At 37.5% G+C, this 230,686-nt stretch carries 195 protein-coding genes, 1 tRNA gene, 22 pseudogenes, 1 CRISPR repeat array and 3 other annotated features (1 of these 222 only partly in view); of the genes and pseudogenes, 90 read left to right on the plus strand and 128 right to left on the minus strand.

The annotated features are described in order from the left end of the window. Nucleotides 1–16: 16 nt before the first annotated feature. The 8 genes from O1450_RS08360 to O1450_RS08395 all read left to right on the plus strand — a co-directional run bounded on the left by O1450_RS08360 (nucleotide 17) and on the right by O1450_RS08395 (nucleotide 5,882). Nucleotides 17–1,030, plus strand: a complete 1,014-nt coding sequence (locus O1450_RS08360; protein ID WP_269228072.1) for an adenosine kinase — start codon at nucleotides 17–19, stop codon at nucleotides 1,028–1,030. Between the two features lie 16 nt (nucleotides 1,031–1,046). After that, nucleotides 1,047–1,352 carry a Rieske (2Fe-2S) protein gene (locus O1450_RS08365; protein WP_087545480.1) on the plus strand — a complete coding sequence of 102 codons (306 nt, stop codon included), beginning with the start codon at nucleotides 1,047–1,049 and terminating at the stop codon, nucleotides 1,350–1,352. Nucleotides 1,353–1,374: 22 nt separating this feature from the next. After that, nucleotides 1,375–1,986 carry an OB-fold-containig protein gene (locus tag O1450_RS08370; protein WP_171062101.1) on the plus strand — a complete coding sequence of 204 codons (612 nt, stop codon included), beginning with the start codon at nucleotides 1,375–1,377 and terminating at the stop codon, nucleotides 1,984–1,986. A 568-nt stretch (nucleotides 1,987–2,554) separates the two neighbouring features. Then, nucleotides 2,555–2,746: a cytochrome oxidase putative small subunit CydP gene (gene cydP / locus O1450_RS08375; RefSeq protein ID WP_005160022.1), complete on the plus strand. Its 192-nt coding sequence runs from the start codon at nucleotides 2,555–2,557 to the stop codon at nucleotides 2,744–2,746. Next, complete coding sequence (locus tag O1450_RS08380) at nucleotides 2,746–4,323, plus strand: cytochrome ubiquinol oxidase subunit I (protein ID WP_269228073.1); 1,578 nt, start codon at nucleotides 2,746–2,748, stop codon at nucleotides 4,321–4,323. Before cydP ends, O1450_RS08380 begins: the two co-directional genes overlap by 1 nt. Next, nucleotides 4,320–5,465, plus strand: a complete 1,146-nt coding sequence (gene cydB, locus O1450_RS08385; RefSeq protein ID WP_269228074.1) for a cytochrome d ubiquinol oxidase subunit II — start codon at nucleotides 4,320–4,322, stop codon at nucleotides 5,463–5,465. The genes O1450_RS08380 and cydB (O1450_RS08385) overlap by 4 nt, the downstream gene beginning before the upstream one ends. Before the next feature lie 14 nt (nucleotides 5,466–5,479). Then, nucleotides 5,480–5,581, plus strand: a complete 102-nt coding sequence (gene cydX / locus O1450_RS08390) for a cytochrome bd-I oxidase subunit CydX (protein ID WP_002120988.1) — start codon at nucleotides 5,480–5,482, stop codon at nucleotides 5,579–5,581. 4 nt (nucleotides 5,582–5,585) lie between these two features. Next, complete coding sequence (locus O1450_RS08395) at nucleotides 5,586–5,882, plus strand: cyd operon YbgE family protein (RefSeq protein WP_269228075.1); 297 nt, start codon at nucleotides 5,586–5,588, stop codon at nucleotides 5,880–5,882. 46 nt (nucleotides 5,883–5,928) lie between these two features. Here the strand turns inward: O1450_RS08395 and O1450_RS08400 are convergent, their stop codons facing one another. After that, nucleotides 5,929–8,100, minus strand: coding sequence for a TonB-dependent siderophore receptor (locus tag O1450_RS08400; RefSeq protein ID WP_269228076.1), 2,172 nt, complete (start codon nucleotides 8,098–8,100; stop codon nucleotides 5,929–5,931). 170 nt (nucleotides 8,101–8,270) lie between these two features. Between O1450_RS08400 and O1450_RS08405 the strand changes: the two genes are divergently transcribed. The 3 genes from O1450_RS08405 to O1450_RS08415 are packed head-to-tail and all read left to right on the plus strand — an operon-like array spanning nucleotide 8,271 to nucleotide 10,464. Then, nucleotides 8,271–8,528 (plus strand): hypothetical protein, encoded by a 258-nt coding sequence (locus O1450_RS08405; protein WP_081401495.1) that lies wholly within the window; start codon nucleotides 8,271–8,273, stop codon nucleotides 8,526–8,528. Further along, entirely contained in the window at nucleotides 8,529–8,816 is a 288-nt protein-coding gene (locus O1450_RS08410) for a hypothetical protein (RefSeq protein ID WP_005212618.1), read from the plus strand. It begins immediately after the preceding gene. A 1-nt stretch (nucleotide 8,817) separates the two neighbouring features. Next, the gene (locus tag O1450_RS08415) at nucleotides 8,818–10,464 is read left to right on the plus strand and encodes a PepSY-associated TM helix domain-containing protein (protein WP_269228077.1); all 1,647 of its coding nucleotides are present in this window, start codon (nucleotides 8,818–8,820) and stop codon (nucleotides 10,462–10,464) included. Nucleotides 10,465–10,519: 55 nt separating this feature from the next. Here O1450_RS08415 and O1450_RS08420 read toward each other — a convergent pair. The 6 genes and pseudogenes from O1450_RS08420 to O1450_RS08445 form a co-directional block, all read right to left on the minus strand. Then, nucleotides 10,520–11,044: pseudogene (locus O1450_RS08420) on the minus strand (GNAT family N-acetyltransferase). Between the two features lie 64 nt (nucleotides 11,045–11,108). Then, a complete protein-coding gene (locus tag O1450_RS08425) occupies nucleotides 11,109–11,783 on the minus strand; it encodes a YccT family protein (protein ID WP_269228078.1) in 675 nt (224 codons plus the stop codon). Between the two features lie 222 nt (nucleotides 11,784–12,005). After that, on the minus strand, nucleotides 12,006–12,602 hold the full coding sequence (locus O1450_RS08430) for a nitroreductase family protein (protein WP_004662314.1): 597 nt from the start codon (nucleotides 12,600–12,602) through the stop codon (nucleotides 12,006–12,008). 175 nt (nucleotides 12,603–12,777) lie between these two features. Next, nucleotides 12,778–13,896 (minus strand): signal recognition particle-docking protein FtsY, encoded by a 1,119-nt coding sequence (gene ftsY / locus O1450_RS08435; protein ID WP_269228079.1) that lies wholly within the window; start codon nucleotides 13,894–13,896, stop codon nucleotides 12,778–12,780. 120 nt (nucleotides 13,897–14,016) lie between these two features. After that, the gene (locus O1450_RS08440) at nucleotides 14,017–14,346 is read right to left on the minus strand and encodes a hypothetical protein (protein WP_269228080.1); all 330 of its coding nucleotides are present in this window, start codon (nucleotides 14,344–14,346) and stop codon (nucleotides 14,017–14,019) included. A 107-nt stretch (nucleotides 14,347–14,453) separates the two neighbouring features. Continuing rightward, on the minus strand, nucleotides 14,454–14,813 hold the full coding sequence (locus tag O1450_RS08445) for a hypothetical protein (protein WP_269228081.1): 360 nt from the start codon (nucleotides 14,811–14,813) through the stop codon (nucleotides 14,454–14,456). A gap of 233 nt (nucleotides 14,814–15,046) precedes the next feature. Here O1450_RS08445 and O1450_RS08450 point away from each other — a divergent pair, with 233 nt between their 5' ends. The 3 genes from O1450_RS08450 (at nucleotide 15,047) to O1450_RS08460 (ending at nucleotide 16,522) form a co-directional block, all read left to right on the plus strand. Further along, nucleotides 15,047–15,280: a hypothetical protein gene (locus tag O1450_RS08450; RefSeq protein ID WP_004662320.1), complete on the plus strand. Its 234-nt coding sequence runs from the start codon at nucleotides 15,047–15,049 to the stop codon at nucleotides 15,278–15,280. A gap of 299 nt (nucleotides 15,281–15,579) precedes the next feature. Continuing rightward, nucleotides 15,580–15,951: a DUF2750 domain-containing protein gene (locus O1450_RS08455; RefSeq protein ID WP_004662322.1), complete on the plus strand. Its 372-nt coding sequence runs from the start codon at nucleotides 15,580–15,582 to the stop codon at nucleotides 15,949–15,951. Between the two features lie 139 nt (nucleotides 15,952–16,090). Continuing rightward, entirely contained in the window at nucleotides 16,091–16,522 is a 432-nt protein-coding gene (locus tag O1450_RS08460; protein ID WP_269228082.1) for a CBS domain-containing protein, read from the plus strand. A 59-nt stretch (nucleotides 16,523–16,581) separates the two neighbouring features. On the opposite strand, the gene O1450_RS08465 is transcribed toward O1450_RS08460, so the two are convergent. After that, nucleotides 16,582–17,796, minus strand: a complete 1,215-nt coding sequence (locus O1450_RS08465; protein WP_269228083.1) for an aspartate aminotransferase family protein — start codon at nucleotides 17,794–17,796, stop codon at nucleotides 16,582–16,584. A gap of 164 nt (nucleotides 17,797–17,960) precedes the next feature. On the opposite strand from O1450_RS08465, the gene grxD reads away from it, so the two are divergent. Further along, entirely contained in the window at nucleotides 17,961–18,302 is a 342-nt protein-coding gene (gene grxD, locus O1450_RS08470; protein ID WP_004662328.1) for a Grx4 family monothiol glutaredoxin, read from the plus strand. Nucleotides 18,303–18,352: 50 nt separating this feature from the next. Here grxD and O1450_RS08475 read toward each other — a convergent pair whose 3' ends face one another. Further along, the gene (locus O1450_RS08475) at nucleotides 18,353–18,676 is read right to left on the minus strand and encodes a hypothetical protein (protein WP_269228084.1); all 324 of its coding nucleotides are present in this window, start codon (nucleotides 18,674–18,676) and stop codon (nucleotides 18,353–18,355) included. An 80-nt stretch (nucleotides 18,677–18,756) separates the two neighbouring features. On the opposite strand from O1450_RS08475, the gene O1450_RS08480 reads away from it, so the two are divergent. Together O1450_RS08480 and O1450_RS08485 are read left to right on the plus strand one after the other, a co-directional pair. Continuing rightward, on the plus strand, nucleotides 18,757–19,182 hold the full coding sequence (locus O1450_RS08480; RefSeq protein WP_269228085.1) for a guanosine-3',5'-bis(diphosphate) 3'-pyrophosphohydrolase: 426 nt from the start codon (nucleotides 18,757–18,759) through the stop codon (nucleotides 19,180–19,182). 53 nt (nucleotides 19,183–19,235) lie between these two features. Further along, nucleotides 19,236–20,153: a LysR family transcriptional regulator gene (locus O1450_RS08485; protein WP_005216426.1), complete on the plus strand. Its 918-nt coding sequence runs from the start codon at nucleotides 19,236–19,238 to the stop codon at nucleotides 20,151–20,153. Between the two features lie 26 nt (nucleotides 20,154–20,179). On the opposite strand, the gene map is transcribed toward O1450_RS08485, so the two are convergent. Beyond that, nucleotides 20,180–20,974, minus strand: a complete 795-nt coding sequence (gene map / locus O1450_RS08490; protein ID WP_269228086.1) for a type I methionyl aminopeptidase — start codon at nucleotides 20,972–20,974, stop codon at nucleotides 20,180–20,182. Nucleotides 20,975–21,325: 351 nt separating this feature from the next. Between map and brnQ the strand changes: the two genes are divergently transcribed. After that, nucleotides 21,326–22,636: a branched-chain amino acid transport system II carrier protein gene (brnQ, locus tag O1450_RS08495; RefSeq protein WP_269228087.1), complete on the plus strand. Its 1,311-nt coding sequence runs from the start codon at nucleotides 21,326–21,328 to the stop codon at nucleotides 22,634–22,636. Between the two features lie 403 nt (nucleotides 22,637–23,039). Then, on the plus strand, nucleotides 23,040–23,282 hold the full coding sequence (locus O1450_RS08500; protein WP_005159983.1) for a hypothetical protein: 243 nt from the start codon (nucleotides 23,040–23,042) through the stop codon (nucleotides 23,280–23,282). Between the two features lie 32 nt (nucleotides 23,283–23,314). Here O1450_RS08500 and O1450_RS08505 read toward each other — a convergent pair whose 3' ends face one another. Continuing rightward, complete coding sequence (locus O1450_RS08505; RefSeq protein ID WP_005216430.1) at nucleotides 23,315–23,770, minus strand: hypothetical protein; 456 nt, start codon at nucleotides 23,768–23,770, stop codon at nucleotides 23,315–23,317. A gap of 133 nt (nucleotides 23,771–23,903) precedes the next feature. Between O1450_RS08505 and O1450_RS08510 the strand changes: the two genes are divergently transcribed. Then, complete coding sequence (locus O1450_RS08510) at nucleotides 23,904–24,761, plus strand: alpha/beta hydrolase family protein (RefSeq protein ID WP_269228088.1); 858 nt, start codon at nucleotides 23,904–23,906, stop codon at nucleotides 24,759–24,761. Nucleotides 24,762–25,461: 700 nt separating this feature from the next. Then, on the plus strand, nucleotides 25,462–25,926 hold the full coding sequence (locus tag O1450_RS08515) for a MarR family winged helix-turn-helix transcriptional regulator (protein WP_004662340.1): 465 nt from the start codon (nucleotides 25,462–25,464) through the stop codon (nucleotides 25,924–25,926). A gap of 45 nt (nucleotides 25,927–25,971) precedes the next feature. Here the strand turns inward: O1450_RS08515 and O1450_RS08520 are convergent. From O1450_RS08520 to O1450_RS08535, 4 genes and pseudogenes are all read right to left on the minus strand, one after another. Further along, a pseudogene (locus tag O1450_RS08520) lies at nucleotides 25,972–26,640 on the minus strand (SOS response-associated peptidase). 63 nt (nucleotides 26,641–26,703) lie between these two features. Further along, complete coding sequence (locus O1450_RS08525) at nucleotides 26,704–28,866, minus strand: malate synthase G (protein WP_269228089.1); 2,163 nt, start codon at nucleotides 28,864–28,866, stop codon at nucleotides 26,704–26,706. A gap of 285 nt (nucleotides 28,867–29,151) precedes the next feature. After that, nucleotides 29,152–30,297 carry a cell division protein ZapE gene (gene zapE / locus O1450_RS08530; protein WP_269228090.1) on the minus strand — a complete coding sequence of 382 codons (1,146 nt, stop codon included), beginning with the start codon at nucleotides 30,295–30,297 and terminating at the stop codon, nucleotides 29,152–29,154. 119 nt (nucleotides 30,298–30,416) lie between these two features. Next, complete coding sequence (locus O1450_RS08535) at nucleotides 30,417–31,436, minus strand: helix-turn-helix transcriptional regulator (RefSeq protein WP_269228091.1); 1,020 nt, start codon at nucleotides 31,434–31,436, stop codon at nucleotides 30,417–30,419. Between the two features lie 155 nt (nucleotides 31,437–31,591). On the opposite strand from O1450_RS08535, the gene O1450_RS08540 reads away from it, so the two are divergent. After that, nucleotides 31,592–33,106 (plus strand): flavin-containing monooxygenase, encoded by a 1,515-nt coding sequence (locus O1450_RS08540; RefSeq protein ID WP_269228092.1) that lies wholly within the window; start codon nucleotides 31,592–31,594, stop codon nucleotides 33,104–33,106. Between the two features lie 47 nt (nucleotides 33,107–33,153). Beyond that, nucleotides 33,154–34,071 (plus strand): lysine exporter LysO family protein, encoded by a 918-nt coding sequence (locus O1450_RS08545; RefSeq protein ID WP_269228093.1) that lies wholly within the window; start codon nucleotides 33,154–33,156, stop codon nucleotides 34,069–34,071. A gap of 22 nt (nucleotides 34,072–34,093) precedes the next feature. Here the strand turns inward: O1450_RS08545 and pyrF are convergent, their stop codons facing one another. The 28 genes from pyrF to O1450_RS08685 all read right to left on the minus strand — a co-directional run bounded on the left by pyrF (nucleotide 34,094) and on the right by O1450_RS08685 (nucleotide 57,018). Beyond that, nucleotides 34,094–34,774 (minus strand): orotidine-5'-phosphate decarboxylase, encoded by a 681-nt coding sequence (gene pyrF, locus O1450_RS08550; protein WP_005159948.1) that lies wholly within the window; start codon nucleotides 34,772–34,774, stop codon nucleotides 34,094–34,096. 851 nt (nucleotides 34,775–35,625) lie between these two features. Next, complete coding sequence (locus O1450_RS08555) at nucleotides 35,626–35,979, minus strand: lipopolysaccharide assembly protein LapA domain-containing protein (RefSeq protein WP_269228094.1); 354 nt, start codon at nucleotides 35,977–35,979, stop codon at nucleotides 35,626–35,628. An 18-nt stretch (nucleotides 35,980–35,997) separates the two neighbouring features. Continuing rightward, nucleotides 35,998–36,300: an integration host factor subunit beta gene (locus O1450_RS08560; RefSeq protein WP_269228095.1), complete on the minus strand. Its 303-nt coding sequence runs from the start codon at nucleotides 36,298–36,300 to the stop codon at nucleotides 35,998–36,000. 156 nt (nucleotides 36,301–36,456) lie between these two features. Further along, nucleotides 36,457–38,139 (minus strand): 30S ribosomal protein S1, encoded by a 1,683-nt coding sequence (gene rpsA, locus O1450_RS08565; RefSeq protein ID WP_005159935.1) that lies wholly within the window; start codon nucleotides 38,137–38,139, stop codon nucleotides 36,457–36,459. 114 nt (nucleotides 38,140–38,253) lie between these two features. Beyond that, the gene (cmk, locus tag O1450_RS08570; RefSeq protein WP_018679200.1) at nucleotides 38,254–38,934 is read right to left on the minus strand and encodes a (d)CMP kinase; all 681 of its coding nucleotides are present in this window, start codon (nucleotides 38,932–38,934) and stop codon (nucleotides 38,254–38,256) included. A 9-nt stretch (nucleotides 38,935–38,943) separates the two neighbouring features. Next, a complete protein-coding gene (locus O1450_RS08575) occupies nucleotides 38,944–39,384 on the minus strand; it encodes an SRPBCC family protein (RefSeq protein WP_018679199.1) in 441 nt (146 codons plus the stop codon). A gap of 66 nt (nucleotides 39,385–39,450) precedes the next feature. Beyond that, nucleotides 39,451–39,975: a tRNA adenosine(34) deaminase TadA gene (gene tadA, locus O1450_RS08580; RefSeq protein WP_269228096.1), complete on the minus strand. Its 525-nt coding sequence runs from the start codon at nucleotides 39,973–39,975 to the stop codon at nucleotides 39,451–39,453. 5 nt (nucleotides 39,976–39,980) lie between these two features. After that, nucleotides 39,981–41,105 carry an enoyl-CoA hydratase/isomerase family protein gene (locus O1450_RS08585; protein WP_269230446.1) on the minus strand — a complete coding sequence of 375 codons (1,125 nt, stop codon included), beginning with the start codon at nucleotides 41,103–41,105 and terminating at the stop codon, nucleotides 39,981–39,983. Next, on the minus strand, nucleotides 41,102–41,815 hold the full coding sequence (gene ung / locus O1450_RS08590; RefSeq protein WP_050040245.1) for a uracil-DNA glycosylase: 714 nt from the start codon (nucleotides 41,813–41,815) through the stop codon (nucleotides 41,102–41,104). Before ung ends, O1450_RS08585 begins: the two co-directional genes overlap by 4 nt. Nucleotides 41,816–41,860: 45 nt before the next feature. Then, the gene (locus tag O1450_RS08595) at nucleotides 41,861–42,457 is read right to left on the minus strand and encodes a 6-pyruvoyl trahydropterin synthase family protein (protein WP_004662372.1); all 597 of its coding nucleotides are present in this window, start codon (nucleotides 42,455–42,457) and stop codon (nucleotides 41,861–41,863) included. A gap of 110 nt (nucleotides 42,458–42,567) precedes the next feature. After that, nucleotides 42,568–43,524 (minus strand): type II secretion system minor pseudopilin GspK, encoded by a 957-nt coding sequence (gspK, locus tag O1450_RS08600; protein WP_269228097.1) that lies wholly within the window; start codon nucleotides 43,522–43,524, stop codon nucleotides 42,568–42,570. Further along, entirely contained in the window at nucleotides 43,521–44,150 is a 630-nt protein-coding gene (gene gspJ, locus O1450_RS08605; protein ID WP_269228098.1) for a type II secretion system minor pseudopilin GspJ, read from the minus strand. Before gspJ ends, gspK begins: the two co-directional genes overlap by 4 nt. Next, the gene (gene gspI, locus O1450_RS08610) at nucleotides 44,150–44,536 is read right to left on the minus strand and encodes a type II secretion system minor pseudopilin GspI (RefSeq protein ID WP_004662377.1); all 387 of its coding nucleotides are present in this window, start codon (nucleotides 44,534–44,536) and stop codon (nucleotides 44,150–44,152) included. The genes gspJ and gspI overlap by 1 nt, the downstream gene beginning before the upstream one ends. Continuing rightward, the gene (locus O1450_RS08615) at nucleotides 44,523–45,074 is read right to left on the minus strand and encodes a prepilin-type N-terminal cleavage/methylation domain-containing protein (RefSeq protein ID WP_269228099.1); all 552 of its coding nucleotides are present in this window, start codon (nucleotides 45,072–45,074) and stop codon (nucleotides 44,523–44,525) included. Before O1450_RS08615 ends, gspI begins: the two co-directional genes overlap by 14 nt. 8 nt (nucleotides 45,075–45,082) lie before the next feature. Continuing rightward, nucleotides 45,083–45,694, minus strand: a complete 612-nt coding sequence (locus O1450_RS08620) for a TetR/AcrR family transcriptional regulator (RefSeq protein ID WP_034601445.1) — start codon at nucleotides 45,692–45,694, stop codon at nucleotides 45,083–45,085. 40 nt (nucleotides 45,695–45,734) lie between these two features. Further along, a complete protein-coding gene (locus O1450_RS08625; protein ID WP_269228100.1) occupies nucleotides 45,735–46,508 on the minus strand; it encodes a TatD family hydrolase in 774 nt (257 codons plus the stop codon). A 16-nt stretch (nucleotides 46,509–46,524) separates the two neighbouring features. Further along, complete coding sequence (locus O1450_RS08630) at nucleotides 46,525–46,869, minus strand: PilZ domain-containing protein (RefSeq protein ID WP_004662384.1); 345 nt, start codon at nucleotides 46,867–46,869, stop codon at nucleotides 46,525–46,527. A gap of 339 nt (nucleotides 46,870–47,208) precedes the next feature. Beyond that, nucleotides 47,209–48,192 (minus strand): DNA polymerase III subunit delta', encoded by a 984-nt coding sequence (locus O1450_RS08635; protein ID WP_269228101.1) that lies wholly within the window; start codon nucleotides 48,190–48,192, stop codon nucleotides 47,209–47,211. A 2-nt stretch (nucleotides 48,193–48,194) separates the two neighbouring features. Continuing rightward, nucleotides 48,195–48,956 carry a 3-deoxy-manno-octulosonate cytidylyltransferase gene (gene kdsB / locus O1450_RS08640; RefSeq protein WP_269228102.1) on the minus strand — a complete coding sequence of 254 codons (762 nt, stop codon included), beginning with the start codon at nucleotides 48,954–48,956 and terminating at the stop codon, nucleotides 48,195–48,197. Nucleotides 48,957–48,965: 9 nt separating this feature from the next. Beyond that, nucleotides 48,966–49,973: a tetraacyldisaccharide 4'-kinase gene (gene lpxK, locus O1450_RS08645; protein WP_269228103.1), complete on the minus strand. Its 1,008-nt coding sequence runs from the start codon at nucleotides 49,971–49,973 to the stop codon at nucleotides 48,966–48,968. A 2-nt stretch (nucleotides 49,974–49,975) separates the two neighbouring features. Continuing rightward, nucleotides 49,976–51,703, minus strand: coding sequence for a lipid A export permease/ATP-binding protein MsbA (gene msbA, locus O1450_RS08650; RefSeq protein ID WP_269228104.1), 1,728 nt, complete (start codon nucleotides 51,701–51,703; stop codon nucleotides 49,976–49,978). Further along, on the minus strand, nucleotides 51,700–52,128 hold the full coding sequence (locus O1450_RS08655) for an ExbD/TolR family protein (RefSeq protein ID WP_005159883.1): 429 nt from the start codon (nucleotides 52,126–52,128) through the stop codon (nucleotides 51,700–51,702). Before O1450_RS08655 ends, msbA begins: the two co-directional genes overlap by 4 nt. Before the next feature lie 14 nt (nucleotides 52,129–52,142). Next, nucleotides 52,143–52,772 (minus strand): MotA/TolQ/ExbB proton channel family protein, encoded by a 630-nt coding sequence (locus O1450_RS08660; RefSeq protein ID WP_050039989.1) that lies wholly within the window; start codon nucleotides 52,770–52,772, stop codon nucleotides 52,143–52,145. A gap of 47 nt (nucleotides 52,773–52,819) precedes the next feature. Continuing rightward, nucleotides 52,820–53,707, minus strand: coding sequence for a ParB/RepB/Spo0J family partition protein (locus tag O1450_RS08665; protein ID WP_050039991.1), 888 nt, complete (start codon nucleotides 53,705–53,707; stop codon nucleotides 52,820–52,822). Next, a complete protein-coding gene (locus tag O1450_RS08670) occupies nucleotides 53,704–54,486 on the minus strand; it encodes a ParA family protein (protein WP_005216479.1) in 783 nt (260 codons plus the stop codon). The genes O1450_RS08665 and O1450_RS08670 overlap by 4 nt, the downstream gene beginning before the upstream one ends. 18 nt (nucleotides 54,487–54,504) lie before the next feature. Further along, nucleotides 54,505–55,140 (minus strand): 16S rRNA (guanine(527)-N(7))-methyltransferase RsmG, encoded by a 636-nt coding sequence (gene rsmG / locus O1450_RS08675; protein ID WP_269228105.1) that lies wholly within the window; start codon nucleotides 55,138–55,140, stop codon nucleotides 54,505–54,507. Nucleotides 55,141–55,315: 175 nt separating this feature from the next. Beyond that, on the minus strand, nucleotides 55,316–56,005 hold the full coding sequence (murU, locus tag O1450_RS08680; RefSeq protein WP_269228106.1) for an N-acetylmuramate alpha-1-phosphate uridylyltransferase MurU: 690 nt from the start codon (nucleotides 56,003–56,005) through the stop codon (nucleotides 55,316–55,318). Beyond that, complete coding sequence (locus O1450_RS08685) at nucleotides 56,005–57,018, minus strand: aminoglycoside phosphotransferase family protein (protein WP_269228107.1); 1,014 nt, start codon at nucleotides 57,016–57,018, stop codon at nucleotides 56,005–56,007. Before O1450_RS08685 ends, murU begins: the two co-directional genes overlap by 1 nt. Before the next feature lie 118 nt (nucleotides 57,019–57,136). Here O1450_RS08685 and O1450_RS08690 point away from each other — a divergent pair, with 118 nt between their 5' ends. Further along, nucleotides 57,137–59,602, plus strand: coding sequence for an LPS-assembly protein LptD (locus tag O1450_RS08690; protein WP_269228108.1), 2,466 nt, complete (start codon nucleotides 57,137–57,139; stop codon nucleotides 59,600–59,602). Further along, nucleotides 59,602–60,912: a peptidylprolyl isomerase gene (locus tag O1450_RS08695; protein WP_269228109.1), complete on the plus strand. Its 1,311-nt coding sequence runs from the start codon at nucleotides 59,602–59,604 to the stop codon at nucleotides 60,910–60,912. The genes O1450_RS08690 and O1450_RS08695 overlap by 1 nt, the downstream gene beginning before the upstream one ends. 99 nt (nucleotides 60,913–61,011) lie before the next feature. Here O1450_RS08695 and fba read toward each other — a convergent pair whose 3' ends face one another. The 3 genes from fba to O1450_RS08710 form a co-directional block, all read right to left on the minus strand. Next, the gene (fba, locus tag O1450_RS08700) at nucleotides 61,012–62,049 is read right to left on the minus strand and encodes a class II fructose-bisphosphate aldolase (RefSeq protein ID WP_004662410.1); all 1,038 of its coding nucleotides are present in this window, start codon (nucleotides 62,047–62,049) and stop codon (nucleotides 61,012–61,014) included. A gap of 199 nt (nucleotides 62,050–62,248) precedes the next feature. Continuing rightward, nucleotides 62,249–63,400: an ATP-dependent RNA helicase RhlB gene (rhlB, locus tag O1450_RS08705; protein WP_004662412.1), complete on the minus strand. Its 1,152-nt coding sequence runs from the start codon at nucleotides 63,398–63,400 to the stop codon at nucleotides 62,249–62,251. Nucleotides 63,401–63,501: 101 nt separating this feature from the next. Beyond that, on the minus strand, nucleotides 63,502–63,714 hold the full coding sequence (locus O1450_RS08710; RefSeq protein ID WP_004653893.1) for a cold-shock protein: 213 nt from the start codon (nucleotides 63,712–63,714) through the stop codon (nucleotides 63,502–63,504). A gap of 646 nt (nucleotides 63,715–64,360) precedes the next feature. On the opposite strand from O1450_RS08710, the gene O1450_RS08715 reads away from it, so the two are divergent. The 10 genes from O1450_RS08715 to O1450_RS08760 all read left to right on the plus strand — a co-directional run bounded on the left by O1450_RS08715 (nucleotide 64,361) and on the right by O1450_RS08760 (nucleotide 71,894). Next, a complete protein-coding gene (locus tag O1450_RS08715) occupies nucleotides 64,361–64,600 on the plus strand; it encodes a sulfurtransferase TusA family protein (protein WP_269228110.1) in 240 nt (79 codons plus the stop codon). A 131-nt stretch (nucleotides 64,601–64,731) separates the two neighbouring features. Further along, nucleotides 64,732–65,601 carry an RNA polymerase sigma factor RpoH gene (gene rpoH, locus O1450_RS08720; protein ID WP_004662417.1) on the plus strand — a complete coding sequence of 290 codons (870 nt, stop codon included), beginning with the start codon at nucleotides 64,732–64,734 and terminating at the stop codon, nucleotides 65,599–65,601. Nucleotides 65,602–65,706: 105 nt separating this feature from the next. Next, nucleotides 65,707–66,192 carry a hypothetical protein gene (locus tag O1450_RS08725; RefSeq protein ID WP_269228111.1) on the plus strand — a complete coding sequence of 162 codons (486 nt, stop codon included), beginning with the start codon at nucleotides 65,707–65,709 and terminating at the stop codon, nucleotides 66,190–66,192. Nucleotides 66,193–66,287: 95 nt separating this feature from the next. Next, nucleotides 66,288–66,653, plus strand: coding sequence for a DUF423 domain-containing protein (locus O1450_RS08730; protein WP_269228112.1), 366 nt, complete (start codon nucleotides 66,288–66,290; stop codon nucleotides 66,651–66,653). Between the two features lie 9 nt (nucleotides 66,654–66,662). Further along, nucleotides 66,663–66,860, plus strand: a complete 198-nt coding sequence (gene thiS / locus O1450_RS08735; protein WP_005187915.1) for a sulfur carrier protein ThiS — start codon at nucleotides 66,663–66,665, stop codon at nucleotides 66,858–66,860. A 23-nt stretch (nucleotides 66,861–66,883) separates the two neighbouring features. Beyond that, nucleotides 66,884–67,669, plus strand: coding sequence for a thiazole synthase (locus O1450_RS08740; protein WP_004639328.1), 786 nt, complete (start codon nucleotides 66,884–66,886; stop codon nucleotides 67,667–67,669). A gap of 424 nt (nucleotides 67,670–68,093) precedes the next feature. Further along, on the plus strand, nucleotides 68,094–69,293 hold the full coding sequence (gene sstT, locus O1450_RS08745; protein WP_269228113.1) for a serine/threonine transporter SstT: 1,200 nt from the start codon (nucleotides 68,094–68,096) through the stop codon (nucleotides 69,291–69,293). A 9-nt stretch (nucleotides 69,294–69,302) separates the two neighbouring features. Then, nucleotides 69,303–69,983 (plus strand): YoaK family protein, encoded by a 681-nt coding sequence (locus tag O1450_RS08750; RefSeq protein WP_004662424.1) that lies wholly within the window; start codon nucleotides 69,303–69,305, stop codon nucleotides 69,981–69,983. Nucleotides 69,984–69,986: 3 nt separating this feature from the next. Further along, nucleotides 69,987–70,526 carry a DUF2058 domain-containing protein gene (locus O1450_RS08755; RefSeq protein WP_269228114.1) on the plus strand — a complete coding sequence of 180 codons (540 nt, stop codon included), beginning with the start codon at nucleotides 69,987–69,989 and terminating at the stop codon, nucleotides 70,524–70,526. Between the two features lie 117 nt (nucleotides 70,527–70,643). After that, nucleotides 70,644–71,894, plus strand: a complete 1,251-nt coding sequence (locus O1450_RS08760; protein WP_269228115.1) for a mechanosensitive ion channel family protein — start codon at nucleotides 70,644–70,646, stop codon at nucleotides 71,892–71,894. 201 nt (nucleotides 71,895–72,095) lie between these two features. Here O1450_RS08760 and O1450_RS08765 read toward each other — a convergent pair. Together O1450_RS08765 and O1450_RS08770 are read right to left on the minus strand one after the other, a co-directional pair. Further along, nucleotides 72,096–72,219: pseudogene (locus O1450_RS08765) on the minus strand (IS3 family transposase); the annotation flags it as partial. Nucleotides 72,220–72,708: 489 nt separating this feature from the next. Beyond that, nucleotides 72,709–72,903: pseudogene (locus O1450_RS08770) on the minus strand (hypothetical protein). 592 nt (nucleotides 72,904–73,495) lie between these two features. Between O1450_RS08770 and O1450_RS08775 the strand changes: the two are divergent. The 5 genes from O1450_RS08775 (at nucleotide 73,496) to gcvH (ending at nucleotide 78,187) form a co-directional block, all read left to right on the plus strand. Continuing rightward, nucleotides 73,496–74,026: a hypothetical protein gene (locus tag O1450_RS08775; RefSeq protein ID WP_269228116.1), complete on the plus strand. Its 531-nt coding sequence runs from the start codon at nucleotides 73,496–73,498 to the stop codon at nucleotides 74,024–74,026. A 245-nt stretch (nucleotides 74,027–74,271) separates the two neighbouring features. After that, nucleotides 74,272–76,122, plus strand: a complete 1,851-nt coding sequence (locus tag O1450_RS08780) for an ABC transporter ATP-binding protein (RefSeq protein WP_269228117.1) — start codon at nucleotides 74,272–74,274, stop codon at nucleotides 76,120–76,122. Then, nucleotides 76,122–76,562 carry a MaoC family dehydratase gene (locus O1450_RS08785; RefSeq protein WP_269228118.1) on the plus strand — a complete coding sequence of 147 codons (441 nt, stop codon included), beginning with the start codon at nucleotides 76,122–76,124 and terminating at the stop codon, nucleotides 76,560–76,562. Before O1450_RS08780 ends, O1450_RS08785 begins: the two co-directional genes overlap by 1 nt. Nucleotides 76,563–76,689: 127 nt before the next feature. After that, nucleotides 76,690–77,715 carry an AraC family transcriptional regulator gene (locus O1450_RS08790; protein ID WP_269228119.1) on the plus strand — a complete coding sequence of 342 codons (1,026 nt, stop codon included), beginning with the start codon at nucleotides 76,690–76,692 and terminating at the stop codon, nucleotides 77,713–77,715. Between the two features lie 97 nt (nucleotides 77,716–77,812). Continuing rightward, the gene (gene gcvH / locus O1450_RS08795; RefSeq protein WP_269228120.1) at nucleotides 77,813–78,187 is read left to right on the plus strand and encodes a glycine cleavage system protein GcvH; all 375 of its coding nucleotides are present in this window, start codon (nucleotides 77,813–77,815) and stop codon (nucleotides 78,185–78,187) included. Between the two features lie 333 nt (nucleotides 78,188–78,520). Here the strand turns inward: gcvH and aspA are convergent, their stop codons facing one another. Beyond that, on the minus strand, nucleotides 78,521–79,963 hold the full coding sequence (gene aspA / locus O1450_RS08800) for an aspartate ammonia-lyase (RefSeq protein WP_269228121.1): 1,443 nt from the start codon (nucleotides 79,961–79,963) through the stop codon (nucleotides 78,521–78,523). Nucleotides 79,964–80,444: 481 nt separating this feature from the next. Between aspA and putP the strand changes: the two genes are divergently transcribed. After that, nucleotides 80,445–81,941, plus strand: a complete 1,497-nt coding sequence (gene putP / locus O1450_RS08805) for a sodium/proline symporter PutP (RefSeq protein WP_269228122.1) — start codon at nucleotides 80,445–80,447, stop codon at nucleotides 81,939–81,941. Nucleotides 81,942–81,998: 57 nt separating this feature from the next. On the opposite strand, the gene O1450_RS08810 is transcribed toward putP, so the two are convergent. Continuing rightward, nucleotides 81,999–82,490 carry an Lrp/AsnC ligand binding domain-containing protein gene (locus tag O1450_RS08810; protein WP_004662457.1) on the minus strand — a complete coding sequence of 164 codons (492 nt, stop codon included), beginning with the start codon at nucleotides 82,488–82,490 and terminating at the stop codon, nucleotides 81,999–82,001. Nucleotides 82,491–82,610: 120 nt separating this feature from the next. Between O1450_RS08810 and putA the strand changes: the two genes are divergently transcribed. Then, nucleotides 82,611–86,372, plus strand: a complete 3,762-nt coding sequence (gene putA / locus O1450_RS08815) for a trifunctional transcriptional regulator/proline dehydrogenase/L-glutamate gamma-semialdehyde dehydrogenase (RefSeq protein WP_269228123.1) — start codon at nucleotides 82,611–82,613, stop codon at nucleotides 86,370–86,372. 115 nt (nucleotides 86,373–86,487) lie between these two features. On the opposite strand, the pseudogene O1450_RS08820 reads toward putA, so the two are convergent. The 6 genes and pseudogenes from O1450_RS08820 to O1450_RS08845 all read right to left on the minus strand — a co-directional run. Next, nucleotides 86,488–86,890 (minus strand): annotated as a pseudogene (locus O1450_RS08820) (transposase); the annotation flags it as partial. 90 nt (nucleotides 86,891–86,980) lie between these two features. Then, nucleotides 86,981–87,532, minus strand: coding sequence for a DUF2799 domain-containing protein (locus O1450_RS08825; RefSeq protein ID WP_269228124.1), 552 nt, complete (start codon nucleotides 87,530–87,532; stop codon nucleotides 86,981–86,983). Nucleotides 87,533–87,558: 26 nt separating this feature from the next. Continuing rightward, complete coding sequence (locus O1450_RS08830; RefSeq protein WP_269228125.1) at nucleotides 87,559–87,993, minus strand: 2-amino-4-hydroxy-6-hydroxymethyldihydropteridine diphosphokinase; 435 nt, start codon at nucleotides 87,991–87,993, stop codon at nucleotides 87,559–87,561. Continuing rightward, the gene (folB, locus tag O1450_RS08835) at nucleotides 87,950–88,330 is read right to left on the minus strand and encodes a dihydroneopterin aldolase (protein ID WP_046738689.1); all 381 of its coding nucleotides are present in this window, start codon (nucleotides 88,328–88,330) and stop codon (nucleotides 87,950–87,952) included. The genes O1450_RS08830 and folB overlap by 44 nt, the downstream gene beginning before the upstream one ends. 26 nt (nucleotides 88,331–88,356) lie before the next feature. Beyond that, the gene (locus O1450_RS08840) at nucleotides 88,357–89,655 is read right to left on the minus strand and encodes an ABC1 kinase family protein (protein WP_269228126.1); all 1,299 of its coding nucleotides are present in this window, start codon (nucleotides 89,653–89,655) and stop codon (nucleotides 88,357–88,359) included. Nucleotides 89,656–89,711: 56 nt separating this feature from the next. Next, a complete protein-coding gene (locus O1450_RS08845) occupies nucleotides 89,712–90,518 on the minus strand; it encodes a HesA/MoeB/ThiF family protein (protein WP_442865243.1) in 807 nt (268 codons plus the stop codon). Between the two features lie 212 nt (nucleotides 90,519–90,730). Continuing rightward, nucleotides 90,731–91,837: direct repeats of the CRISPR family, unit length 28 nt; unit sequence GTTCACTGCCGTATAGGCAGCTTAGAAA. 196 nt (nucleotides 91,838–92,033) lie between these two features. On the opposite strand from O1450_RS08845, the gene O1450_RS08850 reads away from it, so the two are divergent. Further along, nucleotides 92,034–92,801 (plus strand): PDZ domain-containing protein, encoded by a 768-nt coding sequence (locus O1450_RS08850; RefSeq protein ID WP_269228127.1) that lies wholly within the window; start codon nucleotides 92,034–92,036, stop codon nucleotides 92,799–92,801. 41 nt (nucleotides 92,802–92,842) lie between these two features. Here the strand turns inward: O1450_RS08850 and O1450_RS08855 are convergent. From O1450_RS08855 to O1450_RS08865, 3 genes and pseudogenes are all read right to left on the minus strand, one after another. Beyond that, nucleotides 92,843–93,656, minus strand: a protein-coding gene (locus tag O1450_RS08855) for an IS5 family transposase (RefSeq protein ID WP_269228128.1) whose coding sequence is annotated in 2 segments (ribosomal slippage) — nucleotides 92,843–93,275 and nucleotides 93,274–93,656 — 816 coding nt in all. Because the reading frame shifts where the segments join, the coding sequence is not laid out codon by codon here. 82 nt (nucleotides 93,657–93,738) lie between these two features. After that, nucleotides 93,739–94,873 (minus strand): annotated as a pseudogene (locus tag O1450_RS08860) (lipase secretion chaperone). A gap of 80 nt (nucleotides 94,874–94,953) precedes the next feature. Next, a pseudogene (locus O1450_RS08865) lies at nucleotides 94,954–95,970 on the minus strand (lipase family alpha/beta hydrolase). Nucleotides 95,971–96,248: 278 nt separating this feature from the next. Here O1450_RS08865 and O1450_RS08870 point away from each other — a divergent pair. Both O1450_RS08870 and O1450_RS08875 read left to right on the plus strand, forming a co-directional pair. After that, nucleotides 96,249–97,268 (plus strand): annotated as a pseudogene (locus O1450_RS08870) (AraC family transcriptional regulator ligand-binding domain-containing protein). Nucleotides 97,269–97,325: 57 nt separating this feature from the next. Beyond that, complete coding sequence (locus O1450_RS08875) at nucleotides 97,326–97,904, plus strand: flavin reductase family protein (RefSeq protein WP_269228129.1); 579 nt, start codon at nucleotides 97,326–97,328, stop codon at nucleotides 97,902–97,904. 40 nt (nucleotides 97,905–97,944) lie between these two features. Here the strand turns inward: O1450_RS08875 and O1450_RS08880 are convergent, their stop codons facing one another. Further along, nucleotides 97,945–98,517: a hypothetical protein gene (locus O1450_RS08880; RefSeq protein ID WP_269228130.1), complete on the minus strand. Its 573-nt coding sequence runs from the start codon at nucleotides 98,515–98,517 to the stop codon at nucleotides 97,945–97,947. A 166-nt stretch (nucleotides 98,518–98,683) separates the two neighbouring features. Then, nucleotides 98,684–99,454 (minus strand): SDR family NAD(P)-dependent oxidoreductase, encoded by a 771-nt coding sequence (locus tag O1450_RS08885; protein ID WP_269228131.1) that lies wholly within the window; start codon nucleotides 99,452–99,454, stop codon nucleotides 98,684–98,686. A 143-nt stretch (nucleotides 99,455–99,597) separates the two neighbouring features. Between O1450_RS08885 and O1450_RS08890 the strand changes: the two genes are divergently transcribed. After that, the gene (locus O1450_RS08890) at nucleotides 99,598–100,650 is read left to right on the plus strand and encodes an AraC family transcriptional regulator (RefSeq protein WP_269228132.1); all 1,053 of its coding nucleotides are present in this window, start codon (nucleotides 99,598–99,600) and stop codon (nucleotides 100,648–100,650) included. Between the two features lie 266 nt (nucleotides 100,651–100,916). Beyond that, the gene (locus tag O1450_RS08895; RefSeq protein ID WP_269228133.1) at nucleotides 100,917–101,549 is read left to right on the plus strand and encodes an FMN-binding negative transcriptional regulator; all 633 of its coding nucleotides are present in this window, start codon (nucleotides 100,917–100,919) and stop codon (nucleotides 101,547–101,549) included. On the opposite strand, the gene prmC is transcribed toward O1450_RS08895, so the two are convergent. After that, a complete protein-coding gene (gene prmC / locus O1450_RS08900; protein ID WP_269228134.1) occupies nucleotides 101,546–102,364 on the minus strand; it encodes a peptide chain release factor N(5)-glutamine methyltransferase in 819 nt (272 codons plus the stop codon). The genes O1450_RS08895 and prmC overlap by 4 nt on opposite strands. Then, nucleotides 102,364–103,452 (minus strand): peptide chain release factor 1, encoded by a 1,089-nt coding sequence (prfA, locus tag O1450_RS08905; protein WP_269228135.1) that lies wholly within the window; start codon nucleotides 103,450–103,452, stop codon nucleotides 102,364–102,366. The genes prmC and prfA overlap by 1 nt, the downstream gene beginning before the upstream one ends. A 370-nt stretch (nucleotides 103,453–103,822) precedes the next feature. Here prfA and O1450_RS08910 point away from each other — a divergent pair. Next, a pseudogene (locus tag O1450_RS08910) lies at nucleotides 103,823–105,051 on the plus strand (IS3 family transposase). Then, nucleotides 104,098–104,214: a sequence feature (AL1L pseudoknot), on the plus strand. It overlaps the preceding pseudogene by 117 nt. A 120-nt stretch (nucleotides 105,052–105,171) precedes the next feature. Continuing rightward, nucleotides 105,172–105,867 (plus strand): IS1 family transposase, encoded by a 696-nt coding sequence (locus O1450_RS08915; RefSeq protein ID WP_269228136.1) that lies wholly within the window; start codon nucleotides 105,172–105,174, stop codon nucleotides 105,865–105,867. Nucleotides 105,868–105,906: 39 nt separating this feature from the next. On the opposite strand, the pseudogene O1450_RS08920 reads toward O1450_RS08915, so the two are convergent. The 6 genes and pseudogenes from O1450_RS08920 to O1450_RS08945 all read right to left on the minus strand — a co-directional run. Further along, nucleotides 105,907–106,008, minus strand: a pseudogene (locus O1450_RS08920) (IS630 transposase-related protein); the annotation flags it as partial. Nucleotides 106,009–106,486: 478 nt separating this feature from the next. Next, nucleotides 106,487–106,705 carry a cold-shock protein gene (locus O1450_RS08925; RefSeq protein ID WP_004661818.1) on the minus strand — a complete coding sequence of 73 codons (219 nt, stop codon included), beginning with the start codon at nucleotides 106,703–106,705 and terminating at the stop codon, nucleotides 106,487–106,489. A gap of 394 nt (nucleotides 106,706–107,099) precedes the next feature. Beyond that, nucleotides 107,100–107,309: a cold-shock protein gene (locus O1450_RS08930; protein ID WP_004661817.1), complete on the minus strand. Its 210-nt coding sequence runs from the start codon at nucleotides 107,307–107,309 to the stop codon at nucleotides 107,100–107,102. A 490-nt stretch (nucleotides 107,310–107,799) separates the two neighbouring features. After that, nucleotides 107,800–108,009 carry a cold-shock protein gene (locus O1450_RS08935; RefSeq protein ID WP_004661816.1) on the minus strand — a complete coding sequence of 70 codons (210 nt, stop codon included), beginning with the start codon at nucleotides 108,007–108,009 and terminating at the stop codon, nucleotides 107,800–107,802. 107 nt (nucleotides 108,010–108,116) lie between these two features. After that, nucleotides 108,117–108,350, minus strand: coding sequence for a hypothetical protein (locus O1450_RS08940; protein ID WP_004661814.1), 234 nt, complete (start codon nucleotides 108,348–108,350; stop codon nucleotides 108,117–108,119). Between the two features lie 188 nt (nucleotides 108,351–108,538). Then, a tRNA-Met gene (locus O1450_RS08945) sits at nucleotides 108,539–108,615 on the minus strand. Nucleotides 108,616–108,935: 320 nt separating this feature from the next. Here O1450_RS08945 and ruvC point away from each other — a divergent pair. Continuing rightward, nucleotides 108,936–109,481, plus strand: coding sequence for a crossover junction endodeoxyribonuclease RuvC (gene ruvC / locus O1450_RS08950; protein ID WP_005159580.1), 546 nt, complete (start codon nucleotides 108,936–108,938; stop codon nucleotides 109,479–109,481). Here the strand turns inward: ruvC and O1450_RS08955 are convergent. Next, a complete protein-coding gene (locus tag O1450_RS08955; RefSeq protein WP_269228137.1) occupies nucleotides 109,478–110,971 on the minus strand; it encodes an NAD(P)H-hydrate dehydratase in 1,494 nt (497 codons plus the stop codon). The two genes, ruvC and O1450_RS08955, sit on opposite strands and share 4 nt — an antisense overlap. 22 nt (nucleotides 110,972–110,993) lie before the next feature. On the opposite strand from O1450_RS08955, the gene queG reads away from it, so the two are divergent. Next, nucleotides 110,994–112,109, plus strand: coding sequence for a tRNA epoxyqueuosine(34) reductase QueG (gene queG, locus O1450_RS08960; protein WP_269230448.1), 1,116 nt, complete (start codon nucleotides 110,994–110,996; stop codon nucleotides 112,107–112,109). 87 nt (nucleotides 112,110–112,196) lie between these two features. Next, nucleotides 112,197–113,186, plus strand: coding sequence for a biotin synthase BioB (gene bioB, locus O1450_RS08965; RefSeq protein WP_005159575.1), 990 nt, complete (start codon nucleotides 112,197–112,199; stop codon nucleotides 113,184–113,186). Nucleotides 113,187–113,230: 44 nt separating this feature from the next. Here the strand turns inward: bioB and O1450_RS08970 are convergent, their stop codons facing one another. Continuing rightward, a complete protein-coding gene (locus O1450_RS08970; RefSeq protein ID WP_269228138.1) occupies nucleotides 113,231–113,443 on the minus strand; it encodes a hypothetical protein in 213 nt (70 codons plus the stop codon). Between the two features lie 131 nt (nucleotides 113,444–113,574). Further along, nucleotides 113,575–113,922 carry a hypothetical protein gene (locus O1450_RS08975; RefSeq protein ID WP_269228139.1) on the minus strand — a complete coding sequence of 116 codons (348 nt, stop codon included), beginning with the start codon at nucleotides 113,920–113,922 and terminating at the stop codon, nucleotides 113,575–113,577. A gap of 462 nt (nucleotides 113,923–114,384) precedes the next feature. On the opposite strand from O1450_RS08975, the gene O1450_RS08980 reads away from it, so the two are divergent. From O1450_RS08980 to O1450_RS09015, 8 genes are all read left to right on the plus strand, one after another. Next, nucleotides 114,385–114,918, plus strand: a complete 534-nt coding sequence (locus O1450_RS08980) for a fimbrial protein (RefSeq protein ID WP_005215828.1) — start codon at nucleotides 114,385–114,387, stop codon at nucleotides 114,916–114,918. 85 nt (nucleotides 114,919–115,003) lie between these two features. After that, nucleotides 115,004–115,738 (plus strand): fimbrial biogenesis chaperone, encoded by a 735-nt coding sequence (locus O1450_RS08985; protein WP_269228140.1) that lies wholly within the window; start codon nucleotides 115,004–115,006, stop codon nucleotides 115,736–115,738. 63 nt (nucleotides 115,739–115,801) lie between these two features. Then, the gene (locus O1450_RS08990) at nucleotides 115,802–118,357 is read left to right on the plus strand and encodes a fimbria/pilus outer membrane usher protein (RefSeq protein ID WP_269228141.1); all 2,556 of its coding nucleotides are present in this window, start codon (nucleotides 115,802–115,804) and stop codon (nucleotides 118,355–118,357) included. Further along, nucleotides 118,354–119,370: a fimbrial protein gene (locus O1450_RS08995; RefSeq protein ID WP_269228142.1), complete on the plus strand. Its 1,017-nt coding sequence runs from the start codon at nucleotides 118,354–118,356 to the stop codon at nucleotides 119,368–119,370. The genes O1450_RS08990 and O1450_RS08995 overlap by 4 nt, the downstream gene beginning before the upstream one ends. A gap of 260 nt (nucleotides 119,371–119,630) precedes the next feature. Beyond that, nucleotides 119,631–119,924: a type 1 fimbrial protein gene (locus O1450_RS09000; protein ID WP_269228143.1), complete on the plus strand. Its 294-nt coding sequence runs from the start codon at nucleotides 119,631–119,633 to the stop codon at nucleotides 119,922–119,924. A 418-nt stretch (nucleotides 119,925–120,342) separates the two neighbouring features. Continuing rightward, nucleotides 120,343–123,366, plus strand: a complete 3,024-nt coding sequence (locus tag O1450_RS09005; protein ID WP_269228144.1) for a LodA/GoxA family CTQ-dependent oxidase — start codon at nucleotides 120,343–120,345, stop codon at nucleotides 123,364–123,366. A gap of 1 nt (nucleotide 123,367) precedes the next feature. Then, nucleotides 123,368–124,480 (plus strand): tryptophan 7-halogenase, encoded by a 1,113-nt coding sequence (locus O1450_RS09010; protein WP_269228145.1) that lies wholly within the window; start codon nucleotides 123,368–123,370, stop codon nucleotides 124,478–124,480. A 248-nt stretch (nucleotides 124,481–124,728) separates the two neighbouring features. After that, nucleotides 124,729–125,883 (plus strand): catalase family protein, encoded by a 1,155-nt coding sequence (locus O1450_RS09015; protein WP_269228146.1) that lies wholly within the window; start codon nucleotides 124,729–124,731, stop codon nucleotides 125,881–125,883. Nucleotides 125,884–125,920: 37 nt separating this feature from the next. Here O1450_RS09015 and O1450_RS09020 read toward each other — a convergent pair. The 7 genes and pseudogenes from O1450_RS09020 to O1450_RS09050 all read right to left on the minus strand — a co-directional run. Continuing rightward, nucleotides 125,921–126,378 (minus strand): annotated as a pseudogene (locus O1450_RS09020) (DDE-type integrase/transposase/recombinase); the annotation flags it as partial. Between the two features lie 27 nt (nucleotides 126,379–126,405). Further along, the gene (locus O1450_RS09025) at nucleotides 126,406–127,107 is read right to left on the minus strand and encodes an IS1 family transposase (RefSeq protein ID WP_269230449.1); all 702 of its coding nucleotides are present in this window, start codon (nucleotides 127,105–127,107) and stop codon (nucleotides 126,406–126,408) included. Between the two features lie 134 nt (nucleotides 127,108–127,241). Then, the gene (locus tag O1450_RS09030) at nucleotides 127,242–128,117 is read right to left on the minus strand and encodes a class I SAM-dependent methyltransferase (protein WP_269228147.1); all 876 of its coding nucleotides are present in this window, start codon (nucleotides 128,115–128,117) and stop codon (nucleotides 127,242–127,244) included. Between the two features lie 94 nt (nucleotides 128,118–128,211). Next, nucleotides 128,212–129,732: a flavin-containing monooxygenase gene (locus O1450_RS09035; protein WP_269228148.1), complete on the minus strand. Its 1,521-nt coding sequence runs from the start codon at nucleotides 129,730–129,732 to the stop codon at nucleotides 128,212–128,214. A gap of 83 nt (nucleotides 129,733–129,815) precedes the next feature. Then, entirely contained in the window at nucleotides 129,816–130,640 is an 825-nt protein-coding gene (locus O1450_RS09040; RefSeq protein ID WP_269228149.1) for an SDR family NAD(P)-dependent oxidoreductase, read from the minus strand. Between the two features lie 38 nt (nucleotides 130,641–130,678). After that, nucleotides 130,679–131,653, minus strand: a complete 975-nt coding sequence (locus tag O1450_RS09045; RefSeq protein WP_269228150.1) for a metal-dependent hydrolase — start codon at nucleotides 131,651–131,653, stop codon at nucleotides 130,679–130,681. 303 nt (nucleotides 131,654–131,956) lie between these two features. After that, nucleotides 131,957–132,916, minus strand: a complete 960-nt coding sequence (locus O1450_RS09050) for a metal-dependent hydrolase (protein WP_420002233.1) — start codon at nucleotides 132,914–132,916, stop codon at nucleotides 131,957–131,959. A gap of 486 nt (nucleotides 132,917–133,402) precedes the next feature. Between O1450_RS09050 and O1450_RS09055 the strand changes: the two genes are divergently transcribed. Beyond that, on the plus strand, nucleotides 133,403–134,020 hold the full coding sequence (locus O1450_RS09055; RefSeq protein WP_005216664.1) for a TetR/AcrR family transcriptional regulator: 618 nt from the start codon (nucleotides 133,403–133,405) through the stop codon (nucleotides 134,018–134,020). A 53-nt stretch (nucleotides 134,021–134,073) separates the two neighbouring features. Here O1450_RS09055 and O1450_RS09060 read toward each other — a convergent pair whose 3' ends face one another. From O1450_RS09060 to adeR, 9 genes are all read right to left on the minus strand, one after another. Further along, the gene (locus O1450_RS09060; protein WP_269228151.1) at nucleotides 134,074–135,258 is read right to left on the minus strand and encodes an OmpA family protein; all 1,185 of its coding nucleotides are present in this window, start codon (nucleotides 135,256–135,258) and stop codon (nucleotides 134,074–134,076) included. 2 nt (nucleotides 135,259–135,260) lie between these two features. Further along, a complete protein-coding gene (locus O1450_RS09065) occupies nucleotides 135,261–141,308 on the minus strand; it encodes an SdrD B-like domain-containing protein (RefSeq protein WP_269228152.1) in 6,048 nt (2,015 codons plus the stop codon). Nucleotides 141,309–141,486: 178 nt separating this feature from the next. After that, entirely contained in the window at nucleotides 141,487–144,168 is a 2,682-nt protein-coding gene (locus O1450_RS09070) for a beta strand repeat-containing protein (RefSeq protein WP_269228153.1), read from the minus strand. A gap of 39 nt (nucleotides 144,169–144,207) precedes the next feature. After that, nucleotides 144,208–144,702, minus strand: a complete 495-nt coding sequence (locus tag O1450_RS09075; RefSeq protein ID WP_269228154.1) for a hypothetical protein — start codon at nucleotides 144,700–144,702, stop codon at nucleotides 144,208–144,210. A 224-nt stretch (nucleotides 144,703–144,926) separates the two neighbouring features. After that, nucleotides 144,927–148,931 carry a prealbumin-like fold domain-containing protein gene (locus O1450_RS09080; protein WP_269228155.1) on the minus strand — a complete coding sequence of 1,335 codons (4,005 nt, stop codon included), beginning with the start codon at nucleotides 148,929–148,931 and terminating at the stop codon, nucleotides 144,927–144,929. Next, on the minus strand, nucleotides 148,918–151,605 hold the full coding sequence (locus O1450_RS09085) for a hypothetical protein (protein ID WP_269228156.1): 2,688 nt from the start codon (nucleotides 151,603–151,605) through the stop codon (nucleotides 148,918–148,920). Before O1450_RS09085 ends, O1450_RS09080 begins: the two co-directional genes overlap by 14 nt. 19 nt (nucleotides 151,606–151,624) lie before the next feature. Next, nucleotides 151,625–154,285, minus strand: a complete 2,661-nt coding sequence (locus O1450_RS09090) for a COG1470 family protein (protein WP_269228157.1) — start codon at nucleotides 154,283–154,285, stop codon at nucleotides 151,625–151,627. A 280-nt stretch (nucleotides 154,286–154,565) separates the two neighbouring features. After that, a complete protein-coding gene (gene adeS, locus O1450_RS09095; protein ID WP_269228158.1) occupies nucleotides 154,566–155,645 on the minus strand; it encodes a two-component sensor histidine kinase AdeS in 1,080 nt (359 codons plus the stop codon). Nucleotides 155,646–155,688: 43 nt separating this feature from the next. Then, nucleotides 155,689–156,420, minus strand: coding sequence for an efflux system response regulator transcription factor AdeR (gene adeR, locus O1450_RS09100; protein ID WP_269228159.1), 732 nt, complete (start codon nucleotides 156,418–156,420; stop codon nucleotides 155,689–155,691). A gap of 143 nt (nucleotides 156,421–156,563) precedes the next feature. Between adeR and O1450_RS09105 the strand changes: the two genes are divergently transcribed. The 4 genes from O1450_RS09105 (at nucleotide 156,564) to O1450_RS09120 (ending at nucleotide 162,780) form a co-directional block, all read left to right on the plus strand. After that, nucleotides 156,564–157,709 (plus strand): efflux RND transporter periplasmic adaptor subunit, encoded by a 1,146-nt coding sequence (locus tag O1450_RS09105; RefSeq protein WP_269228160.1) that lies wholly within the window; start codon nucleotides 156,564–156,566, stop codon nucleotides 157,707–157,709. Next, on the plus strand, nucleotides 157,709–160,819 hold the full coding sequence (locus tag O1450_RS09110; RefSeq protein WP_269230451.1) for an efflux RND transporter permease subunit: 3,111 nt from the start codon (nucleotides 157,709–157,711) through the stop codon (nucleotides 160,817–160,819). Before O1450_RS09105 ends, O1450_RS09110 begins: the two co-directional genes overlap by 1 nt. A 79-nt stretch (nucleotides 160,820–160,898) precedes the next feature. Then, the gene (adeC, locus tag O1450_RS09115) at nucleotides 160,899–162,299 is read left to right on the plus strand and encodes an AdeC/AdeK/OprM family multidrug efflux complex outer membrane factor (protein ID WP_269228161.1); all 1,401 of its coding nucleotides are present in this window, start codon (nucleotides 160,899–160,901) and stop codon (nucleotides 162,297–162,299) included. Between the two features lie 85 nt (nucleotides 162,300–162,384). Continuing rightward, nucleotides 162,385–162,780: an acyl-CoA thioesterase gene (locus O1450_RS09120; protein ID WP_269228162.1), complete on the plus strand. Its 396-nt coding sequence runs from the start codon at nucleotides 162,385–162,387 to the stop codon at nucleotides 162,778–162,780. 226 nt (nucleotides 162,781–163,006) lie between these two features. On the opposite strand, the gene fdhD is transcribed toward O1450_RS09120, so the two are convergent. The 4 genes from fdhD to O1450_RS09140 all read right to left on the minus strand — a co-directional run bounded on the left by fdhD (nucleotide 163,007) and on the right by O1450_RS09140 (nucleotide 167,466). Then, nucleotides 163,007–163,795, minus strand: a complete 789-nt coding sequence (gene fdhD, locus O1450_RS09125) for a formate dehydrogenase accessory sulfurtransferase FdhD (protein WP_269228163.1) — start codon at nucleotides 163,793–163,795, stop codon at nucleotides 163,007–163,009. 47 nt (nucleotides 163,796–163,842) lie between these two features. After that, complete coding sequence (locus O1450_RS09130; protein ID WP_269228164.1) at nucleotides 163,843–166,251, minus strand: FdhF/YdeP family oxidoreductase; 2,409 nt, start codon at nucleotides 166,249–166,251, stop codon at nucleotides 163,843–163,845. Between the two features lie 171 nt (nucleotides 166,252–166,422). Further along, nucleotides 166,423–166,605 carry a hypothetical protein gene (locus O1450_RS09135; RefSeq protein ID WP_269228165.1) on the minus strand — a complete coding sequence of 61 codons (183 nt, stop codon included), beginning with the start codon at nucleotides 166,603–166,605 and terminating at the stop codon, nucleotides 166,423–166,425. A gap of 42 nt (nucleotides 166,606–166,647) precedes the next feature. Further along, nucleotides 166,648–167,466: a hypothetical protein gene (locus O1450_RS09140; protein WP_269230452.1), complete on the minus strand. Its 819-nt coding sequence runs from the start codon at nucleotides 167,464–167,466 to the stop codon at nucleotides 166,648–166,650. Nucleotides 167,467–167,826: 360 nt separating this feature from the next. Between O1450_RS09140 and O1450_RS09145 the strand changes: the two genes are divergently transcribed. The 4 genes from O1450_RS09145 to O1450_RS09160 all read left to right on the plus strand — a co-directional run bounded on the left by O1450_RS09145 (nucleotide 167,827) and on the right by O1450_RS09160 (nucleotide 171,875). Next, entirely contained in the window at nucleotides 167,827–169,272 is a 1,446-nt protein-coding gene (locus tag O1450_RS09145) for a cytochrome ubiquinol oxidase subunit I (protein ID WP_269228166.1), read from the plus strand. Beyond that, on the plus strand, nucleotides 169,265–170,269 hold the full coding sequence (gene cydB, locus O1450_RS09150) for a cytochrome d ubiquinol oxidase subunit II (RefSeq protein WP_269228167.1): 1,005 nt from the start codon (nucleotides 169,265–169,267) through the stop codon (nucleotides 170,267–170,269). Before O1450_RS09145 ends, cydB (O1450_RS09150) begins: the two co-directional genes overlap by 8 nt. A 9-nt stretch (nucleotides 170,270–170,278) precedes the next feature. Continuing rightward, complete coding sequence (locus tag O1450_RS09155) at nucleotides 170,279–170,401, plus strand: hypothetical protein (protein WP_265596708.1); 123 nt, start codon at nucleotides 170,279–170,281, stop codon at nucleotides 170,399–170,401. Between the two features lie 61 nt (nucleotides 170,402–170,462). Continuing rightward, on the plus strand, nucleotides 170,463–171,875 hold the full coding sequence (locus tag O1450_RS09160) for an aminotransferase-like domain-containing protein (RefSeq protein WP_269228168.1): 1,413 nt from the start codon (nucleotides 170,463–170,465) through the stop codon (nucleotides 171,873–171,875). Here O1450_RS09160 and O1450_RS09165 read toward each other — a convergent pair. Next, nucleotides 171,872–172,936 carry an AraC family transcriptional regulator gene (locus O1450_RS09165; protein ID WP_269228169.1) on the minus strand — a complete coding sequence of 355 codons (1,065 nt, stop codon included), beginning with the start codon at nucleotides 172,934–172,936 and terminating at the stop codon, nucleotides 171,872–171,874. The genes O1450_RS09160 and O1450_RS09165 overlap by 4 nt on opposite strands. A gap of 118 nt (nucleotides 172,937–173,054) precedes the next feature. Here O1450_RS09165 and O1450_RS09170 point away from each other — a divergent pair, with 118 nt between their 5' ends. Further along, entirely contained in the window at nucleotides 173,055–173,771 is a 717-nt protein-coding gene (locus O1450_RS09170; protein WP_269228170.1) for an enoyl-CoA hydratase/isomerase family protein, read from the plus strand. A 37-nt stretch (nucleotides 173,772–173,808) separates the two neighbouring features. Next, nucleotides 173,809–174,636: an SDR family oxidoreductase gene (locus O1450_RS09175; RefSeq protein WP_269228171.1), complete on the plus strand. Its 828-nt coding sequence runs from the start codon at nucleotides 173,809–173,811 to the stop codon at nucleotides 174,634–174,636. Nucleotides 174,637–174,698: 62 nt separating this feature from the next. Here the strand turns inward: O1450_RS09175 and O1450_RS09180 are convergent, their stop codons facing one another. The 8 genes from O1450_RS09180 to hutC all read right to left on the minus strand — a co-directional run bounded on the left by O1450_RS09180 (nucleotide 174,699) and on the right by hutC (nucleotide 184,556). Next, entirely contained in the window at nucleotides 174,699–175,970 is a 1,272-nt protein-coding gene (locus O1450_RS09180; RefSeq protein WP_269228172.1) for a Glu/Leu/Phe/Val family dehydrogenase, read from the minus strand. A 32-nt stretch (nucleotides 175,971–176,002) separates the two neighbouring features. Beyond that, nucleotides 176,003–176,923, minus strand: coding sequence for a formimidoylglutamase (gene hutG, locus O1450_RS09185; RefSeq protein WP_269228173.1), 921 nt, complete (start codon nucleotides 176,921–176,923; stop codon nucleotides 176,003–176,005). Nucleotides 176,924–176,953: 30 nt separating this feature from the next. Beyond that, nucleotides 176,954–178,159: an imidazolonepropionase gene (gene hutI, locus O1450_RS09190; RefSeq protein ID WP_269228174.1), complete on the minus strand. Its 1,206-nt coding sequence runs from the start codon at nucleotides 178,157–178,159 to the stop codon at nucleotides 176,954–176,956. A 51-nt stretch (nucleotides 178,160–178,210) separates the two neighbouring features. Further along, nucleotides 178,211–179,623: an amino acid permease gene (locus O1450_RS09195; RefSeq protein ID WP_269228175.1), complete on the minus strand. Its 1,413-nt coding sequence runs from the start codon at nucleotides 179,621–179,623 to the stop codon at nucleotides 178,211–178,213. 64 nt (nucleotides 179,624–179,687) lie between these two features. Beyond that, the gene (gene hutH / locus O1450_RS09200) at nucleotides 179,688–181,226 is read right to left on the minus strand and encodes a histidine ammonia-lyase (RefSeq protein ID WP_269228176.1); all 1,539 of its coding nucleotides are present in this window, start codon (nucleotides 181,224–181,226) and stop codon (nucleotides 179,688–179,690) included. An 84-nt stretch (nucleotides 181,227–181,310) separates the two neighbouring features. Continuing rightward, nucleotides 181,311–182,987, minus strand: coding sequence for a urocanate hydratase (hutU, locus tag O1450_RS09205; protein ID WP_269228177.1), 1,677 nt, complete (start codon nucleotides 182,985–182,987; stop codon nucleotides 181,311–181,313). A gap of 238 nt (nucleotides 182,988–183,225) precedes the next feature. Continuing rightward, nucleotides 183,226–183,807 carry a HutD/Ves family protein gene (locus O1450_RS09210; protein WP_269228178.1) on the minus strand — a complete coding sequence of 194 codons (582 nt, stop codon included), beginning with the start codon at nucleotides 183,805–183,807 and terminating at the stop codon, nucleotides 183,226–183,228. Further along, on the minus strand, nucleotides 183,804–184,556 hold the full coding sequence (gene hutC / locus O1450_RS09215) for a histidine utilization repressor (RefSeq protein WP_269228179.1): 753 nt from the start codon (nucleotides 184,554–184,556) through the stop codon (nucleotides 183,804–183,806). Before hutC ends, O1450_RS09210 begins: the two co-directional genes overlap by 4 nt. 243 nt (nucleotides 184,557–184,799) lie before the next feature. On the opposite strand from hutC, the pseudogene O1450_RS09220 reads away from it, so the two are divergent. The 6 genes and pseudogenes from O1450_RS09220 (at nucleotide 184,800) to O1450_RS09245 (ending at nucleotide 188,567) form a co-directional block, all read left to right on the plus strand. Continuing rightward, nucleotides 184,800–185,713, plus strand: a pseudogene (locus O1450_RS09220) (IS5 family transposase). Between the two features lie 112 nt (nucleotides 185,714–185,825). Then, nucleotides 185,826–186,203: pseudogene (locus tag O1450_RS09225) on the plus strand (IclR family transcriptional regulator domain-containing protein); the annotation flags it as partial. Nucleotides 186,204–186,326: 123 nt separating this feature from the next. Further along, on the plus strand, nucleotides 186,327–186,893 hold the full coding sequence (locus O1450_RS09230; RefSeq protein WP_269228180.1) for a nuclear transport factor 2 family protein: 567 nt from the start codon (nucleotides 186,327–186,329) through the stop codon (nucleotides 186,891–186,893). 48 nt (nucleotides 186,894–186,941) lie between these two features. Continuing rightward, nucleotides 186,942–187,310, plus strand: coding sequence for a roadblock/LC7 domain-containing protein (locus O1450_RS09235; RefSeq protein WP_269228181.1), 369 nt, complete (start codon nucleotides 186,942–186,944; stop codon nucleotides 187,308–187,310). Nucleotides 187,311–187,368: 58 nt separating this feature from the next. Continuing rightward, a complete protein-coding gene (locus O1450_RS09240; protein WP_269228182.1) occupies nucleotides 187,369–187,869 on the plus strand; it encodes a chalcone isomerase family protein in 501 nt (166 codons plus the stop codon). An 11-nt stretch (nucleotides 187,870–187,880) separates the two neighbouring features. After that, the gene (locus O1450_RS09245; RefSeq protein WP_005159494.1) at nucleotides 187,881–188,567 is read left to right on the plus strand and encodes a response regulator transcription factor; all 687 of its coding nucleotides are present in this window, start codon (nucleotides 187,881–187,883) and stop codon (nucleotides 188,565–188,567) included. 5 nt (nucleotides 188,568–188,572) lie between these two features. On the opposite strand, the gene O1450_RS09250 is transcribed toward O1450_RS09245, so the two are convergent. The 10 genes from O1450_RS09250 to O1450_RS09295 all read right to left on the minus strand — a co-directional run bounded on the left by O1450_RS09250 (nucleotide 188,573) and on the right by O1450_RS09295 (nucleotide 199,561). Further along, entirely contained in the window at nucleotides 188,573–189,901 is a 1,329-nt protein-coding gene (locus O1450_RS09250; RefSeq protein WP_269228183.1) for a sensor histidine kinase, read from the minus strand. A 30-nt stretch (nucleotides 189,902–189,931) separates the two neighbouring features. Beyond that, nucleotides 189,932–190,981: an SAM-dependent methyltransferase gene (locus O1450_RS09255; protein ID WP_269228184.1), complete on the minus strand. Its 1,050-nt coding sequence runs from the start codon at nucleotides 190,979–190,981 to the stop codon at nucleotides 189,932–189,934. Nucleotides 190,982–190,990: 9 nt separating this feature from the next. Next, nucleotides 190,991–191,770: a DUF1295 domain-containing protein gene (locus tag O1450_RS09260; protein WP_269228185.1), complete on the minus strand. Its 780-nt coding sequence runs from the start codon at nucleotides 191,768–191,770 to the stop codon at nucleotides 190,991–190,993. A gap of 37 nt (nucleotides 191,771–191,807) precedes the next feature. Further along, nucleotides 191,808–193,007 carry an SAM-dependent methyltransferase gene (locus O1450_RS09265; RefSeq protein WP_269228186.1) on the minus strand — a complete coding sequence of 400 codons (1,200 nt, stop codon included), beginning with the start codon at nucleotides 193,005–193,007 and terminating at the stop codon, nucleotides 191,808–191,810. Further along, nucleotides 192,982–193,797: a DUF1365 domain-containing protein gene (locus O1450_RS09270; RefSeq protein ID WP_269228187.1), complete on the minus strand. Its 816-nt coding sequence runs from the start codon at nucleotides 193,795–193,797 to the stop codon at nucleotides 192,982–192,984. Before O1450_RS09270 ends, O1450_RS09265 begins: the two co-directional genes overlap by 26 nt. A 16-nt stretch (nucleotides 193,798–193,813) precedes the next feature. Further along, nucleotides 193,814–195,088 (minus strand): NAD(P)/FAD-dependent oxidoreductase, encoded by a 1,275-nt coding sequence (locus tag O1450_RS09275; RefSeq protein ID WP_269228188.1) that lies wholly within the window; start codon nucleotides 195,086–195,088, stop codon nucleotides 193,814–193,816. Then, nucleotides 195,088–196,074, minus strand: a complete 987-nt coding sequence (locus O1450_RS09280) for an acyl-CoA desaturase (protein ID WP_269228189.1) — start codon at nucleotides 196,072–196,074, stop codon at nucleotides 195,088–195,090. Before O1450_RS09280 ends, O1450_RS09275 begins: the two co-directional genes overlap by 1 nt. Nucleotides 196,075–196,298: 224 nt before the next feature. Then, entirely contained in the window at nucleotides 196,299–197,102 is an 804-nt protein-coding gene (locus O1450_RS09285) for a sulfite exporter TauE/SafE family protein (RefSeq protein WP_269228190.1), read from the minus strand. Nucleotides 197,103–197,208: 106 nt separating this feature from the next. Next, nucleotides 197,209–198,867: a bifunctional protein tyrosine phosphatase family protein/NAD(P)/FAD-dependent oxidoreductase gene (locus O1450_RS09290; protein WP_269228191.1), complete on the minus strand. Its 1,659-nt coding sequence runs from the start codon at nucleotides 198,865–198,867 to the stop codon at nucleotides 197,209–197,211. A gap of 10 nt (nucleotides 198,868–198,877) precedes the next feature. After that, nucleotides 198,878–199,561 (minus strand): MBL fold metallo-hydrolase, encoded by a 684-nt coding sequence (locus O1450_RS09295; RefSeq protein ID WP_004662743.1) that lies wholly within the window; start codon nucleotides 199,559–199,561, stop codon nucleotides 198,878–198,880. A 192-nt stretch (nucleotides 199,562–199,753) separates the two neighbouring features. On the opposite strand from O1450_RS09295, the gene O1450_RS09300 reads away from it, so the two are divergent. Beyond that, a complete protein-coding gene (locus O1450_RS09300) occupies nucleotides 199,754–201,052 on the plus strand; it encodes a sigma-54 interaction domain-containing protein (protein WP_269228192.1) in 1,299 nt (432 codons plus the stop codon). A gap of 51 nt (nucleotides 201,053–201,103) precedes the next feature. On the opposite strand, the gene O1450_RS09305 is transcribed toward O1450_RS09300, so the two are convergent. Both O1450_RS09305 and O1450_RS09310 read right to left on the minus strand, forming a co-directional pair. After that, nucleotides 201,104–203,569, minus strand: a complete 2,466-nt coding sequence (locus O1450_RS09305) for an acyl-CoA dehydrogenase (RefSeq protein WP_269228193.1) — start codon at nucleotides 203,567–203,569, stop codon at nucleotides 201,104–201,106. A 272-nt stretch (nucleotides 203,570–203,841) separates the two neighbouring features. Continuing rightward, nucleotides 203,842–203,964, minus strand: a pseudogene (locus O1450_RS09310) (IS5/IS1182 family transposase); the annotation flags it as partial. A 34-nt stretch (nucleotides 203,965–203,998) separates the two neighbouring features. Between O1450_RS09310 and O1450_RS09315 the strand changes: the two are divergent. Both O1450_RS09315 and O1450_RS09320 read left to right on the plus strand, forming a co-directional pair. After that, the gene (locus O1450_RS09315; RefSeq protein ID WP_269228194.1) at nucleotides 203,999–204,304 is read left to right on the plus strand and encodes an IS630 transposase-related protein; all 306 of its coding nucleotides are present in this window, start codon (nucleotides 203,999–204,001) and stop codon (nucleotides 204,302–204,304) included. A gap of 38 nt (nucleotides 204,305–204,342) precedes the next feature. Further along, nucleotides 204,343–204,837, plus strand: coding sequence for an IS630 family transposase (locus O1450_RS09320; RefSeq protein ID WP_269230453.1), 495 nt, complete (start codon nucleotides 204,343–204,345; stop codon nucleotides 204,835–204,837). A 12-nt stretch (nucleotides 204,838–204,849) separates the two neighbouring features. Here the strand turns inward: O1450_RS09320 and O1450_RS09325 are convergent. The 4 genes and pseudogenes from O1450_RS09325 to O1450_RS16550 form a co-directional block, all read right to left on the minus strand. Next, nucleotides 204,850–205,244, minus strand: a pseudogene (locus O1450_RS09325) (IS5 family transposase); the annotation flags it as partial. Between the two features lie 132 nt (nucleotides 205,245–205,376). Next, nucleotides 205,377–205,649: a hypothetical protein gene (locus O1450_RS09330; RefSeq protein WP_004662783.1), complete on the minus strand. Its 273-nt coding sequence runs from the start codon at nucleotides 205,647–205,649 to the stop codon at nucleotides 205,377–205,379. Between the two features lie 211 nt (nucleotides 205,650–205,860). Further along, nucleotides 205,861–207,123, minus strand: a pseudogene (locus O1450_RS09335) (IS3 family transposase). Continuing rightward, nucleotides 206,718–206,834: a sequence feature (AL1L pseudoknot), on the minus strand. It overlaps the preceding pseudogene by 117 nt. A gap of 50 nt (nucleotides 207,124–207,173) precedes the next feature. Further along, nucleotides 207,174–207,353: pseudogene (locus O1450_RS16550) on the minus strand (POTRA domain-containing protein); the annotation flags it as partial. 82 nt (nucleotides 207,354–207,435) lie between these two features. Between O1450_RS16550 and O1450_RS09340 the strand changes: the two are divergent. Beyond that, nucleotides 207,436–208,237, plus strand: a protein-coding gene (locus O1450_RS09340; RefSeq protein ID WP_269228195.1) for an IS5 family transposase whose coding sequence is annotated in 2 segments (ribosomal slippage) — nucleotides 207,436–207,699 and nucleotides 207,701–208,237 — 801 coding nt in all. Because the reading frame shifts where the segments join, the coding sequence is not laid out codon by codon here. 4 nt (nucleotides 208,238–208,241) lie between these two features. Here the strand turns inward: O1450_RS09340 and O1450_RS16555 are convergent. The 3 genes and pseudogenes from O1450_RS16555 to O1450_RS09355 form a co-directional block, all read right to left on the minus strand. Beyond that, nucleotides 208,242–208,697 (minus strand): annotated as a pseudogene (locus tag O1450_RS16555) (POTRA domain-containing protein); the annotation flags it as partial. Nucleotides 208,698–208,955: 258 nt separating this feature from the next. Continuing rightward, nucleotides 208,956–209,113 (minus strand): annotated as a pseudogene (locus O1450_RS09350) (hydrolase or metal-binding protein); the annotation flags it as partial. 10 nt (nucleotides 209,114–209,123) lie between these two features. Further along, complete coding sequence (locus O1450_RS09355; protein ID WP_269228197.1) at nucleotides 209,124–210,110, minus strand: DUF6607 family protein; 987 nt, start codon at nucleotides 210,108–210,110, stop codon at nucleotides 209,124–209,126. A gap of 172 nt (nucleotides 210,111–210,282) precedes the next feature. On the opposite strand from O1450_RS09355, the gene O1450_RS09360 reads away from it, so the two are divergent. The 3 genes from O1450_RS09360 to O1450_RS09370 all read left to right on the plus strand — a co-directional run bounded on the left by O1450_RS09360 (nucleotide 210,283) and on the right by O1450_RS09370 (nucleotide 214,860). Next, the gene (locus O1450_RS09360) at nucleotides 210,283–212,319 is read left to right on the plus strand and encodes a TonB-dependent receptor plug domain-containing protein (RefSeq protein ID WP_269228198.1); all 2,037 of its coding nucleotides are present in this window, start codon (nucleotides 210,283–210,285) and stop codon (nucleotides 212,317–212,319) included. Nucleotides 212,320–212,340: 21 nt separating this feature from the next. Further along, entirely contained in the window at nucleotides 212,341–213,564 is a 1,224-nt protein-coding gene (locus O1450_RS09365; RefSeq protein ID WP_269228199.1) for an HmuY family protein, read from the plus strand. Nucleotides 213,565–214,046: 482 nt separating this feature from the next. Beyond that, a protein-coding gene (locus O1450_RS09370) for an IS5 family transposase (protein WP_269228200.1) occupies nucleotides 214,047–214,860 on the plus strand; the annotation gives its coding sequence in 2 pieces (ribosomal slippage) (nucleotides 214,047–214,429 and nucleotides 214,428–214,860; 816 coding nt in all). A gap of 520 nt (nucleotides 214,861–215,380) precedes the next feature. On the opposite strand, the gene O1450_RS09375 is transcribed toward O1450_RS09370, so the two are convergent. The 4 genes from O1450_RS09375 to O1450_RS09390 all read right to left on the minus strand — a co-directional run bounded on the left by O1450_RS09375 (nucleotide 215,381) and on the right by O1450_RS09390 (nucleotide 218,623). Further along, nucleotides 215,381–216,715, minus strand: coding sequence for an ATP-binding protein (locus O1450_RS09375; RefSeq protein ID WP_269228201.1), 1,335 nt, complete (start codon nucleotides 216,713–216,715; stop codon nucleotides 215,381–215,383). Continuing rightward, the gene (locus O1450_RS09380; protein WP_269228202.1) at nucleotides 216,691–217,356 is read right to left on the minus strand and encodes a response regulator; all 666 of its coding nucleotides are present in this window, start codon (nucleotides 217,354–217,356) and stop codon (nucleotides 216,691–216,693) included. Before O1450_RS09380 ends, O1450_RS09375 begins: the two co-directional genes overlap by 25 nt. Nucleotides 217,357–217,465: 109 nt before the next feature. Further along, nucleotides 217,466–217,900, minus strand: coding sequence for a hypothetical protein (locus O1450_RS09385; RefSeq protein ID WP_269228203.1), 435 nt, complete (start codon nucleotides 217,898–217,900; stop codon nucleotides 217,466–217,468). An 18-nt stretch (nucleotides 217,901–217,918) separates the two neighbouring features. Then, a complete protein-coding gene (locus O1450_RS09390) occupies nucleotides 217,919–218,623 on the minus strand; it encodes a COG4705 family protein (RefSeq protein WP_269228204.1) in 705 nt (234 codons plus the stop codon). A 233-nt stretch (nucleotides 218,624–218,856) separates the two neighbouring features. Here O1450_RS09390 and O1450_RS09395 point away from each other — a divergent pair. The 6 genes and pseudogenes from O1450_RS09395 to O1450_RS09420 form a co-directional block, all read left to right on the plus strand. Beyond that, a pseudogene (locus O1450_RS09395) lies at nucleotides 218,857–220,119 on the plus strand (IS3 family transposase). Further along, nucleotides 219,146–219,262 (plus strand) — a sequence feature (AL1L pseudoknot). Its footprint overlaps the pseudogene before it by 117 nt. Nucleotides 220,120–220,358: 239 nt before the next feature. Beyond that, nucleotides 220,359–220,751: pseudogene (locus tag O1450_RS09400) on the plus strand (ISNCY family transposase); the annotation flags it as partial. A 389-nt stretch (nucleotides 220,752–221,140) separates the two neighbouring features. After that, nucleotides 221,141–221,446, plus strand: coding sequence for an IS630 transposase-related protein (locus tag O1450_RS09405; RefSeq protein ID WP_269228194.1), 306 nt, complete (start codon nucleotides 221,141–221,143; stop codon nucleotides 221,444–221,446). Between the two features lie 74 nt (nucleotides 221,447–221,520). Then, a complete protein-coding gene (locus O1450_RS09410; RefSeq protein WP_269230454.1) occupies nucleotides 221,521–221,856 on the plus strand; it encodes a transposase in 336 nt (111 codons plus the stop codon). A 301-nt stretch (nucleotides 221,857–222,157) separates the two neighbouring features. After that, nucleotides 222,158–223,435 (plus strand): tyrosine-type recombinase/integrase, encoded by a 1,278-nt coding sequence (locus O1450_RS09415; protein ID WP_269230455.1) that lies wholly within the window; start codon nucleotides 222,158–222,160, stop codon nucleotides 223,433–223,435. 128 nt (nucleotides 223,436–223,563) lie between these two features. Beyond that, nucleotides 223,564–224,044: pseudogene (locus tag O1450_RS09420) on the plus strand (IS3 family transposase); the annotation flags it as partial. Between the two features lie 117 nt (nucleotides 224,045–224,161). On the opposite strand, the gene O1450_RS09425 reads toward O1450_RS09420, so the two are convergent. The 4 genes in view from O1450_RS09425 to zorA are tightly spaced (at most 18 nt apart) and all read right to left on the minus strand, a layout consistent with a single transcriptional unit that may run on beyond the window. Next, on the minus strand, nucleotides 224,162–227,365 hold the full coding sequence (locus tag O1450_RS09425) for a DEAD/DEAH box helicase (protein WP_269228205.1): 3,204 nt from the start codon (nucleotides 227,363–227,365) through the stop codon (nucleotides 224,162–224,164). Nucleotides 227,366–227,374: 9 nt separating this feature from the next. Next, a complete protein-coding gene (locus O1450_RS09430) occupies nucleotides 227,375–228,790 on the minus strand; it encodes an EH signature domain-containing protein (protein ID WP_269228206.1) in 1,416 nt (471 codons plus the stop codon). Between the two features lie 5 nt (nucleotides 228,791–228,795). Continuing rightward, complete coding sequence (gene zorB1 / locus O1450_RS09435) at nucleotides 228,796–229,527, minus strand: type I Zorya anti-phage system protein ZorB1 (protein WP_130234906.1); 732 nt, start codon at nucleotides 229,525–229,527, stop codon at nucleotides 228,796–228,798. Between the two features lie 18 nt (nucleotides 229,528–229,545). Further along, nucleotides 229,546–230,686: the 3' portion of an anti-phage ZorAB system protein ZorA gene (gene zorA / locus O1450_RS09440; RefSeq protein WP_269228207.1), read on the minus strand. The gene runs 920 nt beyond the window's last position; the window shows 1,141 of its 2,061 coding nt (coding positions 921–2,061); its start codon lies off the right edge, out of view — the gene reads right to left on this strand; its stop codon occupies nucleotides 229,546–229,548.

Here is a 230,686-nt window from a genome sequence, read left to right on the forward strand (position 1 = left end):
TAATGTGATGACAAACATGGCAACTGTTGATCTTTTTGCAATTGGTAATGCGCTGATTGACCAAGAATTTAAAGTCTCAAATGAGTTCTTAACACAACAATCGTTGCAAAAAGGCACAATGCAGTTGACCGATGGCGACACTCAAGCGGCTTTATATCAACAATTACAAGATACGCAAAGCTATAAAGGTCAAGCAAGTGGCGGTTCTGCTGCAAATACAACGGTTGCCTTTGGTGCTTTAGGTGGTACAGCTTTTTATGGATGCCGTGTGGGTAATGATGACCTCGGTACAATCTATTTAAATGGCTTAAATGCGGCAGGCATTCAAACAACAACGCAATCTATCAGTGAAGGCGTAACAGGTACATGTATGGTTCTGATCAGTCCTGATTCAGAACGTACCATGCACACATATTTAGGCATTACCGCTGAATTAACTGCTGAACAAATCGACTTTGAACCCTTAAAAACCGCAAAATGGCTCTACATCGAAGGTTATTTATCGACAAGTGATACTGCTCGTGTCGCGGTAAAACAAGCACGTGAACTTGCCAAAGCACATGGCGTTAAAGTCGCACTCTCACTGTCTGATCCTGCAATGGTGCAATATGCACGTCAAGGCCTAGAAGAACTCTTAGATGACGGCGTTGACTTGTTATTCTGTAACGAACAAGAAGCGCTAATGTTCAGTAATACTGAAACACTTGATGCAGCTATTGAAGTTTTAAAATCAAAGAATCAACATATTGTCATCACTCAAGGCGCAAATGGCGCAATCATCATTGATCCTAAACAACAATTCCACGTTGCTGGTCGCGAAGTTCATGCCGTTGATACTAACGGTGCTGGCGATGCTTTTGCTGGTGCATTCTTATATGCCATTAACGCTGGTTTAACTTTAGAAGCTGCGGCTCAACTGGCTATTTTAATTTCTAGTGAAGTTGTTGCACAATTTGGTCCACGCTTAGCCGTTGAAAACTATGCCAAATTATTTGAACAATTTAAAAATTCTCAACAGGAATATGCTTAAAATGGAAAAGATTTGCATGACTGAAGAAGTTCCAGATCGTGAGTCTCGTGCATATGACACCATGAAAGGAACAACAATCTTTATTACTCAGAAAGATGGTAGCTTTTACGCTTATCAAAATGTTTGCCCACATTTGCAAACTGAACTTGAGTATTTAGAAAATCAATTTTTAGATCAGGATCGTGAGTATATCCAATGCTCAACTCATGGAGCATTATTTTCAGTAGAAACTGGTGAATGTATTTCAGGACCATGTCTAGGTGAATTCCTTGAAAAAGTAAATTTGGAAGTACACTCTGATGGTGGTATTTATATTGACTAATACCTAAATCATGAATTCTGCGATGACTGAGTTTTTTTTAAATTACTACCTTATGCCATTTCACATGAGCGTAGTGGCTTTGATTTTGCTCAGCATTGCAGAAACAATTGGTATTTTTATTGGGTTACGTCCAAGTCATCTCGTAAAGAAAATGACACCAGAGTGGTTATTAAATTCACCGCTATTAGATGTAAAATTTTCTAAATACTTAATATTTGTATTTTTACTCATCAATTTTAGTTTTGCAGGTTATTTTCTAGAGCTTTCATTTTTTGCTTTACAACACTACTTTATCTCGCCTTACTATCTTTTTGTTCCTGCTTTGATCATCGACATCTTTTTTACAGTGTTTATGATTAATTGTCTTGACCAAGTGATTAAACCTAAAGTCACACATACTCACATTAACTTAGTGGGTCGCTTAGCAACAATTTCTACGGGTAATGCTCGTCCAGGCTTCTCTGCACAAGCACGTGTTCGCAATGAATTTGGTCAACTGTATTATGTACAAGTAGAGCCAGAATATGGTGAATTAGAGTTACAATCTCAAGTGTTGTTGATCAGTCAGAAATCCAATTCATACTATATTGCTAAAAAAATCTCTATTTCAAATAAACTATTTACCGCAGACTGAACCCAAAATCCGTTGAAATCTAATTGAAGCGATTAGAATTTTTTTCATTCATCATTAAAATTACAATTTGTTACATAAAGAAAAAGTAAAAAACGTGTAATCACCTCTTCCATTTCTATCAACTTATTGATCTAAATTTCAGACTAAAATGAAGGATGATATTTCACATATTTTTAAACCAAACTCTACCAATACACTAGGTTTTGCGCAGAATCCATTATAAGAATTACTTAATTGTATAATCAATTCTTTAAATGATTGTAAATATTATATTTTTTTATATTCATACTATTTTAGTTGGTTTAAATTTTTTTAACTAAGTATAAATCAAACCTTTTTAATCAGATTTAAAAATATAAATACAACTGTTTTAATCAGTTTTTTAAATTAATTCATATTATTTTAGTTGGGTAATAATAATATTTTCAAAATTTAACCAAAATTTATTTAAACAATTGATTTTTATATAAAATAAAAATTAATTCAATTTAAAAGCCTTAAAGGTTTATTTTTAATGAATTTTATTTAATAATGTTTTACATGTTTTTTAAATATGAGGCGAAGTTCTATGAACATGAGTTCTCAAGATCAAAATCGAAGATTAATCAGAGAAATTACGATTATTCTTATTATTAAAGTTGCCCTTCTCATGGTGATTAAACATATCTGGTTTGATGCCCCAACGATTCCAAAAGATTTTAACAATGAAGTTGCCGAGCGTATTGCTGGTGACATGTCCAAAACTCAGGAGACACGTTGATGATTTCTGAAAGCGTGGTCGATCTTTCGCGGTTCCAATTTGCAATGACCGCAATGTATCACTTTCTTTTCGTCCCTCTAACTTTAGGTCTAGCTTTTATTCTTGCCATCATGGAAACCACTTACGTGATTTCTGGTAAAGAAATTTACAAAGACATGACCAAATTTTGGGGGAAACTCTTCGGGATTAACTTTGCCTTAGGTGTAACTACTGGTTTAACGATGGAATTCCAGTTTGGTACCAATTGGGCTTATTATTCTCACTATGTAGGCGACATCTTTGGTGCACCGCTTGCAATTGAAGGCTTAATGGCTTTCTTCCTAGAATCGACTTTTATCGGTCTATTCTTCTTTGGCTGGGATCGTCTTTCTAAAGTTCAACACTTAGGTGTAACTTGGCTAGTTGCGATTGGCTCTAATATGTCAGCCTTGTGGATTCTCATCGCGAATGGTTGGATGCAAAACCCTGTTGGTGCTGCATTTAACTATGAAACCATGCGTATGGAACTTGTAGACTTCGGAGCGTTGATTTTCAACCCTGTTGCTCAAGTTAAATTCGTACATACCGTTTCTGCTGGTTATGTCACAGGTGCAGTTTTTGTACTCGCTATCTCAAGCTATTATATGCTAAAGAAACGTGATATGCCCTTTGCTCGTCGCTCTTTCGCGATTGCTGCAATTTTTGGTTTAGCTTCAACTTTCTGCGTCATTTTACTTGGTGATGAATCAGGTTATGAATTAGGTGATGTGCAAAGAACTAAACTCGCTGCAATTGAAGCTGAATGGCACACTGAACCCGCACCTGCCGCATTTACTTTATTTGGTATTCCTAACCAGAAAGAAATGCGTACCGATTATGCAATTAAAATTCCGTATGTTATGGGGATGATTGCAACTCGCTCGACAGACAAAGAAGTTACTGGCTTACATGACTTGATGAAAGAGCATGAAATCCGTATTCGTAATGGTATGGTGGCGTATAGCGAATTAACAAAACTCCGTGCAGGCGATCAGTCCCCAGAGTTACTTGCATCATTTGAAAAAAATCAAAAAGACTTAGGCTATGGTCTGCTATTAAAGAAATATACACCGAATGTTGTTGACGCAACTGAAGAACATATCAAAGCAGCAACTAAAGATACCATTCCAAATGTCGCTGCATTGTTCTTCTCGTTCCGTGCGATGGTGGCTTCTGGTGCATTAATGTTATTACTTTTCCTACTGGCTGCATGGTCAGTCGCTAAACGTAATGCCGAAACAAAACCATGGTTACTTAAATTTGCTCTATTTGCTCTTCCACTACCATGGATTGCAATTCAAACAGGTTGGTATGTAGCTGAAGGTGGTCGTCAACCATGGTCTATTGGTGAAGTTTTACCAACACATCTATCTGCATCTTCTTTAAGCACAGGTGATGTATGGGGATCAATTATTGCACTTGCTGCGTTCTATACAGTACTTCTCATTATTGAAATGTACTTAATGATCAAATTTGCTCGTTTAGGTCCAAGTTCGTTACACACTGGTAAATATCATTTTGAGAAACTAGCTGCAAAAACTGGGGAGGCTCAATCATGATCGAATATGAACTCCTAAAAATTATTTGGTGGGTATTGGTTGGTGTATTACTCATTGGCTTTGCCCTCACTGATGGTTTTGATATGGGCTCAATGGCGCTGATGCCATTTGTAGGTAAAACTGATTCTGAAAGACGTGCTGCAATCAATACGATTGCACCCCACTGGGATGGTAACCAAGTCTGGTTTATTACCGCTGGTGGTGCACTTTTTGCCGCATGGCCAATGGTTTATGCTGTCGCTTTCTCTGGAATGTATTGGGCATTACTACTCGTTCTATTTGCGCTATTCCTCAGACCTGTTGGATTTGACTACCGTTCTAAATTAGAAAATACGCAATGGCGTACTTCTTGGGATTGGGGTCTGTGCATCGGTGGTGCTGTACCAGCACTAGTATTCGGTGTTGCATTTGGTAACTTATTTTTGGGCGTACCATTTAGCTTAGACGATACCTTACGTTCTCAATACACAGGCAGCTTCTTTGCATTATTGAATCCATTTGCACTGATTTGCGGTATCGTGAGTTTGTCAATGTTATCTGCTCACGGCGGTGCATGGTTAATGCTTCGTACTGATGGTGATTTACATAACCGTTCGGCTAAAGCAACTCAAATTATGGCAATAGTATTCCTTATATGTTTCTTAGCGGCTGGCGCTTGGTTATTCTTTGGAAATATCTCAGGCTATAGTTATGCTACTGCTGTTAATACTAATGCTGCATTAAATCCACTTGCAAAAGAAGTTGTCACTAATACCAATCATGGTTGGTTAAACAACTATGCAACTTATCCAATTACTATTGCTGCACCGATTGTTGCAATTTTAGGTGCATTACTAGTGATCATTAGCGCAGCGAAACATAAAGCGGCTGTGAGTTTTACTGGTACAAGCCTGATGATTGTGGGTGCAATCTTAACCGCTGGTTTTGCATTATTCCCATTCTTATTACCATCAAGTATAGATCCAACGTCAAGCTTAACAATGTGGGATGCTGTTTCTAGTCGTAAAACCCTTGGTGTAATGACGGTTGCTGCATGTATTTTTGTTCCTCTCATTTTGATCTATACCTCTTGGTCTTATTACAAAATGTGGGGTGTCATCACTAACAAACACATTGAAGAAAATTCACATAGTTTGTACTAATGAGGAGATGTGAAATGTGGTATTTTGCATGGATTCTAGGCATTTTGATGGCATGCTTCGCAGGTGTACTCAGTGCTCTGTATATCGAACACCATCAAGATTTAGATGAGGAATAATAAAATGGCTGAAGCAATGACAACACCGAAGAATAGTAAAGCGCAAGTGCTTGCAATGACCGTTTCGTTTTTGTTGGCATTGCCGCTTGCTGCTATTTTATTGGTACACCCATCATTAATGTTAGATGCTAATGGTCACTATAACCACAGTATGCTGATGCTCGTCATGGTCGGAATTTCTGGTGGTTTTATTCATGGTGTTGGGTTTATACCAAGATTCTGGTTATGGAAATGGTTATTTAGTCCTTATATTGCATGGCCTCTGATGATCTTAGGTTATTATATTTGGATAGGTCAATAACAATTTCCTAAAAGAAAGAGGCTGCCAAATTTGGCAGCCTCTTTTATTAATACTTAAAGGTAATTGAGCCGGTATAACTTCTTGGGTCACCATAAGTGTTTGCCCAAGTATTTAATCGGTACTCCTTATCGGTCAGGTTATTCACATTCAAACCTAGGCTCACATTCTTATTTAATTCATATTTCGCCATTAGATCTGCTACAGTAAATCCTTTTTGAGTATACAATTCAGCCTGTAGACCTTTTGCATTTTCATCATAGAATTTGCTTTGCCAACGAACACCACCACCAACTGTTAAGCTTGGCAACACAGGAATTTTATAAGTAACAAACACCTTAAACATATTTTTAGGAATATTGGCATTTACAGCCTTACCTTTTTCCTTACTTGAAACATAGGTATAACCTGCTTGCAAATTAAGGCCATCGACAACTTCACCATTCGCCTCTAACTCGAAGCCTTCAGTTTTAACACCTTTTGCTGTTCGATAGTAATTGTCATTTGCTTTCAACGAACTACTAATCTTCTTTGCCTCTTCTTCAGTTAAATACTTGCCAGCGACAACAGCCACATTATCCATTTTAGCCTGAAAATATGCAGCACTGAGATTTAAGCGATCTTCAAACAATGCCGATTTCAACCCGATTTCATAATTATCACCTTCTTGGGGATCTAAATATTCATAGTTATAATCACGACTCGTTTGAGGCAAATAAATATTGGTATAACTTGCATATGCAGTTAAATCAGAAGTGAGGTCAAAAGTCAGCCCTGCATAAGGTGTAACTTTTGCATAATTACTCAATATCTTATTATTATTATTAAACTTATAGTCAGAAACTCGGCTTCCTACAATCACATGTAAAGGTTCGATAGGATTCAGGCGAGTTGCAACATAGTAACCAGTTTGATCAAATTTTTTTAATGACTCACCTGATTTAGTAATTGTAGGTAAAGGAACATTTCCATCCCATTGCGATGGCTTAATACTATATGTACCAGTTGCATTATAAGTATCAACAGCATTGCGGATACTTTGATAACTTGCTCCAGCCATTAACTCATGTTCACGACCAAAAAGTTGATAGGGTCCCAATACACTCACATCAACCGAATGCTCTTTAGGGTTTGATGGATCACGACCAAAAGCAAAATTTGCTTTATCTTCACCATAGCGCGGTGCTGTTCCGATAACCCCATATATACCATCAATATTTTGATCAATATAATTATAGTTTCCTTGTACTTGCCAACGATTAGCAAACTCATGCTTTAAACTCGTAAAAGCATTCAATGTTTCTACTTTGCTATAAGCCCAGCGTGGTGCAGCATTAAAAGATGGTTTGTATGGATTACGAGTATTATCATAACCATACATGTCCAGCCCATGCACACTTAGACCATCAGAGCGATTTTGGCTGACCATTGTACCTACTGACAACTGAGTTTTTTCAGTTAAATCTGCATCAACAATACCGTAGAGTACCCCTTTACGAAAATCACCCCAATCTTTCCATGAGTCACCTTGCTCATATGCAGCTACAACACGACCACGTACCGAACCATCCTGATTTAATCCACCTTGTGCATCAAATTCAGAGCGCATATTATTCCAAGACCCACCACTCAACCTTACTGTACCTGTCGGTACAACACTCGTTGCATGTTTACGATTTAGGCCAACACTTGCACTTGGGTAACCCGCACCATTTGTTAAACCTGTCGCACCTTTAACTACAGTTACATTATCAAAAATAGCTGCATCTAGATTGCTCAGTGCAGAACCTGATCTAAAGTCCACAGCTGGTGCCGTCATTACACCATCAAGTTGATAATTAATAATTTGCTTTCCACGTGCATAATAAAATGCATATTCACCACCACGTCCAATCGCACCTTTGGCACCATAACGCATAACATGGATTCCAGGTGTCTGATTCAAAATATCATAGGTATCTTTGAGCCCCTGATCCTGAATCTGCTCACTGGTAATCACACTCACAGACTGTGGTGTTTCTTTTAAAGATAAATCCAGTTTGGTTGCCGATTTTGATTTTTTAACGGTATATGCAGAAGCTTCGTGATCAGCTTTAAGGTGAATAACAGGTAACACATCTGATTTATTTGAATTTTCTGATGCATCTCCAGCCCAAACCATGCTTGTAGAACTACCTAGCAGACTTAACATAATCGCTGTATATAAATTGTGGTGCTTCATGACTCCCCCGAGTATGTAATATTTTTTACATAATACATAAACGATAATAATTATCAATAGCATTTATATTTTAATATTTCAGCTAGATAGATTAAGTTTTTTAATTTATGCTTTAATTTTTAGTAAACATAAATGATAATTATTATCATTATATTTAACAGATTATCAACATGACTTTAAAACTGTTAGGGATCATGGTTTCACTACTTGCCTGTATGAGTGTTTATCTCAGCCACACCCATCAAATTTTTCTGAAAAAGCAGTTGTCTCGACCATTCTTCTACCTCGGACTTGTTGGCTTATTCGTCGGGTTAAGCATCTTGATTTATTGCTTACCCCTTTTGGTTGCTATTTTAATTTGGCTGGCAGTTGCTACGCTGGTTTGGTCATTTGCCCCCTTCATTATGCTCATGAAAAGGCCAACTTAAATGAACATGCTTAAACAAAAACTACAACCTGATTGGTGGACCAAAACATTTGTTGGTGCCGTTCTCGGTCTCAGCTTTGCAATGGCGATGGGAGCAATCATTCTTTTACTCAGTAAATCCAATGCTGATTCTTCGATTGCACCACAATTGGGAATGTGGTCAATTCCTTGGATTTGGCTATGCGTCTTTTTTATTGTCTATTTCATCCCGAAAGGCTGGCAAAGCTTAGTGATCTACAGTATTGCCAATGTCCTTGCTTATGCCCTGTTATTTTGGATAAGAGCTTAAAATGAAAATTCGTGCGGATATTATTAAAACAGGCAAAAACCTCCATACATGGGTTGGCATAAGCGCAGGTATTTTATTATTTATCTGTTTTTTTGCTGGTGGGCTAACGATGTTTCAACATCAACTTAGTCAATGGGCAGCGCCACCTCAGCAAAAGTTAGCAAAAATTCAAACCAACCAATACAACCAATTGGTCGAACAAGTTCAGGCTAAGTTTCCCGAAACACAAAAGGCATTCACTTTAAGCTTTAACTGGCCAGAAGGACATAATGCACCCATCCAATGGGAGGCAGCACATGAAGAAGCTGAAGATCATCATGGCGTTGATATTGCTCAAACAAGCATGATAGCAACACTCGATAACAATGGACAACTGATTGCCAAAGAAGAAAATGTATCTAAATTAGGTTGGCTGATTGAACAACTGCATGAAACTGCGGGTATCCCTGGCATGATGGGACACCATACCGCAGGTATAATGGTGATGGGCGTTGTGGCAGTTTTATACTTTCTTGCCATAATGTCGGGTTTAATCGTGTTACTCCCCACGCTGATCAGTGATTATTTTGCTGTGCGCAAAGGTAAAAACAAGAAACGCTTTTGGTTAGATACGCATAACGTCATTGGCATTACCAGCTTGCCTTTTCATATCATTATTAGCGTTAGTGTCGTCGTTTTTGCTTTTCATGATATTTTTTATGGCACACTCACCCAGCTGGTTTCGAAAGATAAGCCATTATTTGAACGTCCACCAGCCGTTAAGATTGTAGAGCCAAACCCGCAACTCGATGTAGAAAAAATTTTCCTCAATATTCAAAAAGCAGCACCAGATTATCGTATTGATGGCATTCGTTTTAACCAACTTGATAATCCTGAACGTGCATCTGCCTTTGTTGCTTTATATCATCCTGATCGTATGCTTCGTGGCGATACTTTCGACTATATGTCATTCAATCCGTATCAAAGCACACCTTATCCAACCAAGACCCTATCAACTGAAGAAAGTTCAGCAGCATCTCTGATCCGTTCAATGTTTGCCTTACACTTTGGTAATTATGGTGGTGAGCCAATTCGCTGGATCTATTTGATTTTTGGCTTAGGTGGCGCTTATCTGTTCTATTCAGGCAATATTCTGTGGATTGAAACTCGCCTGCGTAAACAGAAGAATCCCAACCTACTAGCACCGCAACAGCGTAAAGATGTCATGTTTATTGCCAATCTGACCATAGGTGCTTGCTTAGGTTGTATGTTAGCAATATTTACCAGTATGTTGATTGGTCGATGGGTCTATGTCATGCCATTGCAATTACAAAGTCATAACCATGTATTTATGTATAGCTACTATTTAGTATTTATTGCTTGTATTTCATACAGCTTTATTGTTGGTGCAGCAAAAGCTTTAGCTCAACTGTTCTTAGCTATTGCACTGGTTTTATTGCTGATTCCTGCGACTTCTATGCTTGCCTATGTGTTTCCAATCCAAGGACTTTGCTATTCAACAGGTCATTTGATTTGGATTGATATCACAGCTTTGATATTTACTTTAATATTTATACGTTTTTATCAACAAGCTAGAGATCGTGCGCAAGCCGCACCAATTGGTTCAATTTGGTCTACACAGAAAGTTGACCAAGAACCCTCTCACTGAAAACCAAACTTAAACCGTTGTCGATAGAGCCTTGATTGTTGCAATCATGGCTCTTTTATATACTCAAGATTTTTCTCATTTCAATTAGTTGAATAGGTACGATGGGTTGCCCTACTTCAGCCTCAATTGGATATTCACTTTTCCGTCCCGTTATTTGGTAACCGCGACGTTGATAATATGCCATCAACTCAGTACGAACATCTAGAACATACATGATTAAGCGTCGAACACTCTAATAGTTCTGAGTAATATAAGTTTCAACATAGTTAAGCATTTCTCTGCCATAACCTAAATTTTGAATTGTTGGATCAATCGCAAAAGTACCTATCTCGATATAATCATCATTCAAACTTAATCCAATGCAACCAACCAAAGAACCTTGTTCATTTTCACCAACAAGTAATTCAAAATTTGATTGATTTAGCTCTATATTTAGTTGCTCTTTGGTAATACGTGTTCCATCTACAAATGCTTTTTCTGTCGTCCAACTTCGACCAGACTGAGCCCGATAAGCCAAATTAATTAATTTAACCAATTGCGCTACATCATCAATTTTTGCATTTTTAATGTTTAAAGACATTTCTATTTTATACATTCAATAAAAAACCGATGATAACATCGGTTTTTTAAAATGGGCGAGTTAATTAGTTGGTTTGACCAGCTAACCACGCCATAAATTTTTGACGCTCAGCTTTCGATGCTTTTTGCCACAATTCTGCTAATTGTTGATCCGTTGTTTTTACAGCACCCGATACCGTTGTTGTCGTTATTGCAACAGAAGCGGCATTTGCTGTCCCTTCTGCATAAACAGGTGCAGGTTGATTCACGGTATTGTTCTTATTTTTTTGCGTTAGATCTAGCGTACGCCCAAGTAAACTACTACCTGTAAACCAAGGCTGTACTTCATTGTTAGCACCTGTTTGCTGCACAACAAGCTGCTTGCTTTGATCATATAAAGCAACAGTTGGTTGTTCAGCATATTTTTTTGCTTCACTAAAGTTCTTTGGAGCATTTATCAACGCTAAATTATACGCTTGATTGTCTTTCAGATCCGTTGCTTGAATTGTTACAACACCTGATTTAACAATATCATGCTCACCATTTAAATGATCAAAATATTCACGATAACGCACATTGACTGTTAGATTTCCAGCATCAACTTGATAGTTATTTTTCTTAGAAGGAATTAAACCATTATTTACTTCTTGACCATTTACCGCAAGAATCACGATTTCTTCAGGTGCAGTGATTGTGACTGCTGAAAAAACTGAACTACTTAACAATAACCCGAAAGCAGCAACACCAACTCTTAAAGACATTAGACTCTTCTCGATATAAACAATTTATTAAATCGTAAGCACTATGCTCTGCGATTATGACCATTTTATGACATAAAACAAAACTGTCTATTCCAACAATTTGCCTTTTTTAAGATATATACATTAGTTTTAATGCTAAGCGCCATAGTTCTTTTGGCGAATACAAACCTTAAATAAAAAAAGAGCACATTGAGTGCTCTTTTTAGTGATACGTATATTTACTTAGTTAAAAGTTTTGAAACGTGCAGCATCATCCATATAGGTTTTTTCACCAGCAGCCGCTTCAATAGAACCGAATACTAACTGGGCACGTAATTTCCAGTTTGATGGAATATCAAAAGTTTCAGCCACTTCGGCATCCACGATTGGATTATAGTGCTGTAATGATGCACCAACACCAATTTCAGATAATGCAGTCCATGTTGCGAACTGGGCAATCGCACTTGAATGTTCAGACCAAACTGGGAAGTTATCCGCATACAGTGCGAATTGCTCTTGTAAACCTTTTACAACATCTTGATCTTCATAAAATAACGCTGTACCAAAACCTGCTGAGAAACTATCAATTTTCGCACTAGTATTTGCAAATGCTTCTGCTGGAACCATTTTTCGTAAAGTTTCGCGAACAATTTCCCAAAATTTATGGTGTGATTCACCATATAAAGTTACAACACGTGAAGTTTGTGAGTTGAATGATGATGGGCTTTGTTTTACTGCTTCGCGAATTGTTTCTTCAATCGTTGCTTGGTCAACTGTAAGATTTTTACCAATTGCATAAATAGTACGACGTGATTTAATGCTATTTAGAAAGTTACTCATGTTGTTATTCCTACTATACCTTTAAGGCGTTATCTTGAATTGAATGTAGTGTATAACGATACATTTTTTAGGAATAGTCTAAAAAATATGACAGATCGTTTTATTTTTGAAACAATGCTATTTGTGAAATATAAAAAAACTCCACATTGTGTGGAGTCCTTTTAACATAAACTAATTACTTATCAGTTTCAAATAATGCCGCAACAAATGATTTTGCTGAGAATGGGCGTAAATCATCAATCTTTTCACCGACACCAATATAACGAATTGGTACATGGGTACGGCTCGCAATATTAAATAACACACCGCCTTTTGCTGTGCCATCAAGTTTAGTAATCGTAATACCTGTTAAGCCAACAGCTTCATCAAACAGTTGTACTTGATTAATCGCATTTTGACCTGTGCCTGCATCTACAATCAACATGATTTCATGTGGCGCAGTTGCATCAATCTTCTGCATCACACGTTTAACTTTTTTAAGTTCTTCCATCAAGTTTGCTTTATTTTGCAAACGACCTGCTGTATCTGCGATAAGAACATCAATACCCTTTGCACGCGCACTTTCAAAAGCATCAAAGATAACCGACGCACTATCAGCACCGTGCCCCTGAGCGACAACTGGAATATCGTTACGTTCACCCCAAATTTGTAGTTGCTCAGTCGCTGCAGCACGGAAAGTATCACCCGCCGCAAGCATGACTTTCTTACCTTCACCTTGTAAACGTTTAGCTAATTTACCAATAGTCGTCGTTTTACCTACGCCATTTACACCCACCATTAAAATCACATAAGGCGATTTATTTGGATCGATATGTAATGGTTTTACACGTGGCGCAAGTAATGCAACCAACTCTTCTTGTAATGCTTTGTAGAGTGCATGCGAATAAATTAGATCTCCACGCGCAGTTCTTTCAGTAAGATTCGCGATAATAGTTTTGGTCGCATCGACACCAATGTCGGCGATGAGTAACTGTTCTTCAACTTCTTCTAATAACTCATCATCAATTTCTTTGCCACCAATTAAGATATTGACCATACCATCCGTAAAACTACGACGCGTTTTAGTCAAACCATCCTTCATACGACCAAAGAAACCCGTTGACTTGGCTTCTTCTGTAACAGCAGGAACAGATGTTTCTTCCACAACTACAGGTGATGGCGTTTCAACAGTATTTTTAGCTACTGGCTCAATAATGGGAACATCAACAGCAGGTAAACTTGGTAATGTGACATCGTCATCTCCGATATCGGCATTTATCAAGAATTTATTTTGCATATTCGATTGCTGTTGCATGTCGATTCCTTGAGAAAAAAAGCAGCTTTTTTAAAAGATGGTCAGTCTAGCACAAATTGATTTCTTTTTCCTGACTAAGGCAAACTGTTCATTTATAAATAGAAATGAGTCGATTAAAACTTATTCATCTTCTTGTGCCATCGCTGGGTACTCTCTGATTCGACTAGATTCAAATTGATAAGCGTTCAAAAGCTTTAAATAATCTTCACGGCGAATCTGAGAATTTTCCAGTATATGTACTGCCATTTGTTGTGTTTTAGGATGACTGGCCTGCTGTGAAAACTGAAGCACTTGTTGATATTGCAAAGGATTAACAGGACGTTTCAATGCATAAAATGCAAGGATAAAAATAGACAAAATAATGATACTGACCAAAGCATTATAAAATTGGTCAATTTTCAACCCCAATTTGGATTGTAAAACTTTATGTTTAGAAATTATAGACAGCATAATCTACCTCGAATTAGATGTAGTGTATGTGTCTAGCTCGCTTAGGACAAGTGTAGCGTTCAATAATTCACCGCCAGTAAGTTTATTGAACGCTCATATGGTATTAATCAACTCATAAGCGAACGGACAAAGGCGAAATATAAAATGAATGCAATAATCACAAGTGTCAAAAATATAGCAAACATCCCTACACCACTTTCAGCATCAGCTGGATGTAAATCATCATCATCAGCAATACGTTTCAACTCGCCATTGTAAATATCATAAAACCTATCTTTTTGTTCAGGGCTTAAATGACTTGCGAAATCGTAAACCCTTTTGCGCTGTGCTAAACAATAGTCACCTAAGTGAATCTCCTGATGAAAGATTGCCTCATCGAGTAATTTACGATGATGATGAGCTAAAGCAATAATTTGGCTTTCTGCTGGTGGCACATCGAAATTGAAACCATCAATTACATTTGACATATTCTTCTCCTTATCTATTTCTATTATTTTCACTTTGATTTTACTTAAAAATATTTGGCAAAACTGTTTAATCGTGTAAGCTTACAAATAACATAATGACACGCAATATATTTGACAATTCAAGTAATCTTGTCATAATAACTTCATAATTCAGAGTTATAGTGACTTAAATTCAAAGTAAAGTATCTTTGAATAGAATTTGAAGTAATCATAATTAGAATAAGGAGTTATATATGATTCAACATTTTACACAACATGAACTAGAACATGTGTATGCAAATGCGGTGAATACAATTCAATCGCAAAAAAACTTTCTAGATGCAGTGAAAGAGCTTGAACAAGTGGCTCAAGCAGGTCACGGTAAAGCAGCATTATTTTTAGCGGAACTGTATTATCAAGGTTTTCGAGTAGAACGTGATTCTTTGAAAGCTCAATATTGGCAAAAGTTAGCAACAATGCAAGCATAAGAAAACGTCACTCAGGTGGCGTTTTTTAATACCTTCTTAAAACATACAACATCACGCCCTGACACGATCTAACTTGCGCCGCATCAAAGCTTTGATTTTCTCAGGTAGTGTTAACTTTAATAAAAAATATTTCTAGAGTCTTTCTGAATTGCTTTTATCTGATGCAAAGATTGAATAATCAAGATGATATTTTGACTCAAAAGAATATTTGCTTACGATTTAGATCAATTGTTTAAACATAAATGCCATATAAATTTCTTATAATTAAACATGAGTTTAAATAAAATTAGTTTACGAACATGTATCGTTTTAATAATTTCCAACCAGTATCACGTGAGTTGATGATTAAAATTTCAATTCTAAAAACAATGATGTATTGTGGCGTACTTTGGGGTTTATATCATCAAGGTTGGGCAATCAAGTCCGATCACGATGGTCATGTATTCCCATTTTGGTTGAATGGCGTACAAGCACACCGTTATGCAAAATCAAATTGGAAAAATTATAAACCACGTAAAATTACACCAAAAGATTTTCATGAATCACTCTTACCAACCTTAACGCGTTTACAAGTAGAGCCTGCTCTATTTAATTCTTCGCATCGCAAATTCAAACTTTCGACACAACAAATGCAGCATTTCTTTTTTATGCCAGAACCAGTTATGGCGTAATAAATTTGCCCACCAATCATGATGACTTTTTAGACATTCACATGAGAAAGTTATCATTGTTGCGCATTTAGGGCTTTGCAATTAAAAAAAATACCGTTAAGTTAAATGAAAATGACAATACAACAGAGGTAGATAAACAATGACAATCGTTGCCCAAGTCATCAAAAATAAAGCTGTACAATCAATTTTTACAATTTCGCCAAATGCGACTGTACTTGAAGCAATCAAAATTATGGCAGATAAAGGCGTGGGAGCTTTAGTCGTTGCAGAAGATGAAAAGCTAGTTGGTATTTTCTCTGAACGTGACTACACACGTAAAGTGACGTTGATGGAGCGTTCATCAAATACAACACCTGTGTCAGATATTATGACATCTAAAGTCATCACCGTTGGTTTAAACAATACAGTTGAAGAATGCTTGCAATTAATGACCGATCGCCATTTGCGTCACTTACCTGTTTTAGATAAAGAAAAACTTGTTGGCTTTATTTCAATTGGTGACTTAGTCAAAGCTGCAATGGAAGATCAACGCATTCTTATCGAACAACTTCAACAATATATTTCAGGCTAATCGCCGCAAAAAAAGGGCAATTCAAATTGCCCTTTTTTTATTGCATGATTAATACGTCATTAGGCTGCTAAGAAGCCTTGAATTGCAGGTACAAGACGCTTCAACAATTCATCAGCTTGAGCTTGAGTCATGTTTAATGGTGGCAATAAACGTACCACTGAACCTGCCGTTACATTAATAATCAACTTATATTCATCTCGTGCAATAGCAACTAGTTCAGCACAATCTTTTGGTAACTGAATACCAATCATCATACCAAAGCCACGCACCTGTACATTTTGATCAATCAGTTGAGCTCGTAGTTGATCAACAATATAGGCTCCAACTACGGCTGCATTTTCAACGGCTTTTTCATTTTCAAGCGTATCAAGTACAGTGTAAACCACACGTGAGCCAAGTACTGTACCGCCATATGTTGAACCATGGCTGCCTGCACCAAGCAAGCCTACTGCTTTACCCTGTGTCATCACAGCACCAACAGGGAAACCATTTCCTAAACCTTTCGCTGTGGTCATAACGTCAGGAATAATATTGGTATGTTGATAAGCAAAGTATTTACCGGTACGTCCATTCCCTGTTTGAATTTCATCAAGCATCATTAACCAATTATGCTGATTACATAAAGCACGAACTTCCTCAAGGTAACTAAAACCCTGTGGTGCTGTATTGACACCACCTTCACCTTGAATTGGTTCAATCAGGATTGCAACGATATCTGGATGATTGATAGCTGCCTCTTGAATCGCTTCAACATCACCAAATGGCACACGAATAAAGCCTTCAACCAAAGGCGCAAAACCTTCTTGAACTTTTTTATTGCCTGTCGCAGATAAGGTCGCCAAAGTACGACCGTGAAAAGATTGTTCAGCAACAATAATTTTAGGATTACTAATGCCTTGTTTAGAACCAAATTTACGTGCAATTTTGATCGCACCTTCATTTGACTCAGCGCCACTGTTTGAGAAGAAAATTTCTTGCATTCCAGAAACTTGTGCAAGTTTTTGAGCTGCAGCAGTTTGCCAAGGAATTTCGAATAAGTTACTGGTATGCACTAAAGTTGCAGCTTGCTCAGCAATCGCTTCCGCAATCACTGGGTGTGCATGCCCTAAACCACAAACAGCAATACCTGTTAAGGCATCCAAATATTCCGCACCATCCGCTGTATATAAATACGCCCCTCGTCCTCGTACAAAGCTGATCGCTTGGCGACCATAAGTTGCCATAAGATGTGATGGTTGATCAGGTTGCACAGGAGCAAGAGTGATATTAGTCATAACAAACTCAATCTATCATTAGTTGTGGTGAAAAAAAGTTATATAAGCAAAAACTTGAGTAGATTGAAAGCTCAAACTTACATTTATATAAGAAAAATCTTTAGCAATAGCCGCAAAAGTGTTTTTCAGTATATAATTTACGAAGATTAGTTGAGGATCTATCTATGACGGAACAAGCGCGTGATACAGTAGCGTTAATTCGTGATCAAATTGCGAAACACCCTGTTTTACTTTACATGAAAGGCACTCCACAATTTCCGCAATGTGGTTTTTCTGCGCGTGCAGTTGAAGCACTTAGCCAAATTGGTCGCCCATTTGCCTATGTAAATATCTTGGAAAATCAAGATATTCGTACAACATTACCTCAAATTGCTAACTGGCCTACTTTCCCACAATTATGGGTAAACGGCGAGCTCATTGGTGGTAGCGATATCATGCTTGAAATGTTCCAAAATGGTGAGTTAAAGCCATTAGTTGAACAGTATAGCCCTGCTCCTGAAGCATAAGCTAAAAAATGAAAGCCAATCAAATGATTGGCTTTTTTATTGGAATGATTTTAGCTTTGACTAAAACCCACATAGCGAAACATACCTTCCACCCCCAAATCTGCTTTATAGATTTGTAAATCAGGATAATCCACCTGAGTCACACTCGCAAAAATATTCATACTTGGATCTTCATGAATTTCATCAACCGACTGTGGTAGAACTTCTTCAAAGCGATCAGCAATAAATTCAAAACCTAAATCCATCGCCATGAATAATGTATGCTCACACGGCTGAATATACTGTTCCTGTTCCCAATCTAAAACAGCTTGATGACAATATGGACATGCAATGTTTTGAGTCGCATCGATAACGTTTATAAGTTGGTATGACATAATTTTAAAGCATAGAAAATTTGGATTTAGTTTAAAAGAATACGATCTGTGAATCCATTCGAATAACAGGGATTTAAATTATGGCAACACTTGAACAAGCGATTTCATTAGCTGCAAAACAACATGAAGGACAGGTAGATAAAGCAAATGCCCCTTATATATTACATCCATTAAGAGTCATGTTAAATGTTCCTACAATTGAACATAAAATTGTGGCCGTTTTACATGATATTTTAGAAGATACAGAAACAACGATTGACGATTTATACCAATTCGGTTTTCAACCGCATATCATTGACTCAATCGTCGCACTCACTAAAAAACAAGGAGAAACTCGTGTAGAAGCAGCTCAACGAGCGCGACAAAACCCAATCGCACATGTTGTTAAATTAGCAGATATCAATGACAATATGGACTTATCTCGGATTCAATCACCAACAGTCAAAGATTTTGAGCGTTTGAAAGAATACCAAAAGATTCGAGATTTATTATTCCAAAATGTTTAATAATCTCTTTTATAATGATTCACCCTAATCACAAAGCTGGAGTTTATAGCGTAATGCTAACGGATTTAGATGATTTTTATTGCTTTGCCCTTGTTGTCGAACATGGTGGTTTTAGTGCGGCTGAAAGAGCAACTGATATTCCTAAATCCAAATTAAGTCGCAGAGTTTACAATCTCGAAGAACAGCTGGGTGTACGCTTAATTCAACGTAGTTCACGACACTTTGCCGTTACTGATATTGGTATGGATGTTTATCGTCACGCTCAAGTGATGATGAATGCTGCTCAAGCTGCACATGATGTTGTCAATCACTTAAGCAGCGAACCTCGTGGTGTAATTAAAGTCAGTGTTCCTGTTGATATTGCACAAAATCAAATGGCGAAAATATTACCGAGCTTTTTAAAGAAGTACCCTGAAGTTCGGGTTCAAATGATGGTAAGCAATCGCAGAATTGATGTAATCAACGAAGGCGTTGATCTCGCCTTACGTGTTCGCTCTAAGCTAGACGATGACCCTAATTTAGTTTTGCGTCAGTTTACAGCAATTGAGCAACGTCTATTTGCTAGTCAAGCTTATTTAAATGAATTCGGTCATTTAACAACGCCAGAACAATTATCTGAGCATCGTATTATCAGTATGTCTGAAGAACATCTAGATCAACACTTTTTATTATTTGGACCTGAAAATCAACAAAAGAAAATTAAAGTAAATCCTGTCATTATGGGTTCGAATTTGTTGATGCTCGCGGAATTGGCAAGTCAAAATTGTGGAATTGCTTTATTACCAGATAGTATTGCACAAGATTTCACAAAATCAGGGCAATTGGTCAAAGTTTTACCTGAATGGACTGCCCCACATGGTATTTTCCATGCCGTTTATCCGTCACGTAGAGGGCTATTACCCGCTGTACGAGTCTTTATCGATTATTTAGTAGAACAATTAACAGAATCACCGAATAAAAAAAGAGCTTGAATCATTCAAGCTCTTTTTAAAATACATTACACCGCTGGATAGTGTCCTGTTCCATTTGGCCAAGGCGTTAACAACTCAAAACCATCATCAGTAACAACAACCATATGTTCCCATTGCGCTGATAAGGACTTATCTTGTGTCACCACAGTCCATCCGTCATTCAGTTCTTTCACATGTCGTTTACCAGCATTCACCATCGGTTCAATCGTAAATACCATGCCCTTTTTCAAAGTCATGCCTTGTCCTTTTTGACCATAATGCAAAATATTTGGCTGTTCATGATAGATACGACCAATACCATGACCGCAATATTCTCGGACGATACTATAACCTTCACGTTGCGCAACGGATTGAATTGCATAACCAATATCACCGAGTGTCGCACCCGGTTTGACCGTATGAATCCCTGCAAGCATGGCTTCATAAGTTGTTTCCACCAGTTTTTTGGCTTCTGGGCTAGGCTCACCCACAAAATACATGCGGCTGGTATCCCCAAAATAACCATCTTTGATTACAGCAACATCAATATTTAATATATCGCCTTCTTGCAAAATTTTCTTCGCGGAAGGAATTGCATGACACACCTCTTCATTGACTGAGATACATGTCGTCTTGGTAAAACCGTGATAGCCCACATTGGCTGGAATCACCTGCAAAGTATTTACGATATAGTCGTTGCAAATATCGTCTAAATATTCAGTTGAAACGCCAGGCTTAATATAATCACTAATCATTTCTAATACTTGTGACGCTAAACGTCCTGAGATACGTAATTTCTCAATATCTTGCTCAGATTTAATCGTCACAGTAGAAGCTCTCATTCGAGATTTTCCTTATTTAAATATAGGTTAATGCAACATGCAGATTCATTTTTGTACTACATCTCGTATTTCAACAGTTGTACGCTGTCGTACAGAAATCTTCAATCGTTCTAAGATTGAACGGTTGTTATTATTTTACATTTAATTTCAATCAGCATCATAGTAAAAAAGTATAAAGGGCTATATTTTTTACTTTTAAAATCTTTTCAATAAATTAAGTTTACCAGAGCTAATTACATGATTTTAATCAGTTCTTTTTAGACAAAAATAAACCAATTTTCACATAAAATTAGTTTCAAATGACTACAATTTTGTTCTAGAATCCGCACTTTTATTTTATACCTCCCTTTTATGAACCATCTTCGTACAGGAGATATTGTTGCCCTTGGTTTTATGACCTTTGCACTCTTCATCGGTGCTGGCAATATTATCTTCCCCCCTATTGTTGCACAACAAGCAGGTGAGCATGTTTGGCTCGCTGCTTTTGGATTCTTAATTACCGCAGTCGGTCTACCTGTAATTACCATTATGGCTTTGTCTCGTATGCAAGGCTCTATTGAGATTATCAGCTCACCACTTGGACGCTTTTTTAGCCTACTCCTCACGATTGTTTGTTATTTGTCTGTTGGACCATTATTTGCCACACCACGTACTGCAACTGTTTCTTATGAAATAGGATTTGCTCCATATTTTGGTACATCAAATAGCAGCCTAATGATTTATAGTGTTATTTATTTTACGCTTGTCACTGCGATCTCGCTTTATCCGAATAAATTGTTAGATACTGTAGGTCACGTCTTAGCTCCTTTAAAAATTGCTGCTCTAGCGGTTCTTGGTATTGCAGCAATCCTTATCCCTACTGGCTATATTTCTCCACCAATCCATAAGTATGTGACTAGTCCTGTTTCTGAAGGCTTCGTAAACGGCTATTTAACTATGGATACTTTGGGTGCTTTAGTCTTCGGTATTGTAATTATTCAAGCGATTCAGTCTCGTGGAGTGACAGATTCAAAGCTAATCACCAAATATGCGATTATCGCGAGTTTAATTGCTGGCGTAGGTTTAACACTAGTATATATCAGCCTATTTAAACTTGGATTAGGTAGCCATGAAGTTGCTGCGAATGCGGCGAATGGTGCTGTGATTCTGCATGCTTATGTACAACACGCTTTCGGTGATCTAGGTTCGTTGTTTTTAGCTGGTTTGATTTTTCTAGCCTGTACGGTAACTGCAATTGGCCTTACCTGTGCATGCGCAGAATACTTCACTGAATTAACAGGCTTACCGTATAAATTATTAGTTTTTATCTTAATTGGATTTTCATTATTAATTTCTAATTTGGGTTTAACAAAACTAATTGCATTCTCTGTTCCAGTGTTAAGTGCAATTTATCCACCAGCGATTGTTGTGATTATGATGAGTTTCTTCTGGAAATATTGGAATAAACCTTCAACTGTCGTGAGCTCTGTTACTGCTGTTGCTTTTCTTTTTGGCATTATCGAAGCACTCAAAGCGGCTGGATTCTCTGAACAACTCCCTAAATTTATTAATAATTTACCGTTGAATGAACAGAACCTTGCTTGGTTATTGCCTTCATTGGTTGTACTCGTTATCGCAATTGCTGTAGATCGATTCTCTAGCAATACTGCTTCTCAAAATTAAAATGATTTGTCGTTAAAATGATGTTTTACCCAAACATAATTTTAGCTATACAAAAAATGTTCTTTTATCCAACTTACATTTTTTGTTTACGACAAATTATTTTTTAGCTTATTTGTATCTACCGCTACCCGTATTATTCACACTGTATTTGAACTGAATAATAAAGACATCTTTTTCAGCAACTTTTTCAAATTGTAAAAAAATCACACTACTATTCATAATAAAAATAACCTCAATACACCCAAAAAATATCCAATCTACATAGAAATCAATACATTCGTGAATTTATTTAAAAAATAGTCAAGTTAGCTATTGAAATACTGAAAAAATCAAAGTAAAACTTTAATATTAATTCTGACAAAAACGATTAGGTTTTGTCATCACTACTCAAGGAGGGATGGAGATGTTCTCATTACATTTCAACAAGCAAGTCTTCATTGACACTCTAAAGACCAATGATTCCATCGTATATGCAATTACGACATTTGCCTTAATGGCGACGCTGTTATTGCAAGGCACTATTAAGGGTAACTTAAAACCTGAATATTTTGCATACGCTTTAATCGTGTCTTTAGCCTTTTGTACGTGGGGGATTATTGATCGAAAGTTTCGACAGATAAGTGCTGAGCGCCAAAAGAATTTTTAATATAAGAAATGGATGAGTAATCATCCATTTTTCTAACTAGTAAATTTTAAGATTGTTCCTAATAATAATACTGCTGTAGCACCTAATTCGACTATTATTAAATTCAACATTAAAAATGTCATACACCATCTTGGAATCGACCACTGCCCTAACTTATGCGGTTGCTTAAACTGATTCGTTGTATCTTTTAACATTCCATGAATGATATAGACCAAAATCGACATTGAGAAAAAGAATAAATTCGCCACAACGCAAAATAGACTCAAACTATCCGATAAACTTGTAAAATAACTTAATGCAGCCAAGATTAAACTTGCAGCGGCATAAAGCAAACTACTGCGATGTGCAATATCGACATAATAATGTGCGCGTGCAAGCTCTGTATTTCTAATTTGATAATACTTCCAAACGCCAGTTAGCATCCCTACCCAAAGAAATATTCCACTAAAAATGATCGCCAATTTGGTTGCACTCGTTAAAATTAACATTCCCTTTTCCCCAAATGGTTTTTCCAAAAATAGCTATATTACATAAAATTTGACTTTTAAGTCATTTTTTAAACGAGTTTCTTTTTAGAACTTGTATAGACTGGAAATATGTCTAGACAAGAGTATTACTCAAATGACTACATTTGAATCATTTTGGATCAGTTGTAAAGATGGTTACCAACTTGCAGCACAGTATTATCCAGCAAGTGATGCCACTAAACCATTTCCGATTCTAATTTGTCCAGCAACAGGTATTACCAAAGGTTTTTATCACTCATTTGCTGAATGGTTAAATCAACAAGGCTATAAGATCTTAAGTTTTGACTTTAGAGGAATAGGTCAATCTTTACATGGGCCACTTAAAAATTCGAATGCCAGTATCAATGATTGGGGTTTATTAGATATCCCAGCAGCCATCGAAACCCTCTTGAATCGCGCTCAAGCTAAACAAGTGATTATTTTGGGACATAGTGCTGGTGGTCAATTACTTGGAATCAATCCTGACCATCAAAAAGTTGCTAAAGTTGTCGCAATCGCTGGTTCAACGGGTTATGTAAAAGGCTTAAAAGGAAAAACTAAACTTCTTGCTCCATTAATGTTTAATGTCATTTTTCCAGTATCCAGTGCTATTAAAGGATACGGCGCAACACAATTTATTGGTATGGGTGAAAATTTACCTAAAAATGTAGCAAAACAATGGGCTGAATTTTGCAGTCAACCTGGTTATGTCATGAATGCAATTGGTAAAAGTATTTTTGCTGATTATCACCAAGAGATTGTCTGTCAGATTACATCAATTTGGGCAAGTGATGATGAAATCGCAACACAGGCAAATGTTAAAGATTTACTCAGACTTTATCCTAATGCTCAAACCAATTTGATTGAATTGAAACCACAACAATATGGTTACAAACAAATTGGACATATGCTGATGTTCAAGAAATCACATCAGAAATTATGGCCCGTATTAGAAAAAGAATTGAGAATGTAATCCCTAAACTCACAGTTTTACCCTTTTGCGCATCTAAATTTGCAATCCTATTTAGATGCGCCTTTTTAATTTACAATTATTTACATAAACCATAAATGACATAACTAAGTAGAAGTTTTTTACAATGAATTATTTTTTAACAATATAAAATTAAATAATAAAACTATATTTGTATTCTTTTTAAGCAGATTAGTTAACTAATAGTGATTAAATGTGATAAAGAATGTATTTATTCAACTTTTTTAGCAGCACTATGAATTTTAATTTTTAACCAAATTTTAAATTCAAATATATGTATTTAATTTGTTTTTTTAATTATTTTATTTTACAAATGTAATAATTTCACGATTATATGACATTTTAGACAGAATCTTTTAGAAAAAAGTCACGTCATGATTTGTATTTATTTTCTACAATACATTTGTTCTACAAATAAGCTACAATGCAACACTGTAGAAATACAATTGGGGTAAAATGGATAGGTAAGAGCATCATTAATAACAGTTTTATGTAGTTTACATGATGATACCCCTATCTTAAGCAAAGATGGTTATACAACCATTTTTAGGAAGATTTGTTATAAACGGAATGTTAGAAAAATTAGATTTCATCATTTTTCTAGCGTATAAATTGTAGACATTTCATGGAATCTCGGAGTTGCATCTAACAACTCTGTGTAACAAGCATAGGAAATAACTTAATGCCTAAAAAATATGCGCGTTTTTTACCTACATCAGAAACATTTAACTTAGAAGACTTTCCTTATTTCTGGATTTCTCAAGTAAATGCACAGTACGTTCAAAATATCGATAACGTACTTAAGAAGTATGGTTTAGACAACTCTCGCCGTCGTATTTTAATTGCATTGAATGTCAAGCCACATGCAAGCGTTTCTGAACTTTCAGACATGGTGATTTCTAAAATGTCTACAACGACCAAGATCGTATATCGCCTTAAAGATGAGGGATATATTGAAACTTATTCATGTAAAGAAGATGGTCGTATTACCCGCGTTTATCTTACTGATAAGGGTACAGAAATGATCACTAAAATTAATGATTTAACTTCTGTAATCTTAGAGCAATCATTTGATGGATTAACGCCGTTGCAAATCGAAAAGACGATGGAAATTTTAAAACATATGTTTAAAAATCTTGCTCGTTGATTAATCAAATATATAAAAAGGTTTCTTGTTAGAAACCTTTTTTATTTAGAAAAGATCAAACATATTTAACTGAGGTGTTTGTTTTGCTATTTTTGCCTTAGGTACATGTGAACATTCAAACTCTTCTACTGGAAATCCCTGCATAAATTGAATCATTTGATGTGGTTGTTTTAAACTCAGCCAATCATCAAGGTGGTCATGTGGAATAATGACGACTGATCGTTTGATATCCCCAGGTTCATGCAACTCTTTCATCATCGGATGGTCTATTGCATCCATCGTAAGCATCGCTGCGGAACGAATAATTTCATTCTCGATTTTGCAAATTTCATAAAGTGCTGCAATATAAAATGCTTTGCCATCTTTACGCCGTACGCCCCATCGTTGTGGTTTATTTTCAATATATTTACTTTCATAAAACTCAGTGACTGGAATTATAGCGAACTTGCATTTATAAGCTGCCTCCTGAAAGCTTGGTTTCTCAAAAATGGTCTCATGTCTAGCATTATAAGCACGTTTAGAGCTGTTAATATCCTCTGCCCATTTCGGCACTAAACCAAATAATACCTCTCGCCACTCCAATCCATGTTCAGATTTAAATAATAATGGTGTTTTATAACTTGGATAAACCTAATCAGTATAATCAAAAGGAATAAGCGGTAGTTCAAGCTGTTGCAATTGTTCAAGTGTTACTGGTTTGTAGTTAGCGCACATAAAATCACAAGCACCTTATTTAATAAAAAAAGCCCCCGAAGAGGCTTTTTATTTTAGATGAAATTAATCACCTGTATAACCTTTTAGTTTTAAACGTGCAGCGTGTAACAATGGCTCTGTATAACCAGATGGTTGCTCAGCGCCTTTGAAGATCAAATCAGCAGCAGCTTGGAATGCGATACCATCAAAATTTGGTGCCATTGGCGTGTAAAGTGGATCATTGGCATTTTGCTGATCAACAATCACAGCCATACGTTTAAGCACTTCTTCAACTTGTTCTTTCGTTACGATACCGTGACGCAACCAGTTTGCAACGTGTTGAGAAGAAATACGTAAAGTTGCACGATCTTCCATTAAACCAACGTTATTGATGTCTGGAACTTTAGAACAACCTACACCTAGATCAACCCAACGTACAACATAACCCAAGATACCTTGACAGTTATTTTCAAGCTCATTGTTTAACTCTTCAGCCGTCCAGTTTGTTTCTGGTGCAAAAGGAGGAGTTAGCAAGTCATCTAAAGACAACATTGATTCAGCAAGCAATTCATCTTGACGTGCTTTTACATTGATTTGGTGGTAATGCATGGCATGAAGTGCAGCGCCTGTAGGTGATGGAACCCATGCACAAGAAGCACCCGCATTTGGATGAGCTGTCTTAGTCGCCAACATATCTTTCATGCTATCTGGTTTTGGCCACATGCCTTTACCAATTTGCGCTTTACCTTGTAAACCACATGCTAAACCAATTGCAACGTTACGGTTTTCGTAAGCAGCAATCCATTTTTGCGCTTTAACAGCTTCTTTACGTACCATTGGCGCTGCCTCCATAGACGTATGGATTTCATCACCCGTACGATCCATGAAGCCTGTGTTAATGAAAATTGTACGGTCTTTTGCAGCAGCGATACAATTTTTCAAATTAACTGAAGTACGGCGTTCTTCATCCATGATACCAATTTTGAGTGTTTTCGCAGGTAGACCAAGTGCTTGTTCTGCACGCTCAAATAATTCAACTGCAAATGCAACTTCTTCTGGACCATGCATTTTTGGTTTAACGATATACATAGAACCTTTACGAGAGTTCTTATTTTCGTTTTCACCACGAATATCTGTAATTGTAAGTAATGGAGTAACTAATGCATCCATGATACCTTCAAATACTTCTTGACCTTCTACAAGGATCGCTGGGTTAGTCATTAGATGACCAACGTTACGAAGAAGCATTAATGAACGACCATGTAGCGTTGTAGTACCGCCAATTAAGTTCTGAACTGTACGGTCTTTGTTTAATGCACGAGTAATAGTTTTACCATTTTTCTCGATTGACTCTTGCAAGTCACCTTTCATTAAACCTAACCAGTTACGATAGCCTTCAACTTTCTCTTCTGCATCAACAGCTGCAACAGAATCTTCTAAATCTTGGATCGTTGTAATAGCAGCTTCTAGAGTTAAATCTTTAACGCCAGCCGCATCAGTTTTACCGATTGGGCTATTTGCATCGATATCGATAATAACGTGCAAACCATTATTTAATAAAACGATTTCAGTTGGATTTGCAGCATCGCCATTAAAGCCAACAAATTGAGCTTCATGAGCCAAAGAGGTTGTTGAACCATCCTTTAAAGTCACAACTAAACGATTGTGATCAACTGCATACTTAGTTGCATCGGCATGAGAGCCTTGAGCAAGTGGGAATGTTTGATTAAGGAAATCTTTAGCGAAAGCAATTACCTTATCGCCACGGACTGGATTATAGCCTTTACCTTTCTCTGCACCATTTTCTTCAGAAATTACATCTGTACCGTAAAGTGCATCGTATAATGACCCCCAACGTGCATTCGCAGCATTTAAGCAATAGCGTGCGTTACGTACTGGTACAACAAGCTGAGGACCAGCTAATAATGCAATTTCTTCGTCTACATTTTCAGTCGTTACTTGGAAATCAGCAACTTCTGGTACTAAGTAACCAATCTCAGTTAAAAATGCTTTATACGCATTTAACTCAAATTCATTATTACGATGCCATTCATCAATCTTAGCTTGAATTTCATCACGCTTCGCTAATAGTGCCTTATTCTTTGGGCTAAGATCGACAACGACTTGCTCGAAATTTTTCCAGTAAGTTTCACTGTCTAAACCAGAGCCTGGTAAAGCTTCATTTTCGATGAAATCGTAAAGTTCTTTAGCAATCGCTAGCTTGCCTTGTTGAATACGTACAGTCATTGTCTTTCCTGATGATGCTAACTTTTTATAACAAGAAACCTAGTATACCGATTTATACTAGCCTGAATAGTAATATCACATTGCTAAATAGTAAGCATTTTCTTAGCTTAAGTATTGACAAATATAATTTTTATAAACACTAAAACCAAGTTTTGATCTAGCTACTTCTATTCTGCGACATACTCACTTTTTAAAACTCATTTAGTTATAACAAAATTCAATTAAGAATAAAGCTTTCTCTATATGAATTTATAAAAAAGGCATTCCCTAGAATGCCCTTAAAATTTATGAGGTTTTTGAAACTTGAATTTGGCGATGTTCTGAGTGCAGATAATCATCCGATTGCATTTCCAATAAACGTGAACGAGTTCGTTCAATTTCAAATGCTAATCTTTCACCTTCATAGAGATCAATAATCGAATCTTCTGAGGTTAAAAGCAGCTTCACACCACGATCATAAAACTCATCGACTAAATAGATAAAACGACGTGTTCCTTCAGAAAGGAAATCCGTTAAATGTGGTACGTTACTCACCAGTACCGTATTATAAATATTAGCAATTTCAATAAAGTCGGCAGGGCTACGTGGCTTAAAACATAACTCAGAAAATTCACACCACAATACATCTTCAGTATGACCCAAGGTTTCTACAATTCGGTTATTAATCATAATTGGGGTATTAGAAAGCGTTTGTGTGTGTGTCAGCGCTTGAAAACGCTCATACATCCATGATTGCGCATCATGACTCAAAGGATGCTTAAACAATTGAGCCTGCTTCAAAACACGTAAACGATAATCAACACCAGCATCTACATTCAGAACCGTACAGTTTTTCTGGACTAATTCAATTGTTGGCATAAAACGGTCACGATGGATACCATTTTTATATAAACCTTCTGGTGCAATATTAGAAGTCGCAATCAGCGTGATACCACGTTCAAATAACTTTTGAAATAAATCGCTAATAATCATTGCATCAGTGACATTTGATACAAAGAATTCATCAAAACAAATGACAACCGCATTTTTATAAATCTGATCAGCAACAGAATCTAATGGATTACGTTGACCTGAAAGCTTATTCAATTCTTTATGCACATTTTGCATAAAATGATGGAAATGCATGCGGGTTTTACGGCGAAATGGAACTGAGTCATAAAATTGATCCATCAACCATGTTTTCCCACGTCCTACACCACCCCACATATAAACACCTTTTGGGTAGGTTTGACGACGGAAACGTCTAAATGCTTTCTTTGAGGCTTTATAACGTGTGAGTAACTCTTTCCATACTCGATCTAACTCTTGCACTGCCTGAGCTTGAGCTTCATCTGGCATGAATTGACCTGATTCAATTGCTTGAGCATAACGCTCTGCAGGTGAGATCGGCATAAATGAAGTGTTATGTGAGTCTGGTTTAGAATTTGACATAAGGTGTTATTACAATTTTAATTGGTGAAAATTATATCGAACATTGAGTCCAAAGACATTAGATTTTAGGCTTAATTATCATGCAGTTTAAACATCATAATGTACCATTCTTTTACCATTTAATGATTTCGATTATATTGGCGTGGGCTTTGACCAAACCAGCGTTTAAAAGCATGATTAAACGCCGCAGGCTCAGAATAACCGAGCATTTCTGCAACTTGTTCTATCGAATATGCACTATCTTCAATAAATTTTAATGCCTTCTGCTTAATTAATCTTTCGCGAATTTCTTTATAACTCGTTTGTAATTGCTGCAATTTATGTCTTAGAGTCCTCTCAGGAATCTTTAATGCAAATGCTGTTTCAGACATTGTAGGTATTACACCATTTTGCATTTCAAGATATTCCTCGACATATTCTAAAATGGTCAACTTTGCACGGGTACTTCGTTCTAATTTATTCAGATCTTGTAGGCATTTTTCTTCATAAACACGATAAGTTAACGCATCAGCAGATGGAATTTTAATATTTAAAATTTTAGTGTTTTTTAGAATGAAAGAAGCCTGCTGACATTCAAACTTAACATCTAGGCCATAATATTGCTGATAAGCTTTTATTAATTCCATTTCTCTTGGTATTTGAAATGGTAGCTCTATTTGAATATCAGGAATTTCAAGCCCCATCATTTTAAAGATATCCTGTAAGAACTTATAAGTTCCTGAGATTTCACATTGAGCACGAAATAATCCTAAATGCGTATTTAAATCAATTGGTTGATAATGCAAATGGATGTAATCTTTTTTAATATTTAGCTGTAATGAACCAAATAGATGTGTCAATTGTTGAAAACGTACACCATTTAATAGCGCGTTATGTAAAGTATCACTTGTGACAAGTAGCATCAGGAATGGACCATACCCTGCAAGTGCATAATGCTGTCCAATCACTAAACCTTGTTCTGGGGAAATATCCTGACTAATATATTGTAAGATGTCCCATTCAATTTCATCAGCAATGATCGAATTCGGATCTAAAGCATCGGCGAGAATTCCCATATCTGCTAAACGAGCATCTACATCTATGCCGACATGACGCATGCCCTGAATTAAATACATCAATCCGAGGATAGATCTCTTCATAATTCTGAATGCAGTTCCCAAAACCTTAATGTTGTACTATAAAAAAACACAGAAATGAATTGCCGAAATGATCAAGTTCTGCGTCTATATAATCATATTTAATCTCCATAAAACCTTTAAACTTGCACGAAATTTAGATGTATAGGGCATGGACTATGCGTGATGTAACCCAAAATGCTATTCAAAAAACCAAAGTTGCAATTATCGGTGCAGGTTTTGGTGGTTTAGCAATGTCTATTCGACTATTACAAAGTCAAATCAAAGATTTTGTAATTTTAGAAAAAACCAATGACGTTGGTGGCACATGGCGTGAAAACCAATACCCAGGCGCAGCGTGCGATGTTCAATCACACATGTATTCACTTTCGTTTGCTCCCAAAACAGATTGGTCAAAACGTTACGCTGAAGCTGATGAAATTTTTGAATATATTCAAGATATTACTCAGCAATATAAATTAAAAGATTATTGCAAATTCAATCATGAAGTTACTCATGCTGAGTTTGACGAAAATCGTAATGTTTGGTTATTAGATTTTAAAGATCAACCATCCATTGAAGCTCAGTTTGTTATTTTTGCTTCTGGTCCCCTACACGTTCCACAAATTCCTCACTTAAAAGGCATTGAAAAATTTAAAGGCAAAGTTTTCCATTCTTCACAATGGGATCACAAATACAGCTTAGAAGGCAAAGCCGTTGCTTCTATTGGTACGGGTGGTAGCGCAATTCAATATATCCCCGAGATTGCACAAGAAGTGAAACAGCTTTATGTATTCCAACGTACCGCAGCATGGGTCATTCCACGTGATGAACGTAAATATTCACAATTAAGCAAGTCTTTGTTTAAAGCATCTAATATTTATCGTCAAATTCATCGTACTCGTTTGTATTGGACCAACGAATCACGTGTAGTACCTATCGTACAACCACAGATCATGAAATATGGTCAAAAACTTGCTGAAGCGTTCATTCGCTTCCAAGTGAAAGACAAAGCATTAGCTAAAAAGCTGACTCCTGATTTTGTCATGGGTTGTAAGCGTATTTTGATTTCAAATAAGTACTTCCCTACATTCAATCGTAAAAATGTTGAATTAATTACCGATGGTGTTCAAGAAATCACAGCAAACGGCATTATCACCAAAGATGGTAAAGAGCGTCAGATTGACTGTTTGATTTATGGTACAGGCTTTATTACCGATCCACGCATTTACTTAAAGCATTTCGATTGCGTTGGTCGTAATGGAATCGAACTTAAGCAAGCTTGGAAAGATGGTGCGGAAAGCTACTATGGTATTAGTACGAAAAACTTCCCTAACCTATTCCAACTCTTAGGTCCAAATACGATTTTAGGTCATAACTCTGTTATTTTCATGATTGAATCTCAAGTAAACTATATCTTGCAATTGATTCAAACCGTAGACAAAACAGGCTCTCAAGCTGTTGAAATTAAGCAGGAAGTTCAAGATCAGTTCAATGAACGTGTACAAGAGCAACTCAAAGGAACAGTTTGGCAAGCAGGCGGATGTAGCAGTTGGTATCAAGCAGCTGATGGTAAAAACTTCTCATTATGGCCAACATATACTTGGAAATATTGGTTAGAAACACGTAAAGTAAATGTCGCTGACTATAATTTTCTTCATACAGCAACAAATGCAAAAAACAATGCAGCTTAATCAATAATTCTTCATAATAAGCAGGTTACTCGTAACCTGCTTTTTTTATGCAATCTTTTGTTCTTATCTTCCAAATTTTTATCGCAATAAGCTTAGGCTATTTTCTCGCCCCAAAACTATCACAGCGAATTAAACAATTTATATTTAAAATCTTACCCTATTTTTCTTATTTATTATTAATGAGTGTTGCATTTGAACTGACTCAAGCTTTGAATCATATCTCAGATCCAGCAGCAATATTACCACCTGCATTATTGATTGCATTTACTACATCAGTTGGTTCTTTCTTTATCTGTCTAATTACTTATAAACTGATTGATCGTCAAAGTGTACAAGGAAAAATTTCATTACACCTCTTTATCAATGCACTCAAGAATATCGCTAAAGCATTTCTAGCATTAGGATTAGGGATTTTACTTGGAATAGTAGTGACTCAATCTAACCTACAAATTGCATTTAATAGTTGGTATTTATTGCTCGTGTTTATCTTTCTAATCGGTGTTGAGCTTGCTTTTACGCAATTTGATCGCAGTTGGTTAAGTTGGAGAGTACTACTTGTTCCTGCCGCAGCCTTTGTCGGTTCTTGTCTGGCTGCAATCATCAATTATCTCATTCTATCTCATGATTATACCCTGAATGAAATGATGGCTTTAGCTCAAGGTTATGGTTGGTATTCCATGTCTGGAATTTTGTTTACTGAATTACATTCAGCCAAGCTCGGTGGCATTGCATTATTAACAGATTTATTTAGAGAAATTTTCGCCATTTTACTTATGTATTGTTTAGGTTGGCGATTTCCACGTTCAGCGATTTCGAGTGCTGGAGCAACCTCAATGGATGTCACCCTTGCGATGGTTAAACAGTCATGTGGCACGCATTACGTACCACATGCAATGATGAGCGGATTAATTTTATCGCTTCTAGCGCCTTTATTAATCAGCCTATTCTTAAATCTCAAGTTCTAAGGTATTTATAAACTAAATAAACTTAGATAGACGCCAAAATTGACTTCAACATTTCTGTTGGACGTTCAGCCTTTGTAATAGGACGACCAATCACTAAATGCGTCGAACCATCAAGCATAGCTTGTTTAGGTGTAACGATACGTTTTTGGTCATCTGCATTTGAACCTTCTGGACGAATGCCTGGGGTAACTAATGCAAAATCAGCATTCAACATTTCACGAAGAATCTTAGCTTCTTGTGCTGAGCAAACTACGCCATCCAAACCACTTTCTTGAGTCAATTTAGCTAAACGTTTGACATGCTCTACTGGCTCGATGTCTAAACCAATATCACGTAGATCTTCACGCCCCATAGAAGTTAACACAGTAACAGCAATGAGCTGAGTCTGATAGTTCCCTGCTTTGAGTCTTTCAACACAAGTTTCCATCATTTTACGACCACCTGAAGCATGAACATTCACCATCCATACACCAAGATCTGCCGCAGCACAGACAGCTTGCGCTGTTGTATTCGGAATATCATGAAATTTTAAATCAAGAAAAACTTCAAAACCTTTATCTTGTAAGGTTTTAACAACACTTGGACCTTCATGAGTAAAAAGCTCTTTGCCCACTTTGACACGACATAAAGCAGGATCAAGCTGATCCACAATCGTTAAAGCGTCATATTCGCTTTTTGCATCTAGTGCAACAATGATACTCAAGAGCGTTTCTTCCCAGTTGATTCAAAGTCGCTATTATAAATAGGTTTTAATTTAAGTGTAAAATTTCATTCAACACATTTTTACTTCGCTCATTTAAGTTGCAACAACAAAACTAAAACATACCAAATAGTAAAATATGATTAAATTTTAATCTTACAATAAATTAAAAACGAATAAGGTTAAAATGAAAACGTTTAAAACTGCAATAGGCATAAAAAGGCATTAATTTAGTCACCATCATTTTTTAAGATTCTGAAAAATCAAGAAATACCCATACAACAACGCTTAAAATTCTTGCCCAATCTTGCTCACTTTATCATGAGCTTTGCGGATTTAAATAAATATGTACTACCCTTTAATTTTCCACAGAATGAATATGAAGAAGCAATCAATGTTCACTGTAAAGAAGATGCTAATCATTGGCCTTGGTATTTGCATGACCTAGAAACGCTCGATTTGAACAATAAACAAGAACTTACCAACACCCTTAGATTTATTTGGTGTGATGACATGTCACCTAGCCGTAAACTATCTTACGAATTAATAGGCTTGGTCTCGAATCAGACGGCACTTATAAGATATGTAGTGAAACACATTTAAGGCAAGAAACTGGACATTCTATAGGCGATGAAGAAAACGTTTTTGAAAATATACTAATAATGCGAGAAATGAATGAAACAGCATTGATCGTAGTAGAAAAAAGTTTTAATGCTTTTACTCAATTTATGGATCAGCTTGAATTGAACTTGAAAAATGAAATTAAAATTAATGAAGTATTTTTTAATCACAAACTAAAAGGGCTACTTCAATTGTGAAATAGCCCTTTTCAATACTAAATAGCAATTCAACTATTAGATCTTATCATTCGGATAAACATCTAAAACAGTTTTTTCATGCCTTACGCTTGCAGCAGCTTCTGCGGCTGCTTGCTGAGCAAGTTGGATCTGCTCTTTTCTAAGGTGATCAATATCTTTACGTAATCGTTTAATTTCCCAATTCGTTTGGAAAACTCGAAATACTTGAACACCTAGAAGCAAACCAACAACGACACCTAATGCCAATGTCAATAAAAGCAATAAACCTAAGCGCATAGCAGGAACTTGAGTAAACAATAGGTTCACTTCTAATTCTGCTGGATTCTGTAAAACTAGGGCAAGCGAATAACCAAATAGAGCAAAAAGTAATGCAATTAAGATATAACGCATAAACACCTCAATTTTTTATTAATCAACAGTGTCGTTTACTGCATCACGAAGTGCTTTACCCGGTTTGAAATGCGGGACAGCTTTTGCTGCAACATCAACTGATTTACCAGTTTTAGGATTACGCCCTAAACGTGGCTCACGATGATGTAATGCAAAACTGCCAAAACCACGAATCTCAATACGATCGCCACTCGAAAGTGCTTCAATCATTTGATCAATCATAATTTTAACAGCATCTTCAACCAACGGTTCTGCCAAATGAGGGTTTTTAAGGGCAATCCGTTCAATCAAATCAGATTTGTTAAGTGCTTCAGTAGTCATCGATGACCTCTTTAATTATTGCTACTCTTCAATATTTTAATAATAACCTGTTTAAATACAAAACGGTAGCGCAGTACATCGATACTACGCTACCGTTTGCAGTATTTTTGTATAAAAAGGTACATCTCTGTTACAAGAAATGTACCTTTTAACAAATTACTTCATTTGAGCTTTAATCAAATCACCAATAGTCTTAGGACCATTAGCTTCTGAAACTTGAGCTGCTGCTGCTTGACGAGCATTGTTCACAGCTTCTTTCTCTTCAGCTTCGTCTTTCGCTTTGATAGACAAGTTGATAGAGCGAGATTTACGATCAACGTTGATGATCTTCGCTTCAACTTCTTGACCAACTTCTAAGAATTTAGTCGCATCTTCAACGCGGTCACGATTGATTTCAGAAGCTTTAAGCGTTGCTTCGATGTCATCAGCTAATTTAACTGTAGCACCTTTAGCATCAACAGCAGTCACAGTACCTTTAACTAAAGCACCGCGTTCGTTCGCAGCTAAGAAATCATTGAATGGATCGCTGTTTAATTGCTTGATACCAAGGCTGATACGGTTACCTTCAGCGTCTACAGATAAGATAACTGCTTCAACTGTGTCACCTTTCTTGTAACGACGGATAGCTTCTTCGCCTTGTTCGTTCCAAGAAATGTCAGATAAATGTACTAAACCGTCGATACCACCAGATAAACCGATGAAGATACCGAAGTCAGTGATTGACTTGATCGTACCAGAAACTTTTTCGCCTTTTTCATTTGCTTTAGCAAACTCTTCCCATGGGTTAGCACGAGTTTGTTTGATACCCAATGAAATACGACGACGTTCTTCGTCAACTTCAAGAACCATAACATCAACTTCGTCACCGATCTGAACAACTTTAGATGGGTGGATGTTTTTGTTTGTGTGGTCCATTTCTGAAACGTGTACTAAGCCTTCAACGCCTTCAGCGATTTCAGCAAAGCAACCGTAGTCAGTTAAGTTCGTTACACGTGCTTTAACGATAGAACCTTTAGGGTAACGGCTCATGATCGCTAACCATGGATCTTCGCCTAATTGCTTAAGACCTAAAGATACGCGGTTACGCTCGCGGTCAAATTTAAGTACTTTAACTGTAACTTCTTGACCAACTTCAACAACTTCTGAAGGGTGCTTGATACGCTTCCAAGCCATATCTGTGATATGTAGAAGACCATCAATACCGCCAAGATCAACGAACGCGCCGTAATCAGTAAGGTTCTTGATAGTACCTGTAACTGTTTGACCTTCTTCAAGTTGAGCAAGTAATGCTTCACGGTCAGCTGAAGATTCAGCTTCCATAACTGCACGACGAGATACAACAACGTTGTTACGTTTAGCATCAAGTTTGATTACTTTGAACTCTAACTCTTTACCTTCAAGGTGAGTTGTGTCACGAATAGGACGAGTATCAACTAAAGAACCTGGTAAGAATGCACGTACAGGACCGATGTCAACAGTGAAACCGCCTTTAACCTTACCAGAGATAACACCAGTAACGATTTCGCCGTCTTCAAAGATTTTCTCAAGTTTAGTCCAAGTTTCAGCACGTTTTGCTTTTTCACGTGATAAAACTGTTTGACCCATACCGTTGTCAAGCGCTTCAACAACTACGTCAACAGTATCGCCAACTTGAACTTCAAGTTCACGTTGTTCATTTAAAAATTCAGCACGGTCAACAACACCTTCAGATTTAAGGCCAGTGTCAACAGTAACCCAGTCAGAATCGATACTAACAACAGTACCTTGGATGACTGCACCCTTTTCAACGTTGAGGTTTAATTCACTTTCTTCAAAGAGGGCTGCAAAAGATTCGGTCATGATATACCTGATAAAGTCCGCGGTCTTGGATCAGACAAGGCCGGTTTAGTTAAGTTGTTACATTGTCCAAAAGATCTGATCAAGCAATGCTTCAACTGATAAAAAATTGTGTATCTAGTTTATACGGCTATTAATATAGTCAACCATCAACTGAAACACTTCATTGATGCCTATTGTAGAACTATCAATGATATACGCATCTTCAGCGGGCTTGAGCGGAGCAACTGTTCGCTCCATATCTCTTTTATCTCTAGCCTGTATGTTAGATAAAATGTCGCTTATTTTAGCATCAAGACCTATGCCCTGCAACTGTTTTACACGTCGCTCTGCACGAGATTCAGCCGATGCTGTTAAGTAGATTTTCGCTTGAGCCTCTGGAAAAATCGCTGTCGCCATGTCACGACCATCTGCAACCAATCCAGGTGCTTGAATAAATGCACGCTGACGCTCAAATAATGCTTGTCTTAATTCAGGAACAGTTGCAACTTTAGAGGCATACTCACCAACTTGCTCAGTACGAATAGTGTTGGTCACATCCTCGCCCTCAAGAAAAATAAGTGTGCCTGCATCTGTTGATTTAAATTCAATATCTAAATGAGTTGCAAAATCAACACATTGCACTAACTGTTCTTGAATTTTATTCAGTAGATCTCGCTGAAATAGCGACAGTCCAAGTAAACGATATAAAGCACCTGAGTCTAATAAATTAAAACCATAATGCGCAGCAATTTTAGCTGCCAATGTCCCTTTACCAGAGCCACTTGGGCCATCAATCGTAATAATATGAACTGTCATTCCCATCTCTTATGAAGCAACTGACTTCGCTAATTTTGAAAAACCTAGTGTAATCGCTGCTTTGAGTTGTGCAAGAACTAATTTACTTACAAAAGGTGCTTTTGCCGTAAATTCAATCTTATAAGTCACTAAAGTAATAAACGGTGTGATTTCTTTAAAATCAATTTGTCCGAGATGGTGTTTCACCAAAGGATTATTAATCAATTTATATTCAATACGTTTATTCTCTTCTAGTAATGTAATTTCTTCTTGAAGAGGCTTGATTGGTCCAAAGCCCATACGGCGAATTGAACCGATTCCATCGGGACGCTGAGGATCAGCAGAATCTTTTACACGTACAACTTGTAAAGGAGCAAATGCTTTATTATAAGTTGCATGTTTTGACAATAAGTCAAAAACTTCAGAAATTGGTGCATTAAACTCTTTTTTTATGGTGATTGCATTACGCATAGCTTTGCCTTTTTGATCTAGCCAAAATCATTGGAGGCTTAGTTTGCCACAACTAGAGTGACATTTTTAATCATTTAAGGACGTTTTTGATAAACGAATTTTCTTTTTTTCATCTCGTCTTTGTTTGAAAAATGCACTGAGTTGCAATGAACACTGGGTTTGCATACAGCCTTGATCAAAAACAAATTTGTGATTGTAATAACCATTTTCCAATAACTGCCGAGCACTGACCAATGAACCAGCTTTAGGTTCGGTGGTTGCAAATACCACTTTTTTAATGCGTGCATGAATGAGTGCACCGACACACATCGTACAAGGCTCTAGTGTCACATACAGTACAGCATCGTCTGGTAAGCGATAGTTATTCAATGATTGACATGCTGCACGTAAAGCTTGAATTTCAGCGTGAGCGGTAGGATCAGATTGTTTAATTGGCGCATTATAACCAGCACCAATAACTTTCTCTTGACTCACTATCACCGCTCCAACAGGAATTTCTCCCTGCGAAGCAGCTAGTGCAGCTTGCTCATAAGCAAGCTGCATCCAATATTCATCATTAAAGTTTTCTGAAATTGTGCCGTTAATACTCATCGATTTTAAGCAATAACACCATATTGTCTTAATAAAGCATTCCAACTATCAATCGTAGTTACTGGAGCACAATCAGATAAAATATCTTTTAATGTAATCTTTTCCGCTGCTTTCCATTCTGGTGATAAGTCTTTATCAACTAAACGCGCACGCACACCCTCAACAAAATCTGGATGACGAATTTTCCAATCAGAGATTTGTGATTCTAATGCAAAAACTTCATCCCAAGCATGCCCTTGCTTACCCCATTGCCATAGCAACCATGTAATCGCAGCCGTACTTGGAGAGCCTTTTTGTAGATTTTCACTCGCTTGACGCAGCCAATCGCTGCTTGCATCACTCAAACCAATAATCGCTTGATAGTCATATTCAAAATTTTGACCACGACATACACTGTGAATAACGTCAATCGAGTTTTGTAACGGACCTGATGCTACAGGACGATGTAGACTATTTAAAGTATCATCGATTGCACGGAAAGCACCCGCAGGATAGTGATTCCAATCCACATTTAAAACTTTTTGAAGAACATTATCGCGCTGTGCTTCACAAATATGAGTTGCCCAACCAATGCTAAAAGCACCAGCTGCAGTCATGATTGAACCCGTTAAACCTGTAAACAGCCCAATTTGACCACGATCTGCAAGGAAACGACTTCCGCCTACATCAGGATAGAGGCCAATATTGATTTCAGGCATTGCAAGACGTGAGTAAGGTGTGACTAGACGGAATGGTGCGGCCATGAATAATCCTAAACCACCACCCATCACATAACCTTCACCCCAAACCACGATTGGCTTAGCATAATTATGAAGTAGTAAATCAAGTGCATATTCTTGTTCAAAGAATTTATTTGCTGTATCAACCTCGTTATTGATCACAAGCTGACGGAGTTTACGAACATCACCACCCGCACAAAATGCTTTCGGTGTAGTTGAATCAAACCAAATTGCTTTGACACTGTCATCTTCATGAAAATATTCAAATACTTTCAATAAAGCGCTCACGATTGACTCATCAAGTGCATGCAAAGATTTTGGTCGGTTTAAACGAACAATACGCCAACCATTTTTAGCGTTTTCGATAATTAAATCTGGGTGATAACTATTTAAATCGGGAGAAGTCATTATGCGTCCAGTTGCCAGTCTATTGGCTCAATGCCATGTTGTTTCAAATAATGATTTGTTTTAGAAAATACTTTACAGCCAAAAAAACCACCTCGGTTTGCAGCAAGCGGTGATGGATGAGCTGCTGTTAACACTAGATGTTTATTTCGATCAATGCGCTGTCCTTTACGTTGTGCATAAGCACCCCATAAGATAAACACAACATGCTCACGCTGTTCATTTAACACATCAATTACAGCATCAGTAAATTCTTCCCAGCCTTGTTTTTGATGAGAAGTTGGCTGTCCTGCTTCAACAGTGAGTACACTGTTCAACAGCAATACCCCTTGAGCAGCCCATTTACTTAAATCCCCATGACGTGAAATCGGCACTGTGAGATCAGTATGTAATTCATGAAAAATATTACGCAAAGATGGTGGTAATGCAACCCCTCTTTGTACGGAAAAGCTTAGACCATTGGCTTGATTAGGGCCATGATATGGATCTTGACCCAATATCACGACTTTTACATCCTGTAACGGGGTTGTATTCAATGCATTGAAAATTTGCTTGCTAGGTGGATAAATTGTTTTCTGAGCAAGGATCTGTTGCTGTAGAAACTCTCTTAAATGATCCATTTTCTGACTGAGTAGAAATTCTGACAAAGAGATTTTCCATGACTCATCCAACTGAACTTTATTAAGTTTTTCCTGCTGTTGTTCAGTAAATTGCATCAACATTCCTTGAAATAACGATTCCAACATTTAAATCTTGCTGACTTAAATGTTAACTTGTAACTCTACATTTGGATTTTGGAATTTAATTCCATTTTTCAGATTTTCATACATTTGAGGATCACTCCACTCAACTTGTACTTGCTCTGAAAAAATAATTTGGTCTAGGCTAAGTAAACCCATTTGCTCATTTTCAATATCTTCTAAGAAACTTTGAGCATAACCTGTATCAGTTTCATGCACGATCACTGAATAGACCTCGACATCACCTTCACCATTCTGTGTTGTGGTTGAAGCGAGCACCTGTTGCGCTAGATAAAAGAAAATCCTTGAAAACTGTTCAGCTGATGGTGAAACTGGCAAAGCAACCCAACGTGCACTAAAAGTTTTACACGCTTGAATATATTCAGGATCATCTTTTTGCCAATAACAAATTGCGTGATCAAAACTGTCAAAAAGCTCTTTAATCACACCTTTTAATAAACCAAAATCATAGACCATTTGCCCATGATCTAATCTTGAGGCTTTTAGCAGTAATTCAACTTTATAACTATGCCCGTGAATCGAACGCTTACAGCGATCTGATGTACAATTACGTACAATATGAGCATTTTCAAACTTAAATAATTTACGAATTAACATGCACCAAGCTGATCTATATCTGCAAACAGATTTTATTATAAAGCAAAAAAATCATCGGTGGGATTGATTTTAAGCCTTGTGACTATTCAATAATCCAATCTATACAAAGACTAGAATGGTGCAAGACTTCTTGAATACACAATCACTTGTTTATCTTTTCTCATCATTAAGCTCGTAAATTGGCGCTTACGCTCACTTAGGAGCACTTCAATTTGAGCCGTAAAATAATTTGATTTACTATCTAATAAAGACGCAGCATCCGTTTTACTCTGTTCATCTATCCCAGAAAAAGCACTTAATTTCCATAAATCATTTACATTATTAAAATGTGTTAACTCAGTTTCCTTGACTTTCAATTGTTGTTCGAGAGCTTTGACATCTACTTTAGGATCAATACTGGCTAATAGTAATGCAGGTGCTGTATTCATATTCACCTTAGTCTGCTCAGGTAATGCCGTAACATAAGGTTTGATCAAATCGTAGTTTTTGCCTTCAAAACCTCGTACAAGTTTTAATTCGTCTATACTATGAAACTTGGTATTCGGCGTTAAATATGCAGGATCTAGTCCTTGGTAATAGCTACTCTCCGCACCCATTGCGCCAGTTACTTCATCATTTGTGTCTTGCCAATCGATCACAGCTTGACTGAGTTCAGCAGGTAGACCTACGCGTTGCAATAACTTTTCAAACCAACGTCGTGCAGAATCATCAACTTGATTGCCATCAGCCTTAACCAAATTATTTAGATTAAACTTTCCTGACTCATCTAGTAGTTTTCCTGAGACAGAACCATCTTCAACAGGAAATGGTGGCATCGGTTTTGCCCAGTTTTCCTGTAAATGGTCAATGCTACTACCGTTATCGCTATCTTGAATGAGTAACTCTGAAAAAAAAGCTTCTGCACTTTTTGCATACAATAACGATTGATCCTGACGCATCAAATAGCCCGTATTTTCAGCAGTATTGGTTTGTCGTTTTGCAATTGTTGCAGCCAAAATCGTTGCTAAAGCAACCATGACTAAAATCGTTAATAAAGCTACGCCACGCTGAGATGAATAGTTTTTCATGGTGGTGAGTTATTTCCCAACAATTGATTTGCATTCAGTAGACTAAAAATCCACTCGTAATCCGTACCTGCAACACTAAGCTGTATTTTTAAGCCCAATGGTAATTTTTTTAACTCATTAATATTATTAGGATCACCAATATTTTCAGGCCATTGTGTCAGTTCCTGTGGATTCATCACGATTACTTTAAATTGATCTACATTTTCCAATAAGGTACTTGAGATGGGTTGTACTCGATTTGGAATATTTAGATTTGAATATTTGAGTCGATAAACTTTTTTCTGCGTTGAATCGTAGCGATATTCAATGCGCTCATAAGGTGACAAACCTTGTTTCAACGGATCGGACACTCCTGCTTTGCTAAACATAAAACCACGATCATTTAGCACCAAAGCGGCCTGTAATTGTCGACCATCATTTGCCGTTAATGGAATAATTTGGAGACTATCTCTTAGAATCTGCTGATAGGCATCTTGTAGCGCAAATAAATGTGTTTCATGTTCTGCATTACGATCTTTGACTTTTAATAAATAATCAAAAACTTTCCAACCAAGCATTGAAAGTACGGCAAAAATAGCAATTGCAACCAGCAATTCAACAAGGGTAAAACCCTTTTTAATTTTCATCATGTTTTAGCTTTTGCTGGATAATTAAAAAACACCATATTGGTGATGCCCGCTTCAACTTTACCTTGCTCAGTATTAAATAAACTTACTTGTAATTCGATACGTTGTATTTTGGGACTAATTGTAGCCTGTGCTTTTTTATCAATCTGCCAAGTCTCACCTTGAGAAGTCACTTGTTTCGATTGCGTTCCATCTAACCATTCTTGATTCATTTCCATCATTGCAACCTCATTCATTGCAACGAACTGTGCTTTAGTTCGCAAAATCGCACTCGATGTAGACTGTGTATATTGCATGGCAATTTTTGTTAATGCAATTGCAGCGACAGCAAATATTGCTAATGCAACCATCACTTCCAATAGGGTAAATGCTTTAATCTTCTTCATTTATTTTACCCAAATGATCTATTTCAAACTCATGTCCAATTGGCTGCTGTTCATAATAAAATTGAATACGGACAGGCTTAACTTCACCGTTACCAAACCATATGAGTTGCGGTGCTTTACCACCTAATAAATCCTCATTTCTCGCTTTTCGATATTCTTCAGCATTTAAAGTTTGAATACTAAAAGACACGCTAGTCGGTAGCTCTCGAAGTTTAAACTCTTTATATGGCTGCCAAGTCCGATCAGCTTGCTGAATTTGCTCATAGCTCTGATCATGATATTCAAACAAATTATAGCGAAATGGTGCAACGTCAGTCGCATTTTGAGTATTTAAGGCAAAAACTTTAGCTTGATCCGTTGATTCTTTATTAATCTTTTTTAAATCAAGTATAAACATTTCTCTGGCTTGCATCGCTCGACGTTGATCTACACCACCAATATTCAGAACAACCAAAGATGTCATAATGGTCATGATTACAATCACCACCATGATCTCAATGAGGGTAAAACCTTGTTGTAATCTATGTGGTGATTTCATTTTATTTATCAGCCATTCGCTAAATATTCAATTTGTTTTGGCAAACCTAAAGCTTGATCAATATAAGCCACACGTAAGCTATCACGTGAACCTAAATAACGCTGATAAAAGCTCGAATTTAGAATAACTGCTGCACCATAAGTCAGAGACCAAATCGAAGCCAAATAATCACGCGTTGTCATCGTGCTATTTATATCTAATAAATAACTTTCTGTCATACGAATGATAATACGTAAACGTTGACGACGAACTTTATACAACTCACTAAATAATAACTGAATACCTTGACCCGTCGTAGAGAGGCGTTCTTCAATTTGATGAAATAAAGCAGTACGTTCTGGATGATGTAAATGATGTAGCATGAAAAAAGCTAAATGCTCAGGGAAAGCTTTCTCTGTATCCTGAATCATTTCAAGCAGCATTCGTTCATTACGAATAATCAGCAACATATACAATTCATCTTTGCTCTGAAAGTGCTTATATAATGTGCCTTTAGCAAGATCTAATTCCGCCGCTAAAGCGTCCAAAGTCATGCCTGCTTCACCATTTTCTAATAGGAGTTGTTCAGCGATCTGAAAAATTAAGGCTTCTCGTGCTCTAAACTGAGCTTGGCGATCCATTTTCACGTGATAACTCTCTTTCCTAATACAACTAAACCGTTTACTTCAAATGAAGAAGATTCTCAAAATTCTGTGTGGTAATCATACCTATTTCTTCAACTGATTTTTGATATACATCCGCTAACGCCTTTGCAACATAAGGCACATATTTGGGCTCATTGGTTTTACCCCGATAAGGCATAGGTGCTAAATATGGGCTATCCGTTTCAATTAATAACCGATCAAGCGGCACTTGCTTCGCAACATCACGTAATTCTTGTGCATTTTTGAATGAAACAATACCAGAAAAAGAAATATAGTAACCACAATCTAAAACAGCCTTAGCTGTTTTCCAATCTTCGGTGAAACAATGCAAAATACCATGTGTGGACTGCTCTGCTTTTATAATATCGACGGTATCGTGTTTAGCCGACCGTGTATGCACAACCACAGGTTTTTTTACAATTTTTGATGCATGAATATGACGGGCAAAACATCGTTTCTGTTCTGCAATAAAATCTGTACTGTGATAATAATCTAAACCTGTTTCCCCTAATGCCCATACCTTATCAGACTGTGCTAACTCTACAAGGTAGTCTGTTGTTGCCCGCGCCATAATATGATCATCCTCGCATGGATGAACACCTACAGAATAACCCACATCATTATGGCGAGAAGCTATTTCAGCTAATTTAATATGATCGTCAAGATCAACTGAAATCCCCATAAATTTTGAAACACCTGCAAGACGAGCTTGCTCAAGCGCCTGATCTAGATCACCATTATAGGGACTCAGATCTAACATCGTTAAATGACAATGGGTATCAACAAACACGCTTATTTCCTATCACTTACATTGTAAAACTTGGGCGATCCATCGCTTTTGAACCAGCCAATAATTTCTCAGCTTCATTTTTGTAATACACACCTTTTTCACCGGCAAGCTGAATTGCAAAACCTTGTGGTTTAAAATGTGTTTGTTTATGCGAAATCCAAATCACCTTACCCGTTAGTGGAATTTTTTGTGACTGCTCTGGTAAAGTCGCTAAAACAAAAACTTCCTGTCCCATTTTTACAGCTTGCTTTGTGGAAACAAATAAACCGCCACCTTGCACAAAAGGCATATAACTCGATTGCAAAGTTGCCTTATCAGGAATATTGACCTGTATAATTCCGCCCATCATTTGTGGTTGCATAACACTCCCCTGTCAAATAAAAATAACTTTAAATATCTATATTTTCATAGCATTAGTAAATTTTTAAGCATATTTACATGCCTCTCAAATTCAATATTTTCTACCGTCAATTTAAAAAACTATAATTACTACTATTTTGATTATAGGAAACAATCCGACAAACAACAAATAATGTTTGAGGAAAACTGTTCGAAAACAAACAAAAATGGTTTTTATTTAAACAAATATAGCATTCGATGAATCACGATTTCAGAAGTGATCACCATAATGAAAGCAAATGCTTTTTGGCTATTACAAAAATCAAGCATTCAATCAACATAAAAGACTTAAATACCCTATCTAAACCACATGCATCAATTGAATAAACAACTGATCTAGTACCAATTGTGTTTGTACATTTTGCTCAACCATCAATTTTTTCTGTTGCAGGTCAGAATAAATTTGAAATAGGCTTTCCAAATCATAAAGTTGTGCAAGCTGTGTTAAATCTAAGTCTTTATTTCTCAAAAATTGATTTAATTTTATAGCGATCAAATCAGCTAATAAATATTCAAACATTGTCATAAATTCAGAGAAACTCAACTCTTTCGACCACTTGCTTGAATAACTTAAAGGCATATTCTTTTCTGTGACCAACTTAAACCAATCTTTCAAGAATAAATCTCTTTTATGCAACCAGTCACTCTGATTAATTTCAACGGCAGTCAATGGCATGCCATTTGCAAGATTAAGCAACAAATCAATGTGTTCAGCTGAAATATTCGGTATTTGCTGCTGAATAAATTTTTGTGCATTTTGGATATCTAAACGGTCTAAAGCGAAATGCTGCAAACGGCTTCGAATCGTTGCTGGTAATTTCAAATAATGATCAGCCAATAGAATCAGAATAACCCGTTCCCCAGGTTCTTCTAAAGTCTTTAGCAATGCATTTGCGGATGCTATATTCAAAGCCTCTGCTGGCTCAATCACAACGACTCGCCATCCATCACCAGTCTGCTGAACAAATGGCAATAAATCACGAATCTTTTCGATTTTTATCTTAGCATTTTGCTTTTTATTTTCTTCATCTGTGGTGATATGAACATAGCGAGGGTGTGTATTAGATTTCAACCAAAGACAACTTGTACATTCACCACAAGCTTGTTCGGCTTGTTTGTTTAGACATAAGACCCATGCCACAAAACGCTCAGTAAATTGATGTTTCGCACAGCCATGTTTACCATAAAAAAGTAAACCATGACCTATATCGGGAAAACGCGTTGTCAACAACGCCCATGTCTGCTTGTGCCAAGGATAAACGATTGTTGACTGCATACTCATCATAATTATTCAAATAAACTTACTGGTAGCGCATTTAAACGCTCTAGATCAGCTTGTGTATCTACACCCGGAGGCAGATTGGCTTCAGCAATATCAATCGCAATACGATGACCATTTTCTAATACGCGTAATTGTTCAAGACTTTCTAATTTTTCAAGATTGCCTTGCTCCCATGTTACATATTCTTGCAACAATTTCACACGATATGCATATAAACCCAGATGACGAAAAGCGCGATCATGCAGCTTTGGCTGCTGTAATTTTGCGCCATCACGATCATAAGGAATAGTTGCTCGACTAAAATATAATGCTTCTTTACGATTACTCATCACGACTTTGACGATACTATCGCGCTGGAATTCATCTAATGCGTGAATAGGCTCGCATAAAGTAGACATTGAACAATGCGGTTGATCAACTAAAAGCTGAGTAACTTGTTGAACCAATTGAGCAGGAAGTAAGGGTTCATCACCCTGTACATTGACAATAATATCATCTTGTGCCCAACCTTTGAGACGAGCGACTTCACTTAAACGATCTGTGCCTGACGGATGATCAGCACTGGTTAAAACCACATCAATCCCTTCAGCACGACAAACCTCAGCAATACGCTGATCATCTGTTGCAACACACAAATCATCAAAACCTGCAACTTTCTTTGCTTGATCTACGACACGTAAAATCATTGGACGACCATGAATAAGCAAAAGTGGTTTTGCAGGTAAACGCGAACTCGCAAAACGAGCAGGAATGACTATATGTTTCATGTTAGAACTCTAAGAAAATTGAATACCGACTTGTTGCAATTGTTGTTTCAATAAATCATAACAGTCTGCAGATAAAACCGCCTCAACAGGCACAACCCAAATCGGAATATTAAATTCTGGGTATTGTTTCAATAGAACCTTAAACTTTACCGCATCTTTTTCGGTGGTAATAATCGCATTTTGATTATTAAAAGTAAGATCACTGATTTGATAATCATGATGATCGGGGAACTCATGTGCCTGATACTGATTCACTTTTAACTGATTCAAGGTTTGATAAAACCGCTGTGGAAAGCCAATACCAACAACCACATTAAAATACTGGTTTGGATCAAATACATTTAGATCAGTATTTAAATTTAACAGATATGGCTGACCAATCGCTAAATGCATATTCCTTTGTGATTGAGCAATTTTAGTATGTTCAATAACCGTACTTCTATTTAAGCGTGATTTAGGCTCACGTAGATACCCTTCAGGCAGCAACTTTTCATTCCCTAAACCACGATTTTGATCTAGAACAATCCATTCAATTTGACGTGCTAACGCCCAGTGCTGCAAACCATCATCGCTAATAATTAAATCGAGTTTTTCAGATTTCAATAATAATTCAATGGATGCTTGACGGTTCGGCCCAACAGCCATCGACACATGAGTCGATTGAACAATCAGACAAGGTTCATCGCCTGCAACATCTGGCTCAGAAAGAACATTGACCAACAGTGGAAAAGGACCTTTGCCACCATAGCCACGACTAATTACACCGACACGAACACCTTGTTGCTGTAAATACTTGACCAGTTCAATTAACAGAGGTGTCTTTCCACTACCACCCACTGTAATATTCCCAATGATCATGACTGGAATAGGTGCTGTATAGCTTTTCTTAAAACCAACAGCATACAAGGTCTTATTTAACGAAAAAATTAAACGATACAATAATGATAAAGGGCGCAACACGATCAACCACGACGCTTTTTTATTCCAAGCATCTTGTACGTGTTGCGCAAGAGACATTATTAATTGTCCTCAAAATTACGTTGATGCAATTGATAATACACACCATGTTTATCTAGCAACTCAGTATGTGTACCCTGCTCGATAATTTGTCCTTTGTCCATTACCACAATAAGATCTGCATTTTCAACCGTAGATAAACGGTGTGCAATCACAATCGTCGTACGACCTTGCATCGCTTCTTCAAAAGCTTGTTGGATGAAGTATTCAGACTCATTATCAAGCGCACTGGTTGCTTCATCTAAAATTAAGATCGGAGAATCTTTCAAGATCGCTCTGGCAATCGCAATACGTTGACGCTGACCGCCTGAAAGATTTAAACCTTGCGCACCAAGTATTGTGTCGTAACCCTGTGGCAAATTCATAATAAAGTCATGCGCAAAAGCAGCTTTGGCAGCTGCAACTACCTGTTCATCACTTGAATCTTGAAGCTGACCATAAGCGATATTGTCACGCACTGAACGATTGAATAGCACAACCTGTTGATTGACTGTCGCAATTTGTGAGCGGAGATAAGAAAGTTCTATCTCTTGTACAGGAATATCATCAAAATAAATTTGCCCTTCACTTAATTCTTGAAAACGCGGCAGCATATTTACTAATGAGGTTTTCCCTGCACCAGATCGACCAACCAAAGCAATGGTCTGACCTGCTTTAATATCTAGACAAAAGTCCTTAATTGCATGCGTACCATCTGTATAACGCAGATTAGCATGATCAAATTTAATATTGCCTTTCAAAACTGGCTTAAGCTGACCATTATTTTCTTCTTCTGGCATGTCAAGCAGTTCAAATACCGAATGTGCTGCAGCCAAACCACGCTGAAGTTTTTCATTAATATCTGTTAAGTTCTTTACAGGTTTAGAAATTAAGCCAGCAGCTGTAATGAATGAAATAAACTCACCCGCGGAGGTATCGCCGAAAACCTGTGGACGTAACGCAAGCCAAAGAATGATAGCCATTGCCATTGATAATAAAAGCTGAATGATCGGGCTATTAATATTTTGCACCACAACCATTTTTAAGCCACGACGAAGATTTTCCTCGGAAGATTTATAAAAACGTTGCTGTTCAAAAACCTCACCCGTAAAACTCTTAACTACCGAGTTTCCATTAATCGTTTCTTGTACCACATGGTTTACATCGCCCATCGTGTTTTGCACTTGAATTGACAACTTACGCATTTTCTTAGATGCGATTCTGACCAATATCCCAATAAATGGCATAAAAACAACGATACATAGAGTTAATCGCCAGTTGGTATAGAGTAAATAACTCAATAAACCGACAACAATCAAACCATCTTTAACCAAGGTCTGTAAAGATTCAGATGAAGCCGCAGTTAACTGCTCGACGTTATACATCAACTTTGCGCTGATATGACCTGCACTGTTATCAAGATAATATTGCGCTGGCAATCTTAATAGTTTTGCATAAACTTCCTGACGGATGCTAAAGACTAAACTGCGTGAAATAACCGCAGAAAAGTATCCACCTAAGAACAAGCCAAGACCACGGAAAAACATAAGTAAGACAATTAAGGCAGGGAACCAATCTAAATTTGCGCGACTACCATTTTGGATTGCATCAATAATATATTTGAGCAACTTAGCAACGGAGACCTCTGTCGCTGCGTTGATTCCAAAACCAAGTAATACAAATAAGGCAACACCCCAATAAGATTTTAAATAACCTAATAGGCGTACATAAACCTTAAAATCCTGACTCACTCAGTAAAACCTCTAGTTGGAACTTTGGTGCTAATATTTACGTTAACAAAGCCAAGTTGACCTGCCACATCCATTACACGAATCACATCTTCATGTTTTGCTTTTGCATCAGCTGCAATAATAAACATAAAATCACGACGATCCTGTGCAGCCTGTTTAATCGCAGTACTGAGATCGGCACTATCTTTTGTTGATAATGCTTGACCATTCACAGAATAATGCCCTGTCGAGTCTACCATGATTTCAATTTTATGATCGAATTGTTTAGGCGGAACACCTTGGGCATCAGGTAAAGTTAGATTTATACGGCTTTGCTGACTAAAAGTCGTAGAAAGTAATAAAAACACCAAAATAAATAACATACAGTCAATCATTGGTGTCAAATTGATATGAATATCTTCGACTTGAGAACGTTTAAATTTCATAATGTCACCTATGCTCAGCTTGCACGGCGATGTTCTTGCACATGAGGTGCTTTTTTGTAGAAAAGTGCAGCATGGAATAATGTTGATTGTTGTTCTAACTCAGCAATATACTCATGTACTACACGTTGAAAATAACGATAAGCAATCATTGCTGGAATCGCTATCAGCATACCTACAGCCGTGGTAATCAATGCTTTAGAGATACCAGGCATCATCATACTTGCATTTCCAGCAGAACCGATATCAATCACTAAAAACGATTCAATAATACCCAATACCGTTCCTAACAAACCAAGCAAGGGTGCAATCGCGCTCAATGTACCTAAAAAGTTAATATTTTTTTCTAGATAGCTAATTTCTTGGGAAGCTGTTGCTTCCATTTGTGCGCGCGCAAACTGCTCACCTTGATCTTGATGATCATAACCAGCTTTTAAAATACGACCTAACGGACTTTTTACAACGTCATCTTGCTCTAAATGTGAAATAACATTGTCCACATTTGAGCCTTGAACCAGTAATGCTTGAGGTAAAACTTGTGACCGTCTTAAGCGAATATATCGCTCAATTGTAATAGCAACCGTAAAAATTGATGAGAGAATAAGCGGTAGCATTAACCAACCACCCGCTTTCACAAGTTCCCACATATTATTCCCCAATAATATTTAAAATATAAAAGGACGCACCTTAAATATTAGTTAGGTAAACAAATATTTAAAATTCCATCCAACTCATCCAATGAGTGATAATGAATGACCATTTTTCCTTTACCTTTTTGATTATGGTCAATTTTCACATTTGCTCCAAAACGTTCCGATAGTTTCTGAGTCAATTGTTCAATATCAGGAGAAACCTGCACCTTTTCCTTTTCAGGCTTTGGTTCACTCCACTCACGTACTAACTGTTCAGTCTGACGCACTGACAATGCTTTTTCAATTACGATTTTAGCAACATCCATTTGCTCTTTTGCTTTTAAGGTCAGAATGGCGCGAGCATGCCCCATATCCAATTGACCTTGTTGCATTAAGTCTTTAATTGGATCAGCCAAACTTAATAACCGCAATAAGTTACTCACCGTAGTACGAGCCTTACCTACTGTATCCGCGATTTCTTGATGACTTAAACCGAATTCGTCATGGAAACGCTGTAAAGCCACGGCCTGATCAATTGGATTGAGATCTTGTCGCTGAATGTTTTCAATTAACGCCAATGCGATTGCGACTTGGTCATTTAAGTCACGTACAATTGCCGGAATTTCAGCCAAACCTGCTAATTGGGCAGCACGCCAGCGACGCTCACCCGCAATAATTTCATAAGGGTGTTGTTCATCGTCCACTGGACGAATCACAATCGGTTGCATTACGCCATGCTTCTCAATTGATGAAGCAAGTTCTTGTAAATCTTGTTCCTGAATAAAACGGCGTGGCTGATATTCACCACGTTTCAGTAAATTGACATCAATTTGCTTGAGTTGACCATGATCCAAAGCCTGTGCTTCAAGTTGCAATTTTTCTTTTTGAATTGAACCCAATAGTGCATCTAAACCACGACCTTTAGCCAATCCGCGTTTTTTGATGCTCATACAGCACTTCCTTTTTTCACTTTACTTTTCTTCAACATTTCTGCAGCTAAATTCAAATACGCAACTGCACCTTTTGAGCTTTTTTCAAAATAAATCACTGGTAAGCCATGTGCTGGCGCTTCAGCCAAGCGAATATTCCGAGGGATCACCGTTTCGTATAGTTTTTTACCAAAATATTGCTCTAACTCAGCAGATACATCACGAGTTAAAGCATTACGAGCATCATACATCGTACGTAACACCCCGACAATTTCCAAGTTTGGATTCAGGGCTTTTTGTATACGATCAATTGTTTGTGTCAAATCTGCCAAACCTTCCAAAGCATAATACTCACACTGCATTGGAATAATTACACCATTGACCGCAGCCAAAGCATTCACAGTAATCAAACTCAGGCTTGGTGCACAATCTACAATAATATAATCAAATGCTGAATCTACTTCTTGTAACGCATTTTTGAGAATAAACTCTCGCCCTTCTTGCTCGGCAATTGCAAGTTCCACACCCGCAAGCTCTCGGTTTGCACCTAGAACTTTATAACCAACTTCAGCTTTTTGAATCGCCGTTTCAATTGGCACCTCACCCAACAACACATCTGTAATCGAGTAAAGTAAATCATTCTTTTGAACGCCAGACCCCATAGTGGCATTACCTTGAGAATCCATATCAACCAATAAGACACGTTTCTTCAAAATCGCCAAAGAAGCAGCAAGATTAACGGCTGTTGTGGTTTTTCCCACGCCACCTTTTTGGTTTGCAATCGCAATAATTTGAGCCATGATTACCCTTAATATTTTTTATTGAATTCGTTGAAGTAAAAGTAAATGACGTTGTTCATCTAATCGTGGTACACGCAGCTCTATTACTTTGCATGAATACTGGTCTTTCATCTGTTCCATTTCATCAACTGGAATCAAGCCCTTCATTGCCGCAATAATACTTTGCTCATGCATATAAGGTTGCGCCGCATCTACAAAATCAGTTAATGAAGCAAATGCTCGACTTGTAATGACATCAAACTGACCAAGTTCACCAATCGTGTCTTCATTTTCTACACGTGTTTGAACTGCAACAACATTATTCAATTTTAAATCGGCAATAAATTGCTTAAGAAAACGAATTTTTTTTCCATTTGAATCTAACAATACACACGAACGTTCTGGTTGGCATAATGCAATGATCATACCGGGCATTCCACCACCCGTACCAACATCTAATAAACGTCCTTGTGGCAAATCATTTAAAATACTTAAGCTATCTAATAAATGTTTAACCAGCATTTCTTTCGGGTCACGAATCGCTGTCAGGTTATATGCTTTATTCCATAGCACGAGAGCATCTTGATATTTCAATAAGAGTGTTAGCGCTTCCTCACTTAGGTTTAAACCTAAAGCCTGACTACCTTGCTTTAATTCTTGAAAAAAAGGATGCATAACAGTGCGACATCTCGATAAACTTGCCGTGCAGTATACCGATTTCTGATGCAAGGCACAGTAGGACTTGTTGAACGATTATGCAGTTAAACATTTTCAAACATGATAAACTGCACAATCTATTCAGTTTTTTGTCTTTCCTTAGACAAATTTAAGATAAATAAGAAATAACCTATTACGAAAACTTATTTTGCTTAATTTGTTGATCTAGCTGCTCCAAACGTTCAGGTGTACCAACATCCACCCAAATCCCTTGTAATTTTTCAGCTGACACTTGTTGTTGTTGCATCGCTTGCTTTAACAATGGCGCTAGAGGTCTTTTACCATTTTCCAAACCATTAAACATTTGCGGGGATAATACTGCAACACCACTATAAGTTAAGGCTTCACCTATTTGTTCTTGCTCAAAAGTATGGGCCAAATTATTAGACAAGATAAAATCACCTTTCTGGTGCTGAGGTGGATTTTCAACCAAAACTAAGTGTGCTTGCTTATCTCCCAAATGGACATTTAACAATGACGAAAAATCCATCGTGGTCCAAACATCACCATTCACCAAAATAAAGGGCTCATCACCCAATAGTGGTAGTGCATTGATAATACCACCTGCGGTTTCAAGTCCTTCACCTTCATGCGACCATAAAATCGTCACACCGAATTGAGAGCCATCCCCTAAAGTAGTTGCCAGTTTTTCACCCAACCAAGCGGTATTGATGACAATCTCTGTAACACCAATCTTTTGCAATTTTTCAATATGCCAAACAATTAGTGGCTTCCCCCCCACTTCAAGCAAAGGTTTTGGTGTATGTAAGGTTAGAGGACGCATGCGATTCCCTAGCCCTGCAGCAAGAATCATCGCTTTCATTATGCTGCAACCTCATAATCGCCATATTTTTCAGTAAATTTAGGCATGACCACTTCACGGATAAACTGCATAAAGTCATTCAATTCATCGTAAGCTTGACTTTCTTCAAGTAAGTACCACATCACACGTGGTAAATCTTTTAAATAGCCCGATTTGCCATCACGCTCAAACAGACGAACAAAGATACCTAGAATTTTGAGATGGCGTTGAATTGCCATCAAATCTGCATCTCGCTTGAATTGCTCGAAACTTCGGTTTTCTTTCGCTACAGCTGGTAATAAGTTATAGAACACCTCAAACCATTCGTAGACACGCTCAGCATTCCACTGTACATAAGCATCGCGTGTAATTGAGATCAGATCATAGGTATCTGCACCAATGACGGCATCTTGGAAGTCGATCACTCCTAATGCTTGCTCGTTTTCTATTTTCATCAAGTTACGACTATGAAAATCACGATGCACAATGACTTGCGGCTGATGTGTCGCCTCAACAGCTAAAAAGTCAAAAGCTTGTTCAATCGTTTCTAACTGTTGCTCTGTAGGATGAATATCTAATGAAGGCAACATCCATTCGGTTAGCAAACGCATCTCTGTCATTAATTTTTCATAAGAATATGCAGGCAGTTGTTCAAGACCGTCGATTTGTTGTAATTCAATCAACTGCTCAAAGCTTTGTGCATAGTATTGGTCAACAGTTTCATCTGTTAGTAACGTTGAAAGTACGACATCACCAAAGTCTTCCAACAACAACAAACCGAGTGATAAATCTTTGGCAACAATATGCGGTACACGCACACCATTTTGATCAAAGAACTCATCAATCTCTACAAATGGGACGCAATCTTCTTTTTCAGGTGGCGCATCCATGAGCATATATGTTTTGTTTTGTAACTTAATTCGAGCATAGCGACGAAAGCTCGCATCTCCAGCCAAAAAATTGATCTCAAATTGATCGGTTTGGAGAGTAGCTTGAAGCCAAGTTTGTATCAATTGTTCGCGTTGTGTATTCATTTGCAATAAAATCTAAAACTAGCTGAGATTTTGAAAGCTTAAGTGTAGCCACTTATCAACTTTTTCTCTATGATGCGACAATAATTAATTGTGAATTAGCGTACTGGTTAATGAGACAATGAAACATCAGTTTAAATTTAATCCTTTAGCAACAGCTATTTTGACACTCTTGTGTGGCGGCTCGATCCAATCAGGTTTCGCAGCTCCAGCTGATGCTGTCTCTACGCTTGACAATAAACAGCTGAAAGCCACTATCCAAAAAAACCAAGATCAAGACAGTTATCCTGGTGAAAAATTTTTTCAGCAATATTATGTCGACAAATCTGCACCAGAAGCACAATTACGAGACAATCGTTATTTAAGCTCTTCTTTTTGTCAGGGAACATGGGTCACACCAATTAATCCCGAAACAAAGGCAAGTAATTCCAATACAACGACTTCAGTGATTACCGCTGATTATGGGCATTACAACCCAACTGGCGATTCTGTTTTACAAGGCAATGTCGTGATTGATCAAGAAGGTCGCACAATTCGTGCAGATCAAGTTACGATTGATTCAACCCAGACGCACGCCTCTGCTCAAGGTCGAGTACAGCTTGCTCAATCAGGTCTACTCACTCAAAGTGACGCAATAAATTATAATTTAAAAACTCAAACAGGTGATTTGAACAATAGTTTTTATATTTCTGAACAGCAACATGCCCACGGACATGCAAGCCAGATTAAACGACAGAATGAAAATCTAGTTGTTTTAAAAGATGCAAGTTATACCGCTTGCCCTCCTGAACAAAAACCAGCTTGGAAAATCCAAGCTAAACAAATTGAACTTGACCAAGCAACTGGTCGCGGCGTGACTCGCGGAACAAAACTGTATGTAAAAGACGTGCCTGTTTTAGCTGTGCCATATTTCAATTTTCCAATTGATGACCGTCGTACCACTGGTTTATTAAGTCCAAATTTTGGTTATAGTAACGAAGGTGGCGTCCAACTGACGGCACCCGTATACCTTAACCTTGCACCAAATTATGATCTTACACTCACACCAAGTTATATGAGCAAACGCGGCGCAAAATTAGATGCCGAATTCCGTTATATGACTGAAAATTTTGGTTCTGGACGTATTTGGGGTGGATATTTACCAAACGACAACCATTACGAAGATAAAGATCGAAGTGATTTGCATTTTCTTCATGATTGGAAAATCAATAACCAATGGTCAACCAACTTAGAGTACAACTACGCCTCTGATAAAGATTACTTCGCAGACTTTAATAACAACCCAAACACGCGAACAGATCTTAACTTACGTCGCGCATGGGAACTTAATTATCGCAATGGTATTCCTGGACTTAAAGCTCAATTAAAGGTTGAAGACTTTCAAACGCTAGATCAAAGTATCAAAGATGCAGATAAGCCTTATGCACGACTTCCACAGTTTTTATTAAATTATGTAGGCGGGAATCCTCAAGGCTTTCAATATGAGTTTAATAATGACACTGCTTATTTTAAGAAATCAATCACTGATGGCTCTGCCTTAGAGTCAAGTGGTACACGTATTTATAACCAATTTGCCGTTCGCTATAACTATCTGACCCCATCTTGGTTTTATGCTATTCCAGAAATATCTGTTAGAAGCATTAATACTTTTTATGATCAAGACTCTAAAGAAGGTCGCGGTCTTTCTATATCGGATGATTTAGAAAAATCTGTTACCGTACCTCAATTTAGTTTTGCAACAGGCATTACTTTCGAAAAAGAAGGTAAATATTTGCAGAGTATTTCCCCTCGTGCGTTTTATGCCTATTCTCCTTATAAAAAACAAGATGATCATCCTAACTTTGATTCCACCACTGCATCAATTAATTACGATCAACTTTTCAACCCTTATCGATTCTATGGACACGACCGCTTAGATGACAATAACTTCTTATCACTGGGTGTAACTTATAGCCTATTAGATACAGAGGGTTTAGAACGTATTAAAGCAAGTATTGGGCAAAGCTATTATTTTAGTGACCGACGTGTAACATTAAATCAACAACCAGATGAGTTCGATACACAGCGCCGTACGGGTCCAATTGTAAGTGTTTCAAGTCAACTCAATCAAAACTTTACCATCGCTGCAAATTCTGCATGGATGTCAAATGGCGACAATGCTCAACGTGACTTCCAAGCCTACTATGCTGGAGAAAAAGGCAACTTATACAATATAGGTTATTTCTATCGTAGCAATATTCCAGATCGTCAAAGTTCATACGACCAAGCTGTTGCATCGTTTATACAACCAATAAAAGATAATTGGCGTATTATGGGTCACGCTCAATATGACTTAGATAATAGTTTAATGCGAGAATACTTACTTGGTGTGAATTATGAATCCTGCTGTTGGGCAATTTCAGTTTATGGCAGATCTTACTACAATGATTTAGATAATCCAAACTCACCAGATGTTCATAGAAAACGTGCTGTTATGGCTGAGGTAACACTTAAAGGTTTAGGTGCACTCAACAATAAGCTTGCCTCTCTTCTTGAAAATAGAGTTTTAGGTTTCAACAAAATTAATCAATCTTGGACACAACGTTAATGAAGATAAAATCTTTCCAACATATCTTTAAAGCGACTGTTCTCGCTACACTTATTTCTTCATCAATGCAAAGCTTTGCGCAACCTACGGATGAGGTTGTTGCAATAGTTGATAGTAGTGTTATCCTTAAAAGTGATTTAGAACAAGGGATTGCAGAAACAGAACATCAGTTAAAAGCACAAAATAAAACTGTGCCACCCCAACAGTATTTACAAATGCAAGTGCTTGATCAGCTCATTATCCGTCAGGCCCAATTAGAACAGGTCAAACGTTTTGGCATTAAAGCTGATGAAAAAAGTTTAAATGCTGCGGTCTTAAAAATTGCAAATCAATCAGGTGCTAATACACTAGAAGCATTCCAACAAAAATTGGACGCGATTGCACCAGATACTTATGAAAATTTACGAAATAGGATTGCTGAAGATTTAGCAATTGCTCGTTTACGCCAACAACAAGTCATGTCTCGTATTAAAATCAGTGATCATGATGTTGAAAACTTTTTAAATTCACCAGAAGGCCAAGCTGCACTTGGCACACAAGTTCATGTGATTCACATGCGTATTTCTGGTGAGAATAGCGAAGAAGTTAAAAAAGTTGCACAAGAAGTCAAACAAGCACTTGCAACTAGTGATGATCCTAAAGCGATTAGCGCCAAGCTTGCAACCAGTGCAATCAAGGTTGATGGTGCTGATATGGGATTCAGAGCACTATCAGACATTCCTACTGAACTTGCAGCACGCATAACACCATTACAAACTGGTCAGACCACAGAACTGATCAATGTCCGCGATGGCATTCATGTTTTAAAACTTTTAGAACGCAAACAAAATGATCAAAAAGCACTGGTATCACAATATAAAACTCGACATATTTTGATTCAACCATCTGAAGTTGTCAGCTTAGATCGTGCGAAACAAATGATTGATAGTCTTTATAACCGTGCGAAGGCAGGCGAAGATTTTGCAACCCTCGCTGCAACCTATTCTAATGATACTGGTTCAGCACGTGATGGTGGCAGTTTAGGATGGGTAAGTCCTGGTGTTATGGTGCCTGAGTTTGAACAAGTCATGAAAGAAACACCAGTTGGGCAAATCAGTAAGCCTTTCCAAAGTCAGTTTGGTTGGCACATTTTACAAGTGACTGATACTCGCCAACAAGATATGACCAAAGAAGTTCAAGAGCGCATGGCTCGCCAAATTTTAGGTGAGCGTTTGTTTGATACTGAAGTAGACAGTTGGATGCGTGAACTGCGTGCTAATGCTTATGTTGAAATTAAAGATGCAAATCTAGACACGAAAGCACCGAAATAATCCAAGTTCAAACTGCCGGCTATCGTAAGCAGTTTTACTTTAAATATATTCAAAATAAAAATAGCGGCAATTGCCGCTATTTTTTAGATTACAAATTAATTATTTGTAACGATCAACCATTTTCTCTAAAGAAATTGGGCGGATCTTATCTGCATTACCTGATGTACCAAATGAATTATAACGATCTACACAGATTTGCTTCATTGCTTCAACTGTTTCACCAAAGAATTTACGTGGATCAAATTCACTTGGTTTTTCAGCCATCATACGACGCATCGCACCAGTAGATGCCAAACGCAAATCGGTATCAATATTAATCTTACGCACACCATGTTTGATTGCTTCTACAAGCTGCTCAACAGGCACACCATAAGTTTCTTTAATATCACCACCATATTGGTTAATCACTGCCAACCATTCTTGTGGTACAGAGCTTGAACCATGCATTACTAGATGCGTATTTGGTAACGCAGCATGAATTTCTTTAATACGGTCAATTGCCAAGATATCGCCTGTAGGTGGACGCGTAAACTTGTACGCACCGTGTGAAGTACCTACAGCAATCGCCAAAGCATCTACATTCGTATCAGCAACGAATTGAGTCGCTTCTTCAACAGAAGTAAGCAGTTGAGAATGATCGAGTACGCCTTCTGCACCGACACCATCTTCTTCACCAGCCATACCAGTTTCAAGGCTACCTAAGCAACCAATCTCACCTTCAACTGAAACACCACACGCATGCGCCATTGCGACAACACGACGAGTAACATCAACATTATAGTCATATGATGTTGGAGTCTTACCATCAGCACCCAATGAACCATCCATCATCACTGAGCTAAAGCCCAATTGAATAGAACGTTGACAAACATCAGGACTCGTCCCGTGATCTTGGTGCATTACCACAGGAATATGTGGCCATTCTTCAATAGCTGCCAAAATCAGATGACGTAAGAAAGGTGCACCTGCGTATTTACGTGCACCTGCCGAAGCTTGCACAATAACAGGTGAATTCGTTGCATCAGCAGCGAGCATAATTGCACGCATTTGTTCTAAATTGTTTACGTTAAACGCTGGTACGCCGTAGTTATGTTCTGCAGCGTGATCCAAGAGCTGGCGCATTGAGATGAGTGCCATAATATCCTCCCAGGTAATGCGCCATATTCTACATGTTGATTTACTTCAATTCAGCAACTAATCACTGGATTTCCGCAAAAATCATGAATCTTTTGTGTAATTTAGCAAATGAAAGCCTTTAAAAATAAAAAAAGACTAAATTAAGAAAAATTTAGTCTTTTTTAAATATTATCTAAATATCAGAAAATCTTGTTTAGTCTTAACAATATCCATCTAAACGCGTTAAAGGTAACTTTTTACCAATCGCTTTTTCAATTTCTGGCAAATAGAAAGCATCATCTTCAGATAAGAAACTAATACTAACACCTTGAGCACCAGCACGACCTGTACGACCAATTCGATGTACATAATCATCAGACTGCTCTGGCAAAGTAAAATTCACCACATGTGACACGCCGTCAACGTGAATACCACGACCAGCAACGTCTGTTGCGATCATAATATTATGCTTACCTTGTTTGAACTGGTCGAGCATCTTCAATCGTTTATCTTGAGCGATTTCACCAGATAACATACCGACTTTATAACCATCACGCTTTAAGTGATCATATAAACGACGCACTTGATCTCGACGATTTGCGAAAATCATAACTTTATCAATTGGTTCATCACGCAAAATTTCTTGCAATAATTTGTACTTATCTTGTTTCGCAACCACATAAACACGCTGCTCCACATCATTATTGGTTTTTTGCTCAGGCTCAATCTCAACCGTTACAGGTTCAAATAGCCACTGACGAGCAAGATTAAGTACATCATAGCTAAAAGTTGCAGAAAACATTAAAGTTTGACGTTGTTCTTTGAAGGGTGAGTAACGCACAATCCGTTTTACCGATGGAATAAAACCCATATCTAATAAACGATCGGCTTCATCAATCACAAGGAATTCGATCTTATCCAACCAAACTTCTTTTTGCTCGACAAAATCAATTAAACGACCAGGCGTTGCAACGATAATATCAACAAAATTACTATCCAACATTTTCTTTTGCTTATCAAAATCCACACCACCAAGTAGAGTGACAAGATGTAAGTTTGAAAATTTTGTTAAAGCTTGAGCATCACTCTCTATCTGTAGTGCTAACTCACGTGTAGGAGCCAGAATCAGCGCACGTGGTTCGCCACGAAACCGTTGTTCTTGTAGCGGATTATTTAATAGATCATTGATCACACTAATCAAAAAGGCTGCTGTTTTACCTGTACCAGTTTGCGCTCGACCAATGGCATCATGCCCTGCTAATGTATATTTCAAAACCTTTTGTTGAATTGGGGTCATTTGTGTAAAACCCAAAGCATCAATTGCTTTCTTCAACTGCGGATGTAAATTTAAGGTTTCAAAACCAGATGTCATATATGCTCTCGAACCATCAATGATCAAAAGAAAGTGGCCATTATAAACAAAAACGCCCCAAATAACATTGGGGCGTTTTTATATTGCGTTAAAGCAACAAATTAGTCTAAAGGCTGAACGTTTTCAGCTTGGAAACCTTTTTGTCCTTGAACTACGCTGAATTCAACGCGTTGGCCGTCACGTAAAGAACGGTGACCGTCACCCATAATTGCGCGGAAATGAACGAATACGTCATCACCGCCATTACGTTGAATAAAACCAAAGCCTTTAGTGTCATTAAACCACTTTACTACGCCTTGTTCACGAGCTGTCATAAGTCAATCCTCAGATATTGAAAGATAAGGACCTTCCGGTGTTGCAAACAGCAGAGCCAACAAGGTTTTAAAATATTTATAATTTCAAAGCTTGTAATCATTCTGTAAAACTATCAACAATTTCCGGTTACATCCATTTGTTATAGGTTTTTTAACGATTTTATCGTATAGCATACATCCTAAAACGCATCGAGCTTAACATGGGTTTATGATAATTAATAGGTTTATTTTCAGTTATTTCAAATAACTTCATCCGTTTTTTTCAATAATTTAGCGGTTTTTTAATGATTTTTTTTACTATAAAAATAAGAGAATCTACATCTAAAAATTGAGCAGAAATTTTAATAAAAACCAGCCAAAATATGCACAAAAAAACAAACAATGTTAGCAATCACCTTTCCCAAGAATACCATCTAAAACCATTTCAACAACAAGCTTAATAATAATGATTATCGGTTATAACGCTCTACCCAAAATACTCTTGAACAACCAGAATTAACAAACACTTAGATTACTCGCATTTAACTCACCAATCCCCTAAAGTAAACCACCTCTAAGAACACTCAAGCTAAAATAATTCATAATAGTCAGCCTTCCTTCTACAGAATTTGTTAAAATAATTCTGAATTTAGCTGCTTAAATCACTATGACTCAGATACCGAATTCTCCTGAAATTATTAATGCGTTAGGACAACCTTGTCCTATGCCACTGCTCATGCTAAAGCGTGCTTTAAAGAAAGCTGAAGGTTCGAAACAATATTTATTAAAATCCTCAGATCCTCATAGTGAAATTGATGTAACACGATATTGCCAAATTCAGCAACTTCAATGCCAGACACAAAAAATTTCAGAGAATGAGTTTCACTATTTAATTGAATCTATGTAATTCTTTGATAAACTCTAGCTAAAGATAAACTAGATAACTTTACATTTTTATACTCAAATTTCCTTAGTGATGAAGAACATTCGCATTAAGATGAAATTGTTGACTTAAATACCATCCTATAAGGAGACTCCATGACTACTGACAGCAGCAATCAATTGATGCCCCTGTCATTGTCTGCGCCAGGCGTAAACCTTGGTGCATATATCAGTACTGTCAATCAAATTCCAATTCTAACGGCCGAGCAAGAAAAAGAACTTGCTGAGCGTTATTATTATGACCAAGATCTTGATGCTGCCAAACTATTGGTAATGTCACACCTACGTTTTGTCGTACATATTGCACGTAGCTATGCAGGTTACGGATTGCCACAAGGCGATCTTATTCAAGAAGGTAACCTTGGATTAATGAAAGCGGTCAAACGCTTCGATCCAAATATGGGTGTTCGCTTAGTTTCTTTTGCAGTGCACTGGATTAAAGCCGAAATACATGAATATGTGATTCGTAACTGGCGTATTGTCAAAATCGCAACGACAAAAGCACAACGTAAATTATTCTTTAACTTACGTAGTCTTAAAAAATCAAGCAAACGACTTACGTTGGAAGAAGCGAAATCAATTGCCAATGATTTGAATGTCACACCAGAGCAAGTGCTCGAAATGGAAGGTCGCCTAACCGCTTATGATGCTGCTTTTGAAGCTCAAGGTGATGATGATGACGATACTCCACATACAGCTCCTGCACTTTATCTTGAAGATAATCGCTACGACCCAGCTCGGTTGATTGAAGAAGAAGATTATGAAGAACAAAGTAGTTCTGCCTTACACGAGGCAATGGAACAGCTTGATGATCGATCTCGTAATATCTTGCAACGTCGGTGGTTAGATGATGATAAATCGACTTTGCATGAATTGGCCGCAGAATATAACGTTTCAGCAGAACGTATTCGACAGCTTGAAAAAAATGCAATGGAAAAAATCAAAACAGCAATGTCTGCGAGTTAATTGAGTCAGGCTCATTATGACTAAAAATATAATGAGCCTGATCACATAAATTTTTAAATAAAAAATATAAGACCTCAGAGACAATCTAAAGGTTTAAAGCAAATTATGTTTATTTTATCAAATGAAAGAACATCGGATAATCCTGAATGCTTTGGACAATACAAAGCATACTTAACTCAGCACAAAAATATTTTCCCATCAAAAGCCTATTCACTTGCAACTTCTGAGTGGTATGGCAATTTTAATGACCCGCGTTGTCCACATGATGCTTGGTTAGAAAATATTAAAATTGAAGAAAGAAACTCGGGAGATCGACAAGAAAATCGTTATATAACGATTACCATTCGACTGCTTGGAGCTTATCATGATGGTTTTATTGAATTGATATACCCACAAGTATTTAATTATCAACTTAACTGCAACCATGGAATTCAGGGTCATAGAGATTGGAGATATGATGAATTGCGTATCAATGATCAAGGACATTTGATTCATGAAATAGAATGGTACGATCTCAATGAATCTAGTCGATGGTTAATTGAAGCATCCGATATTGAATATAGATGGATCAGCAAGGGAGAAATTACTTAATCATTCCCCCAAGTTAGTTTGCATAATATGATCGACTATGAAAAAATAGCACTCCAATCTTCAAAAATTTTTTAATTTCATTCAGGTACGATGCCATGTGGATTGGAATTGCTGCAATCAATCTTGCTATTGCAGTTATGTTGGGTGCTTTCGGTGCTCATGGACTCAAATCTTTTGCAACCCTAGAACAACTCGCTTGGTGGGGTACAGCCACCCAATACTTTTTCTATCATGCGCTTGGCTTACTAATTTTAGGTGTTCTGCATAAAACCACACCTACTTTCCCAATAAAAATTCCTTTTATTTTGATGCAAATTGGTATCATATTTTTCTGCGGTTCGTTATACATTATGGCGCTCGGCCTACCGCGCATTTTAGGTGCGATTACACCGATTGGCGGTGCGTTTATGATAGCGGGCTGGCTGTTACTCGCATGGCAAGCAATCAAGCATGCGAAATAAGGATTGATCATGCACATCTATTTAAATGGCGAGTCACTCGACACGCCTTGTGAAAACCTACAGCAATTGATTCAAAGCTTGGCGCTTGAAGGCAAACGCTTCGCTGTAGAAAAGAACCAACAGATTATTCCGAAAAGTAGACTTGAGCAAACAGCTATTGCTCCTGAAGATCGTATTGAAATTATTCAAGCTGTTGGTGGCGGCTAATCGGCTAAAAATGGAGTAAGCCCATGCAAGATTCCCCTTTAATTATTGGTTCACGTACTTTCCAATCTCGTTTATTGGTCGGAACTGGTAAATATAAAGATCTCAATGAAACTGATTTAGCTATTCAAGCCAGTGGTGCTGAAATTGTGACCGTTGCAATTCGTCGAGTAAACATCGGTCAACATGCCGATCAGCCGAATTTGCTTTCAGTGATTCCACCTGAGAAGTACACAATCTTGCCAAATACCGCAGGTTGTTTTGATGCCGATAGCGCGATTCGTACCTGTATGCTGGCACGTGAACTGCTTGATGGTCACAATCTGGTGAAGTTAGAAGTACTTGGTGATGAAAAAACTTTATATCCAAATGTGACCGCGACGCTTAAAGCCGCGCAAACCTTGATCGATGATGGTTTTGAGATCATGGTCTATACCTCGGATGATCCGATTGTCGCTCAAGAACTTGAAAGCATGGGTTGTGTAGCAATCATGCCTTTGGGTAGTTTGATTGGTTCTGGCCTTGGCATTTTGAATCCACATACCATTTCAATCATCAAAGAAAATGCCAAAGTTCCTGTGTTAGTCGATGCAGGTGTTGGTACTGCCAGTGATGCGGCGATTGCAATGGAACTCGGTTGTGACGGCGTATTAATGAATACAGCAATTGCTGCTGCTCAAAATCCAATTTTGATGGCTTCTGCCATGAAAAAAGCGGTTGAAGCAGGTCGTGAAGCATTCTTAGCAGGTCGTATGCCTCGTAAACGTATGGCGAATGCAAGTTCACCAGAAACTGGATATTTCTTTAAGTAAGAGAAAGAAGGGACTAATAAGTCCCTACTCTATATTTGTATTAATCACTATTTGCTTAATGCAATAATGATATGGATAAGACCAAATTCTTTAAAAACTACTCATTTGTACAATAATTTTTGAGATAAAATGATTTATTGTTCCTTGAATTATCAATAAGTTAACAATCTAAATTTTAAACAGCAGCTAGAAGAATACTGCCTTTTCACTTATAGTTTTTAGTAAAACCATAAAGATAAGATCTTTTTTTACACAAAAAGATTCTGTATATTTGAATAAAATACTTTTAAAAACATTATTTTAATTTTTATGGTATTTTTAAAGTAATTCGTTCATCAAAAAAATTTAAAAAAATACAGTGCTTAGGTATAGAATACGGCGCTTGTTTAACCTTAAACCACATATAGGTTTATAAGGCTTTTATATGTTTAATGTATTGTCTCGCTTGAGCTTAGTCAGCAAAATTATTATTGCTATTTTTTTAGGGATTGGCGTAGCTTTGCTTTTTCCTAACTTTACACCTTATTTGAGTTTATTAGGTGAATTGTTTATTAAAGCATTAAAGTCGGTTGCCCCGATTCTTGTTTTTGTTTTAGTGCTTGCTTCGATTGCAAATTTCAAAGTTGGGCAAAACTCAAACTTAAAACCTGTTATGATTTTGTATGTGGTTGGAATGCTACTCGCAGCATTTAGTGCTGTTGTAGCAAGTATTGCTTTTCCAAGTCAGCTATTTCTTAATTTATCAACTCAACCAGCTCTTCAAGCGCCTGGTAGTTTGGCAGAAATTTTAAAGAACTTATTATTAAGCTTTATTGCCAATCCTATACAAGCGATTAGTGAAGCCAACTTTATTGGTATTTTGGCTTGGGCAATCGGCTTAGGTTTAGCATTACGTCATAGTTCTGAGACTACCAAACAAGTGCTTACTGATGTGGCTGATGCTGTAAATCAAATTATTCACACCGTGATTGGTTTTGCCCCTGTGGGAATTTTTGGCTTAGTCGCAGTCACATTTGCAGATGCAGGTTTAGCAACTTTATCTAGCTATGCACATTTGTTAATTGTACTGATAGGAACAATGCTTTTTGTTGCATTAGTGATAAATCCAATTTTAGTCGCATTAACGATGCGAGCAAACCCTTACCCATTAGTGTTTAAATGTTTAAAAGAAAGTGGAATTACGGCATTTTTCACACGTAGTTCTGCTGCCAATATTCCTGTTAATCTCGATTTAGCGCAACGCTTAGGTGTAAACGAAGCAACCGCAAGTGTATCTATTCCGCTTGGAGCAACAGTCAACATGGCGGGTGCAGCGGTTACAATTACCGTATTAACGCTTGCTACTGTTCATACATTGGGTATTCATGTTGATCTAAGCACAATGATTATTCTTTCAGTCGTTGCAACCGTTTCAGCATGCGGTGCATCAGGTGTTGCAGGTGGTTCATTACTGCTCATCCCTGTTGCTTGTAGTTTATTTGGTATATCATCTGAAATTGCGATGCAAGTAGTTGCGATTGGTATGATTATCAGTGTATTACAGGATTCGACTGAAACTGCGCTGAACTCGTCAACTGACGTTTTATTTACTGCTGCTGTAGATTTCCGAAACCGAAAAAACTAGTAGATTGTTATGCCCTTACAGCGTTTACCAAACTGGATTCAACTTGGTGCTTTTTTACTCGCACTAAATGCTGGTATGGTTAACGTATTAGGGCTATTTACTGTTCTACATCAATCAGTTTCACACATGACCGGCAACGTCAGCATGCTGGCAATGAGTTTGCTAGAATGGCAACCAGAGCATTTTATTTATCTCAGTTTAGTAGTTTTATGCTTCGTGATTGGATCGTTTTACAGCGGTCTCATTCTTGGAGATAGCAATGTCTCTTTTGGCCATCATTACGGTTTCCCACTTAGTTTAGTTGCTGCATTTCTATTTTTAACTTGGCTTTTGTTACCTTACTTCCCGCGCTATGGTTTGTTGTGGGCATGTGTCGCCATGGGCGTACAAAATGCGATGGTCAGTCACTATAAAGGTGCAATTATCCGTACAACACATTTATCAGGTGTTTTAACGGATATTGGTTTAACCTTAGGTTATAAAGTTCGTGGTCTAAAAATTGAAAATAGGCGTATTTTTTTACACTTGCTCATCTTTCTAGGATTTTTTATAGGTGGGCTTATTGCGAGTTTGCTTTATCCTTATTTAAAATTACAAACTTTCCTAATACCAGCAAGTTTAAGTCTGACTATGAGTATAGCTTACTGGGTAATTTACTTTCGCTCTTCATCAAACTCGAATTCGGATTGAATTATGGTTAAAAATGCATTACAAGCTCAGTTACTCAAAGCGGGTTTGGTCGACAATAAAAAAGCCAAAAAATTAACCAAACAGGTGCAACATGAACAACGCACTGGACAACATGATGATACCTCATTAAAAGCTGAAATCGATCGAGTGAATCAAGAGAAATTAGCCAAAGACCAAGCACTGAATTTAGAAAAACAAAAGGTTTTAGAAGAAAAGGCGCTTAAAGCTTCAATTATTCAAATGATCAAGCAACATAAAATTTTGCAAACAGAGGGCGATGTTACCTATCAATTCATTGATGAGGGGAAAATTAAAAAGGTTTATCTTTCACAACAAGTTTATAATGCGTTAGTGACGGGTTCTTTAGTTATTGCTAAAGATCAAGATAAATATGCTTATCTCCCCAAAGCTCTTGCAGAAAAAATTGATCAAAAAATGCAAGGATTTATTCTGGTTAACAATAATACTGAGAAAAATGATCAAGCAACTGATGAAGAAGACCCATACGCAGCTTATGTCATTCCAGATGATTTAATGTGGTAAATCACACCTCATTAATGTAATACAACCTTACAGATCGTATTCAAAATGTGATCAACTTATCATAAGTACTTTTAACGCCTTACAATTAATAAAGTGAAAATTGTAAGGTGTTTTGATTTGAATTATTTAAGTTTTATTAGCGAAATTAGAAGTGAATTAAGCCAATACCCTTGGTTAGAAATGCTCATTTCATTCGCAATTTTGATTTTTCTAGCGGTTTTAGCAAATTTTATTGCCAAAAGAATTATTGTCCGTGGTATCCGCCATATCATTACTAAGCTTAAGTCACCCCACCAATCAATTTTTGCCCAACACAGCGTTACACGTCGATTTGCAAATATCGTTCCTGCGATAGTCATCATGAATGGAATCAGTGCAGTTCCCCATCTTCCATTAAAAGTAATTACATTAATACAAATGGGAACACAGGCATTTATTTTTCTCACGCTCGCTTTATCAATTAGTGAAGCACTGAATATTTTTAACTTAGTGTATCAACGCAATCCAAAATCGAGAAATAAACCAATCAAAGGTTATTTACAGCTGATCAAACTGATTTTATTCGTTGTCTGTGGTCTTATGATTTTAGGTACTTTTCTTAAAAAAGATGTCTTTACTTTACTCGCAGGCTTCGGTGCAATGGCAGCAGTTCTCATGCTAGTCTTCCAAAATACGATCTTGTCTTTAGTCGCAAGTGTACAAATTGCCTCTTATGATATGGTTCGTATAGGAGACTGGATTGAGATGCCCTCTTTAAATGCAGATGGCGACGTGATTGATATGTCTCTGCATACAGTGACTGTACAAAATTTCGATAAAACACTAACCACCATTCCAACCAACAAACTTGTCACCGATACATTTAGAAACTGGCGTGGTATGAGTAATTCTGGCTGCCGTCGTATTAAACGTTCGATATTTCTTGATCAAAGTAGTGTTCACTTTATGACTGATAGTGAACAGCGAAAATTAAAAGATTTTTTACTTTTAGACCATTATCTTGATGCAAAGCAAGATGAAATTAATAAGTTTAATGATCATCTAAGTAATCAATCAGAATACAACCAACGACGTTTAACCAATGTAGGAACATTCCGTGCTTATGTAGAGTTTTATTTACGCCAGCATCAAGGTATTGCACAAAATCAAACTATTTTAGTTCGTCAACTACAACCCACTAGTGAAGGTCTACCTTTAGAAATTTATGCATTTACAAATACGACAGCATGGGCATCTTACGAAGCGATTCAATCTGATATCTTCGATCATTTTATTGCAATTATTCCTGAATTTGGTTTGAGAATTTATCAAGCACCATCAGGATATGATTTTAAAACCTATTTGTCTGTTAAAGATTTTCAAATCTAATGCGAACTAAGCTTTAAGGCTTTACATTTTTTAATACTAAAGCCTTAAAGTATTTAAATAGAAAAAACTTTAAACCTAATTTCCCAAAATTTTCTATGAAATCCTAAAATGTGTAGATAATACAGTTTTATTCTTATCAGTTGAGTGTCTAAAAAATTTTTGCAATAAACTAAGATAAGGAATCAGAAAGTACACATGCGCTTTATCTATGGTTGAATAAGCCACACCTAATTTATGAGCGATTGCAGCTATAGGCTCGTGGAAGTTTGAAAAGTAGATAATCAATTGCTTGCTGTTTAAATTCAGGACTAAAACGTTTAGCCATTTCTTTGACCCCCAAAGATTGGAGTAACATTATCTTTAGAGGGACATGCTGTCCATTATTTTGGCTAGGATCAAATTGCTGAAGAATTTCCACAAAAATTCTTCAGCTAAATTTTTTTATCTATTCCAATTCAACAGATTTATATTGAATTCTGATGCAAGTAGATAAGATGCCGTCATCAAAGCGAATGAAACAGCAATCAGAAGCGCATCCGTTGACGAAGTTCCAATCAATAAAAATACCAAACCAGTAATAAACAGCATACAAACTATTAAATTCCCTATGATCTTAAACATTTCTTATCCAAATTGTGAATTTCATCACAATTATCTATTTTTTTAATAACTATTACCAACACCAACCATCGCTTGATTATGACCGTTCATCAAACAATGTAAATTCTCAAATAGGACTTAGATTGTTTAAAATAGTAAAAAAGCCCATTGGCATGGGCTTTTTAAATAGTGACTTTAATTATTCATGTATGTATCAATGAATGCTTAACTCATCGTCTTTAGCAATTACGACTGAGGTAAGAATTGGAATACCTAAAATCACAGGAACCACAATAATCCACAAATCTGTGGTTAATTTGCTTGAGAAGAAGAACTAAATAACGACAGCAACCAAGATAAGTACTGAAAGGAGGACAGCCATAAAGCGAATCGCAAATTTAAGAAGCATTTCTAATCCTATGTGATTGTAATGGTTAATTTGAGTATACGCCTTGTATCACGTTGCATGCATTGAATTTTCACTATAAAAGCTGTATTTCAAATGAATTTTTAAATAATTGTCTAGCGTCTTACTCTTCGCCTATGAGACAAATAGAACTTTAAGTGAGTACACTCCTCTCCATTACCAACCCGTAGCCTGCTCACTGATCGATTCGATTTCTCATCTTTTGTATCAAAACCAGCTCATCCAACATACATCTAAGATGTCTATCAGTTTTATATCCTAAATACTTGTAGCGAAAAAACAGAAATTTTCTATCCTACTGATTGTTATTTTAATATAAAAATTAGATATCATTCTCAGTTTCTATAAAAAATTAGATAATATCCCTAAGTTTTAAATATTATTAAACACCTTTCACATTAATTTAATATAGTTAACTTATTATAACTTTTTAAATAGAAAGATTGATAAAATAAACATATTGGGATCAATCACCAATCAAAGGAAATAAATATTAATAAAATCTGTTGAATTTTAATTTAAAAAAAACCATTATGTATCAAGATTGTTAAGTAATGTAATAATGAGTTAAAAGATGCCTCATTCAGCAATAAAATTCAAAAATGAAAAAGATTACTCATTTTTCTCCCAAACTGAGAATATCGGAAATCAATATGAATTTATAGAACTTCATTTAGGAAAAATGAGCCATAAATCTACACTTTGGATGGATGCTGCGGTCATTACAACATTTTCTTTTGGTTTCTTTAACAGCTTAAATAATGAGCTTAAAAATAAAATAATTGATTCATTAATGCTCATCAAAGCGAATCAAGTGGAACCAATTCTCTTCCAAAGTTCAAAAATAATTGATGATAAAGGATTCTCACTTCATCACACCTTGATGTATGAGTTAAACAATTTAAACGCTATAAAATTTTTATTTAATAAAGACTGGAATATTCATGAATTTAATAGTGCATGCCAAATAATCATGAGAGAATTAACAGCATTTGAAATGAATCTAAGTAATCAAATTTCAAATCTACTAAACAATAATTTAATTTGTAATTTACTTATTTGTTCAGTGGATGTTAACTTCGATACCATTTACACCATTCGTTAATATCAATCACTTGGATTGCTAATGATCTATTGAAATATTTCGTTAGAAATTTCATTTACCATATTATTTGTTAAGAAAAAAATTAATAACAAATATTATTTGAAACAAACTATTTTCGAAATTAAATTGGAAATTTAATTATCCTTTTGCGAACCAAGCCACATTCGCTCTTTTCATCTATAAAGCTAATTTTCTGATATGCTACTGAACTAGCTGAATTAGAATTTCATCAGAGGATAAGTGTAATGCTGAGTTGGTTTGAAAAATTAGTTGATCCTTACCCAACGAAAGATTTAAACAAACCATTACCGACTACTTTTTTTGCTTTTGTTTGGCAATCAACGAAAGGTGTCAGACCATTCCTCTTTTTACTTATTGCTTGTACAGCTGCTGCTGCGTGCTTTGAGGCATTATTTTTTTCTTATATTGGTAAACTAGTTGATTGGCTCACTAAAAGTCAGCCTAATACCTTTTTAGAAACGAATCATCAAAATTTAACTATTCTCATAAGTATTTTATTCGCAAATATTTTCTTCGTAAGTTTGCAATCTATTGTCAAACACCAAGTGTTATTTAGTAATTTTCCAATGCGTATGCGCTGGTTATTCCATAATTTATTATTGCAACAATCATTAGATTTTTTCCATACCGACTTCGCTGGTCGCTTGTCTGCCAAAGTTATGCAAACTGCATTAGCAGTTCGTGAATTTTGGATGATTCTTGGTGACATGTTGGTTTATGTACTGATTTACTTTATTACGATTAGCTTTGTATTAGGTTCTATTTCGCCTGTTTTGATCGTCCCACTACTTTTATGGCTGATCTTATTTATCGCGATTGCCAGTTATTTCATTCCTCGTCTTGGTAAAGTTTCACAACAACAGGCAGATGCACGCGCTGTTATGACTGGACGTGTTACCGATGCTTATACCAATATTCAAACCGTGAAATTGTTTGCACATGCTGGTCGTGAAAGTCAGTATGCAAAAGAGTCCATGCAAGAATTTATGGTCACTGTTTATAAACAGATGCGCTTAGGTGTGAAATACCAAATCAGCATTCGTTTACTCAGTGCTTTTCTCTTTATAGGCGTGATTGGTAGTTCTGTTTGGTTATGGACACAAGGTCAAGCTGCTATAGGTGTAATCGCAGCAACCACGGCAATGGTTTTAAAACTCGATAGCCTAGCGGAATTCATCATGTGGCACATTACGATGCTTTTCGAAAATGTTGGTACGATTCAGGATGGGATGAAAACCCTAGGTAAACCAATTCAAATTCAAGACAAAAAAGATGCAACTGAACTAAAAGTTCAACAGGGCGAAATTCGTTTTGAAGATGTTAGTTTTGCTTATAATCAAAAAAATGTAATTGATCATTTCAATCTTACGATTAAACCTGGCGAGAAAATTGGTATCGTTGGTCGTTCTGGTGCAGGTAAATCTACTCTCATTCAGTTACTTTTACATTTTTATGATATTAATCAGGGTCGCATTTTGATTGATGGTCAAAGTATCCATGATGTCACACAAGATAGCTTACGTGCCAATATTGCACTAGTCACACAAGATACCTCTCTATTACATCGTACGGTAGCTGAAAATATCAAATATGGTCGCCCTAATGCGACTGAAGCAGAGATTCAACTTGCTGTCAAAAAAGCCAAAGCAGAAGAATTTATTCCTCAATTGACTGATCAGAAAGGACGTATTGGATTTGATGCCTATGTCGGTGAACGTGGCGTAAAACTTTCTGGGGGTCAACGTCAACGTATTGCGATTTCTAGAGTTTTTTTGAAAGATGCACCTATTCTTATTTTAGACGAAGCAACAAGTGCTCTTGACTCAGAAGTTGAAGCCGCGATTCAAAGCAGTTTAAATGACTTAATGGTTGGCAAAACGGTCATTGCAATTGCACACCGTTTATCTACTATTGCTCAAATGGATCGTCTCATTGTACTTGATCAAGGCAAAATTGCAGAACAAGGTACACATGAGGAACTTATTGCAAATGATGGCTTGTATGCACAATTATGGAAACGCCAAACAGGTGGTTTTTTAGTTGAGCAGCGAGTAGTGGCTCAGGACACAGAATAATGTTGTATCTAGAAGACTTAAATATTGGAGATCGTTTCATCAGCCGTGACTATGAAATGACACTTGAAGAAGTTAAACAATTCGCGAGCCTATACGACCCTCAGCCCTTTCATTTAGATGAACACGCAGCTGAACAACATCCTATTTTTCAAGGTTTAGCAGCAAGTGGCTGGCATACTTCAGCAGTAACCATGCGTTTATGGACAGAGTGCTTTCCAATCGCAGGCGGATTACTGGGTTCTGAATCTAGCCTTCGTTGGCCTCGCCCTACTCGTGTTGGCGATAAAATTCATGTCGAAATTGAGATTACTGCGATTGTGCCATCTAAAACCAAAACTGATCGTGGTATTGTCAGTTACGTTACTCAAGCTTTGAACCAACATGGCGATGTGCTATTAATATCAACAACCAAAATAATGGTCTTTAGAAAAGCAGCTTAATTTTGGAGATTGGGTGACTCTTTTGTCCAACAATTTTTATGATTGATTATTTTATTTCGTGTAAAGATGTTTCAGACTTAAATGTTTAAAAGATATTGGCAAAATTGATGAGCGCCACGGAAAGCACATGAAAACAACTTCAACTCGTCAAGATCAAGGTATACCAGGCGTCTATGGCTTATTACTATTAGACGTTGTTTCTCGCTGGGGATATAGCGATGAAACCTTATTTGCTCCTTTTCATTTAACCAGTGAGCAATTAGCTGACCCAAATTATCGAATTCCTACACCTATTGCGAATGAATTAGTTAAACATTCTTTGCGTTTAACAGGTGAAAGTACATTAGGATTTCACCTAGGTACGCAAATGCGTATTTCTATTCATGGTTTTATTGGTTATGCCATTATGACTGCGCATGACATTACCGATGCAATTGCACTTGCAAGTCGTTTTATTCAATTACGCTTGCCTTTTCTACAGCTCTATTTCTCTACCTTTGGCCCTAAAGCCACCTTACAACTGCAATGTGATATTGAAGTTGAACCATTACGTACTGAAATTATCTTAGGTTTAACGATTGGTATTATGACCATGGCAAAAGCCTTAACAGGAATTGAAGATTTAAATGGTGAAGTTGATTTAGATTTTCCTGAGCCCGCTGGATTTGATAAATACCGCGACAAACTAACCAGTACGGTGCGCTTTAATCAGCCACATTTAATTTCAAGCTTTGATAAAAAATACCTCGGTTTGAAAATGGTTAATGCAGATCCGATTGCGAGCCAAATTGCGATTAATCAATGTGAAACTGAATTATCAGCTTTGGGCGAACGTCGTCGTCTCGCAATGCGTGTTCGTGATATTTTGACCAATTCGGAACAACATTATTTAAGCATTGAAAGTGTTGCTGATCGTTTGCATATGTCTGATCGCACTTTAAAACGTCAATTAGCCGCCGAAGGAACTTCCTTCTCCACCCTAGTTGACGAAGTTCGTTATCGCCATGCAACTTCCTTACTGTCACGAACCGATTATAGTTTGGAACAAATTGCTGATGAATTAGGGTATTCTGATGTAGCGAATTTTAGCCGTGCATTTAAGCGCTGGAGTGGACGCAGTCCGAGTAACTGGCGTAAAGACCCTTATTTGTAATATTGCAAAGTGCTTCATTTATAAACACTTTTGTTTTAACTAAAAAACCTGTATAAAGCCAAATAAAATGATACGACAGATTGTTTAAGGAGTTGTCATGAATCATCCAACAGATTTAAAATATGCACGAACACACGAATGGGTAAGAATCGAAGGTGATTTAGTTGTTACTGGAATCAGTGACCATGCTCAGTTGGAGTTAGGTGATTTAGTTTACGTTGAAACACCAGAAGTCGGTAGTCATGTGACTGCAACAGAACAAGCGGGCGTTGTTGAATCTGTTAAAACTGCATCTGACATCCATGCCCCTATTTCAGGTACTGTCGTTGAAGTGAATGCAGCGCTTGAAGATGATCCAGATTTTGTCAATGAAGAACCGTATGGTAAAGGTTGGATATATAAAATCAAACCAGACAATATGGCTGATGTTGAAAAGCTCCTTTCACATAGTGAATATGAATCAGGTTTATAATTCTTGGAAATTTCTTCTTCGGTTTTTCTAGCAACAAACCGTCAAGGGTATGAGAGTTTTATAAAACTAAATACCTATAGCATTCCGCTATGGGTATCAGCTGAAGTTATATCGAGTAATGAAATAACTACTTTACGTCGCTCAGGGTTCGATATCACAATTTTTACTCATTCTTTGGAACATACAAATAATATTAGAGTAGAACAAGCTATTTATTCTATTAAAGAGCACTATCCTAATTGCACTGTATGGGTTGGTTATTAATATCAAAAACTTCAAGAGATTTGGCTAAAAAGCCCAGTACATTTACTGGGCTTTTTTGAGGTTGATACGTTAAGCAACGTAATCTATAGGAATGCCATCTACTTCTGAAACCAAGTTTTCAAAAGAGAAAATCTCATCCAGTTGCGCTTGAGTCAGCAGACCACGCTCTAAAACTACTTCTTGAATAGTTTTATTTTCAGCAATACATTGCTTACCAATTTCATCACACAAAGCATGACCCAATAATGGATCAAGCAGCGTAATAATCCCGACACTACGCATCACTGCATCATGGCAAGCTTGTTCATGTGCTTTGATTCCACGTACACATTTTTCATCCAAACTTTGAATCGCATGGGTTAATAGCTCAATTGATTCATTGAGTGAAATTGCAATCACAGGCTCCATGACATTTAACTGTAACTGTCCTGCTTCTGCTGCAAATGTAATCGTAAGATCGTTACCAATCACCTTAAATGCAATCTGATTTACCACTTCTGGAATAACAGGATTTACTTTTGCAGGCATGATTGATGAGCCAGCTTGTAATTCAGGTAATTGGATTTCACCCAAACCAGTACGAGGACCTGAACTCAATAAACGCAAGTCATTACTAATTTTTGAAAGTTTACATGCAAGACGTTTTAAGGCACTTGATAAAATAATGAATACGCCACAATCACTTGTTGCTTCAACATAGTCTTCAGCGCCAACTAAATTTAAACCTGTAATTTGTTTCAAACACGAAACTACTTTTACAGCATAGCCTTTAGGTGTGTTTACACCAGTACCAATTGCAGTTGCACCTAAATTGACTTCAAGCAACAACTCGCGTGTACGTTTAATCAGACGAACATCTTCTTTTAATAAAGTTGCAAATGCATGAAATTCTTGCCCAAGTGTCATCGGCACAGCATCTTGGAGTTGAGTTCGCCCCATTTTTAAAATATAGCGAAACTCGATTGCTTTATTCTCAAATGAAGTAATCAATTTATCCATCTGTGTAAATAATGCATCTAGAGAACAATAAGTCGATAAACGAATCGCGGTAGGATACACATCATTCGTTGATTGTGATTTGTTGATATGATCATTCGGGTGAATGATGTCATATTGACCTTTTTGATGACCTAATGATTCAAGTGCGATATTGGCAATGACTTCATTCGTATTCATATTAATCGACGTGCCTGCTCCACCTTGATAAATATCAATTGGAAATGAGTCTTGCCATTTCTGTGTTTCATTAATTAAGTCATCACAAGCTCGCTGAATCGCCAAGCTTTGAGTTTCTGTTAATTTATTAAAACTTAGATTCGCTTGAGCAGATGCTTTCTTCACTTGTGCTAACGCACGAATGAAGTGACTATTTTGTCCAACTTTTTGCGAAGAAATTTTGAAATTTTCAATAGCGCGTAAAGTATGAATTCCGTAATAACAATCCATTGGCACTTCTTTTGCGCCAAGTAAATCATGCTCTATTCTTATGGTTGCTGCTTGAACCGTGTCCACTTTCCATTTCTCTCAGACAATGCACCCTAATGGTGCAAAGAAATAATATGGAAGATTTCAAATAAATTTTCATTAGCAGAATTGCTTAACATTACGAGCTTTTTATAATGTAATTTCTCTGTATTGTTGCTTTTGTAACAACATGTGTTGTCATTTCACTCTATTTTTATGTTCAAAAATGCCTGTTATTTCTATCAATTTTTTGCTTTGGTAATAATTTGAAACATATAGCCTATTTTTAAGCCACAAATATCTTTCTTTTATTTAAAAAAAAGTGAGCTTTTTTAGATTTAAAAATTAAGATTCATACACTTAATTTAAATTACACAAAATATACAAATAAAATACAAAAACAAACAGTATTTTAAAAATCATTCGTGCTTGAATCTGTGGCCTTATCAGTCTTGTTAGAATAGTGAATCATTTTTGTCTATTCAGATGGGATTGCACAGTTATGGATAAGTAAGGACAGGCATCCATTATGAATTTTTCGAATCCCACTGTTGTTGTGTTCGTGGTGTATATTATCGCCATGCTTGGTATCGGTTTATACGCCTATTTTTCTACCAAAAACCTTGATGATTATATCCTTGGAGGACGAAGCCTAGGTAGTTTCGTTACCGCTTTATCTGCGGGTGCATCCGATATGAGTGGCTGGCTACTCATGGGTTTACCTGGGGCAATCTATTTGACAGGCTTATCTGAAGCATGGATTGCAATTGGCTTAATCATTGGTGCATGGCTCAACTGGTATCTTGTGGCTGGACGTTTACGCGTTCATACTGAGGTTCAGAATAATGCGCTTACGTTACCAGATTATTTCACTGGTCGTTTTGATGACCAGAAAAAGATCTTACGTGTAACTTCCGCACTGATTATTCTCATCTTTTTCGCGATTTATTGTGCTTCTGGCATGGTAGCTGGTGCACGTCTATTTGAAACATTATTCCACTTACCTTACCAAACCGCTTTATGGCTTGGTGCATTTGCAACAATCGGATATGTTTGTATCGGTGGCTTCTTGGCAATCAGTTGGACTGATACATTCCAAGCTGGTTTGATGATTTTTGCGTTATTGCTTTTACCTATCGTCACATACATGTCTTTGGGTGTAGGTGTCGAAGAATTTACAGCAATTGTTGAGAGTGCACGCCCACATGCTTATGATTTTGTTTCAAATTTAAGTATTGTTGGTATTCTTTCAGCAGCTGCTTGGGGTTTGGGTTATTTTGGACAACCTCATATTCTAGTTCGTTTTATGGCTGCCGATTCTGTTAAGTCAATCCCTGCTGCTCGTCGTATCGGTATGACATGGATGATTTTATGCTTGGCAGGTGCAGTTGGTTCTGGTTTTATCGGGATTGCGTATTTCCATCAACATCCTGAATTTGCAGCGGTTGTGACAGCTAACCCTGAAACAGTATTCATGGAACTCACTAAAATTTTATTCAACCCTTGGGTTGTTGGTGTGATCCTTGCTGCAATTTTATCAGCAGTCATGAGTACCTTAAGTTGTCAGTTATTGGTATGTTCAAGCGCATTAACTGAAGATTTATACAAAGGCTTGATCCGTAAAAATGCAACTCAAAAAGAGTTAGTTTGGATTGGTCGAGGAATGGTACTCGCTGTTGCAATGTTGGCGCTTGCTTTAGCTCAAAACCCCGATAGTAAAGTACTTGGCTTAGTTTCTTATGCTTGGGCTGGCTTCGGTGCTGCTTTCGGTCCATTGATTATCATGTCATTGTTCTGGAAACGTATGACACTAAACGGCGCTTTAGCGGGTATGGTGATCGGTGCAGTTACAGTGATTGTTTGGAAAAATTTATTTGCTAGTACTGGTATTTATGAAATTATTCCTGGTTTCATTTTTGCCTTGATCAGTATTGTTGTGGTGAGTTTACTTGGTAAAGCACCTAACGCAACTGTGACTGGTCGTTTTGAACAAGCAGATGAAATCTATACGAGAGAAATGAAATAAGATTTCTGAGTAAAATTTAGGGGGCTTTCGAGCCCCTTTGTTTTATTTGATCTTTTATTAAAATTTGGTTCTTGATTTAATTTTTATTTTAGAGCTGTCTTTCACAACTTGCATCACAGGGTAACTACGCGTTTCTTTCACTCCAGGAAGTTGCCATAAAATCTGCCCCGCAATACGACGAAACTCCTCCATCCCTGCGCTACGCAATTTGATCAAAAAGTCAAAGCCACCACTCACCATATGGCACTCGACGATCTCTGGATATTGTGTCACTGCATCAATAAAATCCTCGAGCACATTTGGGGTCGTTTTATCTAAAAGCACCTCAACAAACACAAGAAAACTTGCATTTAACTTATTCGGATTGAGTTTTGCCTCATATCCCAAGATAAATTCATCCTTCGTCAACTTTTGCACACGGGCCATGACAGCAGTCGGTGAAAGGTTCACTAATTCTGCCAATTTACTATTGGAAATTCTTCCATCTGTCTGAAGAATATCAAGAATTTTTAGATCGGTACGATCTAATGTATAAATAGGGCCATTCAACTGAATTTTCCTCTAAAAAATAGGTAAATTATAGTGAGTTACTCGGGTTTTATTCTGTAATCATAAATTATCTAAACCTCTCTACTCAATATGTTCTAGAGATTGTTATTGGAATTTAGTATGAATACATTGGATACTCCCGCACAAATGGACACAGCTCACACAGACGGTTATATCACCGAATTTAAAGAAAAAAGTGAGTTTGAGCAACGCATTAATACAGCTTGGCGACGTGCTGAGCCTGAAGCGGTTAAACAACTTGCAGAAGCAGCAGATATTTCCCCTGATCTTGATCAAAAAATTTATGAATTAGCATTCAGTCTTGCACATAATTTACGTGAACGTAAAAGCTCGGCTGGAAAAGCAGGTATTGTTCAAGGTTTACTTCAAGAGTTCTCACTTTCTTCACAAGAAGGTGTGGCATTGATGTGTTTGGCAGAAGCATTACTTCGTATTCCAGATACAGCAACACGTGATTTATTAATTCGTGACAAGATCAACCAAGGCAACTGGAAAGAGCATTTAGGTCAAAGTAACCTAATGTTCGTAAATGCAGCTGCTTGGGGTTTAATGCTTACTGGCAAGTTAATGGAAACACCTAAACAAACCAGTTTATCAAGTATTTTAACAGGTCTTCTCGCTCGCAGTGGACGTGGCATCATTCGTAAAGCGGTTGATGTCGCGATGCGTATGATGGGTGAGCAATTCGTTACGGGTGAAACTATCGAAGAAGCACTTGAGCATGCAAAACCATTTGAACACAAAGGTTTCCGCTATTCATACGATATGTTGGGTGAAGCTGCGCTAACCGATCATGATGCTGAGCGTTATTATAACGATTACACTCAAGCGATTCATGCCATTGGTAAAGCATCAAATGGGCGTGGTGTTTATGAAGGCCCTGGTATCTCGATTAAGCTCTCTGCTTTGCACCCACGTTACCAACGTGCGCAAATTGATCGTGTACATCATGAGCTTTACAACAAAGTTTTCGAACTTGCATGCTTAGCAAAACAATATGACATCGGCTTAAACATCGATGCTGAAGAATCTGAACGTTTAGAAATTTCACTCGAACTACTTGAGCGTTTATGTTTCGAACCAAAACTTGCGAATTGGAAAGGCATTGGTTTCGTTATTCAGGCTTATCAAAAACGTTGCTTCTACGTGGTTGATTATATCGTTGATCTTGCAAAACGCAGTAACAAACGCCTCATGATCCGTTTGGTGAAAGGTGCATATTGGGATAGCGAAATCAAGAAAGCACAAATTGACGGCATGACTGACTACCCTGTGTTTACCCGTAAAGTACACACGGATTTGTCATACATTGCTTGTGCGAAGAAGCTCCTTGCTGCACCAGATCAAGTGTACCCGCAATTTGCAACGCACAATGCACAATCACTTGCAACGATTTATACACTTGCAGACCCAAGCAAATATTATCCAGGTCAATACGAGTTCCAATGCTTACACGGTATGGGCGAACCTTTGTATGAGCAAGTTGTAGGTTCAAAAGCAGACAATAAACTTGGTGTACCGTGTCGCGTATATGCGCCTGTGGGTAACCATGAAACTTTATTGGCTTACTTAGTTCGTCGTTTACTTGAAAATGGTGCAAATACCTCATTCGTAAACCGTATTGCTGATAAGACGTTGAAAGTTGAAGACTTGATTCAATCTCCAATTAAAGATATTCAAACTGCTGCGAAAGATGAAGGTCAGATTGGCTTAAAGCATCCTGCGATTCCACTTCCGCATGATCTTTACCCATTACGTCCGAACTCAAATGGTTTTGATTTAAATAACGATCAGCCTTTAGCTGCATTAGATACAACAGCACAAAAACTCCGTAGCCATATTTGGAAAAGTGCACCTTTACTTGGTTTTGAATCAACAGTTCACGATCAAAGTAATGCGATTGCAATTACAAACCCTGCACAAAATAGTGAAATTGTCGGTCATGTGAATGAAGCGACTAGCGCGGATGTACAACTGGCATTAGAAGCAGCTGTACAAGCTGAACAAAGCTGGGCTGCAACAGATAAAGTTGAACGTGCAGCTTGCTTAAAACGCGCTGCAGATTTGATGGAAGCTCGCATCCAAGAATTGATGGTATTACTTTGCCGTGAAAGTGGTAAAACTTATGCCAATGCTATTGCAGAAGTTCGTGAAGCCGTTGATTTCTTGCGTTACTACGCGACACAAATCGAAAACTTGCCTGCAAATGCGCAAGTAAAACCATTGGGTACAGTCTTATGTATTAGCCCATGGAACTTTCCTCTTGCGATTTTCTCTGGTCAAATTGCTGCTGCATTGGTCAGTGGTAACTGTGTAATTGCCAAACCAGCAGAACAAACACCGCTTATTGCAGCGCAAGCCGTTCAAATGCTTTGGGAAGCTGGTGTTCCACACGGCGTTGTTCAACTTCTTCCGGGTCGTGGTGAAACTGTTGGTGCTCAACTTAGCCAAGATGATCGCATTCAAGGCATTATGTTTACGGGTTCAACTGAAGTTGCAAAAATCTTGCAAAAAACAGTGGCAAAACGTTTATCTCCAAATGGTCAACCAATTCCGCTCATCGCGGAAACGGGTGGTCAAAATGCGATGATCGTCGATTCTTCTGCACTTACTGAACAAGTTGTTCTCGATGTCGTCAGTTCTGCATTTGACAGTGCGGGTCAACGTTGTTCTGCTCTTCGTATCTTATGTGTGCAAGAAGATAGCGCTGCAACAGTTATCAAAATGTTAAAAGGTGCAATGCAACAGTTGATCGTAGGCAACCCTGCAATCTTAAAAACTGACATTGGTCCTGTCATCGATACTGAAGCTAAAGGAACCATTGATACGCATATTCAAAAGATGAAATCTAAGGGCTATCCTGTTCATCAGTTGATGTTTAACGATGCAGTAAGTCAACAAGCACTTGCACAAGGTACATTTGTTCCACCTACAGCGATTGAATTACCAAATCTTGATGATTTAGAGCGTGAAGTATTTGGTCCTGTCTTGCACATCATCACTTATAAGTATGGTGAGCTTGAGCAGTTGATCGACCGTATCAATGCGAAAGGCTATGGCTTAACTATGGGTTTACACACCCGTATCGATGAAACCATTAATACAGTGATCCAACGTGCTGAGGTGGGTAACTTATATATCAACCGCAACATCGTCGGTGCTGTTGTAGGCGTACAACCATTTGGTGGCGAAGGCCTATCTGGTACTGGTCCTAAAGCTGGTGGTCCACTGTATATGTACCGCTTAATGGAACACTGTTCAGAGAAAGTTTTAGCAACACCTTTTGCGGTTAAAGCTGAAATCTCTCAGTTTGATGCTGTATCAAATGTTGCTTACCAGAACTTGTTGACTTGGGCTAAACAAAACATGCCTCACGCAATTCCGACAATTCCAGCCTTTGGTGTTGGTAAGTTCTACGAGTTGCAAGGCCCAACAGGTGAAAGCAATCAATATATTATCTTGCCTCGTCATCGTGTGCTTTCAATCGCAGATGATGAAGTAAGCCAGTTACAACAGTTACTAGCGATTTTCGCAGTAAGTAGTACTGCTGCTGTAACTACAGATAATGCTTTCTTCGCCAAACATCAGAAATCTTTACCAAAAGATGTGTTATCTGCAATCACAGTCATTTCTAGTATTGAAAAAGATGCTTTTGATGCTGTTTTACATCATGGTTCAGTTGACCAATTGACTGAACTACAAACTAAAATTGCGAACCGTTCTGGAGCAATCGTGGGCATTACTCATCTCAAGAAAGATGAGCAGGTTCCTTTAGAACGTCTAGTCATTGAACGCGCTATTAGCGTAAATACTGCTGCTGCCGGTGGTAATGCGAGTTTAATGACTTTATCTGAAGACTAATTTAGGTCTTCTAATCTCCCAGCCCGAATCATGTTTACATGGTTCGGGTTTTTATTTAAAAAGAATCACTCGGATTCCCATATTTTTCCCTTTGCCACTCAAAGGTTATGCCACTTTTTTTAAGCCAATCATAAAATTCAGATACTGAGACATTGAGCAATCTAGCCATCATCATGATTGGGTATGCGTTTTTTGTGCTCTTTCATATAAGCATACCTCACTGGTTTTCTTTGGCAAAGTACGCTGCCGCTTTTTTTAGAAATTCTTTTTCCATTTCCGCAGTTTTGAGTTGTTGTTTGAGTTTCTTATTTTCTTCGAGTAGAGCAACAAGATCGGGCAAATATTGTTGTGTTCCTGCTAATGTCCCAAACTTTGCTTACTTGTACCAATTTGATAAGGTTTCCATGAAAAATACCGAGTTGTTGTGCTGTTTCGGAAACATTACCTTTATTTTCCTTAATGGCTTTTATTGCTTGAGCTTTAAATTCTGTCGTATAAATCTTTTGTTTTTTGCTCATGGTAAACTCCTGATGAATATGTTTAGTTTACCAAGTTAAAATCTCCGTTCTTGTCAACACACATCACTATACATTATTGAATTCGAAATATTAACGTAACCCACGTTCAGCTCTAAAACGTTCCAAAGTTCGAACTGCATCTTGGTAACGTGATTGAACTCTGCTGCTATTGATGCGCAAATCATATAAACGTTTTCTATAATCCTCACGATCCTTAACAGATAAGTCTTTACGCTCTAGCTCTTTTAAATAATAGTTAATATCATTTTGTGAACGATCAAACTCCGAGTTTGCTTGATAGTAGTCATTTGCAACTTGATAATATATTCGCAATGATTCACGTTTGTCTAACGAACAAATACGAAAATCACCACGCCCTTCTAATGCTTCATTGAAAATGGTTTCTGGTCGACAGTAATAGCCCAAACCTTTTTGGTAACCTTGTTCATAAAGCTTTTGATTTGGCACGATATTGGCTTTTTGGCAAGAAGAATAATATTTATCTAATCGAGATTCCTGTCCTGCTGCACCGTCTTTTTCTCCAACATTAAACCAATTTGCAGTTTTACATTGTTCAACACTCATGGCAGCACAGCCTGAAAGTAAAATTGTAAAACCTACTAACAATGAAATTTTCTTCATGGAATATTGTTCCTATTATTATAGTGTTACATAGAAATAACGGGATAAGAATTTTTCCTATCGTAATCTAAATCTGGAACCTGCCACAAATCATAAAGTGGAATTTTAACATCTAAGGCTAATGGTAACTTTTTTGGATTAAATTGCATATCGTTTAAAGTCTCTCCCCAAGCAATCACATCAATATCTAAGCTAATATTATGTGATGGGCGAACTCGACCAGATTGTGCTTCTAAATTTTTCAGGGTTTCAGTGATCTCATCAACATTCAGTCGACTTTTTAATAAACAAGCTGAATTCCAATAATCGGCACCAACACGATCCCGACATGGGATTCTATAAATAGAAGAAAATTCCACTACACCTAAGCTTAATATCTGTTGATAAGCAAATGTGAAATTTTGTTTTTGTTTGAGGTTACTCGCCAATGCGAGCGCAAAAATTGTTTCTGTTGCGTTCAAGGCGAATTCCTACTGCATTGGCTTGTGCAATGATGGCGGGTTTACGAATAGTGATAACGATCGATTCAATTGAAGAAAATGTCGTAAATAGACATTCAAGCACCAATTGTGCAGCATGCTCAATCAATTTGGGTTTGGCTTTTTGAATCACCTGAGCTGCAAGTTCGCAGATTTGTGCATAGTTCAGCGTATCTTCTAGCTCATCTGATTGCGCAGCTTGCGTTAGATCATTATGAATGGTGAGATCTAGCATCAAAGGTTGAATAATTTGGCGTTCCCAGTTGAAACAACCAACCACAGTATCCACCTTCAACCCTTCAATTATAATGGCATCCATAATGACCTAATGAACCGATAAATAAATTAATGCTTTAAAAACGAAGCAGGTTCAATATTGTGAACCATTTTCAAACGTTGGTCAGCATAAATATCAGTATATGGTGCAAGAACACGCATGAAACGATCAAAATATAACATTTGCTTAAATAATAATGCGAAGTCACGTGGGAATTTAATGCCATGACGTTCACCCACGCCAATCATATCCATCATGATATCATTGAGATCAGCAGGATTAGAACTCAGAATTTCTTGAGGATCTGCCAATAGAACACCACTAAACAAACGCTCTAAATCATCAGCAAGCACTTGAGTATCAATTTTCTGATGTGTCATCCCCATCTTGAGCATGTTTTCAGCCATTGCAGTGTAATTGGTGTGCTGTAATGCATCCATAAATGCCATACATGCTGTCCAAACCTCAGGATTCAATTGCCCAACAATCCCGAAATCAATAAAACCAATACGACCATCTTCAAGTAACATCAGATTTCCAGCGTGTAAATCAGCATGGAAACTCTTACATAACATGAGACTACCAAACCAAGTATTCATTGCAGTAATCAGAACTTGTGTTGGATCTTTGGCATATTTTTTAACAACATCAAAATCAGTTAATGACACCCCATACAAGCGCTGCATGGTAAGTACACGGCGCGTTGAAAATTGATGATAAACTTTTGGTGCAGTGGCAGCCTGATTGCCAGAAACATTCAAATATTGAATAAAGTCATCCAGATTCTGTGCTTCTTCAATAAAATCAACTTCACGTACCATACGTGTTTTGATCTCATCCACGATTTCAGAAAGTGAAGCAAATTTAATTTTAGGAACTGCTCTTTCTAATAGTTTTGTCGCCCAATGCACTACATTTAAGTCAGTATATAAAATGGTTTCGACACCAGGTTTTTGAACCTTTAACACCACATCTTCGCCCGTGACTAATCGAGCAGCATGGACTTGTGCAATTGAGGCTGAAGCCAAAGGTTTTTCGTCAATAAAACTGAAAATTTCATTGAGATTGCGACCTTCAAACTCTTCTGCCAATACTTTTTGAATATAGCTAAATGGTAAGGTCGGGGTTTGATCTAAACAGCCTTGGAATTCCTGAACATATTCACGGGGGAATAAAGAAGGCGTACTGGCAATAAATTGTCCCAGTTTGATATAAGTCGAACCAAGCGACTCAAAGGTCTCACGCATAAGTTTGGCGTTGCTTGGTTTTTCAGTTGCATATTTCACACCTGCTTGTGCTGCAACCACCACTGTTTCACCAATACGTGCAACAGATCGTAATCCATCGAATAAAATATTTCTTTTCATAATCTTTCTTGCCTCACAGATTGCATTAGTTTAGCAAATTTTGCTCAATTTACCGATCAAGTTGCCTGACAAACTGGACAATTTACATCTTTTTCAAATTTAAGAATGCGTTGCGATAGATTTAAACCATTCCAAAGCAATAGTTTTTGCTTTAATGGTGTCAGACCAAGTCCTAAAAACAGCAAAGTGTGATGCGCTTGTAATGACGCTATCATTACAGGAGTGGTAGCTAATACACCTGACTCCGCACAACGTAACCCTTCATTGTCATGATCTTCTTTCGGAAACAGGCATTCATAACAAGCTGAATCAGCATCCACCATAAACAGTTGCCCTTCAAAACCAATGGCTGATGCACTGATGAGTGGTACTTGATGTTTTCTACACACCGCATTCACCAGATAACGAGTCGTAAAATTATCACAACCATCCAAGACTACATCTTGATGCTGTACAAGTTCATCAGCATTCGTTTCATCGAATCGTATATTTTGATAGCTAACTTGTATATGCGGATTAATATCTTTTAGATGCTTTGCCAGTATTTCGGCTTTGTATCGACCTAAATCTTTTGTCGTAAAGGCAATTTGTCTTTGCAGATTACTCATTTCAATTGTATCGGCATCGACAATGGTAATTTTACCTACACCCGCACGTGCCAACAGCTCGGCACTGGTACAACCGATACCACCTGCGCCGATTATTAGCACATTGGCGAGTTTTAGTTTTTCTTGTGCTTCGATATCCCAACCATCTAATAAAATCTGACGACTATAGAGAAGCATTTCCTCATTACTTAGCTCAAATTCGTTTTCCAAATGGTCTGACACGGGACTTACTTCTTTATCATCAAGAGTATTCATGATTTTAAGTCGATGTAGGTTCTGAGGAAAGCAATAAATTAGAACGAACACTGTTTTCTTTTGACAAAAAGCTATTTTTACCCCAATATTTTTCTTACTCTTTAACAGCTTAATAAAATCAATAAGTTACAATTTGGATCAAAACTTTGGGTATTTACTCAATTTTCTTGATAAACCTATGTTTTAACTTGTTTTATTTACTCTATTTTACTGTTCACTGCCGTATAGGCAGCTTAGAAAATTTACCAAACATGCATCAAGCAACCGAATCAGTTCACTGCCGTATAGGCAGCTTAGAAACATCTACAACAGCAGTGTCCACGTAATACATGGTTCACTGCCGTATAGGCAGCTTAGAAAACACGAAAACCTTGCAACTTCTTCTCTCTGATGTTCACTGCCGTATAGGCAGCTTAGAAATTTTGTTGATGATGAAGTGCAAAGCTTGAACGGTTCACTGCCGTATAGGCAGCTTAGAAATAAAACAGACATTGTTCGTCAAATTTATTCTGGTTCACTGCCGTATAGGCAGCTTAGAAAATCCACTTCTTCGAATTTTGTTTCGCAGTAGCGTTCACTGCCGTATAGGCAGCTTAGAAACTATCGTCATGCAATATGATGCCAGCGCAAGTGTTCACTGCCGTATAGGCAGCTTAGAAAAAGAGGTTAAAGTTTGTGGAAAAGAAATTGCAGTTCACTGCCGTATAGGCAGCTTAGAAAGTACCAATCGAGATTTGAATGGGTATATCAGGTTCACTGCCGTATAGGCAGCTTAGAAAAATCCGCTACTGAAACAAGTAATAATTTTAGGGTTCACTGCCGTATAGGCAGCTTAGAAATTTCGAGCAATTAGAATCTTCTTTCTCAGGCAGTTCACTGCCGTATAGGCAGCTTAGAAACACAAGATAAAAAAATAATTATCTGGTCAACAGTTCACTGCCGTATAGGCAGCTTAGAAAAACAGAGAACCCAATGTCATCGCAATGATAAAGTTCACTGCCGTATAGGCAGCTTAGAAATGTTAGAGTGGCTTTATTGAACCGATCTGAGAGTTCACTGCCGTATAGGCAGCTTAGAAAATAATCATAACGAGATACGATAAAAAACTTAAGTTCACTGCCGTATAGGCAGCTTAGAAACTTTATTGCTAACTTCAATTGGATAAAGCGCAGTTCACTGCCGTATAGGCAGCTTAGAAATTTTCTACATTCTGTTTCTAAATTTTGCATACGTTCACTGCCGTATAGGCAGCTTAGAAATTTTGCTTGTTTTCTAATGTTGTAAATAGCCAGTTCACTGCCGTATAGGCAGCTTAGAAAATCAAATGAGATAGGGCTTTACTTTGCCAGTCGTTCACTGTCGCATAAGCAATCTCTAAATATTCATCAATAAAAATTTACTATCAATTCAATTGAATGCTCTCACCAAAATAAATAAACTTCTAAAATTATATGCTTGTAGATTTTATAAAAACAATTTGTTAAATTGCATAGACGAATATTTATTGGATTTCTTATGAGAAAAAAAATATTAAAATCCTCTTTAGCTTTAATGATACTAACAACATTAAATTTAAATGCTTATGGAAATATTTATATCTCTATTCCCTCTTTTAAAAAACCTAAAATTTCACCTTTAACCAAAGCACAAGCTCTTAAAACTGATGAATTTGAAACATCAACAAAACAATTATTGGAAGAAGGTTACATACCGATTAAATCGCAAACATTTAATGGTCGAGATGATTTCCGAGGATATGAAAATGTAGTTGCTGCTCTAGAAAAAAGGGGGGATAATCTAGGTGCTCAAATCGTCTTATTTACAAATGAAAAACCAACTGGACAGATTGGCTACTATAATTTTTCAACTCCATTTGTACAAAATACATCGATGCAATCAAACTTTGAAAGCACTAATAATAATTTTAATTCAGCAAATAATTCTTTAACTCAAACAGCTCCGAAATATAATGCTCAAAGAGAATATATTGTCAGTTATTTTTATAAATTTCACTCAATGACAGGTGTATATCCTATTGACTTATCAGATTTAGACAAATCAAGAACAGGGCAACTAGAAGGCATAAAAGCAAAATACATTTCAAAAAATTCACCTTCCACAGATGTAATTTTAGAGGACGATATTATTTTAAAAATTGATAATATTGTTGTGAGAGATGTTAGTAATTTTGTTGACATATCGAATTATTTAAAAAAAGGAAAGGTTGAATTAGAAATTCTTAGAAAAGGTCAGAAATTAGTTAAAGAAATCTTATTAAAATAAGATTTCTTTAACAACTCAATTTAATAGACCTCTTGCGAAAGTTATTTTTTGATCATCCAATTGATAAGCCCAGAAATTAAATTTACTCTTAATCCGAATCTTTTTCGTCTATTTCTATATCGTTCACTCAGAATACGAAAGACTTTAAGTCTTGAATTGATATGTTCAATCGGAATTCGACGACGACTTATTTCCTTGTTGATTTGCTTAGCTTCTTTCGGTAAGCTCATTTTCCTTGGTTTTTTAATTGGAATTAATAACTTACTCTTTATTTCTTTGAACCCTTTATAGGCCAAATCTCCCAAAATACATGTAAAATTGGCAAATTCTTTAGCATATTTTCGAGCTATTTTAAGATCATGCATTGTCCCTATTTCAACTTGAATACTCACAATTTGATTTAATTTTGGACTAAAAATAACCTGTGTTTTTAATGTATGCTTCTTCTTTTTCCCACTATAGAATTTTCTTTGTTTCTTTGGGACGTTCAATTTGTGATTCTGTAACATCTATGATTACAAAATCATCATTTGCCACATGTTGATTTCGTTTAGGTAAAGCAAAATATCGAGATTGAATCAGGGCATTTTCAACTTTTTGAATCGTGCGATTAACATTACTTTCAGCTATACCATAATCAACTGATAATTCTAGCTGTGTTCTATATGATCGTAAGTAATTCAAAGATAATAATAATTGATCTTCCAAAGTTAAAGAATGCGGACGCCCAGATTTTTTCTTTGCGCGCTCAGAATTTTCTAAAGTCGTCATCATTTTAGAAAATAAAGGACGAGGAACCCCAACTAAACGTTTAAATTCTTCATCATTAAATCGTGTTAAATTTTCATATCTCATAGAAAATAGTATAAACGATTTTATACTTTCGCAAGAGGTCTAATGTTTAAACCAAAATTCCTAAAAAATTATAATTTTTTATTTAGTTAAGCTTCTTCTGATCATTCATGATTTCATAAGATTGTGCTCGGAGTAAATCTTCTTTTGTCGAAAATGTACTATTACGAAGCTGTTCAATTGATTGTTGTTTGTTGGAATCACTCGCATTGCTTTTAAGAATCTGCTCACGCTCAGACAAATAGCTATTCACTTGTTTCTGCCATCCTGCTTCTTCTTGGTCAACTTTTTCTAATCGGTCTGCCGCCTCAGCACCTAACAAACTCTCACGCATGTTACGAATCTCTTGTGCTGAGCCTCCTTTTTCTTGAATTTCCTTTGTAAGGTGTTGCAATTCAGTAAATTGCATAGACACTCGAACACCATCAGCCAAAGTCGATGGTAGTTGGTCAATCAAGTTTGCCAACTCGGTTGCTTTCTGCTGAGCATTCAAACTCTTATTCGCATGAATACGCATTTGATCAATATTAAATTGATTCAAGTTACGTTCATTTCCGAATAACGCATTAATTTCTGCTGAATTAAAAAACTGCTGCTGAACTTTGTACATTTGATCAAGTACTTTTTGAAAACCTTCAGCGTCTCCTGTTGTAAAGCTAGTTGTAGGTTTTAGATTTTTTAATGCATGAGTATATGCAACATACTGATCTAGCAAATATAGTCAAATCATTATAAAACTAATACAACTCAGTCGATGAGTTATTTCGAGTTTTTTTCGAATCATGTATGGATAATAAAGTGGTTTGACTATAACTCGCATAACTTGAAGCACTGTCAGGTAAAATCGCTTTAAGATATTGTCGAATATCCGACATAAGTTCCACTTCTGTTTTTTCACCTAGACTAGAAAAGAAATAGTCAAAACAACTGCGAATACCTACGGTTAAGATTAATTTTCCATTTGCATCCACTTGAATTGGACAATCTATTTCTGTGCCCTGTAAAGACGGTGCAAGATTTGGTATTTTTCCTCGAGGATTTGCATCGTCGATTTTTTGAATATTATTATTCTCGGATGATAATTGATTCTGTTGATTGAGGTCATTGTCATGCTTTTGCGCTTCTGGTTTAAATATAAAATAGATCAAGACCAATGAGAGCAGTAAACACACCATCAAACCTAAGAAGATGATTCGATTATTCAAAAGTTTAATTTTCATAGTCCCTTGCTCTATTTATTATTCCATTTTAAATCTTTTGTTGGTTAAGGGAGTAACTCTTTACTCCCTTAATGTCTAGATTAAAGTCCCTGATTTTTCAAACGATTTGCTTGAGTACGATAAGGTGTAACTGGGTTTTGTAAGAAACCAACTAAGCCTAATATTTGATTGACTTCATCCAAGTGATTAAACGCATAATTATCACGAATAACGGTACCAAGGTGACTCGAACAGCGTGGAACTAAACCATCATTTTCACTAGGAATTAATAAAGATGTCGCTGTTAATGCATAATCCAATGGATCAAGCGCATTGGTAAATGGGCTCGTTCCACTCCATGAGTAATAACGGACACCATTAACCAACTCTGTGCCTGAGCCACAAGCTGTCGTTGGAACAGCGGCTGGAAAACGTTGATTAAAGTTAGCCGAGCCACGTGTCGTCAATGAGTTCAATCCTGCTAGCGCATTTTGGTCATAATAATGACCAGAACCAATTCCTACTAATGAGAAAAAAGCATTTACTCCCGCCGCGATAATAGGTGCAAGTGCAGGACCAACGGGTGATTTAACAACTGAATCTACAACATCTGCAACTTCTGAACCTTTGGTTGGACCACCAACAGCCGTCACTGACGCAACTTTATCTGGCAATAAACTTGCAACATAACGAACTGATTGTGAACCATGACTATGACCGATTAAATTCACTTTTTGAGCGCCTGTAATCGCAAGTACTTGTTTGGTTTGAAGTAATAACTGTTCACCACGTACTTCTGATGAATTAAAAGAAGCTTGTTGTGCGACAAATATATTGGCTCCATTACCAACGAGGTCCTCTGTAATTCCATTCTAATATTGTAATGGACCTACAGCAGAAAAACCTGCCATTCCGTGAGCAAGTAAAATTGGATACTTGGTTTTAGCATAACTAGATGTAACATTCGTACTTCCACCAACCGTACAACTGCTTACGTTACAGTTTTGCCATGATGCTTTTGGTGCTAGAAAATCAAACAAACCTGCATGTACAACAGATCCACTGCTTGCTAGCATACCCGTCATTAACACCATAGCATTTAAATATTTTTTCTTCACATTTTGCTCCTAGCATTTTTCATTTTTATTACAACGATTGAGTCCTTAAACTTTGTATGTGGATTCATTCCAAACATACAAAAGACTTGCAGAATTATACTCTCTTGCTAGATTGTATAAATTTTAGACTAAAACAAAGCGTGCCAAAATCATAACAATACATGCCAAAATTTTGCTTGATTCGTAAAATTCCGATGAATGTACATTTTCAAATCACAACAGCTAGATTACTTTTTGATTTAGTTTGATCAGTTTTAAAATGGAATTTGCTTAAAACTATGAGTATTCCCCGCCACCAACAGCATTTTATTAGTAGCTCTTATGATGTTCATGTATTAACCGAAGTCGTATCTCGATGGAACATTAGCGCCGAAGAATTATTTTGGGGAACAGGTGTAGAGACTGATCAATTACAAGATCTAAGCTATAAAATCAGCTTAAGTTCTTTTAAAAAGTAATTACACGTACAATCGAATTAACAAAAGAAGATGGCATTGGATTCTATGCAGCAACGCAACTCAAGATTAGTTCTCATGGTTTATTAGGTTTAACTGCCGCAATATCTAAAAATGCACTCGATGCAATCACAACCATTAATCAATTTGTGAATTTACAATGCTCATTTGTCGAATTAAATTTCGAAATAAAAGATGATCTTGCTTATTCTCATATTACTTACGAGCCATCACTACTTAACTTGAAATCATCAGATTGATGCTCAAGCTTATGAGTTTAGTTGTACCTTTTTTCTAATTGGCTTTGTCCATCTTGTCAGATTATTTATTCCAAGTTTTAAACCGATTATAGATTTACAATGCAAATGTCCAAATTACTTTGCACGCTTCAGCGATGTATTAGTCTCTTCTTTTGCAGAAATACGCTATCAACAACCCTTCACTCGATTAATTGCATCTGCTGAATTTTTAGATATGCCTTTAAGCATGGCTGACCCATTAACCGCAGAGAAATTTAAGTTGATTTGCCAAAAAGAATTAGATGACCTTGCTGCAACTCAAGATATCTTATATCGGGTCAAATATCTTATTGATGATCCGAATGAAGGTTTACTCGGTATCGAACAAGTTGCTGAAAAGTTAAATTTAACTAAGCGAACTTTACAACGCATGTTGCAAGAAAAATCTATCAATTTTCAAATACTTTATGATGAAGTACGCAAACAAAAAGCAAAAAAACTGATGCTCAATCCTTTTATTACCAAAGATGAACTTGCTAAAAAACTCGGTTATTCATCCCTTTCAAGTTTTAATCGGGCATATAAACGCTGGGAAATTGATTAATCTTTTCGCCAAAGTTTATGCAACAATAATATCTACAATCAAGATCGTGGATATTACATGAGTAGCCCAGAAATCATAGCCGTTGAACTTGCTAAAGCCTATCGTTTACTGAATCATGGTCCAACTGTTTTAGTCTCAGCACAGCATGGAAATGATAAGGATGTAATGGCTGCTGCTTGGGCATGTGCTTTGGAACTCACACCAGCTAAAGTCACTGTAGTGCTCGATAAAAGTACCAAAACACGTCAGCTTGTGGAACAAAGTGGTTATTTTGCTTTGCAAGTACCTTGCTATGCACAAATTGATATGGTGCATCAACTCGGTACAATTAGTCAGTTTGATCAACCAAACAAATTAGAAGATTGTAAAACTGAATTGTTCTATCAAGATGAGCTTAACGTCCCTCTTGTAAGTGGTAGTATTGCCTGGCTTGTGTGTAAAGTCATTCCTGAGCCGCATAATCAGCAAACTCACGATTTATTTATAGGATCTGTTATTGCTGCATGGGCAGATTCAAGAGTCTTCCGTGATGGACATTGGTATTTTGAAGATGCAGCCAAAGAATTACGTAGTCTTCATTATGTTGCGGGTGGTGCTTTCTATCTGATTGGGGAAGAAGTTAAGGCAAAATTATAAAACTAAAATTTAAGAAGCAATTTTTGACAAAGATTGTTTCTTATTTTGATTCAATTTTCATTAACTCTGTATATAAACTATCTAAGAATTTCTGTTGCTGCGGATTATCTTTAAAATAACGTTGGTACAGCACACTACAACTTTCGACATCCGCAATATTGGCTTTGTTAAATGACCAGTCCGTCGTATCCTTTACAGTAATACCCAAATCATCATCACAACTTTGCCACTGCCTAGAAAATCGCGTTTTTTTATGTTCTGCTAATTGATCAAAACTAGCATAAACAGAAAAACCCTTCATTTCTGAATTAAAGAATTTAGCAATCATCGTCACGGGCACACCACCCCAATCAATGGTTTGAACCTTTGGTAATTGAATTTCAGTTAACTTATCTTCTGCTAACAAATGCTCCTGTTTACCTTCTTTACCTCGATATTTTTCGTAAGTTAAAGTTGTTCCTGCGGGCACAACTATTTTTTTCACAGTCATCAAGTGTTGGGTCGTATAGTATGGATAATTAGGATTTGAGTTGCTGCCTGTTGGATTCATATTTCCGACACAACCATTTAAAACTAAACATAAGCCAATCGACATTAAACCTAGAACTCTCATCTATTCGACTCCATATTTCGCCAATAAGTTGGGTGACAAATTAAATATACAGTGAGAATTGAACTTAAAACTTAGTCCATCAATACACAATATGGAAAATAAAAACAGTTGTAAATTTTCATTCACAACTGTTTTATAAATTAATCTATAAATGATTTAAATAAGTTTATTTCGCAGCCATGCGAATACCACCATCTAAGCGAATCACTTCACCATTTAAATATGAGTTTTCGGCAATATGTGCAACCAAACGAGCAAATTCTTCAGGACGCCCCAAACGTGATGGATAAGGCACCATTTGCCCTAAGGCATCTTGTACATTTTGCGGTAAGCCTTTCAGCATTGGAGTTTCCATAATCCCTGGTGCAATGGTTAAAACACGAATTTGATGACGTGCTAACTCGCGCGCAATCGGAAGCGTCATCGCAACTACAGCACCTTTTGATGCAGAATAAGCCGCTTGTCCAATTTGCCCATCAAAAGCTGCCACAGAAGCGGTATTTACAATCACCCCACGATCTTCATCACCTTCAGCAACAATATTTTTACTCATTGCATCTGCTGCGAAGCGCAACATGTTAAATGTACCCGTTACGTTGATATGTAAAGTTTTTGAGAACATAGCTAAATCATGTACAGATTCTTTGCCCACAACTTTTGCTGAAGGTCCAATGCCTGCACAGTTGACTAATCCATATACCGCACCATATTTTGCAACAACATCTTTAAAGAATTGTTCTGCTGCTTGTTCATCAGTTACATCTAATTTTACAAATTCAGCTTGCGCACCTAATGCTTGTGCCTGTTGTTCACCCGCTTCAGTGTTCATATCGACTAAAGTGACTGTCGCACCTTGTTTAACAAGAACCTCTGCTGTTGCAGCCCCTAAACCAGAGCCACCACCAGTAATAACAAAATGTTTTCCTTGAATTTTCATGTCCATTTCCTCGTAAATTAAAGATATAAATTTTTATAAGCGAGAGTAAAGCCAAGTTTTTTCCGATACAATTCCTAAAAGTAGCAAAAATGATGCGACTTTTGAGCATTCAACCTATTTACTCTCCTATATTTCATTCCTGTATGAGCAAAAGCACCGATCTCGATCTTAATTCCGCTAAGGATACAATTTCAATTGCTTTGATTCGTGAAGCATTCAGTGTTGCTGCAAGTCGAGGTTTAGATATTGTCAATATTGCCAATCAAGCGGGCATTTCAGTCGAACTTCTCAGCTCAACTAAAGCCCGTGTTCCAGTGACGCAATGTGCGCAATTGTGGATTGAACTGGCTGAACAAATGAATGATGAGTTTTTGGGGATGGATCGCCACCCAATGCGTCGAGGGAGCTATAGCCTATTAGCAAAATTAGCATTCAGTGCCGAAACCTTAGAACAAGCTATTCAAGAAATCTTAAAGTTTCTGAGTTTAGTGTTAGATGACATTCAAGGTGAATTGATTCAACAAGGTGCAAAAGCATACTTAATTCTGCATGATCGTGAACATCCTAAACGAATGTTTACCTATTCGACTTATTTGATGTTAGTCCATAGTTTAATGTGTTGGCTGAGTGACCAGCGCATTCCTTTTCAGAAAATGACCTTTAAATGTCATCAACCTGTCGAAATACAGGATTATCGTGTTCGTTTTTGCGAAGATATTCAATTTAATGCTGATCAAAATCTCATTGAGTTTGATGCAAATTACCTCAAACACAAAATCAAAAAAGATAAACAAGCTTTAAATGACTTTCTCAGACAAACGCCTTATAACCTAATTGTTCGCTTTAAAAATGAAAATTCTTTAAGCTTGCAAATACGTCGTCAACTGCTTTTACAGCCACCTTCAGAGTGGGATGAACTCAAAGAAATTGCCCAACAACTGAATATGTCAACGGCAACGATTCAACGCCGCCTCAAACAAGAAGGCGTCAGTTATCAGCAACTTAAAAATGATATTCGCTGTGATATTGCAATTGAACGGCTCAGTAAAAGCAATGATTCAATTCAGAACATCAGTGATGATTTGCATTTCCATGATCCGAGTGCATTTCATCGTGCTTTTAAAAAATGGACAGGCGTCAGTCCAGGTGCTTACCGCGCAAATACACTAAAACACACGCTTAATACTTCTTTATAAAATCAAACTACTGCTAGATTTTATCAATTCGGAAGGATTCTAACCAAAAGCATCTCTAAACCTAAATTGAAAATTTCATCATAATGTTCAGTTGTCCAATACGGTAAAGTTTGTGCTAACAAGGGTTATTGATCATCTAGTACTTTAATATCTAAGACAGAATGTCCCTATCACAGTATGATGACTTCTGCTTCCATAATTAAGGTGTATTGCCAACATTGTGAAATTGAGGCAGCGTTCTATTTACTTCTAAAAGGTTCGTATAAATGTATTTAACTGAAATTTTTGAAGAAAAAAATCTTAAAAAATTATACCAACTGATCCAAGACTACCCTTTTGCGACATTAATTAGTCATAATGCACAAGGTTTGGAAGCCAATCATTTACCCTTTCATTTATTATTTGATGAAAACAATCAAACCGCAACTTTAGTTGCCCATATTGCGAAGAATAATCCTCTGCATACTCAAATTGAAGACGGTGCAGAAGTTTTAATTATCTTTCAAGGTGAGCAAGGCTATATTTCACCAAACTGGTATCCAAGTAAACAGCAGCACCATCAACATGTACCAACTTGGAACTATCAAGTAGTTCACGTTAAAGGAACGATAACCTTCTTAACAGATGAAAAAGTATTACGTGGTATTTTGGCTAAACTCACCCGCACCCATGAAGCTAAACAAGAAACACCATGGAAAATGTCGGATGCACCAAGTGAATACATTGCTCAAGAGCTAAAAAACATCGTCGGGATTGAAATTCAGATTTCACACACTACAGGCAAATTTAAACTGAGCCAAAATCGAGAAAAAATAGATGCTTTAGGTGTTATCGACGGACTGCAAAAACAAGGTAATCACCATTTAGCAAATGCCGTAGAGCAATATATTGAGGATTAAGCCTGCTTTTGCCCTAGACTGACACGATCATTGCCACCATAATCCTTGATAGTCTGAATGTGCTTAAAACCTTGTTGTTCAAACATATTTCGTACCGCTTGGCCTTGATCATAACCATGCTCAAGCACAATCCAACCATTGGGTTTAAGCCAATCTTTGCCTTGGGTAATAATGGTTTCAATATCAACCATCCCCTGCTTATCTGCAATCAATGCGCGCTCAGGTTCAGACTTGAGCTTTTGCATATGTACATCTTCAGGGTCAATATACGGCGGATTGGAGACAATCAGATCAAATTGTTGTTGCTCTAAAGCTTCAAACCAAGCCCCACAAGCGAACTTCACTTGCATCAGTCCGTGTCGAACTGCATTGTCCTGCGCCACGTCTAAAGTTGGTGCATATATATCAGTTGCAGTCACTTGCCATTGCGGACGCTCACTTGCGAGCGCCAAAGCAATTGCGCCTGTTCCTGTGCCTAAATCCACAATATTCGCCTGTTGATCGAGCGGCAGTTTGAGCACCATTTCTACCAAAATTTCGGTATCTGGACGTGGCACTAAAGTGTCATGTGTCACTTTTAAATCGAGCGTCCAAAACGGTTGTGAACCAGTGACATAAGCCAATGGTTCGCCCTGTTCAATACGCGCAAGCCCTTCTAAAAAAGCCTGTTCCTGTATTTCAGTCAACTCTTGCTTAAGTCTTAATTTGAGTTCTAAAGCATTGATACCTAGAAGGTGTTCAAGTAGCCATACCGCTTCTTGACGTTCGTAGCTATCAATTTCACCTTTGATCTCTAATGCTTGAGCAATATTCATTAGCCGCCATTTTCCTGTGCCAGCATCGCCAACTGATCCGCTTGATATTCACGATGTAAGCTATCTAGCAATTCAATTAAATCACCTTCCATAATCGCATCCAACTTATATAAAGTCAGGTTGATACGGTGATCCGTCATACGACCTTGCGGATAATTATAGGTACGAATACGTTCAGAACGATCACCTGAACCGACTAAATCACGGCGCATTTCTGAAGTTGCAGCATCAGCAGCGGCACGTTTAGCATTTTCTAAACGTGACACTAACAAAGCCATCGCTTTGGCTTTGTTCTTATGCTGTGAACGTTCTTCCTGACATTCCACCACCACACCCGATGGAATATGAGTAATACGTACCGCAGAATCAGTTTTGTTAATGTGCTGACCACCCGCACCTGACGCACGATAGGTATCAATACGTAAATCGGCAGGATTAATTTCGACTGTAGTATCTACATCCACTTCTGGCAGAATCGCAACGGTACACGCTGAGGTGTGTACACGACCTTGAGATTCAGTCGCAGGTACACGTTGAACACGGTGTGCACCACTCTCAAATTTCAAACGACCATAGACGCCTTCACCATCAATACGGCAAATAATTTCTTTATAACCACCATGCTCGCCTTCATTTTCAGAAAGCACTTCAATACGCCAACTTTGTGTTTCAGCATATTTGCTATACATACGGAATAAATCACCCGAAAAGATCGCTGCTTCATCACCACCTGTTCCAGCACGAATTTCAAGGTAGGCTGCATTGGCATCATTTGGATCTTTCGGAATCATTAGAACATTTAATTGTTCTTCGAGATCAACTAGAAGCGCTTTATTTTCTTTAATTTCTTCTTCAGCCATATCTTTGAAATCGGGATCTGATTTCATTGTTTCAGCCGTTTCAATATCTTCTTCCGCTTGACGATATTTGCTCCAAACCTCAGTGATTTCTGTTAAATCATTATGTTCACGAGACAATTTACGAAAACGTTTATTGTCCGAAATTACTTCTACATCAGCGAGCAATGCAGTCAGCTCTTCGTGACGATCACAAAGTTGATCCAGTCTTAAACGGAGTGATGCTTTCATGGGCGGAATATCTCAAAACTAAAGACTCAGTGCCAATCAAAATAATGAAGCACGAGCAAAATCAAAAAATTGCGCATAGTTTACAGATTCTAGGGCTTAAAAGACATAGAGAAACTAGGTAACTTACCAATCCCCTATTATTTCATGACAATTTCATCGTTTTTTAGTATGTATAGGTTATTCTATTACCTGAGCTTCGATATAAATAATCAAAGATAAATTAGAATGATAAAACAATAGGATAAACCATGAATAATTTAATAAACCGCCCAACACTCGCATTCACAGCCGCAAGCTAGTTTGCTGTCTTTATTGGTGTTTGAACCGTATCGAGATTGTCGGAGACAACTTTTCTTGAGAAGATATTCCGATGACAAATTTGAAATATACACCTGAAATCAAAGAACGAGCAGTACGCTTACTCCTCGAATCTGAAAAAGACTATCCCTCGACTTGGGCAGCAATCACAGCAATTGCACCTAAAATTGGTTGTACTCCTGAAACACTTCGTAGTTGGCATAAGAAGTTTCTTGACCTTCAAAATCCTGTTCAAGTTCAACTCCTATCAGATCAGCAACGAATCAAACAACTTGAACGCGAAAATAAAGAACTCCAACGGGCGAATGAAATACTTCGTAAAGCTGCTGCTTTTTTCGCCCAGGCGGAACTCGACCGCCCACACAAGTAATGGTTGATTTTATTCGTAAACATCAAATTCACTATGGTGTTGAAGTGATGTGCAGCATATTGCCAATCGCATCATCTAGGTACTATCGCCAACTTAACCTTGCTGAAAACCCTGAAAAACGTTCAAAGCGAGATTTACATGACCAACACTATGCAGAGCAAATCAAACGAATTTGGCAGGAAAGTTCAGGTCGTTATGGTGTACGCAAAGTGTGGAAACAGTTGAAACAACAAGGTTATTCTGTGGCACGCTGTACAGTTAATCGGTTAATAAAGCAGCTTGATATACAAGGTGTTTGGCGTGGTAAGAATAAACGTACGACACGACATCATGAAGATCAAAAGTGAGCTGATGATTTGGTAAAGCGTAACTTTAATGCAAAGCATCCGAATCATCTTTGGGTCGCTGACTTCACCTATATTCAAACTGTATCAGGTTGGGTATATACCGCTTTTATTATTGATGTATTTTCAAGGGCGATTGTGGGTTGGAAGGTATCGACAAGAATGAATACTGACATGGTGCTCGATGCCCTGGAGCAAGCACTACATGATCGAGGTATGCCTGAAGATGTCATTCACCATAGTGATCGAGGCGCACAATATCTTTCAATTCGGTATACAAATCGCTTGGCAACTGCAAATTTAAGAGCATCCGTTGGTACAACTGGAGACTCATATGATAATGCGTTGGCTGAGACAGTGGATGGTTTATATAAAACAGAGGTGATTGAATATTTAAAATCAGATTGGTCGGGCTTGGCTGATGTTGAATTGGCAACATTGGATTGGGTTGATTGGTTCAACAAAAAAACGACTATACAGCGCAATTGGCTATGTTTCACCTTTTCAGTTTGAAGCAATGTATCTGATAGGATGAATGTGTTAGGTTTCGTGACCTTACTTAAATAAACTCTCTCCGATATAGTCGGTACGATTCAATCAAGCAAAACATAAAATTGGGTGGTGTTCTAAAAAGTATGCTCATAAGAAAAGGAGGCAACGAGGAACAATTCAGCTATATTTAAATGTGTGAAAATCGAAATAGAACTTCATTGTCCTCGATGCCAGAGTACAAGTATAAAGAAGAATGGCATTAAACACGATGGTAAGCAAAACTATCGTTGTAAAGAATGTAATAGGCAGTTTGTGGGTGACCATAATTTGACGTATTTAGGCTGTCATTCAAAAGCGGTCAAATTGATTTTGCTTATGCTTGTGCGATGTTGTGGCATTCGGGATATTGCAAAGATTACGAGGTTTAGTATTGGCAAGATACTTAAAACGCTTACACAATCAAATCATGAAATAATTCCTCAAAGAACTCATTATAAATGCTTGGAAGTTGATGAATTTTGGACATTTGTAGGCAACAAGAAAGATAAGCATTGGCTACAGTACGTCTATGATAGAAGTAGCGGAGAAATAGTGGCTTTTGTATGGGGAGGAAGAGATGCTCATACAGCACAAAGGCTAAAAAACCGTTTAGAAGAACTGGGTATTACTTATGATTGTATATCGAGTGATCATTGGGAAAGTTTCATCAAAATTTTTAAGCCGGACCAAGAAGGGAAATATTATACAGTCGGGATAGAAGGAAACAACTGCCGATTAAGACACCGCATAAAGCGAGCAGTAAGAAGAACATGCTGTTTTTCGAAGAAGGTATTGAATCATGTAAAAGCTTTTAATCTTGGATTCTTTTACATTAACCACGGTTTTGTATAGTGATGTTAAAATGATCAGCATACATTTTGAAACACCACCCGTATTTTTATCAATTTCAAATTGAGCAGCAACAGCTCGAATAGAATATCCTTCTTCAAGCTTAGCTAATACTTTCTTTCTAAAATGTTCTGAATAACTCATTCCATGAGTGTATGCTATTTTTAACAGATTTAGTATATTATCAAATATTTAAAAAATAATAATATAAACTACTCAACAGAGACTTACGGCTTACTGAGCAATTGTTATTAATAAAAAAGCACCCTAAGGTGCTTTTTTCACTAGAAGCTCGTTGCGATCAAAACTACGAAACTAAACAACAACGTACCTATAGATCGTTTACAATGTACATGAACTTCTTGCTCAAACCCTTGAGTCAATTGTTCTAAGTTTTCCATAACTTTGCGCTCATTTAATGTACGGCAATTGTTAATTTGCCTAAATAATCCACCAGTTAAAATTAGCAAAAATTCTAATAACATGCTAGTGCATTTTTTTAACCAATAGGTTAAATTGTGACAAAAATAGGTACATTGCAAGAAATAATGATGATTAAAATTTACAGATACCATCCGAAAATTAAAAAAGCTCACAATAGTGAGCTTTTTTAATTAGATGTTTAGTTTTGAGCAATTACTGTAATACCAGTTGCTTGAGGTCCTTTTTTACCATCAGCAATAGTGAATGAAACACGTTGCCCTTCATGTAAAACCTTAAAACCGTTACTTTGGATTTCACTAAAATGAGCAAATACATCTTGCCCAGAATCCGCATGAATAAAGCCAAAACCTTTAGTTTCATTGAACCATTTAACTGTACCAGTCACAGTGTTAGACATATACTTAACCTATTAGAAATATTTGGAATGCTTAGTAGCAAGTAACTTGGAATCATAAACTCTGAGATTAAATCTGATAACACGAGAGGTTTATCTAAACTACGAGATGAAAGATTTTCTGAATCAACAGTGTTATTCTTCTAGTTATTATTCAATATACACCACTTTACTTTTTCGGCACAAACATTATCTAACTCTAGATGAAAAATTGGGATCGAGTAGTTATATTACCTAAAAATTCTCTTAAAAAACAATCGCTTTTGATGTCTAAAAAATTGTAAAATTTCATTTATTTCAATCAAATAATTATATTTAAAAATTATTTTGATGTTTTTTACACATAAAAAGCATCAAAAAAGCCCACATATGTGAGCTTTTTTTACTGGTCTAAAAATTAGATAACAGTGATGAGAGTTGCTTGTGGTCCTTTCTTACCTTGACCAAGTACGAAAGAAACGCGTTGGCCTTCTTGTAATACTTTAAAACCTTTGCTTTGGATTTCGCTGAAGTGAGCAAAAACATCTTGGCCAGAATCAGCTTGAATGAAACCAAAACCTTTAGTTTCGTTAAACCACTTAACAGTACCAGTAACTGTATCAGACATACTTTTAAACCTTTTAAAATTTGTTCATTTATAAATTAAATCAAAATTTTCATTCTGACTTAACTTAATCTATCTTTATTTGACAGATACTGCAAGCATAGCAAATTTTAAGTCATACGAGATAGTGGATCTATGAAAGTATTGAAAGTTTTATCTCTTGAATGAATGAAGTTGAACTTTAATAAACCAAATCATATAAAAACAACATTCTTTGCTAAATCAAAAAATTAGCCTTGATGGTGTAGTTACACAATCTATAAAACTTAAGATTTACTCACAATAGATCATAAAAAATATTTTATCTTTCCCATTTAAGATTTTCTTATATACAAATTTACTGATTGCTTTCTTATACAGAATTCGGCTTTTAGGCCGAAGATCAACCTCTATAAAGCTTAGAATTTCATGCAAAGCACAACTAGAAATCAAAAGATAGTTTTTAGATATAAAAAAAGCCCACATAAAGTGAGCTTTTTTTCAAGCAATCTTATTAGATAACTTTAATTGTAGTTGCTTGTGGTCCTTTTTTACCTTGACCAAGTACAAACGAAACGCGTTGGCCTTCGTTTAATACTTTGAAACCATTGCTTTGGATTTCGCTGAAGTGAGCAAAAACATCTTGGCCAGAATCAGCTTGAATGAAACCAAAACCTTTAGTTTCGTTAAACCACTTAACAGTACCAGTAACTGTATCAGACATACTTTTAAACCTTTAAACTTTGTTCATTTATGAATTAAATCAAATTATGAATATTGATTTAACCCAATCTATCTTTAACCAATAGATACTTCAAGTGCGTAAATTATCTATATTAATCGATAAAGCTGATTAACATCGGTATAGAAGCTTTTCCCATCTAGATTAAAATCGACTTCTCGACCCGACTCTAGCTGGATTTTCTTTCCAACCTCTACCCATTTGAAACCATCCAACGTATTTTGTTGACGTTTCATCGGGATAATTTGCACACAAATTTCATTGCCATTGCTGGCTTTGGCTACACGCCATTCATTAATAATTTTCAACACAAAATCACTCATTTCTGAGCTCAAGTGATCGATTTGGATTTACTATAACGCTAGATATATGGAGAGAGGTAAACTACAATTCTAGAATCTAATAATTTTTAGCTTTCTTTAGGGTTATTTCAGCTAACTTAATTGCTGTCTAATCTTTCAGATAACAACAACTCAATAATCACAGAGCTAATATTCAATTAACTTTAAAGTGGTAGCGGGAGCTGGATTTGAACCAACGACCTTCGGGTTATGAGCCCGACGAGCTACCAGACTGCTCCATCCCGCATCAACATCTTGATCGACATGTTTGATCAATGAGATGCTTTATACGCCCTTCTCCCCCACAATGCAAATTTTTTTTAGAAAAATCACATAATTTACTGCCTAACGCTCAAATTAAACACAAATTAATCAAAAACAAATCAAAATGAGTCTTATTAGTTGATCTGTTGAAAAGAGAGCGAATTTTGGAATATGTAGTCAATAAAACCAACTCTGTTTAATAAATCCACTATTTTCTTATAATTCAAAATCCTACAAAAATATTATGCATCGAAAAGCCTGCTATGTAACAATATCAACAATCTTTCATTTTTATAGTTCGACATGTCATTAATTATTGGTATTGATCCTGGTTCACGCTTAACAGGTTATGGAATTATCGAAAAAGATGGCAATAAACTACGTTTTGTCGATGCGGGAACTATTCGTACTGAAACTCAAGCAATGCCTGAACGACTAAAACGTATTTTTGCAGGTGTTGAACGTATTGTTAAATTTCACGGGCCTACTGAGGCTGCCGTTGAACAAGTTTTCATGGCGCAGAACCCTGATTCTGCGTTAAAACTTGGACAAGCCCGTGGCGCTGCGATTGCGGCGTTGGTCAATTTAGACCTACAAGTCGCGGAATATACTGCTCGTCAAATCAAACAGTCAGTGGTAGGTTACGGCGCTGCTGAAAAAGAGCAAGTACAAATGATGGTGATGCGTTTATTGAACCTAAGCATTCAACCACAGGCTGATGCAGCCGATGCGTTAGCTGCTGCAATCTGTCATGCCCATGCCTCGGGAAGTATGAGCAAAATGGCAGTATTAAATGCACTCGGTGGTATGGCTCGTGGACGGAGTCGTTCAAGTAGTAGAAGGCGTTAGTTTTCTTGATTCACCACGTTATAAATCACTTTCCCCATGTCATGTGCTTGTAAACCACGCATTCCATGTTCAGCCAGTAAATCCCCTGCATGTGCATGTAAGCTTACAATTTCATGCAATGCGACTTGCTCATGAAATTGTGCTTTTAAACTGGCAATCATACCTGCAAGCACATCCCCCATTCCTCCTGTACCCATTCCTGCATTGCCTTGAGTACAGATAAATAATTCACCTTCTAAGACCAAGCTACCTGCACCTTTAAGCACCCATTGCCCTGCATATTTTTGTTGTAAATTATGGATCGCAACAATACGATCTTGCTCAATATCACTTGCTGAACAACCTAATAAAGTTGCTGCTTCACCAGAATGTGGGGTTGCGTAAACATGAGGATTTAATTTTTGAGGATGTTTTGCCAAAAACCACAACCCATCTGCATCTAATACCACTTCTAAATGTGAATTTTGATTGAGTAAATCGAACCATTGCTGATAAATCTGCTCTGCCCACTCATCTCGCCCTAAGCCCATTCCGAAACAGACGGCATCAATTTGAATTAATAGGTGTTGGATCGATTTTTGATCTAAAGCATTAATATCTCGCACCATAATATTCGGTGAACGCGCCAGAATAGCTTGATGATGTTTAGCATGACAGACCACACTGACTTTTCCTGCTCCAGCATGAAACGCTGCTTCAGCAGACATAATCACCGCTCCGCCCATATCCGCATGACCACCAACGACAAGCACATGCCCATAACTTCCTTTATGTCCAAAAGCTTGGCGTTTCGGTAATACAATTTTTTCAGACGATAGATATGCAAGTGGTTTTAATTCTGTATCAATTGGGATCAAACTAAATAAATGCAGCTTTCCCACATATTCCTTGCCTTGCCCAGTAAACAGCCCTGCCTTATAACCTAAAATTGTAAAGGTTTGATCTGCCTGAATTGCAAAGGGTAAAGCCTGACCTGTATTGGCATGTAGCCCGCTCGGAATATCGATAGCAATCTTTAAACCAATCTGCGAGTTAAATAAATGGATGATCGACTGCCATTCTTGATCCAGCATTCGATTGAGACCAATGCCAAACAGAGCATCAATATGACAATCAAAAGTTGGAATTTCTTGGTGATTTGCATTTTCCGACAATAAATAATCGATACTTTGAATATCAACTCGATTTAACAGTGCATATTGTACAGCTTGTTTTAAATCGGCAGAGTCCCCCATTTCAGATGAAAAAACCGTGACTTTAAAATCTGCTTGCTTTAGAAAAGCAGCAATATAGTAACCGTCACCTGCGTTATTGCCTTGTCCACACCAAATTGCGATCCTTTGAATTTTATTTTTATTAAATAGTTCAATTAACTGTTGTGAGATTGTCCAAGCTGCTTGTTGCATCAGTCCTAAAGATGAATTTTGCTGCGCAAACCAACGCTGCTCCCATGCTTGAATGCTTTGGCTATGGTAAACTGAACGTTGCATGTTATCCCCTAATTATTGGTTTATGGCTTCAACCACATCCTCTGGAAAATCACTTGATAAAATTGAGCTTCAGCAGCTTGATCCTCAAGAACTTAAAACATGGATAAAAACTCAAGCTTTAGACTTGGGCTTTTCTGATTGTGTCATTGCCAAACCTGATGCTCAAGATCAAATGCCACGTTTTAAAGAATATTTAAAACGGGGTTACCATGCTGATATGCACTATTTGGAAGAGAATTTAGAAAAACGTGCTGATCCAAAATTGCTTGTGCCTGGGACTAAAAGCATTATTTGTGTGCGAATGAATTATCTTGTGGCATCACCTAAGCCCCGTTATGTACCATTTGAACCAAATTCAGCCATTATTGCACGCTACGCGCGTGGACGTGACTATCATAAAGTCATGCGTGGTCGACTTAAAACATTAGCCAGTCGTATTAAAGAAAAAGTGGGCGATTTCGAATCACGCCCGTTTGCGGACTCAGCACCTATTTTTGAAAAATCACTTGCCGAAAGTGCAGGCATGGGATGGACAGGAAAACATACCTTACTCATTCATAAAAAATCAGGTTCATTCTTCGTTTTGGGTGAGCTATTTACTTCACTTGACCTCCCTTTTGATCAACCCACAACAGCCCATTGTGGCTCATGTACTGCTTGCATCGACATTTGCCCAACACAAGCCATTGTTGAGCCTTATATGTTGGATGCAAGGAAATGTATTGCTTACTTAACTATTGAATATAAAGGAATCATTCCTGAAGAGTTACGCTCAGGTATAGGTAATCGTATTTTTGGTTGTGATGATTGTCAGTTGATTTGCCCGTGGAATGGCTTTGCTAAAACTGCGTCAATTCCAGACTTTGACCCAAGACATAGTTTAGATGACATTAGCTTGTTAGAGATCTGGCAATGGGATGAAGCGACTTTTCTTGCTAAAACAGAAGGTAGTCCAATTCGCCGCACAGGCTATCAATCCTTTAAACGGAATATTGCAATCGGCTTAGGAAATGCTCCATACTCGGCTGAAATCGTGAGCCAATTGCAAGAAGCAAAAGCTCTAAACGATGAGATTGTCAATGTACATATTGAGTGGGCAATTCAACAACAATTGCAGCAAATAAACGTACCTGAATAGAAAAATGATGTTTTTTGCCCTTTGGCTTTGGCACGATTTCTGTATGATTAATCTCAATGTTTGTAATCAATCATCATGGATATAACAATGACTTTACGTAATGACTGGACTCGTGATGAAATCCAAGCTTTATATGATCAACCTTTTCTAGACTTAGTATTCAAAGCACAAAGTGTTCATCGTGAGCATTTTCAGCCAAATACCATTCAAGTCAGCACACTACTTTCAATCAAAACAGGTAAATGTCCAGAAGATTGTAAGTATTGTTCTCAATCTGCACATTACGACTCAAAACTAGAAGCAGAAAAGCGTATTGCAGTAGATAAAGTCATTCGTGAAGCTCAAACAGCAAAAGATTCTGGTTCTTCACGTTTCTGTATGGGCGCTGCTTGGCGCAATCCACACGAACGAGATATGCCTTATGTGTTAGAAATGGTTCGTGAAGTAAAAGCACTCGGTTTAGAAACTTGTATGACTTTAGGTATGCTCAATCAGTCACAAGCTGAACGCTTAAAAGATGCTGGTTTAGATTATTACAACCATAACCTTGATACCTCTCGTGAATACTATTCACATATTATTAGTACGCGTACTTTTGATGATCGTTTAGATACATTAGATCATGTACGTCAAGCGGGTATGAAAGTATGTAGTGGTGGTATCGTTGGCTTAGGTGAAAGTCGTAATGATCGAATTGGTTTATTACAAGAACTTGCAACTATGCCTGTACATCCTGAATCAGTGCCAATTAATATGCTTGTACCAATCGAAGGTACACCGCTTGCTGAAGTTGAAAAGTTAGATGTGACCGAATGGATTCGTACGATTGCTGTTGCTCGTATTATTATGCCTCATAGTTATATTCGATTATCGGCAGGACGCGAATCACTCAGTGATTCAGATCAAGCGCTTGCATTCATGGCAGGTGCAAACTCGCTTTTCTCTGGTGATAAGTTATTGACTACGCCTAATGCTGGAGAAGGTAAAGATCAAATCCTATTTGCTAAATTAGGTTTAACAGCAGAAAAACCGAAACCAACTGTTGCTGAACTCTCCGTAGATGCTATGAGTGCATAAATAAAAAAAGCCTTGTTATTTGACAAGGCTTTTTTTCGATCATATTAAATTGATGTCACTAAAATGCCGTATTTGGCATTTAAAAACATTCCTACACGAATGATATCCACACCTGCTGCATGTGTGACTGACAACTCTTGAGTATGTACATCAAAATGGAAAGAATCAAAAATATCCTGATGCTGCATCAACCATAGAATGGTATCCGTTATACATTCATCGACTTTATAAGTTTCTGACTTAAAATCTTTATCCATACTATTCAAATATCTTTGCTTGATCTATTTATCATAAACAATCAATAGCTTTTATGCAGCTTGTAAAAAAAACACTTAGCCAAAGGAGATTAATAGCTAAGTGTATAAAAGAGGAAATGATAATGGATTAATTAAGCTGCCAAAGGACTCACAATAATTTGACCTGCCTTTAAGCTTTCAACCGCTTTAGGATTAAATTCGAGTGTTAATACATGATTATCCAAATGCAAATGATAGCTACGAATCAATGGCTGTGAACCTTCATCAGTTTCAAGTACATATTCATCAGCAATATTTAAAATACCTTCTAAATTCGTAGTGCTCGATGCACGATCATGACTAAACAAATCGTAAATTGTATGTAAGTTAAAACTCGTTTGCTGTTCCAAAGGATGCGCTTTTAGATAACTTTCCAAGAAGAGAACGAACTTATGGGCAAAGAAATAGTAGTTTGGTTTATGTGTATAAAGCATATTCATGAGTAGCTCCTTTCGATGTATTTTTCATCTAATCATGACTAAAAAACTAAGGATTCAACCTTAAAAAATTCTTAAAGAAAGTTTGGCGTTTTTGTTAAGAATGTAATTCTAGTGCTCATTTTTCATTCGTTATTTTGAAGATGTAATAAAAGATTAATATAAAAAACGACTATTTTGAATAAAAAATAAACAAATAATGCATTATTACTTACAAAATAAGACACTAAATTTCATGTAATTTATCTAAAATTCATAAAACAAAAATCGTTTTAAAAAAGAACTATAAAATAAACAATGAGTTATTTTTCTAAATTTTTAGCATCAAGCAAAAACATAAAAATGTGATGCTGTTTGCATTTTTTAATTTAAATGATATATTTCGCACATTACTTATTCAGCGCAATCATTAACTGAAAAAGTAATCTAATTCAAACTTTAAGCTGATGTATTAGAGAAATTATTATGAAAAAACTTGCTTTGATCGCTACTCTTTCAGTTGTAGGTATTGCTAACGCTCAAGCCGCTGATGGTACGATTACTATTAATGGTTTAGTTACTGACCAAACTTGTAAAATTGTCACTCCTGCAGGCAAAGATTTTACTGTTACTCTTCCAACAGTTTCTAAACAAACATTAGCTGCTACAGGTGATGTTGCTGGCCGCACCCCTTTCCAAATCAAACTTGACCAATGTTCAAAAGGTAAAGTTGCGACTTATTTTGAACCAGGTGCAACTGTTGACTTCTCTACAGGTCGTTTAAATAACCAAGCTGTTGGTGGTGCAAATAACGTTAAAGTTCAATTATTAGGTAGCAACAACCAATTTATTCCTGTGCTTGCAACAGGTTCAAATGGTGCTCAAGCGAACTCTCAATGGGTTGACGTTGTAGACAATGGTAGCGCTGACTTGAACTACTATGCTGAATACTATGCAACTGGCGCTTCTACTGCTGGTAAAGTAAGTACTTCAGTTCAGTACACAATCATTTATCAATAATTTGTTGATAATCTCTGCGAATTTCTAAAATTTAGAAATTCGCAGTTTGTTATAAAAATATATTGCGGTAATAGAGTAAGTATAAATGACATTGAACAGTTACAATATTTTGCTTGGTTTAGCGATATCTTCCGTTTTTGCTGTAAGCACAGCTCAAGCAGAAATTATCTTACATGGTACTCGCGTTGTGTATCCGTCTGACGCTCGTGAAGTGACTTTGCAAGTAAGTAACAATGGTTCAAAACCATCGCTTGTTCAAGCATGGATTGATGATGGTGACCCTAAAAGTACACCAGACCAATCTAAAGTTCCATTTATGATTACCCCTCCTATCTCTCGTGTCGATCCAACTAAGAGTCAATCTCTTCGTATCGCTGCTCTTCCAAGCGCAACACAATTAGACCAAAAAAAAGAAACGGTATATTGGTTAAATGTATTAGATATTCCACCAAGACCAACAGCAAATAGCAATGAAGCTGTTCCAGATAATTTTTTGCAACTTGCAATCCGTTCACGTATTAAATTTTTCTACCGACCTGCTGGTATTAAAGAAGACGCTAATTTAGCTGCTGAAAAACTACAATGGATTAGAAATGGTCAGACCTTAACGGTCAAAAATCCAACCCCATTTCACGTTACGATGACTGCCGTATATCAACTTAATGGTTCTCAGCCAGTTGATCTCTTACCTAAAGGCTTAATGCTATCGCCTTTTAGCGAAGATAAAGTGCAGTTAAAAACTGCAAATACTGAAAAACTTAGCTTTATTAGTATTAATGACTATGGCGGTCGTATTGAGCATCAAATCAAACTTCAATAATAAAGATATTACTTACCAAGCGATAAATTATTGAGTACCTATCCTTGAATAGGCGAAAGAGTTATGTCAAATAAGAAAGCTTCTGCTAAGTTCCTTAAACGTCGTATTTGTTATTACCTTACTTCTGGGATAATTACAATTACGATGCCTATGGCTGTTTACTCAGCAGAACAAACAAAAGAACAAGCACCAATGGAAGCAGAATTTGACTCTGTTTTCTTAATGGGTGATGCTAAAAAAGTTGATATTTCACGTTTTAAATATGGCAATCCAGTTCTACCAGGTGAATATAGCGTTGATGTTTATATCAACGGAAATTGGTTTGGTAAAAAACGGATGGTTTTTCGCTCTACTGAACAAAATCAAAATGCTTACACATGTTTTACCGCCAATTCATTACTTGAATATGGCGTAAAACAAGAAGTTTTGGTCAATCGTACCGAAACGACAGCTTCAAATGCGTGTTATAAAATCGAAGAATGGGTAGAAAATGCTTATTACGATTTTGATACCTCACGCCTACGAATTGATGTTTCTATTCCACAAATCGCATTACAAAAAAATGCGCAGGGTTATGTCGATCCGAGTGTCTGGGATCGAGGTATTAATGCTGGCTTTTTGTCGTATAACGGAAGTGCTTATAAAACATTTAACAAATCTTCTGGTCAACAAGAAACGACAAATGCTTTTATTGGTCTAACAACAGGCGCCAACATCGGTGGTTGGCAGTTTAGACATAACGGTCAATGGCAGTGGCAAGATAACAAAGAATCAGAAAAAAAAGGCTCAAATTACGAAGCTGTCAGTAGCTATGCCCAACGTGCTTTTCCAAATTATCGTGGCGTTCTCACTTTAGGTGATAGTTTTACTAACGGCGAAATTTTTGATTCTTTTGGGTATCGTGGTGTCGATTTTTCTAGTGATGATCGGATGCTGCCAAACAGTATGACTGGTTATGCGCCTCAGATCCGTGGTAATGCAAAAACTAACGCAAAAGTTGAGATTCGACAACAAGGTCAATTGATTTATCAAACCACTGTAGCTCCTGGACGTTTTGAAATTAATGACTTATATCCGACTGGATTTGGCGGCGAACTCGAAGTTTCAGTTATTGAATCAAACGGTGAAATTCAAAAATTCGCTGTGCCTTATGCCTCAGTTGTTCAAATGCTACGTCCCGGTTTAAGCCGTTACTCGCTCACAGCAGGTGAATTTCGCGACCGAGATATAGATTTAACGCCGTGGGTAACACAAGGTAAATATCAGCGCGGTGTTAATAACTACCTAACAGCATATACTGGTTTCCAATTAGCAGAAGATTATGGGTCTGCACTCGTCGGAGCTGCTTTTGCTACACCAATAGGTGCAATTTCTCTAGACGTAACACACTCACAAGCAGATTTCAAAAAACAAGAGTCCCAATCTGGTCAGAGTTTTCGCTTAAGTTACAGTAAATTAATTGCTCCAACGGATACGAATTTAACTCTTGCAGCATATCGCTACTCTACAGAAAACTATTACAACCTTCGTGATGCAATTTTAATTCGTGACCTTGAAGAAAAAGGCGAAAATACTTATGCCGTTGGTAAACAACGTAGTGAGTTCCAAATTACGCTGAACCAAGGACTACCTGAAGGTTGGGGGAATGTCTATGTTGTTGGTTCATGGATTGATTATTGGAATCGTAGCGAATCGACTAAGCAGTACCAAATTGGTTATAGTAATAATTATCAGAGTATTACGTACGGTATTTCAGCTGTAAATCGCCAAATAGAATACGGCTCAAATCGTAGTGACCAAGATACTGAATATTTAGCGACAATCTCCTTCCCGCTAAGCTTTAAGAAAAACTCTGCGAACGTGAATACCACCATTGCAGATAATAATCGTACTGTGGGTGTAAGTGGCGTGGTGGGTGATCGTTTCAGCTACGGTGCGAGTATGTCTCACCAAGATCGCAATGATCCTAGCTTTAACGTCAATAGTCGTTATAGAACTAATTTTGCAACAGTCGGCGGATCTTATAGTTATGCAGAAGACTATCAACAAGCAATGTTAAGTTTAAGCGGTAGTATTGTTGCACATTCTCAAGGCATCTTATTTGGACCAGATCAAGGGCAAACCATGGTTCTAGTCTATGCACCAGACGCTGCAGGTGCAAAAGTCGGTAATACCGTTGGTTTAAGTATTAATAAAGCGGGCTATGCTGTTATTCCTTATGTTACACCATATCGTTTAAATGACATTACCCTTGACCCTCAAAACATGTCTACAAATGTTGAACTAGAGGAAACTAGCCAACGTATTGCCCCCTTTGCAGGTGCAATTGCAAAAGTAGATTTTTCAACAAAAACTGGTTATGCAATCTATATCCAAAGCAAACAGGCAAATGGAGAAAGTTTACCTTTTGCTGCTCAAGTCTATAACAAAGATAAAGAAGCTGTGGGCATGGTTGCACAAGGAAGCCTAATTTATGTTCGAACAAAATTACCTCAAGATACGCTTTACGTTAACTGGGGTGATGAAGCGTCTGAGCAATGTCAGGTAAGCTATGATGTTCGTTCTCAATTAGATAAAAATCAACAAAATATGATCATGACTGAGGCAATTTGTAAATGAAGAAAATTCTAATTACTGGTGCTTTATTTACGGCAGGTTTTGGTTTTAATACGGCGGCCAATGCATTTTGTACACTCAGCCCAGGCTTCAGTACAGTTGATATTTCTATGGCTGTAGGTCGCGTGGTTGTGCGCCCAAGTGATCCTGTTGGGACTATTTTGCGTAAAGCAACGTTTCCAATCAATCCCAATGGCTCAACATTAAGATGTAATTCACGTGCTGATCGAATTTACGCAGATTTATCGCAAAGATATCCAATTAGTCCTTTAGGCGATAGTATTTATTCAACCAATATTGCAGGAATCGGTATTCGACTATATCGTGAAGCCGAAAATGCAACCAATTTCTCTGGATATTATCCCTACTCGCGCAGTCTATCACCTGGAACACTTTACAATTTAGCACAAGGCTACTTTGTTGTTGAGATTGTTAAAACAGCATCACAAACTGGATCTGGTGCCCTTGTTCCGGGTAGATATAGTACCTATTACGTGACTGGACAAAACAGTCGTCCATTTTTAACCAGTACTGTTTATGGTAACGCCATTACTATTGCTTCTTCTTCCTGTGAGCTACAAGGCAACATCAATAAAACAGTTCAGCTTCCAACGGTAATGAAATCTGGTTTTAAAGGGGTTGGTTCGACTCAAGGTGAACAAGTATTTGATCTGAATATCTTATGTAATGGCGGTATCAACCCAACAGGTTACGAAGAAAAAACTCAGGTTAGTTTAAGCTTCGATTACACCCAAGATGGCAGTAATAACCAAGTTTTAACCAATACCGCACCGACTGCAACGAAAGCGAATGGTGTTGGGGTTCAACTGATCTCAAATTACCAAAACATCAATAAGGTGATTGCTCGTGGCGACAAACTTGCACTGGGTACGGTTAAATCAAATGAAGTCATTCAATACAATGTTCCATTAGCTGCTCGTTACTATCAAACAGCAACAACTGTCACTGCTGGAACTGTAAGAGCGATGGCAACGGTTACCATTCAGTACGATTAAAACTTTAATTCCAAATTCACCCAACCCCAAATCTAGTCATGGCCTTGGGGTTTTTATTTATTTGAAATAAATCACACTAAATAAAAAAATATTGATACTGTATATACAATTAAAAACACGCCAAAATTATCACTACCCAAGAAAAATTAAACATACATCACATTTTAAATAAATATTTTTATCATAATTAATTTCAATATTGCCTTAATAATAAATTTCATGTTAATTAATAATAAATACATTATATAAAGGAAATATTCATGTATAAAAATATTTATAAAATTCTATTGGGTTCATCATTAATTGCATTTACTTCGATGGCTTATTCAGCAAATACCATTCAAATCAGTGGAAGTATTGTTGAAGATACATGCTCTTTAAATCAAAGCAACAAAGACTGTGAATTAGCTAACATTTCAAACAAGAAAAATGAAGAAATAGTGAGTTTAATCCAAAATTTAAAGAACAAATCACAGAAAAACTATACAACTGAGATTAGTATTGAACAATTACCTGACCAAAAAAGTACAGTTATAACTGCTAATTATTACTAAAAATAAATATCAGAATAAAAAATAAAATGTGATACAATTTGCATTTTATTTTTTTATTTCATAAATATTGATTTTAAACCCATTATTATATTTTATATAAAACAGCACAAAACCAATAATTAATTAAAATTATCTAAATAATCAAAAAATATTTTAGCTCAAATATTTAGTGCCACAATTAAAAACCTATATTTTATTAGCGCTAACAACAATATCAATTATCATTATCAATTCTTTATTTAATAAAACTTATCAGATTTAAAAAAACGATCAAAAATAAATAATTTCAATAAAAACAATATTTTAAAAAATACAGAACTGTTTTTATAGGACATGTATTGACCATATAAACCCTTTTCTGTAATTTCTTATCGGAAATATACTTTATAAATAATTTTAAAAATAATAAGGGATAAATATGGACCATCTAATAAAATCAATTACGTCTGAGAATGCACCTTGTGTAGACTGTTCTACTGACCCAATTGAATCTCTAAAAGCAATGTTCGTAGATATGGTACAAGCTGGACGTATTGCCAAAGGTCAATGCCCTGCTATGCGTCCTGTATTTCTGAAACCCCACGGTGTGGCAGCAGCAGAATTCGTTGTTCGTAGTGATCTCCCTGAAAATTTGCGTGTTGGTCTATTTGCAAATTTAGGCAAAAGTTATCCAACATGGATTCGATTTTCATCAGATACCACACCGACACGAACAGACTATAAATCCACACTGGGTATCGGGATTAAATTATTTGATGTTGATGGGGAAAAATTACTCGGCAATCCTCATACCGATACCTTCGACTTCATCTTACAAAACTTTGATGCATTCTTTGTTGATACAGCTAAAGATATGTGCGAATTTACCAAGGCTGGCGTTGTTGATGGGGATTATGATCCATATCTTAAGGCACACCCAAAGACGTCTGAATTGCTTGATGCAATGGCAAAACCAGTCGCAAGTGTATTAGCATCACCCTATTGGAGCGGTTTACCTTTCCGTTTTGGAGAGGATCAATATGTCAAATATAAAATTGAACCGACATTCTATTTAGATCCCCCTACTCACTCACCGAATGATCCCTCATATCTCGCCACGGACCTGAATACTAGATTAAAAAATTCAGAAGCTCATTTTCGATTCATGATTCAGCTAAGAACTGTTCCAGAACGAATGCCTTTAGATGAAGCAACTGTAGTCTGGCCGGAAGATCTGAGTCCACCTATCCATGTTGCGGATATTATTATTCCTATTCAAGATATCAGCGCACGTGGTCAAGCAGAATACGGCGAAAATCTAGCAATGAATATCTGGCGTGTGACAGCAGAACATGCTCCTGTCGGTTCTATTGCTGATGCGCGCCGTGTGGTTTATGCAGCCTCTGCAGAATTACGTCGTAATGTTAATGGTGTGCCACAAGGTGAACCAGACACACCTCGTCCATTAATATCACCTGCAAATGCTGTTGATACGGATACTGTTCGTGCAGCAATTCATCCTGCTATTGGAATTGCACGGGTTGGTGATAGCATAAACGAGTTTTTTATTGGACCTGAAGTTGTCGATGCACCAGCCGATTTAAATCAACCACCTAATTCTTATCGTGATGCTACAGGTGCAATTAAAAGACAGGCAGCCCGTTTTCGCATTTATGGTTACAACGCAGCAGGCGAAGTGGTACGCGAATTAACTCCTGATAATGCAGATATTGTTTGGACTGTACACGTTGCGAATCGCAAAGCCGAATGGTATCAATTCCAATATGCACTTGATATTCCAGAAGCTGTGAATGCTCCAGATAATGCTTTTACATTACGTAATCCAACCGTAAAAGATCGTAAAAAATTAGCAATTGATCCAGGACCGCGCAGTATTTTTGGTCGTAATGTATCAGGTGGTGCTGAACATCGTTTTGATACAGGTACGTTTCAAGCTGCTGCTGATCAGCCCGTTACCGTACCTCTTGGAGAAATTCAAACTGATGAAAATGGTCGTTTAATTTTCTTAGGAGGACACGGTAAAGCAGCTTCACCAACTGATGCACCTGTATATGACCCAGAAAACCCACCAAGCTTTAACAACGCCAATGACTGGTATGATGACACTTCAGATGGTCCAGTAACAGCAACGGTGTCAATTAATGGAATTAGTATTCCTGTTGAATCGGCTTGGGTTGTTGTAGCTCCACCCAATTACGCACCCGATGTTGTAAGTTGGAGAACAATGTATGACCTGATGTGTGATGTTTATGTTAATGCTGGCTGGATGAGTATGCCTGAAACGCCTTCATTTACTAAAGACATTTTACCTCTATTACAACGTCTAGGTGGCTTACAGTGGGTAAACAAAGGCTTTGCAGCTTATTTCGGTAAAGGTTGTCCAATGGATTTCACTAATCCGTCTTTGTTAGCCAAGTTGTCATTTAAACCTGAGCAAGCTACTGATCTAGACCCATATAGCGAATTACGTCGTGCGATTCTTCATAGCTTCAGACCATTAAAACCGTCAGTTGCTGAACCAGTAACATGGCCACATATCTGGCCTTGGATTTATGGTGATGCTTTTGGTAGTTTCCCTGAAAATGGTACAGGTAACATGCTCACCATGACAGGCCTACAACAAGGAATCTTACAGCATTGGGTAAATGGTAAATTTATCAATGATTGGACAACTGAAACACCTACAGTACCGACATCAATTGATCAAGTACCATTAGCACAACAACCAAACATGCTCGATCAGGCCGCTTTACATTATTGTTTGGCAGATACATTCCACCCAGGTTGTGAAATGACTTGGCCAATGCGTCATGCCAGTATGTACAGTGCCCCTTTCCGTATTCGATTACGTCCAAGTTCAGAACCAGAGCCTTATTATGGTTCGACCATGACCCCGATTAAAGTACAACAGGTTGATGGGCCATTGTATGCACAAACTGCTGGAAGCATAACAAGATGGATGGCAATTCCATGGCAAGGTGATACTGCATTCTGTCGTTCAGGCTATGATCCAGACTTTGATCCATATTTACCAACTTTCTGGGCTGCGCGAGTTCCAAACCATGTATTAACTGAACAAGATTATCAAAAAGTAATGAACCTAGATTTGCCAAGAGAAGAACGAATTGCAGCATTTAATCAACGGCTAAATTGGCTTCGTGCAATTAAAGACGCAAATACAGCAGAAGTAATGCTACGCATGATTGCCCATTTTAATGAGTTGGGTATTGTTGAGGTACGTCCTGGTATCAAAGATGATCCAGATCTTCCTGAATATATTTATGTAGAAACATTAATCGCGGGACAACTCAAAACTGCGGCAGAAAATGCAACCACATTATTGCGCAATATAGCTCGACCACTCACAGAACTTGAGAAAGCTGGATGGGCAGATCAAGAACAGTTGTTGGCTTTCCGTTCTGTTCGTGTACAGAAACGCTAAAATGGGAACGCTCAGTATTGATGTGTGCATAGCAGGTAGTGGCCCTGCTGGCACCATTGCGGCAAGGCAACTTGCACAAGCGGGTCTATCAGTGATGCTGATTGATAGACCTGCACATAAAACACATAAATTTGGTGAGACATTGCCTAGTGCGGCAATTCGTCTACTAAATAAATTAGGGCTTTCTTCTCTGACAGAACAATTACAAACTGCGAGTCATAGCAATGTGACCCACTCAGAGCGTGTCGGTGGCAATATGACTTTTTGGGGAAGTAATATCTTATCAACCACAGATTATATCCATGACCCTTATGGCTTTGGATTAAGAATTAATCGTAAAAATTTTGATGAGCTACTCAGAAATGAAGCACTCTTAAGCGGAGCGAGATTCTATCCATCAGATGTTGTAGGCCTAGAAAAACATAATGATATATGGAAAATCAGACTTGAAGATGGAAAAACAATCCATTCCAAATGGATTGTCGATGCAACAGGTCGCAGTGCAAAATTGATTAAACTTCTTGGGCTTGAACGTTACCGTGGAGTTCCATTGGTTGCTTTATACCGTACCTGTACGCCCCAGAAAAATGCAAAACTGAACAGAACCATTATTTCTGCCAGCCAAAATGGATGGGTATACACAGGTAAAATCAATGATCATCAGTGGGTCATTGGATACCATACAACTCCCAAAACAGCTACTCAATTTCATCATGACAATAAACAATGGGATCATCTGATTTCTAAAAATGTCGGTTTATACGATTTATTGGGAAATTTAGAATTTGGTAAAGATATTTTCTCTCATGATGTACGTAGTAGTTGGTTGGAACAGCCAATAGGCAACGGTTGGGTTGCTTGTGGGGATGCATTACTTGCATTTGATCCTATTGCTGGACAGGGTCTGTTCAATGCGCTTTATACAGGTATGAAAGCCGCAGAAGCTATTTTAGCTGCTGAGCATAATGAAAATAACCACAGAAACTACACCACTGAAATCAATAAAATTATCAATACTTATGAAAATCGTCGTTATCTCCTATACAAGCAAGAACAAAGGTGGACTGAGAACCCTTTTTGGCAAGCACACCAAACCGTAGCAAAAACAACTTGATTATGTGGTTATGAACGAAGATTTTATAAGCATATTTTAAAAGTCAGACATAAACATAGCCTATAAAAACCCACATTTCGATAAAAGTTAAATATAAAATCAATAACTAAGAACAGCTTGTATTCTTACTCAAGTTTTGATGTACTAAAATACAGGATAGCAATAATTCCGATAACAACATCTTTTACCACAAAGTGTATCGATCCATCGCACTCAACAATAGCTGCGATGGGATAAGGAGCAAGTAAATGTCAAGTTATATGCCATCGATACGTTACGGTTTGTTGTTATTTGCCATGACTCCTATTTTGATAAACATAAGCGGTTGTTCTAACAATCTTCAGCAAAAAAAAACCATAACGAATATGCATCAACTTCCCTATCCAACCATTGATAGAGAACTCGGTGAAAAATTACAGCCTGACGAAGAAATCATAGCGAATCAAATTACAGAGCAAATTGTTCAATCAATTCGAAGTCAATACTCCTCTGGCAATGCATTGAGAGATGCACACCCCAAAGCGCATGGCTGCGTACGTGCAGAGTTTCATGTATCAAAATCTATACCCAAAAACTTAGCTCAAGGAATTTTTGTTCCTGATAAAACCTATTCAGCATGGATTCGTTTTTCTAATGCTTCTGGTGATGCCACAAGAGCTGATGATAAAAAAGATGCGCGTGGTATGGCAATAAAATTGTTAGGCGTCCCAGGTAAAAAAATCTTGGAAAATGATGAGCAAGCGCTGACTCAAGATTTCATTATGATCAACCACCCTGTATTTTTCGTAGATGAACCTTTACGTTATTTATCTTTTATAGAAGATACAAATAGCAAAAGTACTTTAAAAAAATTGCATATCCCTTTCGCATTAGGTTTTAAAGGAACACTCAACGCATTAGGAGCAAGCAATTCAAAAATATCGAATCCAGTTCAAGCTCGCTATTGGTCGATGGTTCCCTATCAATTAGGATTAGGTGCTAATCGTCAAGCAGTAAAGTATTCGGCAAGACCTTGCTCCCTAAATGCGAATACTATGCCTAACCAATCAGATCCTAACTTTTTGAGGGCAGCTCTACAAGATACCTTAAATAAGAAAGATGTATGTATGGAATTTCTTATACAACCAAGAACATCAAATAAAATGCTTGTAGAAAATTCGATGAATGAATGGAAAGAAGACAAGGCCCCTTTTTATAAAGTTGCAACCATTCATATTCCTCAACAGGTTTTTAATACGCCTGATCAGAATAAATTTTGTGAAAACCTTTCATTTACGCCTTGGCATTCTCTACCTGAACATAGACCATTAGGTGCGATAAATAGATTACGTAAAGTAATATACGAAAATATAAGTATCGTCAGACATGAAATGAATTCTGCTCAGAGACAAGAGCCTAAATAGAAATCGGCTTTATTTGATCCTAGTGATCCTAGTGATCCTAGACAGTATTGTGAAAAACCGATCCCTCTAAATTCTTAAAATATTTCTGCTCAAAAGCTTCAGGGCTTAACCAACCATTTGCAGAATTCCTTCTGATTCGATTGTAATAAATCTCAATACAGTCAAACAAGACAGCATTAGCCTCTTTTCGAGTAGCAAACAGACTCCCATGCACCACATGTCCTTTTAATGTATGAAAAAAACTTTCTGTTACTGCATTATCCCAGCATGAGCAGTGTACTGCGCAAGGCTGCGTGACATGCTTTGAATACAATTATTCGTTAATAATAGTGCTCTAAAATCACGACTACAGTACTGACTGCCTTGGTCTGAATGGACCATGATATTCGTTGGATAGCCTTGACGTGCAAGCGTATAATTAAATGTGTCACACACAAATTGACGGTCTATTTGATGGCTGGTTTGCCAACAAACAATTCGACGACTAAATAAATCGGTGGTGTTTCAAAAAGTATGCTGGCGTTAAACAAATACGTTATTAATGTAAAAGAAAGTCAAATCAAAGGCTTTAAAATGATTTTCGAGCTTTTTAGAAAAGTTGCAACTTCTCCTAAATCCACGCCTGATTCGATGACGAATTCTACAATTGTTACCTTCAATACCGACGGTAAAAAACTTACCCATCACTTGCTTGCAACGTTGAAATGCTGTGATAAAACTATCCCTGTGATCACTCGCAATTCGAGTATATTGAACCCCAAGCTTTTTAAGTCTAGCTTTAAGACGTTGAACCGTTGCTAAATCCCGCTTACCCCAAACATAAGCAACAATTTCTCCAGATTCGCGATGGTAAGCATAAATCAGCCATTGTTTATTTTGCTTATTACCCACAAACGTCCAAAACTCATCTACTTCAAGACATTCGTAATAACTTTGTTGAGCATGAAGCTGATATTCTGATTGACTTAAAGTACGCAATACTTTGCCAATGCTGATACGTTCAACCTCTGCAATATCTCTTACACCACTACCTCTTACCATTAAGTGGAGTATCTTTGTCGTGATACCTGAATGATAACCTTGATAGCTCAGTGCATGGTCACCAATAAATTGACGTTTGCAATCTTTACATTGGTAATTTTGTTTGCCATCCACTTTTTTGCCATTTTTCTTTATACGGTTACTCAGGCAGGCTGGACATTTGATTTGTAGGGTGATTTGTATTTCCTTATTTTATCAAAGTTCAGCTTGTTTTTTTCAGCATACTTTTTGAAACACCACCATTTTTGAAACACCACCAAATTTCAATAACCTAACTCTGCTTTAGTAAATATGCTAAAGCAGTTTGAGATGCCAACTTATACCTTTAAACGTAAATGCAACATATGTGTCGCTATCGTATGACGAATATGATCTGCACGATTTTTAAAATATCGTTCGCTTAAACCATCTCCAGACAGATCTTCAGCTACTTGATAGCCCATTTGATTTACAGCTTGATGTAAAGCTTTAGGACTAAATTGTCCTTTTAAGGGTTCTTTTAAAAAACGTGTGAATTGGGAAACGAACATACTTCCAAAACGTTCTACTCCAGATAATTCACGATAATCAATTGAATAATCCATAACTAATTCACTTTTTGCAGCAGCAATACTGCTAATACTTTTTAAGGTATGAAGTGTCGTTTGCGGTTCAAGATAATGAGTTGTACCTAACCAAGAAAAGAAGGCTGGTTGTTCTACTTGAAAATTGCTCTTTGCTAATGCTTCAGCAATCGACTCTTGTTCAAAATCAATTGCAACAAACTCAACATTGGTTGGAACCTGATCGAACTGAGTCAACTTTTTTTGTTTCTCTGCTTGAGTGTCAGGGTGATCAACTTCAAAAATTTTTAAATGAGGATGTTTTTTTGCTTGTCTCAGTGTAAAAGAATCTAGCCCTGCCCCAACCAATACATATTGTTGGATACCAGCTTCGATAGCCTGCTGCAATAAATCCTCTGCATAACGTGATCGACCCACCACTTGACCCGTTAATAAACCAAGTGTTCGATTAAATATAGAGGAATTCATCACTTTTACGGTCAGAGGCGTTGTTAATAATTTTTTCCAGCCTTTGCTCGTTAATTCAAAGGCATAAGGATCAGAAAATACTGGATTTTCAGCATTTTGAAAGTGATTCGCGCGCAATGCTGCTGCTGCTTCCGCCGTTCGGCTAGATTGTCCTTCTTTCATATTTCTTTCCTAATTTATTTCTATCATGCAAAAAATAAGCAGTAAATTCTATCCTTAGATAAAATTTACTGCCCTTTTATCACTTATCTAATGATTAGTTTGTTTTTTCAGTTTGATAAGTTACTTGATAATCGTTCAAATCCATACGTTTTAAACGCTGTTTTAACTGCTTCAATGACCATGGCCAAGCTGCAAAGTTACGACCATTTGCATCTAAATAATAACTCTTACAGCCACCAGCATTGAATACTGTCGTCTTCAAATGTTGCTGTACCAAATCATTATGCTTCTTGATCACTTCTGGTTTGATATTTAGCTTGCTAATACCTTTTTCTTTGATCTTAAGCAAACCATCCACAATATAGTCCAATTGCGCTTCAGCTAAACCAATAAATGAGTCATAAACTAATACGTTCGGACCCAAAATTAAAAAGGCATTCGGTACATTTTCAATACTTGTACCTAAATATGCTTCTGGAGAACTACTTTTCCATAAATCATTCAGGCATTCACCTTTTTCATTTGAAACACGTTTACCAATAGGTGGATGTGAAACTTCAAAACCAGTACCCCAAATAATCACATCAACCTCTTGACGCTCACCATTTGCGGATACAACAGTGTTACCTTCCACTTTGACCAAACCATGTGGAATCAGTTTAGTATTAGCTTGTTGTAATGCTGGATAATAGTTGTTAGCGAACAATAAACGCTTACAGCCAATCGTAAAGTTAGGAGTTACATTTTTACGTAACTCAGCATCTTCAATTTGGAAACGTAAAATCAGTTTCGCCAACTCACCCACAGGCTTTAATACCGCTGGATTACGTAAACCAAAATTAATCGCATTGAGTGATTGTGCTACCGTTTTACGCCAAGCTTTTTGGATAAACGGGAATTTTTCAATCAATGCTTTACTAACTTCACCTAAGTCAGTATCAGGTTTTGGTACAACCCAAGGTGCTGTACGTTGATATACATATAACTCTTTTGCTAAAGGCTGAATCTGGGGTACGAACTGAATCGCAGAAGCGCCTGTACCAATAACAGCAATACGCTTACCTGTAAGATCGTAATCATGATTCCATTTTGCTGAGTGGAACATTTCGCCTTTAAAAGTTTCTAAACCTTCAAGTTTTGGAATCTGAGCTTCAGTGATTGGACCCGTCGCAAAAATAACTGTTTTAGAGAGGAATTGACCTTTATTTGTATCAATCACCCATAAATTACGCTCTTTATCCCAAGCAGCATTTGTGAGTTCAGTACCGAATTCAATTTTTGAACTTACATTGAACTTTTCGCTAACTTCTTCTAAATAACTTAAGATCTCAGGCTGACGAGCAAATAAATGACTCCATTTAGCGCTTGGTGCAAATGAGTATGAATATAATGCTGATGGAACATCACAACCACAACCAGGATAAGTATTTTCACGCCATGTGCCGCCGACACGCGTCGCTTTTTCAATAATCTTGTAGTTGGTGTAACCCACTTGATCAAGACGGATTGCAGTTGCAATACCTGAAATACCAGCACCTACGATAAAGGTATCGTAAATGTGTGGAGGTAATGATTTTTTGTCAGCAGAATTTAATTTTTTTGCTTGAGCGGTCATTTAAATATCCTTTCATCTATTGCTCTGAAATAAGCGTATCTTCAATCTTATTTCAGTCATCAAAATCTTTTACCCGATTGGGTTTATTTCATCAAACGGTACGATGTGCCCAAAAATTTTGCATATAAATTTGGCGCAGTACGTTTCATCAACCAAAATAATTTGGCATCAATTTGTGGGATGGTATAAAGCTCACCTTTGTCTAAACGATCCAATGTCAACTTTGCGACTTTATCGCTGGTCGTAAATGCAAGATTAGTCAAGGCATAATCTAAAAGACCCTTATGTGGTACTTTGCCATTTTTGATGATATTGGTCGGAACCAACGTTGGGCAAAGTACATTGACCTTAATGTTCGACTTTCTAAGTTCTGCTGACAGAGTTTCAGATAATGCACGTACACCCGCTTTGGAAACGTTATAAACAGTCATCTCTGGTGCTGCGGTAAAGGATGCTGCTGAAGCAACATTAATGATTGCACCATGACCTAATTTTTTGAACTTCGGTACAAAAGCACGACAACCATAGATGACACCCCATAGGTTGATGTCCATACACCATTTCCAGTCTTCTGATGACATTTCATCGAACTTACCACCAAGACCAATACCTGCATTATTAATCACCAAAGTGACAGGGCTCTGCATCAATTGTTCAGCTTGCTCAGCCAATTGATTAACCTGTTCTTCTTTCGCAACATCACATTGCACGGCAAAGGCTTTTGCACCTAGCGCTTCAACTAAAGCTACTGTTTCTTTTGCCGCATCAAGATTGATGTCTGAACACACAATTGTGCCACCACGCTTTGCCAATTCAAGTGCAAAACTACGACCAATTCCACTTCCCGCACCAGTCACTACAGCAAATGCTTTTTGGCTCGGTTTGACTTTTTTACCAAATAATTTCATATTTGTTTTCCAGTAATTTCGTATTTACTTGGCCCAAGTTATGCGTGAGTTGCACGTACAGGTGGTACAAATTCTTTAAGGAAATATGGTGACAATAATCCCGTTTCAGGATTAAGTAACCGCTCTTTGTAATACGCCATATACGCAGTAGTATCGTGGTCATTTGGATGAAAGCTAGGACGTAAGTATTCCAAGATATGCATAAAGCTACTACCAAACACGCCACGCTCACTACCAAACAATAATGCGGTACTTTCTAATACATCTTTCATATAGCGTGGATTGAACAAATTGCTTGGCTTACGTAAGAATGGCATCAAATAACCACCAAGTGATACGCCACCTAAAATTGTCAAACTAGCTAAAAGAAAACCCGTAATTCTGAGCCAATAATCCCCCGATAATTCAAGGAATACGTCATAGGCAATATCTTTGTGCTCAGATTCTTCCAACATGTGCCACATCCACATAGCACGCTGTCTTTCATCCTGTGAGCCAAGTAAATAGTCTTCATGCTGCATCATAAATTCAGCAAGCACTGCCGTGTAATGTTCAATTCCTGCCATCAATGACAGTTGTAATGACTGTGGTAATTTGTAGATACCATAATCAAAAACTTTTGCGGCAATTGCACGCAGCAGCTCAACGGGATAACCATTCTCTTTCAAAACTTCATCATTGAACTGATTATGAATTTTTGAATGAATCGCTTCCTGCCCAATCAAAGAAGTAAGTCTTTGCTTCAAAATTGGATCATGAATAAAGTCACGGTGATGACGCGCTGTTTCAATTACAACATCTTCACCAAAAGTTAGAAAAATTGATAAAGCATGAAAATAAGATGTAGCCAATTCTTTATTTAAGAAAAATTTTTCATCTAACTCATTTGGGTTAAATTTAAAATCAAAATGGCGAATGGGAATCGGTGATTTATTCGCAAAGTTCTGAATAATTCCCTGATATTTAGTACTTAGTTTGTCTGAAAAGACACTTCGAATAACTTGAGCGACCATAACGTGATCCCCATAACGAGAGTAAATAAAAATCAAAGAGTTACATAGCAATTAAAACGGTAAAGTTGTCTATAAAATTATTTCTGCAACATTTAACACTTCAATTGTTAAACACTTAAGTTCAATGAAAACTCTTTTTTTATCTCAGAAAATTTTTAAATTGATATTTCCTGAAAAACTTGCTTGCATAGTGCACGAGCAAAATATGGGCAACAAGAACCAAATCGCTCATAAGAATCTGAGCTTTTTTGCCAACTCATATCATCACTATTGTGCTGTGCACCAGTCAGTTATCCAACAAAATTAAGCAGCTTGAACTTTAGGTGTAAATTCCTTAACAAAGAAAGGATGTAATGCACCACCTTCAGACAATAATTTCTTTTCGTAATATTCAAAATACGCAGATGCATCATGGTCATTAGGATGAAAATCAGTACGTAGATAATCAAAAATACGGCTTTGAGTGCTACCAAAAACGCCATCTTTAGGACTAAAAACGAGTTTGACTCCACGCTTTGCATCTTTCCAGAATTTTGCAGTCAACATTTCTTGAGGCTTACGTAAAACAGGAACGAATGTTGTCGCAAATGGAATTAAGCCAAGAATGGTAAAATACGCGAGGAAGAAGCCAGAAATCCGAAGTGCATAATTACCATTTAATGTTTGATAAACATCATAAGCGACATCTTTATGCTCAGACTCCTCTAACATATGCCACATCCAAAGCGCACGTGTTTTAGCGTCATCAGAGAAATAGAAGTTTTGCTCATGTGCCATCATGTATTCAGCTAATACAGCCGTAAAATGCTCAATCCCTGCCATTAAAGAAAGTTTTAATGGTTGTGGAAATTTTAAGAAGATATGATCAAAAAATTGCTCGCCCAAGAAACGATACAGTCTCACTGGATAGCCAAGCTCAACAATTGCATCATTAAACTCATTATGAAGTTTTGAGTGAATCGCTTCCTGACCAATCAATGACGTCACACGCTGCCTTAAAATAGGATCTTTTAATAAATCACGATGGTGACGTGCAGTTTCAATCACTAAGTCTTCACCATAGGTCAAAAATACAGATAGCGTAGCAAAGAAAATAGTCGCGAATTGATTGTTCATATAAAATGATAAATCGACCTGTTTGCCTTCAAAGCCAATTGCCAAATGTCGAATGGGAATACTTTTTTTACTTGCAAAATCAATTTGCTCAGTTATCGGGTTAGATTTAAATAAACTTAAACCTTTCATTAATGTGTTGCTAATCATGGCTACACCTACCTACTTTACTTGAGCGTCACTTGCCCTTTACATTCTTTGAATCAGGTTCATCTCTTTTCGTATAGCTACATATTCTTTGAGTTACGAAAAAACATTCGGGAGATTTTTGTGAACCTAATTTCCTACTAGAAACAATGTAAACCGATCTTATGTTCGGATTCAATTCGGGTAAAACAATCAATTTAATGAAGTAATGATCAACATAAAAAGTTAGAAATTTTTATTTAAAATTAAAAATTCAAATGGGAAAAATTAAAAATAATATAATATATATCAATTATTTATTTGATTTAAAAAACTTTAAGTCATCTATATTTTTTATTAATATAAAAGAAATTATTATTTTTATTACATTGCATAACTTGATATTCAAAAGTATGTAATTTTATTTGTTCGGATTATGTAGGCTGATCTTTTACTTCCATGTAGAGCATGCTAATCTGACATCATGTTCGGATTTATATAACAATATTTATGGCTACTCGAAAACCACGTCAAACTCGATCAAAAGTAACAGTAGATACGATTATTGAAGCAGGCTTTATCGCTGTTGCAACAAATGGTACGAGTGGAACCACAACACGTCACATCGCCGATATTGCAGGCGTCAGCGTCGGCTCTTTATACGAATATTTTAAAAATAAAGAAGAAATCTACGATGCAATGGCAAAATCATTTGTCAAAGAAGTTCTAGACATGGTTAAAGAACTGACACCTATTATTGTCGAAATGGAGTTAGAACCATTATTTGAAATGATTTTCTATACTTTCCGTGACTTACTTACCCGTGATAATGATCGTTATCTCATCTGTCTACGATATGCAACTGAACTTAAATATGAACGCTATATTGGACAAATTGAAATGGCATTGATGGAAGTTCTGATGAAATACATGATGCGCCACCCTAAATATTTGAAAGTGAGCAATTTGAGTGTTACAGCCTATATCAGTATCAATAGTAGTATTTTTAATGTGGCACGACATCTCATTTTGCCTAATCCACAAATTAGTTTCGATGAAATGGTCAAAGGCTTAAGCACCATGATTATTAGCTATATTGATGCAGAGTTAGCTAAAGCTGAACGTTAAAAAGAGAGCTTTAAAGCTCTCTTTTTAACGTACTTTCATTGTTCAATAGAGAGTTATTTTTCTACTTGAATATCCTGACGTTGCTTGAAAGTTGATACCTCTTTACCTTCTGGATCAACATAGACTAATTCGACTCTACGACTTAATGCATGACCAAACTTCTGATTTTCATCGTTAATTGTTTGTTTTTTGCCTTTTGCCTCAGCAGCAACTCGATCTAAATGAATCCCTTGTTGTTGAAGGTATGCAAGTACACTCTGTGCTCGTCTCATGGAAAGTTTCAAATTATATTGTTCGCTTGCACGAGCATCAGTAAAACCGTACAGAGTCAAGGTGTAGGTTGGATTGTCTTTTAGGAACATTACAACTTGATTCAATACTTCAATCGATTCTTTTGACAAGTTTGATTGATCTAAGGCGAAGTGAACTACATTTGGTACATTTGATGGAACTTTAGCTACTGGTGGTTCAGCGATAACTTTCTGTTCAGGCGACCAAATTGGCCACTTGCCTTTCACTCCATGACAACCTTTAGCATCACCATTCAATTCTTGTAAAGATGGATAATTAATTTTAGGTAATTCTAATACTGTTGCAGACTTACACGCCGATGCTTTGAGATTTGATTGATCAATTAAACTTTGAGCGGATAGAAACAGTTCTCTTGAGTGTCTCCATCCAAGTTCACAATGTTCTGCTGCTGCCCAAACCAACATCACTTCTGCTTGAGCAATCTCAGCCTGAGCACATGAAAAACCTTCAGTTTGCTTTAATAATTCAGCATTTGCCCAAAGGTCTCTGCGCATGACACTTGAATCAGAAAGAATAGCTGTTGTCAGCGTAAATTTTTCAATTTGTCCTTGTTCTAAAGCATCAATAATATATTTTGCTTGTTGAAGTGCTTCAGTTCTCGCAGAACTTAGACTCTTTTCACTTCCTTCGTGGGCAGCGTAACTTAACCATGTTAAGGCTTTTATCGCTTGATAATATGCAATATTTTCAGATGGTTTTAAATAAGGTATCAGACGTGTTTGTAATGCCGCAACTTGCTTATCTTTAGGATTATAAGGTTTCTGTTGATTGACATCTTGTACCAAAGAACTGGTTTGCTCCCCAACAATAAGTTGCTCAGATGCAGACTCAGCAAATATACAAGTACTTACTGCAAGTAAACCAACAGAAGCCCCGATATAAAAATAAGAACACATTTTATATAAATTATTGTGAAGATATTTCATGTTTATGGTTCTCTCGAAGCATTTATTCCAGCGTTATTAACAGCAAATAGATTCTCATCGAACTTGAATCTAAAACGAATATAAGCACCCTGAATTGTAGTATCACTATCTACCAGATCATCATCTTTATAACCTGAGAAGTTATAGCCACCTGACAACCATAAATTTGCTGCAACGAGATACCCAACCTCACCACCTAGGAGAATTCGACGCCCTGAACTCATATCAGACCATAATACACCTGTGTGTACTCCTGCATCCCATCTTTCATTGATGTCATATATAGCTCTTGCACTGAACATGTGTGTCATACCTGTAGACTCTAAACCAGAGAATGTAGCCTGCACATTTTTCACCGCATATTGACCCGACAAGGTAAAATCACGTGTTGGATGATAATTTAAATGGTTCGAGAAAATATAAACATGTTTAAGATACGGATTATTTAAATCAGTTTTATTATCATCATAACGATATTCAACTTTAGCTAGTGCATCAAAACGATTGTGTTCTGTATCACGATAAGCCAATCCTAATTGGAAGCGATCCACTAAACGATCACCGCTACTATCATTTTTGCTATCTGTTAGGCTAACAACATTTTTTGCCAATAATGTCACATCATCCGAATATTTATAAGCAACGCCTAAATTGTTCAATATCGTATCTGATTGATCTGTCCAACGTGCTTCAATGCGCGCAACAGCTTTCCAGTTAGGGTTCTTTAAATATTCAATACCTAAAGATGCTGCTGTGCTATCAGAATTTGAGTTATTGGCATTTGATAATGATTTAGTTTGCTCAAAACTCGTATTGGCATAAAAACCTTTTTCAATTTCCCAACGATTACGTAAACCAATTGCTGCCTCAGCCTCTCTCGCACTAATACCATCCCGAACACGATATTCACTGAAGGCTGTTCCATTATTGTTATATTTACTATCAAGACCGAATACCGTTACATTGCGGCGTTGATTACTATTCAGATCATAAAGACCACCAATGCTTGAAACCAATTCGTGACGAGCATAAGCACGGAGTTTGGAATTAATTTGATAATTTGCACCCAACGCGAAAATACGACGATCCGCTTCAGAAATATCTTGCTCATATTCAGCAAAGACATTCGAACCTTGCCAAGGTAGTTGACTGATTAATTTAGAGCGAACTGTGACACCATGATATGGTGCAACTTGTGTTGTATTTAGCGTTGCTGGATTAGATGACTCATCATAATATTTTAAACCAAGTTCTACAGCTAAAATACGGTTAATTGCCCGTTCAATACTTGCTGATACACCTTGATTTACGCCATTTAACTGATCTTCTGTGCGAATCGCTTCAAGCTTAGCTAAGCCGATTTTATTTAATTGTACACGTCCCTTAATGCCGCTTTCTTTACGACCAGCAGTAATAGGTGCAGCTGTATTATAAAATTCTCTATCAGCTTGGTTATGATAAACTTTCATTTCCAAGTCTTTATAAGAATAGTTTAATTCAACTCGTGCAGCATCACCCGATAACTTACCAGTTGCATCTGGTTTCACATTACCTGACGTCGATGAATTTAAGTCATTATTAATATTCTCTGAACGAGCAAACTCAGCAATGAATTTACCTTTATCATTGGCAAATTTAACGACAGTATTCACACTTGCTAACTGATCTTGAGTTAGTGGGTTATTACTCTTCACATAAGAACCACCTACTTTAACTTTATCGGTGGCTTTTAAAGAACCAGACACACCACCAACCGTATATTCTTCACCACCTTGATCAGATTCAACTGTAATTCGTAAATATACTGGGTTTAGGTCAGCATCAACACTTGGAACTGGATCTTTCAAATAAATACTATTACTGAAAGTATCAATCTCATAATCAGTAAAACGAGTCAAACTTGTACGTGCAATAATTAAACCCGAATTATTACGGTCACGCGTAATAACCTCTACTTTTTCACTGTTTTCACGCACGTCTTGCGCATTAACACCATTACCTAAACTATAAGGACCTGAAATACCCATAGCACGTTGTTCATTCACAACTTGTTGTGTATTTGTCTGTGCAGCAAACGCAGTAACTTTATATTTATCAGCTTCTACTGTACTACGAATACCTGTCAATGAACGATTGTATTGACCTAAAGATAAGCCCTCATCATTTTCAGTACGTGTTACGTAGTCACCATACATTGCATATGAACGTCCTTTATCGACACGAACATACAATTTACTAGTAGATTGAGCATCAAAACCTTTAGCAGCAGAGTCACCATAAACTGGGTAATATTCATCAGGACGAATATCACGGAATAATCTTTGGTTTTTATCTTTATCTGAATCATATGCAAGTGTAAGCAGGTATTCACCTTTTACCTTACCTTTCAAAAATAATGCAGCTCGCCCCGTTAAATTGCGCTTTCCATCTTTTGAAGCTGAAATCTCATTTAATTCTTCTTCAAAACCATCATTTGAATTAATACCACTCAGTTCTTTAGGGTCAAACTTTTTGAAATTAAAAGAACCTTCAAGTATACCTACAGCGATAATCGGTCTTAAATCAGGTAAGAAACGAACAGGTGTGCTTGAGTGGAAGATACCACTTTCAACCGATAATGTTCCTTCACCAGCTTCAATTGGCGCTTGAATTGGAACAAGTAAAGTTCCACCTTCAACGAATACTTGAATACCTGGCTGTTTTGGATCTAAGTCTACTAAGTCAATCTTACCGATTGAACTATCTAAGGTGATAGGTGTACGGTTCGAGACAAGCGTACCATGTCGATCGACAACTTTTAAATTAACATTAAAACGATCGCGTCCATTTGCCTGTGGAATCGTTTTACTCGGCTCTAGTTGCAACTTGTCTAACTGATCAGGTGCAATAACATTAATACGTTTAATGTCTCGAGTATTGCCCATCATATCTATTTGACGTACTTCGATGGTGTTCTGACCCGTACTTAAATCAACACCAATAAAGTCTAAACCTGAAACCTGCATGTTCGGCAATACAGCACGTTTACCAATCCGCTTTTCAGGAACACGAGTTCCATTTACCCAGAGTTCAAGCTGAGTGCCTGCTGCACCTTTAACTTGAATCGAGGTCTGAGGATAAGGCAATACTTGCCCATCTTTAAGATTTAAAATTTCTAGTTGATTATTCACAGCTGTTTCTAAAGCTGCTTCAAGATTAATCATTTTGGCAGAATTAACAGTATCTACAGACTCTTCATTTGGCAGAGCAAGAGTTGAAGAACTTGGTAAAGCGCTAGATGCTTGAACACCAGACTTTTCGGGTTCAAATTGTATTTGCTTGATTTCTTTAATTTGTTCTTTTGAAAAATCAAGATTACAATTCGCCTGAACTCCAACGGCTGAAATACAGCCACTCGATGGCTGTCCACGAACATCCGTGACTTTGGAAAAAATTGGATCAGCCGTTAAATCAGAACGTAATATTTGCTCTAAATTTGTATTATCTTGTTCAATACGCTTTTTACGCTCTAGCACACGTTCAATTAAAGATTCTGAACATTGACCAACACCTTCAGCTATCGCAAAATCGGCACGATGCAATTCACCACGTTTTAAATCGACAAAACGGCTATTTGGATCACCTGCTTGACGATTATTTATTAATACTAATTCAGAACCAATCGGTAGACTTGTACGATCGACTTTTAAAACATGTGTTTTTGCACTAATTCCATAGAAATCATACTTACCTTCACTATCCGTAATAACATAACTACCATCTTCAAGGTAGATACGAACACCAGGAACACCTATTTCACCAGCATCTTGGATGCCATTCCGATTACAGTCGGTGAAGATTTTACCTACGATAAAACCCTCAGACATCATCATACCAGGCGTAACTTCTACTTTTGCTGATGCTTCATTCGACTCAATACCATTTTTATCTTTGGCACGAACACGGTTTATACCATCACCATTGAGTGCATTTGGTCCAATATAAACACGATATTTCACTTTAAGTTCTGTACTTGGAGTGAGTGTACCTAATCCTAATGTTAAATAAGGTCCCTTACCACCTAATGGATCTTCTACCTTTTTACCATCAACACGCATTGAGCCTTGAACATAAATAAAGCCTCGAGGAAGTTTATCTGTAATCGAAACATTTGATAAATCTACAGTTCCACGATTTGCAACCTTGACAGTATATTCTTCGAAATCGCCAATCTCTGCAGTTTTATTCGAGGCAACTTTCGTTACAAATAAGGTAGAACTACTAGGTGGAAGCACAGGGTCAATTGGAATATCGATATTGAGTGCAGGGTCACCATTATTTAATGTGAATTGCCCTGCATAAGACCACTTTAAATCAACCGCTTTATCTGCTGGAAAATTTGAATATACCTTGCGATCACTAATAAAAGTATAACGTTTTTCACCTGGAATAGTGTTTGTATCTACAATAAAACTGTATGTACCTGCTTTTACTAATGGGTAGATAAATTCACCAGCACTATTCGTAACTTGTTTTGCAGGTATAGAAACTAAATTACCTGTTTGAGGATCAATTATAAATGCTACATTATCAGCAATTGGTTGGCCATTTTGATCCAATAAAGTAACTGTAGCACCGGCTACAGGTAAACCCGTTTTAGCATCAAATACTGTACCATAAGGATCCATTAACACACTTGTATTAATGTCGGTAATCGTTCCAGTCGATTGACCTTGAGCATCCAAACAATCCGTTAAACTGATATCAACTTTATCACGTTTAAGCGTTTGCAAAACTACATCATATTGAATGCCTTTATCTGAAAGAGTTGTTGGTAATGTATAGCGAAATACACCAGTATTTGGGCCAGTTTCAATACCAATAACTTCTTCTAAATCATCTGTTTTTGTAGATTTAATTCGAATTTTCACACGATCAGGAGTGTAACGATCCGCATTACAACTTGCATTCTTAGCTTCTATATTCAGTGGCTTATTTACACTACCAGTTGCCAAAATACTCTTAAAATCACTTGAATTATTTGTAATATCTGCTGAGCCGCTAACTAAAGTAGATGCAACGTTTGATAACACATCTTTCTGAGTATCAGTGACAGCATACGAAACTTTATAAGTATTTTTTACTGTGGTTTTTGCAATATTGCGGTTCATACTAACAACAAGATTAACTTGCTCAGATGTATTTGCAGCAATTTGTGGAAAACCGACAACAAGCTGATTGATCTGTGTAATGTCACTAGGAGCAATAGTGCTATAACTATTATTTGCAAGCTTGTATAAAATTTTGGCTTGAGTATTCTTTACTAAAGCAGATTTAAATGTTGTATTTGGCGGCAAATCATCAACCAACAAAACCATTTTTTGTATTTGACCATCCACCATGACATCGGTTGGTCTGGCTGTCTTCTTACCTTCATTGCTAATGTTGAGCGTGTAATTTAAGTCATAATTTGCACTTGCAGAAGGCTCAAAAGTTTTTTGTTGCACGTCTTTAGTTGCAACTAATTTTGCACCATAGCTAATTGCACTATCTGTAGCGGTTGCAATTGCTGTTGTATCTTCAACAACTGTTGCTTTAATTGGTAAATTAAATTGCTGACCTTCTGTTAAATTTGAACTTGTGGTAGCAACAACCCACAAATTGACACTTTGACCAATTTGTAGAGCCACATTAGTTGTTAATTGTTGATCATTCGTATCAAATTGACCATCTTTGTTGCTATCTATGTAAATTTTAATATTATTTAATTCATTAATTGTTAATGCTTCTAGCTGAACATTAACAGGTGCATTACTATTATTCGATAAAGTATTCGCCCATATTACTCGCACACTAGGTTCAACATCGAGTACTGGTGGGGTAGTTAAAGTAATAGCATACAATGCTGAAACATTAACTTCGACTGTGTTAGAAACTGATTGTTGTTCTTTACCATTTGCTGGTATAAAAGTTGCGTAAGCAACGTTTGTGATTTTACTACCAACTTTAGGAATATTCGACGCGTGGCCATACTGCGCAGACAGAATAGATATTGTCAACGTTGATAACATGAAAGATATGTTTCGACTTACACGATTTTGCTTCTGTTGTAGCGCCACGGTACTCTACCCTTCAACTAAATAGTCTAAATAAAAAAACTTTAAAATTATTGTTGTGGACACCTGCTTTGCGCAAATGCCCACATATTTAATCAATTCATTTTGAGCAATCGAAATTGCTTAATGAATATTAATTATTTACTTTGATTACAAACTCTAATACCGCACTTGTATTAGGTACAAGAGGTGTTTTCTCAGCAGCGATAGTACCTGTTGAACCATCAGTTAATGCAGCAGTTGAAGTACTCAATGTCGCATTTGTAGCTACTGGAGATGCACTTGCAATCACTTTCAAGGTTGTATATGCAGGCGTAGCATCGCTAATTACAACATTAGTTACGTCAGCATTACCTTCATTCGTTGCAGTAATTCTATACTTCACACATTCGCCTGGTTTAGCAGAAACTGTATTTTGAGTATAAGTACCAGCAACACCTGTTGAACAGTTTGCTAAAGATTGCTCTTTCACTAAACGCACTTGACCACTTGTAACAGTCGTTAAGTCAGTATTGACTAGATCAGCTACAGACTGACCACCAACAACAGTTGGTTTGATCGTCAATACAACTGCACTTGGTGTTCCAGCAGTTGCATTTGTTGGAGCTTGTACTTTGATGAGTAAGTTAACAGATGCACCACGAGCGATACTTCCAGATACTGCAGCAAGATCATTACCTGTAACCAACTCATTCGCATCAGCCACGCCATCATTGTCTAAGTCAACGAATAAGCTTGTTACCCAACCATTTGCAGCTTGGTCATTCGTAAGTGTAAACGGTAAGCTACCCGCTGTAGCACCTTCAACAATGTTACCGTTGTTGGTCAAGGTATGCTTGTAAACAACCGTACCACCTGGTGCAACTTGTCCAGTACGGTCATTTTGCAAGCTAAGGATACGATTAGTTTCAACTGTTACACGATCAGACATTACATCTGTTAAGCCAGTAGCTGGAGAGGAAACTTTAAAGATAACTTCTTGGTCACCTGCTGGAGCATTTGCTGGAGGCGTTACAACTGCAACAAGTTGAACACTACCACCACTTGGTATATTACCCGTATTCGTGATTGGAGCACCTGTTGGATTACCTGCACCATCAGCTAAGTAATATTGAACCGTCCAACCTGTTGGTAATGTAGGTGATATAGATAAATTATAGTTATCTCCAGTTGCACCTTTATTATCAATAGTTAATGGGAAGTTAGTTGCTTGGCCAGGTTTAGTTGATTTAGTATCAATAAATTGACCAGTATCTTTACCTGACGCGCCAACGACAGTACCAGTACTATTTGTTGCATCACCATTGTGTAAGTCAACTGTAGATGCAACAACTTTATCAATGACTAAAGCAATTGTATCTGTACCAGTAGAATTAGTAACAGGTGTTGAAGTTAAGATCGTGCTGATTGGCGTCGTAGAAGAATAACCAGAAGGCAGAGTTACTTTAGCAACAACTTGGTATGTAGCGCCACTTGCGATTGGACCAGTGTCTGCAACACCATCACCATTCGTATCAGTTAATGGCGTTACACCATCAGATTTGAATAATTCAACAATACTACCAGCTGGTAAAGAGTTTTTATTTACAGTGATGTTGAATGCTTCTGTAACATTACCAGTGTTATGTATAACGATTGGCTCACCACCACCCGCAGTAACACCAAAGGTAACTGGAGTACCTTGAGTTGTTGACTTAGTAATTACGTCATCAGCTGGAGCCGTAGAAGTTTGTCCATCAGCAAAGGCATCAGTTGTACTGTCGTTAATTGTACCTTTTTTAACACCTAACACTGTTACATCGTTCGGGTTAGATGGCGTTTTGCCTTCTGTACCCGGACCATCTGGATCCACTTCAGCGATGTTTGTAATGACACCAGCTGGAGTATTTTGGTTTACCCGAACTTTGAATTTCAATACACCGCTACTGTTTGCAGCAACTGTAGGAATAACTAATGTAGCAGTTCCTGAAGTGAAGTTATATCCATCAGTATCAGCTGCATCACTTACAGCAGTACCATTTACAGTAGCAGAACCAACAACATAGGTTAAACCAGCTGGAAGTACGTCTGTAATTGTAACGTTAGTTGCAGTCGTGTTACCAGTGTTCTGATAAGCTAAAGCATATTCAACTTCACGTGCCGCAGGGTTTGATAAAGTTGCATCTACATTACTAACACTTGCAGATTTTAATAAACTAATTACAGCGCCATTGGTAATTCGAACAGTATCAACATTTTTAGCAGTTACACTTGTATCAAAACCACTGATTGCTGAAACCGTTAACTTACCAAGATCACCAGCAGTAACGTTGTTGCTTGCTGTTGTTGCTTGTACGATTAAGTTAACAGATTCGCCTGCTGCTAAAGTTATGCTTGTTACAGGAGTTTGGCTATCTGGAACACCATCTTTGTTGGCATCAAGATAAACATTTAAACCACTGAAATCGAAATTATCAGTTGTGTTATCACGTGTATCATTATTGGCAACAGCTACGTTAAAGGTATCGCTACCATTACCTGTATTTGTTAATGTGTGAGATAAAGATACTTGACCATTCGCATTAGCAGTTTTAGTTTGATCAGCGATCAACGTGAAACTTGCTACTTGCAATACAGTCGTAGTAACTACGTTTGATGTCACAGTTTTATTAGAACCGTTGCTATCTGTATAGCTTGCAGATGCAATGTTACTAATATTCGTGCCCGCACTAGGAGCTGCTGCGTGTGCTGAAGGAAGGAAAGCTGCACCACCTGCAACAAATGCAATCGAAGCTGCTAATTGCGTTAGTTTTAAACGTTGAGTTTGATTTGACATTCGGAACTTACCCCTGTTGATTATTCAATGTCAGTTTGCTTAATTTTTGGTTTTGTCACTGTTAATGCGCGTTTGTGCTGATACGGTTACAGATTTCCCAGCAGGAAGTTCTGCGATCGTCCAACGTAATGCACGATAATCTTTCAGTGAAACATTCACCATTTGATTACCCTCTTTGCGTTTTAAAGGCATCGGGGCAAAAGTTTTACCATCTGTACTTGCTTGCGCGTTTTCTGGCTCAGATTTCGCCAAAAATAAAGTTTCAACTGGTATTGGTAACGTAGCAGCTAAGTTTTTAATTTTTCCAGATGTATTATTTGTATACGTTGCACGATACTCAATTACATCGTTTGGCTTTACTTTATTCACTAACTTAGCTACTGGCTTCCCATCAGTGCTTACACTAATGAGATAGGTTTTTAATTCTACAGATACAGGATCTTTTGCAACTTTAGTTTCAGCAGAAACGCCAACCGCCAAAATCAAACTAGCTGCACCAAGTAAACCTTTTTTCCAATTATCTTTTAAATGCATTTGATCTATTCCAAACCGAGTTACATAGACTTATATTTAGTTTAATCTAACAACTAAATTACTTCTCTTCGATGTAAAACACAACAACTTTATGTGTTTTTGTTGATGAAAATCACATTTTTTGTAAAATTCACTTATCAATTCAAATAAAAGCAACTTCCATACCAACTTCTTGTACAAAGCATGCCAAATCAATAATATTTTCGGCATACTTTATCTATAATTTACTTTTGCGACACACAGAACCTTAGAGTGCCTGAAGCTGAAGGATTTAATAACCCAGTCAAGCTCCATTCAAGATAATCACCAGAACGGCTTGTATTACAAGTATTTCCACTTGGTGTTAGGCTACAACTCACACTGCCAAAATTAGTACCAATTGGTAAACTATCTTTCACTTTTACGTTTTGTAATTTCTTGGTACTGTTATTTTTGTAGGTGATTTCATACTCTAAATTATCTTGCTTAGCAGCCTGATTAGTCGTTACAAATGCATTTGTATCGGCAGAAGTCGAAGGACAGCTTGCAACTGCACGAACTTTTTTTGTCAGTGTTAAACCAGCACTACCAATAAGTGTCACATCCTGACGTTTAAGCGTTTGCCCTAAAATCGTTTGTGACGGATTTGTCAGAGCAAATTGGTAACTTGCTTGAAGAGTTCCAATATGTTGTGCACCAGCAGTAACATTAGTTGGTACATGAACTCGCTGTACTAAACAAATATCAACACTTGGCTGTAGTAGAACAGTACTTGCAGCAGTTGGGTTAAATACAATTTCACCCATATCTACCTGACCATTACAGTTCGTATCTCGATAAACCAATGCCTGCCAAGGTTGATCAGCACTAGCATTTGGTTGTTGAGTCTGAGTCTGTAATAACTGAGTGAGTTGAACTGGGATTTGTGTGCTTAAACGGTGAGGATAGTCAGTGACATCTCCAGCAATAGCTGTATGCTGTCCATCTTCATTCAACACAACATTAACAATCACATCACCAAAATTATTTGCTGTATAGCTTGTCGCACTTGTCTTGGTTAAAGCAATAGTATCTGTTGAACGAGTGTAGCCCGTTGTGCCACTGACAGAAATATATTCTGGTAAATTCTGCTGAACAATACAAAATGATGATGGTAATAAGCTTTGTTCAATTGAGAAAGCATAATCACCATTTGCACTTGTCTCTGTTGAAGCTAACTGTGTAGTACTACAGTTATTCAAACGAATTGTACTATTTGCAATCCCAACTTCACCTGCATCCTGTATGCCATTATATGCTTTACTCACATCTAGCGTTGTTCCACTATTATCAACAAATACTCGTCCAGTAATATCAACGTAAACAAGCTTAGTATTTGTAAAAGTACAGGTAATATTGGCACCTTCTTTTATGCGAACAGCGGGAATCGTCACAATATTATTTACAAGCGTCCAAAAAGTACCTGTATTCCCTGTTACACCGCTATTTGCATCTACACAGCTAACACCTGATAAAACATATCCTGCTAAAGCACTTTCTGTAAAAGAAACATCTGTATTCAATGTTTGCGCCCAAAGCTGTTGTGCAGAGGTTGCTGTGGTTCCTGCTGTGACTGTAGTTACAGAATCCGTGGTAACTGCTGTTGTACTATTTACAAGATTGCTAAGATTAATATAGTTAAACGTACCCGTCCCATTCACAGAGTTTTTAGCAATTTTAATTTTTGCACCATCTATAATATTGATACTTGCAGGAACCCCACTATTAGTTGCAATGTCATAGTTTGCAGTTGAACAACTACCACTAAGTGATAAACCAATTGATCCATAACCACCAGCAGCACGCTCACTCGCTCCAGCAAAGGTGTTTCTATTTGCAATACGGTAAGTAATTCGATGATAACCTGGTGCTAAAGCAGAAGATGTTGATGCTGAAATCCCACCACCCAAAAAGTTATTTGAGCTACTCACTACAACACCATCCACCATAATATAGCCACTATCATCAATACCGACACTTGTGTTACCAATACATACAGTGACTGTTTGTGAATTAGCAATATATACACCTGTGGTAAATTCCCATGCTCGACGGTTATCTCCAATATCAGGTGTATTGATTAAATTAAGTTGTACAGTCGAATTCGCATCTGAACTCATATTGGTAATAATTCTTTGAATCATTGCAGAAGCAGTGGTACTAGATGCTCCATAAGTTGAATCACGCGTACCATTACTACCTGAAATTAAGTATCCACCTGTTGGACTCGCTTGATTAGCCGGCCATGCACTCACGATAGATGAATTCTCATCAGCAAAAGCACCAACTCTTGCAGTCCCACCAGTTCCTTCATAACCGACCCAAAATGCACCATTAGGTCTATATTCATTTTGTTGATTAGTTCCCCATACTTTATAGAGAGACTCTCCTACACCACTACCTGGGTTAAACTCATTACTCGACACTTTAACGGTTGCTTGCTGAGCAGTACCTAAAGATGAAGCAGCCGTTGTGCTGTAACTCACAGATAATTGTTTTATAGCCCCATTAGCCACGTTGCCTAAAGGGCATGTCCAGTTGCTACCACTTGGAGTACATACAGCTCCACCAACAACACTCACACCTGTGACTGTCACACCAGTTTGTGGTGCAGAAACATAAGTCGCAATTGCATTCGTTGCATCGTTCGGTCCTTCATTTTTAATATCAATGAGTTGAGTACCTACACGACCTCGAACAATAGTAGGTAAGTTGGGCGTAATACTAAAGCGAGCTTCCAAAACAGTTGCATCAGCAGTTACAGCTGTTGGTGCAACAATAACTGCATTAACAACACTACTCACAGGTGTATCTGATGAGGTTGACTCTATTGTTGCTGTATTGGTTAACGTACCTACTGCGGTTGCTGTTCCTTGAAGAACAATTGTACACTTTGCTGTAGTTATCCCTGTAAATAACCCTGAAATTTTCCAGCCTGCGGTATTATTACCTGTTAAAGTTGGAGTACATGCTGTAGTTGGGTTGGCACCAGTAGGTGTTGTGGGTGTTGTTGAAACAACGGAAACATTTTTTAAACTTATAGGTAATGTATCATCAAAAGGCAGATTAACGACTGTACCGCCCAATGTCGCACCCGTTGGCGTATTATTGGTAATTTCCAGTTGATATTGCATCAATGAATTAACAGGTACATTATTTAATTGTGTTTGTACAAAATTTCCTGTGTTGCCTACACGTTGACTCTTGACAAGGGCAATTGCACTATCAGCATCCATACTAGAAACACCAAAGAAGAAAGCATCGGATGAAGTAGCCCCCCATGTAGCAGCCCTACCATCACCACGAACATATACATCAAATGTTAACTGCGTAATCCCCTTACCCTTAACATAAACACTTCCACTCGCACCACCATTTCCACTGGCTGCTCTAATTGTAGTGGCATTATTTACAATATTATTTCCACTAACGGTTAACTCTTGACTTCCCGCTAAACGACTCATTACCACAGGAACATTACTACCCGTTAGCGTAAATTCAGCACTAAAACCTAAACCTGTTGTGGATTCTCCACCAAGTGCACTTGCTTGTAATATAGGGTTAGTAACTGCACGGTTAAAGCTTATGACAACTGTCCCCATTTTCACTCTAGAATTAGTTGGGTTAGATGTGCTATTTACCCCTCTTAATGTAAGCTCCATAGCTACACCATGGTTAATACTTGCACTGATCCCACCATTTGTACTTAAACAAGCGGCACCATTAATACAGCCTGTTGGCGCATTCTGTAAAGATGCAGCAAACATATTGTCAGTAGGACTACCAAAACCATTCATAGGACGCAATACATTTGCAGGTATTACGACACTATTAGCATCCATATCTCCGCCAATAAAAAAATTAGGCTTATTAAACTGATTATTATTTGGAGAATAAGGAGTTGCATTAAAAACAGAATTCGTAATCGCATAACTAACGGTTGTTGTTGGTGCGTATGTCTCATTATTATTATCAGATGGGTTATTTCTATTTAGCAAAAAAGTGTGTGCTGTAGTATTAGCTGTTGGTCCTTGTTGCCCTGTACCAGAGGTTGAATAAATCTCAAGAGTTGGTGGAGCAGCCAATACAGCTTGACTACACATCAAACAAGTTAAGATAAACAAAACCAAAGTATATATATAACTAACTTTATGATTCATCATGCTGTAATTAGAGATATTCTTTTTCATTTTTTGCTTACTGACCCACATAGCGCACCCCGAAATTAAATTCATAACTTTGGTTTGCAGCTACACTATTTAATGTTCCTGAAACCGCACCAGCATTACCAACTGTAGGAGCCGTCATACCACTACACGATGTGCAGATAGGTGATTGAGATAAAACTGTATATGCAGGCGTCATATCTCTAAAGGTAAATGCACTACTCATAGCAGTAGCACTTGTATTGGTTAAGATTACCTTGTACAAAACACACTGACCTTGGCCATTTGCTTGTTTACCGATATTTAGACTATTTGTTGTATATGACTCATCAGCTGTGCCATTACAATCAAAATCACGTGCTTGCAACTTACTCAGCTTCAATTGTGTCTGATTCACTGTGGTTACATCGGTAATTGATGCCACAACTTGACCATTAGCATTATTCGTTAAATTAATCGTGGTGGTATTCGCTTGGGCAATATTATTTGCTACAAGATTTTTAACCTGAAGCAATAATTTGACTTGAGTATGTGCTGCTAATTTTCCACCTGGCAAGTCAGCTAAACTTCTCATCACCAAATCCCCAGCATCAAAAACACCATTTCCATTTACGTCATAGAAAAGAGTGCTGTTAAACTCAACCTGATCGTTATTCGAGAGAAAACTGTAGTTCCCTGTATAATCAACATCAGTATTATTGGTTAAAAGATGACTATAAATGACAGTACCTAATGGCGAGACTTGTCCACGAGAATTTGGCGTGAATTCAACTTCAGCCACAGAGTTGACACTTTGAATGGTAATCGCATCCTTAATAATATCTTGGCTAGGATTACTACTATTATTACCACTTACAAAACTTGTAGAAAGAGCGCGGAAATAGATCGGTGTAGTTACACTACCATTCAACTGATCCACTTCAACAACAGCACAGATTAACTGACTTTCACCATTATTCAGATAGATGGTTTTACCTGTTTCACTACCTAAGACACTACAGTTTGAACCATTTCCAGAAACATAAAAACGAACTCGGTTTACACCATTAGGTAATGTTAAGCTTGTAAAATCACTTGTTGAGTTCGCACTGAGTAAATATTCAGTTCCAATACCAGTATGACTCACTTTTAATGGAAATATTGCTTGCCCACCCGCAACAGGATTGATACTTGTTGATGCAATCACGGTTTTCCACGGATTACCAGCATTATCGACATTTCCATTACCCAAACCATTATTTTCAGGACTATTCGTCAAATCAACTAAACGTGCTACCGTTGTGGCAAGTAAATTACCCTGATCTTTAATCAAACTTGTTTTGCTTATATCACCTAAAGACTGCGCTTGAGGTGAAACTTCGAATGTCGTATCAGTCGTTACAGCATAACTACTAGGTAAACGCACTTTAACAACGATTGGTAAATTTACGCCTGCTGATAATAAACCTGTATCAGGAATACCATCTCCATTGCTATCTAATAATGGTGTTACGCCATCTGCACGATAAAATTCAATTTGGCTACCTGTAGGAAATGTACTACCTGTCATTGTTACATTAAATACATCAGTATTATTACCTGTATTCCAAACATAGTTATTAAACGTAAGCTCTCCACCCTGAGAAGCGGCAGAAGCTATAACCGTAGCACTATTGTTTACATCACTTGCGCTACCATTAATTTTGACAGCATAAATTGAAGCGACATTAAGTACAGCTATGTTACTGAGATCAGATATATTTGCAGTTGCTGCACTATTATCATGATCATACTGAAAATTAACGGTATTATTAATTGGTCCAGCAGTTACTTTATTTACTTTAACTTTAAATTCAATATAGCCAGTTGCATTTGCTGGTATTGAGCTAATGACCGCAGTTACAGTATTTGATGTCACACTGTAATTGATTCCTACTGGATCGTTACTCCCAGTACTCGGATTTACAGTTGCACCATTCCAATTCTCACCAGCATTTAGTTGATAAGCCAAACTTGAATTGAGTGTATCTGTTAAAGTTACAGAGCCTGTCGCTGTACTACCTAAGTTTTCATAATCCAAACGAACGGTAACAACGTCTCCATTTGCCACACTTGTTTGAGAAAACTTTTTACGAACAACTAAAGCAGACTGATTGGTAACAGTTGCTGTATCGACATTGGTCTTTGTTCCAGATGCACTATTTAAAGAATTTACAGTTAATGTTAATAATCCATTTTGATTAACCGTTGCACTACTCGGTACATTTGCCGCCACAATAAGACCAACTGACTCACCTGCACTTAAGGAATAAGAAGTAATCGCTGCGCCATCAGGCACGCCATCATTATCTTTATCTAAAAATACAGATAGATTACTGTAGTCATAACTATCTCCAGTATTATTTGTCACCACAAAGGTATACTGGTCGACCTCATTACCCGTGTTAGTCAAAGTATGATTGAAATATACCGTCTGACCCGCTGCGACACTTTTAGTATTATTGGCAGTCAAATTAACAGAATAAACTGGAAGAATCGTTGTTTGAACTAAATTAGAACGGCTGACTTGAACAACGGTTGAGCCTTCTTCGGTGTACTCACCGATCGCCATATTACTAATGATCTGGCGCGTAGGAACAGCAGCAGAGCTAGACTGATGCACTCCCAATAACGTAACCAACAAAATCCCAAAAGTGATCTTGCTATTGCGGAAATTTTCTAATTTATTGATTATATTCATCTTCTAGCATCCGCCTAACTTAAGGTGTAACCTGAATAGAAAAATACAACGCTGCTTGCTCCTGTGGCGCAAGTGCTCCAATATTTCCAGATATTTGATCTCCACTCACAGCTACAGAACCCTTACTCACTGACGGCGGCAATGCATTTCGCAAAATACTATAAGCAGGTACAACATCATTAATCACGACATTTGCTGCTAGTGTTGAACCATCATTTTTAATTGTTAAACGATAGGTAACGCATTGATTTGGCTTAATCGTCAATGGGTTGCTCGCATAGGTCGCGGTGGCAACATTCATAAGTGTACATGCTTCATCTTTAGACTGCTCTTTGGTCAAACGAAGTTGCGTAGGATCAACTGTTGTTAAATCTGTATTTTGAATTGTTGTCAGCGTTAAACCTTGGATTGTATTCGTAGCAGAGACGACGATATTCGCTGCACTAGAAATACCATTTGCTGCTGTTAATGGAGCTTGAACTTTTAAAATTAGCTGAACTGAACTTTGTGGGTTTAATCCACCAGTTATAGACAAATCGGTAGCAATCGGGTCTGTGGTATCTAATACACCATTATTATTAGCATCGTAATACAAAGTATAAGTGAAACCATCATTAATATTTTGAGGGACTACGCTAAGACTTACTTTTCCGCTTGTATCACCTTCAACAAATGTACCCATATTTTTTAATGTATGCAGATATACAACCGTACCACCTACATTAATCCGCCCTTGTTGATCATTTGCTAAAGTCAACTTGCGTACAGCTACATCAACTTGATCTTTAATACTGTCACCTTGAGCATTCATCGGTGATTTCATAGCAAACCAAATTGGTAAACTTGTCAAAGTCGTGTCCGCAGGAACAGTGACAACCGCACAATACTGTTTAGTTGTTCCAGCCGCCATGTTGCCAGTACTGGTAATTTCAGCCTGTAAGGTTTGACATGTTGCATCACCATTATAGAACTTCACGACCCAATTTGTTGGTAATGTCGTATTGATACTATTAATGTCAATCGCTGTACTCGATGCATACAAATTATAATTATTTGAGGCAGTGCTATTATTTCGAATAACAAGTGGGAAAACAGCTGTTGCACCTTTTATAGCATTTTTCACCAATAAGGCTTGCCCACCTGAACCAGTAACGTTTCCAACTCCCACACCTGAATTGTTACTGTTATACAAATCGCTTTCGCCCACAGCAACTGTATTAACTAATCGATCACGCGTACTATTTTTTACGCTAGTATCTGTTACGGAAGTTGCGGTAATATCGAAATCCATTGTACTTGTAGACGTACAATTTGATGGGAAATAAACCCCTAATTTAATTCTTTTTGAAGTGCCGTAAGCCAATCCGCCTGTATCAATGACACCATCACCATTAGTATCTGTCAGCAATGTCCGACCATCTGCATGATATAAACGAACTACAGCACAACTTGGCACATTACTTTTAACGAAGCTTAAATTATAAGTATCTGTCGCCTGCCCTGTATTCCAAACATAATTATCAAACTGGATTTCTTTTGCTATGCCCCCAAAAGTATTGTTTTGGGTTTGTAAGTTATTCAAGCCACCGTTTGGCTCGCCATCATCATTCGCGTTACTTGGGCTATAGTTAAGTACAACACCTAAGGTTTGCTGAACATTAAAAATTACAGTATTCGTTAGCGTGTTTTTCAGAATAGCATTTGATGCATTGTATTGTTGATAATCAGCGGTATTCGCAACTTTTTCAGCAGCATTCGCATTCACAGTGACTTTAAAACTTACTGTGCCTTTACTTAAAGCTGCTACACTTGCAAGCTCTACATCTACTTGCCCATTACTCACTTTATATTTTATTGGTGCATTTGCACCCGTCTCAACATCATCAGCATCAGTTAAAAATCCTGAACCATTCCCCCAACTACCGCTACCCGATTTATATGTTACATCTGTAGCTAAAATATCTCTTAATACGAGTCTTGCTGCTGCAGTACCCGTATTTGTATAAGCTAAAGTATAAGTAATTTCCGTGCCAGTTTTACCTGTGCTGATATTCTGTGATTTCGTCACTTGAATTACAGCATCATCCACAACTTTTACTGTATCACTTACGGTCATAGCGATTGCATTATCATGCTGGCTTGTAGCTGTTAAAGTAAAATTAGCAACATTATTTGCAGTTACGTTGGTTGGAATACTTCCAACGACAACTAATGAGGCAAACTCGCCAGCTTCTAAGCGAAAACTTGTCGTCGAATTCAGTAAATTATTATTATCATCAGGCTCGCCATTTTGATCCCGATCGATGTAAACGGCTACATTATCTAAATTAAATTGATCATTCGTTAACTGAGTAAGGCTTAATTTATAGTCGTCTACGATGTTACCAGTATTGGTTAAAACATGCGGGAAGTTAACTTTGCTTCCGATATTTCCGATATTTTGCTGATTACTTTGTAAAGCGAAAGAGTAGATTGGTTGAACAGTTAAAATAACTGCATTTGAGTTAATAACTTGCAAATTGCCTTGTTCATCATAGAAGTCACCACTTGCAATATTCGTGATACTACTTCCTGCTTTAGGTTGAGCAAATGCAATAGAACTATGAAATCCCAAAAATAAGCCAAATAAAGCGATAAATGAAGTTTTTGAGACAGCACTTTTGTTGAATCGGCTTATCATATTTTCAACCTGCACTAAAAGTTGTTATTTATTCAAATTCTGTGCATACAATACTACAAAAATATCAAATTGAACACATAATTTAACAAAATTGAGATATGTATACTTAATTTCAACAAGAATTATCGTAGAACTACTAATGTTATATTTGAATAAAAATATATTCGCAAATGAAATTTTAATTAGAATTTCTTATTTAAACCATCGAAATTAAGAAGGATAATTTATAAAGACTTACGTTTTAGTTAAATACAACCTAAATTTTCAACTTTCAAAAAGTTTATATATGATCTTTTTGTATCGGTAATTTGATGCTAAACACACTATTCTGATTCGGATTACTATATTCAATTGAACCTTTATGCGCAATTACAATCGCATATACAACAGCTAAACCCAAACCTGTATCACCAAATTCTTTATTCCTTGACTGTTCCAATCTAAAAAAAGGATTGAATAAATCTTGTTGATATTCTTGAGAAATGCCCGGCCCTTCATCTTCAATGTTTAAAATCCATTCTTTAGCGGTGCTACTTGAAGAAATTCTAATTGTCCCTGCATTGGCGTATCGAACAGCATTATCAAATAAAGCAATTAATATTTGTTCGATACGTCGTCGGTCACAAAAAATAAGAGTCGTCGTTAATTGCAGTTGAGCAGTTAAATTTGCTGTAGTGAATCTTTGTTCAAATATTTTTAATACTTTTTCAACGCTGTCCTGAATATCGACCCATTCATGATTTAATCGTAGTTGTTGATTTTCAACAAGGCTCACTGTACGAAGATCTTCAACAAGATGAGACAAACCCTCAACTTGATTGAGTAGACTTTTAAATAAGATTTCATCAGGTTTAAAAACACCATCTAAAACACCTTGTAAACGTCCTTGTAAAATTGTGATTGGTGTTCTTAATTCATGTGCAATTGCTGCATTCCAAAGTTGGGCTTTTTTAACAGAACTTTCTAATTGTTTCGCCATACTATTAAAGTTATGCATCAACTCAGCTATTTCAGTGGAATGAATTTGACTGTCATCAGCCCGCGCGGATAGATCGCCCTGACTAATTTTTTTTGCTGCATCCGCCAAGAAATTGATCGGCTTAATAAAACGTTGGGCAAGATGCATTCCAATAATGATAGAAATGATACCACCACAAAAAATCACCGCAGATAGCCAAATCCAATCGACAAAATGGAATTCCGTCCAATCTTCTTGTAATGAACTTAAAGTAATCCATCCCGCATCGATGGCATAGTTATAAATGAAATAGCCCAGAAAAACTGAAAAAAGTGTCACACTTAAGTTCACAATACTTAAGGCAATAAAGAGCTGTTTACTGATTCCTGAGTGACTTTTCATAACATTTTTTCCAGATAACTTGCATGTTGATCATTTGACTACACTATATTTCCTGCGGATGATCGAGTCGGTAACCGACCCCACGCACGTTAATCAACATCTGCTGCAATCCATGCTCCTCTAATTTTTTTCTTAATTTACTGACATGACTATCTACTGTACGTTCTAATGCATCACCATCAGGCAGACAATGATTTAAAAGCTCACTACGAGTAAATACTTTATGAGGATGATCAATCATTTGCAGTAAGATTTTATATTCAGTTAAGGTTAAATTTAGCATCACTTTTTTATGCTGCTGATGAATATAAACACTATGAATCTCGGTATTAATTTCAATATTTTTATAACTTAGATTTCTATTAAGTACCGGCTGACTCTGCTGTGTTCGTCGCAGCACTGCTTGAACGCGAGCCACAACTTCATTCGGATTAAAGGGTTTGACGACAAAATCATCCGCACCAATTCTTAATGCCATGACCTTATCAATTTCCTGATCCAATGCCGTAAGCATAATGACAGGGGTTTGCGCCTTTTGACGAATTTTGGTCAGCACGTCCCAGCCATTCAGTTCAGGCAATTTTATATCCAACACAATGAGATCAATTGTTTGTGCGGCATGGATTTCAATCGCCTGTTTGCCATTCATTGCCCGAATGACACGCATCCCTTCACGCTTGAGATAGTGCTCGATAATGTCTCCAATATCATACTCATCCTCTACCACAAGAATAAGTTTATCGTGATAATCGAAAGAAAAGGAATGCTCAAACATAACGATCCAGATCAATAAAACAATCGATTCATCATACGCTGATTTATCTGATTATCTCCACACTTTTTCCACACTTCCCCGATATTGGTTACACAAAGCTGGAAAATAATGTCAGCATCAGAAACTCCCAAGGCTTGGACAGAATGCAAAAGCATCTATTACTTCCATTATTTTTATCTATCGGACTCGTGCTACAAGGCTGTGGTTCTGAGGAGGCAAAGCCAGCTGAAACACCCCCTGCAAAAGTGAGCGTTTTAAATATTCAGCCGCAATTAGTGAACTTTAGTGAAAACTTACCAGCACGGGTACAGGCTTTCCGAACTGCTGAGATTCGCCCTCAAGTCGGCGGTATTATTGAAAAGGTATTATTCAGACAAGGCAGTGAAGTTAAAGCAGGCCAAGCCCTTTATAAAATTAACGCGGCAACTTTTCAGGCTGATGTGAATAGTAATCGTGCTTCTCTAAATAAAGCTGAAGCTGAAGTCGCCCGTTTAAAAATTCAATTGGAACGTTTTGAACAATTACTTCCAAGTAATGCAATCAGTAAGCAAGAAGTTAGTAATGCTCAAGCTGCGTATCGTCAGGCTTTGGCGGATGTTGCTCAGATGAAAGCCTTATTAGCTCGTCAAAACCTAAATCTGCAATATGCCACTGTTCGCGCCCCAATTTCAGGTCGTATTGGGCAATCATTCGTAACAGAAGGTGCCCTAGTCAGCCAAGGCGATACAAATAAAATGGCAACCATACAACAGATCGACAAGGTTTATGTGGATGTAAAACAGTCGATTAGTGAATACGAGACTTTGCAGGCTGCGCTACAAAGCGGTGAATTGTCTGCCAATAATGAAAAAACTGTCCGTATTTCTAATAGTCATGGCCATCCTTATAAGGTCAGCGCCAAAATGCTATTTGAAGACATTAATGTTGACCCTGAAACAGGTGATGTCACCATTCGTATCGAAGTTCAGAATCCTGAACGGAAACTCCTTCCAGGCATGTATGTGCGAGTGAATATCGACCGTGCTTCAGTGCCTCAAGCTTTGCTAGTCCCTGCCCAAGCAATTCAACGCAATATCAATGGCGACCCGCAAGTTTATGTGATCAATGCCAAAGGTTCCGCAGATATTCGCCCGATTGAACTGGGACAACAATATGATCAGTTCTACATTGCCAATAAAGGCCTAAAAACAGGCGATAAAGTGGTTGTAGAAGGTGTAGACCGTATTCAGCCCAATCAAAAACTTGAAATTAGCAACTGGAAAGTACCTGCAACACAAGGAGCTCAATGATGATGTCACAATTCTTCATTCGCCGTCCTGTCTTCGCATGGGTGATTGCGATTTTCATTATCTTGTTCGGGTTACTGAGCATTCCCAAACTGCCGATTGCCCGCTTTCCAAGTGTTGCGCCACCACAAGTCAATATTAGCGCGACTTATTCGGGTGCGACGGCAAAAACTATCAATGATAGCGTCGTCACGCTCATTGAAAGAGAATTATCGGGTGTAAAAAATCTGCTCTATTACAGCTCAACTACGGATACTTCGGGTACGGCAGAAATTTCTGCAACGTTTAAACCGGGTACAGATGTTGAAATGGCACAGGTCGATGTACAAAACAAGATCAAAGCTATTGAAGCTCGTTTACCGCAAGTGGTTCGTCAACAAGGCTTGCAAGTTGAGGCATCGTCTTCGGGCTTCCTGATGCTGGTTGGAATCAACTCACCGAATGGGCAATATTCGGAAGTTGATCTCAGTGATTATCTGGTCCGTAACGTTGTCGAAGAACTGAAACGTGTTGAAGGCGTGGGTAAAGTTCAATCCTTCGGTGCCGAAAAAGCCATGCGGATTTGGGTTGATCCCAATAAATTGGTGTCTTATGGTCTATCAATTAGTGACGTTAATAATGCCATCCGTGAAAATAACGTCGAGATCGCACCAGGTCGACTCGGTGATCTTCCCGCACCTAAAGGTCAATTGATTACCATCCCATTATCGGCACAAGGTCAATTAGGTGATGTTGAACAATTTAAAAATATCAGCCTCAAAAGTAAAACCAGCGGTAGCGTGATTAAACTTTCTGATGTGGCTGAAGTTGAAATGGGTTCACAGGCCTATAACTTTGCGATTTTAGAAGATGGCAAACCTGCAACGGCTGCTGCGATTCAGCTCAGCCCAGGTGCCAATGCTGTCAAAACAGCGGAAGGTGTCAGAGCAAAAATTGAGGAATTAAACCTGAATTTACCTGATGGCATGCAATTTAGTATTCCTTATGATACCGCACCTTTTGTCAAAATTTCGATTGAAAAAGTGATTCATACCTTACTTGAAGCCATGGTACTGGTTTTCATTGTGATGTATTTATTCTTGCATAATGTTCGCTATACCCTGATTCCAGCGATTGTTGCACCGATTGCATTACTGGGCACTTTTGCGGTGATGCTACTGGCAGGTTTCTCAATCAATGTCCTCACCATGTTTGGTATGGTGCTTGCGATTGGTATTATCGTCGATGATGCGATTGTGGTGGTGGAAAACGTCGAACGGATTATGGCAACTGAAGGACTTCCTCCCAAAGAAGCAACTTCCAAGGCAATGAAGGAAATTACCAGCCCGATTATTGGAATTACCTTAGTCTTGGCAGCGGTGTTCTTACCGATGGCATTTGCCAGTGGTTCGATCGGGATTATCTATCAACAATTTACCTTAACCATGTCAGTCTCAATTCTATTCTCAGCATTATTGGCATTAATCTTAACGCCTGCATTGTGCGCCACGATTCTTAAACCCATTGATGGCCATCATCAGAAGAAAGGCTTTTTTGCATGGTTTGATCGCAGCTTCGATAAGGTCACTAAAAAGTATGAATTGATCCTGCTTAAAGTGATTAAACATAGCATTCCGATGATGGTGATCTTTGTAGTGATTACAGGACTTACCTTTGCAGGTATGAAGTATTGGCCTACAGCCTTTATGCCTGAGGAAGATCAAGGCTGGTTTATGACCTCATTCCAATTGCCATCAGATGCCACTGCTGAAAGAACGCGAGGTGTGGTCAATCAATTTGAAAGTAGTCTCAAAGACAATCCAAATGTTAAAAGTAACACGACCATCATGGGTTGGGGCTTTAGTGGCTCAGGTCAAAACGTGGCTGTCGCTTTTACCACATTAACTGACTTTAAAGACCGTACTTCAACAGCAACTGAAATGACCAATGCGGTTAATGCCAGGATGGCGCACAGTAAAGAAGGTGCAACAATGGCGGTATTACCTCCTGCCATTGATGAATTGGGTACATTTTCAGGCTTTAGTTTACGCTTGCAAGACCGTGCCAACTTAGGTATGCCTGCACTTTTAGCTGCCCAAGACCAGCTCATGGAAATGGCTGCCAAGAACAAAAAATTCTATATGGTCTGGAATGAAGGCTTACCGCAAGGCGACAATATTTCTTTAAAAATTGATCGTGCAAAATTGAATGTTCTGGGTGTGAAATTCTCTGACGTTTCTGACATCATTTCAACGTCAATGGGTTCGATGTATATCAACGATTTCCCAAATCAGGGACGTATGCAACAAGTCATTGTGCAAGTCGATGCCAAATCACGTATGCAACTTAAAGATATTTTGAATCTGAAAGTGATGGGTTCAAATGGGCAGTTGGTTTCTCTGTCTGAAGTGGTGACACCGCAATGGAGTAAAGCACCACAACAATACAATCGCTATAACGGTCGTCCATCGTTGAGTATTGCAGGTATCCCGAACTTTGATACCTCATCAGGTGATGCCATGCGTGAGATGGAGCACCTGATTGCCAAATTGCCAAAAGGCATCGGTTATGAATGGACAGGTATTTCCTTACAGGAAAAGCAATCTGAATCGCAGATGGCGTTCTTACTTGCCCTTTCTATGCTGGTGGTATTCCTTGTTCTGGCTGCACTTTATGAAAGTTGGGCAATTCCACTTTCAGTGATGCTGGTCGTGCCTTTGGGTATCTTTGGTGCAGTGGTTGCAATTATGTCTCGAGGCTTGATGAACGATGTATTCTTTAAAATTGGTCTGATTACCATTATTGGTTTATCTGCCAAGAACGCGATTCTGATTGTTGAATTTGCCAAGATGTTGAAAGAAGAAGGCATGAGTTTAGTCGAAGCCACTGTGGCAGCAGCAAAACTCCGTCTACGCCCTATTCTTATGACTTCGTTAGCCTTTACTTGTGGTGTCATTCCATTGGTTATCGCCTCAGGCGCAAGTTCAGAAACACAGCATGCCTTAGGTACAGGTGTATTTGGCGGCATGATTTCAGCGACGATTCTGGCAATCTTCTTTGTTCCAGTGTTCTTCATTTTCATTCTGGGTGCAGTTGAAAAACTGTTTTCCTCGAAACAAAAAAATCCATCTTAACTGACATTGAGCAGAGGGAATCAACGGATTTCCTCTGACTCCTCATCTGTACCTATCCTTATATTATTTGGAGAAGACCATGTCTAAAGTGACTGTCTTATCTCGTGGCCTGCTTGTCTCTACGCTTTCAATTGCCTTGACAGCGTGTATGAATATGCAGGCACCAAAACCTGTGATTAAATCCGATATTCCACAAAATTTTTCTCAAACCAGAGTTGGGACTTCGATTGCCAATCAGGGCTATAAACAGTTCTTTGCAGACACACGCCTATTGCAAGTGATTGAAATCAGCTTAAATAGCAACCGTGATTTACGTACTGCAACACTGAATATCCAACGTGCACAGCAACAATATCAAATCAGCAAAAATGATCAGTTACCGACTATTGGAGCAAATGGCAGTGCTGTTCGACAGGTGAATCCATCTGCGAACCCAAACAATCCTTATTCAACTTTTCAAGTCGGTCTAGGAATGACGGCTTATGAACTGGATTTTTGGGGACGTGTCAAAAGCTTAAAAGATGTGGCGTTGAATAATTACTTTGCCACGCAAAGCGCACAAGAAGCCATGCAGATCAGTTTAGTCAGCCAAGTTTCGCAAGCATGGTTGGATTATGCCTATGCAAAAGCCAATTTAAATCTAGCTGAGCAGACCTTAAAAGCACAGCTCGATTCCTACAACCTGAATAAAAAACGTTTTGATGTTGGAATTGATAGCGAAGTTCCGCTGCGTCAAGCACAGATATCGGTTGAAACTGCCCGAAATGATGTTGCCGCCTATAAAACTCAAGTGGCACAAGCACATAACTTACTGGATCTATTGGCGGGGCAAACGATTCCTAAGAGTTTACTGCCTGACCACGCAATCTTGAATATTACCCAAGAAAAAATCTTTGCAACTGGATTAAGCAGCGATTTACTCAATAACCGTCCAGACTTAAAAGGTGCTGAATATCAGTTGCAGGCTGCTGGCGCAAATGTTGGTGCAGCCAAAGCACGGATGTTCCCTACCATTAGCCTGACAGGTTCAGCAGGATATGCATCGGCAGATCTCAAAGATTTATTCAAATCTGGTGGCTTCTCTTGGTCAATTGGACTAAGTATCGACCTCCCCATTTTCGATTGGGGTACCCGTAAAGCCAATATTAAAATTTCAGAAATAGATCAGAACATAGCACTCTCTAATTATGAGAAAGCCATCCAATCCGCTTTTCGTGAAGTCAACGATGCCCTTGCTGCACATGCACATATTGATGAGCGTTTAGCAGCACAACGTCGTTTAGTCTCTGCCACTGAGACCACTTATAAATTATCCACGGCTCGATTTAGAGCGGGTATTGATAGTTATCTGACCGTATTGGATGCACAACGTTCTGCTTATGCGGCACAGCAAGGTTTACTGATGCTAGAACAAAGCAAGTTAAATAATCAGATCGAATTGTATAAAGCGCTCGGTGGTGGTTTATCTCGAGCCTCGTAAACGCTTAAGTCGACTATTTGGGCTGATTTTTACAGACTCAGCCCTTATAGTGTTTAGGTTTAAATCAGAAAATAACAGTGAATCCATGTTTACACTTTCGATTACACCAAGATTCTATGAAACCGATGCTTTTGGACATATCAACAATACCGTGATTACAGGTTGGTTTGAAACAGCACGTGAACCTGTTTTTCGCCTATTTAACCCAAGTATGGAAATCAAAAATCTGCCTTTGATTCTCGCTCGAGTGGAAGTCGATTTTGTTGCCCAAATCTATTACGGCGCTGATATCGAAATCAAAACATGGATTGAGCATATTGGCAATTCTTCTTTTATTGTGGCACATGAAGCTTGGCAAAATGAGCATTGCGTTGCACGTGGCAAAGCGGTTCAAGTGTATTTTGATTTCAGCACACAAAAATCAGGCCGTATCCCAGATCAATTCCGCGTACAGTTACAGCAGTACTTGGTTGCACAATAAGCTCAATATTCTAGCAACCGCAAATGAAGTCTTTATTTGCAGTTGCTTAGATTTACTCAGTCAAATTTTCGAGAGAATTAGAGGTTAGCCAAAGCATAAATGACCTAAAACGACGATACTAAAATCAAGCTATTGATCTATCTTTTTATTTTCTTTGCTGAGGAATATATTTTCGAGCATGTCTTTGGTAATGGCGTGCAAATAACCAAATCATAAATTATTACTATTATTGCGTGTATAAAACAAAGCTATCACCACGACAAAAACTGGCCAAGGTTAGATTTAAGTGTTTTGCCATCTCAATCGCCATACTGGTCGGTGCAGAAATTGTCGCCAATAGTCCAATATTGTATTGTGCGCATTTGCGAATCAGCTCATAACTGGCACGACTGGTCATCACCACAAAACCTTCTGCAACATTTATTTTCTGTTCAGCCAAGTAACCGATTAATTTATCCAAAGCATTGTGCCGACCAACATCTTCAAATAACGCCACGATCTGACCTTTCACCACCCAAGCCGCAGCATGTGCGCCACCAGTGAGTTCACTAATTCTTTGTCTGACTTTGAGTTGGGCAATCGCATTCGGAATTTGATTTAGCCAGATCGAAGAGACGCTTGTATTTACGATAGGTAAATTCGCATAAAGTTGTTTTAGGCTTTCCACACCACATAAGCCACAACCTGTACGCCCGACCATCATACGGCGATGCTCTTTGAGCGCCATAAATGCACGAGAGGAAATCGTCATATCGACTTCAACCCCTAATGTATTGTGACGAATCTCAAGTGAATATAGCTCACTTAGACTATGTAAAATCCCTTCAGACAGACTAAAGCCTTTGGCAAATACTTCAAGGTCTGAAGGCGTTGCCATCATCACTGCATGTGAAATCCCATTATAAATCAGTGCAACAGGATATTCCTGCACAATATAGTCCATCTCATTTTCTGAAATATCCCGATGGAAACGATGCACTTGCACCGTTTCATAGCCACGAATTTTTGTATCCACACTTTACCTCATTCACATTGCCTAATCGAACTTTGAATTTCGAGAGGCTATGTACGACTCACCCTTTCATTGGCATGTTCAGGATCGACTGCAACTGCAAGATTAAAATGTTCAGGTGCTTGCCCTGCATGCAGAATCACAGGAACACTTTTTGATGCTGGGATTTTGGCATATTTGTCATGACTACCTAAGGCAACTAATGGATTGGTTTCAGGATAATAAGCTGCCAAACTGCCTTTCGGAATGTTATAAGGGACAATACGGAAACTGTGTACAACCCGTTTAACTCCATCCGAGAACACACTCTCAATATCAACCCATTGATCCGCTTCAAACCCTGCCTCATCAATATCTGCTTGGTTCATAAACAGGACACGGCGTTGCCCGAATACACCACGGTAGCGATCATCCAAACCATATAAAGTGGTGTTGTATTGGTCATGCGAGCGTGTAGTCATCAAGGTATACACCTGCTGCTCAGTATATGCTGCTGCGTATTGATTTTCTTTATCTTGGTAGACCTCTGCCAACGGTGTAATCAAAAACTGAGCTTTGCCACTTGGCGTATTCCACACATGTTGATTGGCTGGATGCTCTAGATGGAAACCACCTGATTGATAAACACGTTGATTAAAATCATGAAATTCATCAAAGACATCAGCAATCGAATCACGGATACGATCATAGTTTTCGATATACCAACGCCATTTCACATTACTGTCTGGCAAAGCTGCTGCTGCCATACGAGCGACAATATCAGGTTCGGACAAAATATTGTCTGAAATTGGTGGATTACGCCCTGCTGAAAGATGAACATTACTCATCGAATCTTCAACTGAAATCGCTTGCGCACCATGCATCTGCATATCAACTTCAGTGCGCCCCAAACAAGGTAGCATCAAAGCATCTTGACCACAGACCAAATGGCTACGATTCAATTTCGTGGTGATATGTACAGTTAAATCACAACGGCGTAACCCTTCTTGGGTATATGCAGTATCAGGCGTTGCGACTGCAAAATTCCCTCCTAGACCAATAAAAACTTTTACCTCTCGTTCATACATGGCTTTAATGGTATCGACCACACCAAATCCATGTTTACGTGGCGATTTAATCCCAAATACCCGATCAATACTATCTAGTAGTTTATCACTTGGGTGTTCATTAATACCCATAGTTCGATCACCTTGTACATTACTATGACCACGTACTGGACATAGACCTGCACCCGGACGACCAATATGCCCACGTGATAGCATCAAGTTAGCCAACATATGAATATTGGCAGTCCCATGACGATGTTGGGTAATGCCCATGCCCCAACAGAAAATTGCCTTTTTGGCATCAAGGAACATTTGTGCAATTGATTCTAAATGTTCTGCTGACAGCCCCGTATATTGATGAATTTCCGCCCAATCTGTTCGATCAATTTCAGATAACATCTCCTCGAAGCCAATCGTATTCATTTCAATGAAGCTACGATCAAAAACGCTTGGTTTCCCTTTCGCAAGTGCCTTTTTATCCCATTCTGATAAATGCTTTAGTACCCCAAAAAGTAACGCATAATCCCCACCAATTTTAGGCTGGAAGTAATAACGACTAATTGGCGTACTACTATTGGTCATCATTTCCAATGCTGCTTGTGGGTCTTGGAAACGCTCTAAGCCACGTTCTTTAATTGGATTTATCGCAACAATATTGCCTCCTCGTTTAGAGACTTCTCTGAGCGTCGCCAACATACGTGGATGATTGGTCCCTGGATTATGCCCAAAGCTGAAGATGGCATCCGCTTGATCAAAATCCTCTAAAATAACGGTTCCTTTGCCCAAACCAATCGCATCTTTTAAACCAACACTCGTGGTTTCATGGCACATATTGGAACAATCTGGGAAATTGTTGGTTCCAAAACTTCGGACAAAAAGTTGGTAGAGAAACGCCGCCTCATTACTGGCACGACCTGAGGTATAAAATGCCGCTTGATCTGGATGATCGAGTGCTTGTAAATGTTTAGCAATCAACTGAAAAGCGTCATCCCAAGAAATCGGTACAAATTTATCTGACACAGGGTCATAACGCATCGGATCAGTTAAACGCCCAAGGTCTTCCAAATAAAAATCACTCTGCTCAGATAACCAGCTGACCGTATGTTGTGCAAAAAATTCAGGTGTTACGGTTTTACTGGTTGCTTCAAATGCCACCGCTTTGGCACCATTTTCACAAAAGTTAAAGGCATGTGTATCTTTTTTCTCAGGCCATGCACAGCCTGGGCAGTCAAAACCTGTCGGTTGATTAATATTGAGTAAAGTAATTGAACCTTTTTTTAAGATGTCTTGGCGCTTGAGATTTCGTGCAACACTCACTAATGCTCCCCACCCTCCTGCGGGTTGGGTATAAGGCTCGATTCTGGCATAACCTATATTTTCTTGTTTAAATTTGCTTTGCTCTGAATTATCCATTTAATCGCCTACATCATTGCGCTATTTTGGTTTCAATCTAAGATACAATTAACATGAATTTTTATTCTTTTCTATTTTTGATTTGTCTAATTCTAATGATTAAAATTAAAAAACTTACTGGCAATTGCTCAAATGGCCAGTAAGAGAGCTAAAACCTAATGCTTAAATTAACTATTCAGACGACTGATTAGGCTGAATGGATTGTGGTATTTGAGTTGTATTTTGCTTCTGTTGTGATGGCATATAATCAGGCTGATGAGATACAGCAAGGAAGAAGAAACCTAAAAATAAGCAGCCTAATAAAATACTGATTCCTACTGCAAGGTATGGGAATTTTGATTGTTGCTGAGACATAGATCCGCTCCTATTCAAATATTAAAATTCGATTCGATACAATCACATTGTGGACAAAACCTTATAGCTTGCGCCATTTTGAAGGCGAGTTTGCATGTATTCGGCATAGACCGATAACTTCTCAAAAATATGTTCTGAATAAAACATATCTTCAATTAGATGCACCGCTTGCGCTTGGCTAAATTGACCAATTTGTGCAATAAGTTTGGCATTGAGATTCGAAAACAAAGTACAGATCGTTTTATGTAATTCATCTTTGTTTTTAAATAACAATTTTCTAGTATTCAACAATTCATCAGGAACCATTTGCGGTGCTGTATCGGCATGAATCACATCAATTTTAATTTCAAAATAATCTTGTAGAATTTGCAGTTGTTCTGGATTTATCGACAAATGCGTAATTAAAAACAGATGGGTAACATCTGTACGACAGAGTGCTTTAACAAGACTCCGAAAAAGAAAATCCTCTTCACTTTTCGGATAATCTACGAGATCAACATACAGCTTTAGACTATGCAGCACCTGTTCAATTTTGAAATTGACACTTTTTTCTGCATGAAAATAGGGATTCAAAATCGACAATACCGACGGCACGACAGGCGTTGTATAAATCACCAACTGATTTAAATTGGCAATAATAAATGGAGCGAATAGATATCCTAGATTATTATCATTTTCACCAATCGAAGACTGTGCAATATAAGCAACACGATCTTTGGAAAAATCTCTTAAAACCTTGCCTCTTAATAAAGTCGCTTCTAGATTGACATACTCAAGACGTAGTTGTTCTTGTACCGATTGCGATGGCTCTCTGTCTTGAAACAGATGCGTCATCGCATTAAGTTCTTTGGTCACAAACATTGTCATATGCCACCCAGTCAAAATCATTATGTTTCGAACAATCTACAAGCCTTATTGAGATTGCATAGGCTGCTGAGTTCATGTTGTCATTTTGGATGAAGCATATAGAACTGCATAGCTACAGAGTTTAGTTAAAAAAATATAACAGATCATTTCATTCCCATTCATCTGTTATAAAAAAACAAGAAGAAATTGTACCTATTTATATACAACAGAAGATTGGATGATAAATAAAACTTAAATAGATTTTAAATAAGGATTGAGCAATCCATGCCACTCTTTTTATTTTCAAATATTTAAGTCCATTCTTTCACATTTTCCTAGCGACTGCTTTTGCTCGTCTGTTATAGGAGAGGATATATGGATCTTGGTCTCACTGCTTTAGAATTAGCTCGAATACAGTTTGCATTTACTGTTTCATTTCACATTATCTTTCCTGCCACCTCAATCGGCTTAGCCTGTTTCCTCGCTCTGCTAGAATGGAAATGGCTGCGTTCTCAAAATCCCATTTATAAAGATCTGTTCAAATTCTGGATCAAGATCTTTGCGGTTGCCTTTGGAATGGGTGTCGTGTCTGGCGTGGTGATGAGTTACCAGTTTGGCACGAACTGGAGCGAATTTTCCCGCGTTGCAGGAAGTGTTACAGGCCCATTACTCACCTATGAAGTTTTAAGTGCATTCTTTTTAGAAGCGGGTTTCCTCGGCATCATGCTCTTTGGTTGGGGACGGGTCAGCCCCAAAGCGCATTTTTTTGCTACCCTCATGGTTGCAATCGGCACCTGTATTTCCATGTTCTGGATACTATCCTCCAACAGTTGGATGCAGACACCTCAAGGCTTTAGCATAGAAAATGGCATTATCATTCCAACCGATTGGTGGGCGATCGTATTTAATCCCTCCTTCCCTTATCGCTTTGCGCATATGGCGGTTGCCGCATTTTTAGTCTCATCCTTATTGGTGGTGGGTACTGCGGCATGGCATTTGATCAAAGGTCGCCGTGATGAACTGATCAAAAAATCCTTTTCAATGGGGCTTTGGATGGTACTCGCCACTTCATGTTTACAAGTGGTGATTGGTGATCATCACGGTTTAAATACCTTAAAACATCAACCTGCAAAATTAGCAGCGATCGAAGGTCACTGGGTAACCAATCACAATAAAGCAATGCCACTCCTACTGTTCGCCATTCCGAACATGGATAAAGAAGAAAATCTCTATGAAGTCGGAATTCCTCATCTTGGCAGTTTGATACTCACCCATTCGATGGAGGGTAAAGTCATAGGTTTAAAAGACTTTGCCCCTGAAGACCGCCCAAATGCTAGCATTGTGTTTTGGAGTTTCCGTGTCATGGTTGGGCTTGGCATGTTAATGGTGTTGCTCTCTTTCTTTGCTTTATGGCTGCGTAAAAAAGGCAAGCTTTATGGTTCATCTTGGTTTCATAAATTCGCTTTTGTCATGGGACCTACAGGCTATATCGCCTTACTGGCGGGATGGGTGACAACTGAAGTTGGCCGTCAACCTTGGGTAATTTATGGGGTGATGCGCACCAAAGATGGTTTATCCCATGCAGTGACAGCCGATCAGGTCGGAATCAGCTTAATTATCTTCGTACTGGTCTATACCATCGTGTTTGGTAGCGGCATTTATTACATGTTGAAATTACTAAAAAAAGGCCCTGAATTTATTGAAGTGATTGATCTAGAACCCGCAGGTCATGGACATTTCAAAACACCGATGCGTCCACTCAGTGCAGTCGATGAAAGCATTGATCAACAAGCCGCAAACAAGGAGAAACACCATGATTGATTTATCTCTGATTTGGGTCGGCATTATTGGCCTCGGTGTATTGATCTATGTCATTTTGGATGGCTTTGATCTGGGGATTGGGATTCTATTCCCCTTCATTAAAAACAGCGAAGAACGTGATGTGATGATGAATACCGTCGCACCTGTCTGGGATGGTAATGAAACATGGATGGTATTGGGCGGCGCAGGGTTATTTGCAGCCTTTCCTTTAGTTTATTCAACCGTACTGTCTGCGCTATATATGCCGATTATCCTAATGGTGACTGCATTGATTTTCCGTGGAGTTGCTTTTGAATTTCGCTTTAAAGCCAATCGTACCAAATACCTGTGGGATCAAGCCTTTATCTGGGGTTCAATTCTATCTAGTTTCCTGCAAGGGGTAATTTTAGGTGCTTATATTCAGGGTATCCAAACCACTCATGGTATTTTCTCTGGTTCAGGTTTGGATTGGTTCACACCTTTCTCACTTTTTACAGGTTTAGGCGTAGTTGCGATGTATGCAGCACTCGGCTGTGGTTGGTTGATCATGAAAACAGATCATGAGCTACAAGACAAAATGTATCATTTAATGCCTAAATTGATGATTGTTTTATTTGTGGTCTTTGCGGGTGTCAGTTTATACACGCCGCTCACCCATCCTGAAATTGCAACACGTTGGTTTGCTTTGCCAAATCTGCTTTATTTTAGTCCTGTACCCATCTTGGTCTTATTATTTACATTCCTTATTTTAAAGGCATGTAAACAACGGCAAGATTTCAAACCCTTTATCTATACTTTAGCTTTAGTGTTTTTAGCTTTTACAGGTTTTGTGATCAGCCTTTGGCCAAATATCATTCCACCCTCGGTTACCATTTGGGAAGCAGCTGCACCCTACTCAAGTCAAAAGTTTGCCCTTATTGGTGCTGTGATTTTAATTCCTGTGATTATTGCCTACACCATCCTCTCGTATTGGGTGTTTAGAGATAAGGTGCGTATTGGTGATGCAGGCTATCACTAGGAGCTTTGTATGAAAATAAAATCGCTGCATTTAAATCCAACCCAATGGTTTATAATCTTATGGTTAGTCGGATTTTTTGCACTCGCCATCATTGCAGGTCTATTTAGATTACTCTTGATGTTTGCTTATTAAAAAATGGGTGGAATAGCTTTTAGATGAGGGCTATTCCATCAACACGGATTTACTTTATTTTATGTATAAATCAGAACAATTAGCACATAACTTGAAACTGCTTATTGAAAATGGTTCTTGGCAGCCACACACCAAGTTACCCTCTTTACGTGAGCAAGTACAACGATCAGGTTTCAGTCTTATTACCGTGATGAATGCTTACCAAGAACTGGAAGCACAAGGGCTGATTTATTCAAAAGAAAAGTCAGGCTATTTTGTGGCTGAGCAAAATCATATTCAGATTCCACAAGCCTATTCAGTGGTGTCTTTAAATCCGAAAATTGAAATTAACTCACTCGTTTTTAAATATCTCAAGTCGATTCAATCTTCCAATGTCAGCCCATTAGGTTCTGCCTTTCCAGACAGTCAGTTGTTGTATCCCCCAAAGTTGATTCAAATCATGGGGCAACTTTCCCGCAATCGACATAGTTATGACCAAACTTCAAATCTACCTCCCGGTAATTTGGCGTTAAGAAAACTGATTGCGCAGCGCTATTGTATGCAAGGCATCCCAACCGATGCGGATGACATTGTCATTACATCAGGAGGACTAGAAGCATTAAATCTTTCACTACAAGCCATTACGCAACCTGGTGATTATATTTTATTACAACAAACAATTTTTTATGGCGCTTGGCAGGCTGCTGAACGTTTAGGTTTAAAAGTCATCACCATCCCAGAACATCCACAGCATGGCTTTGATATCGAGGCTTTTGAACAAGTCATCAAAAATTATCCAATCAAAGTTTGCTGGTTTATGCTGAATGCGCATAATCCAATTGGCTTTACTGTCAGCGATGACATCAAATATAAAATCGCTAAATTGTTGCATGAACATCAAATTCATTTAATCGAAGATGATGTTTATGAAGAAATGTTTTATGGCAGCCAGAAACCATTGCCAATGAAGTATTTTGACCAACAAAATCTGGTATTACACTGCTCTTCTTTTTCTAAAACCTTAGGTTCAAGTTTCCGTATGGGCTGGGTCTATGCAGGTAAATTCTCTGAACATATTCAACATTTACAATTGATGAGTACTATTTCTGCCAACGCCTTGATCCAAAATGCACTGGTGGAATTCCTCTCTCATCATCATTATGAAAAGCATTTAAGAACTCTACGGCGAGCCTTAGAAAAGAATAAAAAACAATTCTTTCAATATCTCAAACAACATTTGCCGCAAGACTGCAAGGTGTATAACTACCCAAGTGGTTATTTTCTGTGGATTCAACTCCCTGACAAAGTCAGTAGTATGCAAATCTATGAGCAACTGATTCAACATCATATTGGTGTTGCGCCAAGCCCTTTATTTAATGTGTTGCCCTCACATCAACATTTTATTCGTATGAATTGTTCTTTTGAATGGACAGAACAGATTCAGCATTCGCTAGAGTTATTCATCACGACGATTCAACACCAAATACCAAATTAATTCAGCTTGGATAGATTATTCTTGCGATACTGACTTGGTGTTTCCCCAAAGGTCTTTTTAAAGGCACGAATAAAATTGGTGGCTTCTTCATATCCCACCAAGCCAGCAATATCCTGAATACTATATTGCTGTTGTTGCAGTAATTTCTTCGCTTGATTAAAACGAACCTCAGCCAAGATTTGCAAAAATGTAGTGCCCTGTGCTTGCAAATGCCGCTTAATCGTTCGTTCTGACATATTTAAACGTTGCGCAATCAATGGAAGTGACGGATAACCATGACTAGAATGATATAACAACTCGGAACGAATACTTTTTTGTAAGTCGCGTGTACTTTCTTTTACGAGTTTAAGCTTGTCATTTTCACAATACAAAATAGCCTGCTGGAACGCGACTTGATCTGCATTCGAATTCTTACAATGTAAATATTTTTTAGAAAATCGAAAACCATTACGTGCTTGATTAAAATGAATCTTTATCTGGGATAAATCAATTTTGTCATAATTCTGAGCATCTGCCCAATCCACAAACACCTCACAACTTTCTGCAATTTTGTCAGAAAACAACGTAAGAAAATGAATCGCTCCAAACAATAAACTTTCGATCAGAAAATGCCTTAACTGATCAGATTGTTCTGCATCACCTAATTTCACTGGGTGAACATCATCTAGATAAACATAGATAAACGTTTCATCAATATGCCATTCAGGGGTAAAATTTTGGATTCGGGTACAAAAATACTGCTGACAAAGACTTAACGCCGTTTCAACATCCGCACAACTCAGAAATGCAAAACCTAAAGCCCCATGCGAAGTTGGACGTAACCTAAACCCATATTCAATCCCAAGACGCGGATTCCTCGTCAGTCGTAAGGCATTCACCACCAATTTTGACCATTGATGTGCACTCATCTTGGCATCGGCTTGTTTCATGTCGGTCAAGATCAAATCCGTTCCATGCAAAACGACGTGTGCATCAATACCATATTCATAGACAATTTCTAATAATACATGAGCATAAGAAACAGAAATGGTTTCTTGAAACAATCCAAAAGGATCTCGCATGACACATCCTATGTCCTAAAATGATCATTAATATGGCATAGTCTCCTCTATTGAGCGAGTATTTTCTTCGAAATAATAACCTCAAGATTGATGACTAAAACAATGAGGAATTGCTGAAATGGCAACCATGACGCTCGATAAACAGCAATCGACTTATGTGCTGAATTTAACCAATGGCAATCAGGAAAATGCTTTAAATAAAGCGGTATTAGAAGAATATTTTGCTATTTTTGATGAAATTGAAAGTGATAAAAATAATGCCTGTTTAATTATTCGAAGTGATCATCCTAAAACCTTTTGTAATGGCTTAGACCTTGCTTGGTTAATGCAACAATCGTTGGAAGATAAAAAAGCCTTTACTCTGCAACTTGAAAATATGTTGCTCCGTTTAGCATTACTCAACTTACCTGTAGTTGTTGAAATCGGTGGTAATGCTTATGCAGGCGGTGCAATTCTCGCATCTGCTTGTGACTTCCGATTTATGCGATCGGATCGAGGACGTTTTTGCTTTCCAGAAGTCCATCTAGGCATTCCTTTTACAGATAGCATTGCTGAAATTGTACAACTACTTCCCAATCAACATGCAATTTGGGAAATGTCTTTGACTGGCAAAACCATGACAGGCACTGAATGTCTACAATCCCAACTCGTTCACCAAATTGAACCAATCGAAACATTAAACTTTGAAGTGTTTAAATTTGCAGAAGATATGGCACAAAAGCACCGTATGACCTATGCCGTGATCAAACGTCAGCTCCGCCATCGAATTGTAGAGATTGCCAAGCAACGCCAACTCTATGATCCTGAAAAATTTGCACACCCTTTCATGATCTAGTTCACCTTTTACAACAACTCAAATCTAGGATATCTCAATGAATAATATGCAAGGAAGAACTGTTTTTATCACTGGCGGCAGTCGAGGTATTGGCAGAGCGATTGCTTTAAAAGCAGCTCAGGCAGGTGCTAATGTCGTAATTGCAGCAAAAACCGAAGTCGAGACCACTAAATTAACAGGTACGATTTATAGTGTAGCTGAAGAAATTGAAGCTGCTGGTGGCAAAGCCCTGCCTTTACTACTTGATGTTAGAGATGAACAACAAATCCATACAGCTATTCAGCAAGCGGCCAAAGCATTTGGTGGAATTGATGTGCTGATTAATAACGCAGGTGCAATTGCATTAATGGGGGTGGAATCCACATCGTTAAAACAATATGACTTGATCCAAAGCATTAACCACCGTGCGACCTTTATTTGTGCGCAAGCCGCATTGCCCTTTTTAAAGCAATCTGAAAATCCACATATTTTGAGTTTATCACCACCTGTGAATATGTCACCAAAATGGCTTGGGATGCTTGCACCTTATGCTTTATCTAAATACGGTATGACGATTTTGACTTTAGGCATGGCAGAAGAATTTCGCCAATATGGTATTTCTTGCAATACCTTGTGGCCTGAAACCTATATCGCAACAGCAGCCGTATCCAAGAATTTAGGTGAGGAAAGTACCTTACAGGTCAGCCGTAAACCTGAGATCATGGCAGATGCAGCTTATGCTATTTACAGCACAGCTAAGGGTGAACTTACAGGGCAAAGCCTGACAGATGAACAAGCTTTGTCTCGTATTGGCATCACTGACTTTTCTCAATATGCATGTGTCGCTGGAAATACCAATCTACAGAAAGATTTCTTTTTGAATTGATTCAACAATAAAAAAACGACCTTAAAACATGTGTCTTAAGGTCGTTTCAAAAGCAAAGAAAATTAACCCGGGAAAATACCACGCTCTTTACGTGCTTTTAAGATACGCTCACAACCTAAAATGAAGGCAGCAGTACGTAATGTACATTCTTTCTCGCTTGATTTATGCCATACATCATTGATGGCTTGAATCATCAACTTATCCAGTCTTTCGTTAATTTCTTCCTCAGACCAGAAGTAGCTTGACATATCTTGAACCCATTCAAAGTAAGATACTGTTACACCACCCGCATTACAGATGACGTCAGGTACAACCGTAATACCACGTTGAACCAATACATCGTCCGCTTCTGGAAATGTTGGACCGTTCGCACCTTCAAGCACTAACTTCGCAGTTAACTTTTGCGCACGTTCAACTGTGATTTGGCTTTCCAATGCAGCAGGGATCAAAATATCCATCTCTACATTCCAAAACTCTTCATCACTGATCACTTGCGCACCGGCAAAACCGCCCACACCTTGGTGAGTTGCCATGTGTGTTTTTAATGCAGCAAGATCAATCCCTTCTGGATTGAAAATCGTACCAGTGTGATCTTGAATCGTCACAATGATCGATTTCGAATCAGCAAACAAATATGCAGCTTCGCTACCTACGTTACCAAACCCTTGAACTGCGATTTTTGCGCCATCTAAAGGTAATTTGATTTTTTCAGCAACTTGTTGGCCTGTGATAAATACGCCACGGCCTGTCGCTTTGATACGACCAAGAGAACCACCAAGATGTACCGGTTTACCCGTTACCACACCAGTCACTGTATGACCTTGACCAGATGAATAAGTATCCATGATCCAACCCATGACGTTTGGATTAGTACCTACGTCTGGTGCAGGAATATCTTTTTGAGGGCCAATAATATGACTGATTTCACTGGTATAACGACGGGTTAAACGTTCTAATTCACGTGGTGAAAGTTGACGCGGATCAACACGGATGCCACCTTTTGCACCGCCAAATGGTAAATTCACCACCGCAGTTTTAATGGTCATCCATGCTGAAAGTGCCATTACTTCATTTAAATCTACATCTGGGTGATAGCGAATACCGCCCTTACCCGGACCACGTGACAAGTTGTGTTGTACACGATAACCTTCAAAATGACGAATTGTGCCATCGTCCATCACAATTGGCACATCGACAATCAGAGCACGTTTTGGGCGCTTCAATGTGTCCACATAGTCTTCTAAACCATCTAGATATGGAGCAACACGCTCAATCTGTTTAAGATAAGTTGCCCATGGACCGTCATTTTGAGAGACATAAGATAAATTAGACATGTTTTATCCTTTTGATGAGTTCGTTTGAATCATCAATCAAATAGGTAATTAAAAATGATATAAGCGGCTAATTTGGCAGTTCTGTTATCCAAATCAAACCGTGGGTTGCATTCAGCCACATCAAAAACTTTAATTTTGCCAGTTTTCTTAATGGCGTCTAATAATGGGTCAAAGACGGATAAATCAATGCCTTTGACTGCTGGTGCACTGACACCGGGTGCGATGCTGGCGCTAAATACATCCAAATCAACTGTGATGTATAAGTCGTCAACTTTTTCAATAAAACCGTTAATTTTCGAAATTAAATTTACAAGATTGGTCAGTTGTAATTGATGGTCGTAGATATAGCTACAATTCAAACGATCCGCTGTTTCAAACAAAACTTTAGTATTTGAATGCTTCGCCACACCGATACAGAGATAATTAAATTCCTGATCATGCTGTTCTGATAATTGCGCTGCATTTAGAAAAGGTGTTCCTGAAGTCACCTGTTCAGCTTCACGAAGATCAAAATGCGCATCAAAATTAATGATGCCTATTTTACGGTTTGGATCGTTGCTTTGGATATATTGAAATAACCCAGAAAAACTACCAAATGCAACCTCATGACCACCACCTAAAACAATCGGTTTCATGCCTTGTTTTAAGCTGCGTTCAACCTGTTCTGCTAGTTCAGCCTGAGCTTGTTCCAATTTTCCATGATCACAAACTACCGTACCCAAATCAGCAATCGAAATCGGTTGATGAATAGGTAAATTTGCCAACTGAGCACGAATCATATCGGGTGCATCCGCTGCACCTAAACGCCCTTTATTACGCTTTACGCCTTCATCGGAACTAAAACCGATTAAAGCAAAAGCAGCATGTTGACTGGTATTAACCACCTGATGGATACGTAGATGTTGCTCACCTTCACCATCTTGTCGCCCTTGCCATTTAAATGAATGATTCATATTCAATATCACTAATTAAAACTGTTCGCACTACACAAAAATTTCATTGCCATGCTGAATAATACGTTTAGGTAAATCTCCACCGAGCCAATACACAATCTCAGATGGATGTTCAATTTCCCAAGCAATAAAGTCAGCAACTTTGCCTACTTCTAAACTGCCATGTGAATCTTGTAGCCCTAAAGCATGTGCCGCGTGAATGGTTACGCCTGCCAATGTTTGTTCGGGTGTTAAGCGAAATAAGGTACTTCCCATATTCATCATCAAACGTAATGACAATGCTGGAGAAGTTCCTGGATTCAAGTCGCTCGACAACGCAATCCGAACACCATGTTGATGCAAACTGTCTAATGGTGGATATTTAGTCTCTCTCAAGAAATAGAATGCACCAGGTAATAACACTGCAACTGTTCCTGAGCTAGCCATTGCTTTGACATCGTCTTCAGTCATAAATTCTAAATGATCAGCAGATAAAGCGTAATAACGTGCAGCAAGACTAGAGCCACCAAGAGAAGACAGTTGTTCTGCATGCAATTTAACGGGGAGATTGAGTGCATGTGCTGTTCTAAATATACGTTCAACTTGAGCAGGTGAAAATGCTAAATACTCACAAAATGCATCGACCGCATCCACTAACCCTTCCTGATGCAGTTTGGGCAACATTTCTGTACAAATATGATCGACATAGGCATCATTTTGACCTTTATATTCAGGAGGTAATGCATGCGCTGCTAAGCATGTACTGCGTACAGTCATTGGCAAAATATTTGCAATTTGACGAATCACACGTAACATTTTTCGTTCATTGACATAGTCCAGACCATAACCAGACTTAATTTCAATGGTGGTAACACCATCTTTAAGCAAACAACGAATACGTTTTAAAGCCGATGCGAGTAATTGTTCTTCACTCGCTTCACGGGTAGCACGCACAGTACTGGCAATCCCGCCACCACTTGCTGCAATCTCTGCATAGCTGACACCCTGCAAACGTTGCTCAAACTCAACACTACGATTTCCACCAAACACACTATGCGTATGGCAATCAATCAAACCGGGTGTTAACCATGCCCCATTCAAATCAATGGTTTCAGCATAATTATCATTTGGAATATCACTTTCACGACCAATCCAATGAATATGCTGTCCAAATGTCACTAAAGCAGCATGTTCAATACTGTTGTATTTCCCATCATGCATAGTAGCGATATGACAGTTTTTCCAAAGCTTTTTCATTTCAGATCATCTCCCTGTCCAAGAGCTATGCGCTCTTGAACAGTTGGGTTATTAGCTTCCCATTTTGAAATTTTGTGGTAAATCCTCATCAACCTTAATTGCATCTTGTTTTGGTTTAACCCAAATATTGTATGCAATACACAGTAAAACTAGCCATCCAACACCAACATACAGTGCTGGTCTTGAGTCAGGGAAATAACCCATCATTGCCAAAATAAACAGCATGAATGCAATGGCAAATGCAGGAGCATACGGCCAACCGATCACAGGAAAATCAAGTGCTTTAATCTGTTCTTTAGACAACTTACGTCGCATCGCAACTTGTGAAAGTAAGATCATCAACCATACCCAAACCGTTGCAAAAGTTGCAATTGACGCAATGATAAGGAATACATTTTCTGGAATTAAATAGTTGAGAACCACACCGATAAGTAAGACTCCAGCCATAACCACGACTGTCATCCACGGCACACCATTTTTAGAGATTTTTTGAAACACTTGCGGTGCTTGTCCACGGCTCGACATACCAAACAACATACGTCCCGCACCAAATACATCACTATTAATCGCAGAAACTGCCGCGGTAATCACCACAATATTTAAAACTGTTGCAGCAGAACCAATACCTAGATTTTCAAAAATTTGTACAAATGGGCTACCTTGACTACCAATCTGATTCCAAGGAAAAATCGACATTAATACAAAGATCGTCAAGACATAGAAGAGCAAAATACGGACTGGAACAGCGTTAATTGCCTTCGGAATAGAAGTCTTTGGATCTTTAGATTCACCCGCCGTAATCCCAATAATTTCAATACCACCGAAAGCAAATACCACCACGGATAAACAAGCGACTAAACCTGCAATTCCATTGGGCATAAAACCATCATGAATCCATAAGTTTTGAATGCCTGTGGTAAAACCACTATGATCTGCTTGGAAACCATAGAACATCAGTCCTAAACCACCTAAGATCATGGCAATAATTGCAGTCACTTTCACAATAGAAAGCCAAAACTCAAGCTCACCAAAAACTTTGACGTGAATGAGGTTGATTGCACCCAAAAACATGATCAGTGACAGAATCCAAATCCATCGAGGAACATCGGGATACCAAAATCCCATATAGATTCCAAAAGCAGTTACGTCAGCCAACGCAACAATGATCATCTCAAAAACGTAGGTCCAGCCTGTGGTAAAACCAGCAAGTGGTCCAATGTACTGTGAAGCGTAGTGACTGAAAGAGCCTGAAACTGGATTTTGAACCGCCATCTCACCTAATGCGCGCATCACGATATAAATTGCGATCCCTGCAACAATATATGCGAGCAAAACTGATGGACCTGCCATTTTAATGGCTGTTGCTGAACCGTAAAAAAGTCCCGTTCCTATTGCTGAACCTAATGCTAAGAAACGGATGTGACGGGTGTTTAATCCCCGCTGTAAAGTGGAGTGTTTTGACATTATTATCTCCAATCCTTGAGGAAATATAGTTAGAGTCGGTCACTCCATGTGACCGTTATCCTGATTACGCGTTAGATAGGCTTGGCAATAGATTTGGAATGAGTAATTCATTCAAACAACCACTTGCGAGTAATTCACTGGCTTGTTCGATATCAGGAGCGAAGAAACGATCTTCACTGTAATACGGCACTTGGTCACGTAATGCTTTACGTGCACGTTCAAGTTTTGGAGAGCTTTTTAAACCTTCACGGAAATCAAGACCTTGACATGCTCCTAACCATTCCACAGCAAGAATGCCACGAACGTTATCAGCCATATACCACAAACGCTTACCCGCATTTGGTGCCATAGAAACATGGTCTTCTTGGTTTGCTGATGTTGGTAAACTGTCGACACTTGCAGGATGTGCTAAAGCTTTGTTGTCACTTGCCAAAGCTGCGGCAGTTACTTGAGCGATCATAAATCCAGAATTGACACCACCATTGGCAACTAAAAATGGCGGAAGTTGTGACATATGGCGATCCATCATCATCGAAATACGGCGTTCAGATAGTGAACCGATTTCTGCAATTGCCAGTGCCAAATTATCTGCCGCCATCGCAACAGGTTCAGCATGGAAATTACCACCTGAAATCACATCGCCTTCCGCTGCAAATACCAATGGGTTATCGGATACCGCATTTGATTCGATTTCCAACACTTCTGCTGCTTGACGAATTTGAGTCAAACACGCACCCATCACCTGAGGTTGGCAACGCAGTGAGTATGGGTCTTGGACCTTGCTGCAATCTTCATGTGAATGTGCAATTTCACTTGAATCAGTCAGTAAGTCACGATATGCAGCAGCCACATCAATTTGACCACGTTGACCACGAACTTCATGCACACGCGCATCAAATGGTGCACGAGAACCTAACATTGCCTCAACGCTTAAACCACCACAAACCGTTGCAGCAGCAAATAAATCTTCAGCTTCAAATAAACCACGTAAAGCATATGCAGTGGAAACTTGCGTACCATTTAACAGTGCTAAACCTTCTTTAGCTGCTAGAGAGATTGGCTCTAAACCTGCGATTTTAAGTGCTTCTACTGCTGGCAACCATTCACCTTTATAACGTGCTTTACTTTCACCCAATAACACTAAAGACATATGTGCAAGTGGTGCCAAGTCACCCGAAGCACCCACCGAACCTTTCAGTGGAATATGTGGATAGACTTCTGCGTTGATCAACGCAAGAATGGCATCAATCACTTTACGGCGAATACCAGAGAAGCCACGCGCCAAGCTGTTTGCTTTGAGCAACATGATTAAACGAACCATTGCATCATCTAATGGCTCACCAACACCTGCGGCATGTGAAAGTACCAAAGAACGTTGTAATTGTTCTAAATCTTCAGGTGCAATTTTAGTTGAAGCGAGCAAACCAAAACCTGTATTAATCCCGTAAGCAGTACGACCTTCATTTACTATTTTTTCGACACATGCAACACTGGCATTAATACCTGCTGATGCACTTTCATCGAGTTTGACTTGGATTGGATTTAAATAAGCGTGGCGCAGATCTGCTAGGCTAAGTTTGCCGGGTTGAATTAGAAGTTCCATTATTGGCGTCCTGTTTTGCACTATATTGTTCGCTTACGATGCCGCTTACACAATTGCAAAAAGCATCGTAATGTCCTTGTCTGTTTATTGTGTGATCATCGGCAAGTTCAAGCCTTGCTCTTTGGCACAATCAATCGCAATTTCATAGCCCGCATCGGCATGACGCATCACCCCTGTTGCAGGGTCATTGGTCAATACACGAGCGATACGTGCTGCCGCTTCATCTGTACCATCACATACAATCACGACACCTGAGTGTTGCGAGAAGCCCATACCAACACCACCACCGTGATGTAAAGAAACCCAAGTTGCACCACCTGCTGTATTCAAGAGCGCATTTAATAATGGCCAATCTGATACTGCATCTGAACCATCTTGCATTGCTTCTGTTTCACGATTTGGACTTGATACCGAACCTGAATCTAGGTGATCACGACCAATCACGATCGGTGCAGAAAGCTCACCACTACGAACCATTTCATTAAAAGCTAAACCAAGTTTGGCACGTAGACCTAAACCGACCCAACAAATACGTGCTGGTAGACCTTGGAAGCTAATACGCTCACGCGCCATATCTAACCAACGATGCAAATGCTCATCATCAGGGATTAACTCTTTTACTTTTGCATCTGTTTTATAGATATCTTCTGGATCACCTGAAAGTGCAACCCAACGGAATGGACCAATACCACGGCAGAACAATGGACGGATATAAGCAGGAACGAAGCCTGGGAAATCAAATGCATTTGCAACGCCTTCTTCCTGAGCCATTTGACGGATATTGTTACCATAGTCAAAGGTTGGAACGCCCATTTTTTGGAAATCAAGCATTGCTTGTACGTGCTGTGCCATGGATTGTTTAGCTGCTTTTACCACAACTTCAGGCTCAGTTTTCGCACGCGTACGGTATTCGTCCCATGTCCAACCCACTGGCAAATAACCATTGAGTGGATCGTGAGCACTTGTTTGGTCAGTCACCATGTCTGGATGCACACCGCGACGCACAAGCTCAGGTAAAATTTCCGCTGCGTTACCATGTAATGCAATCGAAACCGCCTTACCTTTTTTGGTATATTTTTCAATACGCGCCAAAGCATCATCTAAATCAGTCGCTTGTTCATCCACATAACGTGTACGTAAACGAAAATCGATACTGGTTTGTTGGCATTCAATATTGAGAGAACATGCGCCTGCCAATGTTGCAGCTAAAGGTTGCGCACCGCCCATACCACCTAAACCAGCAGTTAAGACCCAACGACCCGTTAAATCACCATTGAAATGTTGGCGACCAGCTTCTACAAAAGTTTCATATGTACCTTGTACAATCCCTTGGCTACCAATGTAGATCCATGAACCTGCTGTCATTTGACCGTACATCGCCAAACCCTTTGCATCTAGCTCATTGAAGTGTTCCCAATTCGCCCAATGAGGAACTAAGTTCGAGTTCGCAATCAAAACACGTGGCGCATCTTTATGGGTTTTAAATACGCCCACTGGCTTACCCGATTGAACCAATAAGGTTTCATCTGTTTCTAAGTTTTTTAAAGTTTCAACAATTTTATCAAAACATTCCCAGTTACGTGCAGCACGACCAATACCACCGTAAACAACAAGCTCTTTTGGATTTTCTGCAACATCAGGATCAAGATTATTCATCAACATGCGAAGTGGTGCTTCAGTTAACCAGCTTTTTGCATTGAGCTTTGTACCACGTGGTGCGCGAATTTCTACATCACGAAATTTTGTTGTCGTTGTTGTCACAATCGGACTCCTTCCTTTTGAGATTTGAACCGTAAATTAATCTGCTTTTACTGTATAGCAATGTATTAACTTGTATATACATCCATATACTACACAAATCTTTTATATTGAAAAGATGCATTTTTATTCTTTTATAAAAATAAATTACAAGTTAATGAAATTAATTGATTTATTTTTAATTTAAAATAAAAAACCCATACAACCACAAATTGTATGGGTTTAAAAAAGTGAAGATAATTTAGATTTTTATCAGCTCAATCAGACAAATTTTCTTTAAAATTTGTTGACCTAAAACAATATTTTTCAACAATTTTTCATTGTCAATTTTAAGACTATCTTGATGATCCAAATAAAAAATCTGTTGATCAATTTCAATTTCTAAAGGTTCAAAACTCTGATTAAAAATAAAAATTAAATCGGCTGAGCTGAATATTTCTGAGTTTGTAGAATCAACAATCCACTGGTATCGTGCGTGATATTTTTGTGGATCATAAATCAGATTAAAATCCCGAATAGATCCATCAATCAGCTCACAACTGGTATGACTGTCACCATTAAATTGAACTGATTGTAAAGTTTTGAGGTGTCGAAAATGATTATCAATATTCAATACGATGCCCTGACCATCTAATACAGTCAGAATGCGTTGCATACCATTAAATTTGGAAAAATCACCCGATGTTTTAACATCAGCCATAGAAATTCGCCAATCAAACAGCTCTAGACTATCCCCCTCACTACGTGCAAGTTCAACCGTATAACCAGCACCATTTTTCCAGCGCATTCTCGTATAATTAACAGCTTTTAACAGCTCAATCATTGGGTAAATTTACCTTCCAAATAATAACGACTACCTGGATAAATCAAACGTGCACTAGAAATCAATTGTTTGTTTGACCATGTCCGACGGCGGATCAATAAACATGGTTCTGTCTTATTGATTTTCAGCCATTTACATTCTTGTGCTGAGGCTAGAATTGCTGTTACGACATGCTCACCTTCGGTTACAGGCGCTTTCGACATCAAATAAGCATTCGGCGTAATCGCTTTAAAATCCTGCGCCAAATAATCAGGAATTAACACAGGATCAACCAAACGATCTTCAATCTGTACAGGTACATCATTTTCATAATGCACAATAATCGAATGAAATAGCTTTTGTCCCTCACGTATCTGCATTAATACGCTTTGCTCTGTGTTGGCTTGAATTTGTTCCAACACCAATACTTCTGCACGATGTTTATGATTTCTAGCGATAATCTCTTCGGCAATATTATTGACATGGAATAGAGCCGTTCGCCCTTGTCCTTCTGCGACAAATGAACCTACACCTTGTATGCGTACAAGCAAGCCTTCGCTGGTCAACTCACGCAAAGCACGATTGACTGTCATCCGACTACAACCCAATAAATTAACCAATTCACTCTCAGAAGGAATCTTTTTATTTACAGACCAAGTTCCTTCATAGATTTTCTGTGAAATCATTTGTTTCACGCGCAAATACAATGGAATAGGACTATCTTCTTCTAAAGATAAATCCAGATCGTTTTGCTTTGACGCTCTTGACATTGGCTAAAACTCATACTAAATAATCTAAAGCATTGTATATGAATACGATGTTATTTGTATATACAAGCTTATACAATTGAATCATGTTTTACTTTATATAAAATGTTATAAAGATCGTTATTAACAAATATTATTTAAATGATTCATAAGAAAAATTAATTTATATTTATCAAAGTATTATATTAAATAGGCTTTGTTGCACAAAGCTATTCTTGAAGGCCTCTTCAGCAATATAATTTCCAGATGAAGAAGCCTGTTTCTAAAATCTACCGTACAACCAATTGGTCCTCGTATAACCAAGCTTTAATCAAGCGAGGAAATATTTCAATCTGGTTTGATCCTAAGACCCAATGGTATGCACAGCCACAAGGCAAATACGGACGAAATCAAACTTATTCCGATACAGCGATTCAATGCTGTTTAATGATCAAATCTCTATTCCGTCTTTCTTTACGTATGGTCACTGGCTTTGCTCAAAGTCTGATTAAACGCTGTGGTTTGAATTGGACAGCACCAGATTACTCCACCCTCTGTAGACGACAAAAGCATATTGATATTGCGATAAGCTCTCAGAAAAGTCATGATGGATTACACCTACTCATTGACTCTACAGGATTAAAATTTTTAGGTGAAGGCGAATGGAAGCGTAAGAAACATCAACCTGAATATCGTCGCCAATGGCGCAAACTTCATATCAAATACGAGCATTCCAGCTCACAACAAACAATGTGAGTGATTCACAGGTGCTTGGTGATTTGCTTGATCAAATTCCATTGGATGAACGAATTGATTCAGTCTATACAGATGGTGCTTATGACACAAAGCACTGCCGACAAGTCATTTTAGATTGAGATGCACATGCAGTCATTCCACCTAGGAAGAATGTAAAGCTTTGGAAAGATAAGAAATTGAGATATTTAGAGAGAGGAATGAATTATTAAAAACAGTCAAACGGCTAGGTAGGTCACTTTGGAAAAAAATGGTCTGGTTATCATCATCGAAGTTTAGTGGAAACCAAAATGCATTGCATCAAATTATTAGGTGATAAATTAACAGCAAGGAGTTTTCCTAGTCAGGTGAATGAGATTTATGCACGTGTAGCAGTTTTGAATAAATTCACAGTATTTGGTCGACCTCATACCCAAGTTGTGACTTGAATTTAGCTCAATTACGGTAGCATTGTCTTTCAAACCTTTGTGCAACAAAGCCCATGAAGACTATATTGCGGGCATCGCTAAAGGTTTAAGTATTTTAGAATGTTTTGGACCAGATCGAGTCAATCCTTATGGATTACATTTAGGTAATCGCCTTCCCGCACATGCAACTTCAGCAGGTAAAATATTATTGGCACATCTAAATGCTGAAGAACAAAAACAGTGATTAGAAAAATACCCTTTAAAACGTTTAATTAAATATACGCATACGGATAGTGAAGTTTTCCTTTCACTATTACATGAAATTAAAGAACAGGATCGGTGCTACTCATGTGAAGAACATGAACTAGGTGTAATTTAAGACTCAAATGCAGATGTTGTTGCAGCGTTAAATATTGTTTCTCCAACCATGCATACAACCAAAGATTATTTAATTACTCACATTTTACCTTTACTTCTTGAAACTGCTGGCGACTTGCGTCAAGTTATTTGATAAGAATAAAGCAAAAAATTATTTTCTTAGGCTATGAATAACGTATTAGGTTTAATAATCAGTTCACAACAGATTCACACTTTTACTTTTATGCTGTATATAAAATCAAATGAGTGTAAAAAAATGGCATTTCTCAGAACTTTAGCCGTTTCAACATTAGCCTTATTCTCTTTAGCTTCGTGTAAAAGTATACCGAGCTATTCATCTGACTATACCAAAGCAAGTAAAGAAATATCAGGCATTGCTTTGACGCAAGAACAAGCGGCTGAAATAGGTAAGCGCTTTACTTCAGCATTCAATACACTTGGAACACCAAGTTTTATTAAAAATGCAAGCCAACTTTATGCTAATGACCTATACATTAATGACACCTTATCCCAGTTTTCGAACAAACAAGATTTGGTAAAACATTTTTCAGGTATGAATGAGCATGTGAGTAACGTAAATGTCAAACTTATTAGTGCCACTTATCAAAAAGATTCAGCCTATATACATTGGTATATGGCTTATGATTTTAAAATGTTTGGCCGTAGTAAAACTATGGCATCGTATGGCATAAGCGAAATCAAAATCAACTCCTCTAGCCAAATTGTTTTTCAACAAGACTATTGGGATCCTGCCAATGGTTTATATCGTTCATTACCTTATATCGGAAGAGCCTACTCTTTGATTTTACCGTTCAAAAAATAGTTTAAAATTCGACCATCATAAATTTATAATAATTCAAGGGTGATATATATGAACGATAATTTCTTATTAAATCAATTCAGTCATATTGATGGTTTAATCTTCCTTGCTGTGATAGATAATTATGATGGTGCTATATTAAAATCCATAGGAGATCATTATATAAATATAGATAGTGCTATACTTGAAGTTACCAATATATATAACATGCAAATAAAACTGACACATCAGTTTGATCCACTGGATTATATTGAAGGTATATTTATCAGTTTACACAATCAATATCATATGATTACTCCTCTTGAAAGTAATCAAAACCTATTTTTATATGCAATTTTAGATCATACTCTGACAAACCCTGCATATGCACGTTACGAAATTGAACGTATTGAAAAAAATCTTAATTTTTATGCCTATTAAAATATATATTATTAGATAAGCTTTGAATTGAGTATTTCTTTGTACAATGGAGCTTAAAATGAATTCAAATTTAATGAAGAAAATATTTTCATTTTGTGCCATTAACTTAATAGTAGGTACTCATGTAGTGCATGCAAGTGTTCAAACTTGTCAGAATGCCCCACTGATTGTTACGGGAAAAGTTGTTGGTTCAGTGACATATTTTGCAGATGACTGTAAAAAAAACTGGGAAAACCAAAACATACGCCTAGACTTTTCTTATCGTCAAAACATTCCTGAATGGGCATTTAAACGTGCAGCGACTCATTTCCTTAAGAAAAATATTGCAGACTTCTCAGATAACTCACCACTGAATAACATCACAGAATTATATCACTCTGTAAAAAAAGGTGATCTTTATAGCCTCAGCTACAATCACAATAGCAATACACTCAGATTATCTTTAAATCAGAAGACTCTCGGTGCGATTACAGATCAAAAAGCAAATCAGTATTTTAAAATTTGGTTTGGAAATTCACCTTTTAATGCTAAATTAAAACAACAATTACTTAATCCATAGTGGATATTATTATGAGCAATCAATTTATCCTGATGGTTGAAGACCACTATGAACTTGCGGCTACTGTATGTGAGTTTTTAGAGGAACATGGTTTTGTAATTGATCATGCGCGTAACTTGGATGCTGCACGTAATTTTCTTAAAACACAGGCTTATCATCTGCTTTTATTAGACATAAATTTACCTGATGGCTCTGGTTACGATTTATGTGAATGGTTAAGAACAGAACAAGGTATGGATATTCCCGTGCTTATGCTTACCGCTCGTGACACCTTAGATGATAAATTGAAAGGTTTTGTTGCAGGAACAGATGATTATCTAGTTAAACCTTTTGATTTCAATGAATTAGTCATGCGTATTCGTGCCCTAATTAAACGTTCATTAGGCGAAGTTTCCAAAAATAAAATTCAAATTCATGACTTAATTTTAGATAGCTCCACACAAACCATTATTCGTGCAGGTCAACACATTGAATTACCACGGATTCAATTTAAATTACTTAAAATTTTAATGAGAAACTCACCAAGAGTAATAACCAAACAAGAAATTATTATTGAGCTTTGGGGTGATGAAGAGCCTGAAAGCGATGCTTTACGTAGCCATATTTATAATTTACGTAAAATGGTGGACAAACCTTTTCAACAAAAACTCATTCATACGATTTCTGGTGTTGGTTTAAAAATCGCACTTGAGGATTAAGTGCTTTAATTCATATATACAACAACAATTAATCCTGTTGTATTCGGCAGTTCAAGTTCAGTATGTGTATTTAAATAATATTGACGATCGAACAACTCAACTCTCCAGCCCAGTTGCATACATAGTTTTTCTACTAACTGTAGACCTATGCCATGTCCTTTAGGATTGAGTTTTAGCTGAGTACGACTTAATTCTCGGACTTTTAATTCATCTGGTAGGCTAATTCCAATGCCGTTATCAGCAATGATGATGCTATTTTTCTGTTGAATAATATGAATACTCGAGCCTTGAGAATAATTTAGCGCATTACGCAAAATATTGCTCAACACCATTTTTGTCATCGATGGATATAATAGGCGTGTTGATTCTGGATCATCATACTGCACCAAAATCTCCATCCCTTTGCTTTGGCTCACCATATCTAAATCGTGAACAAGATCATTAATAATCACTGATAGTCGAGTTTGATCGGCATTTAGGGTATTGGTCGTGTTACGTGCAATTGCAAGTAAAGTATCTACAAGTAATTGCATGTCTTCAATGGTATTTGCTATACGGTTCAATGATTTATCATTACCATATCTTGCTTGGCAGATTTGGACATTACCTTTCAAAATCGTCAAAGGCGTACGTAATTCGTGACTAACGTCCCCCGTAAACTCGCGTTCACGATGAATAAACTCACTCAATACTTCATGGTACTTTTCTAATGCCTGTTTTAGATATTCTGCTTCCAAATTGCCATTGGTACTAATATCTTGAAATGGAGAAGCTTCTTTATTTTGATGAACCCAGTCTATTTGTTCTAACGCATTTGCAAGACGGGTAATCGGTGAAAAATAACGTTTCGCACGGCGATTTGACCACCATAAAATACTATACAGCACGATCAAACTAAACATTAATGGCGCAAGACCAAACATCCAAACAATTTTATTGACGTTACTTTCACCAAACACCAACAACACATGTTGTCCATTTCGCTCGCCATAAACAGTCATACGATCTTTGCCATCTACAAAAATACGATGCACACCTTGCTGTAAAGTCAAATCACGAAATGGTTGCGGAGGCTTGTTTGATGACCATCGATAACCATATAAATTTTTAGTGTCTGGAAGATCAGCATTTGGATTTCGATCAACACGTATCCAATAATGTTCCATTTCTTGTTCAAGCGCAGTTTTGAGTAATGAACCTTTAATCACCCATGCACTACAAGCAATACCAATAACAATTGAAAGTGCGATCAGCCCGATCTGCAACCAATAATAGCGATTAAACATCTCACCGAGTGGATGATTATTTCCGTCATTTTGTTTCGATCTAAACATTGGCTGATCTACTTACAGAGTTATCTTTAATTATACGGCTTTCTTTTTAAACAGGAAGTGACCGACAACCCACTCTTGCCCTTGTTCAAACCCAAATAATTCTGCACAAGCCATAAAGAAAATACGCCAACGTTGCCACCATGCTTCTGCATCTTGAGCGTAAACCTGTTCAAAAAGTGGTTTTAATTGTTCTACATTGCGATCCATATTTTCTAACCAAGCATTCGCTGTTTTCTCGTAATGAGTACCCGACCATTGCCAATGTTTAGATAGCTCTAAATGCTCTTGAAAATGTAAAAATGTTGAACTGGCTGGCATCAAACCACCTGTAAAGAAGTAGCGTGACATCCAATCATATTCACTTTTAATTTCAAATGGATAATGTAAAAAACGATGACAAAAAATATGACACCACAACATTCCATCTGCTTTGAGCCAAGACTGAATTTTCTCAAAAAGTTTTTGATAGTTTCGAACATGTTCAAACATTTCAACCGAAACCACACGATCAAAAGTATTTGCTTTTAACTCAAGCACATTAACATCACAGGTTAAGATTTCTACGTTGTTTAGACCACGCTTTTGAGCTTCTGCAAGAATATGTTGGCGTTGAGTAGCTGAATTAGACACTCCAGTAATTTTTGCATTTGGATACCGCTCTGCCATCCATAAGGTAAATGATCCCCACCCACAGCCTAGCTCTAAAATTTGTTGACCATCATGTAATTGAGCGCGATCACTATATATCTGTAGTGAAAATTCTTCAGCTTCATCCAAATTTGTTCGATCATGGGGAAAGAAACATGCACTATATTTTAAACGTTTTCCTAGTACAGCCTGAAAGAAAGCAGTCGGCAATTCATAATGCTGCTCATTGGCTTTGTCTGTTTCAATCGCAATCTCGCTATGCTTTAACATATTAAGCACATCCATATAGCGCTGAGCACCTTGTTCAGGGTCATAACGCCCTTCTTGAATCAAACGCTTTTTACTCAATGCACGGATGGCTGCACGAATCGCTTGATCTGGAACTAAACCGCTTTCAACGAGTTTTAAAGATTTTTGAATTATAAAGTCCATGTGCAGTACCTACTGTTTGGGTTTCCACGGAATAAACATTGAAGTTCGTTTTTGATAATCGAGATAATTTTGACCGCGATTTTTTAAGGCTTGTTGTTCACTAAATGGAATACCTGTGATGTAGTACAAAAACAACCACATCAACACTGGATATATCCACAAGCTATATAATCCTGCTGCTAACCCAATGGTTGGATAAGCAAACCAATGCAACCATTCAAAGAAATAGTTTGGATGACGTGAATATCTCCATAGACCTTGATCCATTGTTTTACCATGGTTTTTCACATTTTCTTTAAAGCGATAAAGCTGTTGATCAGCAATTACTTCTCCAATAAATGCGATCACCATAATCATTCCGGCAATAATCAAATAATCATTGGTATCTATACTCCAAGACATGCTTGGTACATTCAATAAACACCACATTGGAAGACTAAATAAGATGGCCAATCCTGACTGAAACATAAAAAAAGCAAAGAAACCTAAATGTTGATATTTTCCCATTGCCCTACGCATATTGGCATATCGTCTATCTTCCTCATGTTCAGCCATATAACGCCGAAACAAGTGCCAGCTCAATCGTAAAAACCAAATCGAACTGAATATTCCAATAAACAATCTGACGCTAAATGGTGCAACATCAATAAGTAATGCTGTCAGAGCAGTATTTAAAAAAATACAAAAGCTCCAAGCGACATCTACAATACCTGCTCGATGATTAGAGGTTGCCCACAACCAACACAGCGTCATTACTACGGCATCAAGTAAAAATAATTGCCACAACATAACCACCTCCTTGATGCATTAAAAAATCTTGGATTTTTTAATAAGGGCTTGCTTCAAATAGAAGATGCACATCACTGATCACCCCTTCTTTAAAGCCTCCTTCGCAATAACAGAGATAGAAATCCCACATCCGAATAAAGTTTTCATCAAATCCTAAAGCCAAAACGTGTTCTTTAGCATTTAAGAAACGCTCACGCCATTGATGAATCGTTTCTGCATAGCTCAAGCCAATATCTTCAAGATGTTTTAAACGTAACTGTTGTTCAGATGCAGCTTGAGTTAAAACGCTGATACACGGAATAAAACTACCTGGAAAAATATAGCGTTTAATATAATCCACTGTATTCAAAGCTTTTTTATAACGTGCATCTTCAATCGTGATAGCTTGAATCAACCCCAAACCGTTCGGTTTTAGTAAAGATCGGCATTTATTAAAGTAAGTCGATAAATATTGTTCACCGACAGCTTCAATCATTTCGATCGAAACCAACTTATCGAATTTTCCTTCTAATAATCGGTAATCTTTAAGCTGAACACTGACACGATGACTGAGACCTACATCGGCGATACGTTTAGTTGCTTCATCGTATTGTGCTTGAGAAATGGTAATCGTGGTCACTTTGCAGCCATAATGCTGGGCAGCGTAAATTGCAAATCCGCCCCAACCACTACCGATCTCAACCAAGTGATCCATCGGTTTGAGCTGTAATTTCTGACAAATCAGCTCTTTTTTATAATCCGATGCTTCTTCCAAAGTCATATCTTTGTGCTTATACACAGCACTTGAATACATCATTGAAGAATCAAGAAAAAGTTTGAAAAAATCATTGCTCAGGTCGTAATGCTCTGCAATATTTTTTCGACTTCCTGACAATGAATTTTTACGTGTTTTATACCAAGCTTTTAATACAAGTTGGCTGGCTTGAGAAATCACATTTTGATTAATTTTATCGAGCACATGACGGTTTCTTGCCAAAATTTGAATGACCTCAACGAGGTGTTTACTGCTCCAATAGCCTCGAATATAACCTTCAGCTGCACCAAGTACACCATTTTTAAAAATGAGATCGATCAATTCTTTATTATGAATCTCTATCGTCGCTTCTAAATCAGAAACCTCACCCACGGTACCATTCCATTCTCCACGAAAATGAATTTGTCCATGACGAAGTTTGAGCAAGCTTCGAAGAACCAAAGGCAGTGAATCTTGTTCACCGAAAATAAGCGTTTTCATCATGTTGTTTTAAATCCTTATCTTTTTTTGGGTGCCGATAAAATGGAACTTTCTTTCGCCATAGATGAAAAGCTTGAACGTATATCGAAGCTAACATCTTGAAAGGTTCAAAGATATGATGAATAGCATAACGATTCAGTTGTGAAGGAACTGTGATGCTGGTTAACGTGAAATGCATGGTTGCATCAAAGATCAATTTATCTGATTGATAAAGCTGCATATGAATCACATTCTGTTCATCTGAAAAGTTAAATCGCCATTTGTACTGAATATCCATTGGCATAAACGGTGAAACATGAAAAAATTTTTCAAATTCAAACTCATAACTTTTAAAATGACTGTGCTCTTTTAATTTTTGACGGCAGTCATGCACATAAACTTCACGTTCATTCCAAGGGGTATTGGTAATTTCACTCAATATGAAAAGAGGCTGTTTTTGAGGATTGAGTACAAAATAAAAGATGACTGAATTAAAACTAAATCCTAAAGTTCTTGGTAAAGCAAGGACACGAATTTCTGATTGTGTCGACAAAATCGTATCTTCTTTCTGCAAAAGGATTTTCTTAATTCGTTCTCTGATCGAACCTGTATAGCCTTTTAGAAAATCATTTTCATAGAGATTTAATATATTCCAACGCGAAGTAGAACAAAGCCATGAACGATCTAGGTTCTGATCAATACGATCTGGATCAAAACATAAATAGCTCAAACTAGACTGAAAATCGTGTGCTTTAGGATAAAAGCGCCGATGTCTAATCTGAGCTTTGGCTATGGAAAGTGAATCTTCAAACATGTGATCACCTCCAAATTTAGTCATTCAATGTTAATAGTTTATCGACTACACGTTGAGCACTTCTCGCTCCATCTTCATGAAACCCCCAACCCCAATATGCTCCACAGAATGAACTGCGGTTTTGACCATCGATCAAATCCCAACGCGCTTGTGATTTAATTGCTTTCTTATCAAAAACAGGATGTCGATAACGACGTTCGACATAAATCTTTTCTTTTGCGATCGGCATATTCGGATTGAGTGTAGAAAAGATCTGAGTCTTACACGGTAGCTTCTGTAAGCTGTTCATCCAGTAAGTAAATCCATAGTGTACTTGATGAGCTTTGCTATTTTTTTGAGGTTTCTCTTGAGCAGTGACATGTACATGCCAACTAGCCCATTGAGACTGACGCCTCGGCATAATCGAAGTATCATGATGTACCACCATAAAGTTATCTTGATAATCAAAACAACCTAATACGTCTCGCTCAGCTGCCGAAGGATCTTGAATCAGCTTTAACGTATCATCAGCATGACTCGCAAACACAACCCAATCAAAAACTTCCTCATTTCGATCAGTTACAACAGTGACCTTATCTGATTCACGTAGCACTTGTTGTACTTGCGCTTTTTTCCAAATAATCGACGGACACGCTTTTTGAATCGCTCGTATATAAGAAGCTGAACCACCTTTAACCGTCTGCCATTGAGGGCGGTCTTCCAATTGCAACATACGATGATGTTGAAAAAAACTTACGACAAACTTATAGGGAATATTTCCAACTTGATCCACTGGGCTTGACCACAATGCACCACACATTGGGTATAAATGTTCTTGGCGAAATACCTCTGAATAATCATTTTGATTCAGATAGTCTTCGATACTCAGTTCGGCGTTGCATTGATCTAACTGAATATCCTTGTTGTCTTGATAAAAACGAATCAAGTCGGACAGCATGATCCGAAATTTCTTGTTTAAAAAATTCTGAGGTCGCGTTAATAGTGACCATTTTTTTGATGGATTATATTGAAGCCCTGTCACTTGATTGTTGACTGAAAAGCTCATGTCACTATTCTGTGCTTCTACAGCTAATGCAGCCAGCATGGCACTGAATAGAGGATAATTATAATCATTGAATACAATAAAACCGCTATCTACAGCAACGTTTTTACGTTCAATCCAAAGATCATGTGTATCCGTATGCCCACCGAAATACTGTTCTTTCTCAAAGATTGTGACTTCATGCTGTTTTGATAATTTCCATGCAGCATATATACCTGAAATACCAGAGCCTACGATTGCAATCTTCATCAAGACTCCTCGCTTTGAATTTTGCTTGTGTTTATTTTGAGATTTAATTGATGACTTTTATGGATATCATAAATACGTTGTGGTACAGGTTTAATTCCCCAAATCAACCCAAAAAAAGACATCATTTTTAAAATGTAATAAGTAATGTCGATTTGCCACCAGAAGAAACCTTGCCGAGTACTCCCCGCATAATAATGATGGTTGTTATGCCAACCCTCACCCAATGTAATAATTGATAAAAATAAATTATTTCGGCTGTTATCCTTCGTCTCGAAGTCTCGACTACCATATAAATGCGCAAGTGAATTGATACATAAAGTCGCATGAATCAATAAAACAGTCGAAATGACAAAACCCCATACCAATAGCTGTAAGCCTGATGTACCTAAACTCGGATAAGCAATACTCAACCACTCACCTAAACCATAAATTGCAAAAGCAGTGAACAAGACCACAGGTAAACTAAAGCGATCTAACCAAACAATTTCAGGAAACTTTAGCCAGTCTTTAATGACTTCTTTTCGTGTAGAAAAATTCTGTTCATTTAAAAACCATCCGATATGACTGTACCAAAATCCATGTGTAGATGAATGTGGATCGTCATCTGTGTCAGTAAAACGATGATGATAACGATGATGAGCTGCCCACCATAAAGGCCCTCGCTGTGCACTCATGGTTCCGATCAACACAAAAAAGAATTGTATTGGACGCGAAGTTTGAAAGGTTTTATGCGAAAGATAACGATGAAAAAAAGCAGTGATCGCAAACATACGAATAAAATAAAAAAACAGCATGAATGCGATAGCAAACCAAGATACACCCACCCAAAAAACTGCAAGACAAGCGATATGCAGAAAAATGAATGGTAAAATTCTAAACCACTGAATCTTAGTATCTTTTGAGCTTTCTTGAAAGGGAATATGCTGTTTATCTAAAGTATCAGTCAGTGACCAACTGTCCATCCATCGCAGAAAAAATTTAAACATTGATTCTTCCTGACCCAATCTCTTTTTATATTTATAATATTAATAGAAATCATATGAAGTTTATGTGAAGCATCGTTTTAGGCATGCTAGTGAACTCTTAGCATCATAATACAAAATTACATAGGAAACATAAATTTATGTATCTTTTAACCTAAACTCAAAATCTTATCGCTTGAGTCTAGGCTCAGTTTTAGAAACTAAAAATCAAATAGATAACAATATAATTAAAGAGAAAGTATAGGTAAAATTTTCATTAAGCTTGTAATCACCAAGTAAATGGCAACACAAATTACCACTACAGCAAATACCTTTTGTACCGTTTTGATATCAATCAGGCTGATTAATCTTCTGCCAATTAACATGCCAATAATACAAGCCACAACAAAGTTAACAGTTACAGCGATTGGATACTGAAAGCCATCTATGATGTGTATTGAAATACTTACACCACCAATTAAGAAAATGATCATTAATGACGTTGCAACGATACTACGCATATCTAGATCAGTGACTTTACGTAAAGCTGGCACAATCACAAAACCGCCACCAACCCCCAATAATCCAGTTAATAGACCTGCAATCACACCGATAATACCCAACACTGAAGCAGTCTTAACATTCCAAATCAGTTGCCCTGTTGATTGATTCACCTTACACGGCGGATCTTCAAAATCATTCACCTTATTGAAGAAAATACGATAAGCCACAATCATCATCACGACACTGAATCCAAGGCTTAACCAAACTGGAGAAATAATATTCGCAAGATGGATGCCATAGCGTGCCGATGGCAGACTAATCAGGGCAATCCAGATCGCTGCACGATAACGCACAATTTTTTTGAATAAGCCTTGAACCATACCAACAAATGCAGAAAGTGTTACTGCCAACAAACCTACTGGTGCAGCTTGAGACACTGTCCATCCTTGACTCGCCATCAATGCTGGTACAGCCAAAATACCGCCACCTGCGCCTGTCAGTCCAAGTAAACATCCGATCGCAAGACCTTCTAAGACTAATAACCACATGATATGCAATGTCCTCGTACAAGGATTAACCCATTTCTGGAGAAAATACTGTCCTAACTCAGCTCTGAATCAGGACTAAGTATTTGATTTTTTTAAGCTGAATAAACTAAAGTTTTGGCTTCACCAGCCATTCACGACCTTTGAGCATTCCATCCCAATACATCGGCGGTAGAATTTGCTCTTTTAACAACCATGCAAGCTGTGAAGGTTTTTGCCCATCGAGCAACCACTTAGGAAAACTAGGTAGCAGTTTTCCGCCATAACCAAATTCTGCCAACACAATCTTTCCACGCTCAACAGTAAGCGGACATGATCCATAACCATCATATTGCGCAAAATGTTGATTGCCTTTTAAGTACTGCAATACATTCACTGCAACAATAGGTGCTTGCTTTCGTGCTGCTGCTGCCGTTTTTGCATTTGGTGCATTAGTAACATCACCCAAAGCAAAGATGTAAGGATACTTGCTATGCTGTAAGGTATGCTGATCAACACTGACCCAGCCTGCCGCATCAACCAAGTTACTTGCTCGAATAAAATCAGGTGCTTGCTGCGGAGGAACAACATGAATCATGTCGAAATCAGTTTCAATCACTGAAGTATTTTCCCCTTCACTGACATTAAACCAAGCTCGCTTTTGGCTTCCATCGACTTTAATCAATTGATGATTAAAGTTTAAATTGGCATTGTAACGTTTAATATATTCCATCAAAGCTGGAACATAAGCTTGTACGCCAAATAACACCGCACCTGTATTATAGAAATTGATTTCAATATCTTTTAATACACCTTGTTTTTGCCAATAATCAGCTGACAAATACATTGCTTTTTGCGGAGCACCAGCACATTTAATTGGCATAGGTGGCTGTGTAAAAACAGCTTTACCCTGTTTCATATTACGAACCAAGTCCCACGTATATGGTGCAAGATCATAACGATAGTTTGAAGTCACACCATTTTTACCTAGCGTTTCAACTAAACCCTCTATTCCATGCCAATTTAATTTTAAGCCCGGACAGACGACCAATACTTCGTAGTTAATCGGTTTACATCCCTCTAATAAAACTTGTTTATTATCAGGATCAAAAGCTGCAACAGCTGCCTTTATCCAATGAACTTGTTTAGGAATCAGACTCGCCATTGTTCTTACCGTTTTTTCAGGAGCAAATATCCCACCGCCCACCATCGTCCATCCTGGTTGGTAGTAATGAATTTCAGCAGGATCAATCACGGCAATATCTAAATTCGGTTGACGAGACAACAAACTCGATGCCACTGAAATACCCGCCGCACCCGCACCTACAATCACCACAGAGAAAGTCGGAATATTGTTTAACTGCGTTGGGTTTTGCTTCAAAATTCGAGGGACTAAACCTTGTAAATCATAGCCCAGTGATTTTGACTGCAACAACATCTGATCAATGGTAAGTTCAGCCACTTGAGACAGTGCCCATAACGTGATTGATCGAGTTCCAGAACGGCAAAATGCTAGTACAGGTTTTTGGGATTTTTGATAAAGTGACTTAAATTCAATTGCTTGTTCATCTGTCACCCGCCCACTTACAACAGGTAAATATTCCAATTGGATTCCATGTCGTATTGCAGCTTCTTGGATCTCAATGATATTTGGCTGGTCGACACCTTCACCATCAGGGCGATTACAAATAATCGTTTTGATTCCCTTGGCTGCAATTTCAACCAAATCAGATTGATTGATCTGCGCAGATACCCAAAATTCAGGGTTAACTTGTTTTAAGTCACTCACAACTTTCCCCTTATTTCCCACACGCTTTATTGGCAGGCAGGGCTATATCAATCTTTTTAGGATATGGAAGATCAAGATTTTTCATAATTTCTACAAAATCTTGTTTGCTACGTCCATGACCTAAACGAGAGTTCGATTCACGTTCATGCCCTACAGTTGAAGATAAACGACCTTTATAATCATGTCCCGGGTAAACAATCGTGTCGTCCGGTAAAGTGAATATCTGTTGGTGGATACTGTCGTATAAGGTTTCAGCATTTCCTTCTTGGAAATCAGTACGACCACAACCATCTATCAGTAATGCATCTCCTGTAAACACCATATTGTCAATGACATAGCTTGTGCAGGCATTCGTATGTCCAGGGGTGTAACGTGCTTCTATTAAGAATTCACCAACACGTATCGCACTCCGGTCAGTGATAAAAATATCACCACAATCCACGCCAGAGTTACGATGTAAAACTGTTTTACAGCCAAAACGTGCTCTAAGTAAATTTGCAGCCGTAACATGATCTGCATGAACATGCGTATCCAAGCTGTAAACTAACTTGAGATTCAACTGATTCAGCATTTGTTCATAACTTTCTATTTCAGATGCAACTGGATCAATCAGTACCGCTTCACGTGTTTGTTCAGATGCAACCAAATAAGTATAAGTTGAACTTTCTTTTTCAAAAAATTGATGGAATATCATTTGAATTGGTCTCGATATGCTTGGTTATATTCTTATTTTGCAAACTAAGTGCCAACTTTATGCAATATAAATTATATTCAAATAAAACAATATATTAATTAATAATATTTAATTTTAAACAAAATCACCATTTCATTAATGTTTCATAATATGTTTCAATTGTTTCAAATGAAAAACATGCGATGAAACATCATGCGCCAAGCGATTGATTTTTATACTCAAGCTGATTTAGAGAGCTTTTTGTTTAAATTGCAAACCCTAATGTTAGACAGTTCCCTTCTTATCTTAGATCAATCTAAGCAGCGCTTTGTGTATGAATTGAACGATAAAAAAATCAATAATTCGTTATTTCAAACTTTAAAAAAAACAATACAACATCATGAGCTTGAAATCGGACGACATATGATTAGTGATGCAGCTCAATCCATCGAGCTGTTTTGCCATCGTCATCCCATTAGAATTATCGATCAGCGCTTTGAGGGAACCATGTATTTATTACAATCCACTCAAGTCACACAGAAAATAAAACAAGATCAAAAGATCACAGCTTTAGAGCAGACTTTTCATAGCCAATCTGCTGAAATGCAACGCATGTTTTCAATCATTCAACGTGTTGCAATTACAGAGTTTCCTGTTTTAGTTCGAGGCGAGTCTGGCAGTGGAAAAGAACTGGTTGCACAGGCTATCCATGATCATAGTCAGCGGAAAAATAACGTATTTATTGCCATTAACTGTGCAGCTTTAAATGCCAATATTCTGGAAAGCGAATTATTTGGTCACGTCAAAGGTGCATTTACAGGGGCAATTCGAGAACATAAAGGCGTATTTGAACGTGCTGCTGGCGGAACACTTTTTTTAGATGAAATCGCTGAAATTCCATTAGAACTTCAAGCAAAATTATTAAGAGTTCTTGAGACTGGTGAATTTACACCTTTAGGTGGAGAAAAATCGATTAGAGCGAATGTCCGTATTATCACCGCTACTCATCGAGCGTTACGAGAAGAAGCTCGTCTTGGACGCTTCCGTCAGGATTTATTATATCGACTCCGTGTGATTCCAATTTTTGTTCCACCACTCCGTGATCGCAAAGAAGATATTCCTTTGATTGCCAATTATATTTTAACTGAGCAACAAAATGTTTTTGGAGCTTCTCCAAAACTCTCTGATGCAGCCTTACAGAAACTGATTGATTATGATTGGCCCGGAAATGTTCGTGAACTGAAAAATACCCTACTCTATGCACTGACGATGGCAAATGAAAAATCTGACATTGATATTTACGATTTGCCCGATGAAATCATTGATAATCAACATTCAATCCTTTCAAACTTAGTAATAGAAGCAAACCCACTGCTGCTTTCGGATAAAATCAATAAAGAAACGATACGGAAAAAATTAATTCAATACCAAAATGATCTTTCACTCGCAGCAAAAGCACTGGGTATGAGTCGAACCACACTTTGGCGTTATCGTAAAAAATTTAATTTATAAAAAATAAAAAAGCGAGACTTGAACATCTCGCTTTTTTATTGATCACCTTATCTAACTTTTCAAATGAGGGTTTCCAAGAGGCAAGTCATTTTCTAAATGCTGATCAAATATATCAGTCAGCATACTGTCGTAGCGTTTAGCGTTATATTTTAAAAGCTGTTCCGATTCATTTGCAGTAATAAAACCCACTGCAACGGCATCTGCAATATGTTCCTCAAAAGTCAGCCCCTTAAACTGATCTTTCGATTCAGCTTTTTTAAACTTATCCCAAAGCGGCTGCAATGTTAGCAACATTTGGAAAGTTGATTCCATGCGTCCCATCACATCTGTTTCATCGGTTGTGTAATAAACATGTTTTTTCAATTCAGCCCTAAAAGAATTTTCTTTTAGCAGTAATTGAGCAACTTGTTGTTTGAGTTCATCCGATGGCTTTGTGACTGGTCGACCAAATGGGAAACTGATTAATTTCACCAATTTCGCAGCAATTTTCACAGGGAAATTTTCATAGAATCCAAAGAATGCTTCCTGAGCATTATAGAGAGCCTTATTTAATGCTAATTCTGCATGTTTTTGATCCGGTTCAGTTCTTTGTCCATGCTCATAATAATTAAGAATCGATGTTGCAATAAATAAATGGGCATGAATATCCGCTAAACGACCTGAAAGCATTTCCTTACGTTTTAAATCTCCAGCCAATATTCCCAATGCCATGTCTGCCGTCAAAGCAAAATCAGCACTCATCCGATTGATAATTGCATAATATGGTTTTGAGAAATCATCAGCTGCTGAAGAACCCTCTTTACTGCCCCCTGTGAGACCAAATGCAAGCGCTTTAGCAGCACGATTAAAAGTATAAGCAAGATGTTTGAATAACAAGGTATTGAATTTTTTTAGAGCACTCGCTTTATTGTCTGATTGCAATAATTGCAGTTCTTCAAATAAATACGGATGGCATCTCATGGAACCTTGACCGAAAATCATCAAAGAACGCGTAAGAATATTTGCCCCTTCTACCGTAATTGCAACAGGTATAGATTGGTAGGTCAAAGCCAGAAAATTACGTGGCCCTAGCTGAATCGCACGTCCACCAACGACATCCATACCATGATTAATCACTTTTCTCATGGTTTCAGTCGCATAATATTTTGCCATGGCTGTCATGACGGCTGGGGTCCCGCCCTGATTCAAACCACAAGTCACCATGTATCTAAATGACTCAAGCATATAGGCATCACTGGCAATATCGCTGGTTGCCTCTTGCACACCTTCAAAATGCCCAACTGACACTTTAAACTGTTGTCGAACGCTAGCAAATGCACCCACTAAAAGGTAGCTCATCTCACCCGCAGCAGTGGCCAATGCTGGTAAAGAAATACCACGACCAACGCCTAGACATTCCATCAACATACGCCAACCTTTACCCGCATTTTGTTGACCGCCAATAATCCAGTCGATTGGAATAAAAATGTCTGTTCCTTCCACAGTTCCATTCATAAATGGCGCACCAGGATTATGGCGTGCACCTATTTTTATCCCCTCATGACTTGCAGGTATTAATGCACAGGTAATTCCATATTCACTTTTACTTTTATCACCTAATAGACCATCTGGATCGTACAACTTAAATGCCAAACCAATTACCGTTGCAATCGGCGCAAGCGTAATCCATCTTTTAGAAAAATTCATTTTTAGACCAAGAACTTCTTGTCCTTGATAAGCCCCATAACAGACTATACCTGTATCTGGAATTGCTCCCGCATCAGAACCAGCTTCTGGACTGGTTAAGCCAAAGCAAGGAATTTCTGTACCATTTGCTAAGCCGGGTAAATAACGTTGCTTCTGTGCAGTTGTACCGTAATGGAGTAATAGTTCACCGGGACCAAGCGAGTTGGGCACCATACAACTCACTGCCGCAGTCAATGAACGTGATGCTATCTTGCTCATAATGCGGCTTTGAGCAAATGCTGAAAATTCTTTCCCCCCAAATGATTTTGGAATGATTAGTCCTAAAAAACCTTTATCTTTAATAAACTGCCAAACTTCAGGAGGTAAATTTTTATCTTTGTGGTGAATTTTCCATTCATCAAGCATGGCGCAAAGTTGTTGAACTTCATTGTCTATAAAAGATTGTTCTTCTACAGAAAGTTTTGGATAAGGATATTGATCGAACTTTTCCCAATCAGGCGCTCCCATAAATAATTCTTTTTCCCACCAACTTGTACCTGCTTCCAAAGCTTCTCTTTCTGTAATACTCATGCTAGGCATTGCTTTGGAAAGAATATTAAACGCAGGTTTAGCAATTAAAGCTTCACGTAATGGTGCAACAAGTAAAATAATACTCATTAAAATGATGGGAATACCAACCACTAAACTCCACGGTGTAATAAAAATCGCGCAGAGAATCGCAGTGGCGATAGCAACAATACTACCAATTGTTCGATTGAGTTCGAAATAAAATACAGCCCACAACACAACAAACTGAATCAACAAGCTAAGCAATATCAATACGAGAGTCATAGTTACTCCTTTGCCTTCAACTTGAACTGAGAAAAATGATTTATTTGAATGACTTCATGTTTGAACTTAGATGGAAATAGGTGAAAAAAGCGTGAATTTTTATTCTACAGATCAGATTGATTTTTTTTAAATTCGCTACTAAACATTACACAACCGTATCAAGATAAGACATCTTGCGAAATTTGTTATTGCAAGTTTATCCGGTTTACTAGTGCAGCGAGGCTTTGTTGTACAAAGGTTTGAAAGACAATGCTACCGTAATTGAGCTAAATTCAAGTGACAACTTGGGTATGAGGTCGACCAAATACTGTGAATTTATTCAAAACTGCTACACGTGCATGAATCTCATTCACCTGACTAGGAAAACTCCTTGCTGTTAATTTATCAACTAATATAGTAAATCTGTTAAAAATAGCATACACTCATGGAATGAGTTATTCAGAACATTTTAGAAAGAAAGTATTAGCTAAGCTTGAAGAAGGATATTCTATTCGAGCTGTTGCTGCTCAATTTGAAATTGATAAAAATACGATTGTCCAATGGAAGAAACGTATAGAGATCAAAAGAACTCGTCCACGTAAACCTTCTAAAATCGATAATGATGCTTTACGTGCTGATGTTGAAAAATATCCTGATGACTATCAATATGAACGGGCTGCACGTTTTGGATGTGGAGCTTCATCTATTGGTGATGCTTTAAAACGCCTAGGTATTACAATAAAAAAAAGACGCTAAGTCACCCAAAAGCTAACTCAGAACTTAGAGAAAGATTTATTGAACAAATAGAGTTATTAGAAAAAATTCATCCTATTGTCTACCTTGATGAAAGTGGCTTCAAGTCACATGATCATAGACCTAATGGTTATTCGCAAAGAGGAAAACCATGCTTTGGACAATATAATTGGCAGTTAAAAAATCAGACCAATGCAATTGGAGCAATTCATCAACAGAAATTGTTTGCAGTAGGATTATTTGATTGCAAAATCAATGCTGATGTTTTTCATTTTTGGGTTGAGCGATTACTGATCCCTGAATTACCGAAGAATAGTATTGTGGTTATGGATAATGCAACATTTCATAAAAGAGCGGATACTCAGGCGTTATTGGAACAACAAGGGCATCAGATACTTTGGCTTCCTGCATACAGTCCTGATTTAAATCCTATAGAAAAGATGTGGGCATGGGTTAAACGCAAGCGTAAAGAGTGGTTGGTTGATTCAATTGATCAATTATTTCGGTTATTTTTCAATAAATGTATGAATAATTAAACGGTTTTACTATAATTTGATGCAATGCATTTTGGTTTCCACTAAACTTCTATGATGATAACCAGACCATTTTTTCCAAAGTGACCTACCTAGCCGTTTGACTGTTTTTAATAATTCATTCCTCTCTCTAAATATCTCAATTTCTTATCTTTCCAAAGCTTTGGATTCTTCCTAGGTAGAATGACTGCATGTGCATCTCGATCTAAAATGACTTGTCGGCAGTGCTTTGTGTCATAAGCACCATCTGTATAGACTGAATCAATTCGTTCATCCAATGGAATTTGATCAAGCAAATCACCAAGCACCTGTGAATCACTCACATTTTTTGTTGTGAGCTGAACTGCTCGTATTTGAAGGGTGTTAGCATCTATACCAATATGAAGTTTGCGCCATTGGCGACGATATTCAGTATCAAAATTATAAAATTGATTCTATTTTCGATAAAGTAGTTTTATATAAAAAGACCACGTCAAGGGGATGACGTGGCGAAAAACTGAAATATATAACTAACTATACACAGCATATAATCAAGCTATGTATTAACTTTTCGCAATGTTATCGAGTAGTTCTGGTTCCAACATAAAGAAATCTCGTCCAAAATTTTCCAATGGAATATCAGAAAGGTTAATTTGGTATTCAATATCACCGTTAAAAAAACTTTGAGATTTTTGTATCGAACGTTCCCAACCGAATTCCTTGCCACATTGCTTGAGCAAATATTGATAAACCTTGGCATCATTGACTCTTAACAAGAATGCGTCATCAGATAACTGATGTATAGAGACATTTTCGGAATATTGCACATCAATCATGATCTACCTCCTAGAATGAATGACCAAGTGAATATTAGTTATCTTTATAGATAATTGCTTATTATTCAACCATTTTTTAATATTTATTTTTAGTTATTAAATATTTAAGTCATATTTTTGACATAAACAACAAGACTGGAAGCTAAATAGCGAAAATTGTCACTAATGCTAGTGAACCGTACCGGGTTTGTCGGAGACTTTTTTATTTAAGTTAGGCCACCTGACCTAACGGGTTAATCTTATCATAGTACATTGCTTCAAACTCAAAAGGCGATACATAACCCAGTGCACTGTGTACACGCTTTTTATTGAACCAATCTACCCAGTTTAGTGTCGCAAGTTGTACATCTGCTAAACCTTGCCAATCTGCTTTTAAATATTCAATCACCTCTGTTTTGTATAAGCCATTCACCGTTTCAGCCAAAGCATTATCGTATGAATCACCAGTCGTACCGACTGATGCTCGTAAATTTGCAGCTTCTAAACGATTGGTATAGCGAATAGAAAGATATTGCACACCTCTGTCGGAATGATGAATCACATTCTTTGGCATGCCCCGATCATGCAATGCTTGCTCCAATGCATCGAGCACCATATCTGTATTCATTCGTGTAGATACTTTCCAGCCAACAATGGCTCGTGAGAACACATCAATAATAAAGGCGGTATAGACCCAGCCTGAATTTGTTTGAATATAGGTAAAGTCAGCGACCTGAGAAGCATTGCTTCGCAAGGGTCAGGATGATCAGCTCTAAAATTCCGTTTCACCAAGTCAGGTGCTCGTTTTTGGTCATCTCGGCTACGGGTGGTTTGTTTGTTCTTACCACGCCAAACACCTTGTATACCTAGCTTTTTCATTAATCGAGCAACAGTGCAGCGTGCAATAATATAGCCTTCACGTTTCAGTTTTTGCCAGACTTTACGTACACCATACCGACCTGAACTTTCCTTCCAAATTCGTTTAATTTGTTCAGCATGATGCAAGTCATGTAAATTTCGCTTTGCTCGATGTTCCCTTGCGAAGCAATGCTTCTCATCGTAGAGATCTAAAGTTCGGTAATAGGTTGAAGGTGCGATCGGTAAAATCTTACAAATCGCATCAATACCATATAAGTCTTTATTGTTATGGATGAAATCCACCATTATTTGTGTGGGCGGTCGAGCTCCGCCTGGGCGAAAAAAGCGGCTGCTTTACGTAGAATCTCATTGGCGCGTTGCAGTTCTTTATTTTCACGTTCGAGTTGTTTGATACGTTCTTGGTCTGAAAGCTGCTGTACTTTAACTGGATTTTGTTTATCTAAATATTTTTGATACCAAACACGTAGTGTTTCAGGAGTACAACCCTTGCGCAGTATACTGCTCAGGGAGCAATAGCGGTGATCGCAGCCCAATTCGATGGATAATCTTTTTCAGATTCAATCAATAATTGAACCGCTCTTTCTCTGATTTCAGGGGTATAGTTTGATTTTTTCATTGGAGTAGTCTCTCAGAATATTGACTCTCCGACAAACCCGGTACGGTTCAACTTGCTGGTACAATTTCAATATCCAAAGTACGATTTGAAGTGCGTTTCAGATTCTCTAGACCTTGATCTAATTATCTTAAATTGAGTACATCTTGTTCTTTGAATGGCAAAGCTGAATAAAGTTCTAATTTTGAAGGTTGTTCGTTTTGTCTAATGATTTTATGTAATCGACCTAGTTCAAGTTGTAGCTCTAAGAACCTATCCAATATTAATTTCATTCTTTTTTGGCAATTGGAAAAATAATTTGTTAAATTCTCCCCCATGAGAAAACCATATCCCAGCGACATTAGTCGAGAAGCCTTTAAAGAAATTGAACCGTTACTATTGAGCGGAAGAAAACAAACGCGTCCAAGAGTCGTTGATGTCTATGAAGTGTTTTGCGCCTTGCTCTATATTCTAAAAAGTGGATGTCAATGGAGTATGCTTCCTCGAGACTTTCCACCTAAAAGCACTGTGCATTATTACTTCTCGATTTGGAATAGAAAACCATCAGAAACTGAACCTAGCATACTTGAGCAGGCTTTAAAAAAATGTGGTTGGCGAGGCCCGTATCAACAATGGACGGAAAGAACAAACGAGCTTTATCATCATTGATTCACAAAGTGTAAAAAACACAGATACCGCACGTAATAAAGGCTATGACGCTGGTAAAAGAGTTTCAGGGATTAAAAGACATATCATTGTTGATACTCAAGGTCTGCCTCATGGAATATTTATTACGACAGCAGATAAAACAGATCGTCAAGGTGCATTAGATGCCATAACTTTACATAGAGACACCTTACAAAATGTAGAGGTTGTACTTGTTGATGGTGGTTATACAGGCGAACCCTTTTCTTTGGCTGTTAATGATTTAATCAGAGCGCGAGTTGAAGTTGCTAAACGAAGTGAATTACATAAATTTGCAGTCATACCACAACGCTGGGTTGTGGAAAGATCATTTGCTTGGTTAGAAAAATGTAGAAGGCTTTGGAAAAACTGTGAAAAGCACCTAAATACGAGCCTTCAGTTCATTAATTTAGCCTTTTTAAGGCTACTTTTGCATAGAAAATATTCTGGATAGGTTCTAAAATACCTGTATTCAAGTCTTGTGGTTGAGCTGTAATTTGAGTCGTAATCATGCCCTTTTTGAGCAATTCATTTTGGGAATATCGGACTAAATTTTGTAAGCTTTGCGTACCGATACACTTACCAATAATTCCTTTTTTTTCATTATTCAATGGTTTTAATAAATAGGAGAAATCTTTAGCCTGATATTGATTGTCATGATTATTTTTAATTGAAAGTGTAACTTGTTTAATCGGGAAACAAGGTGCTTCTTCTACAACAATATCTTTGACTGTGTAACTGTTCGATTTCTTTTGTTGAGGGCTGACTTGCAGATCTTGCTCTAAAAGTTGGTTCTTTAGCTCATTTAAACGTTGATCTTATCTAATCACTTCTGGAAGTGAAATATCTTCTAACGCATAGCTATAAATTGGAATGTAGCTCAGTACGCATCCCAAAAATATTTTTTTATTCATCTAAATTATTTAATAGAGATCAATCTAAATTGATACGAAATTTATACACAAGCTCCATGATAAGCAATAAACAAAATGAAAATCATTATCAAGTGCATATTTATTATACAGACTCGTATGCTCTATTTAATTTCGTCAAAAATTTAAACTCCTTTGAGCTGACTATAAATAAAAAATAATCTTAGCCATAATAGAAGGAGAACATTGTTCTCCTTCTTTAATTTAATTCAAAACCTGAACTGACTGCTGCAACCCTTTTTAGATATCTTGAACATAAGTGAGATCATGAGATTGTTGATGCTGCTCTAGTTTTGATTAATCTGTATAGAACTCATCAACAATATTAAGCACTCTTTTCCTCCCACCTCAAAGTAGGCATTGCCATAGCCTTGAGAAACTATATGATTCAAAGCCTTTTAATTCTAATCAATTAACTTTGCCCTCAAGTAACTGTTGATTAAGCAAAGTTTTTGCTTGTGATTGTAACTGTTCAGCCTTTACTGCTTTTCCTGCAACCGACTCAGCTTGGTCATTAAAATAACTAAAATGAGACTTTTCATTTTTCTCTGCAAATTTTAATGCCACAATTTGATTTTGATTAAATGCATCGCTCCATGCCCCCTTGACTGCACTCCAATACGCCGCATTGTTTTTCCAATAATCATAAGCAGGCTTAAAGTCATAACCTTCGACTTTGTTATATTTGTTAACCCCAAGTTCACGTGCCAGTGCAGTATTGGTTTTACTATCAAATTTAATATTGTCTTGCTCATGTACCCAACCTGTTGCTGTGAGTGCATGACGATTGATACCAATGATTACATCATAATCATTACGTGTGGTATGTTCACGGCGTGGCAATGGGCGGTAGGTTTCATTGGATACCCATTCAACAACACCATTGTCTTTTATCCATTTTCCTAAACCAGCATAACGGGGTGAATCATCAACTTGCCATACTGTTTGTAACCATTTACCGCTACTTTCAGCTTTTTTTAGATCAATGCTTTTCCAGCGATAGTCACCAATATAGCTCCACATTTTAGTAGGTTCGTATTCCCAATCTTGACGCCAGTGTTTCACTACTTGCCCACCTGCAACCAAGATATGTTGTAATGACACTTTACTAGGTGTGTTTTCTAAAACAATGACCGTTTCATGTCCACTTGATAAATCATCATCTTTGAGTTCATAACCTTGTTTAAGTGAATAGAGTTCTTCAAAACGAAAATCGACTTTGTACTCTCCAGCCATTTTCAAAATGGCTTGACGCGCTTGTTCCTGTGTCAGATTTTCATGTAAAGATTGCTGCTGTAATGCCTCAGCTAGTTTTATTGGCTGTTGTGCTGCATTTACACTTGTTATCCCCATCACAAATGCTGTAACCAAAACATAAGATAGCTTAAGTTTCATAAAAAAATCTCAATAAAATATTAAATCATTGATTCAATTAGATAAAACAACTTTTAAAAAAATAGCTGTACGTATCTTTTTGAAATAAACCTGTGGGGTATTGTAAATTAATATGATAATGATTACCATTTATATTATTGAATAATTTTCATTACTATTGAATGCTGTGAATATGCGACCTCCTCAATTTTCTTCTAGACCTAGTTTTTTATTTGCTTCCCTTTTAGCAGTAGGTTTAATGTCTCCATCGATTCACGCCTTCGAACAATCAGCAAATGCTAGCGCCAAATTACCACATTATGTCCTTGATACTATTGTGGTCACAGCAACACGTTCAGAAAAAAAATTAATCGATAGCCCAATCCGAACCGAAATTATCAGTGAAGATGAACTAAAACGAACCAATGCCATTACCTTAAAAGATGCTTTAGAAAATATCCCTGGGATTCTGCTCAGAGAAATTCATGGCAAATCAGGCTATGAAATTTCACTACAAGGTCTAAGTAGTGACCAAGTGCTGATTTTGATTGATGGTTTACCGCTTGCTGCCAGCACCAGTTCTACTGTTGATTTGGATCAATATTTAATTGGTGGCATTGAACATATTGAAGTGGTTAAAGGTGCTGCATCTGCACAATACGGTTCATCTGCGATGGGTGGTGTGATTAACATTATTACGAAGAAAGTTCAGGAAGGTATTTCAATTTCAAGCCAAATCGATATTGGCTCATATGGCAAACAAAATGCGGATGGAAAAAACACGTCCATCAACAATCACCATCAGAAAATCAGTATTGAAGCTGCAAATTCAAATTTGAAAGGCCGCATTATTGCAGATCAATTCAGTAATGATGGATTTGCAGTAGAACCAGAGAACTATGCACAACAAGGCGATGAACAGAAACGCCAACAATATGCCGTTTATGGTGCATGGCAAGCTACAGATCAATTTATGCTTTGGGCAGATTTCAATGAATACAAAGAAAAAGATCATCAACGCAGCCTACTCTTTGTATCTCCATTTAATCTAAAGCAATACAAAGTTGAAGATATTGAGCGCCAACGTTTTAGCGCAGGGTCTCAATTTAATCTCATGAACACTGCCAAAGTCGATTTAAAAGCAGTCCATGAAACATATGATTCCACTTCAGTGCAAACTGTAGATGGTTATTTATCTGCATTGAGAAACTCAAAACAAGAAAATAATCATCTCAGCTCACAACTCACACTCCCTAAATGGCAAAAACAAAACTGGCAATTGGGCTATGACTGGCATGAAGAAAAACTAGAGCAGAGCAACAATGGTAAGTTTGAGATGCAAGGTGGTAGCGTTAAACGTGATCGCCATGAATTCTATGTTCAAAATGATTTCAATTTAGTCCCAAATCTCGATGCAGTCATTGGTTGGCGTTTCCAAAATGATGATGATTTTGGTGACCACAATGCCTTTAAACTCAGTACTAAATACCGCTTTTACGAGCAAAATGATCTCTTGGCAGATTTACGCTTAAGTTATGGTCAGGGCTACCGTGTTCCTAATCTCAAAGAACGCTTTTATTCTTTTGACCATAGTCACTTAGGCTATATCGTGATTGGTAATCCGAATCTAAAACCAGAGTCATCGGATAGCTATCAACTGGGATTAAGCCTTGTTCAAAATGATCGCTGGAATGCTGACTTCAACCTATTCTGGAATGATGTTAAGGACCTCATTCAAACAGACTTTGACAACGCAACAACACTGAATGGTATTACTCAATATAGCTATAGCAACGTTGCCAAGGCTGAAACCAAAGGCTTTGAAAGCTCAGTTAAATGGAATCTGACCTCCTATCTTTCGCTCAATGGTGCCTATACCTATACCGAAGCCAAGGATAAAACCACAAATACACTTCTAACACGACGTCCAAAACATATTGCGCGCTTAGGGGCTGATTATGCCTTGAATGATCAGTTAGACCTGACTCTACGTAGTCGTTACCAAAGCGATGAATACGGGGACGGTGCCAATCAAAAACAATCACCGAGCTGGATCACTCTTGACTCACAAGTTGACTATCGCATCAACAAATATATCAGTGCTTTCGCAGGCATCGACAATATATTCAATGAACAACGTAATTTCTCTAACGCAGTAGATTACCGACCTATCGCAGGACGATATACCTACATGGGGCTGCGCTTTAACTGGAATAGCAATCTGAAATAATCTTTAAAGGATCACTCAACAATGTCTCATTTAAATTTAGCTAAATTATTTGCACTAAGCACGCTAAGTACCTTACTGATCGCCTGCGGTGGCGGTGGTTCATCGGATAATGGTGGAAATAGCACACCACCCGCAACCAAAACAGATTTATTTACGCTGAAAAGCAAACAATGGAGAGTGACTCCCAGTGCCAACAATTCCTATTGTTATGATATTGACACTCAAACCGAAATTTCTTGTACAACTGCTGAATGGGATTTGAAATTTGCCATGGGTACGCGTACCCCACTGCTTTTTTCAAACAGTGGCGTCAGTGGCTCAGGCAATGGTGGTGTGCTTTATTCACCCTTTGATGCGACTTGGGAAAATCTATCTAAAGAACTGGATGCAACGCAAAGTGGTAGCTTACCAGCGCAGGCTTGGAGTGTAGATGCGTATAGCAATGCATTTATGGATACAACTTCTGGCAGTAACAGCTTTTTCGAATATGATTTATTTGGTGATCATCGGATGTCACCAAATTTCAAAACATTCTTAGTCACAACCGATTCAAGCTCTAAAAATGTAGTCGGTACTTATGAGAAGCCAGTTTTCGCTGTGCAGATTTATAATTATTACCAAGGCACAACTTCTGGTTATATCTCGATCCGTTATATCAATACCCAACTTCCTCATGATGTAAAAACCTTAACCATTGATGCAACCCAAGGCTGGAATTATGTCGATCTCAGCACAGGAACAACCACCAAAGGTGCAAATGCAAAGTGGCAATTGGCGTTTAACCGTTATAACGTACAGCTTAACCAAGGTATTGGCAGTATGGTGACATCACAGCCAGCAGGCTTCTATGGGGCAGACGGTAAACCCGTTATCGATAAATTTAAAGACAGCAATGCTTACGTTACAACTGAAGCAGATCTAAAAGCGGCAGTATCAACAACAAATGTAAAATGGGGTTCTAATAGTATTACTTCTATTTTAAATCCAGCTTTCAAAGGCACCTACCCGCAAAAATTATCGTATGGTTGGTATAACTACTACCCAACATTAGCTGCCGCTCAAGCAGATGGCTTGCAGGCTGCGCATATGTTGAAAGCAAATACAGATAGTGCAACGGTTATTAGAGGAAATAAAGGCAATAGCTACGCACGTCTGCATCTTAAAGAAGTTAAATACGCAGATCCAAGTAATGCATCAAGTGCAACCACATGGACTTTCGAATTAGATGTCCAACCTGCAAAATAAGCCATAAAAAACGGAGCATTGCTCCGTTTTTTATTTAAGATAAATACTACCTATTTATTATCATTCAGGGAACACAGCATTTATAAATGAATGCAACTTACTTTGATAGAATGAATAATGAAAAAACTTAGTGTTATTTTTTACGATACGTCTACATCGCATATTTTTTTTCAAACACCTGTGGAGTATTTAACATGAAAGCGGGTATCGTCCCCTGTTCATAAATGATCAATTTAAAATCTTACACTTTACAGAAAATAAGTAACCGTATTAACTAATGCTAATGGACAACAACTATCTATATTTTTTCAATAAATATGTAGTCTATTTTATATTTCTGGAAAAATGATCTATCGTGCATATAATAAACAGAAATAAGATTTTTTAATTTCTTAAACTCAGTTTTCATTTTTATAAATCAATTTTTTGTTTAATCAAAATAGACCTCTTGCGAAAGTATAAAATCGTTTATACTATTTTCTATGAGATATGAAAATTTAACACGATTTAATGATGAAGAATTTAAACGTTTAGTTGGGGTTCATCGTCCTTTATTTTCTAAAATGATGACGATTTTAGAAAATTCTGAGCGCGCCAAGAAAAAATCTGGGCGTCCGCATTCTTTAACTTTAGAAGATAAATTATTATTATCTTTGAATTACTTACGATCATATAGAACACAGCTAGAATTATCAGTTGATTATGGTATAGCTGAAAGTAATGTTAATCGCACGATTCAAAAAGTTGAAAATGCCCTGATTCAATCTCGATATTTTGCTTTACCTAAACGAAATCAACATGTGGCAAATGATGATTTTGTAATCATAGATGTTACAGAATCACAAATTGAACGTCCCAAAAAAACAAAGAAAATTCTATAGTGGGAAAAAGAAGAAGCATACATTAAAAACACAGGTTATTTTTAGTCCAAAATTAAATCAAATTGTGAGTATTCAAGTTGAAATAGGGACAATACATGATCTTAAAATAGCTCGAAAATATGCTAAAGAATTTGCCAATTTTACATGTGTTTTGGGGGATTTGGCCTATAAAGGGCTCAAAGAAATAAAGAGTAAGTTATTAATTCCAATTAAAAAACCAAGGAAAATGAGCTTACCGAAAGAAGCTAAGCAAATCAACAAGGAAATAAGTCGTCGTCGAATTCCGATTGAACATATAAATTCAAGACTTAAAGTCTTTCGTATTCTGAGTGAACGATATAGAAATAGACGAAAAAGATTCGGATTAAGAGTAAATTTAATTTCTGGGCTTATCAATTGCATGATCAAAAAATAACTTTCGCAAGAGGTCTAATATTTTAAAAGAATTTGAAGATAAAGGCTTTATTCACCGATATAAAAGAGAAGACAACCAAGCAATTTTTTCATTTAAAAAAGGCTCTGATATTATTAGAATTACATGTAACGTAAGTAACAGCTAAAAAGTAAACATGTATGTTATTTAAATTAATAAATAAAATACAATCGCTTATGGTGATTTTTTTATTTTTTACGCATGTTTAATTGCCTAAATACACTTATGTAAAAAAAATTTATATTAGATCCACCTACATATTAAAATAAAAATTACATCTGAAATCAAATTAAAAATCTATCTGATAAATACAAATTTCACACAATATCTTTCTCCTTAAAAATAGACAAAAAATATAATGATTGTATATAATAATATATGATAAAACATCATCATAAAAATTTTTAATATTATTAAAAATTTTACCGTTTTATTAAAGATTCATTAAATTCAATATTAATAAGTAAAACATTCTATACTTCCCTTTGGCTAACTATTAATTTTAAAGTGGAATAGAAATTTGAATTTTTAGCCCTGTCTGGGTTTCCTTATCAGTAAAGTCGAAATAAATTTTTGCATCAAGTCTCTTCGAAATAGCATTGACAATTGATAGCCCTAAACCTGATCCAATCTGATCATTTCCTAATATTCTATAAAAAGGATCTAAAACCCTTTCCCTTTCAGCGACAGAAATACCTGGGCCGTTATCTTGTATTTGTAAAATCATTCTATTATCACGTTGAATTATGGATAGATCAACACGGCCACCTATTGGTGTATAACGGATTGCATTGTCCACTAGGTTCTTGACAATCATAGTGAGGTCTAGCTCATTCGCCCAAATTTGAACATTAAGTTTTCCTTCAATTCCAATATCAATTTGCTTAGCTTCTGCTAATGGCATCAAATCTTCTAATACCTGATAATAAATATTTTGAATAGGTAGCAATGTTTTCATAAATTCAGGATTAGACTGAACTTTAGCTAAAGCAAGAAGCTGATCCAACAAATTCCGCCCCCTATTTACCCCCTGTCTTAATATTTGTAATCGTTCACGAGCTAGTTCAGACATCTCAGCTTCTGACAATCGTTCAGCTTGTAATGAAATAGCCGTCATTGGTGTTCTTAATTCATGCGCTGAATCTGCAACAAAACGACGTTGAGTCTCCATTGACTGTTCTACACGTATAAACAGTGCGTTGATTGCAATAATGAAGGGACGTACTTCTGTTGGTAAATGTCTACTTTCAATAGGACGTAAGTCATGTTCAGCACGTTGGTCTATTTCTTTTGAAAGTGTAGAAATAGGCTGAAACATGTTCCTAACTAAATGAGCAACAATAAGTAGCAATATGGGCATAAGAATTAAAAAAGGCATTAATGTACGCAAGGCACTATCATATGCAATTTCATTCCGTAAACTAGAAGGTTGGGCAACAACGATACAATCTCCATTGGAAAGAGTCTTGACTAACATTCGGAAGGACTTCCCTTTAACCTCCTGAGTATGTAAACCATCAGACATTATTTCAGATATAGGAAATTCTACATCTATATTTACAGGGCGATTAGCTTTAACGTATTGGATAATGACTTGAGATTCTGCATCATTTCCTTTGAGATGAGTCACAGATGTAACATTAGAAGATAACTGTTTTTGCTCTATGAGCTGTACAACTTGACGTAAAATATCATCTTGTAATTCATGTGCTTCATCAAATGCGAATACAAATGAAAATACTCCTGCAATCAATGCAACAATTAAAATAGACATCGATAAAGTAAAAGACAATTTTAATTGGACTGAACTATTTAGACCTTCTTTGAAACCATCCATCCAGCCCCCCTAACATTCTTAATTACCTCGCTTCCCAACTTACGGCGCAATGTATGTATTAAATACTCGATAGCATTACTTTCAACCTCTTCCCCCCAACCATATATTCGGTCTTCCAACTCGGCACGAGATAGAATCGCGCCTGGTCGAAATAGCAAAGCATGAAGCAAAGAAAATTCACGGTTAGACAATTGGATGGGTATACCATCTTTAAGAGTTGCTTCTTTGGTCCTTAAATCAAGTGATACTAAACTATTACTCAGTATTGATGTCGTATTCCCAGCCTTACGACGAAGTACGGCTCGAATACGTGCAAGTAATTCCGCCATTTCAAAGGGCTTTAAAATATAATCATCTGCCCCACTATCTAGTCCAATCAGTCGATCATCTAAGCCATCACGTGCTGTAATAATTAATATAGGGATCGGATTATTTTCGGTGCGGATACTCTTTAAAACATCAAGCCCATCCTGACTTGGTAAACCTAAATCAAGTAAAATAACATCATAGTGCTGGCAACCTAATGTTGTTAGTGCCACTAAACCATTTTTTATCCAGTCCACTGCATAGGATGCATCTTTCAGAGCCCCCTGAATTGCTTCACCAATCATGAGATCGTCTTCAATTAGCAAAACTCTCATTTTATCTCCACCTAATGATTAGCTAGATAGTCAATAAAGAATCAATATAATCATCAGAACTATTTCTAGCTGTTCTTGAACCAACCCAATCTCTGACTTATGTAAATCTTTAGCGCTTTACTTGGAACATATCAAAAGTTTTTAATAAACTTGCTATCGCAACTTTACAATTTTCCTGATTAGGTTTGTCAGCTCGAAGTGCTGATAATGATTTATCAATCTCTTTATCTATTACATGCCAATCATCAGCTGCTCGTGGCTTTAGCCCTGCTTCAGCTGAATCCCAAGATAATTCTAAATCTTTAATTCGGGTCTTCGCTGCCGCTAAATCACCTTTATCAACAAGCGCACTAACATCAACTGCAATATTACGAAATGCTGACAAGTCTCCTAACTTAGATGATGCGTTAACTTGTGATGTTTGAACAGTCGATGTATTGATATTCACAGTATCAGATGGTTTTGAGCAACCAGCCACGAAGATCAGAGTTAAAGTGGATATTATTACTGCTATAGGGTGAATTAATGAAGACTGTGTTTTCATGATTTTTTACCTTTAAAGTTAATGATTGGTCTGCATTGGTTGGTTTTTGTTTATATTGGTATTCAACTGAGCTTTAAATACCAACATGCCAATAATTGAAAGAAATAAAATACTTGTCCACATGGCTCCAATACCTAACCCACCATAAATTTTATCTTGTGTTAGAAAATCACCTAAAGCTGCACCAAATGGTCGAGTTAGAATATATGCAACCCAAAAAGTTAGCACTGCATTTGCTCCCATACGCCAAGCCGCAAAGCAGATCCCAATTAGTATTCCAAAAATGATAGCCCCCCAAATGAAGCCCAAACCTAGAGCTTCAGTTGCTAAGTCTCCTGCGGCTGTCCCAAGTGCAAAAGTGCACAGGATAGCGGCCCAATAGAATAATTCTCGCGGACGTGTAACTATTTCGTGAATAGATAGTGTATGTTCAATTCGATACCAAATAGTAAATATCAATGTAAGTACAATACTGAAGATAGATGTACTTAGATATAAACTGACATTCAAACCATCTGTTAGCAGATCTGTAATTTGTGTTCCAACAATGCTTACTAAAACCACAGTCAGCCAATAGATCCATGGAGTATTACGATGTGTATTTAACTGAATAAATAAAGCTATAAGCAAAAGAACGAACATAATTACACATGTTATATTCTGCCCTAAGCCAACATTGACAGCTAAGAAATCAGCTCCAGTCTCGCCTACGGTGGTAGACATGATTTTAATAATCCAAAAAGATAACGTGATCTCTGGAACTTTATTTGACCAGTCACTTGCACTAGTTAGTTGTAAGTTACTCATGGTATATACCAATATAAGCGGATCTACAGCTAGTTTAATGACTTTAACTTAGCTAAGACTTAGCTAGGCATTTACTTCTAACTCTTAAATTCTTAAAACTGAACCGTACCGGGTTTGTCGGAGAGTCAATATTCTGAGAGACTACTCCAATGAAAAAATCAAACTATACCCCTGAAATCAGAGAAAGAGCGGTTCAATTATTGATTGAATCTGAAAAAGATTATCCATCGAATTGGGCTGCGATCACCGCTATTGCTCCCTGAGCAGTATACTGCGCAAGGGTTGTACTCCTGAAACACTACGTGTTTGGTATCAAAAATATTTAGATAAACAAAATCCAGTTAAAGTACAGCAGCTTTCAGACCAAGAACGTATCAAACAACTCGAACGTGAAAATAAAGAACTGCAACGCGCCAATGAGATTCTACGTAAAGCAGCCGCTTTTTTCGCCCAGGCGGAGCTCGACCGCCCACACAAATAATGGTGGATTTCATCCATAACAATAAAGACTTATATGGTATTGATGCGATTTGTAAGATTTTACCGATCGCACCTTCAACCTATTACCGAACTTTAGATCTCTACGATGAGAAGCATTGCTTCGCAAGGGAACATCGAGCAAAGCGAAATTTACATGACTTGCATCATGCTGAACAAATTAAACGAATTTGGAAGGAAAGTTCAGGTCGGTATGGTGTACGTAAAGTCTGGCAAAAACTGAAACGTGAAGGCTATATTATTGCACGCTGCACTGTTGCTCGATTAATGAAAAAGCTAGGTATACAAGGTGTTTGGCGTGGTAAGAACAAACAAACCACCCGTAGCCGAGATGACCAAAAACGAGCACCTGACTTGGTGAAACGGAATTTTAGAGCTGATCATCCTGACCCTTGCGAAGCAATGCTTCTCAGGTCGCTGACTTTACCTATATTCAAACAAATTCAGGCTGGGTCTATACCGCCTTTATTATTGATGTGTTCTCACGAGCCATTGTTGGCTGGAAAGTATCTACACGAATGAATACAGATATGGTGCTCGATGCATTGGAGCAAGCATTGCATGATCGGGGCATGCCAAAGAATGTGATTCATCATTCCGACAGAGGTGTGCAATATCTTTCTATTCGCTATACCAATCGTTTAGAAGCTGCAAATTTACGAGCATCAGTCGGTACGACTGGTGATTCATACGATAATGCTTTGGCTGAAACGGTGAATGGCTTATACAAAACAGAGGTGATTGAATATTTAAAAGCAGATTGGCAAGGTTTAGCAGATGTACAACTTGCGACACTAAACTGGGTAGATTGGTTCAATAAAAAGCGTGTACACAGTGCACTGGGTTATGTATCGCCTTTTGAGTTTGAAGCAATGTACTATGATAAGATTAACCCGTTAGGTCAGGTGGCCTAACTTAAATAAAAAAGTCTCCGACAAACCCGGTACGGTTCATGTATTCCAGACCATAGTCTCTGTGGAATTTAATGAGACTTATTGTTTGGATGGGCAAAGAGATGGGTTATTAGATTGAGAAAATATTTACTTGATATGTTGAATCGATTTCAGTACCACACAAAAAAGAAGCACTGTTAGCTTAGAGTGATTTTTTTAATTTTCTAAGCATGGTGTTAGAACCCATTTAAAATGTCTATATTCTCACCTGGCAGGAACCACGTAAAGTCACGAAGAACCTGACCATCACCTATGACAAGTGTATTTATCTGCTTGAGCCAACACCAATCAATCATAAGCTTGTTGGGCACTACATTTCATTTCTGGAGTACCCGGATGGCACTGTGGCCATCATGCATGAAGGACGGAAGATTAACTATAGCGTCTTCAATAAACTGGCTGGACTACAGCAGAATGAAGTGGTTGAGAATAAAAGATTAGGCTCAGTTCTGGCCCATATTCAGCAACAACATGAAGAGTTGGAAAAACAAAATAAACGTACTCGTGCCAAGAAAAGTATGCCAAGCCGTAAAGCTCAGAAAGCTGTGATTGAACAAAGAAATTTAAATCCTGTTCTTGACTCTTGTGGTTAAAAACAGGACATTTTAAATGGTTTATCGCATAGACATTTTAATTGGTGAATAACACATGGGTACAAATAGATTGTTTATTGATTTTTTTGCTCTAACACATTGCATGTAGAGATTGGGAAAATTAAGGGTTCTATAAAAAGTCTGAAAAATACAACCCTAACTCCCACTCTCCCCATCATACCCAAACAATTACAAGTTAGTTTGAAAAAACAAAGTTCATCATGGTGTGCATTCAGAACATCTATTTTTCAGTCCGATGAAGTTCTAAATTGTATGATTCAATCCAAAGTTTGATGAGGGGTAAAAGCACAAATAAAAAATAAGCCCTTGTAAAAACAAGGGCTTATTTAGATATAGTAAATCTGTTAAAAATAACATACACTCATGGAATGAGTTATTCAGAACATTTTAGAAAGAAAGTATTAGCTAAGCTTGAAGAAGGATATTCTATTCGAGCTGTTGCTGCTCAATTTGAAATTGATAAAAATACGATTGTCCAATGGAAGAAACGTATAGAGATCAAAAGAACTCGTCCACGTAAACCTTCTAAAATCGATAATGATGCTTTACGTGCTGATGTTGAAAAATATCCTGATGACTATCAATATGAACGGGCTGCACGTTTTGGATGTGGAGCTTCATCTATTGGTGATGCTTTAAAACGCCTAGGTATTACAATAAAAAAAAGACGCTAAGTCACCCAAAAGCTAACTCAGAACTTAGAGAAAGATTTATTGAACAAATAGAGTTATTAGAAAAAAGTCATCCTATTGTCTACCTTGATGAAAGTGGCTTCAAGTCACATGATCATAGACCTAATGGTTATTCGCAAAGAGGAAAACCATGCTTTGGACAATATAATTGGCAGTTAAAAAATCAGACCAATGCAATTGGAGCAATTCATCAGCAGAAATTGTTTGCAGTAGGATTATTTGATTGCAAAATCAATGCTGATGTTTTTCATTTTTGGGTTGAGCGATTACTGATCCCTGAATTACCGAAGAATAGTATTGTGGTTATGGATAATGCAACATTTCATAAAAGAGCGGATACTCAGGCTTTATTGGAACAACAAGGGCATCAGATACTTTGGCTTCCTGCATAAAGTCCTGATTTAAATCCTATAGAAAAGATGTGGGCATGGGTTAAACGCAAGCGTAAAGAGTGGTTGGTTGATTCAATTGATCAATTATTTCGGTTGTTTTTCAACAGATGTATGAATAATTAAACGGTTTTACTATATTTGGCGGAAGCGGTGTCCGTCTAACAGGCATCCTATACAGTCCAACTTAATATTTTAATTTCATTATTATCAATAATTTATATAAATACTTGTCTGATACTATTTGATGTAGTAGAGTCAAATCCACAACTTTATGTGGGTTTTAATGTGGGACAAACCACCTATGCCAAAGAAAGCAAAAGAGTTATCTGCTCTTAGTGTAGCAAAGATTAAGGAAAATGGTAGACATGCTGTCGGTGGTGTTGATGGCTTACATTTGCGTATCGTAGATGGTTCTCGTGCTTGGGTGCTGCGAGTTGCTGTCGGTAACAGAATTGATGATCAAGGCAAAGTTAAAATTCATCGTAGAGATATTGGGCTTGGGTCTTTTCCAGAAGTTTCATTATCAGAAGCACGAGAAAAAGCTCGTGAATTAAAGAAAAAAATTCGAGATGGAATCGATCCACTGCAAGAAAAACAGGAACGTCTTAATGCTTTAAAAATACAGAAACATCGTGCCAAAACATTCCGTGAATGTGCAGAAGTCGTTATTGCCAAGAAAACCTTTGAACTCAAAAATCAAAAGCATATCGGACAGTGGTCATCAACCCTTGAAACTTATATTTATCCCACTCTAGGGGACTTAATCGTTGGAACAATTACCAAAGTCGATATTGCAGCAGTTCTTGAACCAATTTGGATTGAAAAAAATGAAACCGCCAAGCGTATTCGTGGTCGGATAGAAACAGTTTTTGATTATGCTAAAGCTATGGGATATTTTGTGGGTGATAACCCTGCTGAATGGAAAGGTAATCTTGAGCCTATATTGGGCAATTTAAAACAGGAATCACGGCCTCACCCATCTCTGCCTTATGAACAGGTCTCTGAATTTATTCAGCATCTAAGACAGAAAAAAGGGATTTCACCTAAAGCTCTGGAATTTTCGATTTTAACAGCCTGCCGTTCTGGTGAGATTTTTGGGGCTAAATGGCAGGAGATTGATTTTAAGAATAAGGTCTGGATCATTCCTAAAGAACGGATGAAAGCAGAAAAGGAACATCGTGTTCCCCTTTCTCAAGAAGCCATTACTTTGCTTGAATCAATCCAACCCTATACCCAATCACACGACTTTATTTTTCCTGCACCTCGTAGTGGTGAAATGCTTTCTGACATGTCATTAACCACATTAATTAAACGTATGCATGAACAAAAACTTAAAGAAAATGGCTTAGGCTATATTGACCCAAAACAGAATCGGGTGATTACAACACATGGCTTTCGCTCTACTTTCCGTGACTGGTCAGCCGACAAAACAGACTACCCTAGAGAAGTTTGTGAGCATGTACTGGCACATAAGCTACCTGATGAAGTTGAAGCTGCATATTTACGTGGAGCTTATCTCGAAAAACGTAAAGCATTAATGGCGGACTGGGCTGAATTTTGCTATGAAAAAACTATCTAATGATGAATACAACATAAATATTTTTATATAACACGAACCTTGTTTAAGCGACTGATTCCATAATTTGAATTGTTGGCTTATTTCGATGGGTTAATTGATATGCACATAACGATGAGTAAATCCCACTTAAATCGTGGGCCTATCTCGCTGTGGTTCTTGATTTATATGCACGCAGGGTGATTGGTTGGTCTATGTCAGCACAAGTAAATCAGCATTAAGGGATTAGATGAAGCATGGCATCGCAGAGGCAAACCCATTGGAGTTATATTTCACTCCCTTACGAAGCAATGCTTCTCAGGCAGCCAATATAAAAGCCATCTGGTTCGGCAGAGATTGGGGCGTTACGCCACGCAACAAAGCATGAGTCGTAAAAGCAACTGTTGGGATAATGATGTTGCTGAATCCTTTTTTAGCAGCTTAAAAAAGGAAAGAGTTAAGAAAAGGATTTATAAAACACGAGAAATGGCTCGTGCGGATGTGTTTGATTATATCGAGATGTTTTACAATCGGGTCAGAAGGCATTCCGCAAACGGCTGGTTAAGCCCAGAAGCCTTTGAACAGAAATATTTTAAGAATTTAGAGGGATTTGTTGTCCACGATACTGTCTAGGATCAATGGACATAATCTGACGTCAGTAAATTTCGATGTTTTCATGCAGAATCTCCTGCTTGTATCTTAAGAGAAAATTCTACTTTTAGATCCTTTTATTTTTTGGGAGATTACCATCTAAATCAATTCGATCAATTCTTTGCTAAGTTCTCTACTCGGCTGCAGCATATCATCTGCCAGAGCCCGCTTACTTGATAAAAGTCGGTCTAATTTTATCTCAAAAGTATCAAAATCATTTGCTGCTATTGATGGGTAGTAAACAAAAACTTCTTTATCTTGTCCTATACGATACGCACGGTCAGTTGCCTGATCTTCCTTGGCAGGATTCCAACTGCGCGTATAATGAATGACATGATTAGCTTTTTGGATATTAACGCCAAAGCCTACAGCAGTGGTTGACAAAATAATCACATTAAAACCACTAGTTGCTTGGAATCTATCAATAAGGTTTTGCCGTGTTAAACCTTTTTTACTACTTGTATTTGAATCCCCATTAACAGTTGTAACATTTAAGCCGAACCGTTCTAGAAGAATCCGTTTCAGGAATACTTGAATTTCTCTAAATTCTGTAAAAATAATAACTTTTTCATTCTTTGCCTTAATTGCTTCTAATGTTTTAATCAACCAATCTACTTTAGGTGATTCATGAATTGAAGCATTCGGTTGCAATTGGAATGGATGTGCACAAATCATTCGCATACTGTGCAGTGAAGCCAACATCGCACCTTGATTACCTTCTTCAGACAACTTTCTATAGTGATTAATTACATCCGCATATAAGTGACGTTGAAGTGAAGAAATCGTAATATTTTTACAATGATTTACTTCAATTTTTTCTGGTAAGTCAGCAACATCATGTTTCATTCGTCTTAAAACTTGTGGTGCAATCAAGTTCCGTAATTGTTTTAATACTTCATTATCCACATTATCAAGATTTTCTATAGGGCGACGATAAGTTTTTCCAAATTCATTCAATGACCCTAACAAATTTTCTTGGATAAAATCAAATAAGCACCATAGATCAGTCAATGAGTTCTCAACAGGAGTGCCTGTACATGCAATTTTGAAGTCCGCTTTCTGAGCTTTAGCCGCTTTAGTCACCATTGCTGTAGGAACTTTAATTTTTTGTGCTTCATCGCAAACCATAATTCCCCAATCAACTCGTGCTAAAGAAAACTCTAGATCACGCATTGTCTCATAGGTTGTGAGGACAATATCCGCATCACCTCGCCAATCTTTTTCAAGCAAATGGGTAATACCATGATCATCTCTTAATTGAGCAGATATTAAATGCTTGGGAATTTTTCGATCTTTTAAATTTTCACCATATAGACTTAGGATCTTAGCAAATTTAGCACTGAAGAACCGATTTGCTTCTGCCTCCCAGTTTTCTAACAATGAAACTGGAGCAACCACTAAAACTGGTTTTTTATCTTTTGCATTTTCTAAGTATTCACCAATAAAGCACAACAATTGCAGGGTCTTCCCCAATCCCATATCGTCTGCTAAAAGGCAGCCACTTACCTGTTTTGGTGCATATTGATGTAGATTCTGCAACCATGCAATCCCATACTCCTGATGTGGTTTTAAACTAAATTCCTGACTTCTGAAACTTGAAGGCAATCTAGCTGGAAGATGGTTCTTCTCATCAAAAACCAATTGATCTGCTCGTTGTTTAGTAAACTCAGCTTTATCAATGTTATTCGCAATGAGTAAGGTATCTTTCTTTTTTTTCTGTAAATTAACCGTAGGTTCTTCTAATGTTTCAATAGACTCTTTTCTATTTGAATCACTCAGACTATTAAATAATTTTTTAGCGTCATCTAATGAGACTTCAGTGTTCGCATTAGGAATTAGAACTTGATCTTTACCTTCTTGCTCAGCCTGTTTGATACGCTGTTCAAGCACCTCTATTGCTTCATTAGACAAGCGATCTTGTAGTTGTTCTTCCAACTCCATGAGATGCTGTGGCAACCACTCTGATTCACCGCTGTCCCTTTGAATGAACTCAGAGTTAAGTTTTTGTGCCTCACCAATACCAATAACCCGGTCACTGTAATTGGATAAATCCAACACTTGTTGTGCTTGTAGCTCATCTTCATATTTTTGGATTTCTGTTAGATCACTTTTTAACTCTTGAACCTGATGATCCAAATAGCTCGTTTTATCAATTGTATAACCCGCCCACATGAAAATTGGTGATGGCTTTTCATAAGCAGAGATAAAATATTTTGTTTGCTCTAGATTGGAGAGTTCCAACAGAATCGATTGTTGTTCACGGCCAGAATTTTCGTTGAGAGTTAATTGAGCAGAAACATAATGTCCTAACTCATTATCAAATTTATCTATCTGTAAGCTGTAACTATAGATTTCTGCATCTTGCTTTGATTTTTCAAAACCTTCAGGAGAGATTACCTCTGTGGCATCATCTCCTAATTGTGCGAAGGGATTATGCAAAAATATTTGAGCGCGTTCACCAGATACACGCCTATTCGGCATCTTTTTAATTTCACTCAGTACATTTTTGACTTGAGGATCAATGACTACATGAGCGACTCCACCATCTGGTAGGCTAATGCTATATTGATCTTGTACCTGATTATAGTGATCAAAAGTTTGCAACCAATTTGACGGTGCCTCATCAAAGTCGGGCTGTACTTCTACAACTGATTCCTGACTAATCAAATTCTTACGTAGATTTAATTGTAATTTTTCAGGTGCAAGTACCACGGTCTTACGAAGAAACTCATCTAAATTTGCCTGGCTTCGATTAGCTAAACTTCGTATTTGAGCCCAATACTTTTGATTGAGCTTATTATCTTTATTTGATATACGAGCAAATTCTTTAACTTTTTCTACAAGTTTCCAAGTCGCTTCATCCAGTAAATATTCTTGACCATCAACATTCAGTACGGCACCTATTCGTTTAATTAGGACTTTAGACTTAATCCTATTTTGATCACACCATCCATCTAGAATGATCTTAAAATCAGGATCACTTAGTCCTCCCTCACTACGAATCACTGGATGTAAATTCGTTGGACTGGGTAAGTTGAGTAAATTAAGTACGTTACTATGTTCGGGATCTTGCTGAAGCTGAAACAGCTCCTCCCATGGCAATACATACTGATTATCCGTTAGATAAGCAATTTCTTCTCCTTCTAGACTTTCCCAATAAAAATCAGCATCAGTTTTAGCATTTTGTTGATAAGCAGAAATCAATCCAACTTCGTCATATTGTAAAGATTTTATATTAGCCATCAAATTGGCTTCAACAACGGAGTCAATATTTTTTTGCTTCTTCCAAAATGCTAATTTCATGCTTATACCTTAATAATTCTTGCGATTGATTGAGCTATATTTATTTGTTTCTCTCAGATTGGCAAAAATTCCTATTTCTGCTAACCGCTGATCAAATCTTTCTCCCCAACTACCGATATGCCCCAACTTATCGATATACCCTTTATGTGTATAATTTTTTAAATCTCTAACATGTATTTTTGGTGAAATTTCTTTATAAGGCAATATATTAAACAAGAAGCAAGCATTACCTGTATCTGAGAAATCAATAACATAGACATTATCTATTTTTAATAAAAATGCGTTATTGGATGGAGTAGACCCTATCAGCTCTTTTAGTCGACCTCTATTTAAATGCCGAAAACTCATGTGTTCATGCCTTTGTGAATATAATGCTTCAGGTCCAAGAAAAATCTGAGAAAAAGATATCTGATCAATAAATTTAATCCAATAATTAAAACGATTCACATCCGCTGTCCGACTAAATAATTTAAAGAACGCTTCTAAATCTGCCCTTACAAACCACTGAATCACCATTTTTTTGGTATCAGCATTTACGTTATTCCATCCCGCTAATGATTCATACTGAGGATTACCCCATTGATCTAATGCCAGATGTTTTAATACTTCATGTACTTTCTCTCTCTGAGAAGTACTAGCGTACCGTTCTAGAAGTGCAGCTAAAATAGTGGTTGTATATATTTTATTTTTTTCCAATAAAACTAAAAATCTTGGAATATTTTGAAGATATTCATCCTCATTCATTGTCTTGATCGACTTAATTGCAGATCGAATCAAATCATCCCAAAACCAACTACCCGAAGATATTCTTAAACTTTCTAATTGATTAGCAACTCTGTTGTCATCACAATCTTGTAAAAATTCACGTACAAATTTTTTCGTAGGTTCTATCGATAAAACCTCTGAATAATCAATAAGAGTCGTCATCCATTTTTTAGGCTTTACCGAATCCGTATATATCTTAGATTTATTGTTATTAAGAATATATCTCAGCTGAGTCCAAATAAGCGGGCTATTCTCAACATCCTTTTGTTCAAATGCAAAATAACTATATAAAAGTGGAAAGTAGACTAACCTTAATACATCAAATCCTGATTGCTCGAAATAATTCAAAATTTGCTTTCCAGTTAGAGTAAATAAAAGTTTTACATCCTCATTTGGAATTTTTTTACTCAAAGCCCAAGCTAAGTTTCTTAAATCTCGTTTAGTCAGCTCTCCAAACCCGTGTTGTTTAAGCTTTGAAACTGATTTTATAATTTTTTCTTCTAATGGTTGTACATTTTCAAGATCATCGAATTTATGATCAATAATCGACAAGGTTTTCATTAAACGCTGAGGTCTAACAAATTTAGTCTGTATATGAGTTGGTTCAGAAAATACACTTATTCTCTCTTCAATACGACGTTTCAGATTCGCAATACTCATCACTATCACCGTGTCAATTGGCATGTTTCAACAGGCGCTGAAACAAAATGAGGTTGCGGCTCAGCGTTCTCTTTTTCTTTTAAACCATAGAATTGCATCCGTAGCTCAACACGACGGGAGGCTTCTTTACTATCCTTAGCTGAATTAAAAGAAACCCCACCAGCTAAAAATAATTGTTTAACCTGGTTCTTTTGCGCTTCAGTTAAACTTAACCCTTGGCTAAACTTGGGATCGAGTAAATTGCACATGACCCATTCTGAACGACGTAAACTTAAGTTTAAGTTATAGAGATATGAACCGTCCGTATCTGTGAATCCTTCAATCACAATTTGTTTAAACCATTTTTTTCCATTTTCACTATTAGCAGCATTTAAAACAATGGGTACTAACGTATTTAATGCCTCTACACCTGCTGCATTTAACCGGTAGTCATTATGGCCAAACCGACCAGCTTCTCCAAAGTTGATACGATTGTCCTTACAATCAACAGCAATAATCTTGTTTTTCAACGCGGCATCATTTTGAATACTAGTACAAATATCCATAATCTCTGAACTACGTTGATTTTCAGCTTGAGTCGCTTCATTGATTTTTTTCGTTACGACCATTAATGACACAGCCATTACGACTAAAAACAAGGTCATTAATGCTGTCATTAAATCAGCGAATGAAATCCAAAAAGGTTTTTCACCATCATCTTTAGAACGTGGTTTCTTAGAGTACCTGTTACCTAACATTAATCATGTACCCCAAAATTAGTTTTTCTTTTGTTGTACGAGATCTTCCAGATCTTCTACAAAACTACCCAAGCCTTCTACACCCGTTGCAAGGCGTTTTACAGCTTGATCAAGTGTATTATCAAATGCACCTAAAGAATGATTTAAGCTAGTTTCTACAGAGGAATCAAAACTCTCAAAGCTTTTCACCAACACATCACTGACTTGCTCAAGATAATCCTCCATTTCTTTCTTCACTTGATTCAATGCATTGGTCATGTGATTCATATCTTCAAGCATTCTGGTACTCATACCAGCTTCAGATTGAGCTTGTTTAATCAAACCATCTAAAGTACTGATTGCCTGTTTTACACTCTCTTGTGAGTCTTTATAGTCTTTCAATAGAGAGATTAAATTGCTGCTTGCGCTGGTCAAATGCGTAGAGGTGGTACTTACTTCTGCAATTAGCTGTGATGTCTTATCAGTCACTGTAATCAAAGAACTGCCCGCAGTATTAAACTGTTCAGAAGCTAAGCGCATTTTTTCAGCACCGTTATTCATACCCGTAATACTATCCGTTGTCACTTGAGATAATTTCTGAATATTTTCTTTATATACTTGGATCGCATTTTGACTGTGTGCAATCAAATCTTTAATTTCAGCTCCTAAATTATCAATTAATGCAGATGATTGTTCGTGCAATTTTTGCTGATTTTCTAGAATTACACGATCTTGTTCCATACGCTGTTTCGTAATATCTGACATTAACTCAGACATCGTTCCGCCTAGATTCCCCATCAACTCCGAGACTTTGCCATTTAACTGCTCAATCGCATGTTGGCCCTGTTCTCCAATTTTTGCAGCACCTTGAGATAAATGATCCACCATTAAATTCATTTGATCAGACATCGCATTTTGTTTTTGTTGAATATCTTCAATCATTTTTGACATCTGCATTTCTAATGTTTTCGTCGAAGTTTCACTATTAATTTTCATATCTGTCAGTAATTGGGAGAAACCTAATTGCATTTCCTTCATAGCAGATACTGATTGAGTCATCATCTCATTCATGCCCGTCATTTGACTGCCAAACGTAGACTCCAACTTACTCAAAAAGGCTGTAAGTACATCAGTCATGAGTTCTTGTACGGCTGAACCTTGGTCACCACTGACTTGTTGT

Origin of the sequence: Acinetobacter sp. TR11, assembly GCF_027105035.1 — a bacterium.
Lineage (GTDB): Bacteria > Pseudomonadota > Gammaproteobacteria > Pseudomonadales > Moraxellaceae > Acinetobacter.

Coding starts and splice junctions, on each gene's coding strand:
- O1450_RS08360 (WP_269228072.1), top strand. CDS start 17: ATGGCAACTGTTGATCTTTTTGCAATTGGTAATGCGCTGATTGACCAA.
- O1450_RS08365 (WP_087545480.1), top strand. CDS start 1,047: ATGACTGAAGAAGTTCCAGATCGTGAGTCTCGTGCATATGACACCATG.
- O1450_RS08370 (WP_171062101.1), top strand. CDS start 1,375: ATGACTGAGTTTTTTTTAAATTACTACCTTATGCCATTTCACATGAGC.
- cydP (WP_005160022.1), top strand. CDS start 2,555: ATGAACATGAGTTCTCAAGATCAAAATCGAAGATTAATCAGAGAAATT.
- O1450_RS08380 (WP_269228073.1), top strand. CDS start 2,746: ATGATTTCTGAAAGCGTGGTCGATCTTTCGCGGTTCCAATTTGCAATG.
- cydB (WP_269228074.1), top strand. CDS start 4,320: ATGATCGAATATGAACTCCTAAAAATTATTTGGTGGGTATTGGTTGGT.
- cydX (WP_002120988.1), top strand. CDS start 5,480: ATGTGGTATTTTGCATGGATTCTAGGCATTTTGATGGCATGCTTCGCA.
- O1450_RS08395 (WP_269228075.1), top strand. CDS start 5,586: ATGGCTGAAGCAATGACAACACCGAAGAATAGTAAAGCGCAAGTGCTT.
- O1450_RS08400 (WP_269228076.1), bottom strand. CDS start 8,100: ATGAAGCACCACAATTTATATACAGCGATTATGTTAAGTCTGCTAGGT.
- O1450_RS08405 (WP_081401495.1), top strand. CDS start 8,271: ATGACTTTAAAACTGTTAGGGATCATGGTTTCACTACTTGCCTGTATG.
- O1450_RS08410 (WP_005212618.1), top strand. CDS start 8,529: ATGAACATGCTTAAACAAAAACTACAACCTGATTGGTGGACCAAAACA.
- O1450_RS08415 (WP_269228077.1), top strand. CDS start 8,818: ATGAAAATTCGTGCGGATATTATTAAAACAGGCAAAAACCTCCATACA.
- O1450_RS08425 (WP_269228078.1), bottom strand. CDS start 11,783: ATGTCTTTAAGAGTTGGTGTTGCTGCTTTCGGGTTATTGTTAAGTAGT.
- O1450_RS08430 (WP_004662314.1), bottom strand. CDS start 12,602: ATGAGTAACTTTCTAAATAGCATTAAATCACGTCGTACTATTTATGCA.
- ftsY (WP_269228079.1), bottom strand. CDS start 13,896: ATGCAACAGCAATCGAATATGCAAAATAAATTCTTGATAAATGCCGAT.
- O1450_RS08440 (WP_269228080.1), bottom strand. CDS start 14,346: ATGCTGTCTATAATTTCTAAACATAAAGTTTTACAATCCAAATTGGGG.
- O1450_RS08445 (WP_269228081.1), bottom strand. CDS start 14,813: ATGTCAAATGTAATTGATGGTTTCAATTTCGATGTGCCACCAGCAGAA.
- O1450_RS08450 (WP_004662320.1), top strand. CDS start 15,047: ATGATTCAACATTTTACACAACATGAACTAGAACATGTGTATGCAAAT.
- O1450_RS08455 (WP_004662322.1), top strand. CDS start 15,580: ATGTATCGTTTTAATAATTTCCAACCAGTATCACGTGAGTTGATGATT.
- O1450_RS08460 (WP_269228082.1), top strand. CDS start 16,091: ATGACAATCGTTGCCCAAGTCATCAAAAATAAAGCTGTACAATCAATT.
- O1450_RS08465 (WP_269228083.1), bottom strand. CDS start 17,796: ATGACTAATATCACTCTTGCTCCTGTGCAACCTGATCAACCATCACAT.
- grxD (WP_004662328.1), top strand. CDS start 17,961: ATGACGGAACAAGCGCGTGATACAGTAGCGTTAATTCGTGATCAAATT.
- O1450_RS08475 (WP_269228084.1), bottom strand. CDS start 18,676: ATGTCATACCAACTTATAAACGTTATCGATGCGACTCAAAACATTGCA.
- O1450_RS08480 (WP_269228085.1), top strand. CDS start 18,757: ATGGCAACACTTGAACAAGCGATTTCATTAGCTGCAAAACAACATGAA.
- O1450_RS08485 (WP_005216426.1), top strand. CDS start 19,236: ATGCTAACGGATTTAGATGATTTTTATTGCTTTGCCCTTGTTGTCGAA.
- map (WP_269228086.1), bottom strand. CDS start 20,974: ATGAGAGCTTCTACTGTGACGATTAAATCTGAGCAAGATATTGAGAAA.
- brnQ (WP_269228087.1), top strand. CDS start 21,326: ATGAACCATCTTCGTACAGGAGATATTGTTGCCCTTGGTTTTATGACC.
- O1450_RS08500 (WP_005159983.1), top strand. CDS start 23,040: ATGTTCTCATTACATTTCAACAAGCAAGTCTTCATTGACACTCTAAAG.
- O1450_RS08505 (WP_005216430.1), bottom strand. CDS start 23,770: ATGTTAATTTTAACGAGTGCAACCAAATTGGCGATCATTTTTAGTGGA.
- O1450_RS08510 (WP_269228088.1), top strand. CDS start 23,904: ATGACTACATTTGAATCATTTTGGATCAGTTGTAAAGATGGTTACCAA.
- O1450_RS08515 (WP_004662340.1), top strand. CDS start 25,462: ATGCCTAAAAAATATGCGCGTTTTTTACCTACATCAGAAACATTTAAC.
- O1450_RS08525 (WP_269228089.1), bottom strand. CDS start 28,866: ATGACTGTACGTATTCAACAAGGCAAGCTAGCGATTGCTAAAGAACTT.
- zapE (WP_269228090.1), bottom strand. CDS start 30,297: ATGTCAAATTCTAAACCAGACTCACATAACACTTCATTTATGCCGATC.
- O1450_RS08535 (WP_269228091.1), bottom strand. CDS start 31,436: ATGAAGAGATCTATCCTCGGATTGATGTATTTAATTCAGGGCATGCGT.
- O1450_RS08540 (WP_269228092.1), top strand. CDS start 31,592: ATGCGTGATGTAACCCAAAATGCTATTCAAAAAACCAAAGTTGCAATT.
- O1450_RS08545 (WP_269228093.1), top strand. CDS start 33,154: ATGCAATCTTTTGTTCTTATCTTCCAAATTTTTATCGCAATAAGCTTA.
- O1450_RS08555 (WP_269228094.1), bottom strand. CDS start 35,979: ATGCGTTATATCTTAATTGCATTACTTTTTGCTCTATTTGGTTATTCG.
- O1450_RS08560 (WP_269228095.1), bottom strand. CDS start 36,300: ATGACTACTGAAGCACTTAACAAATCTGATTTGATTGAACGGATTGCC.
- rpsA (WP_005159935.1), bottom strand. CDS start 38,139: ATGACCGAATCTTTTGCAGCCCTCTTTGAAGAAAGTGAATTAAACCTC.
- cmk (WP_018679200.1), bottom strand. CDS start 38,934: ATGACAGTTCATATTATTACGATTGATGGCCCAAGTGGCTCTGGTAAA.
- O1450_RS08575 (WP_018679199.1), bottom strand. CDS start 39,384: ATGCGTAATGCAATCACCATAAAAAAAGAGTTTAATGCACCAATTTCT.
- tadA (WP_269228096.1), bottom strand. CDS start 39,975: ATGAGTATTAACGGCACAATTTCAGAAAACTTTAATGATGAATATTGG.
- ung (WP_050040245.1), bottom strand. CDS start 41,815: ATGCAATTTACTGAACAACAGCAGGAAAAACTTAATAAAGTTCAGTTG.
- O1450_RS08595 (WP_004662372.1), bottom strand. CDS start 42,457: ATGTTAATTCGTAAATTATTTAAGTTTGAAAATGCTCATATTGTACGT.
- gspK (WP_269228097.1), bottom strand. CDS start 43,524: ATGAAAAACTATTCATCTCAGCGTGGCGTAGCTTTATTAACGATTTTA.
- gspJ (WP_269228098.1), bottom strand. CDS start 44,150: ATGAAAATTAAAAAGGGTTTTACCCTTGTTGAATTGCTGGTTGCAATT.
- gspI (WP_004662377.1), bottom strand. CDS start 44,536: ATGAAGAAGATTAAAGCATTTACCCTATTGGAAGTGATGGTTGCATTA.
- O1450_RS08615 (WP_269228099.1), bottom strand. CDS start 45,074: ATGAAATCACCACATAGATTACAACAAGGTTTTACCCTCATTGAGATC.
- O1450_RS08620 (WP_034601445.1), bottom strand. CDS start 45,694: ATGGATCGCCAAGCTCAGTTTAGAGCACGAGAAGCCTTAATTTTTCAG.
- O1450_RS08630 (WP_004662384.1), bottom strand. CDS start 46,869: ATGCAACCACAAATGATGGGCGGAATTATACAGGTCAATATTCCTGAT.
- O1450_RS08635 (WP_269228101.1), bottom strand. CDS start 48,192: ATGATGAGTATGCAGTCAACAATCGTTTATCCTTGGCACAAGCAGACA.
- kdsB (WP_269228102.1), bottom strand. CDS start 48,956: ATGAAACATATAGTCATTCCTGCTCGTTTTGCGAGTTCGCGTTTACCT.
- lpxK (WP_269228103.1), bottom strand. CDS start 49,973: ATGTCTCTTGCGCAACACGTACAAGATGCTTGGAATAAAAAAGCGTCG.
- O1450_RS08655 (WP_005159883.1), bottom strand. CDS start 52,128: ATGAAATTTAAACGTTCTCAAGTCGAAGATATTCATATCAATTTGACA.
- O1450_RS08660 (WP_050039989.1), bottom strand. CDS start 52,772: ATGTGGGAACTTGTGAAAGCGGGTGGTTGGTTAATGCTACCGCTTATT.
- O1450_RS08665 (WP_050039991.1), bottom strand. CDS start 53,707: ATGAGCATCAAAAAACGCGGATTGGCTAAAGGTCGTGGTTTAGATGCA.
- O1450_RS08670 (WP_005216479.1), bottom strand. CDS start 54,486: ATGGCTCAAATTATTGCGATTGCAAACCAAAAAGGTGGCGTGGGAAAA.
- rsmG (WP_269228105.1), bottom strand. CDS start 55,140: ATGCATCCTTTTTTTCAAGAATTAAAGCAAGGTAGTCAGGCTTTAGGT.
- murU (WP_269228106.1), bottom strand. CDS start 56,005: ATGAAAGCGATGATTCTTGCTGCAGGGCTAGGGAATCGCATGCGTCCT.
- O1450_RS08685 (WP_269228107.1), bottom strand. CDS start 57,018: ATGAATACACAACGCGAACAATTGATACAAACTTGGCTTCAAGCTACT.
- O1450_RS08690 (WP_269228108.1), top strand. CDS start 57,137: ATGAAACATCAGTTTAAATTTAATCCTTTAGCAACAGCTATTTTGACA.
- O1450_RS08695 (WP_269228109.1), top strand. CDS start 59,602: ATGAAGATAAAATCTTTCCAACATATCTTTAAAGCGACTGTTCTCGCT.
- fba (WP_004662410.1), bottom strand. CDS start 62,049: ATGGCACTCATCTCAATGCGCCAGCTCTTGGATCACGCTGCAGAACAT.
- rhlB (WP_004662412.1), bottom strand. CDS start 63,400: ATGACATCTGGTTTTGAAACCTTAAATTTACATCCGCAGTTGAAGAAA.
- O1450_RS08710 (WP_004653893.1), bottom strand. CDS start 63,714: ATGACAGCTCGTGAACAAGGCGTAGTAAAGTGGTTTAATGACACTAAA.
- O1450_RS08715 (WP_269228110.1), top strand. CDS start 64,361: ATGACTCAGATACCGAATTCTCCTGAAATTATTAATGCGTTAGGACAA.
- rpoH (WP_004662417.1), top strand. CDS start 64,732: ATGACTACTGACAGCAGCAATCAATTGATGCCCCTGTCATTGTCTGCG.
- O1450_RS08725 (WP_269228111.1), top strand. CDS start 65,707: ATGTTTATTTTATCAAATGAAAGAACATCGGATAATCCTGAATGCTTT.
- O1450_RS08730 (WP_269228112.1), top strand. CDS start 66,288: ATGTGGATTGGAATTGCTGCAATCAATCTTGCTATTGCAGTTATGTTG.
- thiS (WP_005187915.1), top strand. CDS start 66,663: ATGCACATCTATTTAAATGGCGAGTCACTCGACACGCCTTGTGAAAAC.
- O1450_RS08740 (WP_004639328.1), top strand. CDS start 66,884: ATGCAAGATTCCCCTTTAATTATTGGTTCACGTACTTTCCAATCTCGT.
- sstT (WP_269228113.1), top strand. CDS start 68,094: ATGTTTAATGTATTGTCTCGCTTGAGCTTAGTCAGCAAAATTATTATT.
- O1450_RS08750 (WP_004662424.1), top strand. CDS start 69,303: ATGCCCTTACAGCGTTTACCAAACTGGATTCAACTTGGTGCTTTTTTA.
- O1450_RS08755 (WP_269228114.1), top strand. CDS start 69,987: ATGGTTAAAAATGCATTACAAGCTCAGTTACTCAAAGCGGGTTTGGTC.
- O1450_RS08775 (WP_269228116.1), top strand. CDS start 73,496: ATGCCTCATTCAGCAATAAAATTCAAAAATGAAAAAGATTACTCATTT.
- O1450_RS08780 (WP_269228117.1), top strand. CDS start 74,272: ATGCTGAGTTGGTTTGAAAAATTAGTTGATCCTTACCCAACGAAAGAT.
- O1450_RS08785 (WP_269228118.1), top strand. CDS start 76,122: ATGTTGTATCTAGAAGACTTAAATATTGGAGATCGTTTCATCAGCCGT.
- O1450_RS08790 (WP_269228119.1), top strand. CDS start 76,690: ATGAAAACAACTTCAACTCGTCAAGATCAAGGTATACCAGGCGTCTAT.
- gcvH (WP_269228120.1), top strand. CDS start 77,813: ATGAATCATCCAACAGATTTAAAATATGCACGAACACACGAATGGGTA.
- putP (WP_269228122.1), top strand. CDS start 80,445: ATGAATTTTTCGAATCCCACTGTTGTTGTGTTCGTGGTGTATATTATC.
- putA (WP_269228123.1), top strand. CDS start 82,611: ATGAATACATTGGATACTCCCGCACAAATGGACACAGCTCACACAGAC.
- O1450_RS08825 (WP_269228124.1), bottom strand. CDS start 87,532: ATGAAGAAAATTTCATTGTTAGTAGGTTTTACAATTTTACTTTCAGGC.
- folB (WP_046738689.1), bottom strand. CDS start 88,330: ATGGATGCCATTATAATTGAAGGGTTGAAGGTGGATACTGTGGTTGGT.
- O1450_RS08840 (WP_269228126.1), bottom strand. CDS start 89,655: ATGAAAAGAAATATTTTATTCGATGGATTACGATCTGTTGCACGTATT.
- O1450_RS08845 (WP_442865243.1), bottom strand. CDS start 90,518: ATGAATACTCTTGATGATAAAGAAGTAAGTCCCGTGTCAGACCATTTG.
- O1450_RS08850 (WP_269228127.1), top strand. CDS start 92,034: ATGAGAAAAAAAATATTAAAATCCTCTTTAGCTTTAATGATACTAACA.
- O1450_RS08875 (WP_269228129.1), top strand. CDS start 97,326: ATGAGTAGCCCAGAAATCATAGCCGTTGAACTTGCTAAAGCCTATCGT.
- O1450_RS08880 (WP_269228130.1), bottom strand. CDS start 98,517: ATGAGAGTTCTAGGTTTAATGTCGATTGGCTTATGTTTAGTTTTAAAT.
- O1450_RS08885 (WP_269228131.1), bottom strand. CDS start 99,454: ATGAAAATTCAAGGAAAACATTTTGTTATTACTGGTGGTGGCTCTGGT.
- O1450_RS08890 (WP_269228132.1), top strand. CDS start 99,598: ATGAGCAAAAGCACCGATCTCGATCTTAATTCCGCTAAGGATACAATT.
- O1450_RS08895 (WP_269228133.1), top strand. CDS start 100,917: ATGTATTTAACTGAAATTTTTGAAGAAAAAAATCTTAAAAAATTATAC.
- prmC (WP_269228134.1), bottom strand. CDS start 102,364: ATGAATATTGCTCAAGCATTAGAGATCAAAGGTGAAATTGATAGCTAC.
- prfA (WP_269228135.1), bottom strand. CDS start 103,452: ATGAAAGCATCACTCCGTTTAAGACTGGATCAACTTTGTGATCGTCAC.
- O1450_RS08925 (WP_004661818.1), bottom strand. CDS start 106,705: ATGTCTAACACTGTGACTGGTACAGTTAAATGGTTCAATGAAACTAAA.
- O1450_RS08930 (WP_004661817.1), bottom strand. CDS start 107,309: ATGTCTGATACAGTTACTGGTACTGTTAAGTGGTTTAACGAAACTAAA.
- O1450_RS08935 (WP_004661816.1), bottom strand. CDS start 108,009: ATGTCTGATACAGTTACTGGTACTGTTAAGTGGTTTAACGAAACTAAA.
- O1450_RS08940 (WP_004661814.1), bottom strand. CDS start 108,350: ATGAGTGATTTTGTGTTGAAAATTATTAATGAATGGCGTGTAGCCAAA.
- ruvC (WP_005159580.1), top strand. CDS start 108,936: ATGTCATTAATTATTGGTATTGATCCTGGTTCACGCTTAACAGGTTAT.
- O1450_RS08955 (WP_269228137.1), bottom strand. CDS start 110,971: ATGCAACGTTCAGTTTACCATAGCCAAAGCATTCAAGCATGGGAGCAG.
- queG (WP_269230448.1), top strand. CDS start 110,994: ATGGCTTCAACCACATCCTCTGGAAAATCACTTGATAAAATTGAGCTT.
- bioB (WP_005159575.1), top strand. CDS start 112,197: ATGACTTTACGTAATGACTGGACTCGTGATGAAATCCAAGCTTTATAT.
- O1450_RS08970 (WP_269228138.1), bottom strand. CDS start 113,443: ATGGATAAAGATTTTAAGTCAGAAACTTATAAAGTCGATGAATGTATA.
- O1450_RS08975 (WP_269228139.1), bottom strand. CDS start 113,922: ATGAATATGCTTTATACACATAAACCAAACTACTATTTCTTTGCCCAT.
- O1450_RS08980 (WP_005215828.1), top strand. CDS start 114,385: ATGAAAAAACTTGCTTTGATCGCTACTCTTTCAGTTGTAGGTATTGCT.
- O1450_RS08985 (WP_269228140.1), top strand. CDS start 115,004: ATGACATTGAACAGTTACAATATTTTGCTTGGTTTAGCGATATCTTCC.
- O1450_RS08990 (WP_269228141.1), top strand. CDS start 115,802: ATGTCAAATAAGAAAGCTTCTGCTAAGTTCCTTAAACGTCGTATTTGT.
- O1450_RS08995 (WP_269228142.1), top strand. CDS start 118,354: ATGAAGAAAATTCTAATTACTGGTGCTTTATTTACGGCAGGTTTTGGT.
- O1450_RS09000 (WP_269228143.1), top strand. CDS start 119,631: ATGTATAAAAATATTTATAAAATTCTATTGGGTTCATCATTAATTGCA.
- O1450_RS09005 (WP_269228144.1), top strand. CDS start 120,343: ATGGACCATCTAATAAAATCAATTACGTCTGAGAATGCACCTTGTGTA.
- O1450_RS09010 (WP_269228145.1), top strand. CDS start 123,368: ATGGGAACGCTCAGTATTGATGTGTGCATAGCAGGTAGTGGCCCTGCT.
- O1450_RS09015 (WP_269228146.1), top strand. CDS start 124,729: ATGTCAAGTTATATGCCATCGATACGTTACGGTTTGTTGTTATTTGCC.
- O1450_RS09030 (WP_269228147.1), bottom strand. CDS start 128,117: ATGAAAGAAGGACAATCTAGCCGAACGGCGGAAGCAGCAGCAGCATTG.
- O1450_RS09035 (WP_269228148.1), bottom strand. CDS start 129,732: ATGACCGCTCAAGCAAAAAAATTAAATTCTGCTGACAAAAAATCATTA.
- O1450_RS09040 (WP_269228149.1), bottom strand. CDS start 130,640: ATGAAATTATTTGGTAAAAAAGTCAAACCGAGCCAAAAAGCATTTGCT.
- O1450_RS09045 (WP_269228150.1), bottom strand. CDS start 131,653: ATGGTCGCTCAAGTTATTCGAAGTGTCTTTTCAGACAAACTAAGTACT.
- O1450_RS09050 (WP_420002233.1), bottom strand. CDS start 132,916: ATGATTAGCAACACATTAATGAAAGGTTTAAGTTTATTTAAATCTAAC.
- O1450_RS09055 (WP_005216664.1), top strand. CDS start 133,403: ATGGCTACTCGAAAACCACGTCAAACTCGATCAAAAGTAACAGTAGAT.
- O1450_RS09060 (WP_269228151.1), bottom strand. CDS start 135,258: ATGAAATATCTTCACAATAATTTATATAAAATGTGTTCTTATTTTTAT.
- O1450_RS09065 (WP_269228152.1), bottom strand. CDS start 141,308: ATGTTATCAACGTTGACAATATCTATTCTGTCTGCGCAGTATGGCCAC.
- O1450_RS09070 (WP_269228153.1), bottom strand. CDS start 144,168: ATGTCAAATCAAACTCAACGTTTAAAACTAACGCAATTAGCAGCTTCG.
- O1450_RS09075 (WP_269228154.1), bottom strand. CDS start 144,702: ATGCATTTAAAAGATAATTGGAAAAAAGGTTTACTTGGTGCAGCTAGT.
- O1450_RS09080 (WP_269228155.1), bottom strand. CDS start 148,931: ATGTGGGTCAGTAAGCAAAAAATGAAAAAGAATATCTCTAATTACAGC.
- O1450_RS09085 (WP_269228156.1), bottom strand. CDS start 151,605: ATGAATATAATCAATAAATTAGAAAATTTCCGCAATAGCAAGATCACT.
- O1450_RS09090 (WP_269228157.1), bottom strand. CDS start 154,285: ATGATAAGCCGATTCAACAAAAGTGCTGTCTCAAAAACTTCATTTATC.
- adeS (WP_269228158.1), bottom strand. CDS start 155,645: ATGAAAAGTCACTCAGGAATCAGTAAACAGCTCTTTATTGCCTTAAGT.
- adeR (WP_269228159.1), bottom strand. CDS start 156,420: ATGTTTGAGCATTCCTTTTCTTTCGATTATCACGATAAACTTATTCTT.
- O1450_RS09105 (WP_269228160.1), top strand. CDS start 156,564: ATGCAAAAGCATCTATTACTTCCATTATTTTTATCTATCGGACTCGTG.
- O1450_RS09110 (WP_269230451.1), top strand. CDS start 157,709: ATGATGTCACAATTCTTCATTCGCCGTCCTGTCTTCGCATGGGTGATT.
- adeC (WP_269228161.1), top strand. CDS start 160,899: ATGTCTAAAGTGACTGTCTTATCTCGTGGCCTGCTTGTCTCTACGCTT.
- O1450_RS09120 (WP_269228162.1), top strand. CDS start 162,385: ATGTTTACACTTTCGATTACACCAAGATTCTATGAAACCGATGCTTTT.
- O1450_RS09130 (WP_269228164.1), bottom strand. CDS start 166,251: ATGGATAATTCAGAGCAAAGCAAATTTAAACAAGAAAATATAGGTTAT.
- O1450_RS09135 (WP_269228165.1), bottom strand. CDS start 166,605: ATGTCTCAGCAACAATCAAAATTCCCATACCTTGCAGTAGGAATCAGT.
- O1450_RS09140 (WP_269230452.1), bottom strand. CDS start 167,466: ATGTTTGTGACCAAAGAACTTAATGCGATGACGCATCTGTTTCAAGAC.
- O1450_RS09145 (WP_269228166.1), top strand. CDS start 167,827: ATGGATCTTGGTCTCACTGCTTTAGAATTAGCTCGAATACAGTTTGCA.
- cydB (WP_269228167.1), top strand. CDS start 169,265: ATGATTGATTTATCTCTGATTTGGGTCGGCATTATTGGCCTCGGTGTA.
- O1450_RS09155 (WP_265596708.1), top strand. CDS start 170,279: ATGAAAATAAAATCGCTGCATTTAAATCCAACCCAATGGTTTATAATC.
- O1450_RS09160 (WP_269228168.1), top strand. CDS start 170,463: ATGTATAAATCAGAACAATTAGCACATAACTTGAAACTGCTTATTGAA.
- O1450_RS09165 (WP_269228169.1), bottom strand. CDS start 172,936: ATGCGAGATCCTTTTGGATTGTTTCAAGAAACCATTTCTGTTTCTTAT.
- O1450_RS09170 (WP_269228170.1), top strand. CDS start 173,055: ATGGCAACCATGACGCTCGATAAACAGCAATCGACTTATGTGCTGAAT.
- O1450_RS09175 (WP_269228171.1), top strand. CDS start 173,809: ATGAATAATATGCAAGGAAGAACTGTTTTTATCACTGGCGGCAGTCGA.
- O1450_RS09180 (WP_269228172.1), bottom strand. CDS start 175,970: ATGTCTAATTTATCTTATGTCTCTCAAAATGACGGTCCATGGGCAACT.
- hutG (WP_269228173.1), bottom strand. CDS start 176,923: ATGAATCATTCATTTAAATGGCAAGGGCGACAAGATGGTGAAGGTGAG.
- hutI (WP_269228174.1), bottom strand. CDS start 178,159: ATGAAAAAGCTTTGGAAAAACTGTCATATCGCTACTATGCATGATGGG.
- O1450_RS09195 (WP_269228175.1), bottom strand. CDS start 179,623: ATGTCAAAACACTCCACTTTACAGCGGGGATTAAACACCCGTCACATC.
- hutH (WP_269228176.1), bottom strand. CDS start 181,226: ATGGAACTTCTAATTCAACCCGGCAAACTTAGCCTAGCAGATCTGCGC.
- O1450_RS09210 (WP_269228178.1), bottom strand. CDS start 183,807: ATGATTGAGCTGTTAAAAGCTGTTAATTATACGAGAATGCGCTGGAAA.
- hutC (WP_269228179.1), bottom strand. CDS start 184,556: ATGTCAAGAGCGTCAAAGCAAAACGATCTGGATTTATCTTTAGAAGAA.
- O1450_RS09230 (WP_269228180.1), top strand. CDS start 186,327: ATGGCATTTCTCAGAACTTTAGCCGTTTCAACATTAGCCTTATTCTCT.
- O1450_RS09235 (WP_269228181.1), top strand. CDS start 186,942: ATGAACGATAATTTCTTATTAAATCAATTCAGTCATATTGATGGTTTA.
- O1450_RS09240 (WP_269228182.1), top strand. CDS start 187,369: ATGAATTCAAATTTAATGAAGAAAATATTTTCATTTTGTGCCATTAAC.
- O1450_RS09245 (WP_005159494.1), top strand. CDS start 187,881: ATGAGCAATCAATTTATCCTGATGGTTGAAGACCACTATGAACTTGCG.
- O1450_RS09250 (WP_269228183.1), bottom strand. CDS start 189,901: ATGTTTAGATCGAAACAAAATGACGGAAATAATCATCCACTCGGTGAG.
- O1450_RS09255 (WP_269228184.1), bottom strand. CDS start 190,981: ATGGACTTTATAATTCAAAAATCTTTAAAACTCGTTGAAAGCGGTTTA.
- O1450_RS09260 (WP_269228185.1), bottom strand. CDS start 191,770: ATGTTGTGGCAATTATTTTTACTTGATGCCGTAGTAATGACGCTGTGT.
- O1450_RS09265 (WP_269228186.1), bottom strand. CDS start 193,007: ATGATGAAAACGCTTATTTTCGGTGAACAAGATTCACTGCCTTTGGTT.
- O1450_RS09270 (WP_269228187.1), bottom strand. CDS start 193,797: ATGTTTGAAGATTCACTTTCCATAGCCAAAGCTCAGATTAGACATCGG.
- O1450_RS09275 (WP_269228188.1), bottom strand. CDS start 195,088: ATGAAGATTGCAATCGTAGGCTCTGGTATTTCAGGTATATATGCTGCA.
- O1450_RS09280 (WP_269228189.1), bottom strand. CDS start 196,074: ATGTTTAAATTTTTTCTGCGATGGATGGACAGTTGGTCACTGACTGAT.
- O1450_RS09285 (WP_269228190.1), bottom strand. CDS start 197,102: ATGTGGTTATTAGTCTTAGAAGGTCTTGCGATCGGATGTTTACTTGGA.
- O1450_RS09295 (WP_004662743.1), bottom strand. CDS start 199,561: ATGATATTCCATCAATTTTTTGAAAAAGAAAGTTCAACTTATACTTAT.
- O1450_RS09300 (WP_269228192.1), top strand. CDS start 199,754: ATGCGCCAAGCGATTGATTTTTATACTCAAGCTGATTTAGAGAGCTTT.
- O1450_RS09305 (WP_269228193.1), bottom strand. CDS start 203,569: ATGACTCTCGTATTGATATTGCTTAGCTTGTTGATTCAGTTTGTTGTG.
- O1450_RS09315 (WP_269228194.1), top strand. CDS start 203,999: ATGAGTTATTCAGAACATTTTAGAAAGAAAGTATTAGCTAAGCTTGAA.
- O1450_RS09330 (WP_004662783.1), bottom strand. CDS start 205,649: ATGATTGATGTGCAATATTCCGAAAATGTCTCTATACATCAGTTATCT.
- O1450_RS09355 (WP_269228197.1), bottom strand. CDS start 210,110: ATGAAACTTAAGCTATCTTATGTTTTGGTTACAGCATTTGTGATGGGG.
- O1450_RS09360 (WP_269228198.1), top strand. CDS start 210,283: ATGCGACCTCCTCAATTTTCTTCTAGACCTAGTTTTTTATTTGCTTCC.
- O1450_RS09365 (WP_269228199.1), top strand. CDS start 212,341: ATGTCTCATTTAAATTTAGCTAAATTATTTGCACTAAGCACGCTAAGT.
- O1450_RS09375 (WP_269228201.1), bottom strand. CDS start 216,715: ATGGATGGTTTCAAAGAAGGTCTAAATAGTTCAGTCCAATTAAAATTG.
- O1450_RS09380 (WP_269228202.1), bottom strand. CDS start 217,356: ATGAGAGTTTTGCTAATTGAAGACGATCTCATGATTGGTGAAGCAATT.
- O1450_RS09385 (WP_269228203.1), bottom strand. CDS start 217,900: ATGAAAACACAGTCTTCATTAATTCACCCTATAGCAGTAATAATATCC.
- O1450_RS09390 (WP_269228204.1), bottom strand. CDS start 218,623: ATGTCTACCACCGTAGGCGAGACTGGAGCTGATTTCTTAGCTGTCAAT.
- O1450_RS09405 (WP_269228194.1), top strand. CDS start 221,141: ATGAGTTATTCAGAACATTTTAGAAAGAAAGTATTAGCTAAGCTTGAA.
- O1450_RS09415 (WP_269230455.1), top strand. CDS start 222,158: ATGCCAAAGAAAGCAAAAGAGTTATCTGCTCTTAGTGTAGCAAAGATT.
- O1450_RS09425 (WP_269228205.1), bottom strand. CDS start 227,365: ATGAAATTAGCATTTTGGAAGAAGCAAAAAAATATTGACTCCGTTGTT.
- O1450_RS09430 (WP_269228206.1), bottom strand. CDS start 228,790: ATGAGTATTGCGAATCTGAAACGTCGTATTGAAGAGAGAATAAGTGTA.
- zorB1 (WP_130234906.1), bottom strand. CDS start 229,527: ATGTTAGGTAACAGGTACTCTAAGAAACCACGTTCTAAAGATGATGGT.